This is a genomic window from Streptomyces sp. NPDC038200 (genome assembly GCF_055600785.1).
Genome location: NZ_JBVJYH010000004.1, coordinates 357,368 through 541,491, shown reverse-complemented (window position 1 = coordinate 541,491; position 184,124 = coordinate 357,368). Strand labels below are relative to the sequence as shown.

Below are 184,124 nucleotides of genomic sequence, written 5' to 3'. Positions count from 1 at the left end.
GGCGGGCGTTGAGGGTGTCGGGGTGGTCGGTGCCCAGAATCCGCTCATGGTCAGCTAGGACTCGCTCGCCGAGGTCGAGTGCGTCCTGGACCCGCCCGACATCGCTGTAAGAGACGGCGAGGCTGTGGCGGGCGTTGAGGGTGTGAGGGTGGTCGGTGCCGAGGGCCCGCTCGGAATCGGTCAGGACTCGCTCGCCGAGGTCGAGTGCGTCCTGGACCCGCCCGACATGGCTGTAAGAGACGGCGAGGCTGTGGCGGGCGTTGAGGGTGTCGGGGTGGTCGGTGCCCAGAATCCGCTCATGGTCAGCTAGGACTCGCTCGCCGAGGTCGAGTGCGTCCTGGACCCGCCCAGCATCGCTGTAGGCGAGGGCGAGGTTGTTGCGGGCGGCGAGGGTGTGAGGGTGGTCGGTGCCGAGGGCCCGCTCGGAATCGGTCAGGACTCGCTCGCCGAGGTCGAGTGCGTCCTGGACCCGGCCAGCATCGCGGTAGGAGAGGGCGAGGTTGATGCGGGCGTTGAGTGTGTCTGGGTGGTAAGGGCCATGGATCTCGTTACTGCGACGCACTGTGGTCTCGTCGTACTCAACCGCCTGCTGGTAAAGCCCTGCGTTGGTGAGGCTTTGGCTGACCCGTTCGATGCACGGGTGGGTTTCGGGTTGCCACAGGTCCGGGTGTGCTAGCTGGTCGAGATGGACCGTGTTGGCGCGCAGGGTGGCGCACAGGTCCCATTCCTCATGGTCGTAATGAGGCCACAGGCTCAAGATCGCGTCTGCAATGACTCGGGCCGCCGCCGGGAGTGTGCCGGCCGGGATGGTTTCCCGCACTGCGCGGGCGGTCAGGGCGTGCATCCGGACGGGGGCGGTGTCGGTGTCCTGGGTGATGAGGGCGTAGGTGCGCAGGCATTCCAATGCGCTGCGCACGTCTGCTTCGGTGACGATGGGGTGGTGTCGGCGCAGCCGGCGGCGGTGCGCGGGGCGAGCGGTGCGCAGGTGGTGGAGTGCGGGGGGCGTGGTCCACAGCGCGCCGGGGTGGCCGAGTGGGTCCATGAGGGAAGCGAGGTGTAGCAGAGGCCGGGCGAGGTGGGTGGTGTCGGCTTCCTGGACGGCGTCCAAGGAGACGAGGAGGGCGCTGGTTATGGGGCGGCCGTAGCCTTCGGTGTCCGCGCTTGGGGGGAGCAGGTCGCCCAGTCTGCTGCTTTTGTCGCACAGGAGTGTGAGGTAGTCGGCCATGGTGCGGCGTTTGTTGATGAGGTAGGCGGCGGCATGGCCGAGCGCGAGCGGGAGGCGGCCGAGTTCGGTGGCGAGTTCGTCCGCCTGGCCGGGAGCGTATAGGTGGGCGCAGCCAGCGTCGGTGAGGCGGCGGCGCAGGTAGGCGCGGGCCTCTTCCGGGCTGTAGAGGCCCAGCCGGATGAAGGCACGGCCCCGGCCGCTGAGCCGGGCGTCGTCTCGCCGGGTCGTGGCCAGCACCCAGCCGCTGCGGGAACTGCCGTCTGGCCACCACTGCTCGACGGCTTCCGGGTCGGTGATGTCGTCCAGCACCACCAACCACCGCCGGTCCGTAGCCGTGAGCCACTGCAGAAAACCTTGCGCCGCCGTGATGCTGTCACCTGAGGAGCGCCCGACAAGCCTCAGCTGTTCGGCTGCTTCCGCATACGCAGTGATGATCTGAACAGGGTCGGTGGCCTTCGCCCACACCAGGACGTCAAGACCGTGACCGTCGGAGCGTTCCCGCTCCCGCAGGTCGCGTGCCACGGACGCCGCGAGTTGGCTCTTGCCCACCCCGCCCTCCCCTGACAGCACCACCTCGCGGCCCTCACCACGCGCCTTCTCGGCGACTTCTCGCACCTGCGTCCGCGGCTGGAACGCTGCCGCCAGCCGCGGAACATTCCCCACCCACACTGGCCACTCCACCGACGGCTCCGGCACCGGCGGGGAGTAGACGTACATGTTCCCCGCGACCTGTGTGATGTCCCGCTGGGCCTGTGCCTGCTGCCGGGTACGGCGCTGCTCGAAACCCTCCACCGCTGATCCGTCCCCTTTGCCTCAGGCGCGGTTCCCGCCGACCTGGTCGATGTCGCCACTGCCGTCGCTGCGGGCCTTCTGCCGCACGTCCTCTCGCACTGCACCACGTTGCGCCCCGGCCCCTGCGCCGTGGCTACCGCTCGTCTGCCAGATGGCGCCCCGGCCACGCGCCGACTGCCGGACCCGGCGCACCCCGGCCCCACCGGCCTGCGACGCCCACCAGCCCAGTGCGGCCAAGGTGCCCGCCGCGACCACCCCGGCCACCGGGCCGATCACATCCCAGGGATCGTCGCCCCCGTCCCACAACACCGCCCACGGCACCGCCACGGCGAGAAACGCCCCGAGCGACCCCGCCACCGCTACCAGCCACCGCACCGTAGCCTGCACACTCGCCTCCGACCCGCACAGACAACTCACCGACGAAGACAGCCCATGTTGGCACGTCAGCCGCTGTGGACCAGCGAAAACTAGGAGCGGGGCAGGCTTGCAGTGACGGCATCCCAGCTTGGGAAGCTTGGGTCTTGTGGCGGCGGTTGCTGGGCTGACCTGCGGCGGGGCGGTGTTGCAGCCCTGGTGGCACCCGTCGCCAGTCCCCGCTATTCCCCGCGATTGCCCGCAGGATCTGGCACGCGAATGGCACGACGCGTTCGCTCCGGAGAACCCTGGGCGGAAGTTCAGTCTTGGGAGTCTGAGCCTCAGCCGACAGCCAGCCACGACGGCGGGTCCGCCGGCCGACCAAGTGGCGCGTGTATGTCACTGCACTCTCGCCCTCCCCGGCTGTGCTACCCGAGCCTGCCGTGACACCGTGCGCCGTCCGTGCGCCCGTGATCGACTTCATCGGGTCCTACTACGATCCGCCTGCATGGCGAAGAAGAAAAAAAATGACCTCTGGCGCTATTGGGGCCTCATCGCGTTCATTATCGCTATTACTGGATGGCTGACGTCCGACATAGGCCCCCTCGGCATCACCGCCTTATCTGCGCTCAGCTTCCTTTGGTTCCTGTTTCAGGCGCCTGTGCCATGCGGCGCACTTAATCGTGGAGATGTAGAGCAGTGCCGCAACAATGGGCGAGGGGTTCTACGCGGATGCCACATCAAGCAACATCAGTGGCAGAAGTTAAAAGCTCTCATCTTGCGTCGTCGATGGCGGCAGATTTCGTCGGAGCTATTTCCGAACGCGACCACAGCATTGGCTAGCATGGGTGCAATTATCGCTCTTCTGTCTTCAGTGATTGGTGTTGTTAAGTCGCTGACTGGTAAGGGATGAGACGCCAGTTCGCCTGACACTGAATCGCGTCGAACTACGTCCGCTCCGAACCTGTCCGGCGTCATCGGTGCCAGGCACAGGATGTCAGCAGCCTCTGATCCGTAGCTCTGTGGAGATAGTCAAACGAGGGTCACAGAAGTCGCTGGTCGTAGGGGTGGGATAACGACTTACTCGACCCTTGTCTTGCAAGTTCACCGTTACTTGGCGCGATGGTTAGGCAACTTCTTCGCAAGGTCGGTCTACTTCAAATCACGAGGAAGGTGTGACACCCATCCGAGTGACTTGAGATCATCCCAGATCCATTGGAACGCAAGATTGGTCGCAGGCCTGCTGTCCCACACTCGCAGCACAGTGTGAGTCCAGCGATACATTGAAAAGGGCGCTCTCTCGGGATTATCAACGTGGTATCGCTTCAAATAAGCCGAGTAGCGATCATATTCATGTGCTATCCGCGCCCCCTTTGATCGCTCTAGAGTGATTTCTACCTGGCTCTCGGCTAGTTCTGTGTCGACAGCCGGAATAAGGCAGTATTCCAAAGTCGGCCCATCTGCCCATGAATTCCCGTTAGGCACATATAGATTTCCCCTCAGGGTAGCGGGAAGGGAAGCGGCGTGGGCTAGAGTGAAGCCAAAATCCGCAAACAGGGTTTGCGTCATTTCCATATATGCTTTCAGCGCCGCCTCATAAACTGCCTTAGTGAGTTCGAGAAGGCGATTCGGGCTGTAAAAATTCCAAACCCAACCGGAGGATGGATGCAAAATATCTGCGGCGGGCCACGGGGGCGTCAGCTGCGACTTTTGCTGCCGCTCCAACCACTCCGTGACCAGGACCAAATCTAGACGCGTAACCGTTCTTCCTCCCCCGTCTTGAATGGCGTAATCCTCCACGGGGCCATGCTCACGAATGTTCCGTCGAGTTTCGGATATCAGGTTGCAAATCTCCGCAGTTTCGATTGGGTCAGCTCTAAGCCGTGAACCCCTTCGGAGAAGGGCGTAAATGACTGCCCAAATGTACTCCTCTTCGATTACCCCTCCTCTTGGCGCCTCTAGGTGCAGGAGATTCGGAAGAGTTCTTTCCAGTCTGCTGCGCATATTGTCGAGAGACCAGGACCAAACCCAGTTTTCCCCCGGTGGGGCTGGTGATGAGCCGATACCAACCCCTGTTTCCATGAGTCCTTTGGGATTTGACAGATAGGAAATTGGCTGTGTGCCAGCCGTTCGTTTCTGCCAGGCGTAAATGAATCTATTCCCCTTCTCCTCTACAGCCAGATTAAGCCTCAAATTTTCAGCGCTCTGCCCCGCATCGACTGGAGTTGCTGCAGGGGCCAGTCTGCCGAGGCCCAGACACCAACTCGCCATGACGCGATGAAGGCGGCTCGCGACTTCTCGCCAACCAGGGAGTTCGCCGTATGCAGTCCCGGTAAAAGGCTTTTCAATTCCTTTTTGAATAACCCATGCCGCTGCCCCAGGGTTCCATTCAGCGAGGCTGCACATAATGGTGTCGACTTGGTCGACGCTGCCGGTCTGCACCGCAAGCGCAAGCACGTATCGCCACTTAGCGAACGAGCTAATGTCACAGATGATACTTTCGAGCGTTACTTCACCTTGCAGCAACGCCTCTGCGGCAAACCACTGTTCGAAAAGACTCAGAGTGAAGGATGCCTTATATGCAGAGAACGTGACTAGACGCGTGTCACGCAACTCGTGCCGTACGGCCTCACCACCGATGGCAGCCAAAGCCACATTACCGTCATTGCTTACTGAGGCGACAGCGATACGACGCAGGATAGGAAACGCGTCTCTCCATGAACCATGGTCTCGTTCGAGGGACTTAAGTGCACATTCTTGAATCAGCCCAGCAGACGTTTTCGGAACATCCCCTTTCCCGTAGATGCTGGCAACCAGCATTGCGAACAAAGGACGCTTTATCGCGTCACTGATTTGCGGAGGAAAGGAGATGGAATGAAGATGTTCCGCCCCTGTCACCTTGCGAATCAGCTCTAGGGCTGAATCCTCCGACCAACCTTCTAGTTGAATGGAGTCTATTCGGTCTGGGAACGTTCCTGGGCGGCCGGTTATCAAAATTTTCGAGGTAGGCCAGCGTGCGGTGATTATTTCGCACTGATCGACCAGTTGAGAGGTCTTCGAAGTCTCATCAATTCCGTCTACGACGAGACTCAGTCCTACAGTGGATAGAATGGATGCTTCGACTCGGTCTACTATCCATGATTCTAGGTCGCCCAGAACGTCCCTGGCTGAGACCCAGATAGGAAGTGGTGCCTCCTCGTTTGCTGAGAATTCCTGACACTGATTGATCAGCCACAGGTTGGCTATATCGGACTTTCCGGCACCCATAGGTCCGATGAGAGCGACTACCTTGCCTGCGGTCATCTCGGACAGAGGTTCAGGAATCTCCAGATCGAAGGAGCGGCTTATAGTTACCTGCTCGTTCGTTAGTCCGGGAAGCCGGCGCAATATATCGCGCCTCTTGGAGCACTCGCGAATCAGCTGGTCCGCTATGTAGGTCCGTGAATAGCTGTGTTTAGACGTCTCTGTAGAAGAGTTGATTGTGATATTGACGTCACCGCCAGCGAACCCTATCTGAAGGTTGTGGCCGCCGATTTGAGAGTTCGACACCCATAGTTGCGCGTCGTCTTTTTCTTTCGGCATCAGGATTCGTCCACCTCTACGTCGCCCGCAGAGGATCCCAATTGGAAGTTCGAACCAGAAATTTGTGAATTGTGTACCTCTTGCCCTCCGTTAATGTTGGTGGCGGGGGGAGCGGGAGGCTGATTAGAGTTAAGCGGGGTGGGTGTCGTCTGTTGTGCGGACCGCTTGATGCGGACAGATCCGCCAGCTTGCCCGATCTGAATATTGCTACCGGAAACATTGGAGGCAGTGATTTTTTGAGTGGAGGCAGGTGTGGTATCTGGTCTTCGGGCCTCAACTAGCCCATAAATGGAAATGGCCAGGCCTGCTAGTGCGACAAAGAGACCTAGAACGCTGGCAGTCTTATCGGCTTTATCTAGACCGACCCGGCTGAAGTAGAAGGCCAGGGTAGAAGCGGTGAGGACTGCGACGGTCGTGCCTGCAACGATGAGCGTGCGCGCGTTCATGTCACGAGTATCCTTGCGAGTTCAGCCTGCCACCATACGTTTGACGCAACTGAGGTCGGCGGAGCGGGTTTGGCCGGTGGCCTGCCCGGTCTGGGGTCGGGCATGACCAGGGGGCCGTACGCTGGTTGGCAACTCGGGCAGGCTTTGGACCTGCCCGCAATGTGCACGAGTGGCCCCCTGGTCTTGCTCGACGCGGGACCCGGACCGGGGAGGTGGCTAAAGCCGTGGAGCCGACCGCCCCAGCCACGACGTACCCCTTCTCTGGCGTCAGGCGGCTGATTGCTGTGCGCGCGGTGCGGACGCCGGCCGGGCTGGAGCGGGGCGGAGACAGGAGCGCAGGCCCGGCCGGGGACCGGGCCGCGCGCGGTGAGCGGAGCGAGCCGCCTTGATGAAGGAGAGAAGGTTTTATCCCGCTGGGATGAGGCGCTTGCCGTCGTGGCTGCGTACGTGGGGACCGCTGCCGTCCAAGGCATCCAGAAGCCTGACCGAGAACACCTCGGACATGCGCTCGCTGACCTCGTTGGGCGTGAGCCAGGAAACCGCCGTGGACTCGCTCGAAGTGCGCTCGGTGCCGCCGGAGGGCTTGCAGCGGAAGACCAGGGCCACGATGCCGCGGGTGAGATTCTTGTAGACGCCGGTCAGCTCGTCCACCTCGACGTGGATGCCTGTCTCCTCCAGGACCTCGCGGGCTACGCCGGCCTCGGGAGTCTCGTCGAGTTCGAGGATGCCGCCGGGGAGCTCCCAGGTGCCGTTGTCGGCTCGGCGGATCGCCAGGAGGCGGCCGTCCTCGCGCACCACCACTCCGGCCACGGACACGGAGTGCAAGGGGGACGGCCTTGCTTCCTGTGATTGACTCATGTAGAGGAGCATAGGAGGCAGAGAAGGACTATGGGAACTGCGGCTGGAGGGGTCGGGTCCGGACCTCGGTACGTGCAGATCGCGGACGAGATCGTGCAACAGATCCGGGCGGGGGTACTCAAGCCTGGCGACATGGTGCCGAGTGAGTCTGAGCTGGTGGAGCGCTACGGCGTGTCCGGCGGGACCATCCGTAAGGCCATGGTCGAGGTGCGGGCGAGCGGGCTCGTTGAGACCCGGCACGGCAAGGGCTCGATCGTGAAGAACCGGCCTCCGGTGCGGCACCGCTCCTCCGATCGCTTCCGGCGTTCGCTCCGGCAGGGAGGGCAGGCGGCCTATCTTGCGGAGTCCGCGCAGTCCGGCGCCACCGCCAAGGTCAGCGTGCTCTACATCGGGCCCATGGATGTGCCGGAGGACGCCGCCCAGCGGCTGGGCGTTCCGGTCGGTACGCAGGTGCTGGCTCGCCGGCGTCTCTACTTCCGTAACGGCACCCCGGTTGAGACCGCGACGTCGTACCTGCCCTGGGACGTCGTGAAGGACATCCCGGAGCTGTTCGCCGAGAACCCCGGCGGCGGTGGCATCTACGCCCGACTCGAAGATCACGGACACGAGTTCGCGGAGTTCGTCGAGACGCTGCAAGCGCGGCCGGCCTCCAAAGCGGAAGCCTCAGAGTTGGCGCTGAGCCCGGGGGCACCCGTGGTTCACCTGATCCGGGAAGCTCGTACGACCGCAGGTCTCGTGGTCGAGGTGTGCGACACCCTCATGGCCGCTGACCAGTTCGTTTTCGAGTTCCGGATCCCTGCCGCCGACTGACGCGCGCTCAACTCTCCGCGACCCGTCACGAGTTCTTCTTCGTGGCGGGTTGACTCATGTATAGGAGTCGGGCACTCTTCTTCCTGTCACTCATGTACATGAGTGACAGAGTTCAGCAGCTATAGAGGAGTGTTCTCTGTGCGTCAGATCCCCGTTGACACCTCCGGCGCCGTCGTGATGGTGGCCAAGTCCCCGCAAGTCAAGGTCCGTGACCGTCGTACTGGTGAAATCGCCACCGACGCCGAGACCGGGGCCAAGCTGATGACGGTCGACGTGATGTTTGCGGCGAACGAGGAGGTGGAGATCCTCTCCATCACCGTCCCGGAGCCCGGCATCACCGGCGAGCTGGCCATGGGCACGCCGGTCGCGCTTACCGGCCTGATCGCCCGGCCCTGGGAGAACGACTTCAACGGCCAGAAGCGGCACGGCATCGCGTTCCGCGCGGTCGCGGTCACTTCGCTCGCCGATGCCGCCGCAAGGCCCAAGGCGGCCTGATCATGACCGCTTTAACGGTCGTCCTGGTGCTGGTCGCCGCCGCCGTAGGTGTTCTGCGGTGGCGGCGCCCCGCCTGGTACTGGTTGTCCTTTGGGGTCACGCTGGCCGTGGTGCGGGTCTTGGTCCGGTACGGCTCCGTCATGGACGCGTGCGGGCTGAGCGTTCCGCCCGCGCGGTGGCGGCTCGCCCTCGCCCGTGCCACCAACCGGCCGGTACCGGGGCCACGCGCCCCGCGCATTCTGCGGCTGAGGCCGACTCGTACCGGCCTGGTTCTGCGGCTCAAGCTCCGGCCTGGGCAGGACGCCTTCGATGTCGCCGCAGCATCGGACCGGCTCCGGCATTCCTTCTCGATGTACGGCGTGACCTCGCGGGAGCTGCGTTCCGGCGTCGTGGAGGTGCGGATGACCGGCTACGACGTGCTCAAGCGGGTGCAGATGCCGGCCGAGACCGAGACCCGGCCGATGCGGGTGCCGGTCGCCCTGCGGCAGGACAGCTCGGTGCACTACCGCGACTACCGGGCGATACCCCATGCCCTCACCCTCGGGGCCACGGAGTCCGGCAAGTCCGTCTACCAACGCAACCTGGTCGCCGGACTCGCCCCGATGGACGTCGCCCTCGTCGGTATCGACTGCAAGCAGGGGGTTGAGCTGTTCCCATTGGCCCGCCGGTTCTCCGCGCTGGCCGACAACCCCGACACCGCTGCCGATGTGCTAGATGCCCTCGTGATCCGGATGGAGCGCATCTATCAGGTCATCCGGGCTCAGCAGCGCCTCGCCGCGGACGTGCCGGACGCGGAGATCGCCGCCGACATCTGGGACCTGCCGTCCGATCTGCGCCCGACCCCGGTCGTGGTCCTGGTCGACGAGGTTGCCGAACTCGCCCTCTACGCCAACAAGGAGGAGGAGAAGCGCCGGGACCGCATCATCACCGCCCTGATCCGCCTCGCCCAGCTCGGCCGAGCGGCCGGTATCTACCTCGAAATCTGTGGGCAGCGCTTCGGCTCCGAACTCGGCAAGGGCATCACCATGCTCCGAGCCCAGCTCACCGGCCGTACCGCGCACCGTGTCAACGACGAGACTTCCGCCAACATGGCCTTCGGCGACATCGCCCCGGACGCCGTCCTCGCCGCCATCCAGATCCCGGCGGAGATGCGGGGGCTCGCCATCGCGGGCGACTCGTCCGGAGGGTGGCACCGCATCCGTGCCCCGCACACCTCGCTTCGACAGGCCGTGAACATCTGCAACCGGCATGCCGATCGGACTCCGGACCTGCCCGAGCTGGCTCCGTTCCGGCCCACTCTCTCCGGCTCGGCCGACGCTTCCTCGCCGACGGCCAAGCCTTCCCCGGCTGCCGCCTGACTTCTCGGATTCCCACCGGTCGGCGTGACCGCTCTCGCGCCAAGTCCCTACCCCGCCATGCCCAAAGAAGGGAGATCTCGCTGTGTGCCCGAACTGCGAGGACTTTGCCCGGACCGTGCTCCTGCTCGGCCAACTCGCCCTCTACGCCGACACGACCGGCGCCGACCTCGATTTCGTGGAAGCCGTCAGTCCGTCCCTCGCCGTCTCCCTGCCGGAGCCGCCGCCCGGCGTGTTCCCGGACGGCTACGACCCCGACGGCGGCCCCGCCTACCCGGGTGACTCCTGATGGGTGCTCGTCACGGCCTCCGCGTCGACGCGGTCCTGGTGCAGGCCGTCATCGCCGGCGCACTGTCCTTCGCGCATCTGCACGACCTGGCCTCCGCCGCCGGACAGAACGGGTGGAAGGCATGGGCCTACCCGGTCAGTGTCGACCTGCTCCTGGTGGCCGCCTGGCGGCGTCTGCGCAGTGAGGGCCCGTCCCGGCTGGCCTGGTGCTGGTTCCTGGTCGCGCTCTGCGCCTCGCTCGGTGCCAACGTCGCCACCGCCGGGTTTCTCGACCTGACCGACCCGCCCGCCTTGCTCCGCCTCGGCATCGCCGGATGGCCTGCTCTTGCCTTCCTCGGCGGCACGCTCCTCGCTCACTCGTCGGCTACGGAGTCGAAGCCGTTGCCGTCGGCACCCGTCGCGGAGGCGGAGGGCGCCGAGCCCCCAGCCCAGCAGCAGGCACCGGACGCCGAAGCCGCTTCGGCCACAGAAGCCGTGCCCGACCCTGACGCGGCCCCCGCCCCTTCGGACCAAGCTCCCGCCCCGGCCCCCGCTCCTCAGGTCCCTGCCGTCCTGGTCGACCACGCCCGCAAAGTCGCCGACGAGTACCGCGCTCGCACCGGGGCCCCGATCGACCCCGACACCCTGCGCTCCCGCCTCGGCGTCCCGCCCCACCTCGCCGACGCCATCGCCGCCCACCTCGCCTGATCGGCGAGAGAGGAAGACCAGTGATCCGTGACCCGGCCGACCTGACCGTCTCCGACTACCTAGACGGTGCCCGTGAGATGGCCGCCGCCAATCGGCCCTTCCTCGCCCACCTGCTCGCCGAGGAAGCCGCCCGCCTCACCGCCGACCCGGCCACCGCCGCCGACATCCGTGCCGGCTTCCCCGCCCCGGCGACGACCCGAGAGGAGACCGACTGACATGCCTGCCCGCGACCATTTCCACTCCGTGATGCGCATCGGCCCGGTGCAGATCGGCACGCACCGCGATCGCAACGGCCAGACCAAGCACGCCGCCGTGTGCAGCTCCGACGGCTGCGGCTGGTCCGCCGACTACTCCAGCCAGTCCGCGGCTCAGCTCGCCGCCCGCACCCACCGCTGCCGCATCCGCTAGGAGACATCCGCCATGCAGGTCCCGCTCTGGCTCACGCTGCTCGCCGTCGGCTACCTCGGCGTCAAGCTCATCCGCCCGCCCGCCTGGCTCATCGTCGTCCTCCTGCTCGGCGGCTTCCTCCTCGCCGACAGCGTCCTCGCCCCGGCCATCAACGCCCTCGTCAAGTAACCAGCCCGCGAGAGGAGACCACCGATGTTCCGCCCGAAGATCCCCACCATGCCCACGCCGAGCGCGCTCGGCACACCGCCCGCCGTCATCGAGCCGACCACCGTCACCCGGCACGCAGAGACCCCGCTGGCCGCCCAGCCCACTCCGGCGCTGTCCCGGCCCACGGTCCAGCTCAGCCCCGGCACAGTCCTCGCCCTCGTGGGCGGTGGCACGGCCGTCGTCCTGGTGCTCGGAGCCGTCCTGGTCTCCCTGCTCCTGGCGGTCGCCGTCACCGGCGCCTCGGTCGCCGTCTGCGCGGTCGTCCTGCGCTCCCTGCTCGCCTCCGACGCCAAGCGTCGCTGACCGGCCCCCGGGCGGCCTCGATACCGCCAAGCATCCGCCGCCCGGGCGCCGTCCCTGTCCGATCCCGCAACCGGAAGGAACCCCAAGCATGGCCCACCGCGCCTCAGCCGCGACACCGAGTGCGCCCATGCCCGACACATTGCTTGACCCGATCACTCTCGGGGACGTGCTCCGCGTGGCCTCGGCCTCGGACTACGCCCGCTGGGAGGACCAGATCCGTCGCACCGGCGGCTGCTCCGACCCGATCCACCTCACCGGCTGGGTCCTCCACAAGGACAAGACCACCGGCGAGACCCTGCACCACTACTCCACCGAGAAGGAGCCGGGCGGACGCCTCCGCCTCGCCTGCGGCAACCGCCGCGCCTCCCGCTGCCCCTCCTGCGCCTGGACCTACGCGGGCGACACGTACCACCTGATCCGCGCCGGCCTGGCCGGAGATGACCGCCGCGACATTCCCGCCACCGTCCGCGATCACCCGCGCGTCTTCGCCACCCTCACGGCCCCCTCGTTCGGCCCGGTCCACAACCGTCCCGATCACGGCACCTGCCGCTGCGGCACCCCGCACGCGCTCGACGCTCCGGAGCTGGGCACCGCGCTCGATCCGGACAGCTACGACTACGCGGGCGCCGTGTTGTTCAACAACCACGCCGGGCAGCTCTGGCAGCGCTTCACCACGCGACTCCGCCGCGAACTCGCCGCCCGCGCCGGCCTGCCCCGCCGCGAACTCGCCGAACACCTCCGCGTCTCGTACGGCAAGGTCGCCGAGTTCCAGAAGCGCGGCGCCTTGCACTTCCACGCCGTCGTACGCCTCGACGGCCCGGAGGGGCCCGGGACACCCCCGCCCGCCTGGGCCACGGTCGATGTCCTCACGGACGCTGTACGTGCCGCCGCAGTGCACTCGTACACCTCCGTCTCGGTCCCGGCTGCCGGTGACGAACCCGCCCGTACCTTCCGCTGGGGCCGACAGCTCGACGTCCGCCCGGTCAAGGCCTTCGGGGACGGCTCCGACATCACCGAACAGGCCGTCGCCTCGTACGTCGCCAAGTACGCCACCAAAGCCGCCGAGAACACCGGCACCCTGGACCGCCGTATCGGCGAACTCGCCGAACTCGACCGCCACCAGGTCCCGGACCACACCCGCCGGCTCATCACCGCGTGCCGCGATCTGGACAGCCTCTACCCCGACCGGCGTCTCTGGGCCTGGGCCCACATGCTCGGCTTCCGCGGGCACTTCTCGTCCAAGTCGCGCACCTACTCCACCACCCTCGGCGCCCTCCGCCAGGAACGCGCCGACTACCGCGCCGCTCAAGAGGCATCCGTCCTCGGCCTCGACGACCGTGTGCCGGACACCGTCCTCGTCCTGGCCGACTGGCAGTACGCCGGTCACGGCCACACGCCGGGCGAAGCCGCCCTCGCCGCGACCATCGCCCGTGACCTCCAGACCAACCGCGAGACCGCTCGCGAAGCCCTCCTGAACGAAGGGAGCACGGAATGACCACGGCCATCCGGTCACGACGCACCATGCTCACCCTCGCGGAGGTCTGCGAGGAACTGGCCATCTCCCGCTCGACCTTCTACGACTGGCGGGCCAAGCGCCGTGCGCCGCGATGCATCAAGCTCCCGAACGGCGACCTCCGGATCCGGCGGAGCGATCTCGATCACTGGCTCGACGACCGTGAGGACGCTGCCTGATGGAGACGACGTACGACGTGAAGGTCTACAAGATCCTCACCTACAAGGGCGCCCGGAAGACCACGTACACCGTGCGCTGGGTGGTCGCGGGCAAGCGCTGGCGTGAGCCCTTCAACACCGTCGCGCTCGCCGAGGGCTTCCGCTCGGAACTCATCCGGGCCACGGGCAAGGGCGAGGCCTTCGTCGTCGCCACGGGTCTCCCGGTGTCTCATCGCTCCAAGTCGGCTGCCATGAGCTGGTACAAGTTCGCCGTCGAGTACGTGGACGCCCGGTGGCCTCACCTCGGCGGCAACAGTCGCAAGAACATCGCGAAGACCCTGACCGCCACCACCATCGCCCTGCTGCGGGTAAAGCCCACCCAGTTCGCACCTGCGGCCGTGCGGACGGCCCTTCGCGAATGGGCGTTCAACACCAACCGGCGTCCGGAAACGCCTCCAGACGTGGTGGCCGTCCTGAAGTGGGTGGAGCGGAACTCCCTGCCCGTCTCGGCCTGGGAAGACCCGGAGAAGGTCGACCAGGTCCTGCACGCCATCGACACCCGCCTCGATGGGAAGCAAGCGGCGGCCTGGTCCCGGAAGCGCAACCGCCGAATCCTCAATGTCGCGATGAAGAACGCGATCCGGCGGCGCATCCTTCGGGCCAACCCTCTTCCCAAGGGCAAGGAGTCGACGACGGTAACGAAGACCACGAACGCCGTGGACAAGCGGTCCTTGCTGAATACCGAGCAGGCGGCGGCGATCCTCGACTGGATCCGGCGCCGGCCGCGGGGCGGCAAGCGGCTCCATGCCTTCTTCGCCACGCTGTACTACTGCGGTCCCCGGCCCGAGGAAGCGGTAGCCATGCGGGTGGAGGACGTGACCCTGCCGGAACCCGACGCCGACGACCAGTGGTGCGAGCTGCTGATCCACACGGCCACCCCGGAGATCGGGAAGCAGTGGACCGACACGGGGGAGATCCACGAACAGCGTGACCTGAAAGGCCGTGCCGAGGGCGAGACCCGCACGGTGCCGGGGCATCCGGCCCTGACGCGCATCCTGCGACAGCACATCGAGGACGAGCAGCTTCAGCCGGGTGATCTTCTGTTCCAGGGCGAGTACGGCGGCATCCTCGCCGGCTCCGTCATCCGTCGGGCGTGGCGCAGCGCGCGTAAGGCTGTACTGCCCCCGCACGTCTTCGAGTCGCCCACCGGACGGCGTGTGTACGACAACCGCAATACGCGCCTGACGAAGTGGCTCAACGACGGCATCCCGCCCGCCCAGGTGGCCGAGTGGGCCGGGAACAGTGTCGCCGTGCTGCTGGCGACGTACGCCCGGTGCATCGACGGGCAGCTGCCGGACCTGAAGCGGCGGCTGGAAGCCGCGGGTGACCTTCCTGAGGCGGAGGTTCCGGGCGCTGGCTGATCTTCGGCCGGTCGAGAACTTCGACACGCATTCGACACGGCCACCCGCGAAAACCCGGTGACAGCCGGACAGCCCCGGAGTCCGCCCTTGATCGTCAAGAGGGCGTCCGGGGCTTCGTCGTTCCCACTGACAGCCGCTCTGACCAGCAAAAAGCCCTCCCGAGCGGGAGGGCGAGGAGTGGCGCCCCCGGCAGGACTCGAACCTGCGGCCAAGCGCTTAGAAGGCGCCTGCTCTATCCACTGAGCTACGGGGGCCGGGTGGTGGCCTCGTGCCTGGTGCCCGGGTGTGGGCTGATCCGTGACGTTGCCGGGGACAAGGATAGGGCTCCCGGTTCCTTGACCCTGTCGCTTCGCCTCCGTGGCTCGATGTGGAGGTTCGGTGAAGCGGTCCTGATAATCGCAGGCAGGTACGAATCGTGCACCGCTTTTGGCGCCTGACGCCCCGGGTGTTGTGCACTCGTTATGCCTGGACTGTGCCCGTGTCCCGGTCGTCCCTTCCGCCCGATCTGTTCTGTCGGCACGCAGACATGTCCATATGCTTCAGAATTCCCCTAAAATTGGGCATTCTTCGCATGTGGTGACCTTGGACGTACGGCCTCAGCTGCTCGACACTCTCTCCGCTCTGCGCGACCGTGTCGCCGCCGCACGCTTTCCGCTGCCCCTGGCCGGGGCCCCACGCGCGCGTGCGAACCGCGACGAACTCCTGGCGCAGCTCGACGACTATCTCGTGCCCCGCTTGCAACATCCCGAGGCGCCGCTGCTCGCCGTGGTCGGCGGCTCCACCGGCGCGGGCAAGTCGACGCTCGTCAATTCCCTCGTCGGCAGGCGCGTGAGCGAGGCGGGCGTGCTCCGGCCGACCACCCGGACGCCCGTCCTCGTCTGCCATCCGGAGGATCATCACTGGTTCAGCGGCATGCGTGTGCTCCCCGAACTGACCCGCGTATGGGTGCCCCAGCAGGACCCCGTCGACGAGATGCTGTTCTCCGAGGGGGACCCCGAGCGCGTGCTCCGCGTCGAGACGGCGGACACGCTCCCGCGCGGGCTCGCCCTCCTCGACGCTCCCGACGTCGACTCCCTGGTCGCCGACAACCGCGTCCTCGCCGCGGAACTGATCTGCGCCGCCGACATCTGGATCATGGTCACCACGGCCGCCCGCTACGCCGACGCCGTCCCCTGGCACCTGCTCCGCACCGCCAAGGAGTACGACGCGACCCTCATCACCGTCCTGGACCGGGTCCCCCATCAGGTCGTCTCCGAGGTCTCCCGGCAGTACGGCGCCCTGCTCACCAAAGCCGGACTCGGGGACGTACCCCGATTCACCGTGCCCGAGCTGCCCGAGTCGGCCTGGGGCGCCGGCCTGCTGCCCGGCACCGCCGTCGCCGCCCTGCGCACCTGGCTCGTCCATCACGTCCAGGACTCCGCCGCCCGGCAGCAGGTCATGACCCGTACGGTCCACGGCGTCCTCAACTCGCTCAAGCCCCGCATGTCCGAGCTGGCCGGCGCCGCCGCCGCCCAGTACGCGGCTGCCCTCCGGCTCACCTCCGCCGTGGACGCCGCCTACGACAACGAGCACGCGCGCGTGCGGGGCCGCCTCCAGGCCGGTGCCGTACTCGCCGGGGACGCCCTCAAACGGTGGCGCGCCTTCCCCCTGGACTGCACCGCCGGGGAACTCCTCGACGCCCTCGTGGAGAGTCTGGCCGCGCTCCTGCTCTGCTCCGTCACCGCCGCCGACGAGCGCATCGACGACGTCTGGCGCCGCGAGCCCGCCGCCCGCGCCCCGGAACTCGCCGGGAGCGACATCTCCCTGGAGAGCGCCGAGCACCGCATCGGGCTCGCGGCCCGGCGCTGGCGGCGCGAGCTGGAGGAGTACGCCGAGGACGAGGTCCGGGTGCTGGAGCGCAACGGCGGACCCGACGCGGAGGTCGTCGCGGCCCTCGTCGCCACGGCGGTGCTGGGCGGGCGCCGGGCGCGTACCGCCGGCGAGGGGCTCGCCGAGCGGCTCGGCGCGCACGGCGTGCTGCGGCTGCGCGACCGGGCCGGGCGGCTGCTCGCCGAGCACGTGGACCGTGTCATGCAGGCCGAACGCGAACGGCGCCTCGCCCCGCTCGACGCCCTGGACGTCCAGCCCGACCCCCAGGCCGAACTCATCGCCGCGCTGTCCGCACTGCAGAAGGAGAGGTGACCGGTGACCGCCGTCACTGACCAGGACCACACGGATCACACCGACCACATGAGGCGCATCGAACACGGCAGCGACAGCGGCGACAGAGGATCCATGGAACGCAGCGGTCACGCCGGTTCCGGCGCCACGGACGGCGTGGAGCGCGCGGGCGGTCTCCCGGAAATGCGCCCGAGCCTCTCCAAGGCGGACCGCGACGACGACGGGCCCCACGCCGACCCCCCTGCCGACCTCCGCCCCGCCGTCATCAGCCAGTCCACGAACGAGGCTCAGGCCAGTGCCAGTGCCAGTGCCGGGGCCGGGATCGAGCGTGAGGGAAAGAGCACGGGTGGGAGCCGGGACGGCAGCGGGACCGTGGACGCGAGCAGCCGAAGGAGTGGGGGCGGGGACGCGGGCGCGGGTCGGGAGGAAGCGGGCGGCATGGGCGTCGTCGTCGGCGGCCGACACGCGCGCGTGAGGGCGGAGCACGGCGGAAGGGCCGACAACGGCGGAAGCGGCGGAAGCGGCGGACTCGGCGAAAGCGGCGGGAACAGCGGAAGCAGCGGAAGCAGCGAGACCGTCGAGAGCGGAACGCACGGGAAGAACGGGAAGAGCGCAGAGAACGGCAAGATCCGCGAGAGCCGTGAGATCGGCGAGGGCACCGGGGACGGTGAGAACACCGACCGGAAGCGCCTCGCACGCGTGCCGGACGAGAACGCCGACGGTGACCGTCCCGCCGATCGTGACCGCAGCGCCGAGCACGTCCGTTCCGCCGTTCGTGACCGTGGTGCCGCCGATCGTGACCGTGGTGCCGAGCACGCTCGACCCGCCGATCATGTCCGTTCGGCTGATCGCGACCGTGCCGCCGATCGCGACCGTCCCGCCCGTGGGCACGCCGCCGAGGAAGGTGTCTCGGTCCCCCGGCCGCTCCTCCCCTCCTCGAAGACCCGCCCGGCGGTGACAGCCAAGCCCTCGAACACCACCACCGACGCCGCCACGGACACCGGCAGCGGCACCGGCACCCGCTCCAGCGGCGGCGCCGGATCCCACGCCGGCGCCGGCACCACCGCGGACGCCGAGCCCGGCTCCGAGGAGGTCTGGGACGACGGGCTCATCGCGCGGCGCGTCACCGAGGCGAACGCCGCCGCCCTCGCCGCCGAACGTGCCTCCGCCGCCGAGCCCGCGCACCGCGGACCGGGCAGCCAGGCCCCGTCCCCGCTGGCGTACGACGGCCCGCTGCGCTCCCGCCTCGACGCCCTGCGCGAACTCGTCGGGCTGTCCCGCACCCGCCTGGACAACGCCACCCTCGCCGAGGCGGGCCGGGTCCTGGACGAGGCCACCTCTCGCCGGAAGCTGTCCGGCCGGCACACCGTCGTGGCCCTGGCCGGTGCCACCGGCAGCGGCAAGTCACAGTTGTTCAACGCACTCGCCGGAGTGGCCATTTCGGAGACCGGCGTACGTCGTCCGACCACGGCCGCACCCATCGCGTGCAGCTGGAGCGACGGCGCGGCCGGCCTCATCGACCGGCTGGGCATCCCGGGCCGGCTGCGTCGCCGGCCGCTGAACGGTCCGGACTCCGAAGGTCCGCTGCGCGGGCTGGTCCTGATCGACCTGCCCGACCACGACTCCGCCGCCGTACAGCACCGTGAACAGGTCGACCGGATTCTGAAGTTGGTCGACGCGGTCATCTGGGTGGTCGACCCCGAGAAGTACGCCGACGCCATCCTGCACGAGCGCTATCTCCGCCCGATGGCGGGCCACGCGGAGGTCATGTTCATCGTCCTCAACCAGGTGGACCGGCTGCCCGGCGACGCCGCCGACCAGGTCCTGGACGACCTGCGACGCCTGCTGGACGAGGACGGGATCGCGCTCGGCGAGTACGGCGAACCGGGTGCCACCGTGCTCGCGCTGTCCGCGCTCACCGGCGAGGGCGTCGGTGACCTGCGCGAGGCGCTCGGCGAGTTCGTGGCGGAGCGCGGCGCGGCGGCCCGCCGGGTGTCGGCCGACGTGGACGCCGCCGCGAGCGAGCTGCGGCCCGTCTACGCCACCGGACGGCGGTCCGGCCTCAGCGAGGAGGCGCGTGAGGAGTTCGCCGCGCGGCTCGCGGACGCGGTGGGTGCCACCGCGGCGGGCGAGGCCGCCGAGCGTGCCTGGCTGCGCAACGCCAACCGCGCCTGCGGCACGCCCTGGCTGCGGCTGTGGCGCTGGTACCAGGGCCGCAGCGAGTCCACGACGGGCCGTATCCAGGTGCGCGCCCAGGCGGACGAGGAGTCGACGGCCCGCCAGCGGGTGGAACAGGCGGTGCGTACGGTCTCGGACCGGGCGTCGGCCGGGCTGCCCACGCCGTGGGCCCAGGCGGTGCGCGAGTCGGCGGTACGCGGCTCCCAGGGGTTGTCCGAGGCGCTGGACGACCTGGCGGCGCGGGCCGGACTGCCGCCGGGCCGTCCGCCGCGGCCGGGCTGGTGGCCGGTGGCCGTGCTGGTGCAGGCGGCGATGACGCTGCTGCAGATCGTGGGCGGTGCGTGGCTGGCGGGGCAGATCGCCGGGGTGATGGCACCCAACCTGGGCGTCCCGGTGCTGTTGATGGTGTGCGGGATCGTCGGCGGCCCGCTGGTGGAGTGGGCCTGCCGGATGGCTGCACGAGGGCCCGCACGGCGCTACGGCCAGGAGGCGGAACGGCGGCTGCGGGAGGCGGCGGCCAGCTGCGGCCGGGCGCGGGTGCTCGATCCCGTGGCGTCGGAGCTGCTGCGCTACCGGGAGGTGCGGGAGCAGTACGGCAGGGTCGTGCGGAACGGGTCGGGGGCCGGCGCGGGGGTGGGGTGAAGGCCGGCCGCCGAGGGCCACGGGCTTCCGCGAGGGCCACGGGCTTCCGCGAGGGCCGCTCGGCTTCCGTGAGGGCCGCTGGGCTTCCGTGAGGGCCGCTGGTGGCTCCGGCAGGGGGCGGCTGGTGGGGGAGCTTGGTGGGGGAGAGGGGGAGGACGTCACTCGTGCGGGTGGCGGGGTTTTCCACAGGCGGGTGGCCGTCCACAGTGCTCAGCGGGCCCGGCCCGGCGGAGGCAGTCTGAGGTCACGGCGATCGCACGGGCGGGTCCGGCCGGAGACACGGCGGGCGGTGCGGGCGGTCGACGGATCTGCGGGCGCGTACGCAAGTCGTGGGCGCCCGTACGGCAGACGCGACCGTACGGGACGGGCCCGTGCGTGTGCACGCCCGGCCGGAAGGGGCTCGGGCGGGGAGGGGAGTGAGGACGTGAACGAGACCATCGTCTGTGTGGTGGGCAACGTGGCGACCCAGCCGGTGTACCGCGAGGTGGGGGCGGGGCCGTCGGCCCGGTTCCGGCTGGCGGTGACCGCGCGCTACTGGGACCGGGAGAAGAGCACCTGGACGGACGGGCACACCAACTTCTTCACGGTGTGGGCCAACCGCCAGCTCGCGCTCAACGTGGCCGCCTGCGTGGAGGTGGGCCAGCCGGTCGTCGTCCAGGGCCGGCTGAAGGTGCGCACGGAAGCGCGGGAGGGCCAGCAGCAGTGGGCCTCCGCGGACATCGACGCCGTGGCGATCGGCCACGACCTGACGCGTGGTACGGCGCTCTTCCAGCGCGCGGCCAAACCGGAGGGGGCGGCGACGGCGACCCGCCCCGAGCCGAACTGGGAGACACCTCCGGCCGAGGCACAGGACGGACCGGTGCCCCAACAGGACCGAGAACCAGCGACCGTGACCTGACGTCAGTTGTTGCATCCGCGCCCGCGCTCCGGCTCGTGCCCGCGCTCCGGCTCGTGCCCGCGCTCCGGCTCGTGCCCGCGCTCCCGCCGGCGCCCGTGCCCGCGTCGGCGGACGGCGCGGGCACCGCCGTCGACCGCCGACCGGCTCTCGGAGTCCTGCCCCTGCCATGTGAACACACCGCGCGAACCGGTGGATTTGTCGATAACGGCAGCTCATGGAAGGTCCCGGCGATAACGATTGCGGATCGGATCGGCCATCGGATGATCCGACCGGCGGGTGACGCTCCGGCTGATCCATAGGATGCCGGGCATGCCCTTAGGGGCTGCCGATTCTGCTGGTGGGACCGTCCCCCACGTCCAACGGGTCCTGCTCGAAGGGGAATTACGTGCTTCCTGCGCTTGCTGGGTTCTGCCGATCCACCGGGACGGCCCGCGTGGCCGCCGCCACCGCGGTGACGGGCCTCGTGGCGGCCGGTGTGCTGTCCGGCGCCGGTACGGCCGTGGCCGAGGAGATACCGCAGACCCAGGGCGGGGCGACGGCCACGATCAACGGTCTCAAGACCTACGGCGAGGCAGTCCTCCACGAGGACGGCGGCGACCAGCAGGTGGAAGCGGGCCTGTTCGAGATGTCCGTGGACGGCGGCGGCACCCTGCAGACGTACTGCGTGGACCTCCACAACCCCACCCAGCGCGACGCCCACTACCAGGAGACCTCCTGGAGCGGCACCTCACTGGCCGTCAACAAGGACGCGGGCCGCATCCGCTGGATCCTGCAGAACTCCTACCCCCAGGTCAACGACCTCGCCGCGCTCGCCCGTAAGGCGGGCGTGAGCGGGCTGACCGAGCAGGACGCGGCGGCCGGCACCCAGGTGGCCATCTGGCGCTACTCCGACGACGCAAAGGTCGACGCCGTCGACCCGCGGGCCGAGAAGCTCGCCGACTATCTGGAGAAGAGCGCCCGGAGCGTCGCCGAGCCACAGGCCTCGCTCACCCTGGACCCGCCCGCGCTCTCCGGCCGGCCGGGTGATCTGCTCGGGCCGGTGACGGTGCACACCAACGCGGCTGCCGTCACGGTGAGTCCGCCGGAGGAAGCGGTCGCCGACGGGGTGCGGATCATCGACAGGACCGGCAAGGTGATGACGTCGGCGAAGGACGGCAGCCGGCTGTACTTCGACATCCCCGAGGACGCCGCGGACGGCACGGCCCGGCTGACGGTGCAGGCGTCGACGACCGTGCCGGTGGGCCGCGTCTTCGCCGCCGACAGCCGCAGCCAGACCCAGATCTTGGCCGGCTCCAGCGAGTCCACGGTCTCCGCGACCGCGACGGCCGGCTGGACGGCCGAGGCCGCCGTACCGGCGGTCTCGGCACGCAAGAACTGCGCCAAGGGCGGCGTGGACGTCACCGCGGTCAACAAGGGTGACAAGCCGTTCACCTTCCGGCTCTCGGGCGCCGAGCACACGATCCCCGCCGGGGGCTCCCGCACGGTGACGGTACCGCTCCAGGAGGACCAGCCGTACGACTTCACGATCACCGGCCCGAACGGCTTCAGCCACCGCTTCACCGGCGTCCTCGACTGCAGGACCCAGGGCGCCCTCACCACCAAGTCCGTCCAGACCCTCGGTGAGCCCACCCCCGTCTCGATCGACGGGAACACCACGCCGCCCGACACCGACCTCGCCGCCACGGGCGGGTCCGCGATCACCCCGATGATCGCCGGGCTGGCCATCGGGCTGGTGGTGATCGGCGGAGCGGTGCTGGTGGTGCTCCGCCGCAAGGAGACGTCCACCGGGGAGTGACCGGCCGGCTGCGGTCACCGGGGCGTACGCAGTCCCCGGAGCGGCGGCCGCGCCGCGAGAGCGGTGACAGCCCCGGCGGCGTGCGGCCGGGGCGCGTCGCTCACAGGTCTCGCGCGGCAGTGGCGATCACCGCGGATACGATCATGGTCCCGACGAGGCTGCCCAGCATGACCAGGGCCACGCCGATCGCGAAGAGACCGCTGGAGTCGTCCGACCAGTCGCAGTAGGCGGCAAGGGTGAGCCCCGCCGTGGTGCCGAGCACGGCACTCACCACATGGTGCCGGTAGGCCGCCCAGCACACCGGCACCAGCAGCGTCACCACCAGTCCGATCACCTGCCACGCTTCGTACGGTCCGGTCGTCGTGCCGTCGGGCTGCACGTCCCGCTGCTGGTCCCAGCCCAGCCAGGCAGCCCACAGACCGGCCGACACCCCGGCCGACACGAAGATCGACAACAACTCCACCACGGATTTACGCAGTCCCTGAGGCATGCCCCCAGCGTCTCCGCTCCCCGCGGCGCCGAACAGAGCGCACGTACTCATCTCCACCCGAGTACGTCAGCCGCCGCCCGGCGCCCCCGGGCGGCGGACAAGCCACGGCCACCGGGGGCGAAAGCCCGGGTGAGCCGAGCGCCGACGCGAGCCTCCACGCGGCGGGCGGCCGGTCGAAGCGGGCGCTCCGGTTCCCGTGGGGACGGCGCAGCGTCACGTGCAGACGGCCGCTGCCGCGCCGCGCCAGGGCCGGGCAGGTCACCGAGGGGCCCGCCGAAGCCGTTCCGGATCCGGGTGCGCATGGCTGTTGCGTGCGGGTCTCAGGGTATTCGCCGCGGTCTGACCTTCCGCTGGACCGCCCAGATCGCGTGGTCCAGCTCCCACGGTGTGCACCTCGAGCGTGCCGCGGCCTCGGTGATGAGCCCGATCGCTTGGGCCGTGGTCACCGTACGCCGCAGCACTGTCTGCAGCCATCGAAGGACCATACGGTCCGGCTTGATGCGGCTGTCGTCCCCCAGGAGCATCCACAGGTAGGCGAGACGTGCGCCGGAGCCGTGGCCGGCAACCCCGGCGAGGTCACGCTCAACGGCCGCCAGGTTGCCCGAGTCGGCGAGCAGCGCGTTGGCATCGGCCAGGGTGGAGACGCCGTGGGATACCAGGATCTCGGCGTACCGACGGGCGGCCTCCGCCTTCAGTGGGGCATCGCGGTGTGCCCGTGTGCGCTGCCTGTTCTGCAAGACCTCGGAAGAGAAGGCCGCTTCGCCGTGGGTCCGTATGTGCGTGACGAAGCCTTGAAGCGGTTGCTCGTCGGGGACAGGGAGTCGCCCGCCACCGGACAGCGGAACGGAGATGCCGGCCCAGGCCGCGTAGCGGCGACAGGTCGGGACCGTGTGCCGCTCGTAGTGGGCGTTGATGGAGAAGACGGCGTCCAGGACACACAGGGAGGCATGGGCCCACCGAGGGCCTCGCGGTTCGAGCTCCAGATGCCCAGCGGCAACGACTACGCGTCCTACCTCGTCCATCGATCCCCCTCCGAGGTCGCACAAGGGTGACCGACAGTGACAGGCGCCCCGGCCCGCAGCGGCGAAACCCCAGATCAGGGCCTCTCGACCCAACGGGTTTCCCCGTAAGGGTGGCGGTACGGCAAGATGGGGTGTATCTGCCCACTGCCAGTTTCAAGCTGCCGGACGGTTTCTCTTGGCTGAGTTCATTTACACCATGCGCAAGGCGCGCAAGGCGCACGGCGACAAGGTGATTCTCGACGACGTCACCCTGAACTTCCTGCCGGGTGCCAAGATCGGCGTCGTCGGTCCGAACGGTGCCGGTAAGTCGACCGTGCTGAAGATCATGGCGGGGCTGGAGCAGCCGTCCAACGGCGACGCGTTCCTGTCTCCCGGCTACAGCGTCGGCATCCTGCTCCAGGAGCCCCCGCTCGACGAGGAGAAGACCGTCCTGGAGAACGTCCAGGACGGCGTCGCCGAGATCAAGGGCAAGCTCGACCGGTTCAACGAGATCGCCGAGCTGATGGCGACCGACTACTCCGACGCGCTGCTCGACGAGATGGGCAAGCTCCAGGAGGAGCTGGACCACGCCAACGCATGGGACCTCGACGCCCAGCTGGAGCAGGCCATGGACGCGCTGGGCTGCCCGCCCGGCGACTGGCCCGTCACCAACCTCTCCGGTGGTGAGAAGCGCCGCGTCGCGCTCTGCAAGCTGCTGCTGGAGCAGCCCGACCTGCTGCTCCTCGACGAGCCCACCAACCACCTCGACGCCGAGTCCGTGAACTGGCTGGAGCAGCACCTGGCCAAGTACCCGGGCACCATCGTGGCCGTCACCCACGACCGGTACTTCCTGGACAACGTCGCCGGCTGGATCTGCGAGGTCGACCGCGGCCGCCTGCACGGCTACGAGGGCAACTACTCCAAGTACCTGGAGACCAAGGCCACCCGTCTCAAGGTCGAGGGCCAGAAGGACGCCAAGCGGCAGAAGCGGCTCAAGGAAGAGCTGGAGTGGGTGCGGTCGAACGCCAAGGGGCGTCAGGCCAAGTCCAAGGCCCGTCTCGCTCGCTACGAGGAGATGGCCGCCGAGGCCGACAAGATGCGGAAGCTGGACTTCGAGGAGATCCAGATCCCGCCGGGCCCGCGCCTGGGCAGCATCGTCGTCGAGGTCGACAAGCTGAGCAAGGCCTTCGGCGAGAAGGTCCTGGTGGACGGCCTCAGCTTCACGCTGCCGCGCAACGGCATCGTGGGCGTCATCGGCCCGAACGGCGCCGGCAAGACCACCCTGTTCAAGATGATCCAGGGGCTGGAGACGCCGGACTCCGGTGACATCAAGGTCGGCGAGACCGTCAAGATCTCCTACGTCGACCAGAGCCGCGAGAACCTCGACCCGAAGAAGACGCTGTGGGAGGTCGTGTCCGACGGACTCGACTACATCAACGTCGGACAGGTCGAGATGCCGAGCCGGGCGTACGTGTCGGCCTTCGGCTTCAAGGGCCCCGACCAGCAGAAGCCGACCGGCGTCCTGTCCGGTGGTGAGCGCAACCGGCTCAACCTGGCGCTGACCCTGAAGCAGGGCGGCAACCTGCTGCTCCTCGACGAGCCCACCAACGACCTCGACGTCGAGACGCTCTCCAGCCTGGAGAACGCCCTGCTGGACTTCCCCGGCTGCGCCGTCGTCGTCTCCCACGACCGGTGGTTCCTGGACCGCGTCGCGACGCACATCCTCGCCTACGAGGGTGAGTCGAAGTGGTTCTGGTTCGAGGGCAACTTCGAGTCGTACGAGAAGAACAAGATCGAGCGGCTGGGTGCGGACGCCGCGCGCCCGCACCGCGCCACCTACAAGAAGCTGACCCGGGGCTGATCGACCTTGCGGCATCTCTACCGCTGCCCGCTGCGCTGGTCGGACATGGACGCGTACGGCCATGTCAACAACGCGGTCTTCGTCCGCTACCTGGAGGAGGCCCGCATCGACTTCCTGTTCCGCCCGGACAAGGAGTTCAAGCAGGGGTCCGTGGTGGCTCGCCATGAGATCGACTACAAGCGGCAGCTCGCCCACCGGCACCACCCGGTGGACATCGAGCTGTGGATCACCGAGATCCGGGCCGCGTCCTTCACCGTCGCCTACGAGGTGAAGGACGCCGACCTGGTCTATGTGAGGGCCTCGACCGTCGTCGTGCCGTTCGACTTCGAGACCGAACGGCCGCGCCGGATCACCGCGGAGGAACGCGAGTTCCTCCAGGAGTACCGGGACGAGCCCGACGGTGAGAAGGCCGTCGCCGCATGACGGTGCTGCACCTGGCCGACGAGAGGGAGGCGGCCGACCTCGCCGCCTTCCTGTCCCGGCTGCTGCGCTACGACCGCGGGGCCGCGGTGCGGCTGCAGGCGGCCGGCACCGCCCTCGCCGTCTTCGGCCGGCCGCCCTCCTTCGAGGTGCTCGCCGTCCGCGCGGTGCGGCTGGCCAAGCCGTACGAGGACGGACTCGACGTCGCCCTCGACGTGACCGTGTCGGCCGGCGAGTTCCTGGAGTCCGTGGACGAGCGGGCCGCCACCGCCGCCGTCCCCGGCGCGGTCACGGGACCGCCGTGGGCCGGGGTGCTGCCGCCGCGTGCCGGCTGGCGGGCCGAGCCCGGACTGCCCGCGCCGGACGCGCTGCGCGCCACGGTCGCCGCCGCGGTGGCCGAATTCCGCTCCCGCACCGAGGAGCTGGGGCCGGACGGCCGTACCCGCGCGGAGCTGGACCGGATCGGGCGGGACATCTGGTCCCGGCGGATCGACGGCACCCGGCTGCCGGTGCGGGCCGTGCACGCGGCCCAGTCCCTGGGCTTCCTGCGGCCGGGGACCGGACCGGAGGACACGGGGCTGTTCTCCTCGGGGGCGTGGCTGCGGCTGCGTACCCCGTACGGCTCGGTGGCCGTGCGGCACGCGGGCCTCGGGTCCTTCGGGCTCAGCGTGCGCTGAACCGCGTGCGCTGAACCGCGTGCGCTGAACCGCGTGCGCTGAACCGCGTGCGCTGAACCGCGTGCGCTGAACCGCGTGCGCTGAACCGCGCGCCTTCTTGGCATGCGCATGTCTCACCGGGTGTCGTCCGGCCAGACGCCGATGTGGTCGGGCTCCAGTTCCAGGGCCACGCGGTCACGCATGTCCAGAGCGCGGAGGTAGTCGGCGGGCAGCTGGAGGCGGCCCGCCCGGTCGAGCATGGCGTACTCGCGGGCGACGACCGTCTCGTGGCCGGTCGCCGCGTCGATCTCGCTGCGGCGCAGCACCTCGGTGGAGGTGCGGCCGTCCCGGATCGCCACCGTACGGCGGACCTCGCCCGCCACCGCCTGGTCGTGGGTGACGATGACGATCGTCGTGCCCAGGCTCTCGTTGGCGGTGCGGAACGCGTCGAAGATCTGCGTCGCGGTGTGGGAGTCGAGTTCGCCGGTGGGTTCGTCGGCGAGCAGCACCGCGGGGCCGTTCGCGAGGGCCACGGCGATCGCGACGCGCTGCTGCTGGCCGCCGGACATCTGCTGCGGGCGGCGGTCGCGGCAGTCGGCCACCTGGAGCAGCTCCAGGAGTTCCAGGACGCGTTCCGCGCGCGCCCGGCGGCCCTTGCGGGTGCCGGACAGCTGGAGGGGGAGGGCGACGTTCTGGGCCGCGGTGAGGTAGGGAAGCAGGTTGCGGGCGGTCTGCTGCCAGACGAAGCCGACGACCTCGCGGCGGTAGGCGAGGCGGTCGGCGGCCGTCATGGTGAGCAGGTCGCGGCCGGCGACGCGGGCCGCGCCCGCGGTGGGGGTGTCCAGTCCGGCGAGGATGTTCATGAGCGTGGACTTGCCGCTGCCGGAGGCGCCGACCAGGGCCATCAGCTCCCCCTCGCGGACGAGGAGGTCCAGGCCCTGGAGTGCTTGGACCTCCACGCCGTCCGTGCTGAAGACACGGACCAGGCGGTCGCAGGTGATGAGCGCGTCGTGGCCGTAGGCCGGGGTGCCGCCGGCCTCGGTGACGCGGTGTGCCAGCTCGGTGAAGCTCGGGTTCGCCGTCATGGGGTCTCCTGCGTGGGTGCCGGGTGCGGGGCGCCGGGTGCCAGGGGCGGGGTGCCGGGGGCGGGGCGCCGGCCGGGGGGCGGGACCGCTCGCCCGGTGCCGCAGGGGCAGCCGTGTGCCGCCCTCGGCATCCCGGGGCCCGGGGCAGCCGTGCTTCCCCCGGCGTCTCCGGGCCAGGGGCGGCCGTGCCCCCGGCCGCGGCGGTCCGCGCTCATCGGCCGTCCCCCGCCCGGAGTTCCGGCACGGATCCCCGTCGCCCCGTCCACCAGGCCTGGAGTGCCGCGACGCCCACCGCCACCGTCAGGACCACGAGTGCCGGGACGGCGAGGGACCAGGCGTCGGGACGCAGCTCGGCCCCGGTCGCGGAGGCCGGCCCGGACGGGAGGGCGAGGGTGGTCAGGTCGATGCCGGGGGAGAGGAGGCGGATCGCGGACCAGCCGGTCAGGATGCCACCGAGCGCGGCCAGCAGGGCCTGGGGGAGGGACTCCAGGATCAGCAGGCGGCGGCCCTCGGCACGGGTGAGGCCCATCGTGCGGAGGCGGGCGAGGAGCGCGGCCCGCTCGGGGGCCGCGCGGGCCAGGGAGAGCAGCAGGGCGAGGACGGCGAAGCCGGCGCCCGCGGCGACCGCCGCGGTGTAGACGTGCTCGGCACCGGACTGGAGGGGCGAGTCGGCGTATTGGGCGCGTTCCCCGGCCCGGGTCCGGACGGCGGCCGAGCCGCCCACGGCGTCGCGCAGCGCGCCCGCGTCCGGAGGGGCGCCCGTCACCAGCAGGGTCGTGGGACGGCCGGCCGCGTGCGGGAGGCCCGCCCGGTCCACCACGAGGAAGTCGGCGCCGGAGACGGCCGGGGTGCGGTCGCGGACCAGGACGATGCGCACGGTGACCGTGCCGCCGTCCGCCAGCCGGACCGGGAAGGGCCGCCGGGTGCCGTACGCGGCGGCGACGGAGGGCGAGGCGAGGGCGGGGAGCGTGCGGGAGGCGTCCGTCAGACGTCCGGCCGGGAAGGTGCCCAGGCCGGTGCGTGCGGCCAGCTCGCCGTAGCCGCGCGGATCCACGCCCACGAGCGGTACCGCGTCCTGGCCGCCCCCGGGTCTCGCCTCGCCGCCCCCGGGTCTCGCCTCGTAGGAGATGCTCGCCGGCGCCACGGCGCGGACCCCCGGGACCGCCCGGACCCGGTCGGGGACGGCTGCCGGCAGCGGGGCGGCGGAGTCCGCGCGGGCGTCGGCGCCGACGGCGAGCAGGGCCGCCCGGTCCCGGGCCTCGGCCACGCCCGCGAGCACCGAGCCGCCGAACGCCGCCGTGGTCAGTGCGGTCAGCAGGGCGAGGAGCGGCAGCACGGCGGAGGCCCGGGTACGGCCGGCACGGGCCAGGGAGAGGTGGCCGACCGCGCCGCGCAGACGTGCGGCCGGACCGGACAGGCGGCGCAGCAGCAGCGGATGGAGGCGGAGCAGCAGCAGGGCGGCGACGACGCCGACCAGGACCGGGGCCACCGCCACCAGCTGGTCGCCGCTGGTGCCGCGTCGGCGCAGGGTGGCCACCGCGCCGGCGGCCAGCACCAGCAGGGTCAGCTCGGCGACCGTACGGCGCCGGGAGGGCCGGGGGGAGGCGATGTCCTCGCGGGGGCCGTTCAGCCGTACCGTCCGGTGGGCGAGGGCCGCGCGCAGGGGGAGCGCGGCGCAGGCGGTGAGGGTGGTGGCCAGGGCGGCGGCGACCGCGGGGCCGGTGCGGCCGGCGGGCACGGCGAGCAGGGCCAGGGCCAGGCCGAGGGCGCCGGCCGGTACGGCGACCACGGCGGTCTCGGCGAGCAGCCGTCCGGCGAGTCCGGGCAGCCAGGTGCCGCGGGCGCGCAGCAGGGCGAGTTCGGTGCGGCGCCGGTCGGCGGCCAGGCCGCCCGTCATGAGCAGGACGACGGCGACGACCGTGGCGGTGCCCGTGGCGGCGACGGAGACCAGCGGGGAGATGCCGGAGCGCAGCCGGGAGAAGGCGGCGAGGGTGTCGTCCAGGTCGGTGCCGGTCTCGGCGTCGCCGTCGGTGAGGGCGCGGGCGCGTTGCAGGGCGGGCCCGGACTCCAGGGCGGCGACGGCCGCCCGCAGCCGGTCCAGGTCGTGGGCGTGCAGGCCGCGCAGGTCGGGCGCGAGATGCCAGTAGCGGGCCGGGTTGGTGCTGGTGCCGAGCAGGGCGGGGCCGGCTTCCGGGGGGAGCAGCAGCGCGCCGAGCCAGTACTTGTCGGGGTCGGGGCCGGGGGTGGGCAGGGTCACCAGGTTCGGGGTGCGCAGCAGCGGGACGGTGGACCAGTAGGCGCCGTCGGGGTCGCGCGGGAGGACGATCCCGGTGACCCGGACGGCGAGCGGGGCGCGGCCGGGCGCCGGGACGTGGACGACCGAACCCACGTCGATGCGCAGGTTCTCGGCGGTGGCGGCGGTCACCGCGGCCTCCACCTCGGCGGTGGTCGCGTCGACCGGGCCGGTGGCGCGCGGCAGCCGCCCGGTGCGCACGCGCGCGTGGTCGGCGAGGCCGCTCTGCGCGGCCAGCGAGATACGGGCGGGCAGCCCGGTCGGCCGGGGCAGCCAGGGGTCGGGCACCGTCGGGCTGACGGTGCTGCCGACGCCGTACGCCGACTGGGCGCGGTCGACGGCCAGCGGGCTGCCGGCCGTGCCGAGAACCTTCTCGTACTGCCGTTCCAGCACGGCGGGGCGGAACGCCGCGGCGCGTCGCCCGGGGGACAGGCCGAGGTCGGGCTGGGGCGCCGACACACGGACGGTGGTGTGTTCCGGGCGGGCCTGCCGGAGCGTCTGCCGGAGGCCCGCGTCCTCGTACCGGTCCACCGCTCGCGGGAAGGCACCCGCCAGGCACGCGGTCAGGGCGACGAGCAGCGCGAGCGCCGCGGCGGCCCCGGGGGCGGTCCGCAGCCGGGTCCGTACCCAGGGGGCGATCGTGTGCGGTGCCGGGCGGCCCATGTCACTCGCCTCCCTGGGCGCGCAGGGCCCGTGCCGGGTCCGTGCGGCGTACGGTCGGTGCCGCCGCGATCGCGAGCGGTGCCACGGCGACGGCCGCGAGGAGCAGGGTCACACGGCCGGGCGGCAGCCGGACCAGCAGGTCCGGTACGGGGCGGGTCGCCTCGCCGGTCAGGACGATCAGCGGCAGGACGGCACGGGCCAGTACGGTGCCCAGGCCGAGTCCCACGCCGAGGGCCAGCCCCACCAGGACGGCCTGTTCGGCGGCGACCGTCCGGGCCAGCTGGCGGCGCGGCACGCCGAGCGCGCGCAGCACCGCGAACTCGGCGCCGCGGGCCCGCTGTGCGCCGGCGGCGCCGACGGCGAAGCCGACCGCGGCGAGCGCCGCCGCCACCACGGCCGCCGCCGTGAACGCGGCCTCGGGGCCGGCGCCGAACGGGTCGTCGCGCAGCTCGGCGGCGATCTCGTCACGCACCACGACCTCGCCCGGCCCGACGTCCGGCAGCGCCCGCACGGCGGCCGCGGCGCGCGCGGAACCGCCGGGCGCGGTGGCGAGCCACCACTCGGTGGGGGTCGCGCTCTCGCCGTACCGGGCCTGGAGCACCTGGTTCAGGGCGCGCAGGTCGAGCAGGACGGCGCCGCCGTCGCGGTCGCCGGTGTGCCCGGGGTCGGCGGTGGCGGGCAGGGCGCGTACCGCCCGGACGATCCGTACCGGCACGGTCCGGTCGCCGATCGTGAGGCCGACGCGCTGTCCGGGGCGGGCGCCGGCCGCGGTCAGATAGCGGTCGGTCGCGACGGCGGGCACCTCGGCGGGCGCGGACCGGGCCACCTGGAGCCGGAGGGTGAGGGAGGCGACCGTCCAGATGTCGGCGTCGGGGAGATAGCCGGTGCTGTAGGTGAAGGTCAGCGGGCGGGTGCCGGTGACCTCGGGGCGGGTGGGGCTGGTGGCGGCGCTCGGCACGGCGGCGCCGCCGGCCTCCGCGGTGGTGGTCCACCGGGCGGGCAGCGCCAGCCGGTGCCGCGTCCCGTCCGCCCCGGACGCGGTCAGCGCGTCGACGACGAGCCGGTGCCGCTCGGCACGCCCGGCGGGCTGAGTCAGGTCCAGACGCAGGCCGGTGAGGGTCGCGGGGCCGGAGGGGGCGGCGAGACGGAGGGCGAGGGTGTGGGGGCGTCCGTCGGCGGGGAGCTGCCCGAGCGGCAGCTGGTACGGCACCCCGTACCGGTCGGCCAGCGTCACCGTCACCGCGGTCGTGGTCCCCGGTCCGGTCGAGGAGCGCAGCCGCGCCGTCAGCCGCAGCCCGGTGGTGCCCGCCGGCACCCGGGCCCCGGCCGGGGCGCCCTTCGGCGCGAGCCGGGCCAGCAGGGGCCGTACCGGTTCGTCCGCCAGGTCGGGCCGCATGAGGACCGCGTCCGCCGCGTGCGCGGTGTCCAGGGCGAGGACGGTCGCCGTGCGGTCGCCGGACAGCGGCTGGTCGCCGCGCACGGCCGGGGCGGCGGCGCGCACCCGTGGCAGACCGGCGTAGAGGTCCGTCCGGCCGAACCCGCCCTCCCCGGCGGCCGTCACCCGCACCTCGGCCCCGGCCCGGAAGTCGGCCTGGTCGTCCTGCGAGCGGTCCCAGGAGGCGGCCTGCCCGATCGCGAGCATGCCCAGCGCGACGGCGAGGACGAGCAGCAGCACCGGGCCCGCGGCGCGCGCGGTGCGGCGGCTGAACTGCCAGCCGGCCAGCGCCACCGGCAGCCCCCGCCCGCCGGCCGCCCACCGCTCGGCGAACCGTGCCACGGGCGGCAGCAGCCGCAGCGTCAGCACGGTGCCGGCGAGCAGGGCCAGCGCGGGCGCGGCCACCAGCAGCGGATCGACGCCGAGAGTGCCCGACCGGTCGGCGGCCACGCCCCCGGATCCCTGCCGGCCCAGCTGCCGGTAGGCCACCCCGGCGATCGCGAGCAGCCCGAGGTCGGCGCCGGTCCGCAGCGGCGCCGGGACGGTCCGGGAGCCGCTCGGCCGGGCGGCCTTCCGACGCGGCATCAGGGGCAGCGTCCGGGCGCGCCGGGGACGGGGCCGGCGCGCCCGGTCCCGTACCTCCGCCCCGGACCCGGCCACCGCCGGCACCGTCACGGCCAGCGCACAGCCCAGGGCCACCCCGGCCGCCACCAGCCAGACGACGGGCCGGCCGGCCGCCGGGAGGTCCAGGCGCAGCTGGAGCCGGGCCAGCGGGCCGTGTCCGGCCAGCAGGGCGGTGAGCGGACCGGCGAGCAGGGGCGCGGACGCGGCGGCGGGCAGCGCGAGCAGCAGGGCCTCGGTCGCGGCGAGGGCGGCGATCCGGGCACGGGAGGCGCCGCGGGCGCGCAGCAGCCGGGTCTCGTCCGCGCGTTCGGTGCTGAGCAGCCGGGCCACCAGCAGCAGCGCGTAGCCGGCGAGCAGCACGAGCTGGAGCGCGACGATCAGCAGGGTGGAGCGGGCCACGAGCAGGGAACGGTCCACCCGGTCCAGCACGTCCGGCAGCGCGGTCTGCGACACGGTCGTCCCGCTCAGGGCGGTGGGTCTGCGCAGGGCCGCGCTGCCGTCCCGGGCCGCCGTGCGCAGCTCCCCGATCCGTCCCGTCGGCACGGACGCGAAGTCCGCGGATGCCAGCCAGCCGGTCGCCCCGGCGCTGACCCGGCCACCGGTGAGGACGGCGGGGTCGGTGAGCAGCGGGCCGTACGTCGTGAAGCCGGACTTCTTCACCCCGCGCCCGAGCAGGTCGTCCAGCCGCCAGTACGGAGCCGTCACCGAGACGGGGCGGTACACCCCGACGATCCGGACCCGGACCGCGGGACCGTTCAGCCGGTCCGTCAGGGTGAGCCGGTCGCCGGGTCCCAGCCCGAGTGCCCGGGCGGCGGTCTGCGGGAGGGCCACCTCGACCTCGCCGGTGCCGCGGCGCGGGAGGCGGCCGGTGACCGTCCGCAGCAGGCGGGTGTCCAGCGCCGCGAAGTAGGTCAGGTCCGGGTCGCCGCATCGGCTCGCGGGCGGCCGCGGCGAGCGGGGCAGCGCGTACGGTCCCGAGCGGCGCAGGGTGCGTACGGTCACCGGTAAGCCGGCGAAGGTCCGTCGGGCGCCGGTGCGTACGGCGGTGTCGGCGGCGGCGCGTTCGGCCGGGGGCACGTCGGCCTTGACGATCAGGGCGGTGTCGGCGGCGGTGCGCGGGTCGGCGAGCACATGGCGCAGGGCCGCGTCGCCGATGGCGTCCGAGTACGTGGTCAGGGTCGCCAGTACCGCGGTGGTCAGCACGACCGTCAGCAGCGCGGCACCCAGCAGCAGGAGGTGCGCACGCGCGCGTGAGAAGACGAACCCCGTCACCCGGCCCCCGTGTGTCCGCCGCTTCCAGACCTTCGGGCGATGCTGGCAGAGGCGCGGTGCGGGGGGTAAGCGGTTGTTGGCCGGTCTATACCGGATTGTGATCGGAAGGCGACGTCGGGTGACCGGAATCCGACCTTCAGTGACGACGCGTCAGTCGGGGGTGTTCACCATCGAGGCGGCGGCGTACGTCAGGTAGTTCCACAGCGTCCGCTCGTGCTCCTCCGGCAGCCCCAGCTCGTCGACGGCCACCCGCATGTGCCGCAGCCAGGCGTCGTGCGCCGCCCGGTTCACGGTGAACGGGGCGTGCCGCATGCGCAGCCGGGGGTGGCCGCGGTGGTCGCTGTAGGTGGTGGGGCCGCCCCAGTACTGCATGAGGAACAGGGTCAGCCGCTCCTCGGCCGGGCCCAGGTCCTCCTCCGGGTACATCGCCCGCAGCTCGGGGTCCTCGGCGACTCCCTCGTAGAAACGGTGGACGAGCCGGCGGAAGGTCTCCTCCCCGCCGACCTGCTCGTAGAAGGTCTGCTCCTGAAGCGTGCCGCGCCGAATCTCATTCACGCGTCCATCGTCTCAGACCGGGCGGCCCAGGACTCAAGCCCTAGGACCCGGCCCGCTCGCCCCTACTGTGGACGTATGGGCGCCTACGACACGGAGATCGAGGGGCGGGCCGCCGCGGCGCGGGCCGCGCTGGTGCGGCAGATCGACGCCGAGGGCGCCTGGGCCGAGGACCCGGTGTGGCGGGAGGCGTTCGCGGCGGTGCCCCGGCACCTGTTCGTGCCCTACTACTACGTCCCCGGGCCGGGCGGCTACGAGCGCCGCTGGGGCGAGAGCCCCGACCCCGAGGCCCGGGAACGCTGGGTGCGCGGCGCCTACACGGACGTACCGCTGGCCACCCGGCTGCGCGACGGCGAGCTGCTCTCCTCCAGCAGCCAGCCCTCCCTGATGGCCCGGATGCTCACCGCCCTGCGGGTCGAGGACGGCAACCGGGTCCTGGAGGTGGGTGCCGGCACCGGCTACAACGCGGCTCTGCTGGCCCACCGGCTCGGCGCCGACGACCTCGTCACCACCGTCGACCTGGAGACGGAGATCACCGAGTCGGCCCGGCAGCACCTGACCGCGGCCGGTCACCGCCCGGCCGTCGTCACCGGCGACGGCGCGCGCGGGGTGCCCGAACGCGCCCCCTTCGACCGGATCATCGCCACCTGCGAGCTGCCCACGGTGCCGCGCGCCTGGCTCGCCCAGTGCCGGCCCGGGGCGCGCATCCTCACTCCGCTCGCCACCGGTCTGCTCGCCCTGACCGTGCGGGACGCGGACCACGCCGAAGGCCGGTTCCTGCCCCGGGCCGCCTTCTTCGTGCCGCTGCGCGGAGAGCGCAGGGCCGAGCCCGAGGGCGTCTGCCTGGCCGGGCTGCCGGGCCGGGCCCGCGAGCAGGAGCCCTTCCACTTCCTGCTCGCGCTGGCCCGGGGCGCCCTCGACCCGGTGGAGGCGTACTCCCTGTGGGAGCGCGAGGGCGAGCCGGGCCGCGGACGCTACGGCGTCACGGCCGACGCCGAGTACACCTGGGCGTGGCTGGACGACCCGGAGGGGCCGTACGCCTGGCCCCTGCCCTGAGCGTGCTCAGCCCCGGCGGACCGTGATCGTCGTCCAGGCGCCCACGTGCACCCGGTCGCCGTCCTGCAGCGGGACCGGCACGAACGGCTGGATCGGCTCCTCGGACATGTTGACCGTGGTGCCGTTCGTCGAGTTCTGGTCGACGACCGCCCAGCTGCCGTCGGGCTGCTGCACGAGCACCGCGTGCTGGTGCGAGACGCCCGGGTCCTCCGGCGGTACCGCCAGGTCGATGTCGGGGGTGTCGCCGGTGGAGTGCCGACGGCGGCCGATGGTGACCTGGTTGCCGGTGAGCGCGCGCTGCTGCTCGGGCGAGTACGCGGGCAGGTTCAGGCCCGCGGCCTCGGGGCCGGAGCGCTGCATCATCGCCATGAAGTACTCGCGGTCCGGGCCGATGGTCGCGGTCCAGGTGGTCCGCTGCGGGGCCTGCGGCGCCTGCGGGAAGCCGCCCGGTCCGGGCGGGGCCTGGGTGGCACCGGGCTGCGGGTAGCCGTACCCGCCGCCCGGCCCCTGGGCCTGACCCGGTACCTGGCCGGGGCCGGCCGGGCCGGGGGACGACGGCGGGGAGATCACCCAGTCGTCGTCACCGCCGCCGAAGGAGGGGCCACTGCCGGCCGGGCCGGTCTGCCGCGGGAACGCGGGCGGAGCCGACGCGCCGGACTGCTGGAACGCCTGCGGGGCACCGCCGGGACCGGCGGGCGGCGTCGGCCCGGGCGGCGGCGGTACCGCACGAGAGGGGTCACCGCCGAAGCCGGAGGGACCGCCGGGACCGCCGGGGCCCTGACCGGGACCGCCGCCGAAGCCCGAGGGGCCGCCGGGACCTTGGCCGGGACCGCCGCCGAAACCGGACGGGCCGCCGGGACCCTGACCCGGACCGCCGCCGAAGCCGGAGGGGCCACCGGCGCCGGGGCCCTGGCCGGGACCGCCGGGACCTTGGCCGGGACCGCCGCCGAAGCCGGAGGGGCCGCCGGGGCGCTGGCCCTGTGCCGCACCCGGGCCCCCCGGGCCCTGGCCGAAGCCCTGCGGGGGCCCCGGAGGGCGCTGGTTGCCCGCGCCGAAGCCGGGCGCGCCCGAGGGGCCGGGGGAGGTCGGCGGGCCGGACGGACCGCGGTCGCCGCCGAACGGCGTCGGCCCCGACGGCTCGCTGCCGAAGGACGGGATGGGCTCGGCGGGCCGGTTCACCTGCGAGGGCCGCGAGCCCTGGTACTCGTACGCGTCACCGCCGCCGTAGGTCGTGCTCGGCGGCTGGAACCGCGGCTGCGGCGAGCGCGGGGCGGCCGGGGTGTACGAGGTCGCCGTGTTGGTCAGGAAGTTCCACCGGCACTCCTCGCAGAAGGGCGCACCGCCCTCGCGGGGCGTACGGCACTGCGGGCACAGCTCCGGCTCCGGCGCGGGACCGGCGGCCGGATGCGGGCGTCCCCCGCCGGCCTGTCCGCCGGGACCGCTCGGTCCGGCGGGCGGCGGGAAGCCGTAGCCGCCGCCGGCCGGGGGCGGCGGCGGAGGGGGCGGAGGTACGGCACCGGCCATGCGGTGACCGCAGACCTCGCACCAGTCGTCGGAACCCGACTGGTGTCCGTTCGGGCAGGTCGGCATGTCGGTGCTTCCCCTTCTCATGAGGGTCCGTCTGGTGTCCGCCGGCTTGTGGCAGCGTCACTTCTTTACACGAACAGTCTTTGTGGACCGGGTCTCCAGAGTCATCTCATCCGCCTCCGCGACCCTTGTCTTCAACCGCACAGTACCTGTCGCGGCGTCGACCACGTCCACCACCTTCGCAAGCAGTTTCGCAGTGTCCGCGTTCCCCGAGCCGTTCGCGAGCTGAACCGCACGCCCCAGTTTGGCCGTTGCTCCATCGAAATCACCCGCTTTGCGGAGATCGAGCCCTTGCTGGATGGCTTGGGCCAGTTCGGCCTGCCCGGTGTAATGGGCGACTTGGGGGCTGATCGAGGTGGAGGCGGCCATGTCGTCGGTCCACACGGCCCGCACGAGCCCCTGGGCGCCGAGGTTCCGCGCCGTACCTCCCCCGTGCTCCGCCTCGCTCGCTCCGCCGGGGCCCCCGGGATGCGGCACCACCAGGGAGATCCGCGCGGCGAGCATCTCCCGGCCGAGCCCGGCCGGCGGGACCGCCACGCACAGGTGGTAGTCGCGGGACTCGTCGCCCCAGGACCCGGTCGGATAATCCCCGGCGCGCGGCCCGGCCTCGGTGCGGCGGGCGGTCAAGTCCTCCACGCTGGGCGCGACTTGCTTGACGAACCGGATGGTCGTGCCGACCGGCGTCCACACCCGCAGGGAGACGTCGGCGACCTCCTTGCCCATCGCCGTCTCCATCATCCGCGTGAAGTCCGCGGCCAGCCCGGCCGGGTCGGCGACGATGTCGGCGGTGCCGAGCAGCGCCGAGGCGATCCCTGTGACTTCTTTCACTTCCCAGTCGGTGCCCACGCCCCGCGCGTCGCAGGTGAACCGCCCCGCGCAGGCGTCCAGCGTCGCCCGCAGGTCATCCGGTGACTCGTGTTCATTGCGGCCGTCGGTGAGCAGGATGCCGTGCCGGATGGCGACGTCCGCCGAGGACAGCAGCCGGTCGGCGAGCCGCAGCCAGGTGCCGATCGCCGTACCGCCGCCCGCGCTCAGCCGGCGCAGCGCCCGCTTGGCCTGCTCCCGGGTGGAGGCGTCGGCGACCGCGAGCCGCCCGCCGCCCGGGTAGACCTCCGTGGCCACGTGCGTGCCGCCGATCACCGCGAAGCTGGTGCCGTCGCGCAGGGTGTCGATGGCGGCGGCCGTGGCGTCCCGGGCGTTGCGCATCTTGGTCGGCGGGTAGTCCATGGAACCCGAGCAGTCGACCATGACCGCCACCGCGGCGGAGGGCGGCCGCCCCGGTGTGTACACGGGCGCGGAGACCGCGCTGCCGATGGTCCCGCCGCCGGTCGCGGTCACCGTGACGATGGCGTTGACCTCGCTGCCGCCCTCGGGCAGGTACTCGTTCTGGTAGACGTCCACCGAGAACTGCGGCACGTTCGACTTCGCGAAATTGGCCATGCTTGATCGCATCCCCCTCGGACACCCCGCGCATGCGAGGCGATGACTCTGAGCGGACCGGTCCCCTCCGGTCCGCCGCGGCTTCCCCGTGCCGTATCCCCGTGCCGTACGGCCCTCAGGCCGATCCTGCCCCCTGCGGCGGCACCGGGAACGGCAGGAGCGCCACTGTTACGTTGTCGTGGCCCCCGCCGTCCAGGGCGTGCCCGACCAGTACCCGGGCGCCGTGCAGCGGACGGGAGGCCGCGTCCGGCGGGACGACCTCGCACATCTCCTCGGCCGTCTCGGCGTAGTTCCACAGTCCGTCGGTGCACACCACCACGGCTCCGGGCCGGTCCGGTTTGAAGCAGGCGGTGTGCGGCTCCAGTTCGTAGGCGTCCGCACCGAGCCAGCCCGTGATCGCGTGGGCGCGCTCGTCGGCGTACGCCTCGGCCTCGCTCATCAGGCCGGCGGCCACCATCTGCGCGGCCCAGGAGTCGTCCTCGGTCAGCCGGGCGGGCGGCGCGCCGCGGTCGGTGGGCACCCAGTAGACGCGGCTGTCACCGACCCAGCCGACGACCAACAGCCCGGAGGTGACCACCGCGCCGACGATCGTGCAGGCCGGCGCGTTCTGGTGCGGGGCGTGCTCACGGGCCGTCTCGGGCTCCTCGGCGAGCGCGTTGACGGCCTGCGCGGCGGCGACGATCGCCTCGTGCATCGCCGCTTGCGGATGGGTGCCGCGCGGCAGCGCGGCCAGCAGGGTGTCGCCGGCCGCCTGGGAGGCGGCCAGGGAGGCGTCGTCGGGGCGGGTCGCGGAGGACACGCCGTCGCAGACGATCGCCACCAGCGCCGGCGTGCCGTCGGGCAGCGCGGTGTGGCCCACGGCGAAGGCGTCCTCGTTGCGGTGGTGGCGCAGGCCGCGGTCGCTGACGGCGGCGACCGGGCCCGACTCCCGCTCCACGTGATCGCGTTCGCGCGGCTGGGCGTGCCCGCAGTTCTCGCAGTAGCCGTCGCTGTCCACCCGGCCCGCCCGGCAGGCCACACAGACCTGCGCCGGAGGGGCCGGGTCCGCCGGGTCCGCCGGATCGGCCGGATGGGCCGGGTCCGCCGGGGCTGCGGTACCGGCGGCCAGCCGCGGGTCCGGAGCCTGCAGCGGGTACTCGTCGGGCTCCGCGGGCCGGTCGAACCGCACCCCGGACCCGGCGGACCGGTCGGAGCCGGACTCGGGGTCGGGTCCCGGCAGCGGGTTGCCGCCCGAGTCGGTGCCGGGCAGCTCCGCCGGCACATGCGCCGCGGGCGGACCGCCCGAGCCGGCCGGCTCGGGAGCGGGCCAGGGGGCCTCGCCCCCGGGCGCGGCGGAGCCCGTCATGGTGAGCGTCGGATGATCCTGCGGCGGCGCGGGCACCACCGAAAGGTCGTATCCGCACGCTCCGCAGAACCGGTCGCCCGACTCCACGGGTTCCGCGCAGCTCGGGCACTTGGACAGTGCGGCCTGCTGGGGCATCTGCGACATCGATTACACCCACGTCCGGGGGCGGTAACGGTTGGCCCGTTCCACCAGCTCGATCCTCTCATCGCCGCCGGGCGCCAGCCGGGCCAGCGTGCGATAGGCGCGCTCCAGGCCGAAGCGCAGCCCGCGCTCGTCCAGACCGCTGCCCAGCAGCACCCGGCCTCCGGCGGCGGGCCCGGTGCCCTGGCCCCCGGAGAGTATCCAGTCCAGCGCGCAGCCGAGCACTTCCGCCGACAGCAGCTCGCGCCGGGCCGGGTCCAGGCCGTACGCCTGGAGTGCCTCGACCTGCCCGGCGGCGGCCGTCAGGTCGTCCAGGAACGGTACGTCACCGGCGCTCGCCGTGCGCTGTCTGAGCCGGGCCCGGACGGCGGCGACCCGGGCGGCCGTGTAGTGGATGGAGGACTCCGGCACCGACTCCAGCGTCCGTACGGCACCCGTCCGGTCCCCGGCCGCGAGCCGCACCCGGGCCAGCCCGAACGCGGCGCTCACGAAGCTCGGGTCGGTCGTCCACACCAGGCGGTAGTACTCGGCCGCGTTGTCCAGCTGGCCGAGCACCTCGGCGCACAGGCCGAGCGCCAGCTTGGGCGCGGCCTCGCCGGGGAAGGCGTCGTAGATCGCGTCGAAGGAGAGCGCGGCGCCCTCGAAGTCACCGGTGACCAGGGCGGCCACACCCCGGTACCAGACCACCCGCCAGTCGTCGGGCCGTTCCTCGTCCAGCTTGGCCAGGCTCATCAGCGCGGCCTGGTGGTCGCCGCTCTCCAGCCGGGCGCGGATCTGCCGCAGCCGGCTCTCCACGGTCTGCGCGGGCGCCGCGGCCAGCGCGCTCATCAGCTCGGCCGGCGCGGACGCCAGCAGGCCCGCCAGGAAACCGGCGTTGGGGTCGTTCGGGTCGACCAGCGGGACCGGCAGCGCCAGCGCGGCGGACGCGGTGTCGACCGCCTTGACCAGGGCGGAAGAGGCCGGGGGCGGGGGGACGGGGGTCGGCGCGGGCGCCGCTTCCGGCCGCTTGCGGGCGCGTGCCCGGCGCGCGCCCAGCCGTGACACGTCCCCGTCCAGGCGCGGGAACAACTCGGTGTCGGTGACCTTCACCTCGGGCCCGAACAGCGTCGACAGCGCCGGCCGGGCCTGCCCGGTCTGGAGCGAGACCACCTCGCGCAGCACGCCGGTCAGCTGTTCGGACATCTCCTGTGCGGAGGCGAACCTGCGGGCCGGGTCGGGGTCGGTGGCGCGCACCAGGAGCCGGTAGAAGGACTCGTAGCGGCGGAAGACCTCGATGGTGTCGGGGTCGGGCAGGGAGTCGGCGTAGACGGTGGTGTAGCCCTGGAAGTCGAAGGTGAGCACCGCGAGGGTGCGGCCCACCGTGTAGAGGTCGCTGGCCACCGACGGGCCGACGTCGGCGACCTCCGGCGCCTGGTAGCCGACCGTGCCGTAGATGGCGGACTCGTCGTCGTCCATCCTGCGGACCGCGCCCATGTCGATCAGCTTGAGCTGGTCCTCGGTCTGGATGGCGTTGTCGACCTTGAAATCGCAGTACAGCAGGTTGCGGCTGTGCAGATGGCCGAGCGCCTCCAGGGCCTCGATGCCGTACGCGCACCCCTGCTCCACCGGCAGCGGGTCGCGCCGCCCGTCGTGCGCCCGGCGGGCGTTGGCGATCTCCTTCAGGGACTTGCCGCCGACGTACTCCATGACGATGTAGCCGTCGAGGGAGCCGGTGCGCTGGTCCAGGTGCTCCACGAAGTTGTAGATCCGCACGATGTTGGCGTGCTCGATCTCCGCGAGGAAGCGCCGCTCGGAGATCGCCGCCGCCATCGCGTCCTGGTCGCCGGTGTCCAGCAGGCCCTTGAGCACCACCCAGCGGTCGGAGACCGCCCGGTCCACGGCGAGGTAGATCCAGCCCAGGCCGCCGTGCGCGAGGCAGCCCGCGACCTCGTACTGGCCGTGCACGATGTCCCCGGCCCGGAGCTTGGGCACGAAGGAGTACGGGTGCCCGCACTTGGTGCAGAAGCCCTCCGTGCGGCCCGGCCGCTCGCCCCGGGCCCGGCCCACCGGCGCCCCGCAGTCCGACCGGGAGCAGAACCGCTTGCGCTCGGGCACCTCCGGGTTCTCCAGCACCATCGCGCGCGGGTCGGGCCGCGGCACCTGCGGCACGGAGACCAGCCCGGCGCCCAGCCGCCCCCGCGTGGAGGTGCCGGACGAGGATCCCGAGCTGCGCACCGACACCGAGCGGCCCGTGGACTTCCCCGACACCGACCGGGAGAGCCGCCCGGACACCGAGCGGCGCGACCTCGACGACTGCGAGGAGGTGCGGGAGCTGCCGCTGTCCGCCGAGCCACCGGTGACCCCCGTCGGGGACGAGCCGATCATGCCTTCCCCGGAGGGGGGACCCCCCGCCGAGACGACCGGCGCCAGACCGCAGGCGTCGCAGTACAGCTCGCCGCCGCCGACGTCCTCGTACGTCCCTTCGCAGCCCGGCCGCTGGCACGCCTGCCCCGGCTGACTCATGACGGGTCCCCCTCACGGTCCTGCGGCGCGCTCGCGCTGCCCAGTGCCTCGGCCGCCGCCTGCTGGTAGCGCAGCACGGCCTGTTCGGCCACCCGCAGGTCGCAGGGCGCGCTCCACAGCATGCGGCGGGCCGCGTCGTACCGCTCGATGAGCAGCGGGTCCTCGGCGAGGCCGTGCCGGGCGACCTTCGCCCGGTAGGCGTCGAGCCGGCCGCGCAGCTCGGCGCGGACCGCGAGCGGCGCGGTGACCGCGGTCAACGACTCGCGGGCGCGCAGCAGTTCGTCCTCCGCCTTCTGTTCCAGGGACTCCAGCAGCGGGGAGAGCCGGTGCCACTGCGCCTGCCTGCGGTACTCGGCGGCGGCCGCCAGCTGCTCCTGGAGCGCGGTGGGCGGCCCGCTCACCACGGGCACCTCGGTGGCGGCGATCTTCGCCAGCACCTCGCCGCGCGCGGTGCGGGCCTCGGCGAGGGTGCGGTCCGCGCGCGAGAGGACGTCCCGCAGCCGGATCAGCCGCGCCTCGGCGTCCTGGCGCACCGTCAGCACGGCGTCGATCTCCCGCCGTACGTCCTCCAGGGCGCGCGCCTCACGGTCGTACACCGTCGTGTCCGGGCGCCCGCCGCCGGGTGCCGAACTGCCCTCGGCCGGCACCCAGAAGGCCAGCGGGTCGGCGACGACGTTCTCGCGCAGCCCGGTCAGCGTGCGGGTGATCCGTTCCAGGTCGTCGCCGGCCGGATGCTCGCCGGGGCGCACCCCCACGGAGTGCGCGAGACCCCGGGTGCGCTGGAGCTCCGCGGCGAGTAAATCGATCCGCGCGGGCAGCGCCGACCAGACCGCGTCGGCGGCGACGATCAGGTCCAGGCTCGTCGCGTACAGCTCGTTCATCCGGTCCACCAGGGTGGACAGCGAGAACGTCTCGCTCAGCCTGCCGGTCCCGCCGCCGGGGACGGTCACGGACTCGCCGCGCAGCAGCTCGGTCAGCTCCGCCAGGTCCTCACGGCTGGACCAGCGGCGGCGGGCGCGGATCTCGCGGGCGCCGCGCAGCGCGGCCGTGTAGGCGTCGAAGTACCCCCACAGCAGGGTGATCTGCGCCTCCGTGGCCTGCCAGCGCTCCCGGGTGACGCCGGTCAGCTCGGCACCTTCGAGGAGTCTGCGGCCCGCGTGGTCCTGCAGGGCCAGCAGCGAGGTCTCGATCGCCTCGTGCTCCTGGCCGAGCCGCGCCAGCGCACGGTCCACCTCGTCCCGGTCCATCACCGGCCCGGCGGGGTCCGTGACGCCCATCGATCACCTCTCGCTTGCTGTCTGTTCCGGTCGGGTGGGGCTCAACTGCTGGTCAGGTACTGCGGTACGGGCGGTTTCGACGCCGCCGCGTCCTTCCCCAGTGTGGCCGACAGCCAGGTGTCGTACGACGTCTGCCAGCCGTGTGCGCGATAGTCCACCAGAACGCGATTGACCCGGCGTACCAGATCGGTCGCGTCCTTCTTCATCGCCACGCCGTAGTACTCGGTCGTGAACGCCTTGCCCTTGAGTTCGACGGTGGGATCCTGGGCGGCCTGGCTCGCGGCGAGTGCGCCGTCGGTCACCACCGCGTCCACCTCGCCGAGTTGCAGCCGCACCAGGCAGTCGAGCTGGCTCGGGACGGTGGTGGAGATGTCGGCGGAGGCGGGCAGCCGGCCCCCCTTCCGGTCGGCGTCCAGCTTGGCGTACGCGGTCGAACCGGCCGCCGTGCACACCTTCTTGTCGGCCAGGGAGCCGTCGTAGCCGGTGATCGGCGACGACTTGGGCGCGAGGACCTGCTGCCCGGTCTTGAAGTAGGGCGCGGAGAACGCGACCTGCCGCAGCCGGTCACAGGTGATCGTCATGGTCCGGACGACCATGTCGACGCGCCCGTCCTGGATGGCCGGGATGCGCTGGCTGGTGGGTATCGCCTTGAACTGCACCGCGTCCGGGTCGCCGAGGATGTCCTGCGCGATCCGGTGCACGAGGTCGATGTCGAAGCCCTCCAGCTCCGCGCCCTCGGTGTTGGGGTTGCGGTAGCCCCAGCGGTAGCTGTTCTGGTCGACGCCGACGATCAGCTTGCGCTTGGCGCCCGAACGGGCCTTGATGGCGTCGATCGTCGGCCCGTCGGCACCGGACGGGGCGAGCGTCCGCCGGTGCGCGTCGGCGTCCTCGCAGCCGTCGGCGTCGGCCTGGGTGCCGGTGGTGACCCGCTGCCCGGCCCGTCCCGGCGCCTGCTGCTGGGTGCGTGGCAGCAGCAGGACGAACGCCATGGCGAGCGCGCACAGCACCGCCATGGCGGCGACCCCGCCCCAGCCCCGCAGGGAGGCCCGTGCACGGTCCGCGTACATCGCCCTGCCCCCTGTCACCGGTACTCCGAAAGTCTGCGGCCTATGCCGGCGACGGCGCCGGCCGCGCCCAGCACCGCGAGGACGGCCACGCCGATCGGCAGCCCGGTCAGGGCGTCCCGCCCGTCCGTGGCGGCCTGCCGGAACTCGGACCGCTCGTGGTCGATGGCCCGGGCGAGATTGCGGTCGACGCCGTCGAAGCACTCGCCGGTGGCGCCCTTCGCCCCGATCACCTTGTCCAGCGCCTGCTGGTAGTTGCCGTTCTCGTCCTCGGCGCGGGCCGCGGCGTGGCGCTGCTTCCACACCGCCATGTTGCCCTGGGCCGCCTCGACCGGGGCGGTGCCCCCCTGGTCGTCGGCGAGCCGGGCGGCCGCGGTCAGCCCCTTGCCGAGCACGGCGATGTCCTTGTCGAAGTCGTGGTAGTAGGCGTCGTACGGCTCGCCGTCGACCGTGACGGTCTCCGCGCCGCGCGCCACCAGGCTCAGGTTCTCGTTCCCGCGGGCCTTCAGGGAGGCTATCCGGGCGTCGTGCAGCACGTTGAGCGAGCGCACGCCGTGGTCGTAGGAGCCGTCGAGCCCGGACCGGGCGACCGCGTGGCCCACGACCAGCCACAGCAGGGCGACGGCGGTGGCGGCAGAGGCGCCGACCAGGCCGTGGTTGAGGACGCGGTTGGTGCGCCGGTACATCCGCCGCTGGGCCCAGCCGAGCGCGGCGAGGGCGAGCAGGCCGAGCGCGATCGCCGCCCACGGGTACGGCTTCGCCTGCCCGTAGTCGGCGTCGAGCCGGCGGTTCTCCGTGGTGTAGAGGGTCTCCGCCGCCGGGAGCATCTGCTTCTGCATCTTCTCGTTGGCGTACCGCAGATAGGCGCCGCCCACCGGGTAGCCCTGCCGGTTGTAGGTCCGGGCCCGCTCGATGAGGCCCTTGTACTCGGGCAGCAGCCGGTTCAGCCGGGCGATGGTCGCCTCGGACGCCGAGCCGGGCTCGGCGTTGGCGGCGGCGGTGACGAGCCCGCCGGCGGCGGTCCGGATGTCCTTCTCGTACCGGTCGCGGGAGCCGGCGTTCTCCTGGCCGCCCGCCAGGAAGCCGCTCGATGCGGCGGTGTTGGCGTCGGCCAGCGAGCGGTAGATGCCGGCGGCGCCGGAGCTGAGCGGCTGACTGCGGTGCAGCACGTCGTCGGCGGCGGCCGAGCGCTCGCTGGTCTGCCAGGCGGTGACCGCCCCGAACGCGACGACCAGCAGCGCCAGTACGGCGCCGATGATCCGCAACCGTCCCGGTTCGGTCGTCGCGGCGGTCCGCAACCGCTCGACACCCTCGGCGAAGGCGGTCCGGCGCGGGGCCGGCACGGCCGGAGCGACGCCCGCGGGGCGTCCGGCCTGAGCGGGGACGCCCGGGACACCCACGGGGGCGGCGGGTGGCGCCGCACTGCTCTTCGGCGGGTGTGTCACTCGACCTCCCCCATGGTCATCCGTTCGCCGCCCAGTATCACCGCCCGCACTGACATCCGCACCGGCCTTCGCTGGATCTTGATGGGATCGCAGTAAGCCAGGGGGCGCATGCCGGCGGGCGCACCACCCCCTGTGAAGGAACACGCTGGTGACGGGGGATCGGTTCCCTCGGCGGCGCCCCGTCCGCCGCGTCCGCCGGGGCGGGGCCCCGGCGCCCGCCGTCCTCAGGGCTCGCGGTGCTCGTGGGCGGCCTGCTCCAGTTCCGCCGCCTCCGCCTCGGCCAGGCGCGTCTCGGCCGCCACGTCCACGGAGCGGGTCAGCCACCAGTACAGCAGGGCGGACACGGGGAGCCCGACGAACAGGGAGATGTCGGCTCCGCCGAGCGCCTTCGCGGCGGGGCCGACGTACAGGGTGCCGACGGAGAAGAAGGGGACCATGACGACGAAGCCGACCAGGTAGGCGATGATGCCGTGCCGGCCCCAGCGGCCGTAGATGCCGTGCGGGTTGAAGATCTCGGCGATGGCGTAGTGCCCGCGGCGCACGACGTAGTAGTCCATGAGGTTCACCGCGGTCCACGGGATGAACAGGTAGAGCACCAGCAGCAGGAAGTTGTTGAAGTTCTGGAGGAAGTTCGAGGTCGCGGCCAGCGCGCCGACCAGCGAGAGGGCCGCGGTGAGGGCGAGGGTGAGCAGGCGCACGGTCAGTGTCGGCCGGACCCGTCGGAAGGAGTCGATGGCGCTGATCAGGGTCAGCGAACCGCCGTACATGTTCAGGGCGGTGACCGAGATCAGGCCGAGCGCGGCGAACAGCAGCACGATCGCGCCGAAGCCGACGAACACCTTGTCGCCGGCCGCGTCGATCGACGCGATGGTGTCGAAGTCCTCGCCCGCCCAGGCCGCCAGCAGCGTCCCGAGGGCCATCAGCCAGATGCCGCCGAGCGCCGAACCGAAGTACGTCCAGTAGAACGTCTTGCGGACGGTGACGTCCGGCGGGAGATAGCGGGAGTAGTCCGAGACGTAGATCGCCCAGCTGATCTGGTAGCCCGCGACCACGCCGAACTGCGCGAGGAAGGGCGTCCACTTGAAGCCGCCGAGGTCGAAGGAGCCGGCCGGGTAGTGCAGGGTGGCCAGGACCCCCACGGTGAACACCCCGAAGATCACCAGGAAGGCGTAGGTCAGGAACCGCTCGGCCTTGTGGATGACGTCGTAACCCACCAGCGCGACGGCCATCGCGATGACGGTGACCACCACGACCCACAGCTTGACGCCGCCGTGCAGCGTGGTGTGCAGGGCGTCGGCGGCGAGCACGCTGTTGAAGACGTTGAAACCCGCGTACTGCACATACGCGAAGACCCACACCAGCAGCGCGCCGACATAGCCGAACTGGGGCCGCGACTGGATCATCTGCGGCAGCCCCAGCTGGGGTCCCTGGGCCGAGTGGAAGGCCATGAAGAAGGTGCCGATGACGGTGCCGGTGACGATGGCCAGCAGCGACCAGAGGAGGTTGCCGCCCTCGGTGATGCTGATCAGCCCCACCGCGAGCGTGGCGATCTGGGCGTTCGACATGAACCACAGCGGGCCCAGGTGCCAGAGCTTGCCGTGCCGCTCGTTCAGCGGGACGTAGTCGATGGACCGGATCTCCAGGCCGGAGACCCGCGGCTCGGCCGATGTGCTCATGGCGCCTCCCGAGAGCAGCCCCGCCCCTGTGGACACATTGTTCCCCGGCTCCGCCGCCGGGGCGCGCCGGACGAGCACGTGGCCGGGCGCCGGGGAACGTCACCGGCCGTCGCCGGGCACCGCGGTGCCCCCGGCGCGGCTCACCTCCCAGTACTCCCGGGCCCGCGCCTGCGCGCCCGCACCGGCGGCCAGCCGGTCCAGGCCCAGCAGGGCCGCGCCCAGGACCGGGCTCGCCGTCACCACGCGCACCTCGGCCCGGGGGGCGCGGCCGGCCAGGAGGGCGCGGACGGTGTCGTTCAGCTGGGGGTGGCCGGCGGTGAGGACGCTGCCGCCGAGGAGGACCGGCGTCTTCTCGGCGAGAAGGTCCAGGCGGGTCAGGGCGACCGTGGCCATCACCGTGACCTCCTCCGCGAGCCGGGTGACGAGCGAGCGGGCCACCGGGTCGCCGTCCGCGGCCGTGGCGAACAGGACCGGGGTCAGTTCGTGCCGGCGGTCGTGGTCGACGTGCTCCAGGTGCAGGGCCTCGATGAGCGCGTACATGGTCGGCAGACCGAAGTGCGCGGGCAGGGTGCGGGCGAGGGCGGTCGGCCCGCCGCGGCCGTCCTCCGCGCGCGCGGCGTGCCACAGCGCCTCCTCCGCCAGACCCCAGCCGCCGCCCCAGTCTCCGGAGATGCGGCCGATGGCCGGGAAGCGGGCGGTGCGGCCGTCGGGGCGCATGCCCACGCAGTTGATGCCGGCGCCGCACACCACCGCCACCCCGTGCGGCTCGGCGACGCCCGCGCGCAGGATCGCGAAGGTGTCGTTGCGGACCTCCACCGACGTGCCCCACGCCCGCGCGCGCAGCGCGGCGGCCAGCTGCTCCTCCTCCACCGGCAGATCGGCGTTGGCCAGACAGGCCGAGACGTGCGTGACGGCACCGACCCCGGCGTCGGCGAACGCCCGGGCCACCGGTTCCGCCAGCGCGTCCAGCGCCGCGGCCACGCCCACCGCGGGCGGGCGGAAGCCGCCGCCGCGGGCCGTGGCCAGGACCTCGCCGGCGGCGGTGACCACGGCCACGTCGGTCTTGCTGTTGCCCGCGTCGATGGCGAGGACCGTCGGGAGGTCGGGTGCGGTCAGGCCCACGCGAGGTGCTCCCGGTTGTGTGCGATCAGCTGGTCGGTGAGGGCGTCGGCGTAGGCGTACTGGCCGATCAGGGGGTGCGCCAGCAGCGCGCGGAAGACGCGGTCCCGGCCGCCGCGCAGGGCCGCCTCCAGGGCCAGCTCCTCGTACGCCGTCACGTTCGCGATCAGGCCCGCGAAGAGGGGGTCCAGGTCCGGGACCGGCAGCGGGACCGGGCCCGTGGGGCCGACCGCCGCCTGCACCTCGATCACCGCCTCGTCGGGGAGGAACGGCAGCGTGCCCTTGTTGAGCGTGTTCACCACCTGGTAGGGGCTGCCGCCCCCCTCGGCCGAGGGACCTTCGGGCCCGCTGCCCCGGTTTCCCAGCAGGGCCGCCGCCAGGTCCACGGCCGCCTCCGAGTAGAAGGCGCCGCCCCGCTTCGCCAGCAGCGCCGGCTTCTCGTCCAGGGCCGGGTCGCCGTACATCGCCAGCAGTTCCCGCTCCATGGCGGCCACCTCGGAGGCCCGGGAGGGCTTGGTGCGCAGCTCCCGTACGACCTCGTCGTGCGCGTAGTAGTAGCGCAGGTAGTAGGAGGGGACGACGCCGAGGCGGTCCAGCAGGGGGCGGGGCAGGCGCAGGTCGTCGGCGATCGCGTCGCCGTGCTCGGCCAGCAGCTTCGGCAGGACGTTCGCGCCTTCCGGGCCGCCCAGGCGCACACCTGTTTCCCAGGTGAGGTGGTTCAGGCCCACATGGGCCAGATGCACATCCGCCGGGGCCGTGCCCAGCAGGGCGGCGAACTTCCGCTGGAGGCCGATCGCCACGTTGCACAGGCCGACCGCCCGGTGCCCGGCCTGGAGCAGGGCGCGGGTGACGATGCCGACCGGGTTGGTGAAGTCGATGATCCAGGCGCGCGGGCTGGCGCGGCGGACCCGTTCGGCGATGTCCAGGACGACCGGCACCGTGCGCAGGGCCTTGGCCAGACCGCCGGCGCCGGTGGTCTCCTGGCCGATGCAGCCGCACTCCAGCGGCCATGTCTCGTCCTGCTCCCGGGCGGCCTGACCGCCGACGCGCAGCTGGAGCAGGACGGCGTCGGCGTCCTCGACCCCCGCGTCCAGGTCGGCGGTGGTGACGATGCGGCCGCCGTGCCCCTGCTTGGCGAAGATCCGGCGGGCGAGGGCGCCGACCAGGTCCAGGCGTTCGGCGTCCGGGTCCACGAGGACGAGTTCCTCGATGGGCAGGGTGCCCCTGAGGCGGGCGAAGCCGTCGATGAGTTCGGGGGTGTAGGTCGAGCCTCCGCCGACCACGGTGAGTTTCATGTGTGGTTTAACCCTTCACTCCGGTGAGCGTGACGCCTTCGACGAACGCCTTCTGGGCGAAGAAGAACACGAGGATCACGGGGGCCATGACCAGCACGGTCGCGGCCATGGTGAGGTTCCAGTCGGTGTGGTGGGCGCCCTTGAAGGACTCCAGGCCGTAGGAGAGGGTCCAGGCGCCGGGGCTCTCGGACGCGTAGATCTGCGGGCCGAAGTAGTCGTTCCAGGCGTAGAAGAACTGGAACAGGGCCACGGCGGCGATGCCGGGTCGCGCCATGGGCAGGACCACCCGCAGCAGGGTCCTGAGGTCGCCGCAGCCGTCGACCCGCGCCGCGTCCAGGTATTCGTTGGGGATCGTCAGCAGGAACTGGCGCAGCAGGAAGATGGAGAACGCGTCCCCGAACGCCATGGGGACGATCAGCGGCCACAGCGTGCCGGACAGGTCCAGCTGCTTCGCCCAGAACAGGTACATCGGGATGACGACCACCTGCGGGGGCAGCATCATCATCGAGATCACCAGCATCAGCGACAGATTGCGGCCCCGGAAGCGGAACTTGGCGAGGGCGTACGCCACCGGGATCGAGGACACCACGGTCAGGACGGTGCCCAGGCCGGCGTAGAGGAGCGTGTTCCTCCACCAGGTGAGGAAGCCGGGCGTGTCGAAGACCTTCCGGTAGTTGCCCCATTCCCAGGTGTGCGGGATCAGGTCCCGGCTGAGCGCCTGGGTGTCGCTCATCAGCGAGGTCAGGAACACGAACACGAAGGGCAGCGTGAAGAACAGCGCGGCGGCGACACCGAGCGCGTGGACCGCGATCCACTCCAGCACCGCCTTGCGGCGCGCGGTGCGTTCGGCGCCGGAGACGAGCGGCGCCTGCCGCACCGGCTGGTCCAGTACCTGGGTCATGGTCAGTCACCTGCCTGGAGGAGGCCGCCCCGGCGCCGCATCAGCAGCGCGGTGAACGCCATCGACAGGGCGAACAGCACCAGCGCCACCACGCACGCCGAGCCGTAGTCGAAGCGCTGGAAGCCGAGGTTGTAGACGAGCTGGGGGAGGGTGAGCGTGGACTTGTCCGGGTAGCCGGGTTCGAACTGGGTGCCCGCGCCCTGGATCACCCCGGAGGCGACCTTCCCGGCGATCAGCGGCTGGGTGTAGTACTGCATCGTCTGGATCACGCCGGTGACGACGGCGAACATCACGATGGGCGAGATGTTCGGCAGGGTCACGTACCGGAAGCGCTGCCAGGCCGAGGCGCCGTCCAGCTCCGCCGCCTCGTACTGTTCCGTCGGCACGTCGAGCAGCGCGGCCATGAAGATGACCATCAGGTCGCCCACGCCCCACAGGGCCAGCAGGGTCAGCGCCGGTTTGGACCAGGCGGGGTCGTTGAACCAGCTCGGAGCCGGCAGGCCGGCCCTCTCCAGCAGGGAGTCGACCGGCCCGGTGCCGGGGTTGAGCAGGAACGCGAAGGCCATGGTCGCCGCGACCGGCGGGGCCAGGTACGGCAGGTAGAACAGGGTGCGGAAGACGCCCGTGCCGGTCTTGATCCTGGTGATGAGCATGCCGACGCCGAGCCCGAAGACGACCCGGAGGGTCACCATCACCAGCACCAGCCACAGGGTGTTGCGCAGGGCGGGCCAGAACAGCGGGTAGTGCTCGAAGACGTACGCCCAGTTCTTCCCGCCGCTCCACGTCGGCGGCCGGAAGCCGTCGTAGTGCATGAAGGAGAAGTAGACCGTGGAGATCAGCGGATAGGCGAAGAAGACGGCGAAGCCGATGAGCCACGGAGACAGGAAGGCGAGCGTGCGCAGGGCCGAGCGCCGGCGTTTCGACGCGAGGGTGACGGTGCTCATCCCTGTGCCTGCGCGATGTCCGTGTCGATCTGCGCGGCCGTCTTCTTCAGCCCGGCCTCGAGATCGGTGACCTTGCCGCTCTCGTAGTCGTAGCCGAACTGCTGGATCGTCACCAGGTACACGCCGTCGACCGAGGCGGGCGAGGTGGTGGAGTCGGGGTTCGCGGCGATGTCCAGGAAGGTCTTGAACCGGGGGTCGTACTTCAGCTCGGGGGACTTCAGCGCGGCGAGCGTGGAGGGCACGTTGTGGATGCCGTTGGCGAAGCCGACCACCGCGTCCGTGTCCGTCGTCATGTACTTCACCAGCTCCCAGGCCGCGTTCTGCTTGTGGCTGGTGGCGGCGATGCCCGCGATGGTGCCGGTGATGTAGCCCTTGCCGTACCGGTCGGCCTGGTCGTCGGGGACGGGCAGCGGGGCCACCCCGATCTCGAAGCCCGGCTCGGTCTCCTCGGCCATGCCGAGGCGCCACTCGCCGTCGAGCTGCATGGCGACCTGGCCGGTGTGGAAGGGGTGCTTGGGGCCCCACTCGTCGCCGAGCGTGGCCCGGAACTTCTCCAGCCTCCGGAATCCGCCGAGTTCGTCCACGAGCTTCTTCTGGAGGGTGAAGCCCTTGGCGAAGGCGGGGTCCTTGGCGAGGTTCGACTTGCCGTCCTTGTCGAAGTACGTCGGCGAGAACTGGCCGAAGTAGTGCTCGGTGGTGGACTCCCAGCCGTGGTAGTTCGGCATGAAACCGAGCTGCCGGTAGCCGTCGCCCCGGGGGATCGTCAGTTTCTTCGCGTCCGCGGTGAACTCGGACCAGGTCTTCGGCGGGCTCGTGATGCCGGCCTTCTCGAACGCCGTCTTGTTGTAGTACAGCCCGTAGGCGTCACCGAGCAGCGGGACGGTGCAGCGGTTGCCGTCGAACTGGGTGTACTCGTTCATCGCCTTCGGGAACGTCGTCTCCGGGTCGATGTCCGACTTCTCGAAGAAGGGGTTGAGGTCGACCAGGGCGCCCGAGGAGCAGAACTTGCCCACGTTGTTGGTGGTGAAGGAGGAGATCACGTCCGGGGCCTTCTCACCGCCGGCGCGCAGCGCCTGGTTGATCTTGTCGTCGGTCATGTTGCCGACGATGTTCACGTGGATGTTGGGGTGCGCCCGCTCGAAGCCGGCGACCAGGGACTTGACCGCCTTCACCTCGTTCGGCGCGCTCCAGGCGTGCCAGAAGTTGATCGTCGTGTCCTTCGACGGGTCGTCCGAGGCGCCCGAGCCGGACTGGCCGGTACAGGCGGTGGTGAGGAGGGCCAGCGACGCGGTCAGGGCAAAAGCCGTCTTTCGGGCAAGCGAAGGTATGACTTCGGGCATGACGAGGTCTCCCAGGGACGGGTGGACGGAAAGGGGCGTGCTGCCGGGGTGCTGCGGGGCTCAGCGCGAGGTGTCGAAGACCTCGTCGCGGGTGGCGGCGAGTGCGGACTCCAGCGCGCCGCGCAGAACGGGGTGTTCGCGGACGTCGCCGACGACCAGCCGGGGCCGGGCCGCGGCCAGTTCCTCCAGCTCGGCCTGGACGAGGGCGCGCAGCACCTCGCCGCCGGCCGTCAGGGCCGAGCCGCTGAGGACGACGAGTTCGGGGTCGAGCACGGAGACGAGCGAGGCGAGACCGGTGGCCAGCCGGGTGGCGTACGTCTGGAGCAGCTCGCGGTGCGGGCCGCCGGCGTGGTCGGCGGCATGGGCCACGAGTGCGGTGGCGGCTTCGGTGTACGGTCCCGCCGGTACCGCGATGCCGAGTTCACGGGCCAGTTCGGGTATGGCCTGCGAGCCGGCCAGCTCCTGGTAGCCGCCGCTGTTGGCCTTGGTGACCTGCCGTACCAGCGGGGTGCCCGGCACCGGCAGGAAGCCGACCTCGCCGGCGCCGCCGGTCCAGCCGCGGTGCAGTCGCCCGCCGAGGACCAGGGCGGCGCCGAGGCCCTCCTGGTTCCACAGCAGCACGAAGTCCGCGTGGCCGCGGGCCGCGCCGAGCCGCTGCTCGGCGAGGGCGGCGAGGTTGACGTCGTTCTCGTACTCGACCGGCATCGGGAGCGCCGCCGCGAGGTCGTCGAGCAGCGTGGGGGAGTGCCAGCCGGGCAGATGGGAGGCGTAGCGCAGGCGCCCGGTGTTCGGGTCGAAGGCGCCGGGGGTGCCGATGACCAGCCGGTGCACATCGGACCGGGCGAGCCCGGCGGCCTTGACGGCGCCGTCGAGGGCGTCGGTGACCTGCTGGACGACGGGTGAGGGAGCCGCCCCCTGCCTGGGTGCGGCAGAAGACCTGGCGGCGGAGCGCCGGCCGGGGGTGGGCAGCTCGTAGACGCCGACCGTGCGGCCGGTGACGTCGGCGATCGCGGCCCGGATGCGGTGCGGGGTGACGTCGAGTCCGGCGGCGTACGCGGCGCCCGGATCGACCGCGTACAGCTGGGCGTTGGGGCCCGGCCGGCCCTCGCTGGTGCCGGTGGCCCGGACCAGTCCGGCCGCCTCCAGGCGGGCCAGCAGCTGGGAGGCGGTGGGCTTGGACAGGCCGGTGAGCTTGCCGATCCGGGTGCGCGACAGCGGTCCGTGCTCCAGCAGCAGGTCCAGGGCGGCGCGGTCGTTCATGGCGCGCAGCACGCGCGGGGTGCCCGGCGTACCGGCGGTTCCTGCCATGGGGTCGACACCTGCCTTTCCAGCCGCTCAGCTTCTCAGTGACCTGGGCGGGACGTCCAGTCTTGATCGACGGCCGCCCGGAAGATCACTGTTAGGAAACTTTCCTATTCGGGTGGGAGGAACGTATGCCCAGGACGAAGGGGGCGTCAATAGACAACGCCCCCGAGGCAACGGAGTCGTTACCTCGGGGGCGTGCCCGTAAGGGTGGTGCCGGTGGCTACTTGACCGTCACGTGGTCACCGGCGGAGGCCTTGGCCGCGGTGGTGGCCGTACCCGTGAAGACGAAGCGGTAGCTTCCGCTCCTGGTCGCCTTCACCGTGGTGGACAGGGCGCCCCCGGTGCCGGAGTCGATCGCCTTGACGTTCTTGTACGAACCGCCGTCCGCCTTGAACTGGAGCAGCACCGTCCGGCCCTTGTAGCCGGTGTACCTGCCGGTCTCCCAGTCCGCCCGGGTCAGCTTGCCCTTGACGGTGAGCGTCCTGCCCTTGGCCGCGGGTTCCGGGGCGGCGTTCACGGTCACCCGGGCGGCGCGCTGCACGTTCACCGAGGCGAGGTTGCCCCACGCGGTGACGTCGTTCTCGCTGTGCAGGTAGTCGTCCGAGACGCTGCCGTCGCTGTGCGCGTAGAGGCCCGCGGCCTTCCAGGCGGTGGCGTCGGCGGCCTCGTAGAGCGACTCCTCCGGGGAGACCGTGATCTTCTCGGTGCAGCTCTCGGTGACCGTCGTGTCGGTCGTGGCGGTCGTCTTGCAGGTGGGCGGCTGGTTCGGGTCCAGGTCGTTGTCGACGGACTTCAGCGTGCCCCGGTACAGGATCACTGCCTGCACGGTCTTGTTCTGGTCGATGACCAGGTCCTTCGGCCGGGTCAGGGTGTACGACACCGGCACGGTCACGGCCTTGGTGGTGCCGGCCACGATCGGCTTGCCGTTGTTCACGGTCACACCGGAGAACTCGAGGTCCGGCGTACCGGCCGCCGACGCGGCGGGCGCGGCGAGGCCGGCCAGGGCCAGGGCGCCGGACAGCGTGGCGCCTATGGCGAGGTTGCGCATGTTTCCCCACATTCGAGACGGGCCCCCGGGCGACGTCGCGCTCCAGAACAAGGGTCCGTTGCGCAGGTGACCCTAGAGGATCACCGAGTGCGGAGGGAATGGGGGGTTCCTGTGAAGGCGATCTGCGCGCGGGCGCGGACGAGGGGGGGCGCCGCCACCGTTCCGCTACTTCGCGGGCGGTGCCGGGCGCTGCGCGACGATCGGGGAGGCCGCCACCGACTGCGGCGAGTCGGCGCTGGAGTACGCCGAGGGGGCCGCCACCGCCGCCGTCGGGTCCGGGACGTCCTCGACGTCCTCCGTCGCCGTCGCACCGCCCACGATGCGGATGCTCGCCGCGTCGAACGCCCGCTTGATCCGCCAGCGCAGCTCGCGCTCGACCGTGACGGACTTGCCCGGCATCGTCCTGGCCGAGACGCGGACCACCATGGAGTCGATCAGCACCGAGTCCAGACCGAGGACCTCGACCGGGCCCCACAGCAGCTCGTTCCAGGGCTCTTCCTTGCTCATGTGCTCGGCGACCTCGTCCAGCGTCGCCTTGAGCTTGTCCAGGTCCTCGCCCGCCTTCACGGTCACGTCGACGCCGGCCGTCGCCCAGCCCTGCGAGAGGTTGCCGATCCGCTTGACCTCACCGTTGCGGACGTACCAGATCTCGCCGCTGTCGCCGCGCAGCTTGGTCACGCGCAGCCCGACCTCGATCACCTCGCCGGTGGCCACGCCCGCGTCGATCACGTCACCGACGCCGTACTGGTCCTCCAGGATCATGAACACACCGGAGAGGAAGTCCGTGACCAGGTTCCGGGCGCCGAAACCGATCGCCACGCCCGCGACACCGGCCGACGCCAGCAGCGGCGCCAGGTTGATCTTGAAGGTGCCCAGCACCATCAGCGCGGCCGTGCCCAGGATGAGGAAGCTCGCCACGGAGCGCAGCACCGAGCCGATCGCGGCCGACCGCTGCCGGCGCCGCTCCGCGTTGACCAGCAGTCCGCCCAGCGCGGTGCCGTCCACGGCCTGCGCGGTGCGGCCCATCCGGTCGATCAGCTTGGTGATCGCCCGCCGCACCACCGCTCGGAGCGCCACCGCCACGGCCACGATCAGCAGGATCTGCAGACCCATCGCGAGCCACGTCGACCAGTTCTGCTCGACCCAGCTCGCCGCGTTCGTCGCGCTCTCCTGGGCGTCCTGGAGCGTCGGCACGGCAGGGGTCGACCCCGACGGGGACGGAGACGGGGAGGGCGATGCCCCGGCGGCCAGGAGGGCGGCGGACAGGGACGACACGGCAGGTACCTCCAAGGTGCTGCGCTGTCCGTACCGGCGGGCGGTCAAGGTCACGAAAAGGTCACCGGACGGACGGGACCACCACACTAACGGGGCATGGTGTGTGCCTCGTGCGGATCTGCGCAGGAGGCGCGAAGGAGAGACACGGCTCACGCGGGCTTGAACCGGCCCTGCTCCGGGGGATGAATCCGGTGTGGTCGAAAACACTCCCAGCCCGTTACCGGGACATGGTGGCGCTTCCACCAGGCATGAGGGGAGACTGACTGCAGATCGTCCCGGCGCGAGCCACGCGCCGCCGACGCCCAAGGAGGCCCCCGTGCCGCATGTCCTGGTCCTCAACGCGTCGTACGAGCCGCTCGGCGTCGTACCGCTCCGCCGCGCGCTCATCCTCGTCCTGGAGAACAAGGCAGTCTCCCTGGAGGAATCCGGCGCCTATATGCACAGCGCAACCGTCACCCTCCCCGCACCCAGCGTGGTCCGGCTCAAGCGATTCGTCCGGGTCCCCTATCGGGGGCCTGTTCCTCTGACCCGCCGAGCGCTCTTCGCGCGCGACGGGGGCCGGTGCATGTACTGCGGTGGCGTCGCAACCAGCGTCGACCACGTCATCCCGCGCAGCCGCGGGGGCAAGCACGTCTGGGACAACGTGGTGGCCTCCTGCCGCCGCTGCAACCACGTCAAGGCCGACCGCCACCTCGTCGAACTGGGCTGGCGGCTGCGCCACAAACCGGCCCCGCCGACCGGGCTGGCCTGGCGGATCATCGGCACGGGGCACAGGGACCCGCGCTGGTTGCCGTACTTGCAGCCCTACGGCGCGGATGATGCCATGGCCCGCATCGACGGCGTTTCCGCCTAGTCGAGCCGGGCCGGTTGTGTATCCGGGGCCGTCGGGCTCGTGAACCGGGCACGGGTGCGCGGGGGCTGGTGGAGCGGCCCCCGCGCACCTTCGGGCCGGCCGCCCCGACGGAAGTCAGCCGCGCGGCCCCTCCGGACGGGCGCCGCGCACCGCGTACAGGGCCGCGCCCGCCGCGAACGCCGTCAGCGCCGTCACCCACGCGCCCGGCTGGGACCCCGGCTGCATCGGCCACGCCCACACCGTCGCCGCACGGCCGTGCGCGGTGGCGGAGCCCAGGTACACCCCCGTCACATAGACGAACGCCGGCAGCCAGCTCAGCCGGGCGCCCAGCAGGACGGCCGCCGCCGCGGTGACACCCGTACAGCCCAGCGTGTTGCGCACCACGGCAGGTGGTCCGAAGTTCTCCGCATGGCCCAGCACCGCCGGTGTCACCAGCAGCGCCGCCAGCGCGGCCAGTCCCGCCAGCTGCGCCAGCCGCCGCGGCCACCAGGGGCGCACGGCCGTGCGGTCCAGTTCGTCCGAGGCGCTGTACAGGCTCGTCCCGATCACCGCCGACGCCAGCAGCGGCGCCAGCGCGACGATCGGCACCCGGCGGTCGGGATCGAGGTAGGCGTCCAGCCGGCCGGCCGCCCACACCGCGAAGGCGGCCGTGGCGGCGAGCGCGGCCAGGGTGAGGGGGAGCGCCCGGGAACGGGCGTAGAGCAGGGGACCGCGGGTCGTCGTCACAGTGCGGGAACCCCCTTCGGATCGCAGGCCCCACGGGCCGCGAAGTACGCCGACAGCCAGTCACGGCGCTCGTGCTCGTCCATCCCGGCGAGCCGGGCCCGGGCGGCGCCGCGCTTCCGCAGGGCGGTGCGCCGGGCCTTGTCGCCCCGGGCGTCGTCCTCGTCGATCGCCTTCTGCACCGGGCTCGGCGCGAGGTAGTACTCCACCGCGTCGTCCGCCGTCAGCACCCGGTCGGTCGTGGCCGTCTCGGGGCAGTCGTAGCCCTGCAGCGCGGCGACGGCCTCCCAGGCGTACTGCTCCGGATCGGTCAGCCGCCCCCGTACGGTCGTCCAGCCGAGCGGCGTGACGCCCGGCAGCTGCGCCTCGCCGGCGTGCGGGGCGGTCCCGCGGTCCGCCCAGCGCACCGGCAGGCCCCGCACCCCGTGCAGCTTGTCCGTGATCCCTGACAGGGCGTCCCTGACCTGCGGGAGCATCCCGGCGTACCGGGCGTTCACACAGATCGCCGGGGAGACGGAGGTGTCGCACACCTGACGGCGGGCGAGCGGGTCGGTGTGCCACAGGCCGTTCCCCGTCTGTGCCAGCAGGACGCCCGCGGACAGCGCGGCGGCCAGCGGGACCAGCGCCGTCACCCGGTGCCGGGCCGCGTACGCCAGCGCGGCGGCGACCGCGAGCCCGCCCGTCCACACCGCCATGGCCCACGGCTGCCACCACACCGGCAGCCCGTCGTGCAGCGCCCGCGTGGTGGGACTCAGGGCGCGGAAGGCGTCCGAACCGTCGGCCGTCACGATCCCGAGCCCCACGTACCCGGCGACCGCCAGCAGCGGTGCCGCCAGCCGCGTGGGCACCACCCGGCCCACCACATGCCCGGCCAGCGCGCCCGCCGCCATGGCGACCGTGTCCCCCGGCACCAGGGCCAGGTGAGGCCGGTCGCCCTGGACGTACGGCCAGCTGGCGAGCAGCGCGGCGGCCACCACGACCAGGTAGCCGACGGCCGCCCACAGCGCCACGGGCAGCGCCGCGACCAGCAGCCGGGTCAACGGCGACCGTACGGTCGTCCCCCACAGTTCCTCGGTACGGCGTCGCCGCTCCCGGCCGCCCTGCCAGCAGCCCGCCGCCGCGGCCAGCGGAAGGGTGATCAGCATCGAGGTGTGCACCTGGTCGGCGGTCTCCGCCCAGCTGCCCTGCCACTGGTCGGCCTTTCCGCACAGGGGGCCGGCGAGCGTCAGCAGCACCGCGGCCCCGGCCCAGGGCGCGAATCCCCGCACGGCCTCGGCCCGCAGGGGGTGCGGCGCACGCGCCGGTGCCTTCTCCCCGGTCACGAGGGTCATCGCACCCCCTCCCGCGCACCCGGCGTGCGGTGGGCCCGCAGCGCCGCCGTGTACCCGCGCTCGATCGGGTGGTCGCCCGGCCCGTCCGACGCCTCGCCGAGCAGGGTCAGCGCCTCGGGCGTGCCCCGGTACGCGATCCGGCCCGCGTCCAGCAGGGTGACCTCCGTGCAGGCGGCGGCCACGTCCTCCACCAGGTGGGTGGAGACCACCACGGTCGCCGAGGCACCCAGCTCGCGCAGCAGCGCGCGGAACTCCACCCGCTGCTCCGGGTCGAGCCCGGCGGTCGGTTCGTCCAGCAGCAGCAGGGCGGGATCGTTGACGACGGCCTGCGCGATGCCGACCCGGCGGACCATGCCGCCGGACAGTGTCCGGACCTTGGCGTCGATACGGTCCGCCAGGCCCACCCGCGTCACCGCCCGCTCCACGGCCGCCGGCACCCGCGCGGCCGGCACCTCCTTCAGCCAGGCCACGTACGCCACGAACTCCCGCACGGTGAAGCCCGGGTAGTAGCCGAACTCCTGCGGCAGGTAACCCAGCCGGCGCCGCACCCCGGCCAGGCCCTGCTGCCCCGCGGTGTCCTCGCCCAGCAGCTCCACCCGCCCGGCGTCCGGCCGCGCCACCGTGGCCAGCACCCGTATCAGCGAGGTCTTCCCGGCGCCGTTCGGCCCGAGCAGCCCGTGCACACCGGTGCCGAGCGCCAGGTCGAGCGAGTCGAGGGCGAGGGTCTTGCGGTGCCGGACCCGCAGGCCGGTCACACGTAGGGAACTCATGTCTCTCCAGGAGAGGGCGCGGGACGGCGACGGTGGGCGGTCCCGGGGTCGGTCGGAAGGAAAGGAAGCGAGAAAGAAAGGGAGGGAAGAAGCGAGAAAGATAGGGAGGGAAGAAGCGAGAGAGAAAGAGGAAGAGGAGCGGTGTGCCGGCGTGTGGCCGGGCTGCGGCGCGGGCGGCGTGGCGGCGGGTGCCGTCAGGGCCGCAGCGGGCGGTCCCACGCGGGACGGCGGGCGGTCAGCAGAACGGCGCTCAGCACGGCCGCCGCCGCCCAGGCGCTCTGCGCCGCGGTGCCGTCCAGGCAGCGGGAGAGCTGCTCGGCCAGCCGCCCGGTCGCCGTGCCGCCCGGCGCGAGGGCCACCGGCGCGAGGACCGCGCACAGCCAGCCGCCGCCCGTCAGCCCGGCCGCCGCCCGGCATCCCACGACAGCGGTCAGGGCCAGCGAGGCCAGCGCCAGCGCCAGCCCGGGCAGCAGCCAGGCCGCCGCGGCCGGGGCACCCGAGGCGGGCAGCAACAGCCCGGTGACGGTCAGCAGCGGCAGGCTCACCGCGAGCACGGCGACCGTACGGGTCAGCGCGAGCCGCAGCCCGCCGCCCGGGGTGGCCGCGACGACCTCGTACAGCGGGTCCGCGTGCGGGCCGTAGGACAGGGCGACCCCGGCGACCGGCATCACGGGGGCCACGGCCAGCAGCAGCGCCCGCGCGCCCGGGAACCCGGCCCCGTACGACAGGGCCAGCGCGGCCACGGCCACGCCGAGCACGGCCGGCAGCCACGCCCCGCGCACGGCGGGCCCCGCGGCCCACAGCAGCCGGACGAGCCGGGACAGCGCGGGCCGCCCGGCGGGGTGCGGCGCGGCGGGTACGGCCGTCTCCGCGAGGCGCGGTTCCGCCGACACGGCCGCCCCCGCCAGGCGCGGTTCCCGCGGTACGGCCGTTCCGCCGGACCGCGGCTTTGCCGCCACGGCCGTCTCGGGTACCGGAGCCGCGGCCAGCACCGCCGACCGCACCTGCGCGAGCACCGCCCCCGCCGCCGTACCGCGCACCGCGGCCGACACCCGGGACGCGCAGCCCGCGCAGTCCTCCACATGTTTCTCCAGGGACCACGCGTCCGACTCCGGCAGCACGCCCTCGGCGTAGCGGGCGACCAGGTCGTCGGAGGCGTGCCAGAGCTGCCTTCCACGGTTCGTCATGCCGTGCCTCCCAGCGGGGACGGATTCAACTGAGCCAGTGCGGCGCGCAGTTCGGCGCGGGCGCGGCGGGCGCGGGACTTGACCGTGCCCTCCGGGATGCCCAGCAGCCGGGCCGCCTCCCGGGTGGTCAGCCCGTCGACGACCGTCACCCGGAGCACCTCGCGCAACTCGGGGGAGATCCGGTCCAGCGCGGCGCCGACATCGCCGTACTCCAGCCCCGCCAGCACCCGGTCCTCCGCGGACGGCGCGGGCGCGGGCTCGTACCGTCCCGGCGCCTCGGGCTCCGGCAGCGGCCCCGCGACCCGCGCGGACCGCTCCTGGGCCCGCCGCGCGTCGACCAGCCGGCGCGCCGCGATCGTCCACAGCCAGCCGCCGGCCTCCTGCCCGCGGTGCCCGGCCGCCGACCGCCACACCGTGACGAACGTGTCCTGCAGCACCTCCCGCACCAGCTCCGGATCGGCGCACCGCCGGGTCAGCCGCGCGTGCAGCCACCCGGCGTGCCGGTCGTACAGGGCCGTCATCGCCGCCGCGTCACCCCGCGCGACGGCTCGCAACAGGGCCGCGTCCCCGTCGGCCCCGTCGCCCTTCTCCCGCTGGCCCCCCATGGGGCGGAACAGTCTCACACCCCCTCTATCGACCGGCGGGCCGGAGCCGGATCACCCCGGTACCGGTTCGGTGCGCGTGGCTTCGGCTTCACGGGGTAGGCCTGCCGTAACCCGTCCAAAGCCGTAGCATCCGGCACCCCGACAAGGAGGCCCCCGTGGCCGTACCGGTCCGTCTCTCGATCCCGGCCCCGTGCAAACCCGTGGCGGATCCGTCCGCCGAGATCGACGAGGCGTCGCTGTGCGTCTTCAGCGCCGAGAGCGCGTACACGCAGACCCCGCTGACCAGCGAGCCGCCGCTGCCCGAGGCCGAGCCCCTCACCAGCGAGCCCCCGCTCGCCGAGGCCGCCCCGCTGACCAGCGAGTCCGACCCGGTCCCGGACTCCTTCGCGCCGGGACTGTAGATGGCCGCGGCGCCCGACGAGCCCCCCGGCACGCACCCCGCGGACCTCGCCCGGCTCGCCGAGCTGCACGGGGTCGCCACCTCCTACGAGCCGGCCCCGGACCGCACCGTCCGGGTCTCCGCCTCCGCCGTGACCGCCGCCCTCGCCGCCCTCGGCGTCGACGCGGCCGGCCCGGACGCCGTACGCGCCGCCCTCGCCGCCCGGGAACGCGCCCTGCGCGAGCGCCTGCTGCCGCCGACGGTGGTCCAGTGGGCCGGCGCGGAGCCGCCCGCCGCCCTCACCGCGCTGCCCGCCGGCACCCGGCTGCGCGTCGAGACGGAGGACGGGGAGGACCTCGGGGACCTGACGGACCGGGGGACAGCGGGACTCCCGCTCGGCGTCCACCGGCTCACCGCCACCGCGCCCGACGGGCGGACCGGCGAGGCGTACCTCGTCGTCGCCCCCGACCGGCTGCCCGCCCCGCCCGGCCGCTCCCACGGCCTCCTCGTCCAGCTGTACTCCCTGCTCTCCCACCGCTCCTGGGGCATGGGCGACCTCGCCGACCTCGCCGAGCTGGCCGGCTGGGCCGGACGCACCGCCGGCGCCGGCTTCGTCCAGGTCAACCCGCTGCACGCCGCCGTACCCGGCGCCCCCACCGACCCCTCCCCCTACCGCCCCTCCTCACGCCGCTTCCCCGACCCCGTCCACCTGCGCGTCGAGGACGTCCCGGAATGCGCGTACGTCACGGACCGCGAACGGCTCGCCGCCCTGCTGCAACGGGCCGAACGGCTGCGCGCCGCCGTCCTCGACAAGGGCGCCCTCATCGACCGGGACGCCGTGTGGGACCTGAAGCGGGAGGCACTGGAGCTGGTCCTCGCCGTCCCCCTGGGCCCCGGCCGGCAGGCCGCCTACGACGCCTTCCGCGCCGCCCACGGCCGCGCCCTCGACGACCACGCCACCTGGTACGCCCTCGCCGAGCTGCACGGCTCCGACTGGCACCACTGGCCCGACGGACTGCGCGACCCCCGCTCCGCCGCCACCGCCCGCGCCCGCACCGGACTCGCCGACCGCGTCGACTTCCACGCCCGGCTCGCCTGGCTCACCGACGGCCAGCTCCGGGCCGCCCAGCGTGCCGCCCGCGAGGCCGGCATGTCCGTCGGGATCGTGCACGACCTCGCCGTCGGCGTGCACCCCGCCGGCGCCGACGCCTGGGCCCAGCAGGACGTGTACGCCGCCGGCATGTCCGTGGGCGCCCCACCGGACGCCTTCAACGCCCGCGGCCAGGACTGGGGCCTGCCGCCCTGGCGCCCCGACCGGCTCGCCGCCTCGGGCCACGCCCCCTACCGGGACCTCCTGCGGGCCCTCTTCCGCTACGCCGGCGCCCTGCGCATCGACCACGTCATGGGCCTGTTCCGGCTCTGGTGGGTCCCCCAGGGCCGTCCGCCCACCGAGGGCACCTACGTCCGCTACGACGCCGACGCCATGCTCGCGATCCTCGCCCTGGAGGCCGCCCGCGCCGGGGCCGTCGTCATCGGCGAGGACCTCGGCACCGTCGAGCCGGGTGTCCGCGAGGCCCTGCACCGGCGCGGAGTGCTCGGCACCTCCGTGCTCTGGTTCGAACGGGACTGGGAGGGCGACGGCCGCCCGCTGCCGCCCGAGCGCTGGCGCGCCGACTGCCTGGCCACCGCCACCACGCACGACCTGCCGCCCACCGCCGCCCGGCTCACCGGCGACCACGTCGACCTGCGCGACCGCCTGGGCCTGCTCACCCGCCCGGTCCCGGAGGAACGCGCCGAGGCCGCCGCCGACGCCGCCGAGTGGCTCGCCCTGCTGGGCAGCCTCGGCCTGCTGGACAGTCCGGCGGCCGGCCCGCCCGGCTCCGACGAGGAGGAGGAGATCCGCGCCGTCCACCGCTTCCTGCTGCGCACCCCCGCCCGCCTGATCGGCGTCTGGCTCCCGGACGGCATCGGCGACCGCCGCCCGCAGAACCTGCCGGGCACGTGGGACCAGTACCCCAACTGGCGTCTGCCGATCGCGGACGCCGAGGGCAGGCCGGTGCCGCTGGAGGACCTGGTGGCCTCCCCTCGGCTCCGGGCGCTGCTGGAGGTCCTGAGGGAGGCCGGCGGCGACACCGCGGCCGGGTGAGGGCCCCGGGTAAGGCACCCCGGGCGCGCGGCCCCGACGAGGGTTCGCTAACTTGATTCCGTGGACAAGAAGAACGCCCTGCGCGCCGGCGCCCTGGCCGCCGGTACGACGCTGATGATGCTGCTCATGTCGTCCCCCGCGCTCGCGCTGACCCGCGACGACGGCGACGACCCCGGCAAGGGCCTGAGCGTCGTCGAGACGCTGGGCCTGTACGTCTTTGCCCCGCTGGTGCTGTTCGTGGTGATCGCCGGCCTGGTCATGCTCCTGGACAAGTCCAAGACCCGGGTCACGAAGCCCTCGTCCACCGTCGACGTCACGTCGAAGGCTGGGGCCAAGGCCTGACGGGACCACCGGTTCGTTCGCCGGGGGCGCCTGTCCTCCCGTCGGTACGCGCATGCGCCGTACCCGGGTGAGACCGGCGCCCCCGGCGTTTTTTTCGGCTCCGGCCGGTCAGGGCTCCGGGGCGCCCACCGGCTCACCGGCGCCCGGATCGCGGACGTCGGCCTCGCCGGCGGCGGACGGCCCGCTCGGGCGAAGCCGCCGCCCGGGGCCCGTCCGCCGCCCGGCGGCTAGTCCGTCGTCGCGCTCAGCAGGTCACGCAACAGGTCGGCCAGTCGGTCGGCCTGTTCGGCGTCCAGGGCGGCCAGGGCCGCGCTCTCCTCGGCCAGGCCGGCGCCGACCGCCTCGTCGATCAGCCGCAGCCCCTCCTCGGTGAGGGTCACCTGGAGGCCGCGCCGGTCGTGCGGGTCGGGGGAGCGGCGCAGCAGTCCGGCGCGCTCCAGCTTGTCGAGCCGGCCGGTCATCCCGCCGGTGGTGAGCATGAGGGCGGCCGAGAGCTGGCGCGGTGAGAGGGTGTGGGGCTCGCCGGAGCGGCGCAGGGTGGCCAGGACGTCGAACTCGCCGCGGGAGATGCCGTAGGGCTTGTACGCCTCCTCCATCCGGTCGCCCATCGCGCGCGAGAGCCGGAAGATCCGGCCGAAGACCTCCATCGCCCGGGTGTCCAGGTCGGGGCGCACCCGTGCCCACTGCTCGATGATCGCGTCGACCGCGTCCGACGGCTGTTGCTGCATGCGGAGAGTATCGGCCCGATTCCGGTCGTCCGCAAGAAAGTCACTTGACGATAAGTAGCTTAGAGCTAAGCTACTTAGTAGTGACCCAGGAAGGGGCCGACCATGACCACCAGCCGCCCGGGCGGAACCACCACCGCCGTCGTCGCCGTCACCGCGCTCGCCCCCGTCTCCTGGGGCACCACCTACGCGGTCACCACCGAGTTCCTGCCCCCGGACCGCCCCCTCTTCACGGCCCTGATGCGGGCCCTGCCCGCCGGCCTGGTGCTGCTCGCCCTCACCCGGGTGCTGCCGCGCGGCATCTGGTGGGCCAAGGCGGCCGTGCTCGGGACGCTGAACATCGGTGCCTTCTTCCCCCTGCTGTTCGTCGCGGCGTACCGGCTGCCCGGCGGGACGGCCGCGGTCGTCGGCTCGGCCGGACCGCTGTTCGTGGTGGGCCTCTCCGCGCTGCTGCTCGGCCAGCGGCCGGCTCCGCGCACCCTGCTCGCGGGACTCGTGGCCGCGGCGGGTGTCAGCCTCGTCGTGCTGAAGGGGGCCGGCGCCCTGGACGCGGTCGGTGTCCTCGCGGCCGTCGCCTCCACCGTCGCCATGGCCACCGGAACCGTCCTCACCAAGCGCTGGGGCCGCCCGGAGGGCGTCGGGCCGCTGGCCCTCACCGGCTGGCAGCTCACCGCCGGCGGACTGCTCCTCGCGCCGGTCGCGCTGCTGGTCGAGGGCGCCCCGCCCGCCCTCGACGGCCGGGCCGTCGGCGGCTACCTCTACCTCGCCCTGGCCAACACGGCGGTCGCCTACTGGCTCTGGTTCCGCGGGATCGGCCGGCTCACCGCCACCCAGGCCGGTTTCCTCGGCCCGCTGTCCCCGCTGACCGCGGCGGTGGTGGGCTGGGCGGCCCTCGGCCAGTCGCTCACCGAGGTGCAGGTGGCGGGCATGGCGCTGGCGTTCGGGGCGACGGTGGCCGGGCAGGTCGGCGGCGGCCGACGGACCCGGCGACCGTTCGGTTCCACTGAAAAGAACGGTCGAAAAGATTCGATGGACCGGACAGTTCCGGCGCTGCGACGGTGACGGCACAGCATCCGCGCCCGCTCCCGCTCCCGGAGAGGCCCCCTGTGACCGCAGTCGCGCACCCGACCGCCACCGCCCCGGCAACCCGCCCCGCCCACCCGCGCCAGGCCGCCGCCGGGTCTGCGTGGCCCTGTTGTCCTGGGCGCTGCTGGGCGAGCACACCGGCCGGCCGCAGCTGCTGTGCCTGGCGCTGATCCTGACCGGGGTCGTCCTCGGCGCGGGCCCCCGCCTCCGAGGGCGGCGGCCGGCCGGGCAAGGACGGCCCTGCGAGGACCCCGCTCGGGCGGGCGTCCCGCAACCCGGCCCGCACCACGCACACTTGGGGGCACAGTGATCGAAAGGAGCCGGAGATGACACACGTCGCCGTGGTGGGGCTCGGCATCATGGGCCGGGGCATGGCCGAGAACCTGCTCAGGCACGGGCACACCGTGACCGTGTGGAACCGCACCCCGCAGCGGGCGGCCCCCCTCGCCGGCGCGGGTGCCCTGGTGGCGGCCACCCCCGCCGAGGCCGCGGCCCGCGCCGCCGTGGTCTTCGAGGTGACCGCCGACGACGCATCCTCCCGCGCGGTGTGGCAGGGTCCCGAGGGCATCCTGGCCGGGGCCCGCGAGGACGCCGTGCTCATCGCCTCCGCCACCCTGTCGGTGGCCTGGATCGAGGAACTGGCCGCCCGCTGCGCCGAGAGCGGCCGGGACTTCTACGACATGCCGCTCACCGGCGGCGCCGCCGGGGCCCGCACCGGCACCCTGGTCCTCCTGGCCGGCGGCGCCCCGGAGGGCCTGCCCGCGCTGCGGCCGGTCCTCGACGCGGTCGCCCGGGACGTACGGCACTTCGGCCCGGCCGGCGCCGGTACCCGCTTCAAGCTGATCCTCAACGCCCTCCAGGCCGTCCACCTGGCCGGGTTCGGGGAGGCGCTGCGGCTGGCCGAGGCGGCGGGCCTGGACGCGCGGCAGGTCGGCGAGGCCCTGCTGGACCGCCCCGGCGGCGTGGTCACCCGGCTCGCCTGGGACAGCTACCTCACCCCGCCCGACCCTCTCAACTTCAGCGCCGAATGGGCCCACAAGGACCTCGCCTACGCGGCCCGCATGGCCGAAGAGGCCGGCCAGGACCGCCACCCCCTGCTCGACGGCGTCCTCTCCGTCTTCGCCGACGCGCTCGCCGAGGGCCGCGGCAAGGAGGACTGGAGCACGGTCAACCCGGCCGCGCCACGGCGGCCGTAGCCGGACCCGGGGCACCCCGGCCGACCCGCCGCCCAGGGCGGCACGGCCGCTCCCGGCCGCGGCGGTGTCCCGCGCGCCGGCGGGCCGGCGTGGTCCTGCGGGAACTGGGCGAGGACCGGCCCGGACGCCATGTGGTGGCGGCGGTCCGCAAGGGCGCGGGGGAGGCGCCGGCGGTCGGCGGGGTGCTGAGGGCGCTGCGGGACGCGGCAGCTCCCGGGACGGAGGCCCTCCGCGTCGTCCGAGATGCCGAGCGATCGGGTGACGGCTAGCGTGTTGGAGGAGGGCCGCGATCGGGCGGTGCGCCCGCAACCGGCGAGCGCCCGGGCCGTCGGGCCCGGCAGGCCATGTGGGACAGGCCGCGCTCCTCGTCCCCCCGCGGCACCACCTACGACCGCGCCGTGCCCGTCCGCACCGCGGTCGCGGCCGTCGCCCCCGTACCGGCACACCCGCACGAGGGCGTGGAAGGAAGGTAGGCCCCCATGAAAGCACAACGCGTGAGGCGTCTTTTCGCGGTATCCGCGGCCGGCGTCCTCCTGGCCGGCGGCGCCGCGATCGGTACGGCGAGTACGGCCTCGGCAGCGACTCCGGACCAGGTCTCCACCGGTCGCGGCTGCTTCGACCGCGGCTTCGGCTTCGGCGGCGGCTGCGGCTTCAACCGAGGCGGGTACTTCTACGGCAACGGCTTCGGCAACGGCTTCTACGGCAGCAACGGCGTCGTGGTGATCGTGGTGGGGTGACCGCGGGCGTCCCGAACCCACGCCTTCGCCGGACGGGTCCCCGACCCGTCCGGCTTCGGCGTGTCAGGGCGCCGTCGCGGGCCGGGGCCTGCGCACCTCGTACAGGAAGCACCCGTACTCCACCGCCCGGACGTGCACCAACGCCGTCTCCGGGTCGGCGAAGGCGTCGGTCAGGGCCGGTCCGAAGTGCTCCGGAGCCTCGACCAGCCGGCCACCGAGGATGCGGCCGTCGGCCGAGTACCGCCGCAGCGTGCGGTGGGCCTCGGTGAAGGGCAGGGCGTCGCCGGCCGGGCCCGGGCACTCCTCGGCGTGGACGAAGACCGGACCCTGCTCGTCGTAGGCGCCCGGGTCGGCGCCCGTCCGCGCCGCCCAGCGGCGCAACGGCGCGTACGAGACGAGCGCGATCCGTTCGCCGGGCGCGCTGCGGCGCAGACAGCAGCGCAGCGGCGCGCCGCCCTCCGTGTCGGTGAACGGGGCCGGGACACGGCCGGCGTCGTCGGCGGCGCGCAGCTCCCTGAGGGCCGCGGGGGCGATGGGGCGTGCGGTGGGTGGCGTCATGCCACCAGCGTCCCGTCCCTCCGGCGCGTTCACCGGCGGCATACGGACATCGCGTTCGGGATGGATCGCATGGAAGGATGGCGCAACCCACACATAACGAGGAGATGACCGCGTGCCTGGCACAAACCTGACTCGCGAAGAGGCGCAGCAGCGGGCCGAGCTGCTCACCGTTGACTCGTACGAGATCGATCTCGACCTCTCCGGCGCGCAGGAGGGCGGTACCTACCGGTCCGTGACCACGGTGCGCTTCGACGTCGCCCGCCCCGACGCCGGAACCTTCATCGACCTGGTGGCCCCGGCCGTCCACGAGGTGGTCCTCAACGGCGACCAGCTCGACCCCGCCGAGGTCTTCCAGGACTCGCGGATCGCCCTGCCGGCGCTGCCGGCGGGCCGCAACGTCCTGCGGGTCGTCGCGGACTGCGCCTACACCAACACCGGCGAGGGCCTGCACCGCTTCGTCGACCCGGTGGACGAGCAGGCGTATCTCTACACCCAGTTCGAGGTCCCGGACGCCCGCCGCGTCTTCGCCTCCTTCGAACAGCCCGACCTGAAGGCCACCTTCCAGTTCACCGTGAAGGCGCCCGAGGGCTGGACCGTCATTTCCAACTCGCCGACCCCGGAGCCCAAGGACAACGTCTGGGTCTTCGAGCCCACCCCGCGGATCTCCACGTACATCACCGCGCTGATCGTCGGCCCGTACCACTCCGTGCACAGCGTGTACGAGAAGGACGGGCAGTCGGTGCCGCTCGGCATCTACTGCCGGCCGTCCCTCGCGGAGTTCCTGGACTCCGACGCGATCTTCGAGGTCACGCGGCAGGGCTTCGACTGGTTCCAGGAGAAGTTCGACTACGCGTACCCCTTCGCGAAGTACGACCAGCTGTTCGTGCCCGAGTTCAACGCGGGCGCCATGGAGAACGCGGGCGCGGTGACCATCCGCGACCAGTACGTCTTCCGGTCCAAGGTGACCGACGCGGCGTACGAGGTGCGCGCGGAGACCATCCTGCACGAGCTGGCCCACATGTGGTTCGGCGACCTCGTCACCATGGAGTGGTGGAACGACCTGTGGCTGAACGAGTCGTTCGCCACCTACACCTCCATCGCCTGCCAGGCCGCCGCGCCCGGCTCGAAGTGGCCGCACTCCTGGACCACGTTCGCCAACTCCATGAAGACGTGGGCCTACCGGCAGGACCAGCTGCCGTCCACCCACCCGATCATGGCGGACATCCGCGACCTGGACGACGTGCTCGTCAACTTCGACGGCATCACCTACGCCAAGGGCGCCAGCGTCCTCAAGCAGCTCGTGGCCTACGTCGGCGAGGACGAGTTCTTCACGGGCGTGCAGGCCTACTTCAAGCGGCACGCGTTCGGCAACACCCGCCTGTCCGACCTGCTGGGCGCCCTGGAGGAGACCTCCGGCCGCGACCTGAAGACCTGGTCGAAGCAATGGCTGGAGACGGCCGGCATCAACGTCCTGCGCCCGGAGATCGAGACGGACGCCGACGGGACCGTCACCTCCTTCGCCGTCCGCCAGGAGGCCCCGGCGCTGCCCGCCGGCGCCAAGGGCGAGCCGACCCTGCGCCCGCACCGCATCGCCATCGGCCTGTACGACCTGGACGACGCGAGCGGCAAGCTGGTGCGCACCGAGCGGATCGAGCTGGACGTGGACGGCGAGCTGACCGCCGTACCGCAGCTGGCCGGCACGCGCCGCCCGGCCGTGATCCTGCTCAACGACGACGACCTGTCCTACGCCAAGGTCCGCCTGGACGAGGACTCCCTGAAGGTGGTCACCGAGCACCTCGGCGACTTCGCGGAGTCCCTGCCGCGCGCCCTGTGCTGGGCGTCGGCCTGGGACATGACGCGGGACGCCGAGCTGGCCACCCGCGACTACCTGGCCCTGGTGCTGTCCGGCATCGGCAAGGAGTCCGACATCGGCGTCGTGCAGTCCCTGCACCGCCAGGTCAAGCTGGCCATCGACCTGTACGCCGACCCGGCCGCCCGCGAGTCGCTGCTGACCCGCTGGACCGACGCCACGCTGGCCCACCTGCGCACGGCCGAGGCGGGCAGCGACCACCAGCTGGCCTGGGCCCGGGCGTTCGCGGCGACCGCGCGCACCCCCGAGCAGCTGGACCTGCTGGAGGCCCTGCTCGACGGCACCCAGACCATCGAGGGCCTGGCCGTCGACACCGAGCTGCGCTGGGCGTTCGTGCAGCGGCTCGCGGCCGTCGGCCGGTTCGACGAGGTGGAGATCGCGGGCGAGTACGAGCGGGACAGGACGGCGGCCGGCGAACGCCACGCGGCCACCGCCCGCGCGTCCCGCCCGACGCCGGAGGCGAAGGCGGAGGCCTGGTCCTCGGTCATCGACTCCGACACGCTGCCCAACGCCGTGCAGGAGGCCGTGATCGGCGGCTTCGTGCAGACCGACCAGCGGGAGCTGCTCGCGCCGTACGCGGACAAGTACTTCGAGACCCTCAAGGGCGTCTGGGAGTCCCGTTCGCACGAGATGGCCCAGCAGATCGCCATCGGCCTGTACCCGTCGGTCCAGGTCTCCGCGGAGACCCTGGCCCGGACGGACACCTGGCTGGACGCGGCCGAGCCCAGCGCGGCCCTGCGCCGCCTGGTCTCCGAGTCCCGCTCGGGCATCGAGCGCGCCCTGAAGGCCCAGGCGGCGGACGCCGCGACGGCCTGACAGCACGCCGGAAGGGGCGTCCGGTACGACACCGGGCGCCCCTTTCCCGTCCGCGCCGCCGACACCGACCGACACCGACCGGCGGCGCCCGGCGGTGCTCGGAGGTCACGGTCAGGGGTCCTCGCGCACCGGCCGCGCCCGCGCCAGCACACGGGCGAACTCCCGTACCGTCTCCGTCTCCGCCTCCCGGTGCCAGACCAGGCCGAGCGCGGAGTCGGGCAGCCCCTCCACGGGGACGTAGGCGACGTCGTCCCGCCGGTGGTAGGCGGCCGTGGGGCGGCACAGCAGCAGGGCGCCCCGGCCCGCGGCGGCCAGGGACAGGGCCTCCTGGAGCGTCGTGGCCGCCGGGCCGGTCAGGGCGCCGGGCGCGCGGGCGGCCCGCCAGTACGCGGGCGCGGGCGACGCCGCCCCGATCAGCGGTACGGCCGACACCTCCGCCGCGCCGACCCGTTCCCGCGCGGCGAAGGGATGGGCCCGGGACACGGCCACCGTCTGCCGCTGCCGGGAGAACACCGGGCCGAGCACCAGGTCCGCCTCGTCCACCGGCAGCAGCACCACCGCCGCGTCCACCGCGCCCCGCCGCACCGCCCCGAACGGATCGGCGTACGGGATCTCCACCAGATCGACGCCCCGGGCCGGCTCCGCCGCCTCGAAGGCCGCGACCGCCGCCACCAGCCGCGCGTCCGCCACCCCCTGGAACCCCAGCCGCAGCGGCCCCGCCCCGCCCCGGGCCACCGTCCGCGCGTCCGCCACCGCCGCCCGCAGCGCCCCGTACGCCGGCCGCAGCCGCTCCAGGAACCGCTCGCCGAGCGGGGTCAGCGCCACCCGGCGGCTGGAGCGGTGCACGAGCCGGGCACCGACCCGCCGTTCCAGCGCGGCCAGCAGCTGGCTCACCCGGCTCTGCGAGACGAACAGCCGCTCCCCGGCCCGCCCGAAGTGCAACTCCTCGGCGAGCACCAGGAAGCACTCCAACTCCCGCAGTTCCAGACCCGACACGCGGCTCCCTCCGTCGTACACGGCATCGATGACTCCTGCTCATGCAAGGGTGAGGAGTTCGCCGTTGTTCCTCGGCCGCCCCCGTAAAAGGCTGTCGGTCATGGCCTCCACGCAGCTCAGCCCACCGGAAACCCGTGCCCGTGCCCGCTCCTGGGCCGCCGTGCTCACCCTCGCCGCCGCCACCTTCGCCGTCGTCACCACCGAGATGCTCCCCGTGGGACTGCTCCCGTCCCTCGCCCGCGATCTGCACGTCTCCGCCGGCACCGCGGGCCTCACGGTCACCCTGCCCGGACTCGTCGCCGCCGCTGCCGCCCCGCTGCTGCCGGTCGTCGCGCGCCGCGCCGACCGGCGCACGGTGCTGTGCGCGCTGCTGCTCCTGCTGGCCGCCGCCGACCTGCTCACCGCGTACGCCCCCGCCTTCCCCGTGCTGCTCGCCGCCCGGCTGCTGGTCGGGGTGTGCATCGGCGGGGTGTGGGCGGTGGCCGCCGGGCTCGGCGTCCGGCTGCTGCCGGGGCCGTCCGCCGGCCGGGCCACCGCCGTCGTCTTCAGCGGCATCGCGGTCGCCTCGGTGCTCGGCGTGCCCGCGGGCACCCTCCTCGGCTCGGTCGCGGGATGGCGGTGGGCCTTCACGGCGATGGCCGGCTGCGCGTTCGCCGTGGCCGGCACCCTGGCCGCCGTGCTACCCCCGCTGCCCGCCGGACACCCCGTCCGTCTCGGTGCCTTCCCCGGCCTGCTGCGCCGCCCGCCCGTCCGCCGCGCCCTGACCGCCGTCGCCCTGCTCGTCACCGGCCACTTCACCGCCTACACCTACGTCCGGCCCGTGCTCCAGCGCACGCCCGGCACCGGCGCGACCCTGGTGAGCGCCCTGCTGCTCGGCTACGGACTCGCGGGCGTCGCCGGGAACTTCGCGGGCGGCGCCCTCGCGGCCCGGGACCCGCGCCGGGCCCTGCGGCTGCTCGCGGCCGTCCTCGGCGCCGTCGTCCTGCTGCTGATCCCCGCGTCCGGCTCGCCGGTCCTCGCCGGGGTGCTGCTCCTGGCATGGGGACTGGCCTACGGCGGGGTGTCCGTCACCTCCCAGAACGGGCTGTCGGCCGCCGCCCCGCAGGCCCCGGAGGCGGCGTCCGCGCTGTTCGCGGGGGTCTTCAACACGGCCATCGCGCTCGGCGCCCTGACCGGCGGACGGCTCGCGGACGGCTCGGGGCCGACCGCCGTACTCGCCGTGGGCGCGGCCCTCGCCCTGCTGGCGGCGCTGGTGGCGGGCCGGCGCGAGTGAGCGGACGTGGGGAGGCGAGGAGGGGCGGGGAGGGGAGGGGGGTGAAGGGACGGCGCCGGGCGCCGAACGGGGCGGTCCCCGGCATGCGAAGGGGGCGGTCTCGGGTGTGAGAAAGGGGCGGCCGGGTCCCGGCCGCCCCTTTCGGAGGACGCGCGTCGGTGCGCGCGATCCCTACCGCTTCGCGGACAGCTCCGCCGCCACCAGCTCCGCGATCTGCACCGCGTTCAGCGCGGCGCCCTTGCGGAGGTTGTCGTTGGAGATGAACAGCGCCAGACCGTTCTCCACCGTCTCGTCGCGGCGGACGCGGCCGACGTACGACGGGTCCTGGCCCGCCGCCTGCAACGGGGTCGGGATCTCGGAGAGGGCGACGCCCGGGGCCTTCGCCAGCAGCTCGACGGCGCGCTCCGGGGAGACCGGGCGGGCGAACCGGGCGTTGACCTGGAGGGAGTGGCCGGAGAAGACCGGGACCCGCACGCAGGTGCCGGAGACCTTCAGCTCGGGGATCTCCAGGATCTTGCGGGACTCGTTGCGCAGCTTCTGCTCCTCGTCGGTCTCGTTCAGACCGTCCTCGACGATGGAACCCGCCAGCGGGAGCACGTTGAAGGCGATGGCGCGCTTGTAGACCTGCGGCTCGGGGAAGTCGACCGCCGCGCCGTCGTGGGTGAGCTTGTCGGCCTCGGCGGCCACCTTCTGCACCTGGCCGTGCAGCTCGGCCACGCCCGCCAGCCCCGAACCGGACACCGCCTGGTAGGTGGCGACGACCAGCGCCTCCAGGCCGGCCTCCTCGTGCAGCGGCTTGAGCACCGGCATCGCGGCCATCGTGGTGCAGTTCGGGTTGGCGATGATGCCCTTGGGGCGGTCGGCGATCGCGTGCGGGTTCACCTCGGAGACCACCAGCGGGACCTCGGGGTCCTTGCGCCAGGCCGAGGAGTTGTCGATCACCACGGCGCCCTGGGAGGCGACCTTCTCGGCCAGCGCCTTGGACGTCGCGCCGCCCGCGGAGAAGAGCACGATGTCCAGGCCGGTGTAGTCGGCGACCGCCGCGTCCTCCACCGTCACGCCGTCCAGCACGGTCCCCGCGGAACGGGCCGAGGCGAACAGGCGCAGCTCCGTGACCGGGAAGTTCCGCTCCGCGAGGATCCTGCGCATGACCGTGCCGACCTGACCGGTGGCTCCGACGATTCCGACCCTCACAGCGACTCCCTCTATGTGTCTCGTGCCCGACCGGGGCGTTTCCATCATGCGGCCGACCCCGGTCCACCTGTCCAATTCTTTGCCGTACGTGCCCGAGTAATGGGACACGATCACCCGGCGGCCGGTTCCAGACGTCCGCCTGGCACCCAGCTGAGCTGCAGAAATTCGCTCCGCGGCGGGCCCGCGCCGGAAGCTGTGCTGTCCCGCCCCTGCCCGTCCGCCCTCCGGCCATACGAAGGTGTGACGTACGCCTCTGCGGCCGGCCGCGGGCGGACCGAACGTTCCGGCCCGTCGCCGCGTCGTAGGGGCACATGCGTGAGGGGGTGGGCTTGTGCTGCGCGGAAGGACGCGCCGCGACCAGGCGGCGCACGTCGCCGGTACGGACCGGACCGGCGACGATCCGAGGGACCGGACCTGCGACGATCCGCTGGACGCGGCCCAGGAACGGCGGGTGCGGGCGGTGCTCGCGCTCGGCGGGGTGCCGCAGTCCGACCTGCCGGACGGGGTGCAGCAGGTCCGGCTGCGGCTGCTGGAGCGGGCCGCGAGCGGCAGGGAGGCGCCGCGGGACGTGTCGGCGTGGGCGGCGGTGGTCGCCTCCAACCTGGCCATGGACTGGCACCGGGCCAAGCGGCGCCAGGACCGGCTGGGGGAGCGGCTGGCCGCGCTGCGCGAACCCGCGCACCCCTCCGGCGAGGAGACCAGCCTGCTCTCCCTCGCCGTCGCCCGGGGCCTGGACGAGCTGCCGGCCGCCCAGCGGCAGGTGGTCGTGCTGCGCTTCTTCGCCGACCTGCCGGTGCGGGACATCGCCGAGGAGCTGGGCATCCCGGAGGGCACGGTCAAGAGCAGGCTGCACACGGCGGTCCGCGCGCTGCGCGACCGGCTGCACGAGGACGAGGTGGTGTGACATGACCGCCGAACACGACGGCGCTCGGGACGCCGAGAACGACATCGAGAGGACCGGGAGCAGCGGGAGCGCGGAGAACGCCGGGAGCAGCGGGAGCGCGGAGAACGCCGGGAGCACCAGGAGCACCGGGAGCGCGGAGGACGGACGGTACGGGGGGTACGACGGCATGGACGCCCTGATGGCCGCGATCACCGGCGAACCCCTGCCGGAGCAGGCCCGCCGGGATCCCGGCTTCCGCGCCGCCCACCGGGCGGCCGAGGCCGACGTGCGGGTCCTGCGGGACCGATTGGCGTGGCTGGCGGAGGCGCTGACGGGGGAGGAGGCGACCGGGGAGCTGGTGGCCGGCGAGACGGCGGCCCGGGACGTGGGGACCGGGGACGCGGTCGCCGGGGACCTGGTGACCGGCGAGACGGCGGACGGGGAGACGGGGTCCGCGCGGGCGGCGGAGGGTGCCGTTCCGGCCGTGCCGCCCGCCCGGCGCCCCCGGAGCCGTACCCGGCCCGCCGGACCGGACCGGCCCGCCCGGCCGCCGCGGCCCGGCCGGTCCTCCGGACCCCGCCGGGCCCTGCGGATCGCGCTCGGCTCCCTCGCCGGCGCCGCGGCCTTCTCGCTGGCCCTGGGCTTCGGCTGGCTGGTGACCCAGTCCGGCGGCGGCGCGGACGACAACGGGGGGTCGGCCAAGAGCGCCGCCGGGGCCACCCACGAGGACGCCGGGGCCGGTGTGCGGCCGACGGACCCGGCGCGCGAGCTGGCCTGTTCCCGGCTGGTCGTGGAGGGCACCGTGGCGCGGGTGGAGGAGCGGCAGGACTCCTCCCGGCGGGTCACGCTCACCGTGACGCGCGCCTACAAGCCCGCGCACGGTCCCGCCGAGGTCGGCTTCCTCCTCGACGGGGGTGCGCGACCGGTGCCGCGTACGGGGCAGCACGTGCTCGTCGGCGTCGGCCGGGGCGAGCGGTACGCGAGCCTGTGGGCCGTCGGCGACAGCCGCGTGGCCGCCGAGCGCGCCTGGATCACCGACGCCCTGCCCGGGTCCCGCCACACGGCCTGCCCCTCCGGCGACACACCCTGAGCCGGCGAGGTGCGAGACGCACCGAACGTTTCGGGGGGCCCGCGCGTCTCAGGACCGGTCCGGCGTGCGGGAAGGCACGCCGGAAGGCGCGTGGGAAAGCACGCGGGGACGACGGATGGCGCAAGCGAAGGGGTCACCATGACGTTACGGCGGAAGACCGGATCCGCGGAGCGGGGCACGAAGAGCCGGCGGCTGCCGGCCGCCCTGGCCGCGGTGCTGGTGCTCGGCGGTGTCGCGGGCACGGTGTACACCCTGTCCGGGCGGGGGCACACGGACGCCGACGCCGGCGAAGGGGGCAGCCTGAGCGCCGAGGGGCTGGTGGCCTGCGCCTCGGCCGTCGCCGAGGGCCGGGTGGCCCAGGCCGGGCCGGCCGGGACGGGATCGGGTCTCCGGGTCGTCCTGGACGTCGACCGCTCGTACAAGCCGGCCGGCGGGGACACACGCCGGCTGGAGTTCGTCACCCCCGAACCGGACGCCGAGCGGTACTACCGGGTGGGTGCCCGGATGCTGGTGCTCGTGCCCTCCCAGAAGGGGCAGGCACCCTCGGCCTACCGGGACGGGGACGCCCCGCCGGAGGGGCGGGGGGACGCCCTGGACTGGGCGCGGACCTGGGTGAAAAAGGCGATTCCGCAGTCCGAACAGCTGAAATGCGACGAGAACGAGGTGGCCGGCTGAGCCGCCCCGTTAATTCGGATGTGGTTATTCCGTTTGGCCGGAACCATACTTGCCGTTGACTGGATTATTACTGTCGCGGTATGTTCGATCTCGGTCATGATCCCTGGGCCGGTAAAAATTCAATCAGCTCGGGGGTACGGTGAAATCTGTTCGAAGAAAAACCGCCGCCGCTTGCGTGTCGGCCATGGCGCTGACACTTACTTTTACGGCCGCCACGCCCGCATCCGCGCATTTCCTGGGGAACGACTCCGTCGATGACCGGGAAATCCGGTGGGAGGACGAGACCCGGTACGACGACGCGCGGAAGCACGCCATCAACGCCTGGGACAACAGCACGCTCAAGCGGATCAACATCGCGCCGGACGCCTGGAACACCATCACCGACCTGGAGTGGCGCGACTCCAACCGCTCCGACGTCACCTGGGACGGGCTCTGGAAGGCCCGTACCGGCGCGGACGCGATCTACCTGAACGTCCACTACCTCAAGAACTACGGGACGACGAAGCGCCGGGGCGTGGCCACCCACGAGCTGGGCCACGCCCTCGGACTCGCGCACAGCTACCGCGGCCAGATCATGGTCAACAACACGCCCGACCGCGGCTCGCTGACCACGCCGCAGTCGCACGACAAGGCCGACTACCACACGCTCTGGGGGTAAGCAGAATGGTATTCAGCGGTTCCGCTTCCCGGTTGCGCAAGGGTGCCTTGTTCGCGGCCGCCGGTCTTTCGGTGGCCGCCGTGGCCACCTGGGGCGGTGTCCAGGCATTCGCCGACGACCGTCCCGAATTCAGTGTGCAGTATATGCACGCCAGTACCGTCGGTGATTTCAGCGAGGACGAAAAGCTCGTCGGTTTCGCCGATTTCGTCTTCCATGGCACGGTGGTGTCCAAGAAGGGCACGACAGAAATCGACGGCGTGCCCGAGACCCAGTGGGCCGTCAAGGTGAACGAGGTCTACGAGGGCACGCTGCAGGCCGGTTCGACCACGGTGGTGAACCAGACCGGCGGCTATGACGCCGACAGCAACAGCCTCACGCTGATGGAGGGCGACCTGCCCCTGGAGATCGGCGAGAACTACGTCTTCTCCACCCACAGCATGAGCGACCGCGCCTGGTTCACGATGGTGCCGGTCTACGGCGCGCAGCCCGTCGGCAGCACCACCCAGCCGTTCCCGGCGGCGGAGGACATGGACGGCGACGGCCAGAAGACGGTCGCCGACCACTGGAAGCAGATGGTGCGCGACCAGGTCCAGCCCGACGTCGGCGCCGGCGAGGGGCCGGAGCCCACGGACGAGCCCACCGAGCAGCCGTCCGACGTCCCGACCGGCTCCCCGGAGCCCTCGGACCCGGCGGAGTGAGCACGGGAACCGCGTGACACGCCGAGGGGCGGGCGTCCCTCCGGACACCCGCCCCTCCTGTGCGTGTCACGCCGTCACGGCGTGACCTTCTCGATCTTCACGCTGCCGACGCCCGCGACCGTGCCGCGCGCGTTCACCAGCTGCACCCGGCCGAAGAACTCGCGGCCGGCCGGCGCCTCGGCGGCGGCCGTGACCTGGCCGGTCACCGTCGCCGAGGCACCGGTGCCGAGCTTGACGGGGGCCGAGCCGTCGACCGTGACGGAACCGAGCGCGGAGGAGAAGAACACGTCCCGGTAGTCGTAGTCGGTCGAGCCGGACGGGACCGAGTAGCCCACGACCTCGACGGTGTAGGTGCCGGCGGCCGGGGACGGCACGGAGACCGCCTCCTCCGAGTCACCGTCGGCGGACTTGCCGACCTCCTTGCCGGACGCGTCGTACACCGTCAGGTCCAGATCGGCCGCCGTGTCCGAGACGCCCCCGATGGCGACGTCCAGCGAGGTGGCGCCGGCCGGCACGGTCACCGTGGTGGTCTGCGTCTCGCCCTCCTTGATGGCGGGGCGGGTCGCCTTGGCGGAGCCGAGCGGACCGCCGACCAGCTTGCCGTCCAGGGCGGCGTACGCGTTGGTCACCTTCCAGGAGGCGGTGGCCGGGGTGCCCACCTTGGCCTCGGGGACGGTCACGGTCTCCGGGTCGAAGGCCGCGCCGAGGACGGTGGCGTCCAGCCGGTACGGGTTGTCCAGCAGCGGCGAGGTGCGGCGCGCCTCGACCTCGACCTCCCAGACACCGGGCTGCGGGTCGGCGTAGGAACGCACGTCCGGCTTGCAGCCGTTGCCGTCCAGGTAGTTGTTGTAGCAGTACGGCGTCGAGGTGTTGTCGGACGGGACACCGTACGGGTGGAGGGCGATGAACCGGGTCTGGCTCTTGTCCTTCAGCCCGCCGATCGCGACCTCCAGCGACTTCGCGCCCTCGGGCACGGTCAGGAAGTACGACCGTGTGCCGTTGCGCTGCACCGAACCCGACGCGGAGTAGGTGTAGTGCACCGGGGCGGCGACCACGACCGTGGTGAGGACCTGCTTGTCGATGCCCTCGGTCCTCGGGTCGTCGACCTCCAGGATCGCGCTCTTGATGCCCGCGGACTCCGGGGCCGCCTGGACCCTGACGGTGACCGGCTGGTTCAGCGGCAGCTTCACCACGTCGTCGCCGACGATCCGGAAGGTGTGCCCGGCGTTGTTCTCGAAGTGCAGCTCGTGCCGGACGGCCTTGTCCGGGCCGGAGGTGCGGGTGAGGGTGACGTCGTACGTCTTCTTCTGCCCGGCCTTCAGACCGCCCTCGCGGTCGTACAGGCCGGTGCCGAATCCCGGGGTCTTCAGGGCGTAGTCGATCGCGGTGTCGACCGGCGCCTTGACCGTGTACTCGTGGGCGGTGGCGTCGTCCTTGATGGACTCCCACGCGTCCGGGATGTTGATGAGGCCCGCACCCTCCTCGTACGCCTGCACACCCTTGATGTGGTCGGCGGTCGAGGTGAGGGCCGTGCGCAGGGTGGCCGGGGTGAGGTCGATGTGCTTCTGCTTCGCGGCGCTCAGCAGCAACGCGGAGGCGCCGGTGGCCTGCGGGGAGGCCATCGAGGTGCCCTGGAGCATCGAGTAGCCGGCCGGCAGCGAGTAGCCCGCCTCGGCGACCGGGGAGCCCGGCAGCCAGGTCTGGGTGGTGTTGATCGCGGCGCCGGGCGCGCTCAGGGTCGGGGTGAAGCCGCCGTCCTCGCGCGGGCCGCGGGAGGAGAACGGCATCATCGCGTACCTGGTCTCCACGGCCGAGCCGTAGTTGGCGGCCCAGGTCTCCTGGGAGACGGTGGCGCCGACCGAGATCACCTTGTCCGCGAGGCCGGGGTCGCCGATGGTGTTGGCGCCGGGGCCGGAGTTGCCCGCGGAGATCACCAGCTGGACGCCGTAGGTGTCGATGAGCCGGGTGTACAGCTCGGCGCGCGCGTTGTTGCCGTCGTTCAGCGCCGGCAGGCCGCCGATCGACATGTTGACGATGTCGACACCGCGGTTGGTGACGAGGTCGATCATGCCCTCGGTGAGGGCGACGTTGGTGCAGCCGCCGGTCCAGGTGCAGGCCCGGGAGGAGACGATCTTCGCGCCGGGGGCGGCGCCGTTCATCTTCCCGCCGAACAGGCCGTGGGCGGCGGTGATGCCGGCGACGTGGGTGCCGTGCTCGGACTCGATGACGCCGATGTTGACGAAGTCGGCCTTCTTGCCGACCCAGTCGCCGCCGTACGGGTCGGTGGGCACGTCCTTGCGGATCTGGACGACGAACGGCTGCCGCTCGGCGACGTCGGTCTTCGGGTCGTCGGTGCCGAAGTACCCGACCTGGTGGTCGTCCTTGTACGGCTTCATCGGTGTGTCGTCGGTGAAGTCGAAGTCGTTGTCCAGGTCGACGCGGACGGTGCCGGCGGCCGGGTCGTAGAGGATGCCCCAGGCGTCGGTGGTGTCGCCGTCGCGGTTGGCGTCGCCCTTGGCGTCACCGCCGGCGGTCGCGGACTCGCGGAACAGGCTGACCTGGTAGTCGCCCGCGGGTGCCTTCCAGGTCGCGCCGCCGTAGCTGAACGACGGCCCGCTGACCGGGTTGGTCATCCGGCGCCAGGTGCCGTCGCTGTCCAGGATCGGGTCCGTCGCGGTCACCCAGTCGACGATCTTCCGTTCGCCGGTGGTGGTCCTCTGCAGCGCCGGGTGGCCGAGGTCGACGCCGGAGTCGAGGATGCCGATGGTGACGCCGCGGCCGTCCGCCTTCGGGTGCTCCTGCACGAAATCGACGGCACCGGTCTCGAAGGAGGGGTTGTACGGGTTCTCCGCCGGGGTGTTCCTGCCCGGCCCGGAGAAGGTGCCCGTCGCCGCGCCGGCCTTGCCGGCGGTGTCCGCGCCCGGCGTCGGGTCGTCGAGGGGGATGTCCTGCCTGAGGTCGATGGCGTGCACCGAGGAGAGTCCCGCCGCGGCCTTGATGGCGGCGTCGGCCTTGCCGGTGGGGACGGTGGCCCTGACGTAGCCGACCTTGTCGTAGCTGCGGCCCACGGAGCCGCCCTTGACCGCGTCCAGCTCCGCGGCGACCTGCTCGGTCTGTCCCGGGGCCGTCGCGATCATCATCGTGATGTTCTTGGCGCCGTCGGCCTTGGCGTCGGCGAGCAGCGCGGCGTCGTCGGAACCCAGCTTGTCGTGGGCGGACTTGACGCCGGGGTCGGCGGCCGGGGCGGGCGGCGCGTCCGCGGCGAGGGCCAGGGGTACCGGCCCCGCCGCGGAGAGGGCGGCCACCACGCCCACGGCCACGGCTATGCGGGCCAGGCGTCTCGGGCCGGATATGGGATCACGCTCGGGGGTGTGGGTCATCGGCATCCCTCAGGTAAAGGAACGAGCGGACGAGAGCGCTCAGCCTTACCGAAGGGCCCCGGGTTTGGGGTTCGTTGACCGAATCGAGATGAACGTATGGGGAAAACCCGCGATGGGATTTGACCGGATCGGGCGCTGATAGCCCGGTATTTGCTCAGTTCTCCTTGGAACGTGCGTAATGGCGGGACGCCTTGGCGCGGTTGCCGCACGCGGCCATCGAGCACCAGCGGCGGGTGCCGTTCCGGGACGTGTCGAAGAAGTGCAGGATGCAGCCGCCGCCGGCGCAGGAGCGGATCCGCTCCGGGGCCCGCGTCAGCAGGTCCAGGTAGTCGCGGGCGGCGAGCCAGGCCGGGGCCCAGGAGGCGTCGGCGAACTCGGGCTCCTCGGCCGGGCCGGCGGCGGTCAGCCGGGCCCGGATGCGCCCGTGCTCCAGGACCGCGTCCACGAGCGGCGCCGCCTGTGCCGGTGAGCCGTCCACCGCTGCCTCGATCGCCTCCCGTGCCGTGCGCAGACGGGCCAGCACCGCCGCGTCGGCCGGGTGCGCCCCGGCCAGCCCGTTGCTCGCCAGCCACACGGCCAGGCCCTCCGTGTCCGCGAGCAGGTCCTGGGTGACGCCCTCCTTGTTCCACCGGGTGTTGAGCAGGTCGAGGGCGAGCGGCTCACCGGTGAGCGGGCGGGGGTCGCGGGGGGTGGACATCGGGCATTCCTCCTTGGCTAACCGGTAAAGCGTACGTGACCGGTTGACTCTGGCGGCACTAACCTCCTAGCCTGAGTGACGACGGTTAGACATGCCCGTACGGGCACATTCCAGGGGAGAGTCATGACCTTGCGCACGGGCCACACCGGCCTCAACGTCACCGACCTCGACCGCTCACTCGCCTTCTACCGGGACGTCCTCGGCTTCACCCTGCTCGCCGAGGGCAAGGAGGACGACCGGCGTTACGCGTTCCTCGGCGACGGCGGCGACCAGCCCGTCCTCACCCTCTGGCAGCAGGCGCAGGGGGCGTACGACCGCGGCCGGGCCGGACTGCACCACCTCGCCTTCACCGCCGGCTCGGTGGACCGGGTCCGGGAGTACGAGACGGCGCTGCGGGCGGCCGGCGTGGAGTTCGCCCACGAGGGAGTGGTCGCCCACCGGGAGGGCGCGGCCTCGGGCGGGATCTTCTTCCACGACCCCGACGGCACGCGCCTGGAGATCTCCGTGCCGCACGGCGCCGAGGGCGCCCCCGCCCCGCACGCCTCCGCTCCGACCTGCGGCTTCTTCTAGCCGTGGGCGTCTATCACGCGGGCTCGCGGGCCGTGCAGGACCTGGTCGGCGTCCGTGAGCGCGCCGACCACGTGGGCCGCTCCCTCGGCCAGGGCATCAAGCCGGTCGCGGCGGCCTTCCTGGAACTCCAGCCCCTGCTGGTCGTGGGCGCGGCGGACCCGGCGACCGGCCGGGTGTGGGCTTCGGCCCTCGCGGGCACCCCGGGCTTCGTCCGGGCGACGGGCCCCCGCCGGATGTCCGTCGTCACCGGCGCCGGGGGTGCTCCCGGCGGGCGGCGGGGCGGGTCCGAAGGCACGCGGGGAACCACGCGACCGACCACGGCCGATCCGGGGCCGATCACGGACGACCCGGGGCTGATCACGGACGATCGGGCGCCGATCACGGACTACCCGGGACCGACCACGGCCGATCCGCGGCCGACCACGGCCGATCCGCGGCCGGACGGCGGCCCGGACCCCCTCGGGCCGGCCCTGCGGACCCCCGGCACCCCTGTGGGCACCCTCGCCCTCGACCCCCGCACCCGCCGCCGCATGCGCCTCAACGGCCGGCTCACACCCACGGCACGGGGCTTCGCGGTCGAGGCGGACCAGGTGTTCTCCAACTGCCCGAAGTACATCCGGCGCCGGGAGACGTACGAGACGGTCGCCGGCCGCACCCCGGGCAGCCCCCGCCGGCTGACCGCACTCGACCCGCCGGCGGCGGAGCTGATCCGCGCGGCCGACACCTTCTTCCTCGCCACCGTGCACCCCGGCGGAGCCGACGTCAGCCACCGGGGCGGCACCCCGGGCTTCCTCCGCGTCGCCTCACCGCGCGAACTGACCTGGCCCGACTACTCCGGCAACGCCATGTTCCTCAGCCTCGGCAACCTGCGCGCCGACTCCCGGGCCGGCCTGCTCCTCCTCGACTGGGACACGGGCACCACCCTCCAGCTCACCGGCGAGGCCCGCACCGAGTTCTCGGCCGACGGCGAGCGCACGGTCCGCTTCACCCTCGCCGAGGCCCGGTGGACCCCGGCCGCGCTGCCCCTGCGCTGGTCACCGCCGGAGTACGCACCGGCCGACCCCGGCCGCTAACGTCGGGGAATGCGAAGAAAGTTGAGAGTGGCGGCCTACGCCGTGTGCGTGCGCGACGGACGCGTCCTGCTCGCCCGCTCACCCGCCCCCGACGGCACGCCCGAGTGGGTGCTGCCCGGCGGCGGCATGGAGCACGGCGAGGACCCGTACGACACCGTCCGCCGCGAGGTCACCGAGGAGACCGGCTACCGCATCGAGGTGACCGGTCTCCTCGGCGTCGACTCGACCCGGCACGTCCTCCCCGGCGGGCGCCCCCTGCGCCGCACCGACCACCACGGGCTGCGCATCCTCTACGAGGGCGAGGTGGTCGGCGGCGAACTCCGGTACGAAGTAGGCGGATCCACCGACTTCGCCGCCTGGCAGGACCTGACCGCCGTCCCCGGGCTCACCCGCGTCCGGCTGGTCGACGTGGCCCTGCGGCTGTGGCGCGAGCGCCCACCCCACGGACGGCTGGCGGACCGTCCCCTACCCCGTCGGATGAACGAGGAGTGACCGGCCCCCGGCCGGTCGCGGTCCACTCCGTGACCGCACCCGGTACCCCGTGATCCACGTACGGTGATCGGCGCTGCGCGTTGCCGCCGCGTTCACGCGCAGGTCATCCCCACTGCCAACGATCCACAGTGAGCGGGACGTTCGCGTCCGCGACGGCCCGCGACCACTGCCGACGCGTTCGCACTCGGGGAGATCGCGCCATGTCGCGCACACGCTCTGACACCACCTCCGCTCTGGGGGTCAACCGCCGTACCGTCCTCGCCGCCGCCGGAGCGGTCTCGCTCTCCGCGGGCGTCGGCTACGCCCTGCGCCCCACCGACAGCCAGGCCGCCACCGCCTCCGCCGCCCGGGAACCGGCCCAGGCGCCGGTCGCCCACTCCCGGCAGGCCGCCGCGGGCACCCCGCTCGCCCCCTACACCAAGGGCACCACCGTCGCCTCCGTCGCCGCCCCCCGGAACAGCTCCGGCTACCGCCGCCTCGGCGACGGGCCCGGCTGGCAGCGGGTCGTACGCGGCGAGCTGGCCGCGCCCAAGTCCGGCCGGGCGGGACGCCGTACCGCCCTCGCGGCGTTCGTGCAGTTCACCGACCTGCACCTGATGGACGTCCAGCACCCGCTGCGCCTGGAGTACCTGCGCTCCCACGACGTGCACGCCTGGCGCCCGCACGAGGCGCTCACCGTCCCCGGGGCCGTCTCCCTCGTGGAGCGGGTCAACGCGCTGCGCGGCGCCCCCGTCACCGGCGCCCCCCTGCACTTCGTGATGACCACCGGCGACAACACCGACAACAACGCCCACTCCGAGCTGGAGTGGTTCATGAAGGTGATGAGCGGTGGCCGGATCACCCCCAACACCGGGGACCCCCGGCACTACGAGGGCGTGCAGAACAGCGGTCTGAAGCTCTACTGGCAGCCCGGCTCCGGCACCCGCGACCACGACAAGGCGCTCGGCTTCCCGCATCTCACGAACTTCCTGGCCGCCGCGATCCGCGAGGTGCGCAGCCCCGGCCTCAACCTGCCCTGGTACTCCACCGTCGGCAACCACGACTCCCTCCCGCTCGGCTGCTACGGCTCCCACGGCGACCGCTACCTCGCCGAGGCGGCCATCGGCGGCAGGAAACTGATGAGCGTCTCCGCCGCCGACGCCAAGAAGCTCCAGGACACCATCAAGAACGCCAAGGACCCCAAGGGCACCGGCTACCGCGACTTCCTCAAGGCCCACGCCCGCTCGATGCGCTCGGTCACGGCGGACGAGAAGCGGGCCCCGTACACCCAGGCCGACTACCTCAAGGCCCATCTGGACCCGGCCTACCAGGGCCTCGGCCCGGTCGGCCACGGCTACTCCTCGGCGAACCTGGACGCGGGCACCCAGTACTACGCCTTCCGCATCTCCGACGACGTCATCGGCATCAGCCTCGACACCACCGACGCCGGCGGCCACTACGAGGGCTCCATCGGCACCGCCCAGCTGAAGTGGCTCGACAGGACGCTGAAGGACAACAAGGACTCCTACGCCGTCGTCTTCAGCCACCACACCGGCAAGACCATGACCAACACCCGCCCCGACCCGGCCCGTCCCACGGAGAAGCGGCACGGCGGAGCCGAGGTGATCTCCGTCCTCTCCTCCCACACCAACGTCCTGGCCTGGGTGAACGGACACATCCACAAGAACGTCATCACCCCGCACAAGGCCGCCGGCGGGCGCTCCTTCTGGGAGATCTCCACCGCCTCGCACGTCGACCACCCCCAGCTCGCCCGGGTCATCGAACTGGCCGACAACAAGGACGGCACGATCTCCGTCTTCACCACGCTGATCGAGTCGGCCGCCCCGCACCGCACCGACTACGCCGACCTCTCCCAGACCGGCCTCGCCGCCCTCTACCGCGAGCTGTCCTACAACGCCCCCGGCGCCAACAAGACCCTCGCCGGCACGACGGCCGACCGGAACACGGAGCTGGTGCTCAAGAAGGGCTGAAACTCACTCAACCGGCCTACATCGCAGCAACCTTCGCGCATCGCCCCAGGTCCCTCCCCCCGACCGAGCCCACACCACACGTTGGGGGAAGACATGCGCGTCCGCACGACTCTGATCGGCGGCACCGCCCTGCTCCTCGCCGCCGCCCTCGCGGCCCCGGCCGTGGCCGCCACCGGACCTCGCTCCGAGGGCCACCCGGCCACCCGCAAGGCCATCGAGGCGGCGGTCGAAGCCGGCGTGCCCGGCGTGACCGCCACCGCGAAGGACACCCACGGCACCTGGTCCACGACGGCCGGCGTCGGTGACCTGCGCACCGGCGAGCCCCGCTCCACCGCCGACCGCTACCGCGTCGGCAGCATCACCAAGACCTTCGTCTCCACGGTCCTGCTCCAGCTGGAGGCGGAGGGCCGGCTCTCCCTGGACGACACGGTCGACACATGGCTGCCCGGCCTGGTGCGCGGCCACGGGCACGACGGCCGCCGGATCACCGTCCGCCAACTCCTCGACCACTCCAGCGGCATCTTCAGCTACACGGCGGACGAGGACTTCGCCCGCACCTACTTCCTCAAGGACGGCTTCTTCCAGCACCGTTACGACACCCGTACCCCGGCCGAACTGGTGGAGATCGCGATGCGGCACGAGCCGGACTTCGCGCCGGGCACGTCCTGGAACTACTCCAACACCAACTACGTCGTCGCCGGCATGGTGATCGAGAAGGTGACGGGCCGCTCCTACGCCACGGAGATCCGGCGCCGCATCATCGGCCCCCTGCACCTGACGGCCACCTCCCTGCCCGGCACGAAGGTCACCGTGCCGCGGCCCAGCAGCCGCGCCTATTCCAAACTCACCGGACCGGAGACCAGCCCGACGTACGACGTCACGACCCTCAACCCGTCCCTCGCCTCCGCGGCCGGAGAAATGATCTCGAATTCCGCGGATCTGGACCGCTTCTACAGCGCCCTGCTGCGCGGAAAGCTGCTCCCGCCGCGCCAGCTGAAGGAAATGAAGACCACCCGGAAGATCGACGGCACCCCGCACATCCGCTACGGCCTCGGCCTCATCGAGACCACGTTGACCTGCGGCGTCCACGTCTGGGGCCATGACGGCGGCATCCATGGCTCCGCGTCCTCGGCCGTGACGACGGCGGACGGCCGGCATTCCCTCGCCCTCAATTTCAACGGGGACTGGACCGGCGACACGTCGACCGTGATCGAGAAGGAATTCTGTTAGTCGACGTTTCATTCGCGTAGTTCTGCGTTAACGCGTACGCAATGTCCGTACCGCCTCATATCGGCTAACCCGCTGTGAACGGGGATGGCTCGATCTTTTCGATCATTTATGCAAGGCGGGTGGTCGTGTGCGCGCAAGGCACGAACTGCGTGTGCTGTCGGTCTACGAGGGCTTCTTCTCCGGAGGGGCCAGGATCGTGCACTCCGACGTCGTACTGGGACTGGCCGAGGGCGGCCAGTCCCACCAGGTGCTCAGCATCCACGGCGAGGTCCACCGCGAGGCCACCCGGCAGCGCATGGAGGACGACGCCTGCTACCGGGCGCTGACCGCGGGCTCGGTCGGCGTCACTTCCCTGGGCCGCATCGCCGGCCTGGTGGACGGCGCGGTCGCGGCGAACGTCTTCACCGGACCCGAGCTGGCCGAGACCGCTCGGTCCATGGCCGCGGCGGATGTGATCCTGTCGCTGAAGGAGCAGCCGCTGGCCCTGCTCAACCAGGCCGGGCTGCCCCGCCGCCCGGTCGTGGTCGGCCTGCACCGCTCCGACCCGGAGAACCAGGGCCCCGCCCTGGACGAGCTGAAGGCCGCCGTCGCCGACGGCACCGTGGTGGCCTGCGTCTGCTGCGCCGAGTCCACGCGGGCCGCCTACGAGGCCGCGGGCATCCCGCGCGAGGTGCTGCACGTCATCCCCAACGGGGTGGACCTGCTCCGCTTCCGCCCGGACGCGGCGGCCCGGACGGCGTTCCGCGCCTCGCTCGGCATCCCGGCCTCGGCGCCGGTGATCGTCTTCGCGGCCCGCTACGCCGCGATGAAGAACGTCCCGCTCTTCCTGCGGGCCGCCCGCGCCTGGCTCGCCCGCGAGCCCGAGGGACGGATCCTGATGTGCGGCGCGGGCATGACCGGCACGAACCCGGCCCTGTGGGCCGACATCGAGATCGCCTTCGGCGCCGACCGGCACCTCGCCGGGCGGATCGGCCTGCTCGGCGTACGCCGTGACATGGAGACCGTGTACGCCGGAGCCGACGTCGTCGCGCTGACCTCCGCCTCCGGCGAGGCGGCGCCGCTGTGCCTGATCGAGGGCATGATGTGCGGCGCGGTCCCGGTGACCACCGACGTGGGCGACAGCGCGGAGATCGTCCGGGGCCACGGCTTCGTGACCCCGCAGGACCCGGAGGCCATCGCCCGGGCCTGGACGGCGGCGGTCGCCGGACGGGCCGCCTTCGCCCCGGCGCTGGCGGCGAGCCGGGAACGCTTCAGCCGGACGCGCATGATCGCGGCGTACGCCACGCTGCTCGACGGCGTCCACACGAGGGCCTCGCGCCTGCCGACGCTGCCGGAGCCGCTGTAGCGGCGGCCGGGGTTCAGGACGCCCGGGTGAGGGCCGGCAGATAGCCGAGCGACTGGCCCGGGGCCGTCGGGTGGTAGGACTCGGTGAACGCGAACGGGTCGACGCTGTGCAGCCACGGGTGGGACGAGCAGATCTCATGGCCGGCGAAGGCCGCCGTGACATCGGCGAAGGTGAACCCGTGGACGGCGGCGCGCCGGGCGATCACGGCGTTGAGGTGGTCCACCGCGTCGTTGAGGGTGGCCCGCTCACCGTCCGGAAGGCCCAGCGCGCAGCTGCCTCTGAGGTGGTACAGGTGCGGGTAGCCGAGCACCACCACGTGGGCGGCGGGCGCCCTGTTCCGGATGGCCGTGTAGAGGCGGTCCAGGTCGTCCGCGAGTGAGCCGTCCATGGTGACGCGCGACCGGGAGACGGCGGACAGGCACCGCTCGGCGCCGCCCAGGGCGCAGGTGGCCATGACGGTGGCGAAGCCCGAGTCGTGGCCGCCGACGGTGAGGGTGACCAGGCCGGTGCGGGCACTGAGGTGACCGAGCTGTTCGGTCAGGACGTCGTGCACGTCGGCGCCGTTGCACGCGGCGAAGCTGAAGGTCGCCGGCGCGTGCGCCTCGGCCCACAGGACGGGGTACGCGCGGCTGCTGCGCTTGCACTCCTTGCCGGAGGCCAGGTAGTCGCCCGCGCCGACTCCGGAGGAATAGGAGTCGCCGAGGGCCACGTAGCCGACGGCGGCGGTCCGGTTCGCGACCTGTGCCGTCGCGGGGTCGGCGAGCGCGCACGCGGCCGAGAGGAGCAGCGAGCACGCGACCGCCGTTATTCGGGACTGTCTCATGAGTCTCCTCTCTACCGCGGTCCGCGCGGCGTCGCCCGCCCCGCTGGTCCGTTCCGGTGACCGGCCACCCGGACGGCGCAGGAAAACGGGCAAGGCGGCCCGGACGGTGGCAGGCACGGGCAGGGGGACAGGAGCGAGGAGGGGGGGCGGGCACGAGGAGAGGGGCCACCGGTGCCCGGCCCGGCGGCCCCTCCGCTCCCCTCCCGAGAGCCCCCCGAGAGCCCCCTGATCCCCCCTGTCGCCGCCCCGGGCCGCTCACTACCGGGGCAGCACCACGACGTACGCGGCCGGATCGCGGTCGCCGGACGCCATCAGCGCCGTCCGCACCACCGCCGCCTGCTGCTCCATGGCCGTGCGGAGCTTCCTCGGGGTGAGGTAGACCACCGTGATGCCGAGGCGCTCCAGGTGCTCGCGCTTGCGGGCGTACTCCGACCACAGCGCGTCGTCGTCCTGCCGGTCGTCCTGCCGGCCGTCGTGGTGGGGGGCGCGGGTGTCGAGCTCGACGGCGACCGCACGGTCCGGCCAGTAGGCGTCCACGCCGCCCAGGTGCGGTCCGCCGGGCAGCCGCAGGTCGACGTTCCAGACGGGGTCGGGCAGGCCGTACTCGCGCACCATCCGGTACAGACGGTGCTCGGCGATCGAGCGGCCCTCGGCGATCAGCGCGTCCACCGCGTCCACCACGTGCGGCCGGTTCAGCAGCTTCGCCTGCGTCAGCTCCCGCACCACCGCCGCCGGTTCGCAGTGCCCCCCGCGCACCGCCTCCGTCAGCAGCCGGCGTACGGCCACGGCGTCCCGCAGCTCCGCCACCGCGTCGGCCAGCGCCCGGGGCACCGGCGCCACCGGCAGGCCCGCCACCGCCTGCGCGCCGGGCAGGGCGGGGGTGCGCAGGATGCGTGCGTAGCCCGTGGAACGCAGCCGGCGCAGCCGCGGGACCAGGACGTCGACCCGGTCCAGGGCGGGCAGGGGCGGGGTGGACGAGAAGCCGTGCAGGGTCAGCGCCGCCAGGCCGGTGAGCACCGCCTCCGCGTACACCGGCCGGTGCGGACTGCCGGCCGTCGGCTGGACCGGGACACCCGGCTCCGTCACGCGGGCCGCGTACAGCAGCGCCCCGTGCAGCCGCTCCTCGCCGGTGGGCGGGCCGGGGTGCAGCAGGATCACGTGCGGGAGCAGCTCCTGCCAGGGGCCGTCGGAGCGGCACTGCTCGGCCAGTTCGGCCGTGCTCACACCGTGGGCGCGGAGCTGAGCCGCCGTCAGGACGCGGCGGTGGGCGTCGGTCAGGTGGCGGAGGGGGCGGGGGGAGAGCGGGGTGTTGTGGGTCATGGGGTCGGGATTCCCACCCCCGGTCCCGCCTTTAACCGCTGTTACACGGTCGTCGAACAATGCGGACAAGGCGGAACTAAAGGTCAGGTGTTCGGGTGCCGAGTAGGAAAGGAAAACCCCTGGTCCGATCGGGTGCGGACCAGGGGTTACGGCTCTGTTTGCCCGAATTTCGTAACGGTCACCGACCGGGCAAGCTCAGGCCAACGATCAGTGGCCGGATGCCGCCGCGTCGCACGCCTGTGCGTTCAGCGCCCGCGCCAGGTCGTCGCGGGCCTCCAGCACCAGCCGGCGCAGCGCCGGCGCCGCGTCCCGGTGCGCCTCCAGCCAGGCGTCCGTGGCCCGGAGCGTCTCCGGCGAGTCCTGGAGCGACGGGAACAGCCCGCGCACCACGTCCATCCCGATCTGGATCGACCGCTCGCCCCACAGCCGCTCGATCGCCGCGAAGTACTTCGGTGCGTACGGCGCGGTCAGCTCCCGCTGCGAGGGCTGGGCGAAGCCCGCGATGGTCGCCTCCACCAGCGCGTTCGACAGCGCGTCGGACTCCACCACCTGCGCCCAGGCCTGCACCTTGACCGCCGCCGAGGGGCGCGCGGCCAGGCAGCGCACCTGGTGGCGCTTGCCGGAGGCGGTGTCGTCCCGGGCGAGTTCGGCGGCCAGTTCCTTCTCGCCGACCACGTCGTGCACGGCGAGCGACTCCAGGAACGCCCAGCGCAGCTCCTGGTCGACCTCCAGGCCCGGCAGCGTCGCGGTGCCGTCCAGCAGCGAGGTCAGCAGCTCGAAGGCGTCCGGCGCGTCGGCCGCCCGCGCGAAGGCACGCGCCCAGGCCAGCTGGTGCTCGCTGCCCGGCTCGGCGCCGTGCAGCCGGCGCGAGGTGCCCTGGGCCAGCTCCCGGCCGGCCTCCGCGCGCCGCTCGGGCGCCGTGTAGTGGACCGCCGCCGTCTCCGCCCAGGCGTGCAGCATCTGCAGCACGCCGATCTCCGACTCCCGGCCCGCGAACTCCAGCACCAGGCCGACGAACTCCCGCGCCGGCAGCAACGCGTCCCGCGTCATGTTCCACAGCGCCGACCAGCACAGGGCCCGCGCCAGCGGGTCGGTGATGTCACCGAGGCCGTGCCGGAGCGTCGCCAGCGAGGTCTCGTCGAAGCGCGTCTTGCAGTACGTCAGGTCGTCGTCGTTGACCAGCACCAGATCGGGCGCCTGGGCGCCCGCCAGCTCCGCCACGACCGTCCGCGGGCCGACCACGTCCGTCTCCACGCGCGCGTACCGCTCCACCGTGCCCTCGGGCGTACGCCGGTACAGGCCCACCGCGATGCGGTGCGGGCGCAGCTCCGGATGCGACTCGGCGGCCTCCTGGACCACCGCCAGCTCGGCGATCCGGCCGCCCTCGGTGTCCAGCAGCACCTGCGGGGTCAGTGCGTTCACGCCGGCCGTCTGGAGCCAGGAGCGGGCCCACGTGGTCATGTCCCGGCCGCTGGTCTCGGCCAGCACCGACAGCAGGTCGCCGAGGCGGGTGTTGCCGTACGCGTTCCGCTTGAAGTAGCGGCGGGCGCCCTCCAGGAAGGCCTCCTCGCCGACGTACGCCACCAGCTGCTTCAGCACGGAGGCGCCCTTGGCGTAGGTGATGCCGTCGAAGTTGAGCTTGGCGTCCTGGAGGTCGCGGATGTCGGCGGTGATCGGGTGCGTGGAGGGCAGCTGGTCCGCGCGGTACGCCCAGGCCTTGCGACGGTTGGCGAAGGTGATCCAGGCGTTCTCGAAGCGGGTCGCGCCCACGTTCGCGAACGTGCCCATGAAGTCCGCGAAGGACTCCTTCAGCCACAGGTCGTCCCACCACACCATGGTGACCAGGTCACCGAACCACATGTGCGCCATCTCGTGCAGGATGACGTTCGCCCGCGCCTCGTACGACGCCTGCGTCACCTTCCCGCGGAAGATGTACTCCTCCCGGAAGGTCACCAGGCCCGGGTTCTCCATCGCGCCCAGGTTGTACTCCGGCACGAACGCCTGGTCGTACTTCCCGAAGGGGTACGGGTAGTCGAAGTGGTCGTGGAAGAAGTCCAGGCCCTGCTTGGTCACCAGGAACACGTCGTCCGCGTCGAAGTGCGGGGCGAGACCCTTGCGGCACATCGCGCCGAGCGGGATCTCCAGCCGCGTCCCGTCCTCGAAGGTGCGGGTGTAGGAGTCGGTCACGTAGTGGTACGGGCCCGCCACCACGCACGTGATGTACGTCGAGATCGGCTTGGTCTCCGCGAACCGCCACACGCCGTCGGCGAGTTCACCGGCGCCGTTGCTCCACACCGTCCATCCCTCGGGCGCCCGCACCTCGAAGCGGTACGGCGCCTTCAGGTCCGGCTGCTCGAAGTTCGCGAACACGCGCCGGGCGTCGGCCGGCTCGTACTGCGTGTACAGGTAGACCTCGCCGTCCTCCGGGTCGACGAAGCGGTGCATGCCCTCGCCGGTGCGCGAGTACGCGCACTGCGCGTCCACCACCAGCTCGTTCTCCGCGGCCAGGTCCTCCAGCGTGATCCGGGAGCCGTCGAAGACCTCCCCCGGGTCCAGGTCCCGGCCGTTGAGCGAGACCGACGTGACGGCCGGGGCGATCAGATCGGCGAAGCCGGACGCCCCCGGCTCGTTGCAGCGGAAGCGGATGGTGGTCACCGAGCGGAACGTGCGCGGCTCGCCGTTCCCGTCGCCGACGGCGGACCGCAGGTCCAGGAACACGTCGTACCCGTCGACGGACAGCAGGGCGGCCCGCTCCCGGGCCTCGTCGCGGGACAGATTCTCACCGGGCACGGACGGCACTCCCTCGTGATCGCGTGGATGGTGGCGGAACAGGACCGATCCTGCCATGTGCCCCTGACGGCGGACAGCAGGGAATGCGGGTGGCGCCGCCCCCGTTGACCTCCCAAAGAACGTTCTGCTGAGGAGCCCCATGTCCGAGACCACCGCCTCGTCCGGCAAGACCCCCGTCGACTTCTGGTTCGACCCGCTGTGCCCCTGGGCCTGGATGACCTCCCGATGGGTGCTGGAGGTGGAGAAGCTCCGCGACATCGAGGTCCGCTGGCACATCATGAGCCTCGCCGTCCTCAACGAGGACAAGCTGGACGAACTGCCCGACGAGTACCGCGAGCTGCTGACCACCAAGGCGTGGCAGGCGGTCCGCGTGGTCACCGCGGCCTGGCAGAAGCACGGCGACGACGTCCTCGGCCCGCTCTACACCGCGCTCGGCACCCGCATCCACAACAACGGCGAGGACGCGACCCCGGAGGCCATCGCCGGCGCGCTCGCCGACGTCGGCCTGCCCGCCGGACTGATCGACTACGCCGAGCAGGAGGACTTCGAGTTCGACGCCGAGCTGCGCGCCTCCCACAAGGAGGGCATCGAGAAGGTCGGCCAGGACGTCGGCACGCCCGTCATCGCCGTGCCCGGCCCCGACGGCGAGCAGATCGCCTTCTTCGGCCCGGTCGTCACCCCCGCCCCGCAGGGCGAGCAGGCGGCCCGCCTCTGGGACGGCACCGTCGCCGTGGCCTCGGTGCCGGGCTTCTACGAGATCAAGCGGTCCCGCACCAAGGGCCCCGACTTCAGCAACCTGTAACCCGCCCCGCCGGGCCCGGCCGGATGCCGGGCCCGTGCGCGTGCCGCCGGCGGCCACCACCACCCGTGCGGCACGGGAGGTCATCGCAGGGAGTCTCCCGTCCCGGCGTCGAAGACATGGGTGAGCCCGGCCGCCACCCCGACCCGGTCGTCGTGGGCGAGCCGCACCTCCGGCCCGGTGAGGACCACCAGATGCCGCTCCACCCCGTCGAGGGCGAGGGTGGCGATGCCGGACTCCAGCAGCGGCTCGTGGGCGACGACCCGCGCGGGAATGCCGTCGGCGCCGGTGAGGCGCAGGTCCTCGGGGCGGATGCCGACCACCACCGGCCGGCCCTCCGGCACCGGCACGGGCAGCGGGATCCGCACCCCGGCGGACAGCCGGGCACGGCCGTCGGCGCCGGCCACGCCGGGCAGCAGGTTGATCGCGGGCTCCCCGACGAAGTCGGCCACGAAGGAGCTGGCGGGGTGGTCGTAGATCTCGTACGGGGTGCCGAGCTGCTGGATCACGCCGTCCCGCATCACGGCGATCCGGTCGGCGAGGGACAGGGCCTCCTCCTGGTCGTGCGTGACGAGGATCGTGGTGTGGCCGGCGTCCCGCTGGATGCGCTTGAGTTCCCGGCGGGTGGAGTCGCGCTGGGCCGCGTCCAGATGGGACAGCGGTTCGTCGAGCAGGAGCACGTCCGGCTCCCGGATCAGGGCGCGGGCCAGCGAGACCCGCTGTTTCTGCCCGCTGGACAGTCCGGCCGGGCGGGCGCCCAGGACGTCGGTGAGACCGACCCGTTCGGCGATCTCGGCGACCTTGCGGGAGACGTCCCCCGGGCGGGCGCCGCGGCGGGCCTTCAGCCCGAACGCCAGGTTCTCCGCGACCGTCAGCGGCGGGTACAGCGCGTAGTTCTCGAAGGCGACCCCGATGTTCCGCCGCCGCGCCGGCCGGTCCACCACCGAGGCACCGCCGACCAGGATGTCCCCGCCGGTCACCGGCTCCAGGCCCGCGATCATCCGCAGGGTGGTGGACTTCCCGCAGCCCGAGGGGCCCAGCAGCCCCAGCAGTTCGCCGGACGCCAGGCTCAGGTCGAGCCCGCGGACCGCCTCCACCGCCGGCCGGCCCCGCGAACGGTAGGTCTTGCGCAGCTCACGCAGTTCCAGCGCGGTCATCGCCCTCCCTCGGATCGGTGACGCACACCTCGTAGCGCACCTTGTGCTCGTCCAGGTCGCGCAGCGCCCGGGGAGAGGCTCCGTCGTCCACCAGCAGCAGGTCGAAGCGGGACAGGGGGGCCACCCGGTGCAGGGCGACCCGGCCCAGCTTGGTGTGGTCGGCCAGCAGCACGTTGCGCGCGGCGATGCCGAGCATCGCCCGCTTCACGGAGACGATGTGCTGCTCCTGGTGGTAGGCGTAGCCGCCGTGCACGCCCGAGGTGGACACGAAGCCCACGTCGACGCGGAGTTGTCCGACGGCCTCCACGCAGGACACCCCGAGGAAGGAGCAGTGCAGCGGGTCGTAGTCGCCGCCGAGCGCCATCAGATGGATGCCCCGCTGGTCGGCGAGCAGGTTGATCGCCTCCAGGAAGTTGGTGACGACGGTGAGCGGGGTGATCTCGCCGAGGCGCAGCCTGCGCGCTATCGCCAGCGTGGAGGTGGAGTCGTCCAGCAGGACCGCCATGCCGGGCTCGATCGACTTCAGCGCCCGCTCGGCGAGCGCGGCCTTCTGCGGGCGCATGGTCTTCAGCCGGTACTGCACGTTCGACTCGAACACCCCGGACGGCTGCGCGGTCACCCCGCCCCGGAACTTCCGTACGATGCCCTGCCGTTCGAGTTCGTCCAGGTCCCGGTGGATGGTCATCAGGCTCACCCCGAACCGCTCGGCCAGCTCCGCCGCGGTCGCCGAACCCTCGGCGAGGACGAGTCCGGCCATGGCGGCCTGCCGGGCCGCGGGTCCCCGCTGCGCACCGGTGCCGCTCATCGCCGCCCTATCCGTCGTCCCGGGCCGTGCGGCCGGTCGGCCTCGAACAGCAGCAGGTTCTCGGGCCGGACGGCCGGGCGGACCGGGTCGTCGGGACGCAGTCCGGCCACCTCGCCGCGGTCGGCGACGAGCGACAGGACCTGCGCGCCGATCCGCACGGTCACCTCCACGGACCGGCCCAGCACCTCGGTGACGTACACCGTCCCGGCGAGCCGGTGCCCGTCGCCGGTCAGCGACACGTCCCGGGGCCGTACGCCGGCCAGCACCTCGGTGCCCGCGGCGGCCTTCACGGGCAGCGGCAGCTCGAACGCCCCGTCCGCGGACCGGAAGCGCCCGGCCTCGGTCACCGTGCCCGGCAGCAGATTGATCCGGGGCCGCCCGAAGGCCCGCGCGACCTCGGTGTCGTACGGCCGGTACCAGATGTCCTCGCGGGTGCCGGTCTGCACGAGCCGCCCGTCCCGGATCACCCCGATCCGGTCGCCGAGCGCCAGCGCCTCCACGGAGTCGTGGGTGACGTACAGGGTGGTCGTGCGCCGGACGGCTCCGATCGCCTTCAGCTCGGCCCGCATCTGCTGGCGCAGCTTGGCGTCCAGGTGGGACAGCGGCTCGTCCAGCAGGAAGGCGCGGGCCGGGCGGACCAGCACCCGGCCGAGCGCGACCCGCTGCCGCTGCCCGTTGGACAGCCGGCCGGGCATCCGGTCCAGCAGATCACCGATCCCGAGGAGTCCGGCGACGGCGGCGACCCGGTCCCTGGCCTCGGCGGCGGGCAGCCGGTGGCGCGGGGAGCGCAGCGGGGAGACCAGGTTGTCGTACACCGACCGGTGCGGATACAGCGCGTAGCTCTCGAAGCACATGGCCACGCCCCGGTCGTAGGGCTCCACGTCCCGCATGTCCCGGCCGTCGATCTCGATCGTGCCGGCCTCGGGCCGCTCCAGCCCGGCGACCGTCTTCAGCGTGGTCGTCTTGCCGGCCCCCGACGGTCCGAGCAGACAGAAGAACTCCCCGTCGCGGACGTCGAGGTCGAGTCCGTCCAGGGCGGTCGTCCGGCCGTACGTCTTGCGCACGCCCCGCAGCGCGATGCTCACGACTTCACCGCCCCGAACGACAGCCCGCGCACCAGATACCGCTGGATGGTCAGCGCGAGCAGCAGCGGCGGGACGACGGAGATCAGCGCCGCGGCGGCCGTGAGGTGGTACTTGGGCCGGTCGCCGCCGAGGAAGGACAGGGCGCCCACGGTCACCGTCTGGGCCTCGTGGGAGGTGAGGATCAGCGGGAAGACGAAGTTGTTCCAGGCGAAGATGAACGCCAGCAGCGACACGGCCGCGATGCCCGGCCTGACCAGCGGCAGGGCCACCTTGAAGAACGCCTGTCTGCGCGTGTACCCGTCGAGCAGGGCCGCCTGCTCCAGCTCCGGGGTCAGATCGGCGAAGTACGACCGCATGATCCACACCACCAGCGGCAGGGTGACCAGTTGCAGCACCCACACCATGCCGGCGTAGGTGTCGAACAGGCCCAGCTTCTGGTACAGCACGAACAACGGGATGATCACCGTGAGTTCGGGGGCGAACCGGAACGACAGCAGCGTGAACATCAGGTGGTCCGAGCCCTTGAACCGCCGGCGCGCCGAGGCGTAGGCGGCGGGCAGGCCGACCACCAGCGACAGCGCGACCGCGCCCAGCGACACCACCAGGCTGTTGACGAAGAAGCGGACGAACGGGATGCCCTCGCTGTCGCCGAGCACCGTGCGGTAGGCGTCCAGGGTCGGGGTGAACGAGAAGTAGGTGCTGAAGAGCTGGTCGGCCGGTTTCAGGGACAGGATCAGCATCCAGGCGACCGGGAACAGGGCGAAGACGAAGTACAGGAGCAGGGCGGCGTCCGCCAGCCACCCCCACAGCCGCTTCCTCATGCGGACACCTCCGCCGCCTTCCGCTGGATCCGCCCCAGATGCCGGACCAGCACCGTCGCGGCCAGGTACACCACGGCCCACAGCACGATCGTGTAGCTGATCCCGAAGGAGTACCGCTGGAACCGGATCGCCTCCAGGTAGGCGCGGATCTGCAGCACCACGGTGGAGTCGCCCGGTCCGCCCTCGGTCAGCGCGTAGATGATGTCGAAGACCTTCAGCGAGTCCATGAACCGGAAGATCACCGCCACCATCACGTACGGCCACAGCATGGGCAGGGTCAGCCGCCGGAAGGTGTACCACCGGCCGGCGCCGTCCACCTGCGCCGCCTCGAACGGGGAGAGGGGCAGCGACCGCAGTCCGGCCAGGGCGAGGATCGCCACGAACGGGGTGTACACCCACACGTCCACGGCGATCGACGACAGCAGCGCGCCCGTCGGGGTGTCCGTCCACTGGACCCCGCCGAGCCCGAACGGCTCCAGCAGGTGGTTGATCACGCCCACCGACGGCTGGAGCATCAGCTTCCACATGATCGCCGCGATCACCGGGGCGATCATCAGCGGCAGGATCAGGATCTTCTCCAGCACCCGGCCCACCAGGGACGAGCGGTGCAGCAACAGGGCCACGGCGACCCCGAGCACGGTCTCCACGCCGGCCGCGCCGACCGCGTACAGCACGGTCACCCAGGCCGAGTTCCAGAAGGCGTCCTGGGTGAGGACCGTCTCGTAGTTGTGCAGCCGGACCATGTCCGGCTGCGGCTTGGCCGCCGAGAAGTCGAACAGCGTGTAGTACAGGCCGAGTCCGAACGGGTAGAGGATCCCGCAGGTCAGCAGCAGCGCCGGGAGGACCAGCAGATACGGCCGCAGCGCCGGGCGCGCCCGCATCAGCCGACCTTCGACGACAGGTCGTCCGCCAGCCCGTCCAGCACGGACTTCGCGCTCTTCCCGCCGTAGATCTCCTGGAGCGCCGCCGCCCAGCTGGTGGTGGCGTCGAAGAACTGGGCCTGCGGGGTGAACTGGATCCTCGTCTGGTCCACGACCGTCTCGAAGGTCTCGAGGAACCCCGGCAGGTGCCGCATCTTGTCCTGGTAGGCGCCGTCCCGGCCGACCGACTTGCGCACCGGGTCGATGTGGTCGTCCGTGAGGGCGGCCCGGCGCAGATGCTCCTTGCCCGTGGCCCACTGCAGGAACAGCCAGGCGGCGCTCTTGCGCCGGCTCCGAGCGTTCATGCCGAGCGACCAGATCCACATGTTGGTGGCGAGCGAGCCGTCCGGTCCCTTCGGCCCCGGATGGAAGGCGATCTTCCCGGAGGCGGGGCTCGCCCCCTTCACCGCCTGGAAGTAGGCGGCGGTGTCGGCGTCGAACAGCATCCCGGCCTTGCGCGCGCCGAGATCGCCGGAGCACTGGTACCAGGTGTACGACGTCCAGGACGGGGGCCCGCCCCGCCGGACCATGTCCGCCCAGTCCTCGGTGAACGCGACCGCCTCCGGGGAGTTCATCGCGGGGGTGAGCTTGCCGTCCTCGACCGTGAAGTCGTGCAGCCCGTTGCGGGCGTACATCGTCATGAACCCCGGGTGGATGGTGGCCCAGCTGCGCGAACCGCGCACGGCGATCCCGTACATCCCGTCGAACCCGGCGGCGGGCGCCTTCTTCTTGATCACCCCGGCCAGCTCGCGCAGCTCCTCGAACGACTCGGCCGGCTTGAGCCCCAGGGTGCGGAACACCTCGGTGTTGTAGGCGACCACGTTGGTCTCCCAGCCCCACGGCAGCGCGTACTGCCCGCCCCGGCCCAGCGGCGCGCCCGCCTTCAGCGACCACTGGTCGGCCCGCAGCAGATTGGGGAAGAAGTCCTCCTGGTCCCATTCGGCGCCGGTGGCCGAGGAGTTGCGCATCCAGGGGCCCAGGTCCTCCAGCCAGCCCGGCGGGCCGTACTGCCACACCATGTAGGCGCCGAGCATGAAGACGTCGTAGGAGGCGCGGCCGCCGGCCAGGTCGACGGTGAGCTTGTCGAAGTAGTTGTCCTCGGGGAAGACGTCGTACGTCACCTCGATGCCGGTCTTCTCGGTGAACGACTTCAGGTCCGCGATCAGGGCGTCGGTGTACGGGTGCTTGTTCAGCAGGGCCTTGACGGTGCTGCCCTTCTCCCGCTTCCAGTCGAAGGCGCCGGTGACGTCGTCCGCGGCCGAACCGCCGCCCTCGTCCCGGTCGTCGCCGCCGAACCCGGTGCCGCAGGCGGAGAGCAGCGGGGCGGCGGCGAGGGCCCCGGTGAGCGCGAGGAAGCGCCGGCGGTCGTGCGCGTGCCTGTCCATCCGTGACCTCCGTCGGTGGGGCGGTGGGGTCGGGCGGGTTAACAGTGCGAGTCGACTCGACAACAGAGCGTGTAACGGCTCGGGAGGGCCGTCAATCCCTCGCGCACGGGGAAAATCGTGGGGAAATCCCAAGGGGACGTGGGAAGTTCACAGGTCCGGTCGCGAAGTGCGGGAGGCCGGGCCGGTCAGGGCCGCCGCAGCAGGCCCCGGTCCAGGGCCACGACCACGGCCCGCGTCCGGTCGTTGACGTCGAGCTTCGCGAACAGGCGCAGCAGATGGGTCTTGACGGTGGCCTCCGTGATGACGAGGCGGCGGCCGATCTCGGCGTTGGTGAGGCCGTCCGCGACCGCGTTCAGCACATCGGTCTCCCGTGCCGTCAGCGGGTCCTGCACCGGGCGCCGCATCCGGGCGACCAGCTTCTCCGCCACGCGCGGGGCGAGCACGGTCTCGCCGCGCGCCGCCGAGCGGATCGCGTCGGCCAGCTGCTCCCGGGTGGTGTCCTTGAGCAGGTAGCCGATGGCGCCCGCCTCCACGCCCCGCTCGATGTCGGCGTCCGTGTCGTACGTGGTGAGGATCAGTACGCGGGTGCGCGGATGCCGGGCGGCGATCTCGGTGGTCGTCGCGACCCCGTCCAGCACGGGCATGCGCAGATCCACCAGCGCCACGTCCGGGTCGTGCCGGGCGACCAGGTCGAGGGCGGCGCGGCCGTCGCCCGCCTCGCCGACGACCTCGATGTCGGTCTCGCCGTCGAGCAGGGCGATCACCCCGGCCCGCATCACGGTGTGGTCGTCCACCACGACGATCCGCAGTGTCTGTCCGCTCATGCCGGCACCACCGCCAGGATCCGCGTCCCGTCGCCCACCGAACTGGTCACCGTCAGCCGCCCGCCCAGCTCCGCGAGCCGTCTGCGCATCCCGTCCAGTCCGAAGCCCGGCGAGGCGCCCACCACGAATCCGGTGCCGTCGTCGGTCACCTCCAGCTCCACCCCGTACGGCCGCCGGCCCAGGACCACCCCGACCGTCGAGGCCCGCGCGTGCTTGCGCACATTGGCCAGGGACTCCTGGGTGCAGCGCAGCAGCGCGATCCGGGTCTGCTGGTCGCAGTCGAGGTCGGCCAGCTCGGCCGTCACGGTCAGACCGGTGTCGTCGGCGAACCGGTCCAGGATGCGGCGCAGGGTCTGCGCCACGGAACCGGACTCCGCACGCTGCCCCTGCCCGCCCGAGGCGACCAGCTCACGGGCCTCGGCGAGGTTCTCCCGGGCCGTCGACTCGATGGAGCGCAGCCGGCGGGCGCTGCGCTCGGGGTCCGTCGCCAGACCGGTCCGGGCCGCCTCGGCCAGGACGACGATGGAGGCGAAGCCCTGCGCGAGCGTGTCGTGGATGTCCCGGGCCATCCGCTCCCGCTCGTCGGCCGCGCCCTGCCGCTGGTGTGCCTGCGACAGCTCCGCCTGGGTGCGCCGCAACTCCTCGATGAGCCGCGCGCGTTCGCTGCTCTGCTCGACCACCGCGCGCGCCCACAGCCCGATCAGCACCCCCACCGCCACCACGATCAGCGTGCCGACGACCGTCTCTCCGAAGAACTCCCCGGACCAGCCCTGCCGCACCCAGCTGCCCAGCAGGGTCACGGCGGTGGTCAGCCCGAGGAACGCGAGCGAGATCCGCGGTGTCCGTCCGAACATCCAGTAGTGAGGCAGCGTCACCATGAACAGGGCCGCGTAGCTGGTGCGCAGGTAGGCGAGCCCGCCGAGGGCCACCACCAGCACCGCGAGGTATCCGTGCGGCCGTACGACGGGATTGGCCGGGAAGCGGTGCAGGACCGCGAAGCCCAGGGCCACGCTGCCCAGCAGGGCGAGGGCCGCGTACCGGGCGCCGCCCTCGCCCAGCGCGGTGATCCCGACGGCCATCGCGGCGAACAGCACCCAGCACACGGCGTTCCAGCGGCGCAGTGTCGTCGCCCAGAAGGCGTCGGCGGTCGGTCCGGCGAGAGTGGTCATGAGGGTCAACGTACGGGGGCCGGCCGGTGGGCGGGGACCGGTTCCGGGGTCCGGGCGGGCCGCGACGGCCACCAGCTCGCCGCGCCGAGCAGCAGCATCGCCGACGGCAGGACGAGAACGCGCACCACGAAGGCGTCGATCAGCACCGCCGCCGCGAGCACGAACCCGATCTGTTTCATCTCGATGATGTGCAGGAAGACGAAGCTCACGAACACCGTGGTCATCACCACCGCCGCGCTGGTCACGACGCTCGCCGACCGCCGGACCCCCTCCAGCACCGCCTGCCGGGTGGGCGTGCCGGCCGACACCGCCTCCCGGATCCGGCTCACCACGAACACCTGGTAGTCCATCGACAGCCCGAAGAGGATCACGAACAGGAACAGCGGAACCCGCGAGCCGATCGACCCCGTGGACCGGAAGTCCAGCAGCCCCTCGGCCCAGGTGTGCTGGAAGACGAGAACCAGCAGTCCGAGCGCGGCCGCCGCCGAGAGCAGGTTCAGTGCGACACCGAGCAGGCCGAGGACGACGGAGCGGAACGCGTACAGGGTCATCAGGAACGTCACGAGGAGCAACGCGCCGAGGACGAGGGGGAGTTTGCCGTTCTGGTGGGCCGGATAGTCCTGGTAGCGGGCGACGTCGCCGGTCACGCCGTACTCGGCGCCGGCGATCCGGCCGACGGTGGCGGGCAGGTAGTCGTGCCGCAGGCGGTCCAGGGAGTCGTGGGCCCGCGGGGAGTCGCCGAGGTGGGGGACCCGCAGTTCCAGGGTGCTGGTGCGGTGGTCGGCGGAGGTCCGGATCCGGGAGAAGCGGGTGAACAGCGGGTCGCCGGCGGCGCGCCGGGCCAGCTCGCGCAGCTCCCCGGTGACCTCGCCGGATCGTTCCGCGTCGGCGCGCACGACGACCTGATGAGTGACCCGCCGGTCCGGGAAGGAGTCGTTGAGCCGGTCGTAGACGCGCATGGCGGGGATCGCGCGGGAGTGCGTGTCCCGGCTCATCTCCGTGATGTTCAGGCCGGTCAGCGGCAGGGCCAGGGCGAGCAGGGCGAGGAGTGAGACGCACAGGGTGGCCAGCGGGTGCCGGGCGGCGGGGCGCAGCAGCACCGGCCAGAACCGGCCGCCGCCCTCGCCCCGGATCCGCCGGGCGGGCTTCCCGCGTGCCGCCCGCCGCTCGGCCCGCCTGCCCAGGACGGTCAGCAGGGCGGGCAGCGCCGTGAGGGAGCTGGCCACCGCGGCCAGGACGACCACGACGGTGCCGGTGGCGAGCGAGGAGAAGATGACGTCCGAGGCGAGATACAGGGTGGCGGTGGAGGCGACGACCGCGAGCCCCGAGACCAGCACGGCCCGCCCGGAGGTCGCCGCGGCCAGTTCGACCAGCTGCTCGGAGCCGAGCCGGCCGCCGGAGCGGGCGCGTTCCTCGCGTTCCCGCTTGAGGTGGAAGAGCGTGTAGTCGACGCCGACCGCGAGGCCGATCATCAGGATGACGTTGGTGCCCACGCCCGCGTCCGGGGTGACGTGCGAGGCGAGCATCGCCAGGCCGACGGCCGCCGCGATCGAGGACAGTGCCAGGAGCAGTGGCACGGCGGCCATCGTGAGCGAGCCGAACACCACCAGCAGGGTCAGCAGGGTGACCGGCAGCGTGATCTTCTCGGAGAGGGCGAGGTCGGCGCCGCGCTGCTCGTCGACCCCCTTGCTGATGGAGGGGCTGCCGGTCTCCTGCACGAGCAGCCCCGGGTGGTTCTTCTGTACGGCGGCGGTCTGTCCGAGCAGCGCGTCGACCTTGTCCTTCGCGTCCCGTTCCTCGCCCTTGACGGAGACCTCGACCATGAGGACGCGGCCGTCGGCGGAGCGGGCCGGGGCGGCCACGTGGGCGACCTCGGGCAGCCGCCGCATCCGGGTGGTGAGTTCCCGCGCGGCCGCGGCGGCGGCCCGGTCGTCCAGGGCACCGCGGGGGGTCTCCCCGCCGGAGCCGGGCCGGGTGCGGGGGAGGGCCGAGATCAGGATCTGCTCGGTGGACAGGCGCTGGAGGTGCCCGTCGGCGGCCAGGGCCTCGGCCCGCCCGGCCTCGCCGACCCGGTAGTCCGCCGTCTTCGCGCTGTGGTTGCCCGCGGCGCCGCCGGCGCCCAGGCACAGCGCCACGAACAGCAGCCAGCCGACCAGGGCCCGCCAGGGGTGCCGGGCGCTCCAGCGCGCCGCACGCACGGTGAGTGTGTTCATGCCCAGCAGCCTCGTCGGCCGGGGCAGGTCGGGGACACGGGTGCTCGGTTGAACCCGGTGTCAGCCGATCGGTGGAGCCGGGGGGTGTGGAAAACCCCCGCGAGTCACGTCCTCGCGGGGGTTCTCTCTCATCCGCCTGCCGCCGTGAAGGGTGAGAAGACGATCACGAGGCAGGACGTCCGGGGGCCGCTCGGGGTGCGAGACCGGCGAGGGAACCCTTATTGCAAGTAACTTGCAACTACAGGCTAGCAACAAGTGTGCCGGGACGACAGAAAGGCCCCCACGTGTCGTACGCGGGGGCCTCGCCGGGGGGGCGGTGGTCAGCGCCTGGCGCGGGCCCGCTGCCAGGCGTAGCCCACGGCGGCCAGGACCAGGGTCATCCCACCCGTCGAGTACAGCTGGACCCGGGTGTCCGGCTCACGGGCCATCAGGATGAAGATCGCGACCATGCCGGCCAGCGCCACCCAGGTCAGCCAGGGGAACGCCCACATGCGGACGACCAGCTTCTCGGGGGCCTCGCGCTCGATGCGGCGGCGCAGCAGCAGCTGGGAGACCGCGATGAAGATCCACACGACCAGGATGACCGCGCCGATCATGTTCAGCAGCCAGGGGAAGACGTCGTCGGGGCGCCAGTAGCTGAGCAGCACGCAGACGAACCCGAAGAAGCACGAGGTGAGCACCGCGACGCGGGGCACCCCGCCGGACAGCTTCGCCAGTGCCTTCGGGCCCTGGCCGCGCTCGACCAGCGAGAAGGCGATGCGCGAGGAGCCGTAGATGTTGGCGTTCATCGCGGACAGCAGGGCGACCAGGACCACGACGTTCATCAGCTGGCCCGCGCCGGGGATGTCGAGGTGGTCGAGCGTGGCGACGTACGGGCCCTTCTCCACGACCTCCGCGGAGTCCCAGGGGACGAGGGCGACGACGACCGCCATCGAGCCGATGTAGAACAGCGCGATGCGCCACATCGCCGTGCGCACGGCGGACGCCACGCCCCGCACCGGGTCCTCCGACTCGGCCGCCGCGATGGTGACCGTCTCCAGGCCGCCGTAGGCGAAGACCGAGGCGAGCAGACCGACGAGCAGGCCCTCGCTGCCGTGCGGCATGAAGTCGGAGAGGTTCGAGGCGCCGGGGGAGTCCGTGCCGGGCAGCACGCCCGCGATGGCCAGCACGCCCAGGATCAGGAAGAGGCTGATCGCCCCGACCTTCAGCGCGGCGAACCAGAACTCGAACTCGCCGAAGTTCTTCACGGCGGCCAGGTTCGCCCCGCAGAACACCACCATGAACAGGGCCACCCACATCCACTGCGGGGTGCCCGGCACCCAGCCCTGGACGATCTTCGCGGCGCCGATGCCCTCCAGGCCGACCGCCGTGCACAGCAGCACCCAGAACGACCAGCCGGCGGCGAAACCCGCCCACGGCCCGATCGCCCGCTCGGCGTGGGCGGAGAAGGATCCCGAGGACGGATAGGCGGCCGACATCTCGCCGAGCATCCGCATCACCAGCATCACCAGGAGGCCGGAGAGGGTGTAGGCGATCACGATGGACGGCCCGGCGGCGGCTATACCCGCTCCGGAACCGACGAACAGACCGGCGCCGATGACCCCGCCGAGGGCGATCATCGACAGATGGCGCTGCTTGAGGCCGTGGGAGAGGGAGCCGTCCGTCCGCTGTCGCGGCGGCGTCTCCGTGGTGGTGCTGCTGGGCATGAGGGCGGCTCTCCCCGTGCAAGAGGCGGGCAAAAACCCCGCCAGTCTGGGCGGCCCGTCCGCTCACGCGAAGGGGCCGCCCAGTATCCGGACACTCACTGTACGAAGGGTGAATATACGGTTACGCGGCCACGGAGGTGTAGTGCGAGGCGTCACCCTCGATCGAGTAGCTCTCCTTGCCCTCGATGCCGACCGGTACGTCACCGGCGACGGTCACCCGGTGCAGGCGGCGCGGCAGACCGTCGTAGTTGTCGATGGCGTAGTGCTGGGTGATGCGGTTGTCGAAGAGGACCAGCTGGTTCTCCGACCAGCGGTGGCGCAGGATGTTCTCCGGGCGGGTGACGTACGCCTGCAGCAGGTCGAGGATCCTGCGGGACTCGCCCGCCGACAGGCCGACGATCCGCTGCGCGAACCCGCCGATGAACAGCCCGCGCTCCCCGGTCAGCGGGTGGACCCGGACCACCGGGTGGGCGGTGCGGTACTTGATCGAGGTGAACTGGGCCCGCTGGGCGGCCTTCTCCTCGTCGATCTCCTCGTCCGGCACCGCGTAGTCGTAGTCGTTCGTGTGCTCCGCCCACAGGCTGTCGGCCAGGCGGCGCAGCGGTTCCGGCAGGTCGCGGTAGGCGGCGGCCTCGTTGGCGATCAGGGTCTCGCCGCCGTACGGCGGGACGGTCAGCGAGCGCAGGGTGCTGGCCTGCGGCGGGTTGAGGACGAAGGTGACGTCCGTGTGCCAGTGGTTGGCGCGGCCCCGCTCGCTGTCCACCGGCAGCACGTTCGGGGCGCCGTCGACCGCGCCGACCGTGGGGTGGGCGGTGGTCAGGTCGCCGAGGTGGCGGGCGAAGGACTGCTGGCCGGCGTCGTCGAGGTGCACGTCGTCGAAGACGAGCGCCTTGTGGGCGTTGAGCGCCTCCCGGATCGCGGCGACCTCCTCGGGCGCGAGCGGGCGGGAGATGTCGACGCCGGAGACCCGGGCGCCGATCCGTGCGGTGACCTTGGTGATCTCGATGGACATGGCGGTTCCCTTCAGGCGAACGCGGGGGCGGGTGCGGGGGACAGGTACTGGTTGGCGGGGCGGGGCAGGCCGTAGCGCTCCCGCAGGGTCCGGCGCGGGCCGTACTCGGTGCGCAGCAGACCCCGGGCGCGCAGCAGCGGTACGACGTGCTCGACGAAGGCGTCCAGACCGGAGGGCAGCACGGCCGGCATGATGTTGAAGCCGTCGGCCGCTCCCTGCGTGAACCACGTCTCGATCTGGTCGGCGACCTGCTCGGGAGTCCCGGCGAAGGTGAGGTGCCCGCGCCCGCCGCCGAGCCGGCCGATCAGTTGCCGGACGGTGAGCTTCTCGCGCCGGGCCAGCTCCACGATCAGCGTGTAACGGCTCTTGGCGCCCTCGACGGCGGACTCGGGCGGCAGGTCGGCGGGCAGCCCGGCGTCCAGCTCCAGGGTCCCGGGTGCCAGCTGGAGCAGGCTCTCCAGGCGGCCCACGCCGTGCTCGTACACGATGTGGTCCTCCAGCAGCCGCTCGGCGGCCAGCGCCTCGGCCTGTGTCGACCCGAGCACCGGCACGATCCCGGGCAGCACCTTGAGATGCCCGGGGTCGCGGCCCGCCGCCCGCGTACGGGCCTTGAGGTCGGCGTAGAAGGCCTGCGCGTCGGCGAGGGTCTGCTGGGCGGTGAACACCGCCTCCGCGTACCGGGCGGCGAACACCTTGCCGTCCTCCGAGGAGCCCGCCTGGACCAGGAGCGGATAGCCCTGCGGGGTACGGGGCACGTTGAGCGCGCCCGCCACGCTGAAGAAGCGGCCCTTGTGCCGGGGCGGGTGGATCTTGCGGTCGTCGCCCCAGACGCCGGCCGCCTTGTCGGCGACGACCGCGTCGTCCTCCCAGCTGTCCCACAGCTTCAGCGCCACGTCCAGGAACTCGGCGGCGCGGGCGTACCGCTCCGCGTGCGCGGGCTCGGCGTCCAGGCCGAAGTTGCGGGCGGCCTCGGCACCGGCGGTGGTGACGATGTTCCAGCCGGCCCGGCCCCCGCTGACGATGTCCAGCGACGCGAACCTGCGGGCCAGGTTGTAGGGGGAGTTGTAGGACGTGGACGCGGTCGCGATCAGGCCGATGTGCTCGGTGGCCGTCGCCAGCGCGGTCAGCAGGGTGAGCGGCTCCAGGGCACCGGCCGGCCGCTGCGCCAGGTTGCCCCACAGCTGGGGGCCGTCGGCGAGGAACAGCGAGTCGAAGGTGCCGCGCTCGGCGATCCGGGCCAGCCGGACGTAGTGGCTCAGCGCCACGTGGGCGTACGGGTCGCTCTCCGGGAGCCGCCAGGACGCCTCGTGGTGGCCGGTGTTCATCAGGAACGCGTTGAGGTGGAGCTGCCGGGTCATGCGTGATCCTCCGTGACACCGAGCGCGGCCAGCAGCCGCTCCCGGTATTCGCCCAGCACCGGCTCCCGGTAGGAGCGCGGGTGGGGACGGTCGATGGTCAGGTCGAGGCCGATCCGGCCCCGCTCCAGGACGAGGACCCGGTCGGCGAGCACGATCGCCTCGTCCACGTCGTGGGTGACGAGCAGCACGGACGGCCGGTGCCGCTCCCACAGCTCGCGCAGCAGGTTGTGCATCTTGATCCGGGTCAGCGCGTCCAGCGCCCCGAACGGCTCGTCGGCCAGCAGCAGTTCCGGCTCGCGGACCAGGGAGCGGGCCAGCGCCGCCCGCTGGGCCTCGCCGCCGGACAGCTCGCCCGGCCAGGCCCGCTCACGGCCCCCCAGGCCCACCTCCGTCAGCGCGGCCCGGCCGCGCGCCTCGGCGTCCTTGCCGTCCAGGCCGAGCAGGACGTTCTCCAGCACCCGGCGCCAGGGCAGCAGCCGCGAGTCCTGGAAGACGACCGACACCCGCTCGGGCGCGGTGAGCTGCCCCTCGCCGGCCACCCCGTGGTCCAGGCCCGCCACCGCCCGCAGCAGGGTGGACTTGCCCGAGCCGCTGTGCCCGAGCAGGGCCGTGAACTGGCCGGCGGGCAGGTCGAGATCGATGCCGTCGAGGACCGTGCGGCCCTCGAAGGACCGGGTCAGGCCGCGCAGCCGGACGGCGGGCCGGGTCAGTTGCTCAAGGTGCGGCGCCACGACAGCACCCTCCGTTCGACGAGACGGACCACGCTGTCGGAGACCAGGCCGAAGACGCCGTAGATCAGCAGGCCGACCAGGATGACGTCGGTCTGGCCGTAGTTCTGCGCCTGGAACATCATGTAGCCGAGTCCGCTGGTGGCGTTGATCTGTTCCAGCACCACCAGGCCCAGCCAGGAGCCGGTCACACCGAGCCGGAGTCCCACGAAGAATCCGGGCAGCGCGCCGGGTATCACCACCTGGCGGACGAAGGCGAACCTCGACAGGCCCTGCACCTCGGCGAGTTCCACGAAGCGGCTGTCGATGCCGGACAGCGCGGCGTGCGTGTTCAGATAGATCGGTATGTAGACGACGATCGCGATGATGGCGATCTTGAAGGTCTCGCCGATGCCCAGCCAGAGGATGAACAGCGGGATGAGGCCGAGGGTGGGGATCGCCCGGTTGAGCTGGACGGTCCCGTCGATCAGCGCCTCCCCGGTCCGGCTGAGGCCGGCGGCGACGGCGAGCAGCACTCCGGCGGCCAGCCCGATCACGAAGCCGTAGCCGGCCCGTTCCAGGGAGGTCAGGACGTCGGTGGGCAGGGTGCCGTCGGTCCACAGATGGCCGGCGGTCCGCACGACGGTCCACGGCGCCGGGATGGCCCCCGGGTCCAGGGCGTCGGCGGCCGAGGCGGCGGCCCACAGGGCGATCAGCAGCAGCGGTCCGGCGAGCCGGGCGGCGGGCAGCCGCCGGCCGGGGGAGAGGCGACGGCGCCTGCGGACCTGGGGGAGGTCCGCGGTGGCGGCGCTGGCGACGACGGTGGTCGTGGTCACGGCGGTCACCTCCGGTACTCCGCCGGTACGGCCTTGGCGGCGATGGACTCGAAGCGGTGGTCGAAGAGGGAGGAGACGTCGAACTTCTTCACGAAGCCGCCCTCGGCGAGCAGGTCGGCGGTCTCCTGCTCCCACTTGATCGCCTCGCCCCAACCGGGCGGGAAGAGCGGCTTGTTGGCGAGGGCGGTGATCCCCCGCGCCTGCTGGAGGGTCAGGTTCTGCGTCTTGACGTAGAACTCCTCGTTCCACACGTCCGGGTGCTCGTACTGCCAGACCTGGCCCTTGGCCCACTGCGGGATGTAGGCGGCGACCGCGGCGGCCTTCGCGGGGTCGGCGAGCACCGACTGCGGGGCCCACAGCAGGTTGAGCAGGTCGACGACGTCGGTGGGGATGGTGTGGGCGCCCTTGGCCTCGTACTGCTTCAGGTACGCGGGCGCCTGGCTGTTGGCGAGCGGGGCCACGTCGACCTGCCCGGACTGCAGCGCGGTGAGGAACTGGTTGCTGGTCAGCGGGACCAGCGTCACGTCGTCGTACTTCAGGCCCGCCCGCTTCAGCGCCCGCAGCAGCACGACCCCCTGCGCCTGGCCCTGCGAGAAGGCGAGCCGCCTGCCCTTGAAGTCGCCGACCGTGCGGATGTCGCTGCCGGGCTTGGTGGCGAAGAGGTAGTTGGGCTTGCGGGTGAGGCCGATCGCCACGATCTTCGCGTCGAAGCCCTGGTAGTGCGCCTGGATCGGCGGGATGCCCGCGTTGTTGGCGAGATCGAGGGACTTGGAGCGGAAGGCGTTGATGACGTCCGGACCGGCGCCGATGTTCAGCCAGTCCGACACCGTGAACGGCAGGTCGGGCAGCTTCGCCAGCTTGAACTGCAGCTGCTGCACGCCCTGGTAGGAGGCCACCTTCAGGCTGGTGCCGGACGGGACCTTGTGGGCGAGGGGCTTGGCGGCGGCGCCGCTGGTGTCGGCGGTGGCACTTCCGTTCGCGCAGCCGCCGAGGCCCAGAGCGGCTGCGGACGTGCCCAGCACGGAGGTGAGAAAGGTACGACGGTGCATGGGAGGACTCCCAGGGGAAAAGTGCGAAAACGCAGCAGGAATTCCGGCGGAGAAGGCCGGAGGAAGAAAGACTCACACAGCGGGAAACACGCGCTTCATGCGCGGCAATATGTCAGCAACAGAGAGTGCGACAGCTGGTGAGCGGGTCCATGACCAGGATGTTCCCGGCCATGCTCGCCGCCTGTCAACATTCCGAGTTTCTGAATTAAATAGCCTCAGGTGACATGCCCAGCGGATCCCGGAACAGAGTGTCCAGCACGACGGATCCACCCGCCACCGCCAGCACGGAATCCGGGAAACTCGTCGGCAGCACGGCCGCCGCGCGACGGTGTCCGGCGGCCTCCCGCAACGCCTCCAGGCAGTCCGGGAAATGGATGACACCGACCTCGGTGACCACGACCGTCTCCGGGTTGAGCACGTCCAGCAGCAGCCCGGCCGCCCGCCCGGTCGTCCGGGCCCGGTCCACCAGCAATCGCCGGGCCACCGCGTCCCCGTCCGCCGCCGCGGCCACCACGTGCATCGGGTTGGCCGAGTCGATCACCCCGGCCGCCCGCGCCCGGCGGCACAGTGTCCGCTCGCTCAACTCCACCTGGAGGCAGCCGGTACGGCCGCACGCGCACGCCTCGGTGCCGCCCGGCACGGGCAGATGGGCGATGGCGCCGGCCGCGGACCGGGGCCCGTAGTGCACCGCGTCGTGGGTGGCGAACGCGGCGTCCACCACGTTGCCCACGAACAGGTGCAGCACGCTGCGGCTGCCCCGGGCCCGCCCGAACAGCCGCTCCCCGTGCACCAGCGCCCGTGCGTGCCCGTCCACCTGGACCGGCAGACCGGTCAGGGCGCCGAGCAGCTCCCGCACCGGCACCTCCCGCCAGCCCAGCAGCTCGTGCTCGACCACGGTGCCGGTCTCCCGGTCCACCCAGCCGCCCGCCGCCACGCCGACGCCCAGCGGACGCCGGCCCGGCATCCCGGCGAGCAGTCCCGCGAGCCCCTCGGCGGCCCGCGCCAGCACCCGGCCGGGCTCCGTCCGTTCGTGCCGCAGCTCCCGCCGGGCCACCACCCGGCCGCGCAGATCCAGCAGCGCGACCGTGGTGTACGGCACGGCCACGTGCACCCCGGCGACCAGGAAACGGGCGTCGTCCAGGTCGACGGGGACGTGCGGCCGGCCGACCCCGTTCGAGCGGCGGGGCGCGGCCGACTCCCGGATCAGGCCCCGCTCGGCGAGCCGGGCACAGTGCTCGGTCACCGACGCGGGCGACAGACCGGTCAGCCGGGCGATGGTGCTGCGGGCCACCGGCCCGTGCTCCAGCACGGACCGCAGCACGACGCTGGCACTGGTGCGCCGCCGGTCGCTGTCGGCGGCACGCGGGATGGGGGAGGCGAGGGTGGGAACCGCGGTACGGGGCATGGAGGCCGTCCTCGGGAACGGGGTCGACACGTCTCGGAGAAGCGGAGAAGGAGAGGCGTGCCGGAGAGCCCGCCCCTATCCCGGACGGCGACAGGTGGCCGTGCCCTGGCGTCGCAGGTCGACGTAGCGACGCGAGGTGAGGTACCGGGACTGGGCGGCCATGGCTGGAAGGGTAGGGCAGGAAAGGTGAATCCGACCAGACGACCAGGATTCATTTGGTGGGATTCCACAGTGCGCTGACATGCCGTCGAGTGAGCGAAACGTCCCTGCCTCCGTGATCAGTGTCACGCCGGGGGCGGTGTAATCGGCTCTCTTTGTCCGGAGCCCACCAAGGTCGTGTTCCGTGCTTTGTCGAGCGCTGACGGTGATCGGCCCGAGCGGCCTGGGATAGCGTCACGGTGTCCCAGCATGTCCCCGTCACCCGCGGAGTCACCATGAGCACCGCCACCGCCACCGCCCGCCCGGGCGCAGTCCTCGCCGACCTCCTCCCGGCCAGCCGCGTCCGCGACGCCGCCCTCGTGGTCGGCGGCGCCGTGCTCACCGGCCTCGCCGCCCAGCTGTCGGTGCCGGTGCCCGGCTCCCCGGTGCCGGTGACCGGCCAGACCTTCGCCGCGCTGCTCGTCGGCACCGCCCTCGGTGCCCGCCGCGGCTTCCTCTCCCTCGCCCTGTACGCGGTCGCCGGCGTGGCCGGCATGCCGTGGTTCGCGGGCGGCGCCTCCGGCGCGGGCATGGTCTCCTTCGGCTACATCCTCGGCATGCTGCTCGCCTCCGCGGCCGTGGGCGCCCTGGCCCGCCGCGGCGCCGACCGCTCCCCGCTGCGCATGGCCGGCGCGATGATCCTCGGCGAGGCGATCATCTACGCGGTGGGCGTGCCCTACCTGGCCCTGGCGGCCCACATGTCCGCGTCCGCGGCGATCGCGGCCGGCCTCACCCCGTTCCTGATCGGTGACGCCCTCAAGGCCGCCCTGGCGATGGGCGCGCTGCCCGCCGCCTGGAAGTTCGCCGGCAAGCGCTAGGCGCCCCCCGGCACACACGACAAGGCCGCACGGCCCGACACCTGGTGTCGGGCCGTGCGGCCTTGTGCGGTCCGGGCCGGATCAGCCGACGGACACCTTGTCGGCCGGGGCCTCGGCCGCGGGGGCCGGGCGGCCTGCCCGGATCCGCTCCTTGACCACGGCGATCACCAGCACGACGGCGGCGACCAGCAGCGACAGCAGCACGGTCTCGCGGCCGTCGTGCTCGGTGTCGAACAGCATGTAGACCAGGACGCCCACGATCATCGCGGCCGTCGCCCAGGTCAGGTACGGGTACAGCCACATCTTCACGACGAGCTTCTCCGGCGCCTCGCGCTGGAGGATCTTCCGCATTCGCAGCTGCGAGAAGCAGATGACCAGCCACACGAAGAGGGCCACCGCGCCGGAGGAGTTGACGAGGAAGAGGAAGATCTTGTCCGGGGACAGGTAGTTGAAGAAGACGGCGACGAAGCCGAACACGACCGACGCGAGGATCGCGGCCATCGGCACGCCCCGGCTGTTGACCCGCGCGAACGCCTTCGGGGCGTCGCCCCGCTCGCCGAGCGAGAAGGCCATGCGGGAAGCCGTGTACAGGCCGGAGTTCAGACAGGAGAGCACCGAGGTCAGCACGATGAAGTTCATGATCTGACCGGCGTGCGCGATGCCCAGGGAGTCCAGCGCGGCGACGTAGGAGCCGTCCTTCTTGATGGCCGGGTCGTTCCACGGCAGCAGCGCGACCACGATCAGGATCGAGCCCAGGTAGAAGACGCCGATACGCCAGATGATGCTGTTGGTGGACTTGGTGACCGCGCGCTGCGGGTCCTCGGACTCGCCGGCCGCCAGGGTGGCGATCTCGCTGCCCATGAAGGAGAAGACGACCAGCAGCACACCGGTGAGGATCGCGCCCGGACCGTGCGGCAGGAATCCGCCGTGCGAGGTGAGGTTGCCGAAGGACGCCTTCTCGGCGTCCACGCCCGGCAGCACGCCGAACACGGCGAGCGCGCCGACGACGATGAACGCGCCGATCGCCACGACCTTGATACCGGCGAACCAGAACTCGAACTCGCCGTAGGAGCCGACGGAGACCAGGTTGGTCGCGGTCAGCACGACCATCACGATGAGTGCCCAGCCCCACTGCGGGACGGCCGGGATCCAGCCTTCGAGGATCTTCGCGCCGGCGGTCGCCTCGACGGCGAGCACGACGACCCAGAAGAACCAGTACAGCCAGCCGATGGAGAAGCCTGCCCAGCGGCCGAGCGCACGGTCGGCGTGCGCGGAGAACGAGCCGGAGGTCGGATTCGCGGCGGACATTTCGCCGAGCATGCGCATCACCAGCACGACGAGCGTGCCGACGAGCGCGTAGGACAAGAGGATGCCGGGTCCCGCGGTGGCGATACCGGAACTGGAACCGACAAAGAGGCCGGCTCCGATGACACCGCCGATCGCGATCATCGAAAGATGGCGGTTCTTCAGTCCTGCTTGGAGGCCCGAACCAGGGGTCATGGACGGATTTCCTTTGCGCCAGGTGGAGCTGCCCGTACGAGCGGTGTACGAGTCGGTCCAGTGAATCCGAGGCGAACGAATTCGGGAACCTCTGAATCCGGATCGTTACTTGAGGTTCCCTTGAGGATCTATGGTGTGACTCACATTTCTCTGCCCCGGTCGAACACCGACACCCTGGGGCTGCTGCCCTCAATGGGGCGTGTCACACTCGTTGCATGCGCGTGTATCTCGGCTCCGACCATGCGGGCTACGAACTCAAGAACCACCTCGTCGAGTGGCTGAAGGCCGCCGGGCACGAGCCCGTCGACTGCGGGCCGCACATCTATGACGCCCAGGACGACTACCCGCCCTTCTGCCTCCGCGCCGCGGAGCGGACGGCCGCGGAGCCGGGCACCCTCGGCATCGTGATCGGCGGCTCCGGCAACGGTGAGCAGATCGCCGCGAACAAGGTGAAGGGCGTGCGCGCGGCGCTGGCCTGGAGCGAGGAGACGGCGGCGCTCGGCCGGCAGCACAACGACGCCAACGTGGTGGCCGTGGGTGCGCGGATGCACAGCACGGAAGAGGCGACCAAGTTCGTCGAGATCTTCCTGAACACCCCGTTCTCCGGTGACGAGCGTCATATCCGCCGCATCGACATGCTCGCCGCCTACGAGACCACGGGCGACCTTCCGCCGATCCCGGCGCACCACCCGCAGCAGTAGCCGGCCCCCCGCCCACCCGTCCCCACCGCTTCGCCGGCCGGGACGGGTGGGCGGCCGGACAGAAGCCGGGCACAGGACCGGACAGAAGCCGGGGCATAAGAAAGGACGGCCGGACAGGAGACGGACGGCCGGGGCAGAAGAAGGAAAGGACACGGCAGCCTTGCCGGAAGGGCACACCATCCACCGGCTCGCCCAGGACTACGCCGAGCGTTTCCAGGGCACGGCCCCCCGCGTGACCAGCCCCCAGGGCAAGTTCTCCGATGCCGCCGCCCTCCTGGACCGCGCCGAGCTGACCGCCACCGAAGCCCACGGCAAGCACCTCTTCCTGGGCTTCCGGGACGCCGACTGGGTCCACATCCACCTCGGCCTCTTCGGGAAAGTCGGCTTCGGCGACGCCCCCGCGCCCCCGCCCACGGACACCGTCCGGCTCCGGCTCGCCGGCGACACCGCGTACGTCGATCTGCGCGGCCCCACCACCTGCGCCCTGATCACGGCCGCCGAGAAGCAGGCCGTCCACGAGCGGCTCGGCCCCGACCCGCTGCGCGCGGACGCCGACCCCGGCGCCGCGTACCGGCGGATCTCCCGCAGCCGTACGAGCATCGCCGCGCTGCTCATGGACCAGAAGATCGTCGCCGGCGTCGGCAACGTCTACCGCGCCGAGGTCCTCTTCCGGCACGGCATCGACCCCTACCGCGCGGGCCGGGACATCACCCCGGCCGAGTGGGACGCCCTCTGGGCCGACCTGGTCGCGCTGATGCGGGAAGGCGTGCGGAACAACCGGATCGACACCGTCCGCCCCGAGCACACCCCGGAGGCGATGGGCCGCCCGCCCCGCGTCGACGACCACGGCGGCGAGGTGTACGTCTACCGCCGCGCGAGCCTGCCCTGCCACGTCTGCGGCGACGGGGTCCGCACCGCCGACCTCGCCGCCCGCAACCTCTTCTGGTGCCCCGGCTGCCAGCGGCGCTGAACTAGAAGCCGTGGGGCAGCCACGGGGCCACCGGTGAGCCGAACGCCACCGACGCCTCCGTCAGCGCCCCCGGCCTCAGCTCCCGCACCCGCCCGGCCGCCGCCAGCGACCGCAGCGTCACCCCGCCGAGATAGGCGGCGCCCAGCTCCCGCACGGACAGGGCCAGATCGGCCGCGTCGGCCGTCCGCTCGCAGGACGCCCCCTTCGCATCGCCCGTCAGCCGCCAACGCCCCGCGTTCCAGGGGCAGAAGGCGTCCTCGACCTCGAACACGACATCCACCGGCGTCAGGTAGGTGCGGGCCGACAGCGCCGCCCCCACCTCCACGGGACGCAGGTATCCGGCGTCCCGCGACCGGAGCTGACAGCGCCGGATGTCGGAGACCTGGTGCTGCCAGGCGTCATCGACCGGCCGCCCCCGCACCGTCAGCGTCGTCATCAGGTCGATGCCGAACAGGAAACGCCACAGCGCCGCCTCGGTGACCGGATCGAGCGCGGCGAGGTCCTCCAGGGTCACCGTGCCGTCGTGCCCGCCCGGTCCCCAGCCCATCTTGGTGCGGAAGCGCGCGTACCCGGCGGTGCGGCCGTCCCGTTCGGCGACCACGCACTGCAGGGGGGACGCCCCGTTCCGCTCGCTCTCCGGGTCGAGCAGGGCGGCCCGCTCCCAGCCCGGCTGCCGGGCCAGCATGCCGGGGCGGCCGGGCACCAGGGCCGCGTACACCGCCTCGCACTCCGCCAGCACGTCGGCGGGCGCCGCGTAGCGCACCCGGACCTCCTCGGTGCCCTCGGGCAGGTCCAGGACGACCCGGCCGGTGTCGATCTCCGCGCCGAGCTGGAAGGTCGCCGCACCGAACCCGAAGCGGCCGTAGATCGCGGGCTCGGACGCGAACAGCGCCGCCAGCGGCTCGCCCTTGGCGCGTGCGTCGTCCAGCAGTCGTCGCATCATCGAGGTCAGCACCCCGCGCCGCCGGTGCGTCGCGGACACGCTGACCATGGTCACGCCGGCGGTGGGCACCGCGGCCCCGCCCGGCACGGACATCCGGAAGCTGAACGCCCCGGAGGTGCCGACCAGCGCGTCCCCGTCCCACACGGCCAGCGAGCGGTCGAACTCCGTGACCGTTCTGTCCAGTTCGCGTTCCTCGGCGGAGCCCGAGCCGCCGAAGGCGCGGTACAGGTGGTCCCACCACCGGTCGAACTCTTCCGGGCGCAGCAGCTTCAGCTCGGTCCCGTGATCAGTCCCCATACGCCATGAGTATCAGGGCATTGAGGGACGAGCCAGTGAATTTCTCCCCGGCGGACCGCACCGGAAAGCCACCCGGAGACCCCCCGGGCGAACGGCGGGGCCGAGCCTCGCGCGGGGGACAAGTGGGACCTCCCGTGCCAAGCACCCGGTCCGCTGGATAGGGTCCCGGACTAATGGCAGCAGGACGGCAGCGGCGCGCGAAGGCCGAGAGGTTCACGGCCCGGTGGAAGATGCAATGGCACCGGGCCCGGGTCGGCCTGCGCAGAAGCGCGGTGGACTACTTCCGCGGCGACGGCTCCGACTGGATCGCCTTCGCCGGACTGCTGCTGACCGTCCCGGTCCTCGCGGCCATGACGCTCTTCGACCCGGTGTGGTGCTCCCCGGCCACCCTCGTGCTGCCGATCGTCGCCGGCGGCCTGGTGCTGCGCCCGGCGAGCCTGCTCGGCCTGTACGCGGCGGCGGCCACCGCGCTGATCGTGGAGTCGGTGCGGCTCGGCCCGTACACCGAGGGCCCCTCCCGGGTCACCCCGGGCGTGGTCCTGGTGGTCGCCGCGTGCGGCTTCTTCGGGCTGCTGACCGCGCAGTTCCGCAGCCGGGTCGGGGTGCCCTGGCGGCGCGGCGGCACCATGCTGTTCGACCTGCGCGAGCGCATCCGGGTGCAGAGCAAGCTGCCGAAGCTGCCGCAGGGCTGGCACCACGAGATGGCGCTGCGCCCGGCGGGCGGCCAGTCCTTCTCGGGTGACTTCGTCGTCGCGGCCCGCACGAACGGCGGCCGGACGCTGGAGGTCGTGCTCACCGACGTCTCCGGCAAGGGCATGGACGCGGGCTCGCGCGCCCTGCTGCTGTCCGGCGCCTTCGGCGGCCTCGTCGGCTCCCTGCCCCCGCACGCCTTCCTCACGGCCGCCAACGGCTACCTCCTCCGCCAGGACTGGGACGAGGGTTTCGCCACCTCCATCCACCTGGTCCTCGACCTGGACTCCGGGGACTACGAGCTGTACTCCGCCGGACACCCGCCGGGCCTCCAGCTCAGCGCGGGCAGCGGACGCTGGGAGGAGAAGGCCGCCGAGGGCCCCCTGCTGGGTGTGTACGACGGCGCCCAGTTCGACTCCGTGAAGGGCTCGCTGCGGCCCGGGGACGTGTTGATGCTGTTCACGGACGGACTGGTGGAAACCTCCGACCGCGACATCGTGGAGGGCATCGACCGCCTCACCGGCGAGGCCGACCGCTATGTGGCCGGCGGCTTCCACGGCGCCGCCTGGCATCTCATCGAGGCGGTCGCCAGGGACGTCAACGACGACCGGGCCCTGCTGCTGATCTGCCGCGAGGCGTCCGCGGGCGCCCGCTGACCGCGCCGCGCCCTGCCGTACTGCTTCGCGCCCCGCCGGTCTGCTTGACGCCCCGCCTTGCTGCTTCACGCCCCGCCGGTCCGCTTCACGCCCCGCCGTGCTGCCTCACGCCCCGCCGTCCTCCGGAGCCCGGGTGGCGGCGGTGAGCGGGGCCAGCACCCGCCAGCCCATGCTCTCGTAGAGCCCCCGGCCCTCCGGGGTCGCGCCCAGCACCGCCGCCGTCGCGCCCGCGCGCGCGGCCGTGTCCGTCAGGGTGTGCATCAGTACGCGCCCGAGGCCCCGCCGCTGGTGGGCCGGCTCCGTCCCCACCTGGTCGACGACCGCGGTCCGGCCGGTGACGGCGACCTGGGCACGGGCGGCGAAGGCACCGTCGGCGGTCCGCACCACGGCCCGGGTGACCCCGGCCCGGGTCCACCGGGTCAGCCGGTAGCCCTCGGGCAGGGCGGGCGGGGTGGCCCCGGCGGCCGTCCGGGCCGACATCAGGAAGCCAGGCCCGCCGGCGAGGGCCCAGCCGGGCGGCAGCCAGGCCGCCAGCGTCTGCGGCGGCACGAAGGTCTTCAGCCAGACGGCGGGCGCGGGGGTGCGCTCGGTGATCCCGCGGACCGTCGCCTCGTCCGCGGCGGGCAGGACGTGCCGCGCCACTTCGTGGGGCAGACCGACGTCGACGGTGAACCCCCAGGGCCGGACGATCGGTTCGGCCGCGCCGCGCGACAGGGTCCAGCCGCGGACCCAGGCGCGTACGGCTTCGGCAGTGGTGGTGAAAGGCAAGACCCCTCCCGGAGCGGGCGATACGTACGTGGGTAATGGACATGGGTAATGGATGCTCTGCCGCTGCGGCTATTACAGCACGGGTGTTCGGGGTGACGCGAGGACTTCCCGGGGCGGGGATGTCGGAACGTCGTCCCGCCGGCGCGGCCGGGGAGAGACTGGGGCCATGACCCACCTCACCCTCGCCGAGGTCGAGAACCTCGCGCGCGCCGCCCACGCGGGGCAGACGGACAAGGCCGGACGGCCGTACAGCGAGCATCTCGCGGCCGTGGCCGAGGGCGTGCGCGCCCGCGGCGGCGACCCGGAGCAGATCGCGGCGGCCTGGCTGCACGACTCCGTGGAGGATGCCGCACTGAGCGAGGAGTGGCTGGGTACGGCCGCCCTCACCGCGCGGACCAAGGCCGTCGTGCGCGCCCTCACCAAGCGGCCGGGTGAGGAGCCGGAGGCGTACGCGCGCCGGATCCTCGCCACGCCGGGCGCGTTGCTGGTGAAGGAGGCCGACCTGGCGCACAACGCGGATCCGCGGCGCCTCGCGGCCTTGGACGCGCCCACCCGGAAACGACTGACCGAGAAGTACACGCGGATGCGCGCACTCCTCGGTCTGGATCCGGAACCGGTGCCGGGGCCGGAGTCGGTGCCTGAGTCGAAGCCGGTGCCTGAGCCCGAATCGGGTGCCTGAGCCTGAATCGGGTGCCTGAGCCTGAATCGGGTGCCTGAGCCGAAGGCCGGTGCCTGAGCCCGAATCGGGTGCCTGAGCCGAAGGCCGGCCACCGGGCCGGCGCCGGAGTCGGCTAGGCGCTGACCTTCTCCTTCTCCCGCTGCTTCTGCCGTTCGCGGGCCAGTTCGGCCGCGTCCTGCTTGAAGGCCCATTCCAGCTTCGGCTCCATCGCGAAGCGGAAGACACGCTGCACCGGCCGGGTGCACAGCACCGTGACGGCGGTCGCGGCGAGCAGGGTCACGGCGATCTCGCCCAGCGGGCGGTGCAGCGAGGGGTGCTCGAACCAGCCGCGGTAGTCGCCGAACTTCACCAGGAAGCCGTGCAGCAGATAGCCGTAGAGCGTGCCCGCGCCGAGCGCCGTGAACCACGTCTGCCGGCGCGGCACCCAGGCGAAGAAGCAGGCCGTCAGCAGCAGCGAGCACCCCGTCATCGCGAGCGTCATCACCGGGCCGCACCACCAGGGTGTGCCCAGTTCCTGCGCCGCGTCACGGTGGTAGAACCACGCGGTGTTCATGCGCGGCACCGCCCACCAGCCGACCGCCAGCGCCGCCGCGAACACCGGCACCGAGGCGATGCGCACCGAGCGGCGGCGCACCAGATGGAAGTGCTCGGCCTTCATGCACAGGCCGAGCACGAAGTACGGCAGGAACTGCAGGACCCGCTGGAGGTCGAGGTCGTCACCGATGTTCGGCGTGACGCTCGCCAGCATCGCCAGCCCGAGGGCCAGCGGCAGCGGCCAGCGCACCAGCTTCCAGATGGGCGTGGTGAGCCGCCACACGAAGAGGGCGACCAGGAACCAGGTCAGATACCAGGGATCGAGGAGGCTGATCTCCTCGTGGGAGCCGGTGACGAGGTTCTTGAAGAGCGGGTACGCCGTCTCGAACAGCACGTACGGCACGACCACGCCGGTGATCAGCCGCTTCAGCCGGTCCGGGCGCATGTCGAAACTGCGGGAGAAGAAGCCGGAGATGATGATGAACGCCGGCATGTGGAAGCTGTAGACGACGGTGTACGCGGCCTCCAGGATCCGGCTGTCGCCTTTCAGCGGCTCCCACGCGTGCCCCATCGCGACGAGCACGATGGCCAGGTACTTGGCGTTGTCGAAGAACGCGTCGCGTTGTCTGCCGGATCTGTCCGCCTTGGTCTGCCCCTTCTGCGCGCTCATCGGGGTACGCGGGCCGGGCACTCCGTCCACCGGCGACTGTGCCGGGGGGAGCGGCCTGCGGTTCTGGCCGGGGGACGAGGCGGCGTCAAACATCTCAGGCACCCTAGCGTCGTCTGCGGGATTTCGTAAAACTCCCGCAGTCATTCCTGGTTATCGCTGTCGGGTACCCGGAGATTTACCGAACGTGCCTCCCTTGTCCACGTGATGGTGCGCACACTCGGGTCATCCGTTCACCCCTGATGTCCCGATTCATCCTGACTAATTGGGGCATACGGCGTCTCTGTGTCATCAATTCGAATTACCTGCGCACAGGATGTGTGGACACGGAAACGAAGTCGCGTAATTCCGCGGCGAGTCACGCGCGGTTACCCGCTCGAATTGCCGTGCGGAGCGTCGCCCGCCCCGGGCCGCCGTCCGACGTTGTGTCACGGGCCGCATATCGTGGCCGGGTTGGTGGCACGATGGTTCTGGCGGGGGTGCGCGGGCCGTACCTCCGGGCCGGGAGAGCGGACCGACCGAGGGTGGGATCAGTTGTGGCCATTTCACTGTCCGTGGTGCTGCTGTTGGCGATCATCCTGGTGGTGCTGATCCGAGGGGGGAACATCAAGGCCGGTCCGGCCATCGTCGCGATCCTCTTCGGTTTCTTCCTGGCCTCGACCGGCATGGCGCCATCGATCAACCGCTTCCTGAACTCGATAGCGGAGTCCATCAACTCGATCAGGTTCTGACCGGCGGGGGAGCCGGCGGGGCCGCACGGGCGGAACAACTGAAAGAACGGGGAGACGTACGGGAATGGCGCTGCGCGACGCGGACCCGGCGGAGGTGGGCGGCTACCGCGTCGAGGACCGCCTCGGCAGCGGCGGCATGGGGGTGGTCTACCTCGCCCGCTCCGCCTCCGGCCGCCGGCTCGCCCTCAAGGTCGTCCACGGCCAGTACGCCGACGACGACGAGTTCCGCATCCGGTTCCGCCGCGAGGTGGCCGCGGCCCGCCAGGTCAGCGGCGCCTTCACGGCACCCGTGGTGGACGCGGACGCCGACGCGCCGCGCCCCTGGATGGCCACCCTCTACATCCCCGGCGAGGATCTCGGCACCCACGTCCGCCGGCACGGCCCGCTCCCGCCCGACCGGCTGCGCGGACTCGCCGCCGGACTGGCCGAGGCCCTGCGCGACATCCACCGCGCCGGAGTGGTCCACCGGGACCTGAAACCGGCCAACGTCATGCTCGCCGAGGACGGCCCCCGGGTCATCGACTTCGGCGTCTCCCGCGCCGCCGAGGCCGCCGGGATGGACGCCCTCACCCAGACCGGCCGCGTGATGGGCACCCCGCCCTTCATGTCCCCGGAGCAGTTCGCCTCCCCGCACGAGGTCGGCCCGGCCACCGACATCTTCTCCCTCGGCGCGGTCCTGGTGTACGCCGCCACCCGGCGCGGCCCCTTCGACAGCCCGAGCCCCTGGGAGACGGCGACCCGCGTGGTCGAGGGCGCCCCCGACCTGGACGGCGTCCCCGACGACCTGCTCCCCTTCGTCCGCCTCTGCCTGGACAAGCACCCCAAGTCGCGCCCCGGCCCCGACGAACTCCTGCACCTGCTCCGCGTCGGCCGGCTGCCCGACCCGCGTCCCGAACCCGCACCGCCGGCCCCCGAGCCCGGCCGCCCGCGCCGCCGCCGGTGGCCGGCCGTCGTCGCCCTGACCGCCGCCCTGGCCGCCGTGACCGCCACCGCCACCGTCCTCGCCCGGGGCGACGGTGGCGGGGGCACACCGCACGTCCTGCCGGCCGGCTGGCACAGCTGGCACCGGCGGGCCGTCGATCCCCACGCCGAGGACCCGGACGCCATGAGCCAGGGCGGCCCCTTCTCCCACTGCGTCCTCGCACGGAAGTCGCTGTTCTGCGCCGGGGACGGCATCATGGCGGCCCGATTCGCCCTCGCCGACGGCCGCAACGTCTGGACCCGGCCCATGGACCCCACGCCCGCCGAGACCAGAACCACCGGCGGCGGCGTGATCATCGGCACCGGCCCCGGCGCCGTGTACGCCTTCGGCGCGGACGACACCGACATCAGCACCGGCGACGAGCCCAGCAGCCGTACCCGGTACACCGTCCAGGCCCTGGACCCGGCCACGGGCAAGCCGCTCTGGCAGACGATCGCCGCCGACGACGTGGACGGCATGGGCCCGGACTACGGCGGCGCCGTCGTCACCCCGGCCGGCGTCATCACCACCTTCGGCGACGGCGTCGACTCCTACGCCCTGCTCGGCACCGACAAGGGCGACGTCCGCTGGCGCCGCAAGCTGCCCACGGCCCCCGACCCCGACTGCCGGCTGAGCGGCGCCGGCGGCCAGGCGTACCTGGTCTGCGGCACCTCCGACACCAAGGGGAACCACGAGCGCACCACGATCGCCCAGCTCGACCCCGCCACGGGCAGGCCCCGCTGGCGGGTCACGGCCCAGGGCGCGCTCCACCTGCTCGGGCAGACCGGCGGCCACCTGGTGCTCGGCGCCGACCCGCAGCTGGCGCAGCCGACCGGCCTGACCCTGATCGACGCCTCCTCGCACGTCCTGACGACCGTACGGCTGACCGCCCCGCGGACCGCGTCCGGCGTGTACCTCGTCCGCGGCACCCTCTACTTCACCCTCGCCAGCGGCAGCGTCCACGCGATCGACCCGCGGACCGGGCGGCGGCTGTGGCAGAGCAACTCCACCGTCGAGCAGCCCGGCCCGCCCACCGCCTCCGCCACCCGGCTCTACCTGGCCTCGCCCACCGGCCGGCTGGCCGCCCTGGACCTGCGCACCGGCAGGGTCACCGGCACGCTCCCCGGCCGCGACGACAGCGACGCCCTCGGCTCCCCCGACTCCCCGGCGGCTCCCGTGCTGTCCGGGGACGCCCTCTACGTCCCCTACGGCGTACGCGCGGTCTACAGCGTGGACGTCAGGGACCTGTGACCACGGGGATGGACACGGGGAGCGCTCGGCGGCCGGAGCGGCGTGACGCGCGGCGAGGAAGGACGCGCCGACTCGGACCGCACCTCGGCGCCGTGCATCTGAGCGGCGCGATCCTGCTGTGCGGCTTCCTGATACCTCCCGCCTGGGCTCTCGACGCCTACGGCGCGGCACCGGCGAACGACCCGTCGGCGGACGTCCCCCCGTTCGCGATCCTTGCCTCCCTGCTGCTCGCCTGCGTGGGCTTCCACGTCTTCGTGCAGATCCCCTCCGGGCTGCTGGGGACCTGGCTGGGCCGGAAGCACGGCGCCCTGATCGGCTACGCCGCGGCGCTGGTCGTCGCGGGAGTGCTCACGGCGCTGGCGCTGCGGGTGGCGCTGCGCTCGGAGGACGTAGCCCTGTGGACCGACTTCATGGTGCGCGGCGCGGCCGGGCTGGCGGGTCACGCGTGGGTGATGCGGCGCCGGGTCCGACCCGCCTGACACCGCCCGGCAGGCAGGGAAGGGATCCCGGAAAGACCCGGGAAAAGAATCAGGGCCAGACGGAGGAACAACCCTCTGACCTGGCCCTGAACCATCTGGAGCGGGCGACGGGAATCGAGTGAGCCCTGGCATCACGGCTTCAAACGCAGAGATTCCACCCATTTGTTCGGGCGGCCGTCAAAATGGTCCCGTAGCCGATCTTCGATGTGCTCGGGGGTCCAAACGGCAGCCCGCTCCAGCTTCTGGCACTCTTCGAGTGTCGCGGGTGTTTCACTGCTGGCCCCGGTGACCGGATCGACGTGGTGAACGACGATGTCGCCGCTGAGCGGATCTTGTCTGCCGAACGGGTGGACCACGGTCTGTTCCTCGTGGGTCAGGGGCACTACGTCGAGCAGTTCCCAGCCGCTACGGCGCCGAAATGCCGCATCCACGACCCAGACCTTGAAGGCGACGGGTGCCGCGACGATCTTGCTGAGCTCGACAGGCGCTCCAGGCTGGCCGACGAGGTCGTAGAACTCGACGCACACCCCAGTGAGCTGCCTTCCGAAGGCGCATCGGCCATCACCCAAATCGATGCGCACCACCCGTCCGGGGGCTCTGCTGGCGCGAGCCTTAGTGATCTTTCCGTCTCCTGGTGCTGGCTGCTCCATGTGCGGATCATCTCCGTCGGGCCTGCACCTCTCAGCCAGTCTTGCCCCCCTCCGCCCGCGGCTTCCGGGGGTCGACAACGGCGAGAGGTTGGCTCCGAGACTTTGGGCTGGAGCCGCCATGGGACGAGTGATCATGGGCTCGTAAGCTTCCGGCGCGTCGGGCAGTCTGCGGACCTGCCCGGTAGAGCACGACGTTGGGGCCATGATCTTCGAGGCTCGCCCCATGGTGGCTGCCTGAAGTCTCGGAGCCGGCCGCCCCAGCCACGACGTGTTCTGGCCTCATGCGCTGTGTGCCTGCCTTTTGGGCGGGAGCGTGCGGCCGGCGGTGCCGAGCGGGGCGGAGACATGAGCGCGGGCGCCGCCGGGCGGGATGTCCTCGATCATGCCGGTCGTCGTCTCACACCTGAAGCAGTTCGCGGAGCCGGGTGCTGACGGCCGAGTCTTCGTCGGCGCGACGGGCTACACCCCGTCGCAACCACTTCAACGGGTCGTCGCACAAGGCATGCGCCGAGGTCGGCGTCAAAGGCCTGCGATTCCACGATCTTCGGCACACGGGCAACACCGTGGCACCTGAGACCAACGCCGGCACGCGCGAGCTGATGACCCGGCTCGGCCACAGCTCGACCCGTGCGGCGCTGATCTATCAGCACGCACGCAGGGGACACGGAGGACTGAACGGGCCCGTGAACGGCTGAAGGCCCAGGAAGAGGAATCCAACCTCTCACCTGGGCCTTCGGCACACAGAGCGGGCGACGGGAATCGAACCCGCGTAGCTAGTTTGGAAGACTAGGGCTCTACCATTGAGCTACGCCCGCAACACTGCGCCGCAGGTCGGTGACCGCGGCACTGAAGGCATCGTAGCGGGTCGCCCGCCGCCTAGGCCAACGAGTTCGACCACGGACGCCGCCGGGCGCGGCGCCACGCCCGGCATCGCAGCCCCCCGGAGAACGCGGCCGACGGAACCGGCCGGGGCATGTACCCTACGTCTCGCACCAGACGGGGTGTGGCGCAGCTTGGTAGCGCGTCCGCTTTGGGAGCGGAAGGCCGTGGGTTCAAATCCCGCCACCCCGACCACCGGCTCACGGCGTCGTGATGATCGCCTTTTGGGGCGCTGACCGGCTGCGGTTACTATGCAAGCTGCGCGCCCGTGTGTCCCCGGCCCCCATGGCCTACGTACTCCTCCGGGCGGCGAATCCGCCGGACCTGTCTGGCTCCGGCAGAACCCAAGAAGTCAGCCACAAGGAGACCGAACCGTGAAGAGCGCCGTGGAGACCCTGAACCCGACCCGGGTTCGGCTCACTGTCGAGGTGCCCTTCGAGGAGCTCAAGGACAGCCTCGACGCGGCGTACAAGAAGATCAACCAGCAGGTCACGGTGAAGGGCTTCCGTAAGGGCAAGATCCCGGCCCGCGTGATCGACCAGCGGTTCGGCCGCGGTGCGGTGCTGGAGGAGGCCGTCAACGACGCGCTGCCCAAGTTCTACACCGAGGCGGTCAACGAGGCCGAGCTGAGCCCGCTGGGCCAGCCCGACGTCGACATCACGGAGCTGAAGGACGGCGAGACGCTGAACTTCACCGCCGAGGTCGACGTCCGCCCCGCCCTGGAGATCCCGGACTACTCCGGTATCGAGGTCGAGGTCGACGCCGTCGAGGTGACCGACGAGGACATCGAGAAGTCGGTCGAGCAGCTCCGCGAGCGCTTCGCCTCCACCTCCCCGGTGGAGCGTGCCGCCGAGGACGGCGACGTCGTCACCATCGACCTGGAGGCCAAGGTCGACGGCGAGGTCCTGGAGGACGGCATCGCCAGCGGTGTCTCCTACACCATCGGCTCCGGTGAGCTGCTGGACGGCATCGACGACGCCGTCAAGGGCAAGTCCGCCGGCGAGGACGCCACCTTCACCTCCGAGCTGAAGGGCGGCTCCGCCGCGGGCAAGGAGGCCGAGGTCACCGTCAAGGTCACTCAGGTCGCCGCCCGTGAACTGCCCGAGCTGGACGACGAATTCGCGCAGCTCGCCTCCGAGTTCGACACCCTGGAGGAGCTGAAGGCCGACAGCCGCAAGCGCCTCGCCAACATGAAGCAGTTCGACCAGGCCACGCAGGCCCAGGAGCGCGTCCTGGAGAAGCTGCTGGAGCTGGTGGAGGTCCCCGTCCCCGAGAAGCTCCTCGAGGACGAGGTCAACACCCGCAAGCACAACCTGGAGCACCACCAGCTCGGCCAGATGGGCCTCACCCTCGACAAGTACCTGGAGATCCAGGGCAAGACCGCCGAGGAGTTCGAGACCGAGACCCGCGAGGCCGCGGTCAAGGGCATCAAGACCCAGTTCGTCCTGGACGAGCTGGTCAAGAAGGAGAACCTCAACGTCAACCAGGAGGAGCTCACCGAGCACCTCATGCGGCGTGCGGCCTCCTCCGGCATGTCCCCCGACCAGTTCGCCCAGGCCGTCGTCGAGGGCGGCCAGGTGCCGCTGCTCGTCGGCGAGGTCGCCCGCGGCAAGGCCCTGGCCGTCGTGGTCGAGGCCGCCACGGTGAAGGACACCAACGGCGAGGTCGTCGACCTGGACGACGAGGAGGAGGAGACCGAGGCCGCCGAGGCGTCGGAGACCTCCGAGGAGAACGCCGAGGGCTGAGCGGCCCCACGGCGCCTCTGAAGCGCGCGCACAGGCCCCTGGGAGTGTCTCCCGGGGGCCTGTGCCGTATGCGGAGGAGCGGCGGGCCCGAGGGGGCGCGGGGGCCGTGCGGACGAGCCCCGCGCACCCTTGTCGCCGTCGCTCCCCGTGGCCCACGGCGACCCTGCGCTGACAGCGAACAGCTCACTTACCGGGATTCCCCGAAGGGAACGTCGCGTTAGGGTCCATGAAAGGCAGAACAATGAGACGGCCCGGCGCCGTCGTAAGACGAGCAGGTGGATACGTGACGAATCTGATGCCCTCCGCCGCCGGCGAGCCTTCCATCGGTGGTGGCCTCGGCGACCAGGTCTACAACCGGCTGCTCGGCGAGCGGATCATCTTCCTCGGCCAGCAGGTCGACGATGACATCGCCAACAAGATCACCGCGCAGCTGCTGCTCCTTGCCGCCGACCCGGACAAGGACATCTACCTCTACATCAACAGCCCCGGCGGCTCGGTGACGGCCGGCATGGCGATCTACGACACCATGCAGTACATCCCGAACGACGTCGTCACGATCGCCATGGGCATGGCCGCCTCGATGGGCCAGTTCCTGCTGACCGGCGGTGCCGCCGGCAAGCGCTTCGCGCTGCCCCACGCCGACATCATGATGCACCAGGGCTCCGCGGGCCTGGGCGGTACGGTCTCGGACATCAAGATCCAGGCCGAGTACCTGCTGCGCACGAAGAAGCGCATGTCCGAGCTGACCGCGCAGCACTCCGGCCAGACGGTCGAGGCGATCATCCGCGACGGCGACCGCGACCGCTGGTTCACCCCGGAAGAGGCCAAGGAGTACGGTCTCATTGACGAGATCATCACGCACGCCTCGGGTGTTCCGGGAGGCGGCGGCACCGGTGCCTGACCGGCCCGGCCACGCCACGCACCGAGACCGAAGCCCCCAGAACGCCACCAGGACGGTGAACACCCCATGAGCAACTTCCCCGGCGCCGCCAGCGGTCTGTACGAAGGGCCCCGCCCCGACAGCCGCTACGTCATCCCGCGCTTCGTCGAGCGCACCTCCCAGGGCATCCGCGAGTACGACCCGTACGCGAAGCTCTTCGAGGAGCGCGTGATCTTCCTGGGCGTCCAGATCGACGACGCTTCCGCCAACGACGTCATGGCGCAGCTGCTGTGCCTGGAGTCGATGGACCCGGACCGGGACATCTCGATCTACATCAACAGCCCCGGTGGCGACATGACCGCCCTCACGGCGATCTACGACACCATGCAGTTCGTGAAGCCCGACATCCAGACGGTCTGCATGGGCCAGGCGGCCTCCGCCGCGGCCATCCTGCTCGCCGCCGGTACGCCGGGCAAGCGCATGGCGCTGCCGAACTCCCGGGTGCTGATCCACCAGCCGGCCGGTTCCACGGGCCGCGGTCAGCTCTCCGACCTGGAGATCATCGCCAAGGAGTTCACCCGGATGCGCGAGCAGCTGGAGGACATGCTGGCGAAGCACTCGAACCAGCCGATCGAGAAGATCCGCGAGGACATCGAGCGCGACAAGATCCTCACGGCCGAGGAGGCGCTGCAGTACGGCCTCGTCGACCAGATCATCTCCACCCGCAAGCTGAACAACAGCTCGGTCCGCTGAGGCGCATCCACGCACTTCCGGCCCCCCTTGGCACGGTGCACGTCAAAGTGAACCCTGCCAAGGGGGGCCCGAACACCGGGCCCGGCAAGGTACCGTCGGACATAAGGCAGCACCAGGAGTCGCTGGACGTGTAACGTCCAGGCGTCTCCCAGGCGAAGGGGAAGCACACCGTGGCACGCATCGGTGACGGCGGCGATCTGCTCAAGTGCTCGTTCTGCGGCAAGAGCCAGAAGCAGGTCAAGAAGCTCATCGCAGGGCCCGGTGTGTACATCTGCGACGAGTGCATCGATCTCTGCAACGAGATCATCGAGGAAGAGCTCGCGGAGACCAGCGAGGTGCGCTGGGAGGAGCTGCCCAAGCCCCGCGAGATCTACGAGTTCCTCGAGGGGTACGTGGTCGGCCAGGAGGCCGCCAAGAAGGCGCTCTCCGTCGCGGTGTACAACCACTACAAGCGGGTCCAGGCGGGCGAGAACGGCGGCGCGAGCGGCCGTGACGACGCGATCGAGCTGGCGAAGTCCAACATCCTCCTGCTCGGCCCCACGGGCTCGGGCAAGACCCTCCTCGCGCAGACGCTGGCGCGCATGCTGAACGTCCCCTTCGCCATCGCCGACGCGACGGCGCTGACGGAGGCGGGCTATGTCGGCGAGGACGTCGAGAACATCCTGCTGAAGCTGATCCAGGCGGCCGACTACGACGTCAAGAAGGCCGAGACGGGGATCATCTACATCGACGAGATCGACAAGGTGGCCCGCAAGAGCGAGAACCCGTCGATCACTCGTGACGTGTCGGGCGAGGGCGTCCAGCAGGCCCTCCTCAAGATCCTCGAGGGGACGACGGCCTCGGTCCCGCCCCAGGGCGGTCGCAAGCACCCCCACCAGGAGTTCATCCAGATCGACACGACGAACGTCCTGTTCATCGTGGGCGGCGCCTTCGCCGGGCTGGAGAAGATCATCGAGTCGCGTGCCGGGGCGAAGGGCATCGGCTTCGGCGCCACGATCCTCTCCAAGCGCGAGCTGGAGTCCAAGGACGTCTTCGAGGACGTCATGCCGGAGGACCTGGTCAAGTTCGGCATGATCCCCGAGTTCATCGGCCGCCTCCCCGTGATCACGAGCGTCCACAACCTCGACCGCGAGGCCCTGCTCCAGATCCTGGTCGAGCCCCGCAACGCGCTCGTCAAGCAGTACCAGCGCCTCTTCGAACTCGACGGCGTGGAGCTGGACTTCGAGCGCGAGGCACTGGAGGCCATCGCCGACCAGGCGATCCTCCGCCAGACCGGCGCCCGGGGCCTGCGCGCCATCATGGAGGAGGTCCTCCAGGGCGTGATGTACGAGGTCCCGTCCCGCAAGGACGTCGCCCGCGTCGTCATCACCGCCGACGTGGTCCTCTCCAACGTCAACCCGACCCTGATCCCCCGGGACGCCCGGGGCCGGGGGTCCGGGGAGCAGAAGACGGCCTGACGCACGGACACGAGAAGGGGCCCCGGTCGACCGACCGGGGCCCCTTCTCGCGTTCCACGAACCACGTCAGGCCTTGACGCGGACCTCGTTGCGGAACTTCGCCGCCAGCTCGGCGTCCGCGTTCGGGTCGCCGCTGCGGCCCGCGGCCAGGGTGGCGATGTCCATCGGCATCACCATGCCGAGCGTGCTCTTGTCACCCCAGATGCAGACGTCGAACGTCATCTCCTTGGGACCGCCGGACGTGCTGTCGGGGTTCTCGCTCTTGATCTGCTGGCACTTGAGGACCGCGCCCTTGAGCGAGGCGGGCGTGTACTCCTTGGGCTCGCCCACCAGGCCGACGCCCTCGGTGCTGTCCTTGGAGCTTTCCTTCTTCATGTAGGCGAACATCGCGTCGACGGCCTTCTCGGGGTCGTCGATCGTCCCGTACACGCCGCCGAACTTGATCAGCTTCTTGCCCAGCGGATTGCTGTCGTCGCCGGACGTGTACTCGGCGCTGACGTCCTTGGGGTTGTGCACCCCCCACTTCTCGGCGTCCTTGAGGTCGCTGGACGTCATGGTGTCCGACTCGCCCTTGCCCTTCTTGTACTCCGTCAGCACCGTCTCCGGAGTCGTCAGCTTGTGCGGGCCGTCGTCCGCGACACCGCTGCTGCCGCCGTTTCCGCCCAGCACGAAGTACGCGCCCACCGCGATCGCCGCGACGACCGCCACCCCGCCGATGATCAGGCCCGTCTTCTTCTTCCCGCCGGCCGGCTGCGGCGGCTGGGGCACGGTGTACGGCTGCTGGCCGTAGGCGCCGGGCTGCTGGCCGTACGGGGCCGGCTGCTGCGGCACGCCCGCCTGCGGCGCCTGCTGCGGGTAGCCGTAACCCGGCTGCGGGGCCGGAGGGGCCTGCTGGGGATAGCCGTAGCCGGGCTGCGGAGCCTGCGGCTGCTGGCCGTAGGGGCCCGGCTGGCCGTACGGACCCGGCTGCCCCGGCTGGCCGTACGGACCCGGCTGCTGGGGCTGCTGGCCGTATGGGCCCGGCTGGTTGTTGCTCATTCCTGGGTTCCCCTCCAGATGTTTATATGTTCCTGTCATCCTGGCGCAGGCTCGGAAGGCGCACGGCACCGGGGGCCGCACCGTTACAGAACAAACGCGTTTCGGGACCACCCCGTGACACCTCTAAACTGACCCCCGTGACCGAGAACGCTCAGCAGCAGCCACCCGCGCCCGACTCCGAACTGCCGACCCAGTACGCGCCGGCCGATGTAGAGGGGCCGCTGTACGAGCGCTGGGTGGAGCGGGGTTACTTCGAGGCGGACGCGAAGAGCGACAAGCCGCCGTACACGATCGTCATCCCGCCGCCGAACGTCACGGGCAGCCTGCACCTCGGGCACGCCTTCGAGCACACCCTGATCGACGCGCTCACCCGCCGCAAGCGCATGCAGGGCTACGAGACGCTGTGGCAGCCCGGCATGGACCACGCCGGCATCGCCACGCAGAACGTCGTCGAGCGCGAGCTGGGGAAGGAAGGCAAGTCCCGGCACGACCTCGGCCGGGAGGCCTTCGTCGAGCGCGTCTGGCAGTGGAAGGGCGAGTCCGGCGGCCAGATCAGCGGCCAGATGCGCCGCCTCGGCGACGGCGTCGCCTGGTCGCGTGAGCGGTTCACCATGGACGAGGGCCTGTCCCAGGCCGTCCAGACCATCTTCAAGAGGCTCTACGACGACGAGCTGATCTACCGCGCCGAGCGCATCATCAACTGGTGCCCGCGCTGTCTGACGGCGATCTCCGACATCGAGGTCGAGTACCAGGACGACGACGGCGAGCTGGTCTCCATGAAGTACGGCGAGGGGGACGACACCATCGTCGTCGCCACCACCCGTGCCGAGACCATGCTCGGTGACACCGCCGTCGCCGTTCACCCCGAGGACGAGCGGTACAAGCACCTCGTCGGCAAGCTCATCAGGCTCCCCCTGACCGAGCGCTCCATCCCGGTCGTCGCGGACGAGCACGTCGACCCCGAGTTCGGCACCGGCGCCGTCAAGGTCACCCCGGCGCACGACCCGAACGACTTCGAGATCGGCCAGCGGCACGACCTGCCGTCCATCACCGTGATGGACGAGCACGCCGTCATCACCGTCCACGGTCCCTTCCAGGGCATGGACCGCCTGGAGGCCCGCTCGGCGATCGTCGCCGCGCTGCGCGCCGAGGGCCGGATCGTCGCCGAGAAGCGCCCCTACGTCCACTCCGTGGGCCACTGCTCGCGCTGCAAGACGACGATCGAGCCCCGCCTGTCGATGCAGTGGTGGGTCAAGGTCGGCCCGCTCGCGAAGGCCGCCGGCGACGCCGTCCGCGACGGCAAGGTCAAGATCCATCCGCAGGAGATGGAGAAGCGGTACTTCGACTGGGTCGACAACCTCCACGACTGGTGCATCTCGCGCCAGTTGTGGTGGGGCCACCGGATCCCGGTCTGGTACGGCCCGAACGGCGAGGTCGTCTGCGTCGGCCCGAACGACGAACCCCCGACCGGCGAGGGCTGGCACCAGGACACCGACGTCCTCGACACCTGGTTCTCCTCCGGCCTGTGGCCGTTCTCCACCCTCGGCTGGCCCGAACAGACCGAGTCGCTCGCGAAGTTCTACCCGAACTCCGTCCTGGTCACCGGCTACGACATCCTCTTCTTCTGGGTCGCCCGGATGATGATGTTCGGCCTGTACGCGATGGACGGCACCCCCCCGTTCCACACCATCGCCCTGCACGGCATGGTCCGCGACCAGTTCGGCAAGAAGATGTCCAAGTCCTTCGGCAACGCGGTCAACCCGCTGGACTGGATGGACAAGTACGGCTCCGACGCGCTCCGCTTCACCCTCGCGCGCGGCGCCAACCCGGGCGTCGACGTGCCGATCGGCGAGGACTGGGTCCAGGGCTCGCGCAACTTCGCCAACAAGATCTGGAACGCCACCCGCTTCGCCCTGATGAACGGCGCGACGGTGGAGGGCCCGCTGCCGGAGCCGTCGAAGATGTCGGCGACCGACCGCTGGATCCTCTCCCGCCTCAACTCCGTCATCGCCGAGGTCGACGCCTACTACGACGACTACCAGTTCGCCAAGCTCTCCGACGCCCTCTTCCACTTCGCGTGGGACGAGGTCTTCGACTGGTACGTCGAGCTGTCCAAGACCGTCTTCCAGGCGGGCGGCGAGCCGGCCGAGGTCAGCAAGCGGGTCCTGGGCGAGGTCCTGGACGTCACCCTCAGGCTGCTGCACCCGGTCGTCCCGTTCGTCACGGAGACCCTCTGGACGACGCTGACCGGCGGCGAGTCGGTCGTCATCGCCGAGTGGCCCGAGGACAGCGGCTTCCGCGACACCGTCGCCGAGCGGGAGATCGAGACCCTCCAGTCCGTCATCACCGAGGTCCGCCGCTTCCGCGCCGACCAGGGCCTCCAGCCCGGCCAGCGGGTTCCGGCCCGGCTGACCCTGGACGGTACGGCCCTCGCCCCGCACGAGGCCGCCATCCGCCAGCTGCTGCGCCTGCAGCCGGAGGGCGAGTCCTTCACGGCCACGGCCACCCTGCCGGTCGCCGGCGCCGAGGTCGCCCTCGACCTCTCCGGCACGATCGACGTCGCCGCGGAGCGCAAGCGGCTGGCGAAGGACCTGGCCGCCGCCGAGAAGGAGAAGGCCCAGGCCGACGCCAAGCTCGGCAACGAGGCGTTCCTGGCCAAGGCTCCGGAGAACGTGGTGGACAAGATCCGCACCCGGCTGGCCAAGGCCGAGGAGGACATCGCGCGGATCCAGGCCCAGCTCGAAAAGCTGCCGGCCGCGTGAGTGACCTGCGCGACCCGGCCGCGTCGAACGTCTGACGCGGCCGGGTCGCGTCGTTCCCTCCGAGGCCACCCCCCACCGACGCCGCGAAGCCCCCGCCCGCTCCGTAGACTGGCCCCGTGAGCGACAACTCCGGCACCGACCAGCCCGACCCCCTCGACTCCTTCGACGAGATCATCGAAGCCGAGACCACCCGCGACCCCGACCTCGCCGTGATCGAGGCCGGCAGCCGCACCCTGCGCACCCAGGGCGGGCAGCCGTACGCCGATGTGCCCGCGCGCCCGGAGGACCCGGAGGTCGACAAGGCCCTGCGCGAGGTCGAGGCGGAGCTGGCCACCCGGTGGGGCGAGACCAAGCTGGAGCCCTCGGTCTCCCGCATCGCCGCGCTGATGGACGTCCTGGGCGAGCCCCAGCGGTCGTACCCCTCGATCCACATCACGGGCACCAACGGCAAGACCTCCACGGCCCGCATGATCGAATCCCTGCTCGGCGCCTTCGAGCTGCGCACCGGCCGCTACACCAGCCCGCACGTGCAGTCGATCACCGAGCGGATCAGCCTGGACGGCGTCCCGATCTCCGCCGAGCGGTTCATCGAGACGTACCAGGACATCAAGCCGTACACCGAGATGGTCGACTCCGCGCAGGAGTACCGGCTGTCCTTCTTCGAGGTGCTCACCGGCATGGCGTACGCCGCCTTCGCCGACGCGCCCGTGGACGTCGCCGTCGTCGAGGTCGGCATGGGCGGTTCCTGGGACGCCACCAATGTGATCGACGGCGACGTCGCGGTCGTGACCCCCATCGCTCTGGACCACACCGACCGGCTCGGCGAGACCCCCGGGGAGATCGCCACCGAGAAGAGCGGCATCATCAAGCAGGACGCGACCGTCATCCTGGCCCAGCAGCCGGTGGACGCGGCGCAGGTGCTGCTGAAGAAGGCCGTCGAGGTGGACGCCACGGTCGCCCGTGAGGGGCTGGAGTTCGGCGTCGTCGCCCGACAGGTCGCCGTGGGCGGGCAGCTGCTCACGCTGCGCGGTCTCGGCGGCGAGTACCACGAGGTGTACCTCCCGCTGCACGGTGCCTACCAGGCGCACAACGCGGCCGTCGCGCTCGCCGCCGTCGAGGCGTTCTTCGGCGTCGGCGCGCAGCGCGCGGAGCCGCTGGACATCGACACCGTCCGCAAGGCCTTCGCGGCCGTCTCCTCCCCGGGCCGGCTGGAGGTCGTACGGCGCTCTCCGACGGTCGTGCTGGACGCCGCGCACAACCCGGCGGGCGCCGAGGCCACGGCCGAGGCCGTGCGGGAGGCGTTCGACTTCACCCGGCTCATCGGGGTCGTCGGCGCGAGCGGCGACAAGAACGTGCGGGGGCTGCTGGAGGCTTTCGAGCCGATCTTCGCCGAGGTCGTCGTCACCCAGAACTCCAGCCACCGCGCCATGGACGCGGACGAGCTGGCCGCGATCGCCGTCGAGGTGTTCGGCGACGAGCGGGTGCAGGTCGAGCCGCGGCTGCCGGACGCCCTGGAGGCCGCGATCACGCTGGCCGAGGAGGAGGGCGAGTTCGCCGGCGGCGGTGTCCTGGTCACCGGTTCCGTCATCACGGTCGGCGAGGCCCGGCTGCTGCTGGGGAAGGGCTGAGGTTTTCCGTGCGTACGCTCTGTGCATCGACCCTGATCGGCGAGTTCTTCGTGATCGGCTTCGCCGGGCTCGTCGCCATGAAGGATCCGGACCTGTCCACGTCGACGGTGTGGCTGGTCAGCGGTATCGCCATGCTGCTGTGCGTGCTGCTGTGCGGCATGGTGACCCGCCCCGGCGGGGTGGCCCTCGGCTGGGCCCTGCAGATCGCGCTGATCGCCTCCGGCGTCTTCGTCCCGACCATGTACTTCATGGGCGCGGTGTTCGCCGGGTTGTGGTGGGCATCGGTGCATTTCGGGAGAAAGGTGGACGAGGCGAAGGCCCGCTTCGCGGCTCGGGCGCAGTCCTCCTCCACCACGGCTGACGCTGCGTAACAGGGGTCCCGACACGCCCTGTAACCTCGTCCCACCGCACCCGCAAGCCGTGTAAGGAGCCCCTCGTGAGCCAGCGCACCCTCGTCCTCCTCAAGCCCGACGCCGTTCGTCGTGGCCTGATCGGCGAGATCATCAGCCGTATCGAGCGCAAGGCCGGCTGGCAGATCACCGCGCTGGAGCTGCGCACCCTGGACCGCGCCACGCTGGAGCAGCACTACGCCGAGCACGTCGGCAAGCCGTTCTACGAGCCGCTGGTCGAGTTCATGTCCTCGGGCGCGGTCGTCGTGCTGATCGTGGAGGGCGAGCGGGTGGTCGAGGGCGTGCGCCAGCTGGCCGGCCCGACCGACCCGATCGCCGCCGCGCCCGGTTCGATCCGCGGTGACTTCGGTGTGATCGTCCGCGAGAACCTGATCCACGCCTCCGACTCCGAGGAGTCCGCCGAGCGCGAGGTGAAGATCTTCTTCCCCGGCCGGGCGTGAGCCGCGGCGAGCCGCTTTCTCGCTAAATTTTCTGAATGGGCGTCAGCTCGCCTGCCGGTGCCTGACCAGGGGCGGCCGTTCATTTTCGGCCGTCCCTCGGCATATGTCTTGCCGATCGGGGGAACGCGTGCCTCCGATGGACCGTCTCCACAAGCGAGGCGGCACGCCATCTGGTGACAATGGCGGAGACCCTCGCGCAGTGTTCGCGCAGGCGCGTTTACGATGGAAGCCTTCGCGTCACAGCACCCGCCTCGCCGTCCTGACGTGCCCTCAAAGGCTCGGGAAGGCCAGATGAATCCGGATGGGGAACTCAATGTCGTTCATCGGCCGTGACATGGCTGTCGACCTCGGGACCGCCAACACGCTGGTGTACGTCAGGGGTCGCGGAATCGTGCTGAACGAGCCGTCCGTCGTGGCGATCAACACCAACACGGGCGGGATCCTCGCGGTCGGTGCCGAGGCGAAGAAGATGATCGGCCGGACGCCGGGCAACATCGTGGCCGTGCGCCCGCTCAAGGACGGCGTGATCGCCGACTTCGAGATCACCGAGCGGATGCTCCGCTACTTCATCCTGAAGATCCACAAGCGGCGGTACCTGGCCCGGCCGCGCGTCGTCGTCTGCGTGCCCTCGGGCATCACGGGCGTCGAGCGCCGCGCGGTCATCGAGGCGTCCTCCCAGGCCGGTGCCCGCCAGGTGCACATCATCGAGGAGCCCATGGCCGCCGCCATCGGCTCCGGTCTGCCGGTCCACGAGGCCACGGGCAACATGGTGGTGGACATCGGCGGCGGCACCACGGAGGTCGCGGTCATCTCGCTCGGCGGCATCGTCACCGCCCAGTCCATCCGTGTCGCCGGCGACGAGCTGGACAACGCGATCATCCAGTACATCAAGAAGGAGTACAGCCTCCTGCTGGGTGAGCGCACGGCGGAACAGATCAAGATCACGATCGGTTCGGCGTACGACCTCGACACGGACGAGCACACCGAAGTCCGCGGCCGGGACCTGGTGTCCGGGCTGCCGAAGACCGTCGTCATCTCGGCCGCCGAGGTGCGCAAGGCGATCGAGGAGCCGGTCAACGCGATCGTGGACGCGGTGAAGACCACCCTCGACAAGTGCCCGCCCGAACTGTCCGGCGACATCATGGACCGAGGCATCGTTCTGACCGGTGGCGGAGCCCTGCTGCGCGGGCTCGACGAGCGGCTGCGGCGGGAGACCGGCATGCCGATCCACATCGCCGAGGACCCGCTGGACAGCGTCGCGCTCGGCTCCGGGAAGTGCGTCGAGGAGTTCGAGGCGCTCCAGCAGGTTCTGGACGCCCAGCCGCGCAGATGACGCAACTCCTCGATTCCGCCGTACGAGATGTTCTCCTCTCGTGCGGCGGATCGTTGATATAGAGGCATAAGCTCCCCCAAATGGGCCTCTTCGGTTCACGCCGCACCATTCGCGTCTTCCGGGGGTCCCCGAATTCCTACTTGAGGAAGGGCACGGCCGCCGCACGTGAGGGACACGAAAGAGAGCCGGCTGCTCCTGGTCCTGCTGATCGCCATCGCGTTCGCGCTGATCACGGTGGACATCCGGGGAGGCCGGAACTCCCCGGTCGACGGCGCCCGGCACGCCGCCGCAGCGGTGTTCGGCCCGGTCGAGGACGGAATGTCCTCCGCGGTCGACCCGGTCGGCAACGCCGTCTCCGCGATCCGGGACTCCGGCAGCCGGCACGACCGGCTCGCCACGCTGGAGAAGGAGAACGCGGCCCTCAAGGCGAAGCTGGGCAGCGACGACCGCAACCGCAGCCGCCTCAAGCAGCTCGACAAACTGCTGAAGGTCGCCGGCGAGGGGCAGTACGGCATCAAGGGCGCCCAGGTCATCGCCATCGGGTCGGCGCAGGGCTTCTCCTGGACCATCACCATCGACGCCGGCGCGAACGACGGCATCAAGCGGGACATGACCGTCCTGAACGGCGACGGCCTGGTCGGCCGCGTCACCACCGTCGGTCCCGGCACCTCCACCGTGCTGCTCGCCAACGACCCCGACTTCACCGTCGGCACCCGCATGGAAGGCGACGACGAACTGGGCTTCGCCTCCGGACAGGGCGACCGCCCGCTGCGCGTGGAACTGCTCAACGGCAAGGCGGAGGTGAAGAAGGGCGACCGGCTCGTCACCTTCGGCTCCCAGGCCGACAAGCCGTTCGTGCCCGGTGTCCCGGTCGGTGTGGTCTCCCGCGTCGACCCCTCCGGCGGCGGCCTGACCCGCACCCTCTACGTCACCCCCTACGTCGGCTTCACCAAGCTCGACATCGTCGGCGTGGTCGTGGCGGCCCCGCAGCACGACCCGCGGGACACCGTGCTCCCGGCCAAACCGAAGCCGGTCCCGACGCCGACCGTGACCGTCACGGTCACCCCGTCGGCCGACGCCCCCGTCAGCGACCAGCAGCAGTAGGAGCCGAACCCCCATGCGTGTCAACCGGATCCTGCTCTCCACCGCGCTGGTCGTCGTGGCCCTGGTGATCCAGGTGAGCGTCCTCGCCCGCCTGCACCTGCCGGGCGCCGTCCCCGACCTGCTGCTGCTCACCGTCCTCGGCCTGGCGATGGTGTACGGCCATGTCGGCGGCGCCCTCGTCGGCTTCGGCGCCGGTCTGCTCGCCGACCTCGCCCCGCCCGCCGACCACGCCGCCGGCCGCTACGCCCTCGTCCTGTGCGTCACCGGCTACTTCGCCGGGCTGATCCGGCCGGAGAACGGCCGGCTGAAGTCGGTGACCGGCCCCATGGCCGTCGTGGTCGCCGCGGCCGTCGGCTCCACCCTGCTCTACGCCGGGGTGGGCGCCCTGGTCGGCGACACCGCCGCCCGGCACGTCGGGCTGACCGGGCTGCTGATCTCGGCCGCCCTGTACGACCTGCTCCTCGCCCCGTTCGTGGTGCCCGGGGTCATGTGGCTGGCCCGCCGCTCCGACAACGATCCCCTCACCGAGTCCGGTCCGGCGGCCAAGGCCGGCGACATCTCCTCCGGCTGGCTCTCCTCCGGCACCGGGCTGCGCGTCGGCGGCCAGCGCGGCGGCCTCGGCGGCCTGAAGGCCAAGGCCCGCAGCCGCTCCGCCCGGGTCGGCCGCATCAAGGGGGTCAAGCGGCTGTGAGCGCCGGGGAGTTCACCCGAACGGGGCAGCCTTCCCGGAACGCGGGTTCACAGGCCGGTCGTTCATCATGCGTACGCACGCCAGGCGGTCGCACGCACGTCCTGCGCGCACAGACGTCCGCGCACTGAGAGGGGGAGACAGCCGCAGTGACCAACATTCCCGAGACCGGTCGGACCCCACGGATCCAGATCCGGCTCGTCGTGATCCAGATCCTCGTCCTCTCCCTGCTCGGCACGCTCGGCGGCCGGCTGTGGTACCTGCAGATCAGGCAAGGCGCCGAATACCAGAAGGAGGCGTCCGGCAACCACGTCCAGCAGGTCGTCGACCCCGCCGTGCGCGGCGACATCCTGGACGCCCGCGGCGTGCCCCTCGCGGACAACGAGACCCGCCTGGTGGTCTCCGCCTCCCGCACCGACCTGCTGAAGCAGAAGGACGACGGCAAGGCCGTCCTCACCAAGCTGGCCGGCGTGCTCCGCATGCGCCCCGAGGACGTCATGCAGAAGGTCCGGCTGTGCGACGCCAAGACCCCCCAGCCCTGCTGGAACGGCTCGCCGTACCAGCCGATCCCCATCACCGACGAGGCCACGGCCAAGCAGGCCCTGCAGATCCGTGAGCGCTCCGAGGACTTCCCCGGCATCACGGCCGAGCCCGAGGCCGTCCGGCGCTACGCGGGCCCGGGCAAGTCCAACACCGCGCAGGTGCTCGGCTATCTCTCGCCCGTCACCGACGACGAGATCCAGAAGGCCAAGGACACCGACTCGCCGTACCTGCGCTCCGACATGGTCGGCCGCTCCGGCCTGGAGCGGACGTACGACAAGATGCTGCGCGGCAAGGCCGGCGTCACCCGCTACGAGGTCGACAACCTCGGCCGGGTCATCGGCAAGGCCGAGTCGGACGCGGCCGAGGCGGGTTCGAACCTGGTCACCAGCATCGACTCCCGGGTCCAGCGGGTCGCCGAGTACGAACTGAACAAGGCGATGAAGGTCGCCCGCCAGCAGTTCGACAAGATCACCGGCGAGAACTACAAGGCGGACTCCGGCGCCGTCGTGGTGATGGAGGCCAAGACCGGCCGGATCGTCGCCATGGCCTCGGCACCCACCTACGACCCGAACGTCTGGGTCGGCGGCATCTCCGCCAAGGACTACAAGGCCCTCACCGGCAAGGACTCCGACTACCCGCTGCTGAACCGGGCCATACAGGGTCAGGCCGCACCCGGCTCGACGTTCAAGGTGGTCTCCACGGCCGGCGCGGTCGAGGCCGGCTACCCCTTCGACGGCCGCTACCCGTGCACCAGTTCCTACTCGGTGGGCGGTCAGGTCTTCAAGAACTTCGAGGGCGAGAACTTCGGCCCCATCTCCCTCGGCCGCGCCCTGGAGGTCTCCTGCGACACCGTCTTCTACGGCCTCGCCGACAAGGAGTGGAAGCGCGACGGCGGCATCAACCCCAAGAAGGGCCAGCCGAAGGACTACTTCTACAAGGCCGCCCACCAGTTCGGCCTCGGCAAGGAGACCGGCATCGACCTGCCCAACGAGGTCACCGGCCGGGTTCCGGACCGCCAGTGGAAGCTGGACTACTGGAAGGCCAACAAGGACGCCTGGTGCAAGACCGGCAAGAAGGACGGCTCCTACGTCGAGAAGATCGCCTACGAGAACTGCCTCGAAGGCAACAAGATGCGCGAGGGTGACTCGATCAACTACTCCATCGGCCAGGGTGACACCCTCGTCACCCCGATCCAGGAGGCCGTGATCTACGGCGCCGTCGCCAACGGCGGCACGATGTACCAGCCGACCATCGGCAAGGCGATCATCAGCGCCGACGGCAAGACCGTCCAGGAGATCAAGCCGAAGAAGAGCGGCAAGCTGCCGGTCAGCCAGGCCACCCTCAAGGGCATGGACGACGCCTTCGCGGGTGTCATCACCCGCGGTACGGCGGCCTGGAAGTTCGGCGGCTGGCCGCAGGCCAAGATCCCGCTGCACGCCAAGACCGGTACGGCGGAGGTCTACGGCAAGCAGACCACGTCCTGGCTGGCCACGTACTCCAAGGACTACACGGTGATCATGACGATCGCCCAGGCCGGTACGGGTTCCGGCGCCTCCGGTGAGGCCGTGCGCAACATCTACAGCGCGCTCTACGGCGTCCAGGGCGACGGCTCCGTCGACGACAAGCGGGCACTGCTGCCCGAGCCGCAGAAGGGCCTGCCCAAGGTCCGCACGGACGGCACCATCGCCGCCCCGAAGATCACCGGAGACCCGGCGAAGGACGCCGAGGCCGCCCAGAAGAACAACCCCACCAACGACGACGACCAGCAGCCCGCGGGTACCACGGCCTCGCCCACCCCGGGCAACCGCGACACCCGCCGGCGCCGCGGGCACCGCCCGAGGGGAAGCCGGAGGATGCCCTCATGACCGGCGCGAACAGCTTCTCCGTCTCCGGGTACGGCCCCGAGCGGGCCGGCTGGACCAGGATCTTCGCCCGCGACTCGCTCACCCGCCGGCTGGACTGGCCGATGCTGTTCGCGGCCACCGCCCTGTCCCTGCTGGGCTCGCTGCTGGTGTTCTCGGCGACCCGCAACCGCACCGAGATCAACCAGGGCGACCCATACTTCTTCCTGGTCCGGCACCTGATGAACCTCGGCATCGGGATCGCCCTGATGATCGGCACGCTCTGGCTCGGCCACCGGGCCCTGCGCAACGCCGTGCCGATCCTCTACGGCCTGTCGGTGCTCCTCGCCCTGGTGGTCCTCACCCCGCTCGGCGCGACCATCAACGGCCAGCGGAACTGGCTCGTCATCGGCGGCTTCTCGCTCCAGCCCGCCGAGTTCCTCAAGGTCACCATCATCCTGGGCATGGCCATGCTGCTGTCCGCGCGGGTGGACGCGGGCGACAAGCCGTACCCCGACCACCGGACCGTGTTCCAGGGCCTGTGCCTGGCCGCCGTACCGATCATGATCCTGCTGCTCATGCCGGACCTCGGCTCGGTGCTGGCCATGGTCGCGATCATCCTGGGCGTGCTGCTCGCCTCCGGCGCCTCCAACCGCTGGGTCTTCGGCCTCCTGCTGACCGGGGTGATCGGCTGCGTGGCCATCTGGCAGCTGCACATCCTGGACGAGTACCAGATCAACCGGTTCGCGGCCTTCGCCAACCCCGACCTGGACCCGGCGGGCGTCGGCTACAACACCAACCAGGCCCGGATCGCCATCGGCTCCGGCGGGCTCACCGGGGCCGGGCTCTTCCACGGCTCGCAGACGACCGGCCAGTTCGTGCCCGAGCAGCAGACCGACTTCGTGTTCACGGTCGCGGGGGAGGAGCTGGGCTTCGTCGGCGCCGGCCTGATCATCTTCCTGCTCGGCGTCGTCCTGTGGCGCGCCTGCCGGATAGCGCGTGACTCCACCGAGCTGTACGGGACGATCGTCGCCGCCGGGATCGTGGCCTGGTTCTCCTTCCAGTCCTTCGAGAACATCGGCATGACCCTCGGCATCATGCCGGTCACCGGTCTGCCCCTGCCGTTCGTCTCGTACGGCGGCTCGTCGATGTTCGCGGTGTGGGTCGCGGTGGGGCTGTTGCAGTCGATCAAGGTCCAGCGGCCGATGTCGGCGTGACGCCCACGACGTGGCGCGCGGACGTTCACCGGGTGGACGGCGCGGTTCTTCCGGCCATTCACCCGGGGCGGCCACTGCCGTACCGGCCTTGCGCGCACTAGATTCGGTGCATGGCGGATGCGAAACGCGAGATCGAGCGCAAGTACGAATCCGATGAGAGCGGGCTGCCCGACCTGACCGGTGTCGGCGGGGTGGCCGCGGTCCTCGACAAGGGCCTGGTCGACCTGGACGCCACCTACTACGACACCGCCGACGAACGCCTGGCCGCGGCCGCGCTGACCCTGCGCCGCCGCACCGGCGGCTCGGACGCCGGCTGGCATCTGAAGTTCCCGGTCGCCCCCGGCGTCCGCGACGAGATCCGGGCCCCGCTCTCCGACACCGTCCCGGAGGAGATCGCCGCCCTGGTCCGCTCCCGGGTCCGGGACCGCGCACTGGTCCCCCTGGTCCGGCTGCGCTCCGCCCGCGATGTGCGGCACCTGGTCGACGCCGAGGGCGCCCTGCTGGCCGAGGCGAGCGTCGACACCGTGACCGCCGAGCGGCTCACCGGCACGGGCAGGACCGCCCAGTGGACCGAGATCGAGGTGGAGCTGGCCGACGGCGGCGACCCCGCCCTCCTCGACCAGCTGGAGAAACGCCTGCGCAAGGCGGGCGTACGGCCGTCGAAGTCGCCGTCGAAGCTGGCCCGGGCGCTGGAGCAGACCGGCGGCCGGAAGCACGGCTCCGCGCGGCGCGCCAAGCCCGTGACCGCCGGCGACCACGTCCTCGCCTATGTGCGCGAGCAGCGCGAGGCGATCCTCGGACACGACCCGGGCGTCCGCCGGGACCTGCCGGACTCCGTCCACCAGATGCGGGTGGCCACCCGCCGGATGCGCAGCGCCTTCCGCACCTTCGGCACGGTCCTCGACCCCGCCGTCACCGACCCGATCGCCACCGAGCTGAAGTGGCTGGCGGGCGAGCTGGGCCTGGACCGCGACCAGGAGGTGCTGGCCGAACGGCTGATCACCCAGCTCGACGAGCTGCCGCCCGCCCTGGTCGCGGGCCCCGTCCACCAGCGGCTCACCGCCTGGGCGAGCGCCCGGCACGGCAGCGCCCGCGGCCGGCTCGTCGGGATCCTGGACTCCACCCGCTATCTGACCCTGCTCGACACCCTGGACGCCCTGCTCGCCGACCCGCCGCTCGGCGACGCGGCCGCCCGCAAGCCGGAGAAGGCGCTCACCAAGGCCGTACGCAAGGACTTCGCCAAGGTCTCCCGCCTGGTCACCGAGGCGCTCGACCTGCCACCCGGCCAGGACCGCGACATCGCCGTCCACGCGGCCCGCAAGAAGGCCAAGCGCACCCGGTACGCGGGCGAGGCGGCCGTCCCCGCCCTCGGCGGTCCCGCCAAGTCCCTCGCCAAGTCCATGAAGTCCCTGACCAGCCTGCTCGGCGAGCACCAGGACAGCGTCATGGCCCGCCGCACACTGCGCGAGCTGTCGGCGGTGGCGCACGCGGCGGGGGAGAACGGGTTCACGTACGGGGTGCTGTACGCCGGGGAGGAGGCGCGCGCGGCGTCCGTGGAGGCGGACCTGCCGGGTCTGTGGAAGAAGATCGGGACGGGCGAGCCGTTCTGAGCGTGCGGGGGAGTCCGCCGGGCGGGTTACGCTTGATGGTCACCCCTGTCAGCTCACGAAGGTTCGCGAGATGCCTGCCGAAGCCGCCGAGTCGGTGTTCCCGCAGCTCGAAGCACTGCTCCCGCATGTGCAGAAGCCCATCCAGTACGTCGGCGGAGAGCTCAATTCCACCGTCAAGCCGTGGAACGAGTGCGATGTCCGCTGGGCGCTCATGTACCCGGACGCGTACGAGGTCGGACTGCCCAACCAGGGCGTCATGATCCTCTACGAGGTGCTCAACGAACAGGAGGGCGTCCTCGCCGAGCGCACCTACAGCGTCTGGCCGGACCTGGAGGCGCTGATGCGAGAGCACGGCGTCCCGCAGTTCACGGTGGACAGCCACCGCCCGGTGAAGGCCTTCGACGTGTTCGGCCTCAGCTTCTCCACGGAGCTGGGCTACACGAACATGCTGACCGCCCTGGACCTGGCCGGCATCCCGCTGGAGTCCAAGGACCGCACCATCGACGACCCGATCGTGCTCGCGGGCGGCCACGCCGCCTTCAACCCGGAGCCGATCGCGGACTTCATCGACGCGGCGATCATCGGCGACGGCGAGCAGGCCGTGCTGGACATGACGCGGATCATCAAGGAGTGGAAGGCGGAGGGCCGTCCCGGCGGCCGCGAGGAGGTCCTCTTCCGCCTGGCGAAGACGGGCGGGGTGTACATCCCGGCGTTCTACGACGTCGAGTACCTCCCCGACGGCCGTATCGCCCGTGTCGTCCCCAACAAGTCGGGCGTCCCGTGGCGGGTCTCCAAGCACACGGTGATGGACCTGGACGAGTGGCCGTACCCCAAGCAGCCCCTCGTCCCCCTGGCCGAGACGGTCCACGAGCGCATGTCGGTGGAGATCTTCCGCGGCTGCACCCGCGGCTGCCGCTTCTGCCAGGCCGGCATGATCACCCGCCCCGTCCGTGAGCGCTCGATCACCGGCATCGGCGAGATGGTCGAGAAGGGCCTCAAGGCGACCGGCTTCGAGGAGGTCGGCCTTCTCTCCCTGTCCTCCGCGGACCACTCGGAGATCGGCGACATCGCCAAGGGCCTGGCGGACCGCTACGAGGAAGACAAGATCGGCCTCTCGCTGCCCTCCACCCGCGTCGACGCCTTCAACGTGGACCTGGCGAACGAGCTGACGCGCAACGGCCGCCGCTCCGGCCTGACCTTCGCCCCCGAGGGCGGCTCCGAGCGCATGCGCAAGGTCATCAACAAGATGGTCTCGGAAGAGGACCTCATCCGGACCGTCGCGACGGCCTACGGCAACGGCTGGCGCCAGGTGAAGCTGTACTTCATGTGCGGTCTGCCGACGGAGACGGACGAGGACGTCCTGCAGATCGCCGACATGGCGATGCACGTGATCCAGAAGGGCCGCGAGGTGTCGAAGTCGAACGACATCCGCTGCACCGTCTCGATCGGCGGTTTCGTCCCGAAGCCCCACACGCCCTTCCAGTGGGCCCCGCAGCTCTCCGCCGAGGAGACGGACGCCCGCCTGGAGAAGCTTCGCGACAAGATCCGCGGCGACAAGAAGTACGGCCGCTCGATCGGTTTCCGCTACCACGACGGCAAGCCCGGCATCGTCGAGGGCCTGCTCTCCCGTGGCGACCGCCGCATCGGCGCGGTCATCCGAGCCGTGTACGAGGACGGCGGCCGCTTCGACGGCTGGCGCGAGCACTTCTCCTACGACCGCTGGATGGCCTGCGCGGACAAGGCGCTCGCCCCCTTCGGCGTGGACGTCGACTGGTACACCACCCGCGAGCGCGCCTACGAGGAGGTCCTCCCCTGGGACCACCTCGACTCCGGCCTCGACAAGGACTGGCTCTGGGAGGACTGGCAGGACGCCCTCGACGAGACCGAGGTCGAGGACTGCCGCTGGACCCCGTGCTTCGACTGCGGTGTGTGCCCGCAGATGGACACGTCCATTCAAATCGGCCCGACCGGCAAGAAGTTGCTTCCGCTGACGGTCAAGAACGCCGGTCCGACGCCGGCTGCGAGCGGTCACTCGCACTGAGGTGGGCGAGGCGCTCGGCCTCGCTCCGGCGCCGCTGTCGGCCGCTCCCCCGGGGGTGTACGCCTGTTCGTCGAGGTGGTCGGACAGGAGGGGGTGCGGCCGCCCCGGACGGGCAAGGTGCTCGACCGGCGCGGCAGCCGCTCCGGCCGTCGCCGCGGCGGCGCGGGTTCCGGCAGCTGAGCCCCTTGTTATTCGGTGGCCTCGACGCTCGCCGAGTGCTGCCCCCGGCCGACCGGCTTCTTGACTCGGTCGGACTCGTCCTGCACGAGCAGGGAAAGCAGGGAGGCCACGGGGAGACCGGCCTCTGCCGGGTGGCGCAGCACCTTGTCCGGTTCGATGCGGTAGGTGTTCACGCGTCCGTCGCGGGTGTGGGACAGGTAACCGTCCTGCTCGAGATCGGAGATGATCCGTTGGACGGCACGTTCCGTGAGCCGGCAGTGGGCGGCGATGTCGCGGATCCGGATGTTCGGGTCGTCGGCGATGGCCGCCAGTACCCGCGCGTGGTTGGTGACGAACGTCCATCCGGTGTGAGATTCAGGCACTCCAACCATGCTCCGCATTCTAGAGGGCACCATTGCCAGACCCAAGATACGTGACATACTTTTCCGGTAATCGTTGACCTGTTCCCATGGGGAAGAGCACAGAAGGGACCGGAGGTGTCCTGGGACGAGGCCGCCATGCCAAGGCTCACGAGCGGTGCCGACGGGGAGCCGTCGCCGAGACGGGCCGACGAACGCGCCCCGGACGGGGACGGGGTGACGCAGTACGGATGGCGCGGTGCCTGGGTCGTCGTCGCGCGGGGCTCCTACGACCTGCAAACGATCAAGCCTCTCGCGGACGCGTTGGGCGCCGCGGCCGAGCAGCACGCGAAGGTGGTCCTGGACGCCTCCGGTGTCGACTTCGCGGACTCGACGCTCCTGAATCTGCTGATCCGCGCCCACCGGGCGGGAACCCTGCGTATCGCCGCGCCGCCACCGCAGTTGCGGCGGCTCTGTGCGCTCGCCGGAGTCGACACCCTCTTGGAGACACGCCCGACCGTGGAGGCCGCCGCCGTCTCCTGAACCGTCCCGCGAAGCGTGCCGGCCTGCGCGGCCGCGCGACTGCCGTCGCGCCGGTGGTCACGGCCTCTCCTCCGGGCATCCGCCGGGGCGCGCGTCGGCGAGGATCATGGCCACGTCGTCCGTCAGGTCGCCCCCGGTGTGGCGGACCAGCGCGTCGTGCAGCAGTCCCAGGAACGCCGGTGGCGGGATGTCGGCGCGTATGCCTTCCATGGTCTCCGGCAGCGCGAAGAACTCGCCGTCGCGGTCGCGGGCCTCGACGACCCCGTCGGTGTACAGCAACAGACGGTCGCCGGGGACGAAGGGATAGCTCTCCGGCTTGGCGGGGAGGTCGGCGACGAGGTCCTCGAGCCCGAGCGGCGGCAACGGCCAGGGCGGCACCAGCGGCGTCGCCCTGCCCCGGTGCAGCAGCAGGGGCGGCGGGTGCCCGCGGTTGACCAGCTGGACCACGGGTTCGTCCGGCACCTGGGCGATGAGCGCCGTGATGAACCCTTCCAGCAGGACCTCCTCCTCGAACGCGCCCGGTACGGCGACCTCCCGGCGCAGCGCGGCCCCGCAGCGGTTCATGACCTCCACGAGTTCGTCCTCGTAGTGCACGGCTTCCCGGAACGCACCCAGCACCACCGCGACGGCTCGCACCGCGGCCAGCCCCTTGCCCCGGACGTCCCCCACGATCATCCGTACCCCGTAGGGCGTCTCCACGGCTTCGTACAGGTCGCCGCCCACCCGTGCGCCCGTGCCCGCCGCCAGGCACAGGCTGCCCGTCGCCAGGGGGCCCAGGCGCGCGGGCACGGGCCGCAGCACGACCTCCTGGGCCGCGACGGCGATCCGGCGGACCTGGTCCAGCTCGCGCTGTGTGCGCGTCTGCACGGCGCTGCTCGTGATGAAGCCGGCCACGGCGACGAGGCCCAGAGCCAGGAGGTTCGTGTAGACCTGAAGGGTGCCCCATGCCTCGTTCCAGGTCGCGGTGGTCGCACTGATCGCCAGCGCCAGAGCCGTCGCCGCGGCGGTGCCCTTCGGCCCCATCGTCACCGCCGCGAGCGCCGGAACCCCGGTGAGCAGGGGGCCGGTGTAGAGGAAGTGCGCAGGCGTGAGTTCGATGACCAGAACGGCCAGCGCGATCAAGAAGGGCACACACTGCATCAGTGCGAAGAGGACCCGGCTGTGACCGCCTGCTCCTGGCCGCGGGGGTGAGCGCACGAGCGACCTCATGCACCCAGCCTGCCTCGCCGGAGCCCACGGCTCCACTCGCGGCGGGCCCCGGGGCGCCCTGGTGACCGTCCGGGATCCGCGTCGGCCGGTCCGGCCGCCCGGACGGAGGAGGGGGCGCGATCAGCCGGCGCCCTGAAGGGGGCCGGCCGTGGACGCGTACCCGCTGATCGAGAACCACGGCCCCACCGGTGACCCGGGGACCGCGGCGCCGGTGACGGCGACGCGCTCGATGCAGCCCGCCCGCGCACGTCCACCGCCGGTCGCATCACGCCCGACGGCCCGATGCGGGGCTCGGCGCGACCATCTCGGGCCGTACGCCGAGGGGTTCGGGCTGACGGACCGCCAGCTCGGCGGTGTCCCGCGGGCGTTCACCCGCCTCGCGCCGCCGAAGCGGTGGAACCCCGTGGACACCGGGCAGGTGCCGGCCGTGGCGCCCATCGGCGGGACGTCCCCTTCCGAAGTGCGGGGGGCAGGGGTGCCGGATAGGCTTTCCACAGCAACGTGAGGTTCTCCAGACGGTTCGCGGACGCCCGTCGCCTTACCGCGAACGCGAGGATCCCTACCCTGTGCGGAGACCCTGCGAGCGCGGTGCCCCCTCGCCGTCGGCCAGGACGGGGGCCACGGTCACGTCCTCTCCCGAGCCCCTCTCACGCGCTGTGCGCACCGGAGTGGGCGCCGGCTTCTGGGCCCGCGGTTCTGCAGCGGAGGCCGGGATGAGAGTTGTCGTTGATCTTTCCCGATGCCAAGGGTACGCACAGTGCGCGTTCCTGGCACCGGACGCGTTCCGGATGCACGGCGAAGAAGCGCTGATGTACGACCCGAACCCCGACGACGTGCAACGCGCCCAGGTGCTGCGGGCCGCGGCGGCCTGCCCGCTCCAGGCGATCCTGGTCGACCAGTTGGAGGGACGGCGGGCACCGGCGGAGGTGTCGCCGTCGTGACCAGCGCCGAGAACCTGCGCGCGTTCAAACGCGAGGGCCGCATCGTGGTGGTGGGGGCGTCCCTCGCCGGACTGCGGGCCGCGGAGACCCTGCGCGACGAGGGGTTCACCGGATCGCTGACCATGATCGGTGACGAGCTGGGCGAGCCCTACGACCGGCCGCCTCTGTCCAAGCAGGTGCTGACCGGCTGGGTGCCCGCCGACGGCACCAAGCTGCCGCGACGGCGGGAGATCGACGCGCAGTGGCTGCTGGGCGTCCCCGCCAGTGGACTCGACCTGGGGGCGAACCAGGTGCGGCTCGCCGACGGACGCGAGATCCCCTTCGACCGGGTGCTGATCGCCACCGGAGTACGGGCCCGCCCCTGGTTCGTCGAGAGCGAGGCGGCCCTGGACGGGGTGTTCGTCGTCCGTACCCGCGAGCATGCCGAGGGGCTGCGGCGGGCCCTCGCCGCCGGCCCCCGCCGCGTCCTGGTCATCGGGGCCGGGTTCACCGGCTCCGAGATCGCCTCCGTCTGCCGGGAACGCGGCATCCCGGTGACCGTCGCCGAACTCGCGGCGGCCCCGTTGGTCGGCGCGCTCGGCGCCATGATCGGTGAGGTCGCGGCGGACATGCAGCGCGCTCACGGTGTCGACCTGAAGTGCGGTGTCAAGGTCACCCGGCTGGAGGGCGACGCGCGGGGGCACTTCCGCCGGGCCCATTTCGACGACGGCACCACGATCGACGCCGACGTGGCGGTGGTGGCGCTCGGCGGCATCCGCAACACCGAGTGGCTGCGGGACTCGGGCCTCGCGGCGGGGGTCTGGGGGATCGCCTGCGACACGGGCTGCCGTGCCCTCGACCTCAACGGCCTGATCACCGACGACATCTTCGTCGCCGGGGACGTCGCACGCTGCCCGAACCCGGTCTACGAGTACCGGCTCATCTCGCTGGAGCACTGGGCCAACGCCGTGGAGCAGGCCGAGGTCGCGGCGCACAACATGGTCAGCGCCCAGGCGGACCGCTGGCCCCACCTGTCCCTGCCGGTGTTCTGGTCGATCCAGTTCGGCGTCAACATCAAGTCCGTCGGGGTGCCGACCTTCGCCGACGAGGTGGTCGTCACCCAGGGGTCGGTGCCCGACCACCGTTTCGTCGCCGCGTACGGCTACCGGGGCCGCGTCACCGCGGCGGTGAGCTTCGACAACGCGAAGTGGCTGGACCACTACCGGCGGCTGATCGAGACGGCCGCTCCCTTCCCGCCTCCCTGCCCCACCCCCGACCAGCCGGCCGACACGAAGCCGGTGCCCGTCGACTTCCCCGGCCCCGCACTGCTCGCCCAGGGAGCCACCGTGGTCGTCACCGGCCATGACCCGAGCGAGCGGCGGGTCACGGCCGCGCGGCAGCACCACCGGTAGGAGGGACAGCGAGATGACCACGACCGAGTCGCCCGACACGCTGCGCCGGATCCTCGACTACTCCTCCCGGGCCGATCCGTACCCCCTCTACGCCGAGCTGCGCGACACACCGGTGGCTCCGCAGGCGGACGGCAGCTACGTCATCAGCACCTACCGCGAACTCTCGGACATCCTGCACAATCCGCACCTGAGTTCGGACGTCCGCAATCTGTCGCGTCCGATGGAGTCGTTCGAGCGGCCCGGCACGCCGCCGTTCATCAACCTCGACCCGCCCGAGCACGACCGTCTGCGGCGTATGGCGATGCGCCACTTCGGCCCCCCGCACCGCCCGGGGCTGGTGACGGGCATGGAAGGCGACCTGCGCGCCGTCGTCGGCAGCCTGATCGACGGCTTCGAGGGAAAGGAACGGATCGACATCGTCGACGACTTCGCCTACCCGTTCCCCGTCACGGTGATCTGCCATCTGCTCGGCGTGCCACGCGAGGACGAACCCCGGTTCCACGGCTGGGTGGACGCGCTCGTCAACTCGATCGACTACGACCCCGAGACCGATCCGAAGGAGAAACTGGAGAACGGCATCCAGGCCCGCGAGGACCTGCGGCGGTATCTCGGCGGGCTGCTGGAGCGACGCCACGGACGGTCGGGGGACGACCTGCTGACCCGGCTGGCCAACGACGACGGTCCGGACGGGCGGATGACCGACGAGGAGATCGTCGCCACGGCCAACCTGCTGCTGATCGCCGGTCACGAGACCACCGTCAACCTCATCACCAACGGCATGCTCACGCTGCTGCGCCACCCGCACGAGCTGCGGCGGCTGCGCGACCGACCGGACCTGGTCGTACCGCTGGTCGAGGAGCTGCTGCGCTACGAGCCCCCGTGCACATCATTCCCTGGCGGGCGGCGTACAGCGACATCGACGTCGGCGGCACCGTCATCCCCCAGGGCGCACGGATCATGCTCATGCTCGCCTCGGGCAGCCGCGATCCACAGCGCTTCCACGATCCCGACCGCTTCGACCCCGATCGGCGCGACAACCAGCACCTGGGCTTCGGCAGCGGCATCCACCTGTGCTTCGGCGGGCCGATGGCCCGACTGGAGACCCAGATCGCGCTGACCGAACTGGTACGCCGTCTCCGGGGGCCCCGGCTGGTCGCCGATCCGCCGCCGTACCGCCCCAGCCCCATTCTCCGCGGCCCGATCCACCTGCAGGTCGAGCGGAGCGAAGACTGACGCCGGTCGACGCGGCCCACCGGGCGGGTAGCGCCCGCACGACGCCGGGCGCCCCCCGGGACCGCGGCGGCACGGCAGGAGACGAGGGGGTGGCCGCACGACGGACGGGAGGAGCCGCCATGGCTCGGCAGACGGAGACGAAAGCCCAGGCCCGCAAGCCCGTCAGCACGGGCGGCGTCTTCCTCTCCTTCGCCCCGTGGATCACCTTCGGCGTGGTCGCCGGCCCCAGCACCTGGGAGTACGCGGCCCTCGCCGCCCTGGTCGCCTCCGTCGTCCTGTCGGGACAGGACCTGCTGCACGGCAGGCTCCGCATCCTCGACATGACCGGCATCGTGTTCTTCGCCGTGCTCTCGGTCCTCGCGCTGGCCCTCGACCGCGGGCAGCTCGACTGGCTGGAGAAGTACGCCCAGGTCGTCTCCAACGGGCTGGTGGCCGTCATGGCGCTCGGATCGCTGCTCGCCGACCCGTTCACCGCGCAGTACGCCCGGGAGTCGACACCGCGCGAGCTGTGGGACTCGCCCGTCTTCCGGCACATCAACAAGGTGCTCACGGCACTGTGGGGCGGGGCCTTCGCCCTGATGACGGTCTCGACCTGGCTGGCCGTCCGGTACCCCGCCCAGGACGACTGGTTCAACTGGGTCGTCCCCATCGCCCTGCTGGTCGTCGCGGTGAAGTGCACGGAACGCTATCCGGACTCCTACAAGGCACGCGTGAGACGGGCGGCCCCGGCGAGGCACGCGTGAGACGGGCGGCCTCGGCAAGGCACGCATGGGACCGGCGGATCCGGCGAGGGACGCACGAGACACCCGGATCGGCCAGGGAAGCCTGACGTGGGACGCCTGACTCCGGCGGCTCCGGAAAGGCTTGCCTGAGATGGCCGGATCCGAACGGGCGGCCCCTGCGTCTACCCCTGTATGGACCTGCAGAAGCCGCCGCCCCCACCGCAACAGCCCGAGGGCTGCCTAGTCGTCGCCATCCGCCTTCCGCTGCGGATCGTCGTCCTGGTGCTGGTCGTGCCGGTGCGGATGGCGTGGGACGCGCTCGTCGTCGCCGGGCGGTTCCTGCGGGACACCCTGCTCAGGCCGCTCGGACGGGCACTGCTGTGGGTCGGCAGGGCCCTGTTCGTCTGGCCGTTCGTGGCCCTGTGGAGGTACGTCCTGGTCCCCGTCGGCAGGGCGCTCGCCTGGCTCGGCGAGGTCCTCGTCGTCGTACCGGCGGTGTGGTTCCACCGGTACGTCCTCACCCCCCTCGGGCACGCCGTCGCCTGGCTGGCGCGCGGAGTGGGCGCCGGGCTCGGCTGGGTGTACGCGCGTGTGCTGTGCCCCGTCGGGCATGCGCTGACCTGGTTGCTGCGGGGCATCGGCATGGTGCTGGCCGCCGTCGGGATCGGGGTGTACACGGCCTTCGCCTGGCTGGCGCGGTATCTCCTCGTCGTCCCCGCGCGCTGGCTGTACACCTGGGTCCTCGCGCCCGTCGGCCGGGCCGTCGCCTGGTGCGCCCGGGGCCTCGGCCACCTGCTGGGACTGCTCGTCACCGGGGTCGGCCTGGCCCTGTACTGGACCGCCCGCGTCCTGTTCGTGCTGCCCGCGCTCGCGCTGTGGCGCTGGGTCCTCGCGCCCGTCGGCCGGTTCCTCGCCTTCCTCGCGCGCGAGGTGGGGGAGGCCCTCGGACACGCCTGGCGGGTCGCCGGGCGGATCTCCCGGGCCGTCGGCCGGGCCCTCGCAACCCTCTTCCGGTGGATCTTCGTGGAACCCGTGCGCTGGGTCTACCGCACCGTCCTCACCCCCGTCGGGCACGCCGTACGGAACACCGTCCTGCGGCCCGTCGCCACGGGCATGCGCGCGGTGGGACGGGTCACCCGCGAGGCGCTGGCCTCGGCCCGTGACACCGTGCGGCAGGCCCGCGCGGACTTCCGGCGGATGCTGCTCGGCGAGCCCCGGCAGCCCGTTCCGGTGGACCGGCGGGAACCCTCGCCCCACGACACACGTACTCTTGGTAGGAGTACGACCGCTCTCACGAAGGACTAGGACACTGGGCAAGCGACAGCCCGAAGGCCCGCCGCCCGCACCCGCGGTGCAGCGCATCCGACTGCGCTACACCAAGCGCGGCCGCCTGAGGTTCACCAGCCACCGAGACTTCCAGCGCGCCTTCGAGCGTGCGCTGCGCCGCGCCGAGGTGCCCATGGCGTACTCGGCGGGGTTCACGCCGCACCCGAAGGTGTCGTACGCCAATGCCGCACCCACCGGCACGGGCAGCGAGGCGGAGTACCTGGAGATCGCGCTCACCGCAGCGCGCGATCCGGAGACCCTGCGTGACCTCCTCGACGAGTCGCTGCCCACCGGGCTCGACATCGTCGAGGCGGTCGAGGCGCGGACATCGGGACTCGCCGACCGGCTGACGGCCTCCGTGTGGGAGCTGCGGCTGGACGGTGTCGACCCGGCCGACGCCGAACGCGCGGTCGCGGCCTTCACCACGGCCGACACCGTCGAGGTGCAGCGGATGACCAAGAACGGTGTCCGCACCTTCGACGCCCGCCCGGCCGTGGCCGGCCTGGAAACGCAGGCGGCGCCGGCTGATAGGCCGACCGACCGGCCCTGTGCGATACTGCGGCTGGTTGTTCGGCACGTGACGCCTGCCGTACGACCCGACGACGTCCTGTCCGGTCTCCGCGCCGTGGCCGACCTGGCGCCGCCGGTCCCCGCAGCGGTGACCAGGCTGGCGCAGGGGCTGTTCGATGAAGAGACCGGCACGGTGACCGACCCGCTCGCGCCCGACCGCGAGGCAGCCGAGGCCCTGACGGCCGTACCGGCTGCCGCCGCGACGGCGCCGGTGCCGGAAGGTTCCGCGTAGGGACGCACGCCGTAGCGCCGCCCTCGTACTCGGGAGCCACCTGGGTCGGGCAGCGCACCGACCAGAAGACTTTCGCCAGGCCGTACCGACAAGGCGTACGGAACCGGCGAGACAGGACACAGAGTGCTCCCGTGCGGCGCCCGCGCCCCGGACGGCGGCCATCGCGCATCGCGCGGGCCGCGGACGTCAACGGCGGACGGTCTCTTCGGACCGACGCCGGACCAGGCGCGGCGCCCGGGAGCCTGACGGGAGAAACGCCCGCATGCTCGAACCGACCGAACCCACCGAGGGTTCCGAACTGAACACTCCCAGCGACACCCTGCCGCCGCGCAGGCGTCGCCGTGCCGCCTCCCGCCCGGCGGGCCCGCCCGCCGCGGGCGCGGAGGCTCCGGCCGAGGTGACCGTGCCGGCCATACCGGCCGCGGAGACCGATGAGGTCGCCGAGGCGATCGAGGACACCGAGGCCGCCGAGGCCGCCGCGGTTCCCGGGGCAGAGGGTGCCGAAGAGGCACCGGCGACCGAAGAGGCCGCGCCCGCGCGTCCGCGCCGTCGTGCCACCCGCCGGGCGTCCGCGCCCGCCGGTGCGCCCGTCGCCGCCGAGGCGGCCGAGACCGTCGTCCCGGCCGCCGCGTCCACCGAGTCGGCCCCCGCCGCCGTGGCCGAGGCCGGCGAGGTCGTCGTCGGCGAGGAGGCCGCGCCGCGCCGTGTCCGGCGCCGGGCCACGCGCAGCGCCGCCACGCCGCCCGCCGCCGAGACCGGCGTCACGCAGGAGCCGGCCGCCGAGACTGCCGTGGCGCACGAGCCGGCCGTCGAGGCTTCCGTGCCGGAGACTTCCGTACCGGAGGAGAAGGCCGAGGCCGCGCCCGCGCGTCCGCGCCGTCGTGCCGCCCGCCGGGCGTCCGCGCCCGCCGGTGCGCCCGTCGCCGCCGAAGCCGCCGAGACCGTCGTCCCGGCCGCCGCGTCCGCCGCCACCGAGGCCGAGCAGACGCAGGAGACCGCCGCCGAGGCCGCGTCGACACCGGAGGCGCCCGCCGCCGAGGCCGCGCCCGCGCGTCCGCGTCGTCGTGCCACCCGCCGGGCGTCCGCGCCCGCCGGTGCCCCGAAGGGTGCCGAGGAGGCCCCGGCCCCCGCCCCGGTCGCCGAGCCGGCCGCCACGCAGCCCGCGCCGGCCACCGAGCAGGCGCCGCAGGCCCCCGTCGCCGAGGAGGCGCCCGAGGCTCCCGCCGCCGAGGAGGCCGCCCCGCGCCGCACCCGCCGCCGGGCCACCCGCAAGGTCACCGCCCCCGCCGGTGCCCCCGTGAGCGAGGAGCCCGCCGAGGCCAAGGCCGAGGAAGCCCCGGCCGCCGCCGCGCAGAGCGCTCCGGTGACCGAGCCGGAGGCTCCCGCCGCCGAGGAGGCCGCCGAGGAGGCCGCCCCGCGCCGCACCCGCCGCCGGGCCACCCGCAAGGTCACCGCCCCCGCCGGTGCCCCCGTGAGCGAGGAGGCCGCCGTGGCCGAATCCGAGAAGGCCGGTCGGGCGGAGCAGCCCGCGGAGGGTGCCCCCGCCCCGGAGACCGCCGCCGAGCCCGCCCCCGCCGCCCAGGCGCCGCAGACCGCCGAGCCGGCCCCCGCCGAGGCCGCCGCGCCGCGCCGGGCCCGCCGCCGGGTCGTGCGGGCCGCGTCCGGGTTCTCCGAGCCCGCGCGATCCACCGCACGCCAGGGCGCCGAGTCCGCCGAGGACGAGTCCCCGCGCCGGCCCGCCCGCCCCGCCGTCGCCGTCTTCCAGGCGCCGGTGTTCGCCGAGCCCAGGTTCCAGACCCCGGAGCGGGCCGCCGCCGAAGCCGCCGCCGAGGCCGCCGAGGTGGAGGAGACCGAGGAGGAGTCCGCGGAGGAGCGCGTCGAGACCGGTGCCCGCCGGCGCCGGCGCCGCCGTGGCGCCGCCGCCGAGGAGACCCGTCCGGCCGAGCCCGCCGCCGCGGCCGAGGAGCCGGAGGAGGCCGAGGAGCCCGAGGAGGCCCCCGAGTCCGCCGAGGACCTCGCCGAGAGCGAGGAGGGCGAGGACACCGAGGGCGCCGAGGGCTTCGAGGAGTCCGGCTCGCGCCGCCGTCGCCGCCGTGGCGGACGCCGCCGCCGGCGCGGTGACGCCGCCGACGGCGAGGGTGCCGAGGACGAGGACCTCGCCGCCGAGCAGGCCGCGCAGGACGCCGAGGACACCGCCGAGCAGGAGGAGGAGGACGCCGAGGACGCTCACGCCGACGAAGACGGCGGCTCCAGCTCCAGCAGCCGTCGTCGCCGTCGCCGCCGTCGCCGGGCCGGTGACAGCGGCGTCGACGGCGAGCCGTCCGCCGACGACCCGGAGCGCACGGTCGTCAAGGTCCGCGAGCCGCGCAAGCCCAGCGAGCCGTCCGACGAGGTGCAGTCCATCAAGGGCTCGACCCGTCTGGAGGCCAAGAAGCAGCGTCGCCGGGAAGGCCGCGAGCAGGGCCGCCGCCGCGTCCCGATCATCACCGAGGCCGAGTTCCTGGCCCGCCGCGAGGCCGTCGAGCGCGTGATGGTCGTCCGCCAGCACGGCGACCGTACGCAGATCGGCGTCCTGGAGGACGGCGTGCTCGTCGAGCACTACGTCAACAAGGAGCAGTCGACCTCGTACGTCGGCAACGTCTACCTGGGCAAGGTCCAGAACGTGCTGCCGTCGATGGAGGCCGCCTTCATCGACATCGGCAAGGGCCGCAACGCGGTGCTCTACGCCGGTGAGGTCAACTTCGAGGCGCTGGGCATGGCCAACGGCCCGCGTCGCATCGAGTCCGCCCTCAAGTCCGGCCAGTCCGTGCTCGTCCAGGTGACGAAGGACCCGATCGGACACAAGGGCGCCCGTCTGACCAGCCAGGTCTCCCTCCCGGGCCGCTACCTCGTGTACGTCCCCGAGGGCTCGATGACCGGCATCAGCCGCAAGCTGCCCGACACCGAGCGGGCTCGGCTGAAGACCATCCTCAAGAAGATCGTCCCCGAGGACGCGGGCGTCATCGTGCGCACCGCCGCCGAGGGCGCGAGCGAGGAGGAGCTGCGCCGGGACGTCGAGCGGCTGCAGGCGCAGTGGGAGGACATCCAGAAGAAGGCCAAGAGCGGCAGCGCGAGCGCGCCCTCGCTGCTGTACGGCGAGCCGGACATGACCGTCCGGGTCGTGCGCGACATCTTCAACGAGGACTTCTCCAAGGTCGTCGTCAGCGGTGACGAGGCCTGGCAGACGATCCACGGATACGTCTCGCACGTCGCCCCGGACCTGGCCGGCCGGCTGTCGAAGTGGACCTCCGAGGTCGACGTCTTCGCCACCTACCGGATCGACGAGCAGCTCGCCAAGGCGCTGGACCGCAAGGTCTGGCTGCCCAGCGGCGGTTCGCTGGTGATCGACCGGACCGAGGCGATGGTCGTCATCGACGTCAACACCGGCAAGTTCACCGGCCAGGGCGGCAACCTGGAGGAGACGGTCACCAGGAACAACCTGGAGGCGGCCGAGGAGATCGTGCGCCAGCTGCGGCTGCGCGACCTCGGCGGCATCATCGTGATCGACTTCATCGACATGGTCCTGGAGTCGAACCGGGACCTGGTGCTGCGCCGCCTGCTGGAGTGCCTGGGCCGGGACCGTACGAAGCACCAGGTCGCCGAGGTGACCTCGCTGGGCCTGGTCCAGATGACCCGCAAGCGGGTCGGCCAGGGCCTGCTGGAGTCCTTCTCCGAGACCTGCGTCCACTGCAACGGCCGCGGTGTCATCGTCCACCTGGACCAGGCCACCACGAACGGTGGCGGCGGCAAGCGCAAGAAGCGCGGCCGGGGCGGCGAGGCGCAGGAGCAGGTGCACGAGCACGTGCACGAGACCGCCGCCGTGGCCGTGGAGACCGGCGAGGCCGTCGAGCCCCGGGTGGAGACCGCCGCGGAGGTGGCCGCGGAGGCCGCCGAGCCGGTGGCGCTGCCCGCGCCCGACTTCGCGCCGGACGAGGAGCTGTACAGCAGCGTCGCCGAGGCGGAGGCGGCGGCCGGCCGTGGCCGTACGCGCCGCCGGGCGAGCCGTCGGGCGTCGGCTCCGGCGGGCTCGCCGAGGTCGGAGAAGGCCGAGCGGGCCCCCAGGGCCGCGAAGGCCGAGAAGGCCGCGAAGAGCGAGGCCGACAAGCCCGCGGAGGCCGTCGCGGCCGAGGTGCCGACCGCGCAGGACGTCACCGCCGAGGAGGCTGCGGCGCGCCCGGTGCTGCCGGAGCCGGCCGCGCAGGCGCTGGCCGAGCCGGTGGCCGCCGAGGACCAGGTGGTCCCGGCGCCGCAGGCCGAGGCACCGGCGGCCGAGGAGGCCGCGCCGAAGGGCCGTGCGCGCCGTCGGGTGACCCGCAAGGTGTCGGCCCCGGCCGGTTCCCCCGCGGGTGCCGAGGCGGCCGTGGTGACCGTGCCGGAGTCCGCGCCCGTGGCCGAGGCGCCGGCGGAGCAGCCCGCTCCCGTCGCCGAGGCCCCGGCGGAGGCCGAGAGCGTCGCGGCGCCGGCCCGCCCGCGCCGCCGTGCGGTGCGCAAGGCCACGGCGCCGACCGCGGCCGAGGAGACGGCCGTCGTGGTCGTCCCGTCGGCCACGGCCGAGGAGGCGGCGGCTGAGGCCCCGACCGCTGAGGCCCCGGTGGCCGAGGCTCCGGCGGAGACGGCCGTCGAGGCGCCGGCCGAGGAGGCCGCGCCGGCCAAGAAGACCGCCCGCAAGACGGCGGCCAAGAAGGCCACGGCGAAGAAGACCGTCGCCAAGAAGACCGCGGCCAAGAAGACGGCCGCCAAGAAGACGACGGCCAAGAAGGCGGCCAAGACCGCCAAGACGGCCGCCGCGAAGTCGACGGCGAAGAAGACCACCACGGTCTCCACCGCCGGCGACGAGGGCTGACGCCCGCGGTGTGCGGCCGGCCCGGTCGTCCGTGACCGGGCCGGCCGCACACGTGGGGTCTGTCCGGTCGTCCGCGACCGGGCCGGCCGCACACCCCGTGGGGCCCGTACCGAGTGACGGGCCGCACACCCCAGGGGCCCGGTTTGACCCCCTCGGCCGTGCCCCGTAACCTTGACCGTCGGCGTGTCCATTGAACACGCCACATCCCCGTAAACCTCTTCCTCCCGGGCTCGGCATTGGCCGGGAGAGGTTGCCCGTGGTGTTTTCTGGGCGGCTGGCCTGCGGGGGTGCCGTTTCTTCGAGCGAAAGTGAGATCCGCGTGTACGCCATCGTGCGCAGCGGTGGTCGCCAGCACAAGGTTGCTGTCGGCGACATCGTTGAGGTTGACAAGATTTCCACTGCCAAGGTTGGCGACACGGTCGAGCTCTCGACCCTGCTCGTTGTCGACGGCGACTCCGTGACCAGCGACCCGTGGGTGCTGGCCGGCATCAAGGTCCAGGCCGAGGTCGTGGACCACCACAAGGGCCAGAAGATCGACATTCTGCGCTACAAGAACAAGACCGGTTACCGCCGTCGTCAGGGCCACCGCCAGCAGTACACGGCGATCAAGGTCACGTCGATCCCCGCGGCTGCGAAGTAAGGGACTGAGGAGAAATGGCACACAAGAAGGGCGCATCGTCCACCCGGAACGGTCGCGACTCCAACGCCCAGCGGCTCGGCGTGAAGCGCTTCGGCGGTCAGGTCGTCAACGCGGGTGAGATCCTGGTCCGCCAGCGCGGCACCCACTTCCACCCCGGCGCCGGTGTCGGCCGCGGCGGCGACGACACGCTGTTCGCGCTGCAGGCCGGTGCGGTGGAGTTCGGTAGCCACCGTGGCCGCAAGGTCGTGAACATCGTTCCGGTCGCCTGAATCGCCTGATTCAGCGCCGAACGCTTTCGCGAGGCGGACCTCACTTCCCGGTCGGGAAGGCGGGTCCGCCTTTCGCGTGTTACGCAGTAGACATTTCCGTAATCCTCCGGTCTTCGGCCGGAGGGACCCCCAGGAGGCACCGAACATGACCACCTTCGTGGACCGCGTCGAGCTGCACGTCGCCGCGGGTAACGGAGGCCACGGCTGTGCCTCCGTCCACCGCGAGAAGTTCAAGCCGCTCGGCGGCCCCGACGGGGGCAACGGCGGCCGCGGCGGCGACGTCATCCTGACCGTCGACCAGTCGGTCACGACGCTGCTCGACTACCACCACTCCCCGCACCGCAAGGCCACCAACGGCAAGCCCGGCGAGGGCGGCAACCGCTCCGGCAAGGACGGCGAGGACCTGGTCCTGCCGGTGCCGGACGGCACGGTCGTGCTGGACAAGGCGGGCAACGTGCTCGCCGACCTGGTCGGCCACGGCACCTCGTACATCGCCGCGCAGGGCGGCCGGGGCGGCCTCGGCAACGCGGCGCTGGCCTCCGCCCGCCGCAAGGCGCCCGGCTTCGCGCTGCTGGGCGTGCCCGGCGACCTCCAGGACATCGTCCTGGAGCTGAAGACCGTCGCCGACGTGGCCCTGGTGGGCTACCCGAGCGCCGGCAAGTCCTCGCTGATCTCCGTGCTCAGCGCGGCCAAGCCGAAGATCGCCGACTACCCGTTCACCACGCTGATCCCGAACCTGGGCGTGGTGACCGCGGGCTCCACCGTCTACACCGTCGCCGACGTGCCCGGTCTCATCCCCGGCGCCAGCCAGGGCCGTGGCCTGGGCCTGGAGTTCCTGCGGCACGTGGAGCGGTGCAGCGTCCTGGTGCACGTGCTGGACACCGCCACGCTGGAGTCCGACCGCGACCCGGTCTCCGACCTCGACGTCATCGAGGAGGAGCTGCGGCAGTACGGCGGTCTCGGCAACCGGCCCCGGATCGTCGTCCTGAACAAGGTCGACGTGCCGGACGGCAAGGACCTCGCCGAGATGGTCCGCCCCGACCTGGAGGCCCGCGGCTACCGGGTCTTCGAGGTGTCGGCCGTGGCCCACATCGGCCTCAGGGAGCTGTCCTTCGCCCTCGGTGAGCTGGTCGGCAAGGCGCGTGCCGCGAAGCCGAAGGAGGAGGCGACCCGGATCGTCATCCGGCCCAAGGCCGTGGACGACGCGGGCTTCACCGTCGTCCGCGAGGAGGTCGGCGGCGAGCCGCTGTTCCGGGTGCGCGGCGAGAAGCCGGAGCGCTGGGTCCGCCAGACCGACTTCAACAACGACGAGGCCGTCGGTTACCTCGCCGACCGCCTCAACCGCCTCGGCGTGGAGCAGTCGCTGATGAAGGCGGGTGCCCGCGCGGGTGACGGCGTCGCCATCGGCCCCGAGGAGAACGCGGTCGTCTTCGACTGGGAGCCGACGGTCATGGCCGGCGCGGAGATGCTGGGCCGCCGCGGCGAGGACCACCGCTTCGACGCGCCCCGGCCCGCGACCCAGCGCCGCAGGGACAAGCAGGCCGAGCGGGACGAGTCGACGCGGGAGTACGACGACTTCGACCCGTTCGAGTAGGCACCACAGCCCGCTCGCCACGAACGGGCAAGGTGAACGCCGGGAAAATTGGCGGCGGCGGTGAGGGCAACCCCACCCCGCCCCGGTGAGTCGAACTGTGCGGTACGAAGAGGATCTTGGTCCTCTTCGTGCCGCACTTCGCTGTTTCCCGACCTCTGGAGCCGACGTGCCCGACCGGCCTCGTTCCTTCCGTCGCCGCACCCTGGCGCTGGCCACCGGCATCGCCCTGGCCGCCGGCGCCCTGCTGGCCGCTCCCGCGGCGGACGCCGCCCCGCGGCAGCGTCCCGGCGAGCGGCTCCGCGCCGACTTCGACGGCGACGGTTACGGGGACCTGGCCGTCGCCGCCCCGTACGCCACCGTGAACGGCAAGACCCGGGCCGGGTACGTGGCCGTGCTGTACGGGGCCGCCCGGGGCCTGTCGGCCAGGAAGGTGTACACCCAGGCGTCCCCGGGCATCCCCGGAGCCGTGGAGAAGGCCGATCTCTTCGGGGACCGGCTGGTCACGGCGGACCTGGACGGCGACGGCTACACCGATCTGCTGGTCGGCGCGGGGGGTGAGCGGTGGTCGGAGGGCAGCGTCGACCGCACGGGCAGCCGGACCGTGCTGTGGGGCGGCCCGAAGGGTTTCGGCTCCGGCACGGTGCTGCCGGCCGAGGGCACCGGCCACTCCCAGGACCCGCTGACGGTCGCCGGTGACTTCGACGGTGACGGTCACCAGGACCTCGCGCGCAACGGACGCGTCCTGCTCGGCCCGTTCGGCCGGGACGGCCGCCCCGCCGGCACCCAGGAGGGCGCGGACTTCGTCGACGGCGACCTGAACACCGTGAGCGCGGCGGTGGGGGACACCGACGGCGACGGCACCGACGACATCGTGACACTGGCCCGCACGTACGACTGGGACGACGAGGGCGACTACGGCAACTTCGTGTACTCCGCGCGCGGCGGCCGCGACGGACTGCGCGCCCCCGTCGAGCTGAAGGACCTGTACGGGCCGATGGCCGACGCCCTGGCGCTCGGGGACCTCGACGGCGACGGCCGGGCGGACCTGGTCGTCGGCTCGGACGGGCTGCGGATCGTCCACGCCGGCACGCAGGGCCTCGGCCCCGGCAGACCCCAGGTGATCACCCAGGACACGCCCGGTGTGCCCGGCGTCCAGGAGAGCGGGGACATGTTCGGGCGTTCGCTGGCCGTCGGCGACGTGACCGGCGACGGCCGCGCCGACATCGTGGCGGGCATCCCGTTCGAGGACTTCGGCCGGGTGAGGAACGCCGGCACCTTCGCCGTCGTACCCGGCGGCCGCTCGGGCGTGACCGGGGCCGGGACCAGGGTGTTCGGCCAGGACAGCGCCGGTGTGCCCGGCACGGCGGAGCCCGACGACCTGTTCGGCGCCACCGCGTATCTCGTGGACGGCAACGGTGACGGCAGGGCCGAGCCGGTGGTGGGCGCGCCCTGGGAGGACTCCCACGCCGGTGCGGTCTGGGTGTTCCCGGGCCGTACGAGCGCCCAGGGGGCCTTCACCTTCGGTGCCCGCGGTCTGGGCACGGTCGCGTCCGGCGCCGGCCTCGGCTCCGCCTTCCCCGGCTGACCCCTTCCCCCTCACTTTTTCAGGACAACCATGACCCCGACTTTCCCGCGCCGTGCCCGGCTGGCCATCGCCACCGGCCTCGCCCTCGCCGCCGGCGCGCTCGCGGTCCCTGCCGGCGCGGCCCACGCGGCCTCCGACGGCGCGGCCCCCTCCGCGGCCCACGCGGCCTCCGACGGCGCGGCCCGCGCGGCCTTCGCCCCGGCCGTGAGCGGCAAGCGCTTGCGCGACGACTTCAACGGCGACGGCTATCCCGACGTCGCCGTGGGCGCCCCCGGCACCGCCCTGGGCGAGCAGCGCGGCGCGGGAGCGATCACCGTGCTGTACGGCTCGGCGAAGGGCCCCTCGACCGCCCGCAAGCAGGTGCTGACCTGGCCGACCCGGAAGAACGCGGAGTCGCCGGAGGGCGGTTACGGCAGCACGCTGCGCACCGCGGACCTCGACGAGGACGGCTACGCCGACCTGCTCTCGACCGTGTCGTGGACCCCGATGGACGCCGACCACGGCATCTTCATCGAGGTCAACTGGGGCGGTCCGAAGGGTCTTTCGGCCACCCCGACACTGCTGTCGGGACTGCCGGACGCCGCCGCGCTGAAGGACTTCGCGGTCGCCGACGTGGACGGCGACAACCACCCCGACCTGGTGCGCCTCGGCGTCCACCCCGACACCGCGCCGAACGCGGACGGGGCCGTGCAGCACGGGCCGTTCACCCGCGCCGAGCCCGGCGGGACCCGGACGACGTACTTCACCGTCGACCCCGACCGGGGCGAGCTGGTCGACTCCTTCGCCGCCGGTGACGTGAACGGCGACGGCACCGCCGACCTCGCCGTGCGCACCCACTTCATGGACGAGTCGGACTCCCGGGGCGTCGCCCTGCTCCTCGGCGGCCCCGACGGCTTCACGCACAAGGGCTGGCTGCTGGACACGGAGCGCCGGTCGATGGGCGGCGAGGCGGTGGCGATCGGCGACCTCGACCACGACCGCTACGGCGACATCGTCGTCGGCCACTCCGACGACGGCTACGACAGCGACGTCGACATGCCCACCAAGGGCGGGGCACTGGGCGTGGTCTACGGCGGCCCCCGGGGCGTCTCCACCACCCGGAAGCCGGTGTGGATCAACCAGGACACCGCGGGGGTGCCCGGCGCCGGTGAGTTCCACGACGGGATGGGCTCCGGACTGTCGATCGGGGACACCGACGGCGACGGCTACGCCGACGTCGCCACCGGCCTGCCCGGCGAGGACTTCGACGGTCTGACCGACGCGGGCAGCGTGCTGGTGCTGCGCGGCAGCGCCAGGGGACTGACCGGCACGGGCGCCAAGGTGTTCCACCAGAACACCGCGGGCGTGCCCGGCACCGCCGAGAAGGGCGACCGGTTCGGCCGGACGACGGCACTGGTCGACGGCAACGCCGACCGGAAGGCCGGGCTGATCGTCGGCGACCCCGAGGAGAACGCCGGCGACGGCGCCGTATGGGTCTTCTCCACGACGTCCGGCGGCATCACCACGAGCGGCGCCTTCTCGTTCGGCCCGGTCACCGCCGCCCTGCCCGCCCGGCAGGCCCGCTTCGGCGCGTCGCTGGGCCACTGATCCATCGCAACAACCCAGGAAGCAGGACCATGAGCAGGACCATCAACGGACGCAGGACAGCCTGGAGTGCCGGGCTCGCCGTCGTGCTCGCCGTGACCGGCGCGGCCGCCCTGCCCGCCGTTTCGGCGTCGGCGGCCGGCACCAGCGGTGCCGCGAAGCTGCACGACGACTTCAACGGCGACGGTTACGCCGACCTCGCGGTCACGGCGCCCTCGGCGACCGTGAGCGGCCACAAGGGCGCGGGCTACGTGGCCGTCCTCTACGGCTCGGCGAGCGGGCTGAAGACCTCCACCAAGCAGGTCTTCAGCCAGAACAGCGCCGGGGTGCCGGGCAGCGCGGAGGCCGGGGACCGGTTCGCGAGCGCCGTGGCCACCGCCGACCTCGACCGGGACGGCTATGCCGACCTGATCGTCGGGGCGGGCGGCGAGGACACCACGGCCGGCACCGACGCCGGATCGGTCGTGGTGCTCTGGGGCGGCAGGCAGGGACTGTCCGGCGGGGCGACGCTGGGCGGCGGGGCCGCGTACGACGGGCTCGGCGAGAAGGGGCACCTGACGGTCGGGGACGTGAACGGGGACGGCGCGCCGGATGTCGTCACCGTCGTGCGCGCGCACGACCTGCGGGTGCAGAGCGGGCCGTTCACCCGCGGCGGCTCCGCCGCGCACGGCACGCAGGTGGTCCAGGACGAGTTCGACAGCCGGTACCTCGACCTGGCCGCCGGTGACCTCGACGGCGACGGGATCACCGATGTCGCCGCCACGGCGAACGACGGCGACGAGTGGGACGCCCGCCGTGTCGTGTACTGGACGGGCACGCACGACGGGCTCACGCCGTACAAGGTGGTCCGCGGCAACGAGCCGGCCGGCCGGCTCGAAGGCGGCGAGCACCTCGCCCTCGGCGACGTGAACCGGGACGGCTACGCCGACGTCGTGGTGGGCCGGGCCCTGGAGGGCGCCGACAGCGATGTGGACACCCCGCTCGCCAAGGGCGGCCGGATCGCCTGGATCCCGGGCACGGCGAACGGACCCGACGGGACGAAGGCCGTCGTCATGAACCTGGACACCGCCGGCGTACCGGGCACCGCCAAGCCGGGGTCCGGCTTCGGCACCGGTGTCTCGGTGGCGGACATCGACGGTGACCACTACGCGGACATCGCGGTGGGCACGCCCGGTGTCTCCGGCGGCGGACAGGTCGTCGTCCTGCGCGGCACGGCCAAGGGCCCGACGGGCACCGGCGCGAAGGCGTTCGGCCAGGACACCGCGGGTGTGCCCGGCACCGGGGAGATCGGCGACGCGTTCGGCACGGCCGTCCGTCTGGTGGACGCCAACCGGGACGGCCGGGCGGAACTCGCCGTCGGCGCGCCGGGCGAGAACGCCAAGGCCGGGTCGGTGTGGGTGCTGCGGGGCACCGCTTCCGGGCTCACCGCGACCGGCTCGTTCACCTTCGCGAGCGGCACGCTCGGCACGGTGGCCGAGGGCGGACAGCTGGGGTCCGGCTTCGGTTCCTGACCCCTGCGCGGTCGGCCGGAGTCCGGTTCGTCTCCTGAGCCGTGGGCGGCCGGGCGGAGTCCGGTTCGTCTTCTGAGCCGTGGGCGGTCGGGCGGAGTTCGGTTGGTCTCCTGAGCCGTGGGGGGACGGCCGGGGCCCGGTTGACTCCTGAGTCGTGGGCGGTCACCCGGGACGTGGTTCGTCTTCTGAGCCGTAGGCGGTAGGACGGATTCCGACCTACCGTCAGACCCGTTGTGGCGCGAGGGTTTTCCCGTGCCGCAGCGGGTCTTCTGTTGTCTGCCCATTTGTCATGCTCGCGATGGGGTTCGTTCAACAGGCGGACCGTCCGGCCATGGGAACTTCCGAATGTCCGCCAGATCAGTCCAAGTGGCCACCGTGGCAAAGGGAGTCAGCGCATGACCGCACCATCGCCCGACCGACGCCGCTTTCTGACCGCGGGGGCCGCCGTCCTCGGTGCCGCGGCCTCCGCCCAGCTGTGGCTGCCCGGCATCGCCCGCGCCGCCGACACCCCGCTGCCCGACGGGGTGTTCACTCTCGGCGTCGCCTCCGGCGATCCGCTGCCCGACGGCATCGTGCTGTGGACCAGACTCGCGCCCGACCCGCTGAACGGCGGCGGCATGCCCGACGCGGTCTTCCCCGTGGAGTGGGAGATCGCCGAGGACGAGCGGTTCCGCAGGACCGCCCGCCGGGGCACCGCCGAGGCCCGCCCCGAGCTCGGCCACAGCGTCCACGTGGACGTCCGCGGCCTGCGCCCGGACCGCCCGTACTGGTACCGCTTCCGGGCGGGCGGCCAGCTCTCGCCCACCGGCCGCACCCGCACCGCCCCCCACCCGCACCGGCGGGGCGGCTCGCTGCGCGTCGCCCTCGCCTCCTGCCAGAACTGGCAGCACGGCTATTTCACGCCGTACGCCGACATGCTCGCCCAGGACCCCGACTTCGTGCTCTTCGTCGGCGACTACATCTACGAGTCCTCGCCCTCGGCGACGGCCGTACGGCGGCACGAGGGGAAGGGCGAGCCGTACACGCTCGCGCAGTACCGCAACCGGTACGCCCAGTACCGCACCGACCCCGACCTCGCCGCCATGCACGCGAACGCCCCCTGGGTGGTCACCTTCGACGACCACGAGGTGGACAACGACTGGGCCGGCGAGATCCCGCAGGACCCGGACAAGCAGCCGCACGACAAGTTCGTGGCCCGGATCACCGCGGCCTTCCAGGCGTACTACGAGCACATGCCGGTGCGCGCCACCGCGATCCCGAACGGCCCGCACATCCAGATGTACCGCCGTCTGGAGTTCGGCCGGCTGGCCCGGCTCAACGTGCTGGACACCCGGCAGTTCCGCAGCGACCAGGCCACCACGCAGGAAGGTGCCGAGGCGCCCGCGCAGACCATGCTCGGGGCCGAGCAGAAGCAGTGGCTGCTCGACGGCCTCCAGGACTCCCCGGCCCGCTGGAACCTCATCGCCTCGCAGATCATGATGGCCGAGACCGATCTGCTGCCCGGCGACGGCAAGCTCTGGTACTACGACGCCTGGGACGGCTACCAGGTCGAACGCAACGCCCTGCTGGAGGAGTTCGCCGACATCCGCAACCCGGTCGTGCTCAGCGGCGACCGCCATCTGACGATGATCAGCGACCTGAGGACCGACTACGCCGACCCGGACTCGGACGTGGTCGGCGCCGAGTTCGTCGGCACCTCCATCTCCAGCAGCGGCGACCAGGACCAGGACGAGTTCCACCGGCAGTGGGACCCGCTGAAGGCGGACAACCCGCACTGGAAGTTCATCGACGCCCACCGCGGCTACCACCTGTTCGACATCCGCCGCGACGGCATCGACGCGTGCGTCCGGGGCGTCGACACGGTGCTGAAGCCGCAGGCGACGGCGAGCACCCTGGCCCGGCTGCGGGTGGAGTCGGACGAACCGGGCGTCCGGCTGGTGTGACGCGCACAGGAGCCCGGGACCCGGTACGGGGCCCGGGCTCCTTTCGATCCCCCCCACCGGTTCCGGACACCGCTAATCGGCCCCTTACTCTGGGCGAGACCGAATTGCTGCGGAATCTTGATGTGGAATTCCGTGACAATGACCCCTCGGGGCGAGCCGTATTCCCGTCCTGTCCACGGTGATGCCGTGCCGCACAGGAAGAACACGTGCCCCTCCGCGCCCGGGGGGCGTGAAGATCCGCACGTCCCGCCGGGCGGTCGAGGCGGCGGCCGCGATCGGGGCCGGGGCGGATCGCGGCGGTGGCTGCGACGGCACCGAACCCTGATCACGGGCACCTGTGGACTTACTCACAGCAAATTCACGGGGGTTCACACCGGCCGCCGCCAATCACCAGGAGTGCCAGGTGAATGACAGGTTGCGCGCACATATGCAGCGGAGGTCACTCACCTTGCACTGCGGTTACCGGTAGTGGGACCATTTCACGGTTCCCTGTCGCCGCAAGGTAGGTCAGCCTGTGTCCCAGCACATAGCCAAGCCCCGAACCACCGCAGTGATCCTGGCCGGTGGCACCGGTCAGCGGGTGGGTCTGTCGATCCCCAAGCAGCTGCTGAAGATCGCCGGCAAGGCAGTCATCGAGCACACCCTGACCACTTTCGAGAACACCGACTCGATCGACGACATCATCGTCCTGATGGCCCCGGGCTATGTGCCGGACGTCGAGAAGATCGTGGCCAAGGCCGGCTTCACCAAGGTGAAGAAGGTCATCGAGGGCGGCTCGACGCGGAACGAGACCACCGAGCGCGCCATCGCCGCCCTGCGCGAGGGCCTGGCCGAGGGCGAGGACCTCAACGTCCTCTTCCACGACGCCGTGCGCCCCCTGCTCTCGCAGCGCGTCATCGACGACTGCGTGATCGCGCTGGAGCGCTACCAGGCCGTGGACGTCGCCATCCCGTCCGCGGACACCATCATCGTCACGCGGACGCACGGCGAGGACGGCGAGTTCATCACCGAGATCCCGGACCGCTCCCGGCTGCGCCGCGGCCAGACCCCGCAGGCCTTCAAGCTGTCCACGATCCGCCGCGCCTACGAGGTCGCCGCCGGCGACCCCAACTTCCAGGCCACGGACGACTGCTCGGTGGTCCTCAAGTACCTGCCGGACGTGCCGATCCACGTCGTCGCGGGTGACGAGTACAACATGAAGGTGACCCAGCCGGTCGACGTCTTCATCGCCGACAAGCTGTTCCAGCTCGCCTCCACCGCCGCGCCCGAGCAGAACGGCGAGGAGGCCTACCGCGAGCTGCTGACCGGCAAGACGGTCGTCATCTTCGGCGGCTCCTACGGCATCGGCAAGGACATCGCCGAACTCGCCGAGTCCTACGGCGCGAAGGTCTACGCGCTGGGCCGCTCCACCACCGGCACCCACGTGGAGAACCCGGAGGAGGTCGACGACGCGCTGTCCAAGGCGTACGCGGAGACCGGCCGGATCGACTACGTCGTCAACACCGCCGGAGTGCTGCGCATCGGCAAGCTCGCCGAGACCGACAACGCCACCATCGAGGAGGCGCTGAAGGTCAACTACCTGGCGCCGGTGCAGATCGCCCGCTCCTCCTACAAGTACCTGGCCGAGACCAAGGGCCAGCTGCTGCTCTACACCTCCAGCAGCTACACCCGCGGCCGCGCCGAGTACAGCCTCTACTCCTCCACCAAGGCCGCCATGGTGAACCTCACCCAGGCCCTGTCCGACGAGTGGGCCTCCGAGAGCATCCGCGTCAACTGCATCAACCCCGAGCGCACCGCCACCCCGATGCGCACCAAGGCCTTCGGTCAGGAGCCGGCGGGCTCGCTGCTCTCCTCCGAGGCCGTGGCCCGCACCTCCCTCGACGTCCTGCTGTCCGAGCTGACCGGGCACGTCATCGACGTCCGCCAGCAGGACCCGACGGCGGGCGCCGCCACGGCCTCCGGCTTCGAGCAGGCTCTGGCCACGGTGCTGGACCGCCAGGACGGCATGTAATAATTGCGGCTAAATAGCTTTCAGGAATTCAGGCCTCTGCGGCCGTCCATTCACCGGACGTTCGCAGGGGCCTGAGTCCGTACCGCGCGTATATCCGCAGACCGTGTGAAATACCGGTATCTCCGTCATTACCGAACAAAACCGGCACTCCCCCCTCCCAGAGCAGGTTTCTCCGTGATATCCACCGCTATTCGCGTCGCCCGGGTGGGCAGCGCGGCCGAGCTGGCCGCGGCGGCCCTCGTGCTGTTGGGCTTCCCGGCGCTCATGCTGGCCGCGCTCGTCCCGAGCGTTCCCGCCTTCGCGGCCCTGGCCGCCGTGACGTACCTGGCGGACCACTATCTGCACCGCAAGGGCAGCTACCTGATCAACCGCCTCAGCAAGGTCCGGGCGGGTCTGTCGATCCGCTTCCTGATCCGGCAGCTGCTGCTGATCCTGCTGCTGGCCCGTCTGTCCCTCTCGGACGACCTGATCTTCTACGGCGCGGTCGCCTGCTTCATCGCCTTCTACGGTCTCCAGGCCCCCCACGGTGCCCTGGTCACCCTGATCCGCAACCGCCGCCGGATGCCGGTCGCCACCCGCAACGTCGACCTGAAGTCCCGCATCCGCATCCCGGACGCCCCGCCGCGCCGCCTGCTGCACCGCTCCGCGGAGAAGATGCTCCACCTCGACCTGTTCGCGGTGATCGGCGTCCTGGCCTCCACCGAGCTGGACTCCGCCGTCGCCGGTTTCACCGGTATCGGCCTCACCTTCGGCCTCGGCTGCGTGTACGTCCTCGCCCTCGTGCCGTACGTGCGCGGCCGGAAGACCCCGCCGAGGGCCGACGTCGTCCTCGCCGCGGTCGACGACTGGCTGGCCGGCTACAAGCCCGAGACCGTCCTGTACTTCTCCGGCTCCAAGGACTCGGCCTACCAGGTCAACATGTGGCTGGAGACGATGGAGCAGCTGGACACCCGGCCGCTGATCATCCTCCGCGAGCGCGCCATCCTGAACAACCTCGCGCCCACCACGGTCCCCGTCATCTGCGTGCCCGGAGGGGTGCACCTGATGAACCTGGACCTGTCGACCGTGCGCGTGGCCCTGTACGCGGCCAACGTCGGCAAGAACATCCACCTGCTGCGCGTGCCCACCATGAAGCACGTCTTCATCGGCCACGGCGACAGCGACAAGCTGGCCAGCGTCAACCCGTACAGCAAGGTGTACGACGAGGTGTGGACCGCCGGCCGCGCCGGCCGTGACCGCTACGCCATCGCCGACGTCGGCGTCCGCGACGACGACATCGTGGAGGTCGGCCGCCCGCAGCTCGCGCCGATCCAGAGCTGGCAGGGCGTGCCCGAGGGCCGTATCCCCACCGTTCTCTACGCGCCGACCTGGGAGGGCTGGGACGGCAACCCCGGCAACACCTCGATCGTGCTCGCCGGCGAGAACATCGTGACCGAGCTGGTGACGGCCGAGCCGCCGGTCCGCGTCCTGTACAAGCCGCACCCGTTCACCGGAACCGTCAGCAAGGACGCCAAGGCCGCCCACCAGCGCATCACCGCCCTGGTCGAGAAGTCCGCCGCCGAGCGCGCCGCCGACTCCCGCTTCACCGCCGACAGCGCCGCCATCGACCGGGCCAAGGCCGATCTGGCCCGCATCGAGGCCCGGCTCGCCGAGCTGGCCGGTGCCGGCGGCAGCAAGGGCGACGAGGCCGAGGCCACCCGCGACGGCATGGTGGACGTGCCCAAGCACGAGGAGATCGCCCGGCTGCGCGCCGAGTGGAACGACGCCTACTGGCGCTCCTTCCCCGCGCACGAGCACCGCGTCATCAGGGGCGCCCAGCCGCGCCTGTACGACTGCTTCAACGTCTCCGACGCGATGGTCTCCGACATCTCCTCCGTGGTCTCCGACTTCATCGCGAGCGGCAAGCCGTACGCCGTCACCGACTCCGCCGAGGTGGGTGCCGAGGAGTTCAAGCGGCACAACACGGCCGTGCGCGCCGCGGTGATCCTGTCCAACGACGCGGCCGAACTGGGCGGCCTGCTGGACGCCGTGCGTGACCCGTCCGCCGACCCGCTCGCGGACGCGCGCACGGAGCTGAAGCAGTACCTGCTCGGCCCCGACGAGCCGAAGTCGATCGACCAGTTCAACACCGCGGTCGGCGACCTGGCCCTCAAGGCCGAGGCCCGCAACGTCGGCCAGGAGGCCCGGCTGGGCGCGGCGAACGCCGACCCCGCCGAGGCGGCCGAGCTGACCAACGCGCTGCCGGGCCAGCGCGCGGCGACGGCCGGGGAGACGGACGGCGTGAGCGCGGGCTGACCGCCCCCGTGTGATCACCGGGCCCCCGGGGAGCACTCCTCGGGGGCCTTCGTCTTGTCTGGTTCTCAACGGGGCCCGAGCGTCTCTTACCGTGCTCGCGTACTGTCGGTGAGGTGGCTGTTTGTGACGTGTGCCACTCATCGGCCTCGGTGAGGCAACCGCTTCCCCTGGGTGTCCGTCTAACAAAGTGCGATTGAGGCGATACGGGGGAAATTTTCCGTGACCAAGGGGGAAGAGTGACCGTCGTGACGCAGCCTGATGTGAGTGTGATCATCGGGGCGTACGAAGCGATGCCGTACCTGGTCGAATGCCTGGCATCCGTCGAGGCGCAGACCATCGAACCGGCACGCATGGAGGTCATCGCGGTCGACGACGGCTCGACGGACGGTACCGGGGAGTACCTGGAGGAGTTCGCGGCGCGCGCTCCCATGTCCGTCACCGTCATCCGGCAGGAGAACTCCGGCGGCCCCAGCGGACCGCGCAACGTCGGCCTGGGCAAGGCGGCCGGGCGCTACGTCTTCTTCCTCGACGCCGACGACCGGCTCGGCCCCGAGGCCCTGGAGCGCATGGTCGCCATGGCCGACAAGAACGGCACGGACGTCGTCCTCGGCCGGGTGGAGGGCGTCAACCGCACCGCACCGAAGTCGATGTGGGGCAAGACGCTCGACCGGGCCGACGTCTTCACCTCCAACATCAAGTTCACGCTCAGCGCCCAGAAGCTGTTCCGCCGCGCCCTGCTGGAACAGCACGGCATGCGCTTCGACGAGTCGCTGTTCACCGGCGAGGACGCCCTGTTCACGCTGGAGGCGTACCTGCGCGCGGACGGCGTCTCCGTGGTCGCCGACTACACCTGCTACTACCTGGTCGGCCGCGACGACGGCAAGCACGTCACCAAGTCCGGCAGCTACACGCTCCGCTTCGACTCCGCGCGCGCCCTGATGAAGCTGATCGCCGACCTGGTGCCGGCCGGGGACAAGCGCGACCTCCTCATGGTCCGGCCGTTCCTCATCACGCTGCTGCCGCAGTTCGGGCCCAAGTTCCTGACCGACAGCGAAGAGGTGCGCCGGCACAAGTTCGAGCTGGCCAAGCCGCTCATGGACACCTACTGGACGCCCGGCGTGGCCCGCCGCCTCAAGGTGCACGAGCGGCTGCGGCTGCACCTGGTCGCCATGCAGCGGTCCGATCTGCTGCTGGACGTGGTCAAGTTCGTCAAGGCGAAGAAGCAGGCCGCCGCCGTCCTGGAGAAGCGCGGTACGCGGCTGTACCTCATCTACCCGCACTTCCGGTCCAAGACGGCCGGCATCCCCGACGAGATGTATCTCGCCGACGCCCGCGAGGCCCGTGCCTTCGAGGGCTACCGCGAGGCGGCCGCCAACTCCGTGGTCCGCCGGGCCCTGCGCAAGGTGCGGCGGACGGTGCGGCGGATGCTGCCCGGCAAGGGCTTCGGGGCGGCGGCGGCCTGAGCGGCCCGGCCGGCCCCGTGACGGGTCCCGGGCGAGTGCCCGGGACCCCGCGTACCGCCGGGAGCTACCGCTTGCCCGACTGCAGCGCGCGTCGCAGGGGCCGGCCCACCACGCGCCGCGCGCGGCGGTAGACGGAGGTGGCGGGGGCCGGGATCACCGCCGCGGCCTTCTGCTTCACCTTCTGTGCCTTCGCCAGCTCCCGCCGCAACTGGGCGTTGTCCTGGGACAGTTCGGTCACCTGGGTGTGCAGCCAGCCGAACCGGCTGGTCAGCGAGGCGAGGTCGGTGTCGTTCCACGGCCGGACGCCCGGCGGGAAGGCGAGCGACCGCATCCGCTCGTCGAAGGCCGCGCCGCCGTCGCCGTGCGTGAAGGTGTTCCGCAGCCCGTTCTTGTCCAGGAAGCCCACGAACCGGTCGAAGCGTTCCGCGTGGCCCCCGACCAGCCCGCTCAGGTCCGCCTGCTCGTACAGCCGGACCGGGTCCGCCGCCTCCGGGTCCTTCGCGACCTCGTTGAGCCGCCGGTGCGGGATCTCGAAGTACCGGCACAGCTCCAGCGTGCGCGAGTCCCCGCACAGCACGGTCGCGGGCGTGCCCGCGAGCAGCGCCGCGATGTTGCCGTGGATGCGGGAGCCGAAGGAGAAGTCGTAGGACCGCAGGTCGTCGATCCAGGTGACCGGGTCGATGTACACCCGCGCCTTGCCCTCGCGGTACATCGGGTGGTCCGGGTGGGTCGGCATCGCCGTCACCCGGGCGTTCGGGTCGCTGAGGTCCCGCCAGTGCAGCTGCCGCGCGTCGCTGATGTTCTGCCCGATGAAGCACAGGTTCGGGTGGCGGGCGTGGGCGCGGGCGATGATCCGGTCCATGCCCTGCTTCTGCACCGCGTTGTGCGAACCGTTCACGGCGATCCGCGAGTCCGCGGTCAGCCCGGGCACCCGCTTGCGCACGTCGAGCTCGCGGCCGTACAGGAACAGGGACGGGCAGCCGATGACCTCGACATCGCGGAAGCCCATGTCCCGCAGGTACTGCTCGGTGAACTCGCCGCGCACCCCGATCGAGGCGCTGCGGTCCAGCACCGCCGCGCAGAAGTCGCGCACGGCCTGCTCCATAGGCTTCAGCCGCGCCGGGTCGTAGTTCAGCCCGGTCTGCGCGCCGACACCCAGCACCACCACGGGGATGCGCAGCTTTTCGATCAACCGGGTCAGCCGCTTCAGACGGCCCTCGAACGAGGGCCGGAAGGCGTTGGCGAGCGGTACGACGAACGCGTCGTACTCCGCGTTGATCCGGGCCGCGGCCGACAGATCCGTCCCGATGCCGTTGGAGACGACCTCGGTCTCCGGCGTCTGGAGGATCTTGTGAGCGGCGTCACTGAAGATCAGGTTGCCGGAGTTGGTGGCGATGACGTCCCGGTGGAGGGCTTCCTCGGTGGACAGCACGTCGTACGGGCTCTTGCCCGACCGGAGGAGGATGCGCTTCACGGGGCGAACGGGGCGAACAGTAGATGACACAACGTTCAACTTATGTTGGGACACGATTTAATTTCTACAAGCAACCAACACAACCTTTTTGCCGTACGCGAACGGTGAGCAAACGACTACGCCCCGCCTGTCCGGGAGCTGGACCGGTGCGCACCGACCGATCCACTTCGCGTAGATTGCCGGACAGTAGCCGGACAGCGCGCGCGAGGGGACGGACGACACGGTGGCAAGGGCAAGGCAGGCCGTGGGCGAGGCCCGCAGGATCGTCGTCAAGGTGGGGTCCTCGTCCCTGACCACCGCCGCGGGCGGCCTGGACGCCGACCGTGTCGACGCCCTCGTCGACGTCCTCGCCAAGATCCGCAGCGGCGGGGAGCGGGAGATCGTCCTCGTCTCCTCCGGCGCCATCGCCGCCGGCCTCGCCCCGCTCGGTCTGCGCCGCCGCCCCAAGGACCTCGCCCGCCAGCAGGCCGCCGCCAGCGTCGGCCAGGGCCTGCTCGTCGCCCGCTACACCGCCTCCTTCGCCCGCTACGGCGTCCGCGTCGGCCAAGTCCTGCTCACCAGTGACGACATGAGCCGCCGCGCCCACCACCGCAACGCCTCCCGCACCCTCGACAAGCTGCTCGCCATGGGTGCCTTCCCGGTCGTCAACGAGAACGACACCGTCGCCACCGACGAGATCCGCTTCGGCGACAACGACCGCCTCGCCGCCCTCGTCGCCCATCTCGTCCACGCCGACCTGCTGGTCCTCCTCTCCGACATCGACGGCGTCTACGACGGCGACCCCAGCAAGCCCGGCACCTCGCGGATAGCGGAAGTGAAGGGCCCGGAGGACCTCGCCGGCGTCGAGATCGGCAGCGCCGGCAAGGCGGGCGTCGGTACCGGCGGCATGGTCACCAAGGTGGAGGCCGCCCGCATCGCCGCCGCCGCCGGCATCCCGGTGGTCCTGACCAGCGCCGTCCACGCGGCCGAGGCGCTGGCCGGCGGCGACACCGGCACCTACTTCCACCCCACCGGCAAGCGCTCCGCCGACCGCCTCCTCTGGCTGCAGCACGCCTCCACCCCGCAGGGCGCCCTGACCCTGGACGACGGCGCGGTGGACGCGGTCGTGAAGGGCCGCAAGTCGCTGCTGCCCGCCGGGATCGCCGCCGTCGAGGGCGAGTTCAGCGCCGGCGACCCCGTCGAACTGCGCGACACCCGGGGCCACGCGGTGGCCCGGGGGCTCGTCAACTTCGACGCCAAGGAGATCCCCCGGCTGCTCGGACGTTCGACCCGCGAGCTGGCACGCGAGCTGGGCCCCGCGTACGAACGCGAGGTCGTACACCGGGACGACCTGGTGCTCCTGCACGCGTGACACCCGAAGAACCGCTCGTAAAACAGGGCGTACGGAACGCCCCCGGTGGGGGACGTTCCGTAAAACCACCACGCGGAGCCCGGCGGCCTGCTCAACTTTGTCTCGGGGACATGTTGCGGGAACGCGTTCCGTCAAGGGGCCGAGCGAGTCATGTGAGTGCGAGCCATGCGTGAAGGAGGCCGTCGTGAGACGAGTGCGCCCTGGGGCGGCGTCCCGCGGTGCTCTGACGAGCGTCGCGGCCGGGGACACCTATGAGGAACCCAAGGACCTGCCCAGGCTGTGGCACGTCACCCTCAGCGTCTCCGGGAAGAAGGTCCCGCTGCCCGAGCTGCGGCGGGCCCTGGAACAGCTCGCCCACGACCATCCCTTCCTGCTGACCAGCAGATACGCGACCGACCACGCCGAGATCCGGTACTGGGAAGAGGCCCGCGACCTGCACGACGCCGCCGCCGTGGCGCTGCGCCTGTGGGGCGAGCACCGGCAGAGCGCCGGCCTGCCGGCCTGGGAGATCGTCGGCCTGGAGGTCATCGACCGCGAGACCTACCACCACCGCATCGCCGAGGGCTACGGTCCCCCGCCGGCGACACCGGTGGGAGTGCACCCGTTCTGAGCCGGGGGAAGGCCGGGGGAAGGCCGGGGCAGAGGTCAGGAGAAGCCGGGGGAGGCCGAGGGCGAGGCCAGGAGGGCCTGGGGGAGGCCGGGGAAGGCGGGGGAGTCCGGGACTCCGGGGGATGGGTTCACCCCCTTTTGGGGTGTCTCGGGGTGTGGGACGACCGCTGAACCGCCGCGCCTCGCGCACTACCCTTCCCTCATGACCACGCTCTCGCCGTACGACTCGATGTCCCCGGTCACCCAGGCCGCCTACCGGGCCAAGGCCGCCGCCGCCGACCTCGCGCCGCTCCCGCGCGCCGCGAAGGACGACGCGCTGCTCGCCATCGCCGACGCCCTGGAGGTCCGGACCGCCGAGATCGTCGAGGCCAACGCCAAGGACGTGGCCAGGGCCCGGGAGAACGGCACCAGCGAGGCCATCGTCGACCGGCTCACCCTCACCCCCGAGCGGGTTCGCGCCATCGCCTCCGACGTCCGCGACGTCGCGAAGCTGCCCGACCCGGTCGGCGAGGTCGTCCGCGGCTCCACCCTCCCCAACGGCATCGACCTGCGCCAGGTCCGCGTCCCGCTCGGCGTCGTCGGCATCATCTACGAGGCCCGTCCGAACGTCACCGTCGACGCCGCCGCCCTCTGCCTGAAGTCCGGCAACGCCGTCCTGCTGCGCGGCTCCGCCTCCGCCTACGAGTCCAACAGCGCCCTCGTCCGGGTCATCCGGGACGCCGTCGGCGGTGCCGGGCTGCCCGCCGACGCCGTCCAGCTCGTACCCGGCGAGAGCCGCGACTCCGTCCGGGAGCTGATGCGCGCCCGCGGCCTCGTCGACGTCCTCATCCCGCGCGGCGGCGCCTCTCTGATCCAGACCGTGGTGAGCGAGTCCACGGTCCCCGTGATCGAGACCGGCACCGGCAACTGCCACGTCTACGTCGACGCCCAGGCCGACATCGACATGG

153 protein-coding genes, 3 tRNA genes and 2 pseudogenes (1 of these 158 cut by a window edge) are annotated in these 184,124 nt (G+C 72.0%); 90 read left to right on the top strand and 68 right to left on the bottom strand.

The window, feature by feature from the left end; all coding sequences use genetic code 11:
- Together ACZ7KF_RS12220 and ACZ7KF_RS12215 are read right to left on the bottom strand one after the other, a co-directional pair.
- Positions 1 to 2,017: tetratricopeptide repeat protein (locus ACZ7KF_RS12220; protein ID WP_471072189.1), on the bottom strand; the 2,017-nt coding region annotated here is incomplete at its 3' end.
- Between the two features lie 21 nt (positions 2,018 to 2,038).
- Entirely contained in the window at positions 2,039 to 2,404 is a 366-nt protein-coding gene (locus ACZ7KF_RS12215; protein ID WP_471072186.1) for a hypothetical protein, read from the bottom strand.
- 475 nt (positions 2,405 to 2,879) lie between these two features.
- On the opposite strand from ACZ7KF_RS12215, the gene ACZ7KF_RS12210 reads away from it, so the two are divergent.
- Positions 2,880 to 3,284, top strand: a complete 405-nt coding sequence (locus tag ACZ7KF_RS12210) for a hypothetical protein (RefSeq protein ID WP_471072183.1) — start codon at positions 2,880 to 2,882, stop codon at positions 3,282 to 3,284.
- Positions 3,285 to 3,523: 239 nt separating this feature from the next.
- Here ACZ7KF_RS12210 and ACZ7KF_RS12205 read toward each other — a convergent pair whose 3' ends face one another.
- From ACZ7KF_RS12205 to ACZ7KF_RS12195, 3 genes are all read right to left on the bottom strand, one after another.
- Positions 3,524 to 5,953 carry an NACHT domain-containing protein gene (locus ACZ7KF_RS12205; RefSeq protein WP_471072180.1) on the bottom strand — a complete coding sequence of 810 codons (2,430 nt, stop codon included), beginning with the start codon at positions 5,951 to 5,953 and terminating at the stop codon, positions 3,524 to 3,526.
- The gene (locus tag ACZ7KF_RS12200) at positions 5,953 to 6,399 is read right to left on the bottom strand and encodes a hypothetical protein (RefSeq protein ID WP_471072177.1); all 447 of its coding nucleotides are present in this window, start codon (positions 6,397 to 6,399) and stop codon (positions 5,953 to 5,955) included. The genes ACZ7KF_RS12205 and ACZ7KF_RS12200 overlap by 1 nt, the downstream gene beginning before the upstream one ends.
- Before the next feature lie 405 nt (positions 6,400 to 6,804).
- Positions 6,805 to 7,269: an NUDIX hydrolase gene (locus tag ACZ7KF_RS12195; RefSeq protein WP_471072174.1), complete on the bottom strand. Its 465-nt coding sequence runs from the start codon at positions 7,267 to 7,269 to the stop codon at positions 6,805 to 6,807.
- Between the two features lie 18 nt (positions 7,270 to 7,287).
- Between ACZ7KF_RS12195 and ACZ7KF_RS12190 the strand changes: the two genes are divergently transcribed.
- The 12 genes from ACZ7KF_RS12190 to ACZ7KF_RS12135 all read left to right on the top strand — a co-directional run bounded on the left by ACZ7KF_RS12190 (position 7,288) and on the right by ACZ7KF_RS12135 (position 14,902).
- Positions 7,288 to 8,067, top strand: coding sequence for a GntR family transcriptional regulator (locus ACZ7KF_RS12190; RefSeq protein ID WP_471072171.1), 780 nt, complete (start codon positions 7,288 to 7,290; stop codon positions 8,065 to 8,067).
- A 138-nt stretch (positions 8,068 to 8,205) separates the two neighbouring features.
- Positions 8,206 to 8,562, top strand: coding sequence for an SCO3933 family regulatory protein (locus ACZ7KF_RS12185; protein ID WP_171156182.1), 357 nt, complete (start codon positions 8,206 to 8,208; stop codon positions 8,560 to 8,562).
- A 2-nt stretch (positions 8,563 to 8,564) separates the two neighbouring features.
- Complete coding sequence (locus ACZ7KF_RS12180; protein WP_471072168.1) at positions 8,565 to 9,920, top strand: FtsK/SpoIIIE domain-containing protein; 1,356 nt, start codon at positions 8,565 to 8,567, stop codon at positions 9,918 to 9,920.
- Positions 9,921 to 10,035: 115 nt separating this feature from the next.
- Positions 10,036 to 10,206, top strand: coding sequence for a hypothetical protein (locus ACZ7KF_RS12175; protein ID WP_471072165.1), 171 nt, complete (start codon positions 10,036 to 10,038; stop codon positions 10,204 to 10,206).
- Positions 10,206 to 10,892 carry a DUF2637 domain-containing protein gene (locus ACZ7KF_RS12170; RefSeq protein ID WP_471072163.1) on the top strand — a complete coding sequence of 229 codons (687 nt, stop codon included), beginning with the start codon at positions 10,206 to 10,208 and terminating at the stop codon, positions 10,890 to 10,892. Before ACZ7KF_RS12175 ends, ACZ7KF_RS12170 begins: the two co-directional genes overlap by 1 nt.
- Before the next feature lie 20 nt (positions 10,893 to 10,912).
- The gene (locus tag ACZ7KF_RS12165) at positions 10,913 to 11,107 is read left to right on the top strand and encodes a hypothetical protein (protein ID WP_471072160.1); all 195 of its coding nucleotides are present in this window, start codon (positions 10,913 to 10,915) and stop codon (positions 11,105 to 11,107) included.
- 1 nt (position 11,108) lies between these two features.
- Positions 11,109 to 11,300 carry a mobile element transfer protein gene (locus tag ACZ7KF_RS12160; RefSeq protein WP_356131067.1) on the top strand — a complete coding sequence of 64 codons (192 nt, stop codon included), beginning with the start codon at positions 11,109 to 11,111 and terminating at the stop codon, positions 11,298 to 11,300.
- 12 nt (positions 11,301 to 11,312) lie between these two features.
- Positions 11,313 to 11,468: a hypothetical protein gene (locus ACZ7KF_RS12155; RefSeq protein ID WP_471072157.1), complete on the top strand. Its 156-nt coding sequence runs from the start codon at positions 11,313 to 11,315 to the stop codon at positions 11,466 to 11,468.
- 24 nt (positions 11,469 to 11,492) lie between these two features.
- On the top strand, positions 11,493 to 11,810 hold the full coding sequence (locus tag ACZ7KF_RS12150) for a SpdD-like protein (protein WP_471072154.1): 318 nt from the start codon (positions 11,493 to 11,495) through the stop codon (positions 11,808 to 11,810).
- Between the two features lie 127 nt (positions 11,811 to 11,937).
- The gene (gene repSA, locus ACZ7KF_RS12145; RefSeq protein WP_471072151.1) at positions 11,938 to 13,305 is read left to right on the top strand and encodes a replication initiator protein RepSA; all 1,368 of its coding nucleotides are present in this window, start codon (positions 11,938 to 11,940) and stop codon (positions 13,303 to 13,305) included.
- On the top strand, positions 13,302 to 13,502 hold the full coding sequence (locus ACZ7KF_RS12140; protein ID WP_171156200.1) for a helix-turn-helix transcriptional regulator: 201 nt from the start codon (positions 13,302 to 13,304) through the stop codon (positions 13,500 to 13,502). Before repSA ends, ACZ7KF_RS12140 begins: the two co-directional genes overlap by 4 nt.
- On the top strand, positions 13,502 to 14,902 hold the full coding sequence (locus tag ACZ7KF_RS12135; protein WP_471072147.1) for a tyrosine-type recombinase/integrase: 1,401 nt from the start codon (positions 13,502 to 13,504) through the stop codon (positions 14,900 to 14,902). Before ACZ7KF_RS12140 ends, ACZ7KF_RS12135 begins: the two co-directional genes overlap by 1 nt.
- Before the next feature lie 178 nt (positions 14,903 to 15,080).
- Here the strand turns inward: ACZ7KF_RS12135 and ACZ7KF_RS12130 are convergent.
- Positions 15,081 to 15,156: transfer RNA gene (locus tag ACZ7KF_RS12130), tRNA-Arg, on the bottom strand.
- A 319-nt stretch (positions 15,157 to 15,475) separates the two neighbouring features.
- Between ACZ7KF_RS12130 and ACZ7KF_RS12125 the strand changes: the two genes are divergently transcribed.
- The 4 genes from ACZ7KF_RS12125 (at position 15,476) to ACZ7KF_RS12110 (ending at position 22,575) form a co-directional block, all read left to right on the top strand.
- A complete protein-coding gene (locus ACZ7KF_RS12125) occupies positions 15,476 to 17,083 on the top strand; it encodes a dynamin family protein (RefSeq protein ID WP_471072144.1) in 1,608 nt (535 codons plus the stop codon).
- Between the two features lie 417 nt (positions 17,084 to 17,500).
- Complete coding sequence (locus ACZ7KF_RS12120; protein ID WP_471072264.1) at positions 17,501 to 19,882, top strand: YfjP family GTPase; 2,382 nt, start codon at positions 17,501 to 17,503, stop codon at positions 19,880 to 19,882.
- Between the two features lie 424 nt (positions 19,883 to 20,306).
- Positions 20,307 to 20,780 carry a single-stranded DNA-binding protein gene (locus ACZ7KF_RS12115; RefSeq protein ID WP_471072141.1) on the top strand — a complete coding sequence of 158 codons (474 nt, stop codon included), beginning with the start codon at positions 20,307 to 20,309 and terminating at the stop codon, positions 20,778 to 20,780.
- Positions 20,781 to 21,213: 433 nt separating this feature from the next.
- A complete protein-coding gene (locus ACZ7KF_RS12110; RefSeq protein WP_471072138.1) occupies positions 21,214 to 22,575 on the top strand; it encodes a Cys-Gln thioester bond-forming surface protein in 1,362 nt (453 codons plus the stop codon).
- A gap of 100 nt (positions 22,576 to 22,675) precedes the next feature.
- On the opposite strand, the gene ACZ7KF_RS12105 is transcribed toward ACZ7KF_RS12110, so the two are convergent.
- Together ACZ7KF_RS12105 and ACZ7KF_RS12100 are read right to left on the bottom strand one after the other, a co-directional pair.
- Positions 22,676 to 23,065, bottom strand: a complete 390-nt coding sequence (locus ACZ7KF_RS12105; RefSeq protein ID WP_471072135.1) for a hypothetical protein — start codon at positions 23,063 to 23,065, stop codon at positions 22,676 to 22,678.
- Between the two features lie 320 nt (positions 23,066 to 23,385).
- A complete protein-coding gene (locus tag ACZ7KF_RS12100; protein WP_471072132.1) occupies positions 23,386 to 23,802 on the bottom strand; it encodes a hypothetical protein in 417 nt (138 codons plus the stop codon).
- 460 nt (positions 23,803 to 24,262) lie between these two features.
- Here ACZ7KF_RS12100 and ettA point away from each other — a divergent pair, with 460 nt between their 5' ends.
- The 3 genes from ettA to ACZ7KF_RS12085 are packed head-to-tail and all read left to right on the top strand — an operon-like array spanning position 24,263 to position 27,024.
- Positions 24,263 to 25,927, top strand: a complete 1,665-nt coding sequence (gene ettA, locus ACZ7KF_RS12095) for an energy-dependent translational throttle protein EttA (RefSeq protein WP_471072129.1) — start codon at positions 24,263 to 24,265, stop codon at positions 25,925 to 25,927.
- A gap of 6 nt (positions 25,928 to 25,933) precedes the next feature.
- Positions 25,934 to 26,350 (top strand): acyl-CoA thioesterase, encoded by a 417-nt coding sequence (locus ACZ7KF_RS12090; RefSeq protein WP_471072126.1) that lies wholly within the window; start codon positions 25,934 to 25,936, stop codon positions 26,348 to 26,350.
- The gene (locus tag ACZ7KF_RS12085) at positions 26,347 to 27,024 is read left to right on the top strand and encodes a DUF8185 domain-containing protein (RefSeq protein ID WP_471072123.1); all 678 of its coding nucleotides are present in this window, start codon (positions 26,347 to 26,349) and stop codon (positions 27,022 to 27,024) included. The genes ACZ7KF_RS12090 and ACZ7KF_RS12085 overlap by 4 nt, the downstream gene beginning before the upstream one ends.
- A 113-nt stretch (positions 27,025 to 27,137) precedes the next feature.
- On the opposite strand, the gene ACZ7KF_RS12080 is transcribed toward ACZ7KF_RS12085, so the two are convergent.
- The 4 genes from ACZ7KF_RS12080 to ACZ7KF_RS12065 form a co-directional block, all read right to left on the bottom strand.
- A complete protein-coding gene (locus ACZ7KF_RS12080; protein WP_471072121.1) occupies positions 27,138 to 28,088 on the bottom strand; it encodes an ABC transporter ATP-binding protein in 951 nt (316 codons plus the stop codon).
- Between the two features lie 211 nt (positions 28,089 to 28,299).
- Positions 28,300 to 31,044 (bottom strand): FtsX-like permease family protein, encoded by a 2,745-nt coding sequence (locus ACZ7KF_RS12075; RefSeq protein ID WP_471072118.1) that lies wholly within the window; start codon positions 31,042 to 31,044, stop codon positions 28,300 to 28,302.
- 1 nt (position 31,045) lies between these two features.
- Entirely contained in the window at positions 31,046 to 34,375 is a 3,330-nt protein-coding gene (locus ACZ7KF_RS12070; RefSeq protein ID WP_471072115.1) for an FtsX-like permease family protein, read from the bottom strand.
- 150 nt (positions 34,376 to 34,525) lie between these two features.
- A complete protein-coding gene (locus tag ACZ7KF_RS12065) occupies positions 34,526 to 34,930 on the bottom strand; it encodes a globin (protein ID WP_471072112.1) in 405 nt (134 codons plus the stop codon).
- 75 nt (positions 34,931 to 35,005) lie between these two features.
- On the opposite strand from ACZ7KF_RS12065, the gene ACZ7KF_RS12060 reads away from it, so the two are divergent.
- The gene (locus tag ACZ7KF_RS12060) at positions 35,006 to 35,983 is read left to right on the top strand and encodes a methyltransferase domain-containing protein (RefSeq protein ID WP_471072110.1); all 978 of its coding nucleotides are present in this window, start codon (positions 35,006 to 35,008) and stop codon (positions 35,981 to 35,983) included.
- 6 nt (positions 35,984 to 35,989) lie between these two features.
- Here ACZ7KF_RS12060 and ACZ7KF_RS12055 read toward each other — a convergent pair whose 3' ends face one another.
- From ACZ7KF_RS12055 to ACZ7KF_RS11980, 16 genes are all read right to left on the bottom strand, one after another.
- Positions 35,990 to 37,573: an FHA domain-containing protein gene (locus tag ACZ7KF_RS12055; protein WP_471072107.1), complete on the bottom strand. Its 1,584-nt coding sequence runs from the start codon at positions 37,571 to 37,573 to the stop codon at positions 35,990 to 35,992.
- A 57-nt stretch (positions 37,574 to 37,630) separates the two neighbouring features.
- Positions 37,631 to 39,010 carry a vWA domain-containing protein gene (locus tag ACZ7KF_RS12050; protein WP_471072104.1) on the bottom strand — a complete coding sequence of 460 codons (1,380 nt, stop codon included), beginning with the start codon at positions 39,008 to 39,010 and terminating at the stop codon, positions 37,631 to 37,633.
- 115 nt (positions 39,011 to 39,125) lie between these two features.
- A complete protein-coding gene (locus tag ACZ7KF_RS12045; RefSeq protein ID WP_471072101.1) occupies positions 39,126 to 40,499 on the bottom strand; it encodes a PP2C family serine/threonine-protein phosphatase in 1,374 nt (457 codons plus the stop codon).
- Between the two features lie 3 nt (positions 40,500 to 40,502).
- Positions 40,503 to 42,998, bottom strand: a complete 2,496-nt coding sequence (locus ACZ7KF_RS12040; RefSeq protein WP_471072098.1) for a serine/threonine-protein kinase — start codon at positions 42,996 to 42,998, stop codon at positions 40,503 to 40,505.
- Positions 42,995 to 44,275, bottom strand: coding sequence for a hypothetical protein (locus ACZ7KF_RS12035; RefSeq protein WP_471072096.1), 1,281 nt, complete (start codon positions 44,273 to 44,275; stop codon positions 42,995 to 42,997). The genes ACZ7KF_RS12040 and ACZ7KF_RS12035 overlap by 4 nt, the downstream gene beginning before the upstream one ends.
- 41 nt (positions 44,276 to 44,316) lie before the next feature.
- Positions 44,317 to 45,342, bottom strand: a complete 1,026-nt coding sequence (locus tag ACZ7KF_RS12030) for a glutamate ABC transporter substrate-binding protein (protein WP_471072094.1) — start codon at positions 45,340 to 45,342, stop codon at positions 44,317 to 44,319.
- A 14-nt stretch (positions 45,343 to 45,356) separates the two neighbouring features.
- Positions 45,357 to 46,784, bottom strand: a complete 1,428-nt coding sequence (locus ACZ7KF_RS12025) for a hypothetical protein (RefSeq protein ID WP_471072092.1) — start codon at positions 46,782 to 46,784, stop codon at positions 45,357 to 45,359.
- A 224-nt stretch (positions 46,785 to 47,008) separates the two neighbouring features.
- Positions 47,009 to 48,460, bottom strand: a complete 1,452-nt coding sequence (locus tag ACZ7KF_RS12020; protein WP_471072089.1) for a purine-cytosine permease family protein — start codon at positions 48,458 to 48,460, stop codon at positions 47,009 to 47,011.
- A gap of 99 nt (positions 48,461 to 48,559) precedes the next feature.
- A complete protein-coding gene (locus ACZ7KF_RS12015; protein ID WP_471072086.1) occupies positions 48,560 to 49,582 on the bottom strand; it encodes an N-acetylglucosamine kinase in 1,023 nt (340 codons plus the stop codon).
- Positions 49,573 to 50,874 carry a 6-phospho-beta-glucosidase gene (locus ACZ7KF_RS12010; protein WP_471072083.1) on the bottom strand — a complete coding sequence of 434 codons (1,302 nt, stop codon included), beginning with the start codon at positions 50,872 to 50,874 and terminating at the stop codon, positions 49,573 to 49,575. Before ACZ7KF_RS12010 ends, ACZ7KF_RS12015 begins: the two co-directional genes overlap by 10 nt.
- 7 nt (positions 50,875 to 50,881) lie before the next feature.
- Positions 50,882 to 51,775 (bottom strand): carbohydrate ABC transporter permease, encoded by an 894-nt coding sequence (locus tag ACZ7KF_RS12005; protein ID WP_471072080.1) that lies wholly within the window; start codon positions 51,773 to 51,775, stop codon positions 50,882 to 50,884.
- 2 nt (positions 51,776 to 51,777) lie between these two features.
- The gene (locus tag ACZ7KF_RS12000) at positions 51,778 to 52,719 is read right to left on the bottom strand and encodes a carbohydrate ABC transporter permease (protein ID WP_471072077.1); all 942 of its coding nucleotides are present in this window, start codon (positions 52,717 to 52,719) and stop codon (positions 51,778 to 51,780) included.
- Positions 52,716 to 54,059, bottom strand: a complete 1,344-nt coding sequence (locus ACZ7KF_RS11995) for an ABC transporter substrate-binding protein (RefSeq protein ID WP_471072074.1) — start codon at positions 54,057 to 54,059, stop codon at positions 52,716 to 52,718. Before ACZ7KF_RS11995 ends, ACZ7KF_RS12000 begins: the two co-directional genes overlap by 4 nt.
- 60 nt (positions 54,060 to 54,119) lie before the next feature.
- On the bottom strand, positions 54,120 to 55,367 hold the full coding sequence (locus ACZ7KF_RS11990; RefSeq protein ID WP_471072071.1) for an ROK family transcriptional regulator: 1,248 nt from the start codon (positions 55,365 to 55,367) through the stop codon (positions 54,120 to 54,122).
- A 217-nt stretch (positions 55,368 to 55,584) separates the two neighbouring features.
- Positions 55,585 to 56,412: a hypothetical protein gene (locus ACZ7KF_RS11985; protein ID WP_471072068.1), complete on the bottom strand. Its 828-nt coding sequence runs from the start codon at positions 56,410 to 56,412 to the stop codon at positions 55,585 to 55,587.
- Between the two features lie 165 nt (positions 56,413 to 56,577).
- Complete coding sequence (locus ACZ7KF_RS11980; protein ID WP_471072065.1) at positions 56,578 to 57,687, bottom strand: mechanosensitive ion channel family protein; 1,110 nt, start codon at positions 57,685 to 57,687, stop codon at positions 56,578 to 56,580.
- 316 nt (positions 57,688 to 58,003) lie between these two features.
- Between ACZ7KF_RS11980 and ACZ7KF_RS11975 the strand changes: the two genes are divergently transcribed.
- The gene (locus ACZ7KF_RS11975; RefSeq protein WP_225821373.1) at positions 58,004 to 58,540 is read left to right on the top strand and encodes an HNH endonuclease; all 537 of its coding nucleotides are present in this window, start codon (positions 58,004 to 58,006) and stop codon (positions 58,538 to 58,540) included.
- A 114-nt stretch (positions 58,541 to 58,654) separates the two neighbouring features.
- Here the strand turns inward: ACZ7KF_RS11975 and ACZ7KF_RS11970 are convergent, their stop codons facing one another.
- From ACZ7KF_RS11970 to ACZ7KF_RS11950, 5 genes are all read right to left on the bottom strand, one after another.
- A complete protein-coding gene (locus tag ACZ7KF_RS11970) occupies positions 58,655 to 59,266 on the bottom strand; it encodes a hypothetical protein (protein ID WP_471072062.1) in 612 nt (203 codons plus the stop codon).
- Positions 59,263 to 60,594 carry a hypothetical protein gene (locus ACZ7KF_RS11965; RefSeq protein WP_471072059.1) on the bottom strand — a complete coding sequence of 444 codons (1,332 nt, stop codon included), beginning with the start codon at positions 60,592 to 60,594 and terminating at the stop codon, positions 59,263 to 59,265. Before ACZ7KF_RS11965 ends, ACZ7KF_RS11970 begins: the two co-directional genes overlap by 4 nt.
- Complete coding sequence (locus ACZ7KF_RS11960; protein ID WP_471072056.1) at positions 60,591 to 61,364, bottom strand: ATP-binding cassette domain-containing protein; 774 nt, start codon at positions 61,362 to 61,364, stop codon at positions 60,591 to 60,593. The genes ACZ7KF_RS11965 and ACZ7KF_RS11960 overlap by 4 nt, the downstream gene beginning before the upstream one ends.
- Before the next feature lie 194 nt (positions 61,365 to 61,558).
- Entirely contained in the window at positions 61,559 to 62,551 is a 993-nt protein-coding gene (locus ACZ7KF_RS11955) for a zf-HC2 domain-containing protein (protein WP_471072053.1), read from the bottom strand.
- Positions 62,548 to 63,156, bottom strand: coding sequence for an RNA polymerase sigma factor (locus ACZ7KF_RS11950; RefSeq protein ID WP_471072050.1), 609 nt, complete (start codon positions 63,154 to 63,156; stop codon positions 62,548 to 62,550). The genes ACZ7KF_RS11955 and ACZ7KF_RS11950 overlap by 4 nt, the downstream gene beginning before the upstream one ends.
- 155 nt (positions 63,157 to 63,311) lie before the next feature.
- On the opposite strand from ACZ7KF_RS11950, the gene ACZ7KF_RS11945 reads away from it, so the two are divergent.
- From ACZ7KF_RS11945 to ACZ7KF_RS11935, 3 genes are read left to right on the top strand one after another with little or no spacing between them, the layout of a single operon-like run.
- The gene (locus tag ACZ7KF_RS11945) at positions 63,312 to 63,557 is read left to right on the top strand and encodes a hypothetical protein (protein WP_471072047.1); all 246 of its coding nucleotides are present in this window, start codon (positions 63,312 to 63,314) and stop codon (positions 63,555 to 63,557) included.
- The gene (gene malQ, locus ACZ7KF_RS11940; RefSeq protein WP_471072044.1) at positions 63,558 to 65,681 is read left to right on the top strand and encodes a 4-alpha-glucanotransferase; all 2,124 of its coding nucleotides are present in this window, start codon (positions 63,558 to 63,560) and stop codon (positions 65,679 to 65,681) included.
- Positions 65,682 to 65,741: 60 nt separating this feature from the next.
- On the top strand, positions 65,742 to 66,023 hold the full coding sequence (locus tag ACZ7KF_RS11935; RefSeq protein WP_471072041.1) for a hypothetical protein: 282 nt from the start codon (positions 65,742 to 65,744) through the stop codon (positions 66,021 to 66,023).
- 227 nt (positions 66,024 to 66,250) lie between these two features.
- Here the strand turns inward: ACZ7KF_RS11935 and ACZ7KF_RS11930 are convergent, their stop codons facing one another.
- Positions 66,251 to 66,751, bottom strand: a complete 501-nt coding sequence (locus ACZ7KF_RS11930) for a MarR family winged helix-turn-helix transcriptional regulator (RefSeq protein ID WP_471072038.1) — start codon at positions 66,749 to 66,751, stop codon at positions 66,251 to 66,253.
- 102 nt (positions 66,752 to 66,853) lie between these two features.
- On the opposite strand from ACZ7KF_RS11930, the gene ACZ7KF_RS11925 reads away from it, so the two are divergent.
- The 5 genes and pseudogenes from ACZ7KF_RS11925 to ACZ7KF_RS11905 all read left to right on the top strand — a co-directional run bounded on the left by ACZ7KF_RS11925 (position 66,854) and on the right by ACZ7KF_RS11905 (position 69,767).
- Complete coding sequence (locus tag ACZ7KF_RS11925) at positions 66,854 to 67,810, top strand: EamA family transporter (protein ID WP_471072035.1); 957 nt, start codon at positions 66,854 to 66,856, stop codon at positions 67,808 to 67,810.
- Between the two features lie 118 nt (positions 67,811 to 67,928).
- A pseudogene (locus ACZ7KF_RS11920) lies at positions 67,929 to 68,039 on the top strand (DMT family transporter); the annotation flags it as partial.
- Positions 68,040 to 68,160: 121 nt separating this feature from the next.
- Positions 68,161 to 69,030 (top strand): NAD(P)-dependent oxidoreductase, encoded by an 870-nt coding sequence (locus tag ACZ7KF_RS11915; protein WP_471072032.1) that lies wholly within the window; start codon positions 68,161 to 68,163, stop codon positions 69,028 to 69,030.
- Between the two features lie 89 nt (positions 69,031 to 69,119).
- On the top strand, positions 69,120 to 69,299 hold the full coding sequence (locus ACZ7KF_RS11910) for a hypothetical protein (RefSeq protein WP_471072029.1): 180 nt from the start codon (positions 69,120 to 69,122) through the stop codon (positions 69,297 to 69,299).
- Positions 69,300 to 69,524: 225 nt separating this feature from the next.
- A complete protein-coding gene (locus tag ACZ7KF_RS11905) occupies positions 69,525 to 69,767 on the top strand; it encodes a hypothetical protein (RefSeq protein ID WP_471072027.1) in 243 nt (80 codons plus the stop codon).
- Between the two features lie 63 nt (positions 69,768 to 69,830).
- Here ACZ7KF_RS11905 and ACZ7KF_RS11900 read toward each other — a convergent pair whose 3' ends face one another.
- A complete protein-coding gene (locus tag ACZ7KF_RS11900; protein ID WP_471072024.1) occupies positions 69,831 to 70,325 on the bottom strand; it encodes a DUF1203 domain-containing protein in 495 nt (164 codons plus the stop codon).
- A gap of 112 nt (positions 70,326 to 70,437) precedes the next feature.
- Between ACZ7KF_RS11900 and pepN (ACZ7KF_RS11895) the strand changes: the two genes are divergently transcribed.
- Positions 70,438 to 73,011, top strand: coding sequence for an aminopeptidase N (gene pepN / locus ACZ7KF_RS11895; RefSeq protein ID WP_471072021.1), 2,574 nt, complete (start codon positions 70,438 to 70,440; stop codon positions 73,009 to 73,011).
- A gap of 111 nt (positions 73,012 to 73,122) precedes the next feature.
- Here the strand turns inward: pepN (ACZ7KF_RS11895) and ACZ7KF_RS11890 are convergent, their stop codons facing one another.
- Positions 73,123 to 74,037, bottom strand: coding sequence for a LysR family transcriptional regulator (locus ACZ7KF_RS11890; protein ID WP_471072261.1), 915 nt, complete (start codon positions 74,035 to 74,037; stop codon positions 73,123 to 73,125).
- Between the two features lie 70 nt (positions 74,038 to 74,107).
- Between ACZ7KF_RS11890 and ACZ7KF_RS11885 the strand changes: the two genes are divergently transcribed.
- Complete coding sequence (locus ACZ7KF_RS11885) at positions 74,108 to 75,280, top strand: MFS transporter (protein ID WP_471072018.1); 1,173 nt, start codon at positions 74,108 to 74,110, stop codon at positions 75,278 to 75,280.
- A 171-nt stretch (positions 75,281 to 75,451) separates the two neighbouring features.
- On the opposite strand, the gene ACZ7KF_RS11880 is transcribed toward ACZ7KF_RS11885, so the two are convergent.
- Positions 75,452 to 76,474 (bottom strand): aspartate-semialdehyde dehydrogenase, encoded by a 1,023-nt coding sequence (locus tag ACZ7KF_RS11880; RefSeq protein WP_471072015.1) that lies wholly within the window; start codon positions 76,472 to 76,474, stop codon positions 75,452 to 75,454.
- 331 nt (positions 76,475 to 76,805) lie between these two features.
- On the opposite strand from ACZ7KF_RS11880, the gene ACZ7KF_RS11875 reads away from it, so the two are divergent.
- The 5 genes from ACZ7KF_RS11875 to ACZ7KF_RS11855 all read left to right on the top strand — a co-directional run bounded on the left by ACZ7KF_RS11875 (position 76,806) and on the right by ACZ7KF_RS11855 (position 80,478).
- The gene (locus tag ACZ7KF_RS11875) at positions 76,806 to 77,378 is read left to right on the top strand and encodes an RNA polymerase sigma factor (RefSeq protein WP_471072012.1); all 573 of its coding nucleotides are present in this window, start codon (positions 76,806 to 76,808) and stop codon (positions 77,376 to 77,378) included.
- Between the two features lies 1 nt (position 77,379).
- Positions 77,380 to 78,447: a hypothetical protein gene (locus ACZ7KF_RS11870; protein ID WP_471072009.1), complete on the top strand. Its 1,068-nt coding sequence runs from the start codon at positions 77,380 to 77,382 to the stop codon at positions 78,445 to 78,447.
- Between the two features lie 138 nt (positions 78,448 to 78,585).
- Entirely contained in the window at positions 78,586 to 79,122 is a 537-nt protein-coding gene (locus tag ACZ7KF_RS11865) for a hypothetical protein (RefSeq protein ID WP_471072007.1), read from the top strand.
- 184 nt (positions 79,123 to 79,306) lie between these two features.
- Complete coding sequence (locus ACZ7KF_RS11860) at positions 79,307 to 79,780, top strand: matrixin family metalloprotease (protein ID WP_471072004.1); 474 nt, start codon at positions 79,307 to 79,309, stop codon at positions 79,778 to 79,780.
- A 32-nt stretch (positions 79,781 to 79,812) separates the two neighbouring features.
- Entirely contained in the window at positions 79,813 to 80,478 is a 666-nt protein-coding gene (locus ACZ7KF_RS11855) for a hypothetical protein (protein ID WP_471072001.1), read from the top strand.
- 74 nt (positions 80,479 to 80,552) lie between these two features.
- On the opposite strand, the gene ACZ7KF_RS11850 is transcribed toward ACZ7KF_RS11855, so the two are convergent.
- Positions 80,553 to 83,858, bottom strand: a complete 3,306-nt coding sequence (locus ACZ7KF_RS11850; protein WP_471071998.1) for a S8 family serine peptidase — start codon at positions 83,856 to 83,858, stop codon at positions 80,553 to 80,555.
- 154 nt (positions 83,859 to 84,012) lie between these two features.
- On the bottom strand, positions 84,013 to 84,555 hold the full coding sequence (locus tag ACZ7KF_RS11845) for a CGNR zinc finger domain-containing protein (RefSeq protein WP_471071995.1): 543 nt from the start codon (positions 84,553 to 84,555) through the stop codon (positions 84,013 to 84,015).
- A gap of 123 nt (positions 84,556 to 84,678) precedes the next feature.
- On the opposite strand from ACZ7KF_RS11845, the gene ACZ7KF_RS11840 reads away from it, so the two are divergent.
- From ACZ7KF_RS11840 to ACZ7KF_RS11815, 6 genes are all read left to right on the top strand, one after another.
- On the top strand, positions 84,679 to 85,125 hold the full coding sequence (locus ACZ7KF_RS11840; RefSeq protein WP_471071992.1) for a VOC family protein: 447 nt from the start codon (positions 84,679 to 84,681) through the stop codon (positions 85,123 to 85,125).
- Positions 85,126 to 85,127: 2 nt separating this feature from the next.
- On the top strand, positions 85,128 to 86,198 hold the full coding sequence (locus tag ACZ7KF_RS11835) for a pyridoxamine 5'-phosphate oxidase family protein (protein WP_471071989.1): 1,071 nt from the start codon (positions 85,128 to 85,130) through the stop codon (positions 86,196 to 86,198).
- Between the two features lie 9 nt (positions 86,199 to 86,207).
- Positions 86,208 to 86,690, top strand: coding sequence for an NUDIX hydrolase (locus tag ACZ7KF_RS11830; protein WP_471071986.1), 483 nt, complete (start codon positions 86,208 to 86,210; stop codon positions 86,688 to 86,690).
- 200 nt (positions 86,691 to 86,890) lie between these two features.
- The gene (locus ACZ7KF_RS11825) at positions 86,891 to 88,660 is read left to right on the top strand and encodes a TIGR03767 family metallophosphoesterase (RefSeq protein ID WP_471071983.1); all 1,770 of its coding nucleotides are present in this window, start codon (positions 86,891 to 86,893) and stop codon (positions 88,658 to 88,660) included.
- Positions 88,661 to 88,753: 93 nt separating this feature from the next.
- A complete protein-coding gene (locus tag ACZ7KF_RS11820) occupies positions 88,754 to 89,890 on the top strand; it encodes a serine hydrolase domain-containing protein (RefSeq protein WP_471071981.1) in 1,137 nt (378 codons plus the stop codon).
- A gap of 151 nt (positions 89,891 to 90,041) precedes the next feature.
- A complete protein-coding gene (locus ACZ7KF_RS11815; RefSeq protein ID WP_471072258.1) occupies positions 90,042 to 91,235 on the top strand; it encodes a glycosyltransferase in 1,194 nt (397 codons plus the stop codon).
- 13 nt (positions 91,236 to 91,248) lie between these two features.
- Here ACZ7KF_RS11815 and ACZ7KF_RS11810 read toward each other — a convergent pair whose 3' ends face one another.
- From ACZ7KF_RS11810 to pepN (ACZ7KF_RS11800), 3 genes are all read right to left on the bottom strand, one after another.
- Positions 91,249 to 92,058 (bottom strand): SGNH/GDSL hydrolase family protein, encoded by an 810-nt coding sequence (locus ACZ7KF_RS11810; RefSeq protein ID WP_471071978.1) that lies wholly within the window; start codon positions 92,056 to 92,058, stop codon positions 91,249 to 91,251.
- A 258-nt stretch (positions 92,059 to 92,316) separates the two neighbouring features.
- Positions 92,317 to 93,378: a hypothetical protein gene (locus ACZ7KF_RS11805; RefSeq protein WP_471071975.1), complete on the bottom strand. Its 1,062-nt coding sequence runs from the start codon at positions 93,376 to 93,378 to the stop codon at positions 92,317 to 92,319.
- Between the two features lie 207 nt (positions 93,379 to 93,585).
- Positions 93,586 to 96,168, bottom strand: a complete 2,583-nt coding sequence (gene pepN, locus ACZ7KF_RS11800) for an aminopeptidase N (protein ID WP_471071972.1) — start codon at positions 96,166 to 96,168, stop codon at positions 93,586 to 93,588.
- Positions 96,169 to 96,307: 139 nt separating this feature from the next.
- Between pepN (ACZ7KF_RS11800) and ACZ7KF_RS11795 the strand changes: the two genes are divergently transcribed.
- On the top strand, positions 96,308 to 96,970 hold the full coding sequence (locus tag ACZ7KF_RS11795; RefSeq protein WP_471071969.1) for a mycothiol-dependent nitroreductase Rv2466c family protein: 663 nt from the start codon (positions 96,308 to 96,310) through the stop codon (positions 96,968 to 96,970).
- Positions 96,971 to 97,050: 80 nt separating this feature from the next.
- Here the strand turns inward: ACZ7KF_RS11795 and ACZ7KF_RS11790 are convergent, their stop codons facing one another.
- The 16 genes from ACZ7KF_RS11790 to ACZ7KF_RS11715 all read right to left on the bottom strand — a co-directional run bounded on the left by ACZ7KF_RS11790 (position 97,051) and on the right by ACZ7KF_RS11715 (position 115,419).
- Positions 97,051 to 98,124: an ABC transporter ATP-binding protein gene (locus ACZ7KF_RS11790; protein ID WP_471071966.1), complete on the bottom strand. Its 1,074-nt coding sequence runs from the start codon at positions 98,122 to 98,124 to the stop codon at positions 97,051 to 97,053.
- On the bottom strand, positions 98,102 to 98,929 hold the full coding sequence (locus tag ACZ7KF_RS11785; RefSeq protein WP_471071963.1) for a DeoR/GlpR family DNA-binding transcription regulator: 828 nt from the start codon (positions 98,927 to 98,929) through the stop codon (positions 98,102 to 98,104). Before ACZ7KF_RS11785 ends, ACZ7KF_RS11790 begins: the two co-directional genes overlap by 23 nt.
- On the bottom strand, positions 98,926 to 100,014 hold the full coding sequence (locus tag ACZ7KF_RS11780; protein ID WP_471071960.1) for an ABC transporter ATP-binding protein: 1,089 nt from the start codon (positions 100,012 to 100,014) through the stop codon (positions 98,926 to 98,928). The genes ACZ7KF_RS11785 and ACZ7KF_RS11780 overlap by 4 nt, the downstream gene beginning before the upstream one ends.
- A complete protein-coding gene (locus tag ACZ7KF_RS11775; protein WP_471071957.1) occupies positions 100,011 to 100,835 on the bottom strand; it encodes a carbohydrate ABC transporter permease in 825 nt (274 codons plus the stop codon). Before ACZ7KF_RS11775 ends, ACZ7KF_RS11780 begins: the two co-directional genes overlap by 4 nt.
- A complete protein-coding gene (locus ACZ7KF_RS11770; RefSeq protein WP_471071954.1) occupies positions 100,832 to 101,716 on the bottom strand; it encodes a carbohydrate ABC transporter permease in 885 nt (294 codons plus the stop codon). The genes ACZ7KF_RS11775 and ACZ7KF_RS11770 overlap by 4 nt, the downstream gene beginning before the upstream one ends.
- A complete protein-coding gene (locus ACZ7KF_RS11765; RefSeq protein ID WP_471071951.1) occupies positions 101,716 to 103,140 on the bottom strand; it encodes an ABC transporter substrate-binding protein in 1,425 nt (474 codons plus the stop codon). Before ACZ7KF_RS11765 ends, ACZ7KF_RS11770 begins: the two co-directional genes overlap by 1 nt.
- A 185-nt stretch (positions 103,141 to 103,325) precedes the next feature.
- A complete protein-coding gene (locus ACZ7KF_RS11760; protein ID WP_471071948.1) occupies positions 103,326 to 103,964 on the bottom strand; it encodes a response regulator in 639 nt (212 codons plus the stop codon).
- Positions 103,961 to 105,133 carry a sensor histidine kinase gene (locus ACZ7KF_RS11755; RefSeq protein WP_471071945.1) on the bottom strand — a complete coding sequence of 391 codons (1,173 nt, stop codon included), beginning with the start codon at positions 105,131 to 105,133 and terminating at the stop codon, positions 103,961 to 103,963. The genes ACZ7KF_RS11760 and ACZ7KF_RS11755 overlap by 4 nt, the downstream gene beginning before the upstream one ends.
- Positions 105,134 to 105,138: 5 nt before the next feature.
- Entirely contained in the window at positions 105,139 to 107,346 is a 2,208-nt protein-coding gene (locus ACZ7KF_RS11750; protein ID WP_471071942.1) for an MMPL family transporter, read from the bottom strand.
- 320 nt (positions 107,347 to 107,666) lie between these two features.
- The gene (locus ACZ7KF_RS11745) at positions 107,667 to 109,052 is read right to left on the bottom strand and encodes an amino acid permease (RefSeq protein ID WP_471071939.1); all 1,386 of its coding nucleotides are present in this window, start codon (positions 109,050 to 109,052) and stop codon (positions 107,667 to 107,669) included.
- Between the two features lie 121 nt (positions 109,053 to 109,173).
- Positions 109,174 to 110,064, bottom strand: a complete 891-nt coding sequence (locus ACZ7KF_RS11740; RefSeq protein WP_471071936.1) for a TauD/TfdA dioxygenase family protein — start codon at positions 110,062 to 110,064, stop codon at positions 109,174 to 109,176.
- Positions 110,065 to 110,075: 11 nt separating this feature from the next.
- A complete protein-coding gene (locus tag ACZ7KF_RS11735) occupies positions 110,076 to 111,422 on the bottom strand; it encodes an LLM class flavin-dependent oxidoreductase (RefSeq protein ID WP_471071933.1) in 1,347 nt (448 codons plus the stop codon).
- Entirely contained in the window at positions 111,419 to 112,153 is a 735-nt protein-coding gene (locus ACZ7KF_RS11730) for an ABC transporter ATP-binding protein (RefSeq protein ID WP_471071930.1), read from the bottom strand. Before ACZ7KF_RS11730 ends, ACZ7KF_RS11735 begins: the two co-directional genes overlap by 4 nt.
- Positions 112,129 to 112,974, bottom strand: a complete 846-nt coding sequence (locus ACZ7KF_RS11725; protein WP_471071927.1) for an ABC transporter permease — start codon at positions 112,972 to 112,974, stop codon at positions 112,129 to 112,131. The genes ACZ7KF_RS11730 and ACZ7KF_RS11725 overlap by 25 nt, the downstream gene beginning before the upstream one ends.
- The gene (locus ACZ7KF_RS11720) at positions 112,971 to 114,014 is read right to left on the bottom strand and encodes an ABC transporter substrate-binding protein (protein WP_471071924.1); all 1,044 of its coding nucleotides are present in this window, start codon (positions 114,012 to 114,014) and stop codon (positions 112,971 to 112,973) included. Before ACZ7KF_RS11720 ends, ACZ7KF_RS11725 begins: the two co-directional genes overlap by 4 nt.
- 205 nt (positions 114,015 to 114,219) lie before the next feature.
- Positions 114,220 to 115,419, bottom strand: coding sequence for an ROK family protein (locus ACZ7KF_RS11715; protein ID WP_471071921.1), 1,200 nt, complete (start codon positions 115,417 to 115,419; stop codon positions 114,220 to 114,222).
- A 434-nt stretch (positions 115,420 to 115,853) separates the two neighbouring features.
- Here ACZ7KF_RS11715 and ACZ7KF_RS11710 point away from each other — a divergent pair, with 434 nt between their 5' ends.
- Positions 115,854 to 116,435, top strand: a complete 582-nt coding sequence (locus ACZ7KF_RS11710; protein WP_471071918.1) for a biotin transporter BioY — start codon at positions 115,854 to 115,856, stop codon at positions 116,433 to 116,435.
- An 81-nt stretch (positions 116,436 to 116,516) separates the two neighbouring features.
- Here ACZ7KF_RS11710 and ACZ7KF_RS11705 read toward each other — a convergent pair whose 3' ends face one another.
- Positions 116,517 to 117,935: an amino acid permease gene (locus ACZ7KF_RS11705; RefSeq protein ID WP_471071915.1), complete on the bottom strand. Its 1,419-nt coding sequence runs from the start codon at positions 117,933 to 117,935 to the stop codon at positions 116,517 to 116,519.
- Between the two features lie 215 nt (positions 117,936 to 118,150).
- Between ACZ7KF_RS11705 and ACZ7KF_RS11700 the strand changes: the two genes are divergently transcribed.
- Together ACZ7KF_RS11700 and ACZ7KF_RS11695 are read left to right on the top strand one after the other, a co-directional pair.
- Positions 118,151 to 118,636 (top strand): ribose-5-phosphate isomerase, encoded by a 486-nt coding sequence (locus ACZ7KF_RS11700; protein ID WP_471071912.1) that lies wholly within the window; start codon positions 118,151 to 118,153, stop codon positions 118,634 to 118,636.
- 160 nt (positions 118,637 to 118,796) lie between these two features.
- Positions 118,797 to 119,606, top strand: coding sequence for an Fpg/Nei family DNA glycosylase (locus tag ACZ7KF_RS11695; RefSeq protein WP_471071909.1), 810 nt, complete (start codon positions 118,797 to 118,799; stop codon positions 119,604 to 119,606).
- Position 119,607: 1 nt separating this feature from the next.
- Here the strand turns inward: ACZ7KF_RS11695 and ACZ7KF_RS11690 are convergent, their stop codons facing one another.
- Positions 119,608 to 120,846 (bottom strand): GNAT family N-acetyltransferase, encoded by a 1,239-nt coding sequence (locus ACZ7KF_RS11690; RefSeq protein WP_471071906.1) that lies wholly within the window; start codon positions 120,844 to 120,846, stop codon positions 119,608 to 119,610.
- 173 nt (positions 120,847 to 121,019) lie between these two features.
- Between ACZ7KF_RS11690 and ACZ7KF_RS11685 the strand changes: the two genes are divergently transcribed.
- Positions 121,020 to 122,192 carry a SpoIIE family protein phosphatase gene (locus ACZ7KF_RS11685; protein ID WP_471071903.1) on the top strand — a complete coding sequence of 391 codons (1,173 nt, stop codon included), beginning with the start codon at positions 121,020 to 121,022 and terminating at the stop codon, positions 122,190 to 122,192.
- Between the two features lie 105 nt (positions 122,193 to 122,297).
- Here ACZ7KF_RS11685 and ACZ7KF_RS11680 read toward each other — a convergent pair whose 3' ends face one another.
- A complete protein-coding gene (locus ACZ7KF_RS11680) occupies positions 122,298 to 122,960 on the bottom strand; it encodes a GNAT family N-acetyltransferase (protein WP_471071900.1) in 663 nt (220 codons plus the stop codon).
- A gap of 166 nt (positions 122,961 to 123,126) precedes the next feature.
- Here ACZ7KF_RS11680 and ACZ7KF_RS11675 point away from each other — a divergent pair, with 166 nt between their 5' ends.
- Positions 123,127 to 123,639: an HD domain-containing protein gene (locus ACZ7KF_RS11675; protein WP_471071897.1), complete on the top strand. Its 513-nt coding sequence runs from the start codon at positions 123,127 to 123,129 to the stop codon at positions 123,637 to 123,639.
- A gap of 112 nt (positions 123,640 to 123,751) precedes the next feature.
- Here ACZ7KF_RS11675 and ACZ7KF_RS11670 read toward each other — a convergent pair whose 3' ends face one another.
- Complete coding sequence (locus ACZ7KF_RS11670; protein ID WP_471071894.1) at positions 123,752 to 124,843, bottom strand: acyltransferase family protein; 1,092 nt, start codon at positions 124,841 to 124,843, stop codon at positions 123,752 to 123,754.
- Between the two features lie 533 nt (positions 124,844 to 125,376).
- Between ACZ7KF_RS11670 and ACZ7KF_RS11665 the strand changes: the two genes are divergently transcribed.
- The 3 genes from ACZ7KF_RS11665 to ACZ7KF_RS11655 all read left to right on the top strand — a co-directional run bounded on the left by ACZ7KF_RS11665 (position 125,377) and on the right by ACZ7KF_RS11655 (position 128,262).
- Positions 125,377 to 125,571, top strand: a complete 195-nt coding sequence (locus tag ACZ7KF_RS11665) for a hypothetical protein (protein ID WP_030648672.1) — start codon at positions 125,377 to 125,379, stop codon at positions 125,569 to 125,571.
- Positions 125,572 to 125,635: 64 nt separating this feature from the next.
- Complete coding sequence (locus ACZ7KF_RS11660; RefSeq protein WP_471071891.1) at positions 125,636 to 127,783, top strand: protein kinase domain-containing protein; 2,148 nt, start codon at positions 125,636 to 125,638, stop codon at positions 127,781 to 127,783.
- 92 nt (positions 127,784 to 127,875) lie between these two features.
- Positions 127,876 to 128,262, top strand: coding sequence for a hypothetical protein (locus tag ACZ7KF_RS11655; protein ID WP_471071888.1), 387 nt, complete (start codon positions 127,876 to 127,878; stop codon positions 128,260 to 128,262).
- Between the two features lie 131 nt (positions 128,263 to 128,393).
- Here the strand turns inward: ACZ7KF_RS11655 and ACZ7KF_RS11650 are convergent, their stop codons facing one another.
- Complete coding sequence (locus ACZ7KF_RS11650) at positions 128,394 to 128,912, bottom strand: Imm26 family immunity protein (protein WP_471071885.1); 519 nt, start codon at positions 128,910 to 128,912, stop codon at positions 128,394 to 128,396.
- A 425-nt stretch (positions 128,913 to 129,337) separates the two neighbouring features.
- On the opposite strand from ACZ7KF_RS11650, the gene ACZ7KF_RS11645 reads away from it, so the two are divergent.
- Positions 129,338 to 129,607, top strand: a complete 270-nt coding sequence (locus ACZ7KF_RS11645; protein WP_471071882.1) for a tyrosine-type recombinase/integrase — start codon at positions 129,338 to 129,340, stop codon at positions 129,605 to 129,607.
- A gap of 49 nt (positions 129,608 to 129,656) precedes the next feature.
- On the opposite strand, the gene ACZ7KF_RS11640 is transcribed toward ACZ7KF_RS11645, so the two are convergent.
- Positions 129,657 to 129,727, bottom strand: a tRNA-Gly gene (locus ACZ7KF_RS11640).
- Between the two features lie 182 nt (positions 129,728 to 129,909).
- Here ACZ7KF_RS11640 and ACZ7KF_RS11635 point away from each other — a divergent pair.
- From ACZ7KF_RS11635 to clpX, 5 genes are all read left to right on the top strand, one after another.
- Positions 129,910 to 129,986 (top strand) — tRNA-Pro (locus tag ACZ7KF_RS11635).
- A gap of 179 nt (positions 129,987 to 130,165) precedes the next feature.
- A complete protein-coding gene (gene tig / locus ACZ7KF_RS11630) occupies positions 130,166 to 131,536 on the top strand; it encodes a trigger factor (protein ID WP_471071879.1) in 1,371 nt (456 codons plus the stop codon).
- A gap of 295 nt (positions 131,537 to 131,831) precedes the next feature.
- Positions 131,832 to 132,437 carry an ATP-dependent Clp protease proteolytic subunit gene (locus ACZ7KF_RS11625; protein WP_018545112.1) on the top strand — a complete coding sequence of 202 codons (606 nt, stop codon included), beginning with the start codon at positions 131,832 to 131,834 and terminating at the stop codon, positions 132,435 to 132,437.
- A 66-nt stretch (positions 132,438 to 132,503) separates the two neighbouring features.
- Positions 132,504 to 133,169, top strand: coding sequence for an ATP-dependent Clp protease proteolytic subunit (locus ACZ7KF_RS11620; RefSeq protein WP_225821308.1), 666 nt, complete (start codon positions 132,504 to 132,506; stop codon positions 133,167 to 133,169).
- A gap of 170 nt (positions 133,170 to 133,339) precedes the next feature.
- Positions 133,340 to 134,626: an ATP-dependent Clp protease ATP-binding subunit ClpX gene (gene clpX / locus ACZ7KF_RS11615; protein ID WP_128790044.1), complete on the top strand. Its 1,287-nt coding sequence runs from the start codon at positions 133,340 to 133,342 to the stop codon at positions 134,624 to 134,626.
- A gap of 66 nt (positions 134,627 to 134,692) precedes the next feature.
- Here clpX and ACZ7KF_RS11610 read toward each other — a convergent pair whose 3' ends face one another.
- Entirely contained in the window at positions 134,693 to 135,664 is a 972-nt protein-coding gene (locus ACZ7KF_RS11610; protein ID WP_471071874.1) for a hypothetical protein, read from the bottom strand.
- Positions 135,665 to 135,801: 137 nt separating this feature from the next.
- On the opposite strand from ACZ7KF_RS11610, the gene ACZ7KF_RS11605 reads away from it, so the two are divergent.
- The 11 genes from ACZ7KF_RS11605 to ACZ7KF_RS11555 all read left to right on the top strand — a co-directional run bounded on the left by ACZ7KF_RS11605 (position 135,802) and on the right by ACZ7KF_RS11555 (position 151,281).
- A complete protein-coding gene (locus ACZ7KF_RS11605) occupies positions 135,802 to 138,426 on the top strand; it encodes a valine--tRNA ligase (RefSeq protein WP_471071871.1) in 2,625 nt (874 codons plus the stop codon).
- A 116-nt stretch (positions 138,427 to 138,542) separates the two neighbouring features.
- Entirely contained in the window at positions 138,543 to 140,054 is a 1,512-nt protein-coding gene (gene folC / locus ACZ7KF_RS11600; protein ID WP_471071868.1) for a bifunctional tetrahydrofolate synthase/dihydrofolate synthase, read from the top strand.
- 8 nt (positions 140,055 to 140,062) lie between these two features.
- Positions 140,063 to 140,425, top strand: a complete 363-nt coding sequence (locus ACZ7KF_RS11595; protein ID WP_471071865.1) for a DUF4233 domain-containing protein — start codon at positions 140,063 to 140,065, stop codon at positions 140,423 to 140,425.
- Positions 140,426 to 140,490: 65 nt separating this feature from the next.
- Entirely contained in the window at positions 140,491 to 140,904 is a 414-nt protein-coding gene (gene ndk, locus ACZ7KF_RS11590) for a nucleoside-diphosphate kinase (RefSeq protein WP_471071862.1), read from the top strand.
- Positions 140,905 to 141,217: 313 nt separating this feature from the next.
- Positions 141,218 to 142,237: a rod shape-determining protein gene (locus ACZ7KF_RS11585; RefSeq protein ID WP_014672705.1), complete on the top strand. Its 1,020-nt coding sequence runs from the start codon at positions 141,218 to 141,220 to the stop codon at positions 142,235 to 142,237.
- Positions 142,238 to 142,402: 165 nt separating this feature from the next.
- Complete coding sequence (gene mreC, locus ACZ7KF_RS11580; RefSeq protein ID WP_471071859.1) at positions 142,403 to 143,341, top strand: rod shape-determining protein MreC; 939 nt, start codon at positions 142,403 to 142,405, stop codon at positions 143,339 to 143,341.
- 13 nt (positions 143,342 to 143,354) lie between these two features.
- The gene (gene mreD, locus ACZ7KF_RS11575) at positions 143,355 to 144,032 is read left to right on the top strand and encodes a rod shape-determining protein MreD (RefSeq protein ID WP_471071856.1); all 678 of its coding nucleotides are present in this window, start codon (positions 143,355 to 143,357) and stop codon (positions 144,030 to 144,032) included.
- 146 nt (positions 144,033 to 144,178) lie between these two features.
- The gene (gene mrdA, locus ACZ7KF_RS11570; RefSeq protein ID WP_471071853.1) at positions 144,179 to 146,437 is read left to right on the top strand and encodes a penicillin-binding protein 2; all 2,259 of its coding nucleotides are present in this window, start codon (positions 144,179 to 144,181) and stop codon (positions 146,435 to 146,437) included.
- Positions 146,434 to 147,630 carry a rod shape-determining protein RodA gene (rodA, locus tag ACZ7KF_RS11565; protein ID WP_471071850.1) on the top strand — a complete coding sequence of 399 codons (1,197 nt, stop codon included), beginning with the start codon at positions 146,434 to 146,436 and terminating at the stop codon, positions 147,628 to 147,630. Before mrdA ends, rodA begins: the two co-directional genes overlap by 4 nt.
- 110 nt (positions 147,631 to 147,740) lie before the next feature.
- Positions 147,741 to 149,240 (top strand): CYTH and CHAD domain-containing protein, encoded by a 1,500-nt coding sequence (locus ACZ7KF_RS11560; protein ID WP_471071847.1) that lies wholly within the window; start codon positions 147,741 to 147,743, stop codon positions 149,238 to 149,240.
- Between the two features lie 70 nt (positions 149,241 to 149,310).
- Entirely contained in the window at positions 149,311 to 151,281 is a 1,971-nt protein-coding gene (locus tag ACZ7KF_RS11555; protein WP_471071844.1) for a TIGR03960 family B12-binding radical SAM protein, read from the top strand.
- Between the two features lie 188 nt (positions 151,282 to 151,469).
- Here the strand turns inward: ACZ7KF_RS11555 and ACZ7KF_RS11550 are convergent, their stop codons facing one another.
- Complete coding sequence (locus ACZ7KF_RS11550) at positions 151,470 to 151,832, bottom strand: helix-turn-helix transcriptional regulator (RefSeq protein ID WP_471071841.1); 363 nt, start codon at positions 151,830 to 151,832, stop codon at positions 151,470 to 151,472.
- A gap of 126 nt (positions 151,833 to 151,958) precedes the next feature.
- On the opposite strand from ACZ7KF_RS11550, the gene ACZ7KF_RS11545 reads away from it, so the two are divergent.
- Positions 151,959 to 152,342 (top strand): STAS domain-containing protein, encoded by a 384-nt coding sequence (locus tag ACZ7KF_RS11545; RefSeq protein ID WP_471071838.1) that lies wholly within the window; start codon positions 151,959 to 151,961, stop codon positions 152,340 to 152,342.
- Between the two features lie 57 nt (positions 152,343 to 152,399).
- On the opposite strand, the gene ACZ7KF_RS11540 is transcribed toward ACZ7KF_RS11545, so the two are convergent.
- Positions 152,400 to 153,482 (bottom strand): PP2C family protein-serine/threonine phosphatase, encoded by a 1,083-nt coding sequence (locus ACZ7KF_RS11540; RefSeq protein ID WP_471071835.1) that lies wholly within the window; start codon positions 153,480 to 153,482, stop codon positions 152,400 to 152,402.
- Between the two features lie 782 nt (positions 153,483 to 154,264).
- Between ACZ7KF_RS11540 and ACZ7KF_RS11535 the strand changes: the two genes are divergently transcribed.
- From ACZ7KF_RS11535 to ACZ7KF_RS11455, 17 genes and pseudogenes are all read left to right on the top strand, one after another.
- On the top strand, positions 154,265 to 154,492 hold the full coding sequence (locus tag ACZ7KF_RS11535) for a ferredoxin (protein WP_471071833.1): 228 nt from the start codon (positions 154,265 to 154,267) through the stop codon (positions 154,490 to 154,492).
- Positions 154,489 to 155,883, top strand: coding sequence for an NAD(P)/FAD-dependent oxidoreductase (locus tag ACZ7KF_RS11530; protein WP_471071830.1), 1,395 nt, complete (start codon positions 154,489 to 154,491; stop codon positions 155,881 to 155,883). The genes ACZ7KF_RS11535 and ACZ7KF_RS11530 overlap by 4 nt, the downstream gene beginning before the upstream one ends.
- A gap of 13 nt (positions 155,884 to 155,896) precedes the next feature.
- Positions 155,897 to 157,116, top strand: a pseudogene (locus tag ACZ7KF_RS11525) (cytochrome P450).
- Between the two features lie 119 nt (positions 157,117 to 157,235).
- A complete protein-coding gene (locus tag ACZ7KF_RS11520) occupies positions 157,236 to 157,859 on the top strand; it encodes a DUF3159 domain-containing protein (protein WP_471071827.1) in 624 nt (207 codons plus the stop codon).
- 171 nt (positions 157,860 to 158,030) lie between these two features.
- Positions 158,031 to 159,143: a hypothetical protein gene (locus tag ACZ7KF_RS11515; RefSeq protein WP_471071824.1), complete on the top strand. Its 1,113-nt coding sequence runs from the start codon at positions 158,031 to 158,033 to the stop codon at positions 159,141 to 159,143.
- 46 nt (positions 159,144 to 159,189) lie between these two features.
- The gene (locus ACZ7KF_RS11510; protein WP_471071821.1) at positions 159,190 to 159,966 is read left to right on the top strand and encodes a TIGR03936 family radical SAM-associated protein; all 777 of its coding nucleotides are present in this window, start codon (positions 159,190 to 159,192) and stop codon (positions 159,964 to 159,966) included.
- Positions 159,967 to 160,228: 262 nt separating this feature from the next.
- The gene (locus ACZ7KF_RS11505) at positions 160,229 to 164,848 is read left to right on the top strand and encodes an Rne/Rng family ribonuclease (RefSeq protein WP_471071818.1); all 4,620 of its coding nucleotides are present in this window, start codon (positions 160,229 to 160,231) and stop codon (positions 164,846 to 164,848) included.
- 319 nt (positions 164,849 to 165,167) lie between these two features.
- The gene (gene rplU, locus ACZ7KF_RS11500; RefSeq protein ID WP_030653874.1) at positions 165,168 to 165,488 is read left to right on the top strand and encodes a 50S ribosomal protein L21; all 321 of its coding nucleotides are present in this window, start codon (positions 165,168 to 165,170) and stop codon (positions 165,486 to 165,488) included.
- 14 nt (positions 165,489 to 165,502) lie between these two features.
- Positions 165,503 to 165,757 (top strand): 50S ribosomal protein L27, encoded by a 255-nt coding sequence (gene rpmA / locus ACZ7KF_RS11495; protein WP_061922958.1) that lies wholly within the window; start codon positions 165,503 to 165,505, stop codon positions 165,755 to 165,757.
- Between the two features lie 145 nt (positions 165,758 to 165,902).
- Complete coding sequence (obgE, locus tag ACZ7KF_RS11490) at positions 165,903 to 167,351, top strand: GTPase ObgE (protein ID WP_471071814.1); 1,449 nt, start codon at positions 165,903 to 165,905, stop codon at positions 167,349 to 167,351.
- Between the two features lie 166 nt (positions 167,352 to 167,517).
- A complete protein-coding gene (locus tag ACZ7KF_RS11485; RefSeq protein ID WP_471071811.1) occupies positions 167,518 to 168,936 on the top strand; it encodes a VCBS repeat-containing protein in 1,419 nt (472 codons plus the stop codon).
- 30 nt (positions 168,937 to 168,966) lie between these two features.
- The gene (locus tag ACZ7KF_RS11480) at positions 168,967 to 170,523 is read left to right on the top strand and encodes an FG-GAP-like repeat-containing protein (protein WP_471071808.1); all 1,557 of its coding nucleotides are present in this window, start codon (positions 168,967 to 168,969) and stop codon (positions 170,521 to 170,523) included.
- 29 nt (positions 170,524 to 170,552) lie between these two features.
- Entirely contained in the window at positions 170,553 to 172,031 is a 1,479-nt protein-coding gene (locus ACZ7KF_RS11475) for an FG-GAP-like repeat-containing protein (RefSeq protein WP_471071805.1), read from the top strand.
- 395 nt (positions 172,032 to 172,426) lie between these two features.
- Positions 172,427 to 173,974 (top strand): alkaline phosphatase D family protein, encoded by a 1,548-nt coding sequence (locus tag ACZ7KF_RS11470; RefSeq protein WP_471071803.1) that lies wholly within the window; start codon positions 172,427 to 172,429, stop codon positions 173,972 to 173,974.
- 514 nt (positions 173,975 to 174,488) lie between these two features.
- Positions 174,489 to 175,985, top strand: coding sequence for a D-ribitol-5-phosphate cytidylyltransferase (locus ACZ7KF_RS11465; protein WP_471071800.1), 1,497 nt, complete (start codon positions 174,489 to 174,491; stop codon positions 175,983 to 175,985).
- A gap of 174 nt (positions 175,986 to 176,159) precedes the next feature.
- The gene (locus ACZ7KF_RS11460) at positions 176,160 to 178,280 is read left to right on the top strand and encodes a hypothetical protein (RefSeq protein ID WP_471071797.1); all 2,121 of its coding nucleotides are present in this window, start codon (positions 176,160 to 176,162) and stop codon (positions 178,278 to 178,280) included.
- A 245-nt stretch (positions 178,281 to 178,525) separates the two neighbouring features.
- Positions 178,526 to 179,743 carry a glycosyltransferase family 2 protein gene (locus tag ACZ7KF_RS11455; protein WP_471071794.1) on the top strand — a complete coding sequence of 406 codons (1,218 nt, stop codon included), beginning with the start codon at positions 178,526 to 178,528 and terminating at the stop codon, positions 179,741 to 179,743.
- 64 nt (positions 179,744 to 179,807) lie between these two features.
- Here the strand turns inward: ACZ7KF_RS11455 and ACZ7KF_RS11450 are convergent, their stop codons facing one another.
- Positions 179,808 to 181,217, bottom strand: coding sequence for a polysaccharide pyruvyl transferase family protein (locus ACZ7KF_RS11450; RefSeq protein ID WP_471071791.1), 1,410 nt, complete (start codon positions 181,215 to 181,217; stop codon positions 179,808 to 179,810).
- A gap of 244 nt (positions 181,218 to 181,461) precedes the next feature.
- On the opposite strand from ACZ7KF_RS11450, the gene proB reads away from it, so the two are divergent.
- From proB to ACZ7KF_RS11435, 3 genes are all read left to right on the top strand, one after another.
- Positions 181,462 to 182,568 (top strand): glutamate 5-kinase, encoded by a 1,107-nt coding sequence (gene proB / locus ACZ7KF_RS11445; protein ID WP_471072253.1) that lies wholly within the window; start codon positions 181,462 to 181,464, stop codon positions 182,566 to 182,568.
- A gap of 184 nt (positions 182,569 to 182,752) precedes the next feature.
- On the top strand, positions 182,753 to 183,178 hold the full coding sequence (locus tag ACZ7KF_RS11440) for a hypothetical protein (RefSeq protein ID WP_471071788.1): 426 nt from the start codon (positions 182,753 to 182,755) through the stop codon (positions 183,176 to 183,178).
- 201 nt (positions 183,179 to 183,379) lie between these two features.
- A protein-coding gene (locus ACZ7KF_RS11435; protein ID WP_471071785.1) for a glutamate-5-semialdehyde dehydrogenase crosses the window boundary here: on the top strand, positions 183,380 to 184,124 show its 5' portion. It continues 542 nt past the right edge of the window; the window shows 745 of its 1,287 coding nt (coding positions 1–745); its start codon is at positions 183,380 to 183,382; its stop codon lies beyond the right edge, outside the window.

What these genes read in the sequence shown, in the direction of transcription:
- ACZ7KF_RS11950 (WP_471072050.1), bottom strand. Translation starts at nt 63,156, where the DNA reads ATGGGGGGCCAGCGGGAGAAGGGCGACGGGGCCGACGGGGACGCGGCC.
- ACZ7KF_RS11710 (WP_471071918.1), top strand. Translation starts at nt 115,854, where the DNA reads ATGAGCACCGCCACCGCCACCGCCCGCCCGGGCGCAGTCCTCGCCGAC.
- ACZ7KF_RS11830 (WP_471071986.1), top strand. Translation starts at nt 86,208, where the DNA reads ATGCGAAGAAAGTTGAGAGTGGCGGCCTACGCCGTGTGCGTGCGCGAC.
- ACZ7KF_RS11475 (WP_471071805.1), top strand. Translation starts at nt 170,553, where the DNA reads ATGAGCAGGACCATCAACGGACGCAGGACAGCCTGGAGTGCCGGGCTC.
- ACZ7KF_RS11520 (WP_471071827.1), top strand. Translation starts at nt 157,236, where the DNA reads ATGGCTCGGCAGACGGAGACGAAAGCCCAGGCCCGCAAGCCCGTCAGC.
- ACZ7KF_RS11775 (WP_471071957.1), bottom strand. Translation starts at nt 100,835, where the DNA reads ATGAGGAAGCGGCTGTGGGGGTGGCTGGCGGACGCCGCCCTGCTCCTG.
- ACZ7KF_RS11790 (WP_471071966.1), bottom strand. Translation starts at nt 98,124, where the DNA reads ATGACCGCGCTGGAACTGCGTGAGCTGCGCAAGACCTACCGTTCGCGG.
- ACZ7KF_RS11675 (WP_471071897.1), top strand. Translation starts at nt 123,127, where the DNA reads ATGACCCACCTCACCCTCGCCGAGGTCGAGAACCTCGCGCGCGCCGCC.
- ACZ7KF_RS11550 (WP_471071841.1), bottom strand. Translation starts at nt 151,832, where the DNA reads ATGGTTGGAGTGCCTGAATCTCACACCGGATGGACGTTCGTCACCAAC.
- ACZ7KF_RS12120 (WP_471072264.1), top strand. Translation starts at nt 17,501, where the DNA reads ATGGGCGTCGTCGTCGGCGGCCGACACGCGCGCGTGAGGGCGGAGCAC.
- ACZ7KF_RS11840 (WP_471071992.1), top strand. Translation starts at nt 84,679, where the DNA reads ATGACCTTGCGCACGGGCCACACCGGCCTCAACGTCACCGACCTCGAC.
- obgE (WP_471071814.1), top strand. Translation starts at nt 165,903, where the DNA reads ATGACCACCTTCGTGGACCGCGTCGAGCTGCACGTCGCCGCGGGTAAC.
- ACZ7KF_RS11650 (WP_471071885.1), bottom strand. Translation starts at nt 128,912, where the DNA reads ATGGAGCAGCCAGCACCAGGAGACGGAAAGATCACTAAGGCTCGCGCC.
- ACZ7KF_RS11700 (WP_471071912.1), top strand. Translation starts at nt 118,151, where the DNA reads ATGCGCGTGTATCTCGGCTCCGACCATGCGGGCTACGAACTCAAGAAC.
- ACZ7KF_RS11915 (WP_471072032.1), top strand. Translation starts at nt 68,161, where the DNA reads ATGACACACGTCGCCGTGGTGGGGCTCGGCATCATGGGCCGGGGCATG.
- ACZ7KF_RS11740 (WP_471071936.1), bottom strand. Translation starts at nt 110,064, where the DNA reads ATGTCCATCGAGATCACCAAGGTCACCGCACGGATCGGCGCCCGGGTC.
- ACZ7KF_RS12050 (WP_471072104.1), bottom strand. Translation starts at nt 39,010, where the DNA reads ATGGCCAATTTCGCGAAGTCGAACGTGCCGCAGTTCTCGGTGGACGTC.
- ACZ7KF_RS12060 (WP_471072110.1), top strand. Translation starts at nt 35,006, where the DNA reads ATGGGCGCCTACGACACGGAGATCGAGGGGCGGGCCGCCGCGGCGCGG.
- ACZ7KF_RS11810 (WP_471071978.1), bottom strand. Translation starts at nt 92,058, where the DNA reads ATGAGACAGTCCCGAATAACGGCGGTCGCGTGCTCGCTGCTCCTCTCG.
- ACZ7KF_RS12000 (WP_471072077.1), bottom strand. Translation starts at nt 52,719, where the DNA reads ATGAGCACCGTCACCCTCGCGTCGAAACGCCGGCGCTCGGCCCTGCGC.
- ACZ7KF_RS11770 (WP_471071954.1), bottom strand. Translation starts at nt 101,716, where the DNA reads ATGCGGGCGCGCCCGGCGCTGCGGCCGTATCTGCTGGTCCTCCCGGCG.
- ACZ7KF_RS11805 (WP_471071975.1), bottom strand. Translation starts at nt 93,378, where the DNA reads ATGACCCACAACACCCCGCTCTCCCCCCGCCCCCTCCGCCACCTGACC.
- ACZ7KF_RS11995 (WP_471072074.1), bottom strand. Translation starts at nt 54,059, where the DNA reads ATGCCCGAAGTCATACCTTCGCTTGCCCGAAAGACGGCTTTTGCCCTG.
- ACZ7KF_RS12160 (WP_356131067.1), top strand. Translation starts at nt 11,109, where the DNA reads ATGCCTGCCCGCGACCATTTCCACTCCGTGATGCGCATCGGCCCGGTG.
- malQ (WP_471072044.1), top strand. Translation starts at nt 63,558, where the DNA reads ATGGCCGCGGCGCCCGACGAGCCCCCCGGCACGCACCCCGCGGACCTC.
- ACZ7KF_RS11690 (WP_471071906.1), bottom strand. Translation starts at nt 120,846, where the DNA reads ATGGGGACTGATCACGGGACCGAGCTGAAGCTGCTGCGCCCGGAAGAG.
- ACZ7KF_RS12190 (WP_471072171.1), top strand. Translation starts at nt 7,288, where the DNA reads ATGGGAACTGCGGCTGGAGGGGTCGGGTCCGGACCTCGGTACGTGCAG.
- ACZ7KF_RS11955 (WP_471072053.1), bottom strand. Translation starts at nt 62,551, where the DNA reads ATGACGAACCGTGGAAGGCAGCTCTGGCACGCCTCCGACGACCTGGTC.
- ACZ7KF_RS11785 (WP_471071963.1), bottom strand. Translation starts at nt 98,929, where the DNA reads ATGAGCGGCACCGGTGCGCAGCGGGGACCCGCGGCCCGGCAGGCCGCC.
- ACZ7KF_RS11825 (WP_471071983.1), top strand. Translation starts at nt 86,891, where the DNA reads ATGTCGCGCACACGCTCTGACACCACCTCCGCTCTGGGGGTCAACCGC.
- ACZ7KF_RS11585 (WP_014672705.1), top strand. Translation starts at nt 141,218, where the DNA reads ATGTCGTTCATCGGCCGTGACATGGCTGTCGACCTCGGGACCGCCAAC.
- ACZ7KF_RS11705 (WP_471071915.1), bottom strand. Translation starts at nt 117,935, where the DNA reads ATGACCCCTGGTTCGGGCCTCCAAGCAGGACTGAAGAACCGCCATCTT.
- ACZ7KF_RS11925 (WP_471072035.1), top strand. Translation starts at nt 66,854, where the DNA reads ATGACCACCAGCCGCCCGGGCGGAACCACCACCGCCGTCGTCGCCGTC.
- ACZ7KF_RS11610 (WP_471071874.1), bottom strand. Translation starts at nt 135,664, where the DNA reads ATGAGCAACAACCAGCCGGGCCCATACGGCCAGCAGCCCCAGCAGCCG.
- ACZ7KF_RS11885 (WP_471072018.1), top strand. Translation starts at nt 74,108, where the DNA reads ATGGCCTCCACGCAGCTCAGCCCACCGGAAACCCGTGCCCGTGCCCGC.
- ACZ7KF_RS11865 (WP_471072007.1), top strand. Translation starts at nt 78,586, where the DNA reads ATGACGTTACGGCGGAAGACCGGATCCGCGGAGCGGGGCACGAAGAGC.
- ACZ7KF_RS11755 (WP_471071945.1), bottom strand. Translation starts at nt 105,133, where the DNA reads ATGACCACTCTCGCCGGACCGACCGCCGACGCCTTCTGGGCGACGACA.
- ACZ7KF_RS12150 (WP_471072154.1), top strand. Translation starts at nt 11,493, where the DNA reads ATGTTCCGCCCGAAGATCCCCACCATGCCCACGCCGAGCGCGCTCGGC.
- ACZ7KF_RS12045 (WP_471072101.1), bottom strand. Translation starts at nt 40,499, where the DNA reads ATGTCGCAGATGCCCCAGCAGGCCGCACTGTCCAAGTGCCCGAGCTGC.
- ACZ7KF_RS11820 (WP_471071981.1), top strand. Translation starts at nt 88,754, where the DNA reads ATGCGCGTCCGCACGACTCTGATCGGCGGCACCGCCCTGCTCCTCGCC.
- rpmA (WP_061922958.1), top strand. Translation starts at nt 165,503, where the DNA reads ATGGCACACAAGAAGGGCGCATCGTCCACCCGGAACGGTCGCGACTCC.
- ACZ7KF_RS11745 (WP_471071939.1), bottom strand. Translation starts at nt 109,052, where the DNA reads ATGCCCAGCAGCACCACCACGGAGACGCCGCCGCGACAGCGGACGGAC.
- ACZ7KF_RS11660 (WP_471071891.1), top strand. Translation starts at nt 125,636, where the DNA reads ATGGCGCTGCGCGACGCGGACCCGGCGGAGGTGGGCGGCTACCGCGTC.
- ACZ7KF_RS11685 (WP_471071903.1), top strand. Translation starts at nt 121,020, where the DNA reads ATGGCAGCAGGACGGCAGCGGCGCGCGAAGGCCGAGAGGTTCACGGCC.
- ACZ7KF_RS11900 (WP_471072024.1), bottom strand. Translation starts at nt 70,325, where the DNA reads ATGACGCCACCCACCGCACGCCCCATCGCCCCCGCGGCCCTCAGGGAG.
- ACZ7KF_RS12195 (WP_471072174.1), bottom strand. Translation starts at nt 7,269, where the DNA reads ATGCTCCTCTACATGAGTCAATCACAGGAAGCAAGGCCGTCCCCCTTG.
- mreD (WP_471071856.1), top strand. Translation starts at nt 143,355, where the DNA reads ATGCGTGTCAACCGGATCCTGCTCTCCACCGCGCTGGTCGTCGTGGCC.
- ACZ7KF_RS11670 (WP_471071894.1), bottom strand. Translation starts at nt 124,843, where the DNA reads ATGAGCGCGCAGAAGGGGCAGACCAAGGCGGACAGATCCGGCAGACAA.
- ACZ7KF_RS11515 (WP_471071824.1), top strand. Translation starts at nt 158,031, where the DNA reads ATGGACCTGCAGAAGCCGCCGCCCCCACCGCAACAGCCCGAGGGCTGC.
- ACZ7KF_RS12010 (WP_471072083.1), bottom strand. Translation starts at nt 50,874, where the DNA reads ATGAAACTCACCGTGGTCGGCGGAGGCTCGACCTACACCCCCGAACTC.
- ACZ7KF_RS11760 (WP_471071948.1), bottom strand. Translation starts at nt 103,964, where the DNA reads ATGAGCGGACAGACACTGCGGATCGTCGTGGTGGACGACCACACCGTG.
- ACZ7KF_RS12080 (WP_471072121.1), bottom strand. Translation starts at nt 28,088, where the DNA reads ATGACGGCGAACCCGAGCTTCACCGAGCTGGCACACCGCGTCACCGAG.
- ACZ7KF_RS11735 (WP_471071933.1), bottom strand. Translation starts at nt 111,422, where the DNA reads ATGACCCGGCAGCTCCACCTCAACGCGTTCCTGATGAACACCGGCCAC.
- ACZ7KF_RS11625 (WP_018545112.1), top strand. Translation starts at nt 131,832, where the DNA reads ATGCCCTCCGCCGCCGGCGAGCCTTCCATCGGTGGTGGCCTCGGCGAC.
- ACZ7KF_RS11965 (WP_471072059.1), bottom strand. Translation starts at nt 60,594, where the DNA reads ATGACCCTCGTGACCGGGGAGAAGGCACCGGCGCGTGCGCCGCACCCC.
- ACZ7KF_RS11845 (WP_471071995.1), bottom strand. Translation starts at nt 84,555, where the DNA reads ATGTCCACCCCCCGCGACCCCCGCCCGCTCACCGGTGAGCCGCTCGCC.
- ACZ7KF_RS11715 (WP_471071921.1), bottom strand. Translation starts at nt 115,419, where the DNA reads ATGCCCCGTACCGCGGTTCCCACCCTCGCCTCCCCCATCCCGCGTGCC.
- ACZ7KF_RS12155 (WP_471072157.1), top strand. Translation starts at nt 11,313, where the DNA reads ATGCAGGTCCCGCTCTGGCTCACGCTGCTCGCCGTCGGCTACCTCGGC.
- ACZ7KF_RS11750 (WP_471071942.1), bottom strand. Translation starts at nt 107,346, where the DNA reads ATGAACACACTCACCGTGCGTGCGGCGCGCTGGAGCGCCCGGCACCCC.
- ACZ7KF_RS12040 (WP_471072098.1), bottom strand. Translation starts at nt 42,998, where the DNA reads ATGAGTCAGCCGGGGCAGGCGTGCCAGCGGCCGGGCTGCGAAGGGACG.
- ACZ7KF_RS11545 (WP_471071838.1), top strand. Translation starts at nt 151,959, where the DNA reads ATGCCAAGGCTCACGAGCGGTGCCGACGGGGAGCCGTCGCCGAGACGG.
- ACZ7KF_RS12005 (WP_471072080.1), bottom strand. Translation starts at nt 51,775, where the DNA reads ATGACCCAGGTACTGGACCAGCCGGTGCGGCAGGCGCCGCTCGTCTCC.
- ACZ7KF_RS11620 (WP_225821308.1), top strand. Translation starts at nt 132,504, where the DNA reads ATGAGCAACTTCCCCGGCGCCGCCAGCGGTCTGTACGAAGGGCCCCGC.
- ACZ7KF_RS11960 (WP_471072056.1), bottom strand. Translation starts at nt 61,364, where the DNA reads ATGAGTTCCCTACGTGTGACCGGCCTGCGGGTCCGGCACCGCAAGACC.
- ACZ7KF_RS11850 (WP_471071998.1), bottom strand. Translation starts at nt 83,858, where the DNA reads ATGACCCACACCCCCGAGCGTGATCCCATATCCGGCCCGAGACGCCTG.
- ACZ7KF_RS12200 (WP_471072177.1), bottom strand. Translation starts at nt 6,399, where the DNA reads ATGAACGCGCGCACGCTCATCGTTGCAGGCACGACCGTCGCAGTCCTC.
- ACZ7KF_RS11470 (WP_471071803.1), top strand. Translation starts at nt 172,427, where the DNA reads ATGACCGCACCATCGCCCGACCGACGCCGCTTTCTGACCGCGGGGGCC.
- ACZ7KF_RS11930 (WP_471072038.1), bottom strand. Translation starts at nt 66,751, where the DNA reads ATGCAGCAACAGCCGTCGGACGCGGTCGACGCGATCATCGAGCAGTGG.
- ACZ7KF_RS12180 (WP_471072168.1), top strand. Translation starts at nt 8,565, where the DNA reads ATGACCGCTTTAACGGTCGTCCTGGTGCTGGTCGCCGCCGCCGTAGGT.
- rodA (WP_471071850.1), top strand. Translation starts at nt 146,434, where the DNA reads ATGACCGGCGCGAACAGCTTCTCCGTCTCCGGGTACGGCCCCGAGCGG.
- ACZ7KF_RS12210 (WP_471072183.1), top strand. Translation starts at nt 2,880, where the DNA reads ATGGCGAAGAAGAAAAAAAATGACCTCTGGCGCTATTGGGGCCTCATC.
- ACZ7KF_RS12075 (WP_471072118.1), bottom strand. Translation starts at nt 31,044, where the DNA reads ATGGGCCGCCCGGCACCGCACACGATCGCCCCCTGGGTACGGACCCGG.
- ACZ7KF_RS12085 (WP_471072123.1), top strand. Translation starts at nt 26,347, where the DNA reads ATGACGGTGCTGCACCTGGCCGACGAGAGGGAGGCGGCCGACCTCGCC.
- ACZ7KF_RS11505 (WP_471071818.1), top strand. Translation starts at nt 160,229, where the DNA reads ATGCTCGAACCGACCGAACCCACCGAGGGTTCCGAACTGAACACTCCC.
- ACZ7KF_RS11990 (WP_471072071.1), bottom strand. Translation starts at nt 55,367, where the DNA reads ATGGCAGGAACCGCCGGTACGCCGGGCACCCCGCGCGTGCTGCGCGCC.
- ACZ7KF_RS12035 (WP_471072096.1), bottom strand. Translation starts at nt 44,275, where the DNA reads ATGGGCGTCACGGACCCCGCCGGGCCGGTGATGGACCGGGACGAGGTG.
- ACZ7KF_RS11860 (WP_471072004.1), top strand. Translation starts at nt 79,307, where the DNA reads ATGGCGCTGACACTTACTTTTACGGCCGCCACGCCCGCATCCGCGCAT.
- ACZ7KF_RS12055 (WP_471072107.1), bottom strand. Translation starts at nt 37,573, where the DNA reads ATGCCGACCTGCCCGAACGGACACCAGTCGGGTTCCGACGACTGGTGC.
- ACZ7KF_RS11795 (WP_471071969.1), top strand. Translation starts at nt 96,308, where the DNA reads ATGTCCGAGACCACCGCCTCGTCCGGCAAGACCCCCGTCGACTTCTGG.
- ACZ7KF_RS12020 (WP_471072089.1), bottom strand. Translation starts at nt 48,460, where the DNA reads ATGAGCACATCGGCCGAGCCGCGGGTCTCCGGCCTGGAGATCCGGTCC.
- ACZ7KF_RS12140 (WP_171156200.1), top strand. Translation starts at nt 13,302, where the DNA reads ATGACCACGGCCATCCGGTCACGACGCACCATGCTCACCCTCGCGGAG.
- ACZ7KF_RS12105 (WP_471072135.1), bottom strand. Translation starts at nt 23,065, where the DNA reads ATGCCTCAGGGACTGCGTAAATCCGTGGTGGAGTTGTTGTCGATCTTC.
- ACZ7KF_RS11540 (WP_471071835.1), bottom strand. Translation starts at nt 153,482, where the DNA reads ATGCAGTGTGTGCCCTTCTTGATCGCGCTGGCCGTTCTGGTCATCGAA.
- ACZ7KF_RS11535 (WP_471071833.1), top strand. Translation starts at nt 154,265, where the DNA reads ATGAGAGTTGTCGTTGATCTTTCCCGATGCCAAGGGTACGCACAGTGC.
- ACZ7KF_RS11555 (WP_471071844.1), top strand. Translation starts at nt 149,311, where the DNA reads ATGCCTGCCGAAGCCGCCGAGTCGGTGTTCCCGCAGCTCGAAGCACTG.
- repSA (WP_471072151.1), top strand. Translation starts at nt 11,938, where the DNA reads ATGCCCGACACATTGCTTGACCCGATCACTCTCGGGGACGTGCTCCGC.
- ACZ7KF_RS11870 (WP_471072009.1), top strand. Translation starts at nt 77,380, where the DNA reads ATGACCGCCGAACACGACGGCGCTCGGGACGCCGAGAACGACATCGAG.
- ACZ7KF_RS12135 (WP_471072147.1), top strand. Translation starts at nt 13,502, where the DNA reads ATGGAGACGACGTACGACGTGAAGGTCTACAAGATCCTCACCTACAAG.
- ACZ7KF_RS12030 (WP_471072094.1), bottom strand. Translation starts at nt 45,342, where the DNA reads ATGTACGCGGACCGTGCACGGGCCTCCCTGCGGGGCTGGGGCGGGGTC.
- ACZ7KF_RS12205 (WP_471072180.1), bottom strand. Translation starts at nt 5,953, where the DNA reads ATGCCGAAAGAAAAAGACGACGCGCAACTATGGGTGTCGAACTCTCAA.
- ACZ7KF_RS12170 (WP_471072163.1), top strand. Translation starts at nt 10,206, where the DNA reads ATGGGTGCTCGTCACGGCCTCCGCGTCGACGCGGTCCTGGTGCAGGCC.
- ACZ7KF_RS11480 (WP_471071808.1), top strand. Translation starts at nt 168,967, where the DNA reads ATGACCCCGACTTTCCCGCGCCGTGCCCGGCTGGCCATCGCCACCGGC.
- ACZ7KF_RS11560 (WP_471071847.1), top strand. Translation starts at nt 147,741, where the DNA reads ATGGCGGATGCGAAACGCGAGATCGAGCGCAAGTACGAATCCGATGAG.
- ACZ7KF_RS11720 (WP_471071924.1), bottom strand. Translation starts at nt 114,014, where the DNA reads ATGCACCGTCGTACCTTTCTCACCTCCGTGCTGGGCACGTCCGCAGCC.
- ACZ7KF_RS11765 (WP_471071951.1), bottom strand. Translation starts at nt 103,140, where the DNA reads ATGGACAGGCACGCGCACGACCGCCGGCGCTTCCTCGCGCTCACCGGG.
- ACZ7KF_RS11985 (WP_471072068.1), bottom strand. Translation starts at nt 56,412, where the DNA reads ATGCGCAACCTCGCCATAGGCGCCACGCTGTCCGGCGCCCTGGCCCTG.